222 protein-coding genes and 6 tRNA genes (2 of these 228 only partly in view) are annotated in these 229,290 nt (G+C 45.8%); 122 read left to right on the forward strand and 106 right to left on the reverse strand.

Going from position 1 to position 229,290, the window contains the following annotated elements; genetic code table 11:
• Window positions 1–45: the beginning of a c-type cytochrome gene (locus ACN0TF_RS02230; protein ID WP_417440588.1), read on the reverse strand. The gene continues 348 nt to the left of window position 1, outside the view; the window shows 45 of its 393 coding nt (coding positions 1–45); it begins with the start codon at window positions 43–45; the stop codon falls past the left edge of the window.
• A gap of 135 nt (window positions 46–180) precedes the next feature.
• The gene (locus tag ACN0TF_RS02235; RefSeq protein WP_417440589.1) at window positions 181–975 is read right to left on the reverse strand and encodes a hypothetical protein; all 795 of its coding nucleotides are present in this window, start codon (window positions 973–975) and stop codon (window positions 181–183) included.
• An 88-nt stretch (window positions 976–1,063) separates the two neighbouring features.
• On the opposite strand from ACN0TF_RS02235, the gene ACN0TF_RS02240 reads away from it, so the two are divergent.
• Entirely contained in the window at window positions 1,064–1,720 is a 657-nt protein-coding gene (locus ACN0TF_RS02240) for a Fe2+-dependent dioxygenase (protein ID WP_417440590.1), read from the forward strand.
• A 16-nt stretch (window positions 1,721–1,736) separates the two neighbouring features.
• On the opposite strand, the gene ACN0TF_RS02245 is transcribed toward ACN0TF_RS02240, so the two are convergent.
• The 3 genes from ACN0TF_RS02245 to ACN0TF_RS02255 form a co-directional block, all read right to left on the reverse strand.
• Entirely contained in the window at window positions 1,737–2,105 is a 369-nt protein-coding gene (locus ACN0TF_RS02245; RefSeq protein WP_417440591.1) for a hypothetical protein, read from the reverse strand.
• 118 nt (window positions 2,106–2,223) lie between these two features.
• Complete coding sequence (locus ACN0TF_RS02250) at window positions 2,224–2,646, reverse strand: MAPEG family protein (protein ID WP_417440592.1); 423 nt, start codon at window positions 2,644–2,646, stop codon at window positions 2,224–2,226.
• 33 nt (window positions 2,647–2,679) lie between these two features.
• Window positions 2,680–2,982 carry a DUF2007 domain-containing protein gene (locus tag ACN0TF_RS02255; protein WP_417440593.1) on the reverse strand — a complete coding sequence of 101 codons (303 nt, stop codon included), beginning with the start codon at window positions 2,980–2,982 and terminating at the stop codon, window positions 2,680–2,682.
• A 107-nt stretch (window positions 2,983–3,089) separates the two neighbouring features.
• Here ACN0TF_RS02255 and ACN0TF_RS02260 point away from each other — a divergent pair, with 107 nt between their 5' ends.
• Entirely contained in the window at window positions 3,090–3,356 is a 267-nt protein-coding gene (locus tag ACN0TF_RS02260) for a DksA/TraR family C4-type zinc finger protein (RefSeq protein ID WP_317496746.1), read from the forward strand.
• A 1-nt stretch (window position 3,357) separates the two neighbouring features.
• Here ACN0TF_RS02260 and ACN0TF_RS02265 read toward each other — a convergent pair whose 3' ends face one another.
• Window positions 3,358–5,763, reverse strand: coding sequence for an EAL domain-containing protein (locus ACN0TF_RS02265; protein ID WP_417440594.1), 2,406 nt, complete (start codon window positions 5,761–5,763; stop codon window positions 3,358–3,360).
• Between the two features lie 124 nt (window positions 5,764–5,887).
• Window positions 5,888–6,610 (reverse strand): sulfite exporter TauE/SafE family protein, encoded by a 723-nt coding sequence (locus tag ACN0TF_RS02270; protein WP_417440595.1) that lies wholly within the window; start codon window positions 6,608–6,610, stop codon window positions 5,888–5,890.
• Between the two features lie 92 nt (window positions 6,611–6,702).
• On the opposite strand from ACN0TF_RS02270, the gene ftsB reads away from it, so the two are divergent.
• The 9 genes from ftsB (at window position 6,703) to rpoS (ending at window position 13,247) form a co-directional block, all read left to right on the forward strand.
• Window positions 6,703–6,984, forward strand: coding sequence for a cell division protein FtsB (ftsB, locus tag ACN0TF_RS02275; protein ID WP_011234005.1), 282 nt, complete (start codon window positions 6,703–6,705; stop codon window positions 6,982–6,984).
• Window positions 6,985–7,002: 18 nt separating this feature from the next.
• Window positions 7,003–7,764 (forward strand): 2-C-methyl-D-erythritol 4-phosphate cytidylyltransferase, encoded by a 762-nt coding sequence (gene ispD, locus ACN0TF_RS02280; RefSeq protein ID WP_417440596.1) that lies wholly within the window; start codon window positions 7,003–7,005, stop codon window positions 7,762–7,764.
• A 15-nt stretch (window positions 7,765–7,779) separates the two neighbouring features.
• Window positions 7,780–8,259: a 2-C-methyl-D-erythritol 2,4-cyclodiphosphate synthase gene (gene ispF, locus ACN0TF_RS02285; protein ID WP_417440597.1), complete on the forward strand. Its 480-nt coding sequence runs from the start codon at window positions 7,780–7,782 to the stop codon at window positions 8,257–8,259.
• The gene (truD, locus tag ACN0TF_RS02290) at window positions 8,259–9,311 is read left to right on the forward strand and encodes a tRNA pseudouridine(13) synthase TruD (protein WP_417440598.1); all 1,053 of its coding nucleotides are present in this window, start codon (window positions 8,259–8,261) and stop codon (window positions 9,309–9,311) included. The genes ispF and truD overlap by 1 nt, the downstream gene beginning before the upstream one ends.
• Window positions 9,308–10,060, forward strand: coding sequence for a 5'/3'-nucleotidase SurE (surE, locus tag ACN0TF_RS02295; RefSeq protein WP_417438089.1), 753 nt, complete (start codon window positions 9,308–9,310; stop codon window positions 10,058–10,060). Before truD ends, surE begins: the two co-directional genes overlap by 4 nt.
• A complete protein-coding gene (locus ACN0TF_RS02300; RefSeq protein WP_417441104.1) occupies window positions 10,060–10,701 on the forward strand; it encodes a protein-L-isoaspartate(D-aspartate) O-methyltransferase in 642 nt (213 codons plus the stop codon). Before surE ends, ACN0TF_RS02300 begins: the two co-directional genes overlap by 1 nt.
• The gene (locus ACN0TF_RS02305; RefSeq protein WP_114981397.1) at window positions 10,698–11,282 is read left to right on the forward strand and encodes a YqaA family protein; all 585 of its coding nucleotides are present in this window, start codon (window positions 10,698–10,700) and stop codon (window positions 11,280–11,282) included. Before ACN0TF_RS02300 ends, ACN0TF_RS02305 begins: the two co-directional genes overlap by 4 nt.
• Window positions 11,283–12,200 carry a peptidoglycan DD-metalloendopeptidase family protein gene (locus tag ACN0TF_RS02310; protein ID WP_417440599.1) on the forward strand — a complete coding sequence of 306 codons (918 nt, stop codon included), beginning with the start codon at window positions 11,283–11,285 and terminating at the stop codon, window positions 12,198–12,200. It begins immediately after the preceding gene.
• Between the two features lie 78 nt (window positions 12,201–12,278).
• The gene (gene rpoS / locus ACN0TF_RS02315) at window positions 12,279–13,247 is read left to right on the forward strand and encodes an RNA polymerase sigma factor RpoS (protein ID WP_417440600.1); all 969 of its coding nucleotides are present in this window, start codon (window positions 12,279–12,281) and stop codon (window positions 13,245–13,247) included.
• A gap of 31 nt (window positions 13,248–13,278) precedes the next feature.
• Here the strand turns inward: rpoS and mutS are convergent, their stop codons facing one another.
• Complete coding sequence (gene mutS / locus ACN0TF_RS02320; protein WP_417440601.1) at window positions 13,279–15,894, reverse strand: DNA mismatch repair protein MutS; 2,616 nt, start codon at window positions 15,892–15,894, stop codon at window positions 13,279–13,281.
• A gap of 30 nt (window positions 15,895–15,924) precedes the next feature.
• On the opposite strand from mutS, the gene ACN0TF_RS02325 reads away from it, so the two are divergent.
• Together ACN0TF_RS02325 and recA are read left to right on the forward strand one after the other, a co-directional pair.
• Window positions 15,925–16,431, forward strand: coding sequence for a CinA family protein (locus ACN0TF_RS02325; protein ID WP_417440602.1), 507 nt, complete (start codon window positions 15,925–15,927; stop codon window positions 16,429–16,431).
• Between the two features lie 99 nt (window positions 16,432–16,530).
• Window positions 16,531–17,649 (forward strand): recombinase RecA, encoded by a 1,119-nt coding sequence (gene recA / locus ACN0TF_RS02330; protein WP_011233994.1) that lies wholly within the window; start codon window positions 16,531–16,533, stop codon window positions 17,647–17,649.
• Between the two features lie 63 nt (window positions 17,650–17,712).
• Here the strand turns inward: recA and ACN0TF_RS02335 are convergent, their stop codons facing one another.
• Window positions 17,713–19,035 carry an anti-phage deoxyguanosine triphosphatase gene (locus tag ACN0TF_RS02335; protein WP_417440603.1) on the reverse strand — a complete coding sequence of 441 codons (1,323 nt, stop codon included), beginning with the start codon at window positions 19,033–19,035 and terminating at the stop codon, window positions 17,713–17,715.
• An 80-nt stretch (window positions 19,036–19,115) separates the two neighbouring features.
• On the opposite strand from ACN0TF_RS02335, the gene rssA reads away from it, so the two are divergent.
• Window positions 19,116–20,090, forward strand: coding sequence for a patatin-like phospholipase RssA (rssA, locus tag ACN0TF_RS02340; protein ID WP_417440604.1), 975 nt, complete (start codon window positions 19,116–19,118; stop codon window positions 20,088–20,090).
• Between the two features lie 70 nt (window positions 20,091–20,160).
• Here the strand turns inward: rssA and ggt (ACN0TF_RS02345) are convergent, their stop codons facing one another.
• The 8 genes from ggt (ACN0TF_RS02345) to pspF all read right to left on the reverse strand — a co-directional run bounded on the left by ggt (ACN0TF_RS02345) (window position 20,161) and on the right by pspF (window position 29,929).
• Window positions 20,161–21,870 carry a gamma-glutamyltransferase gene (gene ggt, locus ACN0TF_RS02345; RefSeq protein WP_417440605.1) on the reverse strand — a complete coding sequence of 570 codons (1,710 nt, stop codon included), beginning with the start codon at window positions 21,868–21,870 and terminating at the stop codon, window positions 20,161–20,163.
• Between the two features lie 105 nt (window positions 21,871–21,975).
• Window positions 21,976–23,505, reverse strand: a complete 1,530-nt coding sequence (putP, locus tag ACN0TF_RS02350) for a sodium/proline symporter PutP (RefSeq protein WP_110014034.1) — start codon at window positions 23,503–23,505, stop codon at window positions 21,976–21,978.
• A 23-nt stretch (window positions 23,506–23,528) separates the two neighbouring features.
• Window positions 23,529–24,341 carry an ATP-binding cassette domain-containing protein gene (locus tag ACN0TF_RS02355; RefSeq protein ID WP_011233989.1) on the reverse strand — a complete coding sequence of 271 codons (813 nt, stop codon included), beginning with the start codon at window positions 24,339–24,341 and terminating at the stop codon, window positions 23,529–23,531.
• On the reverse strand, window positions 24,338–25,330 hold the full coding sequence (locus ACN0TF_RS02360) for an oligopeptide/dipeptide ABC transporter ATP-binding protein (protein ID WP_011233988.1): 993 nt from the start codon (window positions 25,328–25,330) through the stop codon (window positions 24,338–24,340). The genes ACN0TF_RS02355 and ACN0TF_RS02360 overlap by 4 nt, the downstream gene beginning before the upstream one ends.
• A complete protein-coding gene (locus ACN0TF_RS02365; protein WP_417440606.1) occupies window positions 25,330–26,223 on the reverse strand; it encodes an ABC transporter permease subunit in 894 nt (297 codons plus the stop codon). Before ACN0TF_RS02365 ends, ACN0TF_RS02360 begins: the two co-directional genes overlap by 1 nt.
• The gene (locus ACN0TF_RS02370) at window positions 26,210–27,238 is read right to left on the reverse strand and encodes an ABC transporter permease subunit (RefSeq protein ID WP_417440607.1); all 1,029 of its coding nucleotides are present in this window, start codon (window positions 27,236–27,238) and stop codon (window positions 26,210–26,212) included. Before ACN0TF_RS02370 ends, ACN0TF_RS02365 begins: the two co-directional genes overlap by 14 nt.
• Window positions 27,235–28,860 carry an ABC transporter substrate-binding protein gene (locus tag ACN0TF_RS02375; RefSeq protein ID WP_417440608.1) on the reverse strand — a complete coding sequence of 542 codons (1,626 nt, stop codon included), beginning with the start codon at window positions 28,858–28,860 and terminating at the stop codon, window positions 27,235–27,237. The genes ACN0TF_RS02370 and ACN0TF_RS02375 overlap by 4 nt, the downstream gene beginning before the upstream one ends.
• The gene (pspF, locus tag ACN0TF_RS02380; protein ID WP_417440609.1) at window positions 28,853–29,929 is read right to left on the reverse strand and encodes a phage shock protein operon transcriptional activator; all 1,077 of its coding nucleotides are present in this window, start codon (window positions 29,927–29,929) and stop codon (window positions 28,853–28,855) included. Before pspF ends, ACN0TF_RS02375 begins: the two co-directional genes overlap by 8 nt.
• A 190-nt stretch (window positions 29,930–30,119) precedes the next feature.
• On the opposite strand from pspF, the gene pspA reads away from it, so the two are divergent.
• The 14 genes from pspA (at window position 30,120) to ACN0TF_RS02450 (ending at window position 44,614) form a co-directional block, all read left to right on the forward strand.
• The gene (pspA, locus tag ACN0TF_RS02385; protein ID WP_034820665.1) at window positions 30,120–30,794 is read left to right on the forward strand and encodes a phage shock protein PspA; all 675 of its coding nucleotides are present in this window, start codon (window positions 30,120–30,122) and stop codon (window positions 30,792–30,794) included.
• Window positions 30,795–30,809: 15 nt separating this feature from the next.
• Window positions 30,810–31,052 (forward strand): envelope stress response membrane protein PspB, encoded by a 243-nt coding sequence (gene pspB, locus ACN0TF_RS02390; RefSeq protein WP_011233982.1) that lies wholly within the window; start codon window positions 30,810–30,812, stop codon window positions 31,050–31,052.
• Window positions 31,049–31,432 (forward strand): envelope stress response membrane protein PspC, encoded by a 384-nt coding sequence (gene pspC, locus ACN0TF_RS02395; RefSeq protein ID WP_034820668.1) that lies wholly within the window; start codon window positions 31,049–31,051, stop codon window positions 31,430–31,432. Before pspB ends, pspC begins: the two co-directional genes overlap by 4 nt.
• On the forward strand, window positions 31,429–32,802 hold the full coding sequence (locus ACN0TF_RS02400; protein WP_417440610.1) for a YcjX family protein: 1,374 nt from the start codon (window positions 31,429–31,431) through the stop codon (window positions 32,800–32,802). The genes pspC and ACN0TF_RS02400 overlap by 4 nt, the downstream gene beginning before the upstream one ends.
• Complete coding sequence (locus ACN0TF_RS02405) at window positions 32,799–33,788, forward strand: YcjF family protein (RefSeq protein ID WP_417440611.1); 990 nt, start codon at window positions 32,799–32,801, stop codon at window positions 33,786–33,788. Before ACN0TF_RS02400 ends, ACN0TF_RS02405 begins: the two co-directional genes overlap by 4 nt.
• Window positions 33,789–33,895: 107 nt before the next feature.
• Window positions 33,896–35,122, forward strand: a complete 1,227-nt coding sequence (locus ACN0TF_RS02410) for a trans-sulfuration enzyme family protein (protein WP_417440612.1) — start codon at window positions 33,896–33,898, stop codon at window positions 35,120–35,122.
• 69 nt (window positions 35,123–35,191) lie between these two features.
• Entirely contained in the window at window positions 35,192–35,986 is a 795-nt protein-coding gene (gene phhA, locus ACN0TF_RS02415; protein WP_417440613.1) for a phenylalanine 4-monooxygenase, read from the forward strand.
• A 19-nt stretch (window positions 35,987–36,005) separates the two neighbouring features.
• Window positions 36,006–36,347 (forward strand): 4a-hydroxytetrahydrobiopterin dehydratase, encoded by a 342-nt coding sequence (locus ACN0TF_RS02420; protein WP_034820683.1) that lies wholly within the window; start codon window positions 36,006–36,008, stop codon window positions 36,345–36,347.
• Window positions 36,348–36,462: 115 nt separating this feature from the next.
• Window positions 36,463–38,043: a transcriptional regulator TyrR gene (gene tyrR / locus ACN0TF_RS02425; RefSeq protein ID WP_417440614.1), complete on the forward strand. Its 1,581-nt coding sequence runs from the start codon at window positions 36,463–36,465 to the stop codon at window positions 38,041–38,043.
• A 190-nt stretch (window positions 38,044–38,233) separates the two neighbouring features.
• Window positions 38,234–39,307 carry a 4-hydroxyphenylpyruvate dioxygenase gene (hppD, locus tag ACN0TF_RS02430; RefSeq protein ID WP_417440615.1) on the forward strand — a complete coding sequence of 358 codons (1,074 nt, stop codon included), beginning with the start codon at window positions 38,234–38,236 and terminating at the stop codon, window positions 39,305–39,307.
• Window positions 39,300–40,430: a homogentisate 1,2-dioxygenase gene (locus ACN0TF_RS02435; RefSeq protein WP_199493750.1), complete on the forward strand. Its 1,131-nt coding sequence runs from the start codon at window positions 39,300–39,302 to the stop codon at window positions 40,428–40,430. The genes hppD and ACN0TF_RS02435 overlap by 8 nt, the downstream gene beginning before the upstream one ends.
• Before the next feature lie 6 nt (window positions 40,431–40,436).
• Window positions 40,437–41,462 (forward strand): fumarylacetoacetate hydrolase family protein, encoded by a 1,026-nt coding sequence (locus ACN0TF_RS02440; RefSeq protein WP_417440616.1) that lies wholly within the window; start codon window positions 40,437–40,439, stop codon window positions 41,460–41,462.
• Window positions 41,462–42,100, forward strand: a complete 639-nt coding sequence (gene maiA / locus ACN0TF_RS02445) for a maleylacetoacetate isomerase (protein WP_417441105.1) — start codon at window positions 41,462–41,464, stop codon at window positions 42,098–42,100. Before ACN0TF_RS02440 ends, maiA begins: the two co-directional genes overlap by 1 nt.
• A gap of 30 nt (window positions 42,101–42,130) precedes the next feature.
• The gene (locus ACN0TF_RS02450) at window positions 42,131–44,614 is read left to right on the forward strand and encodes a prolyl oligopeptidase family serine peptidase (RefSeq protein WP_417440617.1); all 2,484 of its coding nucleotides are present in this window, start codon (window positions 42,131–42,133) and stop codon (window positions 44,612–44,614) included.
• A gap of 8 nt (window positions 44,615–44,622) precedes the next feature.
• Here the strand turns inward: ACN0TF_RS02450 and rrtA are convergent, their stop codons facing one another.
• Window positions 44,623–45,216 carry a rhombosortase gene (gene rrtA / locus ACN0TF_RS02455; protein WP_417440618.1) on the reverse strand — a complete coding sequence of 198 codons (594 nt, stop codon included), beginning with the start codon at window positions 45,214–45,216 and terminating at the stop codon, window positions 44,623–44,625.
• A 53-nt stretch (window positions 45,217–45,269) separates the two neighbouring features.
• Between rrtA and ggt (ACN0TF_RS02460) the strand changes: the two genes are divergently transcribed.
• Window positions 45,270–47,009, forward strand: coding sequence for a gamma-glutamyltransferase (ggt, locus tag ACN0TF_RS02460; protein WP_417440619.1), 1,740 nt, complete (start codon window positions 45,270–45,272; stop codon window positions 47,007–47,009).
• Between the two features lie 6 nt (window positions 47,010–47,015).
• A complete protein-coding gene (locus tag ACN0TF_RS02465; RefSeq protein WP_417440620.1) occupies window positions 47,016–47,456 on the forward strand; it encodes a hypothetical protein in 441 nt (146 codons plus the stop codon).
• 5 nt (window positions 47,457–47,461) lie between these two features.
• On the opposite strand, the gene ACN0TF_RS02470 is transcribed toward ACN0TF_RS02465, so the two are convergent.
• A complete protein-coding gene (locus tag ACN0TF_RS02470) occupies window positions 47,462–47,830 on the reverse strand; it encodes a histidine triad nucleotide-binding protein (RefSeq protein ID WP_417440621.1) in 369 nt (122 codons plus the stop codon).
• Window positions 47,831–47,891: 61 nt separating this feature from the next.
• On the reverse strand, window positions 47,892–48,203 hold the full coding sequence (hspQ, locus tag ACN0TF_RS02475; RefSeq protein WP_011233965.1) for a heat shock protein HspQ: 312 nt from the start codon (window positions 48,201–48,203) through the stop codon (window positions 47,892–47,894).
• A 98-nt stretch (window positions 48,204–48,301) separates the two neighbouring features.
• Here hspQ and ACN0TF_RS02480 point away from each other — a divergent pair, with 98 nt between their 5' ends.
• Window positions 48,302–48,604, forward strand: a complete 303-nt coding sequence (locus tag ACN0TF_RS02480; RefSeq protein WP_417440622.1) for a PilZ domain-containing protein — start codon at window positions 48,302–48,304, stop codon at window positions 48,602–48,604.
• A 12-nt stretch (window positions 48,605–48,616) separates the two neighbouring features.
• On the opposite strand, the gene metG is transcribed toward ACN0TF_RS02480, so the two are convergent.
• Entirely contained in the window at window positions 48,617–50,650 is a 2,034-nt protein-coding gene (metG, locus tag ACN0TF_RS02485; RefSeq protein WP_417440623.1) for a methionine--tRNA ligase, read from the reverse strand.
• A 105-nt stretch (window positions 50,651–50,755) separates the two neighbouring features.
• Between metG and apbC the strand changes: the two genes are divergently transcribed.
• Window positions 50,756–51,742: an iron-sulfur cluster carrier protein ApbC gene (gene apbC / locus ACN0TF_RS02490; protein WP_417440624.1), complete on the forward strand. Its 987-nt coding sequence runs from the start codon at window positions 50,756–50,758 to the stop codon at window positions 51,740–51,742.
• A 45-nt stretch (window positions 51,743–51,787) separates the two neighbouring features.
• Entirely contained in the window at window positions 51,788–52,375 is a 588-nt protein-coding gene (gene dcd / locus ACN0TF_RS02495; protein WP_011233961.1) for a dCTP deaminase, read from the forward strand.
• Here the strand turns inward: dcd and ACN0TF_RS02500 are convergent.
• The gene (locus tag ACN0TF_RS02500) at window positions 52,372–53,268 is read right to left on the reverse strand and encodes a gluconeogenesis factor YvcK family protein (RefSeq protein ID WP_417440625.1); all 897 of its coding nucleotides are present in this window, start codon (window positions 53,266–53,268) and stop codon (window positions 52,372–52,374) included. The two genes, dcd and ACN0TF_RS02500, sit on opposite strands and share 4 nt — an antisense overlap.
• Window positions 53,269–53,374: 106 nt before the next feature.
• Between ACN0TF_RS02500 and ACN0TF_RS02505 the strand changes: the two genes are divergently transcribed.
• From ACN0TF_RS02505 to ACN0TF_RS02525, 5 genes are all read left to right on the forward strand, one after another.
• On the forward strand, window positions 53,375–54,781 hold the full coding sequence (locus ACN0TF_RS02505) for a protein adenylyltransferase SelO (RefSeq protein WP_417440626.1): 1,407 nt from the start codon (window positions 53,375–53,377) through the stop codon (window positions 54,779–54,781).
• Window positions 54,782–54,849: 68 nt separating this feature from the next.
• The gene (locus tag ACN0TF_RS02510; RefSeq protein ID WP_114981379.1) at window positions 54,850–55,344 is read left to right on the forward strand and encodes a DUF192 domain-containing protein; all 495 of its coding nucleotides are present in this window, start codon (window positions 54,850–54,852) and stop codon (window positions 55,342–55,344) included.
• 41 nt (window positions 55,345–55,385) lie between these two features.
• Window positions 55,386–57,059: a M28 family metallopeptidase gene (locus ACN0TF_RS02515; RefSeq protein ID WP_417440627.1), complete on the forward strand. Its 1,674-nt coding sequence runs from the start codon at window positions 55,386–55,388 to the stop codon at window positions 57,057–57,059.
• A 75-nt stretch (window positions 57,060–57,134) separates the two neighbouring features.
• Entirely contained in the window at window positions 57,135–57,503 is a 369-nt protein-coding gene (locus ACN0TF_RS02520; protein ID WP_114981377.1) for a hypothetical protein, read from the forward strand.
• A 21-nt stretch (window positions 57,504–57,524) separates the two neighbouring features.
• The gene (locus tag ACN0TF_RS02525) at window positions 57,525–58,568 is read left to right on the forward strand and encodes a bifunctional glycosyltransferase family 2/GtrA family protein (protein ID WP_114981376.1); all 1,044 of its coding nucleotides are present in this window, start codon (window positions 57,525–57,527) and stop codon (window positions 58,566–58,568) included.
• 64 nt (window positions 58,569–58,632) lie between these two features.
• Here ACN0TF_RS02525 and ACN0TF_RS02530 read toward each other — a convergent pair whose 3' ends face one another.
• The 9 genes from ACN0TF_RS02530 to asnC all read right to left on the reverse strand — a co-directional run bounded on the left by ACN0TF_RS02530 (window position 58,633) and on the right by asnC (window position 70,784).
• Window positions 58,633–61,734: an efflux RND transporter permease subunit gene (locus ACN0TF_RS02530; protein WP_417440628.1), complete on the reverse strand. Its 3,102-nt coding sequence runs from the start codon at window positions 61,732–61,734 to the stop codon at window positions 58,633–58,635.
• A gap of 12 nt (window positions 61,735–61,746) precedes the next feature.
• Complete coding sequence (locus tag ACN0TF_RS02535) at window positions 61,747–62,901, reverse strand: efflux RND transporter periplasmic adaptor subunit (RefSeq protein ID WP_110014015.1); 1,155 nt, start codon at window positions 62,899–62,901, stop codon at window positions 61,747–61,749.
• Window positions 62,902–62,970: 69 nt separating this feature from the next.
• A complete protein-coding gene (locus tag ACN0TF_RS02540; RefSeq protein ID WP_110014014.1) occupies window positions 62,971–63,987 on the reverse strand; it encodes a zinc-binding alcohol dehydrogenase family protein in 1,017 nt (338 codons plus the stop codon).
• A 73-nt stretch (window positions 63,988–64,060) separates the two neighbouring features.
• Entirely contained in the window at window positions 64,061–65,071 is a 1,011-nt protein-coding gene (locus ACN0TF_RS02545) for an ArsA family ATPase (protein WP_417440629.1), read from the reverse strand.
• Between the two features lie 35 nt (window positions 65,072–65,106).
• Window positions 65,107–65,379 carry a cory-CC-star protein gene (locus ACN0TF_RS02550; RefSeq protein WP_011233950.1) on the reverse strand — a complete coding sequence of 91 codons (273 nt, stop codon included), beginning with the start codon at window positions 65,377–65,379 and terminating at the stop codon, window positions 65,107–65,109.
• A gap of 20 nt (window positions 65,380–65,399) precedes the next feature.
• Window positions 65,400–67,079, reverse strand: coding sequence for a carbon starvation protein A (locus tag ACN0TF_RS02555; RefSeq protein ID WP_110014012.1), 1,680 nt, complete (start codon window positions 67,077–67,079; stop codon window positions 65,400–65,402).
• Between the two features lie 122 nt (window positions 67,080–67,201).
• On the reverse strand, window positions 67,202–67,375 hold the full coding sequence (locus tag ACN0TF_RS02560; protein ID WP_016341288.1) for a DUF1328 domain-containing protein: 174 nt from the start codon (window positions 67,373–67,375) through the stop codon (window positions 67,202–67,204).
• 137 nt (window positions 67,376–67,512) lie between these two features.
• Window positions 67,513–70,131 carry a M14 family zinc carboxypeptidase gene (locus ACN0TF_RS02565; protein ID WP_417440630.1) on the reverse strand — a complete coding sequence of 873 codons (2,619 nt, stop codon included), beginning with the start codon at window positions 70,129–70,131 and terminating at the stop codon, window positions 67,513–67,515.
• A 182-nt stretch (window positions 70,132–70,313) separates the two neighbouring features.
• A complete protein-coding gene (gene asnC / locus ACN0TF_RS02570) occupies window positions 70,314–70,784 on the reverse strand; it encodes a transcriptional regulator AsnC (protein WP_110014010.1) in 471 nt (156 codons plus the stop codon).
• A 150-nt stretch (window positions 70,785–70,934) separates the two neighbouring features.
• On the opposite strand from asnC, the gene asnA reads away from it, so the two are divergent.
• From asnA to ACN0TF_RS02595, 5 genes are all read left to right on the forward strand, one after another.
• Window positions 70,935–71,915, forward strand: a complete 981-nt coding sequence (asnA, locus tag ACN0TF_RS02575) for an aspartate--ammonia ligase (protein ID WP_417440631.1) — start codon at window positions 70,935–70,937, stop codon at window positions 71,913–71,915.
• A 56-nt stretch (window positions 71,916–71,971) separates the two neighbouring features.
• Window positions 71,972–72,562 (forward strand): TetR family transcriptional regulator C-terminal domain-containing protein, encoded by a 591-nt coding sequence (locus tag ACN0TF_RS02580; protein ID WP_417440632.1) that lies wholly within the window; start codon window positions 71,972–71,974, stop codon window positions 72,560–72,562.
• A gap of 20 nt (window positions 72,563–72,582) precedes the next feature.
• Window positions 72,583–73,320: an SDR family oxidoreductase gene (locus ACN0TF_RS02585; RefSeq protein WP_417440633.1), complete on the forward strand. Its 738-nt coding sequence runs from the start codon at window positions 72,583–72,585 to the stop codon at window positions 73,318–73,320.
• Window positions 73,321–73,326: 6 nt separating this feature from the next.
• A complete protein-coding gene (locus tag ACN0TF_RS02590; RefSeq protein ID WP_417440634.1) occupies window positions 73,327–74,310 on the forward strand; it encodes an LLM class flavin-dependent oxidoreductase in 984 nt (327 codons plus the stop codon).
• Window positions 74,311–74,394: 84 nt separating this feature from the next.
• Window positions 74,395–74,778 carry a glutathione S-transferase N-terminal domain-containing protein gene (locus ACN0TF_RS02595; RefSeq protein ID WP_417440635.1) on the forward strand — a complete coding sequence of 128 codons (384 nt, stop codon included), beginning with the start codon at window positions 74,395–74,397 and terminating at the stop codon, window positions 74,776–74,778.
• Here the strand turns inward: ACN0TF_RS02595 and ACN0TF_RS02600 are convergent.
• Complete coding sequence (locus ACN0TF_RS02600) at window positions 74,775–75,617, reverse strand: TIGR02285 family protein (RefSeq protein ID WP_153849077.1); 843 nt, start codon at window positions 75,615–75,617, stop codon at window positions 74,775–74,777. The genes ACN0TF_RS02595 and ACN0TF_RS02600 overlap by 4 nt on opposite strands.
• A 115-nt stretch (window positions 75,618–75,732) precedes the next feature.
• On the opposite strand from ACN0TF_RS02600, the gene ACN0TF_RS02605 reads away from it, so the two are divergent.
• The 3 genes from ACN0TF_RS02605 (at window position 75,733) to ACN0TF_RS02615 (ending at window position 77,770) form a co-directional block, all read left to right on the forward strand.
• On the forward strand, window positions 75,733–76,239 hold the full coding sequence (locus tag ACN0TF_RS02605; RefSeq protein WP_417440636.1) for an alpha/beta hydrolase: 507 nt from the start codon (window positions 75,733–75,735) through the stop codon (window positions 76,237–76,239).
• A gap of 3 nt (window positions 76,240–76,242) precedes the next feature.
• Entirely contained in the window at window positions 76,243–76,647 is a 405-nt protein-coding gene (locus ACN0TF_RS02610) for an HIT domain-containing protein (protein WP_417440637.1), read from the forward strand.
• A 67-nt stretch (window positions 76,648–76,714) separates the two neighbouring features.
• Window positions 76,715–77,770 carry a Fic family protein gene (locus ACN0TF_RS02615; RefSeq protein WP_417440638.1) on the forward strand — a complete coding sequence of 352 codons (1,056 nt, stop codon included), beginning with the start codon at window positions 76,715–76,717 and terminating at the stop codon, window positions 77,768–77,770.
• Window positions 77,771–77,801: 31 nt separating this feature from the next.
• Here ACN0TF_RS02615 and ACN0TF_RS02620 read toward each other — a convergent pair.
• Window positions 77,802–77,878, reverse strand: a tRNA-Pro gene (locus ACN0TF_RS02620).
• A gap of 86 nt (window positions 77,879–77,964) precedes the next feature.
• Window positions 77,965–79,599, reverse strand: a complete 1,635-nt coding sequence (locus ACN0TF_RS02625; protein WP_417440639.1) for a DUF3413 domain-containing protein — start codon at window positions 79,597–79,599, stop codon at window positions 77,965–77,967.
• A gap of 67 nt (window positions 79,600–79,666) precedes the next feature.
• Between ACN0TF_RS02625 and yejK the strand changes: the two genes are divergently transcribed.
• Window positions 79,667–80,710 (forward strand): nucleoid-associated protein YejK, encoded by a 1,044-nt coding sequence (yejK, locus tag ACN0TF_RS02630; protein WP_417440640.1) that lies wholly within the window; start codon window positions 79,667–79,669, stop codon window positions 80,708–80,710.
• A gap of 77 nt (window positions 80,711–80,787) precedes the next feature.
• Here the strand turns inward: yejK and cspD are convergent, their stop codons facing one another.
• Complete coding sequence (gene cspD / locus ACN0TF_RS02635) at window positions 80,788–81,003, reverse strand: cold shock domain-containing protein CspD (protein WP_011233928.1); 216 nt, start codon at window positions 81,001–81,003, stop codon at window positions 80,788–80,790.
• A 217-nt stretch (window positions 81,004–81,220) separates the two neighbouring features.
• Here cspD and clpS point away from each other — a divergent pair, with 217 nt between their 5' ends.
• Both clpS and clpA read left to right on the forward strand, forming a co-directional pair.
• Window positions 81,221–81,529, forward strand: coding sequence for an ATP-dependent Clp protease adapter ClpS (gene clpS, locus ACN0TF_RS02640; RefSeq protein ID WP_011233927.1), 309 nt, complete (start codon window positions 81,221–81,223; stop codon window positions 81,527–81,529).
• Between the two features lie 27 nt (window positions 81,530–81,556).
• Window positions 81,557–83,827 carry an ATP-dependent Clp protease ATP-binding subunit ClpA gene (gene clpA / locus ACN0TF_RS02645; RefSeq protein WP_417440641.1) on the forward strand — a complete coding sequence of 757 codons (2,271 nt, stop codon included), beginning with the start codon at window positions 81,557–81,559 and terminating at the stop codon, window positions 83,825–83,827.
• A 70-nt stretch (window positions 83,828–83,897) separates the two neighbouring features.
• Here the strand turns inward: clpA and infA are convergent, their stop codons facing one another.
• The 5 genes from infA to ald form a co-directional block, all read right to left on the reverse strand.
• Entirely contained in the window at window positions 83,898–84,116 is a 219-nt protein-coding gene (gene infA, locus ACN0TF_RS02650) for a translation initiation factor IF-1 (protein WP_008489926.1), read from the reverse strand.
• Between the two features lie 9 nt (window positions 84,117–84,125).
• A complete protein-coding gene (locus ACN0TF_RS02655; RefSeq protein ID WP_417440642.1) occupies window positions 84,126–84,854 on the reverse strand; it encodes an arginyltransferase in 729 nt (242 codons plus the stop codon).
• Complete coding sequence (gene aat, locus ACN0TF_RS02660) at window positions 84,854–85,564, reverse strand: leucyl/phenylalanyl-tRNA--protein transferase (RefSeq protein ID WP_417440643.1); 711 nt, start codon at window positions 85,562–85,564, stop codon at window positions 84,854–84,856. Before aat ends, ACN0TF_RS02655 begins: the two co-directional genes overlap by 1 nt.
• 9 nt (window positions 85,565–85,573) lie before the next feature.
• Window positions 85,574–86,533, reverse strand: a complete 960-nt coding sequence (trxB, locus tag ACN0TF_RS02665; protein WP_417440644.1) for a thioredoxin-disulfide reductase — start codon at window positions 86,531–86,533, stop codon at window positions 85,574–85,576.
• 146 nt (window positions 86,534–86,679) lie between these two features.
• The gene (ald, locus tag ACN0TF_RS02670; protein WP_417440645.1) at window positions 86,680–87,807 is read right to left on the reverse strand and encodes an alanine dehydrogenase; all 1,128 of its coding nucleotides are present in this window, start codon (window positions 87,805–87,807) and stop codon (window positions 86,680–86,682) included.
• 138 nt (window positions 87,808–87,945) lie between these two features.
• Here ald and lrp point away from each other — a divergent pair, with 138 nt between their 5' ends.
• From lrp to serS, 6 genes are all read left to right on the forward strand, one after another.
• Window positions 87,946–88,440, forward strand: a complete 495-nt coding sequence (gene lrp, locus ACN0TF_RS02675) for a leucine-responsive transcriptional regulator Lrp (protein ID WP_041291753.1) — start codon at window positions 87,946–87,948, stop codon at window positions 88,438–88,440.
• A 94-nt stretch (window positions 88,441–88,534) separates the two neighbouring features.
• Complete coding sequence (locus ACN0TF_RS02680; RefSeq protein WP_417440646.1) at window positions 88,535–90,943, forward strand: DNA translocase FtsK 4TM domain-containing protein; 2,409 nt, start codon at window positions 88,535–88,537, stop codon at window positions 90,941–90,943.
• A 3-nt stretch (window positions 90,944–90,946) separates the two neighbouring features.
• Window positions 90,947–91,549, forward strand: a complete 603-nt coding sequence (gene lolA / locus ACN0TF_RS02685; RefSeq protein WP_417440647.1) for an outer membrane lipoprotein chaperone LolA — start codon at window positions 90,947–90,949, stop codon at window positions 91,547–91,549.
• A gap of 59 nt (window positions 91,550–91,608) precedes the next feature.
• Window positions 91,609–92,895, forward strand: a complete 1,287-nt coding sequence (locus ACN0TF_RS02690) for a replication-associated recombination protein A (protein ID WP_417440648.1) — start codon at window positions 91,609–91,611, stop codon at window positions 92,893–92,895.
• The gene (gene crcB / locus ACN0TF_RS02695; protein ID WP_417440649.1) at window positions 92,888–93,277 is read left to right on the forward strand and encodes a fluoride efflux transporter CrcB; all 390 of its coding nucleotides are present in this window, start codon (window positions 92,888–92,890) and stop codon (window positions 93,275–93,277) included. Before ACN0TF_RS02690 ends, crcB begins: the two co-directional genes overlap by 8 nt.
• A gap of 7 nt (window positions 93,278–93,284) precedes the next feature.
• Window positions 93,285–94,577: a serine--tRNA ligase gene (gene serS, locus ACN0TF_RS02700; protein WP_011233916.1), complete on the forward strand. Its 1,293-nt coding sequence runs from the start codon at window positions 93,285–93,287 to the stop codon at window positions 94,575–94,577.
• A gap of 1 nt (window position 94,578) precedes the next feature.
• Here the strand turns inward: serS and ACN0TF_RS02705 are convergent, their stop codons facing one another.
• Genes ACN0TF_RS02705 through ACN0TF_RS02725 form a run of 5 tightly spaced genes read right to left on the reverse strand, consistent with a single transcriptional unit; the run spans window position 94,579 to window position 96,585 of the window.
• Window positions 94,579–94,908 (reverse strand): TusE/DsrC/DsvC family sulfur relay protein, encoded by a 330-nt coding sequence (locus ACN0TF_RS02705; RefSeq protein ID WP_011233915.1) that lies wholly within the window; start codon window positions 94,906–94,908, stop codon window positions 94,579–94,581.
• Between the two features lie 9 nt (window positions 94,909–94,917).
• Window positions 94,918–95,187 carry a hypothetical protein gene (locus ACN0TF_RS02710; protein WP_011233914.1) on the reverse strand — a complete coding sequence of 90 codons (270 nt, stop codon included), beginning with the start codon at window positions 95,185–95,187 and terminating at the stop codon, window positions 94,918–94,920.
• Entirely contained in the window at window positions 95,184–95,507 is a 324-nt protein-coding gene (locus ACN0TF_RS02715) for a DsrE family protein (RefSeq protein ID WP_110013083.1), read from the reverse strand. The genes ACN0TF_RS02710 and ACN0TF_RS02715 overlap by 4 nt, the downstream gene beginning before the upstream one ends.
• The gene (tusD, locus tag ACN0TF_RS02720) at window positions 95,507–95,866 is read right to left on the reverse strand and encodes a sulfurtransferase complex subunit TusD (protein ID WP_417440650.1); all 360 of its coding nucleotides are present in this window, start codon (window positions 95,864–95,866) and stop codon (window positions 95,507–95,509) included. Before tusD ends, ACN0TF_RS02715 begins: the two co-directional genes overlap by 1 nt.
• A 50-nt stretch (window positions 95,867–95,916) precedes the next feature.
• Window positions 95,917–96,585 (reverse strand): Bax inhibitor-1/YccA family protein, encoded by a 669-nt coding sequence (locus ACN0TF_RS02725; RefSeq protein WP_417438037.1) that lies wholly within the window; start codon window positions 96,583–96,585, stop codon window positions 95,917–95,919.
• A gap of 245 nt (window positions 96,586–96,830) precedes the next feature.
• On the opposite strand from ACN0TF_RS02725, the gene ACN0TF_RS02730 reads away from it, so the two are divergent.
• The 10 genes from ACN0TF_RS02730 (at window position 96,831) to ACN0TF_RS02775 (ending at window position 103,005) form a co-directional block, all read left to right on the forward strand.
• Window positions 96,831–96,922 (forward strand) — tRNA-Ser (locus tag ACN0TF_RS02730).
• Window positions 96,923–97,041: 119 nt separating this feature from the next.
• The gene (locus ACN0TF_RS02735; RefSeq protein ID WP_417440651.1) at window positions 97,042–97,950 is read left to right on the forward strand and encodes a DUF3667 domain-containing protein; all 909 of its coding nucleotides are present in this window, start codon (window positions 97,042–97,044) and stop codon (window positions 97,948–97,950) included.
• A 29-nt stretch (window positions 97,951–97,979) separates the two neighbouring features.
• Window positions 97,980–98,774 (forward strand): thioesterase family protein, encoded by a 795-nt coding sequence (locus tag ACN0TF_RS02740; protein WP_011233909.1) that lies wholly within the window; start codon window positions 97,980–97,982, stop codon window positions 98,772–98,774.
• Between the two features lie 7 nt (window positions 98,775–98,781).
• On the forward strand, window positions 98,782–99,375 hold the full coding sequence (locus tag ACN0TF_RS02745) for a DNA-3-methyladenine glycosylase family protein (protein ID WP_417440652.1): 594 nt from the start codon (window positions 98,782–98,784) through the stop codon (window positions 99,373–99,375).
• Window positions 99,376–99,583: 208 nt separating this feature from the next.
• Entirely contained in the window at window positions 99,584–100,234 is a 651-nt protein-coding gene (locus tag ACN0TF_RS02750; protein ID WP_417440653.1) for a LuxR C-terminal-related transcriptional regulator, read from the forward strand.
• Entirely contained in the window at window positions 100,231–102,069 is a 1,839-nt protein-coding gene (uvrC, locus tag ACN0TF_RS02755; protein ID WP_114981339.1) for an excinuclease ABC subunit UvrC, read from the forward strand. Before ACN0TF_RS02750 ends, uvrC begins: the two co-directional genes overlap by 4 nt.
• A gap of 23 nt (window positions 102,070–102,092) precedes the next feature.
• Window positions 102,093–102,641: a CDP-diacylglycerol--glycerol-3-phosphate 3-phosphatidyltransferase gene (gene pgsA / locus ACN0TF_RS02760; protein WP_011233905.1), complete on the forward strand. Its 549-nt coding sequence runs from the start codon at window positions 102,093–102,095 to the stop codon at window positions 102,639–102,641.
• A 96-nt stretch (window positions 102,642–102,737) separates the two neighbouring features.
• Window positions 102,738–102,813, forward strand: a tRNA-Gly gene (locus ACN0TF_RS02765).
• A 6-nt stretch (window positions 102,814–102,819) separates the two neighbouring features.
• Window positions 102,820–102,893: transfer RNA gene (locus ACN0TF_RS02770), tRNA-Cys, on the forward strand.
• Window positions 102,894–102,918: 25 nt separating this feature from the next.
• Window positions 102,919–103,005 (forward strand) — tRNA-Leu (locus tag ACN0TF_RS02775).
• 177 nt (window positions 103,006–103,182) lie between these two features.
• On the opposite strand, the gene ACN0TF_RS02780 is transcribed toward ACN0TF_RS02775, so the two are convergent.
• The 4 genes from ACN0TF_RS02780 to ACN0TF_RS02795 form a co-directional block, all read right to left on the reverse strand.
• A complete protein-coding gene (locus ACN0TF_RS02780; protein WP_417440654.1) occupies window positions 103,183–103,989 on the reverse strand; it encodes a hypothetical protein in 807 nt (268 codons plus the stop codon).
• A 74-nt stretch (window positions 103,990–104,063) separates the two neighbouring features.
• Window positions 104,064–104,420, reverse strand: a complete 357-nt coding sequence (locus tag ACN0TF_RS02785; RefSeq protein WP_417440655.1) for a YdbL family protein — start codon at window positions 104,418–104,420, stop codon at window positions 104,064–104,066.
• A 15-nt stretch (window positions 104,421–104,435) separates the two neighbouring features.
• Window positions 104,436–104,621 (reverse strand): YnbE family lipoprotein, encoded by a 186-nt coding sequence (locus ACN0TF_RS02790; RefSeq protein ID WP_417438031.1) that lies wholly within the window; start codon window positions 104,619–104,621, stop codon window positions 104,436–104,438.
• A gap of 12 nt (window positions 104,622–104,633) precedes the next feature.
• Window positions 104,634–106,976 carry a YdbH domain-containing protein gene (locus ACN0TF_RS02795; protein WP_417440656.1) on the reverse strand — a complete coding sequence of 781 codons (2,343 nt, stop codon included), beginning with the start codon at window positions 106,974–106,976 and terminating at the stop codon, window positions 104,634–104,636.
• Between the two features lie 407 nt (window positions 106,977–107,383).
• Here ACN0TF_RS02795 and ACN0TF_RS02800 point away from each other — a divergent pair, with 407 nt between their 5' ends.
• The gene (locus ACN0TF_RS02800) at window positions 107,384–108,694 is read left to right on the forward strand and encodes a TPR end-of-group domain-containing protein (RefSeq protein ID WP_417440657.1); all 1,311 of its coding nucleotides are present in this window, start codon (window positions 107,384–107,386) and stop codon (window positions 108,692–108,694) included.
• Between the two features lie 5 nt (window positions 108,695–108,699).
• On the opposite strand, the gene alkB is transcribed toward ACN0TF_RS02800, so the two are convergent.
• The 6 genes from alkB to ACN0TF_RS02830 all read right to left on the reverse strand — a co-directional run bounded on the left by alkB (window position 108,700) and on the right by ACN0TF_RS02830 (window position 112,373).
• A complete protein-coding gene (alkB, locus tag ACN0TF_RS02805; protein WP_417440658.1) occupies window positions 108,700–109,353 on the reverse strand; it encodes a DNA oxidative demethylase AlkB in 654 nt (217 codons plus the stop codon).
• Window positions 109,354–109,959, reverse strand: coding sequence for a GNAT family N-acetyltransferase (locus ACN0TF_RS02810; RefSeq protein WP_417440659.1), 606 nt, complete (start codon window positions 109,957–109,959; stop codon window positions 109,354–109,356).
• The gene (locus ACN0TF_RS02815) at window positions 109,943–110,473 is read right to left on the reverse strand and encodes a cytochrome b/b6 domain-containing protein (RefSeq protein ID WP_417440660.1); all 531 of its coding nucleotides are present in this window, start codon (window positions 110,471–110,473) and stop codon (window positions 109,943–109,945) included. Before ACN0TF_RS02815 ends, ACN0TF_RS02810 begins: the two co-directional genes overlap by 17 nt.
• Window positions 110,474–110,495: 22 nt before the next feature.
• The gene (locus tag ACN0TF_RS02820) at window positions 110,496–110,786 is read right to left on the reverse strand and encodes a PepSY domain-containing protein (RefSeq protein WP_417440661.1); all 291 of its coding nucleotides are present in this window, start codon (window positions 110,784–110,786) and stop codon (window positions 110,496–110,498) included.
• 75 nt (window positions 110,787–110,861) lie between these two features.
• Entirely contained in the window at window positions 110,862–111,380 is a 519-nt protein-coding gene (locus tag ACN0TF_RS02825) for an acyloxyacyl hydrolase (RefSeq protein WP_417440662.1), read from the reverse strand.
• A gap of 108 nt (window positions 111,381–111,488) precedes the next feature.
• The gene (locus tag ACN0TF_RS02830; RefSeq protein WP_417440663.1) at window positions 111,489–112,373 is read right to left on the reverse strand and encodes a LysR family transcriptional regulator; all 885 of its coding nucleotides are present in this window, start codon (window positions 112,371–112,373) and stop codon (window positions 111,489–111,491) included.
• 80 nt (window positions 112,374–112,453) lie between these two features.
• Between ACN0TF_RS02830 and ACN0TF_RS02835 the strand changes: the two genes are divergently transcribed.
• The 3 genes from ACN0TF_RS02835 to ACN0TF_RS02845 are packed head-to-tail and all read left to right on the forward strand — an operon-like array spanning window position 112,454 to window position 114,859.
• Window positions 112,454–113,101: a LysE family translocator gene (locus ACN0TF_RS02835; protein WP_417441106.1), complete on the forward strand. Its 648-nt coding sequence runs from the start codon at window positions 112,454–112,456 to the stop codon at window positions 113,099–113,101.
• A 59-nt stretch (window positions 113,102–113,160) separates the two neighbouring features.
• Window positions 113,161–114,045 carry a 6-carboxytetrahydropterin synthase gene (locus ACN0TF_RS02840; RefSeq protein WP_417440664.1) on the forward strand — a complete coding sequence of 295 codons (885 nt, stop codon included), beginning with the start codon at window positions 113,161–113,163 and terminating at the stop codon, window positions 114,043–114,045.
• On the forward strand, window positions 114,038–114,859 hold the full coding sequence (locus ACN0TF_RS02845; protein ID WP_417440665.1) for a M23 family metallopeptidase: 822 nt from the start codon (window positions 114,038–114,040) through the stop codon (window positions 114,857–114,859). Before ACN0TF_RS02840 ends, ACN0TF_RS02845 begins: the two co-directional genes overlap by 8 nt.
• On the opposite strand, the gene ACN0TF_RS02850 is transcribed toward ACN0TF_RS02845, so the two are convergent.
• A complete protein-coding gene (locus ACN0TF_RS02850; protein ID WP_417440666.1) occupies window positions 114,856–116,625 on the reverse strand; it encodes a M61 family metallopeptidase in 1,770 nt (589 codons plus the stop codon). The two genes, ACN0TF_RS02845 and ACN0TF_RS02850, sit on opposite strands and share 4 nt — an antisense overlap.
• A 76-nt stretch (window positions 116,626–116,701) precedes the next feature.
• Between ACN0TF_RS02850 and ACN0TF_RS02855 the strand changes: the two genes are divergently transcribed.
• Genes ACN0TF_RS02855 through ACN0TF_RS02870 form a run of 4 tightly spaced genes read left to right on the forward strand, consistent with a single transcriptional unit; the run spans window position 116,702 to window position 120,148 of the window.
• Window positions 116,702–117,391, forward strand: coding sequence for a flagellar brake domain-containing protein (locus tag ACN0TF_RS02855; protein ID WP_417440667.1), 690 nt, complete (start codon window positions 116,702–116,704; stop codon window positions 117,389–117,391).
• A complete protein-coding gene (locus ACN0TF_RS02860) occupies window positions 117,391–118,485 on the forward strand; it encodes a sensor histidine kinase (RefSeq protein WP_417440668.1) in 1,095 nt (364 codons plus the stop codon). The genes ACN0TF_RS02855 and ACN0TF_RS02860 overlap by 1 nt, the downstream gene beginning before the upstream one ends.
• Window positions 118,482–119,300: a LytR/AlgR family response regulator transcription factor gene (locus tag ACN0TF_RS02865; protein ID WP_417440669.1), complete on the forward strand. Its 819-nt coding sequence runs from the start codon at window positions 118,482–118,484 to the stop codon at window positions 119,298–119,300. Before ACN0TF_RS02860 ends, ACN0TF_RS02865 begins: the two co-directional genes overlap by 4 nt.
• 2 nt (window positions 119,301–119,302) lie before the next feature.
• Window positions 119,303–120,148, forward strand: a complete 846-nt coding sequence (locus tag ACN0TF_RS02870; protein WP_417440670.1) for a DUF6279 family lipoprotein — start codon at window positions 119,303–119,305, stop codon at window positions 120,146–120,148.
• On the opposite strand, the gene pyk is transcribed toward ACN0TF_RS02870, so the two are convergent.
• Window positions 120,145–121,575 (reverse strand): pyruvate kinase, encoded by a 1,431-nt coding sequence (pyk, locus tag ACN0TF_RS02875; RefSeq protein WP_417440671.1) that lies wholly within the window; start codon window positions 121,573–121,575, stop codon window positions 120,145–120,147. The genes ACN0TF_RS02870 and pyk overlap by 4 nt on opposite strands.
• Window positions 121,576–121,678: 103 nt before the next feature.
• Between pyk and msrB the strand changes: the two genes are divergently transcribed.
• Window positions 121,679–122,080 (forward strand): peptide-methionine (R)-S-oxide reductase MsrB, encoded by a 402-nt coding sequence (gene msrB, locus ACN0TF_RS02880; RefSeq protein WP_034820836.1) that lies wholly within the window; start codon window positions 121,679–121,681, stop codon window positions 122,078–122,080.
• Here msrB and ACN0TF_RS02885 read toward each other — a convergent pair.
• The gene (locus tag ACN0TF_RS02885) at window positions 122,062–122,868 is read right to left on the reverse strand and encodes a DUF2989 domain-containing protein (protein WP_417440672.1); all 807 of its coding nucleotides are present in this window, start codon (window positions 122,866–122,868) and stop codon (window positions 122,062–122,064) included. The genes msrB and ACN0TF_RS02885 overlap by 19 nt on opposite strands.
• A gap of 138 nt (window positions 122,869–123,006) precedes the next feature.
• On the opposite strand from ACN0TF_RS02885, the gene ACN0TF_RS02890 reads away from it, so the two are divergent.
• From ACN0TF_RS02890 to ACN0TF_RS02965, 16 genes are all read left to right on the forward strand, one after another.
• Window positions 123,007–124,452, forward strand: a complete 1,446-nt coding sequence (locus ACN0TF_RS02890) for a glyceraldehyde-3-phosphate dehydrogenase (RefSeq protein ID WP_011234512.1) — start codon at window positions 123,007–123,009, stop codon at window positions 124,450–124,452.
• A gap of 67 nt (window positions 124,453–124,519) precedes the next feature.
• Complete coding sequence (locus ACN0TF_RS02895) at window positions 124,520–125,647, forward strand: M14 family metallopeptidase (RefSeq protein WP_110013102.1); 1,128 nt, start codon at window positions 124,520–124,522, stop codon at window positions 125,645–125,647.
• A 46-nt stretch (window positions 125,648–125,693) separates the two neighbouring features.
• Window positions 125,694–127,370 (forward strand): alanine/glycine:cation symporter family protein, encoded by a 1,677-nt coding sequence (locus ACN0TF_RS02900; protein WP_110013103.1) that lies wholly within the window; start codon window positions 125,694–125,696, stop codon window positions 127,368–127,370.
• A 130-nt stretch (window positions 127,371–127,500) separates the two neighbouring features.
• The gene (locus tag ACN0TF_RS02905) at window positions 127,501–127,830 is read left to right on the forward strand and encodes a Zn-ribbon protein (RefSeq protein ID WP_011234515.1); all 330 of its coding nucleotides are present in this window, start codon (window positions 127,501–127,503) and stop codon (window positions 127,828–127,830) included.
• 3 nt (window positions 127,831–127,833) lie between these two features.
• Window positions 127,834–128,133, forward strand: coding sequence for a YeaC family protein (locus ACN0TF_RS02910; RefSeq protein ID WP_417440673.1), 300 nt, complete (start codon window positions 127,834–127,836; stop codon window positions 128,131–128,133).
• Complete coding sequence (locus tag ACN0TF_RS02915) at window positions 128,130–128,603, forward strand: GAF domain-containing protein (protein WP_417440674.1); 474 nt, start codon at window positions 128,130–128,132, stop codon at window positions 128,601–128,603. The genes ACN0TF_RS02910 and ACN0TF_RS02915 overlap by 4 nt, the downstream gene beginning before the upstream one ends.
• A gap of 1 nt (window position 128,604) precedes the next feature.
• Window positions 128,605–128,895: a hypothetical protein gene (locus tag ACN0TF_RS02920; RefSeq protein WP_011234518.1), complete on the forward strand. Its 291-nt coding sequence runs from the start codon at window positions 128,605–128,607 to the stop codon at window positions 128,893–128,895.
• The gene (proQ, locus tag ACN0TF_RS02925) at window positions 128,888–129,514 is read left to right on the forward strand and encodes an RNA chaperone ProQ (RefSeq protein WP_011234519.1); all 627 of its coding nucleotides are present in this window, start codon (window positions 128,888–128,890) and stop codon (window positions 129,512–129,514) included. Before ACN0TF_RS02920 ends, proQ begins: the two co-directional genes overlap by 8 nt.
• Before the next feature lie 9 nt (window positions 129,515–129,523).
• A complete protein-coding gene (prc, locus tag ACN0TF_RS02930) occupies window positions 129,524–131,581 on the forward strand; it encodes a carboxy terminal-processing peptidase (RefSeq protein WP_417440675.1) in 2,058 nt (685 codons plus the stop codon).
• 110 nt (window positions 131,582–131,691) lie between these two features.
• Window positions 131,692–133,077 carry a sodium-dependent transporter gene (locus ACN0TF_RS02935; RefSeq protein WP_110013110.1) on the forward strand — a complete coding sequence of 462 codons (1,386 nt, stop codon included), beginning with the start codon at window positions 131,692–131,694 and terminating at the stop codon, window positions 133,075–133,077.
• A 12-nt stretch (window positions 133,078–133,089) separates the two neighbouring features.
• Complete coding sequence (nhaC, locus tag ACN0TF_RS02940) at window positions 133,090–134,544, forward strand: Na+/H+ antiporter NhaC (RefSeq protein ID WP_417440676.1); 1,455 nt, start codon at window positions 133,090–133,092, stop codon at window positions 134,542–134,544.
• Window positions 134,545–134,603: 59 nt separating this feature from the next.
• Window positions 134,604–137,195 (forward strand): aminopeptidase N, encoded by a 2,592-nt coding sequence (pepN, locus tag ACN0TF_RS02945; RefSeq protein ID WP_417440677.1) that lies wholly within the window; start codon window positions 134,604–134,606, stop codon window positions 137,193–137,195.
• Between the two features lie 23 nt (window positions 137,196–137,218).
• The gene (locus tag ACN0TF_RS02950) at window positions 137,219–137,446 is read left to right on the forward strand and encodes a DUF2835 domain-containing protein (protein WP_110013113.1); all 228 of its coding nucleotides are present in this window, start codon (window positions 137,219–137,221) and stop codon (window positions 137,444–137,446) included.
• Window positions 137,447–137,642: 196 nt separating this feature from the next.
• Complete coding sequence (locus ACN0TF_RS02955) at window positions 137,643–142,490, forward strand: NAD-glutamate dehydrogenase (RefSeq protein WP_417440678.1); 4,848 nt, start codon at window positions 137,643–137,645, stop codon at window positions 142,488–142,490.
• Complete coding sequence (pyrD, locus tag ACN0TF_RS02960; RefSeq protein WP_417440679.1) at window positions 142,490–143,494, forward strand: quinone-dependent dihydroorotate dehydrogenase; 1,005 nt, start codon at window positions 142,490–142,492, stop codon at window positions 143,492–143,494. Before ACN0TF_RS02955 ends, pyrD begins: the two co-directional genes overlap by 1 nt.
• A gap of 64 nt (window positions 143,495–143,558) precedes the next feature.
• Window positions 143,559–144,113, forward strand: a complete 555-nt coding sequence (locus tag ACN0TF_RS02965) for a cell division protein ZapC domain-containing protein (RefSeq protein WP_417440680.1) — start codon at window positions 143,559–143,561, stop codon at window positions 144,111–144,113.
• Between the two features lie 112 nt (window positions 144,114–144,225).
• Here the strand turns inward: ACN0TF_RS02965 and ACN0TF_RS02970 are convergent.
• Window positions 144,226–144,302, reverse strand: a tRNA-Met gene (locus tag ACN0TF_RS02970).
• A 202-nt stretch (window positions 144,303–144,504) separates the two neighbouring features.
• Here ACN0TF_RS02970 and rlmKL point away from each other — a divergent pair.
• From rlmKL to rmf, 5 genes are all read left to right on the forward strand, one after another.
• On the forward strand, window positions 144,505–146,619 hold the full coding sequence (gene rlmKL, locus ACN0TF_RS02975) for a bifunctional 23S rRNA (guanine(2069)-N(7))-methyltransferase RlmK/23S rRNA (guanine(2445)-N(2))-methyltransferase RlmL (RefSeq protein ID WP_417440681.1): 2,115 nt from the start codon (window positions 144,505–144,507) through the stop codon (window positions 146,617–146,619).
• A 3-nt stretch (window positions 146,620–146,622) separates the two neighbouring features.
• Window positions 146,623–146,862: a glutaredoxin family protein gene (locus tag ACN0TF_RS02980; protein ID WP_417440682.1), complete on the forward strand. Its 240-nt coding sequence runs from the start codon at window positions 146,623–146,625 to the stop codon at window positions 146,860–146,862.
• A complete protein-coding gene (locus tag ACN0TF_RS02985; protein ID WP_417440683.1) occupies window positions 146,859–148,805 on the forward strand; it encodes an ATP-binding cassette domain-containing protein in 1,947 nt (648 codons plus the stop codon). The genes ACN0TF_RS02980 and ACN0TF_RS02985 overlap by 4 nt, the downstream gene beginning before the upstream one ends.
• Before the next feature lie 3 nt (window positions 148,806–148,808).
• Window positions 148,809–150,557: a DUF3466 family protein gene (locus ACN0TF_RS02990; RefSeq protein WP_417440684.1), complete on the forward strand. Its 1,749-nt coding sequence runs from the start codon at window positions 148,809–148,811 to the stop codon at window positions 150,555–150,557.
• Window positions 150,558–150,731: 174 nt separating this feature from the next.
• Window positions 150,732–150,908 carry a ribosome modulation factor gene (gene rmf, locus ACN0TF_RS02995; protein ID WP_011234532.1) on the forward strand — a complete coding sequence of 59 codons (177 nt, stop codon included), beginning with the start codon at window positions 150,732–150,734 and terminating at the stop codon, window positions 150,906–150,908.
• Between the two features lie 74 nt (window positions 150,909–150,982).
• On the opposite strand, the gene fabA is transcribed toward rmf, so the two are convergent.
• From fabA to ACN0TF_RS03020, 5 genes are all read right to left on the reverse strand, one after another.
• Window positions 150,983–151,495: a 3-hydroxyacyl-[acyl-carrier-protein] dehydratase FabA gene (gene fabA / locus ACN0TF_RS03000; protein ID WP_011234533.1), complete on the reverse strand. Its 513-nt coding sequence runs from the start codon at window positions 151,493–151,495 to the stop codon at window positions 150,983–150,985.
• 83 nt (window positions 151,496–151,578) lie between these two features.
• Window positions 151,579–153,495 carry an AAA family ATPase gene (locus tag ACN0TF_RS03005; protein WP_417440685.1) on the reverse strand — a complete coding sequence of 639 codons (1,917 nt, stop codon included), beginning with the start codon at window positions 153,493–153,495 and terminating at the stop codon, window positions 151,579–151,581.
• A gap of 804 nt (window positions 153,496–154,299) precedes the next feature.
• Window positions 154,300–154,713 carry a helix-turn-helix domain-containing protein gene (locus ACN0TF_RS03010; RefSeq protein ID WP_417440686.1) on the reverse strand — a complete coding sequence of 138 codons (414 nt, stop codon included), beginning with the start codon at window positions 154,711–154,713 and terminating at the stop codon, window positions 154,300–154,302.
• On the reverse strand, window positions 154,710–155,534 hold the full coding sequence (locus ACN0TF_RS03015) for a hypothetical protein (protein ID WP_417440687.1): 825 nt from the start codon (window positions 155,532–155,534) through the stop codon (window positions 154,710–154,712). The genes ACN0TF_RS03010 and ACN0TF_RS03015 overlap by 4 nt, the downstream gene beginning before the upstream one ends.
• Window positions 155,535–155,835: 301 nt before the next feature.
• The gene (locus ACN0TF_RS03020) at window positions 155,836–156,747 is read right to left on the reverse strand and encodes a LysR substrate-binding domain-containing protein (RefSeq protein WP_417440688.1); all 912 of its coding nucleotides are present in this window, start codon (window positions 156,745–156,747) and stop codon (window positions 155,836–155,838) included.
• Window positions 156,748–156,862: 115 nt separating this feature from the next.
• Here ACN0TF_RS03020 and ACN0TF_RS03025 point away from each other — a divergent pair, with 115 nt between their 5' ends.
• On the forward strand, window positions 156,863–157,423 hold the full coding sequence (locus tag ACN0TF_RS03025; RefSeq protein ID WP_417440689.1) for an FMN-dependent NADH-azoreductase: 561 nt from the start codon (window positions 156,863–156,865) through the stop codon (window positions 157,421–157,423).
• A gap of 17 nt (window positions 157,424–157,440) precedes the next feature.
• On the opposite strand, the gene ACN0TF_RS03030 is transcribed toward ACN0TF_RS03025, so the two are convergent.
• On the reverse strand, window positions 157,441–157,632 hold the full coding sequence (locus tag ACN0TF_RS03030; protein WP_034820882.1) for a CPXCG motif-containing cysteine-rich protein: 192 nt from the start codon (window positions 157,630–157,632) through the stop codon (window positions 157,441–157,443).
• A gap of 102 nt (window positions 157,633–157,734) precedes the next feature.
• Between ACN0TF_RS03030 and ACN0TF_RS03035 the strand changes: the two genes are divergently transcribed.
• The 13 genes from ACN0TF_RS03035 to ttcA all read left to right on the forward strand — a co-directional run bounded on the left by ACN0TF_RS03035 (window position 157,735) and on the right by ttcA (window position 172,731).
• The gene (locus ACN0TF_RS03035; RefSeq protein WP_417440690.1) at window positions 157,735–158,814 is read left to right on the forward strand and encodes an efflux RND transporter periplasmic adaptor subunit; all 1,080 of its coding nucleotides are present in this window, start codon (window positions 157,735–157,737) and stop codon (window positions 158,812–158,814) included.
• Window positions 158,807–161,932, forward strand: coding sequence for an efflux RND transporter permease subunit (locus ACN0TF_RS03040; protein ID WP_417440691.1), 3,126 nt, complete (start codon window positions 158,807–158,809; stop codon window positions 161,930–161,932). Before ACN0TF_RS03035 ends, ACN0TF_RS03040 begins: the two co-directional genes overlap by 8 nt.
• Before the next feature lie 99 nt (window positions 161,933–162,031).
• Window positions 162,032–163,672, forward strand: coding sequence for a methyl-accepting chemotaxis protein (locus ACN0TF_RS03045; RefSeq protein ID WP_417440692.1), 1,641 nt, complete (start codon window positions 162,032–162,034; stop codon window positions 163,670–163,672).
• Between the two features lie 142 nt (window positions 163,673–163,814).
• A complete protein-coding gene (gene ccoN / locus ACN0TF_RS03050) occupies window positions 163,815–165,251 on the forward strand; it encodes a cytochrome-c oxidase, cbb3-type subunit I (RefSeq protein WP_034820948.1) in 1,437 nt (478 codons plus the stop codon).
• A gap of 11 nt (window positions 165,252–165,262) precedes the next feature.
• On the forward strand, window positions 165,263–165,883 hold the full coding sequence (ccoO, locus tag ACN0TF_RS03055) for a cytochrome-c oxidase, cbb3-type subunit II (protein ID WP_011234544.1): 621 nt from the start codon (window positions 165,263–165,265) through the stop codon (window positions 165,881–165,883).
• Window positions 165,883–166,065: a cbb3-type cytochrome oxidase subunit 3 gene (locus tag ACN0TF_RS03060; RefSeq protein WP_011234545.1), complete on the forward strand. Its 183-nt coding sequence runs from the start codon at window positions 165,883–165,885 to the stop codon at window positions 166,063–166,065. The genes ccoO and ACN0TF_RS03060 overlap by 1 nt, the downstream gene beginning before the upstream one ends.
• Window positions 166,058–167,011 carry a cytochrome-c oxidase, cbb3-type subunit III gene (ccoP, locus tag ACN0TF_RS03065; RefSeq protein WP_011234546.1) on the forward strand — a complete coding sequence of 318 codons (954 nt, stop codon included), beginning with the start codon at window positions 166,058–166,060 and terminating at the stop codon, window positions 167,009–167,011. Before ACN0TF_RS03060 ends, ccoP begins: the two co-directional genes overlap by 8 nt.
• A gap of 53 nt (window positions 167,012–167,064) precedes the next feature.
• The gene (locus ACN0TF_RS03070) at window positions 167,065–167,562 is read left to right on the forward strand and encodes a FixH family protein (RefSeq protein ID WP_011234547.1); all 498 of its coding nucleotides are present in this window, start codon (window positions 167,065–167,067) and stop codon (window positions 167,560–167,562) included.
• 4 nt (window positions 167,563–167,566) lie between these two features.
• Window positions 167,567–169,945 carry a heavy metal translocating P-type ATPase gene (locus ACN0TF_RS03075; RefSeq protein ID WP_417440693.1) on the forward strand — a complete coding sequence of 793 codons (2,379 nt, stop codon included), beginning with the start codon at window positions 167,567–167,569 and terminating at the stop codon, window positions 169,943–169,945.
• Window positions 169,942–170,127, forward strand: coding sequence for a cbb3-type cytochrome oxidase assembly protein CcoS (gene ccoS, locus ACN0TF_RS03080; protein WP_253619931.1), 186 nt, complete (start codon window positions 169,942–169,944; stop codon window positions 170,125–170,127). Before ACN0TF_RS03075 ends, ccoS begins: the two co-directional genes overlap by 4 nt.
• On the forward strand, window positions 170,099–170,767 hold the full coding sequence (locus ACN0TF_RS03085; RefSeq protein ID WP_417440694.1) for a sulfite exporter TauE/SafE family protein: 669 nt from the start codon (window positions 170,099–170,101) through the stop codon (window positions 170,765–170,767). Before ccoS ends, ACN0TF_RS03085 begins: the two co-directional genes overlap by 29 nt.
• Window positions 170,768–170,835: 68 nt before the next feature.
• Entirely contained in the window at window positions 170,836–171,762 is a 927-nt protein-coding gene (gene uspE, locus ACN0TF_RS03090) for a universal stress protein UspE (protein ID WP_417440695.1), read from the forward strand.
• A gap of 66 nt (window positions 171,763–171,828) precedes the next feature.
• On the forward strand, window positions 171,829–172,731 hold the full coding sequence (gene ttcA, locus ACN0TF_RS03095; protein ID WP_417440696.1) for a tRNA 2-thiocytidine(32) synthetase TtcA: 903 nt from the start codon (window positions 171,829–171,831) through the stop codon (window positions 172,729–172,731).
• Window positions 172,732–172,799: 68 nt separating this feature from the next.
• Here the strand turns inward: ttcA and ACN0TF_RS03100 are convergent, their stop codons facing one another.
• Together ACN0TF_RS03100 and ACN0TF_RS03105 are read right to left on the reverse strand one after the other, a co-directional pair.
• Window positions 172,800–173,645, reverse strand: a complete 846-nt coding sequence (locus ACN0TF_RS03100; RefSeq protein WP_417440697.1) for a glucosaminidase domain-containing protein — start codon at window positions 173,643–173,645, stop codon at window positions 172,800–172,802.
• A gap of 7 nt (window positions 173,646–173,652) precedes the next feature.
• Window positions 173,653–174,405, reverse strand: a complete 753-nt coding sequence (locus tag ACN0TF_RS03105; protein ID WP_417440698.1) for a hypothetical protein — start codon at window positions 174,403–174,405, stop codon at window positions 173,653–173,655.
• Window positions 174,406–174,511: 106 nt separating this feature from the next.
• Between ACN0TF_RS03105 and ACN0TF_RS03110 the strand changes: the two genes are divergently transcribed.
• From ACN0TF_RS03110 to ACN0TF_RS03135, 6 genes are all read left to right on the forward strand, one after another.
• The gene (locus ACN0TF_RS03110) at window positions 174,512–175,087 is read left to right on the forward strand and encodes a pseudouridine synthase (RefSeq protein ID WP_417440699.1); all 576 of its coding nucleotides are present in this window, start codon (window positions 174,512–174,514) and stop codon (window positions 175,085–175,087) included.
• 80 nt (window positions 175,088–175,167) lie between these two features.
• On the forward strand, window positions 175,168–176,283 hold the full coding sequence (gene mnmA / locus ACN0TF_RS03115; RefSeq protein WP_417440700.1) for a tRNA 2-thiouridine(34) synthase MnmA: 1,116 nt from the start codon (window positions 175,168–175,170) through the stop codon (window positions 176,281–176,283).
• Window positions 176,280–176,900 carry a high frequency lysogenization protein HflD gene (gene hflD, locus ACN0TF_RS03120; RefSeq protein ID WP_011234557.1) on the forward strand — a complete coding sequence of 207 codons (621 nt, stop codon included), beginning with the start codon at window positions 176,280–176,282 and terminating at the stop codon, window positions 176,898–176,900. The genes mnmA and hflD overlap by 4 nt, the downstream gene beginning before the upstream one ends.
• Window positions 176,901–176,947: 47 nt before the next feature.
• The gene (gene purB / locus ACN0TF_RS03125) at window positions 176,948–178,318 is read left to right on the forward strand and encodes an adenylosuccinate lyase (RefSeq protein WP_417441107.1); all 1,371 of its coding nucleotides are present in this window, start codon (window positions 176,948–176,950) and stop codon (window positions 178,316–178,318) included.
• Complete coding sequence (locus tag ACN0TF_RS03130; protein WP_417440701.1) at window positions 178,315–179,457, forward strand: cupin domain-containing protein; 1,143 nt, start codon at window positions 178,315–178,317, stop codon at window positions 179,455–179,457. The genes purB and ACN0TF_RS03130 overlap by 4 nt, the downstream gene beginning before the upstream one ends.
• Before the next feature lie 133 nt (window positions 179,458–179,590).
• The gene (locus ACN0TF_RS03135) at window positions 179,591–180,628 is read left to right on the forward strand and encodes a Glu/Leu/Phe/Val dehydrogenase dimerization domain-containing protein (RefSeq protein WP_417440702.1); all 1,038 of its coding nucleotides are present in this window, start codon (window positions 179,591–179,593) and stop codon (window positions 180,626–180,628) included.
• Window positions 180,629–180,654: 26 nt separating this feature from the next.
• Here ACN0TF_RS03135 and ACN0TF_RS03140 read toward each other — a convergent pair whose 3' ends face one another.
• Window positions 180,655–183,684, reverse strand: coding sequence for an FAD-binding and (Fe-S)-binding domain-containing protein (locus tag ACN0TF_RS03140; RefSeq protein WP_417440703.1), 3,030 nt, complete (start codon window positions 183,682–183,684; stop codon window positions 180,655–180,657).
• Window positions 183,685–183,686: 2 nt separating this feature from the next.
• Window positions 183,687–186,053, reverse strand: coding sequence for a phosphoenolpyruvate synthase (gene ppsA, locus ACN0TF_RS03145; protein ID WP_417440704.1), 2,367 nt, complete (start codon window positions 186,051–186,053; stop codon window positions 183,687–183,689).
• Between the two features lie 107 nt (window positions 186,054–186,160).
• Here ppsA and ACN0TF_RS03150 point away from each other — a divergent pair, with 107 nt between their 5' ends.
• Complete coding sequence (locus ACN0TF_RS03150) at window positions 186,161–186,970, forward strand: pyruvate, water dikinase regulatory protein (protein ID WP_417440705.1); 810 nt, start codon at window positions 186,161–186,163, stop codon at window positions 186,968–186,970.
• Between the two features lie 30 nt (window positions 186,971–187,000).
• On the opposite strand, the gene ACN0TF_RS03155 is transcribed toward ACN0TF_RS03150, so the two are convergent.
• The 7 genes from ACN0TF_RS03155 to bioB all read right to left on the reverse strand — a co-directional run bounded on the left by ACN0TF_RS03155 (window position 187,001) and on the right by bioB (window position 193,868).
• Complete coding sequence (locus ACN0TF_RS03155) at window positions 187,001–187,798, reverse strand: DUF1338 domain-containing protein (RefSeq protein ID WP_417440706.1); 798 nt, start codon at window positions 187,796–187,798, stop codon at window positions 187,001–187,003.
• 40 nt (window positions 187,799–187,838) lie between these two features.
• Window positions 187,839–189,197 (reverse strand): class II 3-deoxy-7-phosphoheptulonate synthase, encoded by a 1,359-nt coding sequence (locus ACN0TF_RS03160; RefSeq protein WP_417440707.1) that lies wholly within the window; start codon window positions 189,195–189,197, stop codon window positions 187,839–187,841.
• Window positions 189,198–189,269: 72 nt separating this feature from the next.
• Complete coding sequence (gene htpX, locus ACN0TF_RS03165) at window positions 189,270–190,133, reverse strand: protease HtpX (RefSeq protein ID WP_417440708.1); 864 nt, start codon at window positions 190,131–190,133, stop codon at window positions 189,270–189,272.
• A 63-nt stretch (window positions 190,134–190,196) separates the two neighbouring features.
• A complete protein-coding gene (bioD, locus tag ACN0TF_RS03170; RefSeq protein ID WP_417440709.1) occupies window positions 190,197–190,865 on the reverse strand; it encodes a dethiobiotin synthase in 669 nt (222 codons plus the stop codon).
• Between the two features lie 18 nt (window positions 190,866–190,883).
• On the reverse strand, window positions 190,884–191,651 hold the full coding sequence (locus ACN0TF_RS03175) for a methyltransferase domain-containing protein (RefSeq protein WP_417440710.1): 768 nt from the start codon (window positions 191,649–191,651) through the stop codon (window positions 190,884–190,886).
• A 24-nt stretch (window positions 191,652–191,675) separates the two neighbouring features.
• Window positions 191,676–192,806, reverse strand: a complete 1,131-nt coding sequence (locus tag ACN0TF_RS03180) for an aminotransferase class I/II-fold pyridoxal phosphate-dependent enzyme (protein ID WP_417440711.1) — start codon at window positions 192,804–192,806, stop codon at window positions 191,676–191,678.
• Window positions 192,807–192,830: 24 nt separating this feature from the next.
• Complete coding sequence (bioB, locus tag ACN0TF_RS03185) at window positions 192,831–193,868, reverse strand: biotin synthase BioB (protein WP_417440712.1); 1,038 nt, start codon at window positions 193,866–193,868, stop codon at window positions 192,831–192,833.
• Between the two features lie 101 nt (window positions 193,869–193,969).
• Here bioB and bioA point away from each other — a divergent pair, with 101 nt between their 5' ends.
• Window positions 193,970–195,265: an adenosylmethionine--8-amino-7-oxononanoate transaminase gene (gene bioA, locus ACN0TF_RS03190; protein ID WP_417440713.1), complete on the forward strand. Its 1,296-nt coding sequence runs from the start codon at window positions 193,970–193,972 to the stop codon at window positions 195,263–195,265.
• Here bioA and ACN0TF_RS03195 read toward each other — a convergent pair.
• A complete protein-coding gene (locus ACN0TF_RS03195) occupies window positions 195,262–195,621 on the reverse strand; it encodes a hypothetical protein (protein WP_417440714.1) in 360 nt (119 codons plus the stop codon). The genes bioA and ACN0TF_RS03195 overlap by 4 nt on opposite strands.
• 107 nt (window positions 195,622–195,728) lie before the next feature.
• Here ACN0TF_RS03195 and asnS point away from each other — a divergent pair, with 107 nt between their 5' ends.
• Window positions 195,729–197,129 carry an asparagine--tRNA ligase gene (gene asnS / locus ACN0TF_RS03200; RefSeq protein ID WP_110013145.1) on the forward strand — a complete coding sequence of 467 codons (1,401 nt, stop codon included), beginning with the start codon at window positions 195,729–195,731 and terminating at the stop codon, window positions 197,127–197,129.
• Here the strand turns inward: asnS and ACN0TF_RS03205 are convergent.
• Window positions 197,126–197,692, reverse strand: a complete 567-nt coding sequence (locus tag ACN0TF_RS03205; RefSeq protein ID WP_417440715.1) for a nitroreductase family protein — start codon at window positions 197,690–197,692, stop codon at window positions 197,126–197,128. The genes asnS and ACN0TF_RS03205 overlap by 4 nt on opposite strands.
• A 109-nt stretch (window positions 197,693–197,801) precedes the next feature.
• On the opposite strand from ACN0TF_RS03205, the gene sppA reads away from it, so the two are divergent.
• The 3 genes from sppA to ACN0TF_RS03220 are packed head-to-tail and all read left to right on the forward strand — an operon-like array spanning window position 197,802 to window position 202,090.
• Window positions 197,802–199,661 carry a signal peptide peptidase SppA gene (sppA, locus tag ACN0TF_RS03210; protein WP_417440716.1) on the forward strand — a complete coding sequence of 620 codons (1,860 nt, stop codon included), beginning with the start codon at window positions 197,802–197,804 and terminating at the stop codon, window positions 199,659–199,661.
• Window positions 199,662–199,699: 38 nt separating this feature from the next.
• Window positions 199,700–200,713 (forward strand): asparaginase, encoded by a 1,014-nt coding sequence (gene ansA, locus ACN0TF_RS03215; protein ID WP_417440717.1) that lies wholly within the window; start codon window positions 199,700–199,702, stop codon window positions 200,711–200,713.
• Between the two features lie 33 nt (window positions 200,714–200,746).
• Entirely contained in the window at window positions 200,747–202,090 is a 1,344-nt protein-coding gene (locus ACN0TF_RS03220) for a sodium-dependent transporter (protein WP_417440718.1), read from the forward strand.
• Between the two features lie 52 nt (window positions 202,091–202,142).
• Here the strand turns inward: ACN0TF_RS03220 and ACN0TF_RS03225 are convergent, their stop codons facing one another.
• The 17 genes from ACN0TF_RS03225 to rluC form a co-directional block, all read right to left on the reverse strand.
• Window positions 202,143–203,627 carry a bifunctional 2-methylcitrate dehydratase/aconitate hydratase gene (locus ACN0TF_RS03225; RefSeq protein WP_417440719.1) on the reverse strand — a complete coding sequence of 495 codons (1,485 nt, stop codon included), beginning with the start codon at window positions 203,625–203,627 and terminating at the stop codon, window positions 202,143–202,145.
• Between the two features lie 341 nt (window positions 203,628–203,968).
• Window positions 203,969–204,757 (reverse strand): TatD family hydrolase, encoded by a 789-nt coding sequence (locus ACN0TF_RS03230; protein WP_417440720.1) that lies wholly within the window; start codon window positions 204,755–204,757, stop codon window positions 203,969–203,971.
• A 12-nt stretch (window positions 204,758–204,769) separates the two neighbouring features.
• The gene (locus ACN0TF_RS03235; RefSeq protein WP_417440721.1) at window positions 204,770–205,126 is read right to left on the reverse strand and encodes a hypothetical protein; all 357 of its coding nucleotides are present in this window, start codon (window positions 205,124–205,126) and stop codon (window positions 204,770–204,772) included.
• A 23-nt stretch (window positions 205,127–205,149) separates the two neighbouring features.
• Window positions 205,150–206,010: a DNA polymerase III subunit delta' gene (locus ACN0TF_RS03240; protein ID WP_417440722.1), complete on the reverse strand. Its 861-nt coding sequence runs from the start codon at window positions 206,008–206,010 to the stop codon at window positions 205,150–205,152.
• On the reverse strand, window positions 206,010–206,627 hold the full coding sequence (tmk, locus tag ACN0TF_RS03245) for a dTMP kinase (protein WP_417440723.1): 618 nt from the start codon (window positions 206,625–206,627) through the stop codon (window positions 206,010–206,012). The genes ACN0TF_RS03240 and tmk overlap by 1 nt, the downstream gene beginning before the upstream one ends.
• Window positions 206,628–206,629: 2 nt before the next feature.
• Window positions 206,630–207,634 (reverse strand): endolytic transglycosylase MltG, encoded by a 1,005-nt coding sequence (mltG, locus tag ACN0TF_RS03250; protein WP_417440724.1) that lies wholly within the window; start codon window positions 207,632–207,634, stop codon window positions 206,630–206,632.
• The gene (gene pabC / locus ACN0TF_RS03255; protein ID WP_417440725.1) at window positions 207,631–208,419 is read right to left on the reverse strand and encodes an aminodeoxychorismate lyase; all 789 of its coding nucleotides are present in this window, start codon (window positions 208,417–208,419) and stop codon (window positions 207,631–207,633) included. The genes mltG and pabC overlap by 4 nt, the downstream gene beginning before the upstream one ends.
• A 54-nt stretch (window positions 208,420–208,473) precedes the next feature.
• Window positions 208,474–208,713: an acyl carrier protein gene (gene acpP / locus ACN0TF_RS03260; protein WP_011234585.1), complete on the reverse strand. Its 240-nt coding sequence runs from the start codon at window positions 208,711–208,713 to the stop codon at window positions 208,474–208,476.
• 118 nt (window positions 208,714–208,831) lie between these two features.
• Complete coding sequence (fabG, locus tag ACN0TF_RS03265; protein ID WP_417440726.1) at window positions 208,832–209,569, reverse strand: 3-oxoacyl-ACP reductase FabG; 738 nt, start codon at window positions 209,567–209,569, stop codon at window positions 208,832–208,834.
• A gap of 16 nt (window positions 209,570–209,585) precedes the next feature.
• Window positions 209,586–210,506: an ACP S-malonyltransferase gene (fabD, locus tag ACN0TF_RS03270; protein WP_417440727.1), complete on the reverse strand. Its 921-nt coding sequence runs from the start codon at window positions 210,504–210,506 to the stop codon at window positions 209,586–209,588.
• A 10-nt stretch (window positions 210,507–210,516) separates the two neighbouring features.
• Window positions 210,517–211,479: a beta-ketoacyl-ACP synthase III gene (locus ACN0TF_RS03275; protein ID WP_417440728.1), complete on the reverse strand. Its 963-nt coding sequence runs from the start codon at window positions 211,477–211,479 to the stop codon at window positions 210,517–210,519.
• Between the two features lie 16 nt (window positions 211,480–211,495).
• Complete coding sequence (gene plsX / locus ACN0TF_RS03280; protein ID WP_417440729.1) at window positions 211,496–212,521, reverse strand: phosphate acyltransferase PlsX; 1,026 nt, start codon at window positions 212,519–212,521, stop codon at window positions 211,496–211,498.
• Window positions 212,522–212,529: 8 nt separating this feature from the next.
• A complete protein-coding gene (gene rpmF / locus ACN0TF_RS03285; RefSeq protein WP_011234590.1) occupies window positions 212,530–212,700 on the reverse strand; it encodes a 50S ribosomal protein L32 in 171 nt (56 codons plus the stop codon).
• Window positions 212,701–212,716: 16 nt separating this feature from the next.
• Complete coding sequence (yceD, locus tag ACN0TF_RS03290; protein ID WP_417440730.1) at window positions 212,717–213,244, reverse strand: 23S rRNA accumulation protein YceD; 528 nt, start codon at window positions 213,242–213,244, stop codon at window positions 212,717–212,719.
• Between the two features lie 51 nt (window positions 213,245–213,295).
• Window positions 213,296–213,892 (reverse strand): Maf family protein, encoded by a 597-nt coding sequence (locus tag ACN0TF_RS03295; protein WP_417440731.1) that lies wholly within the window; start codon window positions 213,890–213,892, stop codon window positions 213,296–213,298.
• Window positions 213,889–214,551, reverse strand: coding sequence for an HAD-IA family hydrolase (locus tag ACN0TF_RS03300; RefSeq protein ID WP_417440732.1), 663 nt, complete (start codon window positions 214,549–214,551; stop codon window positions 213,889–213,891). The genes ACN0TF_RS03295 and ACN0TF_RS03300 overlap by 4 nt, the downstream gene beginning before the upstream one ends.
• Before the next feature lie 15 nt (window positions 214,552–214,566).
• On the reverse strand, window positions 214,567–215,514 hold the full coding sequence (gene rluC, locus ACN0TF_RS03305) for a 23S rRNA pseudouridine(955/2504/2580) synthase RluC (protein WP_417440733.1): 948 nt from the start codon (window positions 215,512–215,514) through the stop codon (window positions 214,567–214,569).
• 452 nt (window positions 215,515–215,966) lie between these two features.
• On the opposite strand from rluC, the gene rne reads away from it, so the two are divergent.
• The gene (rne, locus tag ACN0TF_RS03310; RefSeq protein ID WP_417440734.1) at window positions 215,967–218,915 is read left to right on the forward strand and encodes a ribonuclease E; all 2,949 of its coding nucleotides are present in this window, start codon (window positions 215,967–215,969) and stop codon (window positions 218,913–218,915) included.
• Window positions 218,916–219,003: 88 nt separating this feature from the next.
• On the opposite strand, the gene ACN0TF_RS03315 is transcribed toward rne, so the two are convergent.
• The 11 genes from ACN0TF_RS03315 to gyrA all read right to left on the reverse strand — a co-directional run.
• Window positions 219,004–219,324, reverse strand: a complete 321-nt coding sequence (locus ACN0TF_RS03315; protein ID WP_417440735.1) for a ComEA family DNA-binding protein — start codon at window positions 219,322–219,324, stop codon at window positions 219,004–219,006.
• 106 nt (window positions 219,325–219,430) lie between these two features.
• A complete protein-coding gene (pyrF, locus tag ACN0TF_RS03320; protein ID WP_417440736.1) occupies window positions 219,431–220,126 on the reverse strand; it encodes an orotidine-5'-phosphate decarboxylase in 696 nt (231 codons plus the stop codon).
• Between the two features lie 4 nt (window positions 220,127–220,130).
• A complete protein-coding gene (lapB, locus tag ACN0TF_RS03325) occupies window positions 220,131–221,288 on the reverse strand; it encodes a lipopolysaccharide assembly protein LapB (RefSeq protein ID WP_417440737.1) in 1,158 nt (385 codons plus the stop codon).
• Between the two features lie 6 nt (window positions 221,289–221,294).
• Window positions 221,295–221,555, reverse strand: coding sequence for a lipopolysaccharide assembly protein LapA domain-containing protein (locus ACN0TF_RS03330; RefSeq protein WP_011234599.1), 261 nt, complete (start codon window positions 221,553–221,555; stop codon window positions 221,295–221,297).
• 74 nt (window positions 221,556–221,629) lie between these two features.
• Entirely contained in the window at window positions 221,630–221,911 is a 282-nt protein-coding gene (locus tag ACN0TF_RS03335; RefSeq protein ID WP_417441108.1) for an integration host factor subunit beta, read from the reverse strand.
• A 38-nt stretch (window positions 221,912–221,949) separates the two neighbouring features.
• Window positions 221,950–223,632, reverse strand: a complete 1,683-nt coding sequence (rpsA, locus tag ACN0TF_RS03340; protein ID WP_417440738.1) for a 30S ribosomal protein S1 — start codon at window positions 223,630–223,632, stop codon at window positions 221,950–221,952.
• Window positions 223,633–223,746: 114 nt separating this feature from the next.
• Complete coding sequence (cmk, locus tag ACN0TF_RS03345; protein WP_253620441.1) at window positions 223,747–224,439, reverse strand: (d)CMP kinase; 693 nt, start codon at window positions 224,437–224,439, stop codon at window positions 223,747–223,749.
• Window positions 224,440–224,536: 97 nt separating this feature from the next.
• Window positions 224,537–225,826: a 3-phosphoshikimate 1-carboxyvinyltransferase gene (gene aroA / locus ACN0TF_RS03350; protein ID WP_417440739.1), complete on the reverse strand. Its 1,290-nt coding sequence runs from the start codon at window positions 225,824–225,826 to the stop codon at window positions 224,537–224,539.
• Complete coding sequence (hisC, locus tag ACN0TF_RS03355) at window positions 225,819–226,922, reverse strand: histidinol-phosphate transaminase (protein ID WP_417440740.1); 1,104 nt, start codon at window positions 226,920–226,922, stop codon at window positions 225,819–225,821. The genes aroA and hisC overlap by 8 nt, the downstream gene beginning before the upstream one ends.
• Window positions 226,923–226,953: 31 nt before the next feature.
• Entirely contained in the window at window positions 226,954–228,039 is a 1,086-nt protein-coding gene (gene serC / locus ACN0TF_RS03360; protein WP_417440741.1) for a 3-phosphoserine/phosphohydroxythreonine transaminase, read from the reverse strand.
• On the reverse strand, window positions 228,036–229,290 hold the final stretch of the coding sequence (gene gyrA / locus ACN0TF_RS03365; RefSeq protein ID WP_417440742.1) for a DNA gyrase subunit A. It continues 1,385 nt past the right edge of the window; only the last 1,255 of its 2,640 coding nucleotides appear in the window; its start codon lies beyond the right edge, outside the window — the gene reads right to left on this strand; it ends in the stop codon at window positions 228,036–228,038. The genes serC and gyrA overlap by 4 nt, the downstream gene beginning before the upstream one ends.

Genomic DNA, 229,290 nt, shown 5'->3' on the forward strand with positions numbered 1-229,290 from the left:
TGACACAGCAATAAGTGATACTTTGCAAAGAGATTGAATGCTCATAACGACACCTTAGTAATTGACTTAAGATGCCTTTAGAATACTGCTTTAATGAGCTTTTACGAGTGAAATGAAGGGGTAACTCAGGCCTACTCCTTTATGTGTAAAAGAAGTAAGCCTAATGCAGGTTGGTGGGTATTAAATACTGCGTGCTTCCAGTTCAATACGAGAGGCGGCACCGTAGATTTTACTCGGATCACCTTCGAATTCGCCTTCTGGAGTTGTGGTAGGCCATAGGTTTTCAAGGTTACCGATTACCTTGCGAGTTTCGCTAATGGCTTCTTCAGCTTTGTTTGCTTCTTTATCATTAATGCGGTTTAAACGTTCAAGCGCAATTTCCTTAAAGCCCATGGCGTCCTGATATTCGTGCACGTTAGCGACTTCGCCATTCTGAATGCTAATAGCGTATTCGTCGGCGGCTACCATTAGCATTGATGAAACACTCAGTATGACGTCTTTAGCTGACATTTCAGCAATAGGCTCATTAGCGCTGATAGAGTCCAGCAGAGCCTTGTAGTTGCTCATAACCGTGTCTTCATCTTTATCATTGATGACACTTTCCGCCAGTGTATTTAATGGTTCGGCAAATCCGGGCAAGTCGCGTGCTTCAAATGCTTCAGTGAGGCCACTGTAGAGCTCGTCACCCGGGTGTTTCATGTGAGTTTTAGCCATTTCAATGTGGCCTTGCTCGTAAAGTTTCATGCCCACCCATAAATGGCCGCGGATAAAACCTAGCTGAGCCAGAAAAGCCGTGTCATTGGTGTTTAAATCAATTTCAGGAGCTGACATTTCGCCTTCTGCCATAGGAGCGGCCATAAACATTGTTGGTGCAGCACTCGGCTGCGTGAAGGGCGTTGCTGAAACCTGTGATGCTGCTACAGTGGTGGCCAGAACGCTACCAACACCAAGCCAAACTTTTTTCTTTTCAAACATAGAAAGACCTTAGTATGCTTTTTTGAGAGAGTTAACTCATGTATATTTGCAGAAATGATAACTATTCGCAAGTTAGAAGTGTGGAAGTATGATATTACAAATTAGCAACGCCGTTGATACAGACACCGTAAAGAGTATTGTTGCTGGCCTTGATGCCGGGCAGTTTCGCGATGGCAAAAAAACCGCAGGCTGGGCAGCGAAAGATGTAAAAAATAACCAGCAACTGTCGGGTAAAAAGTCTGAGGCGGCTACTCAGGTGTTGCTGGACAGGCTTCAGAAAAACGCTCTGGTGCAATCGGTAATGCGACCAAAGCAGGTGGCGCGGGTGACTATAAACCGATATCTGCAGGGAGAATATTACGGTACTCACATGGATGATTCCTTGATGAACGGTGTAAGAACCGATATTTCTTTTACGCTGGGCTTGTCACCATTATCGGATTTTGACGGTGGAGAGTTGGTTATTGAGGATGCCAGTGGCGAGCGGAGCTGGCGACTGGGGCAGGGAGATATTCTCATGTATCCGAGCCATTACCTACATCGGGTTAATCCGGTGACTAAAGGTTCGAGGCTGGCAATGATAGGCTGGGTGCAAAGCTTAATTAAACAGCCGAATTACAGAGAGCTACTCTTTGATATAGAGCAATCGTTGAAAGCTGAATTTGATGCAAACGGTAAGTCTGAAAACTTTGATCGTCTGACCAAGGTGTTTCATAACCTGTTAAGAGAATGGGCTGATGTATAATACTTAGCTATGTATATTAATCTTCAGGAACGTTGTAAGCAGAACCATAGCATTCAATATAACTTTCACAGGATCGGTATTTTGAAGAACGGCATTGCTCAACAACTAGCCCATTCCCTCCTCTTTGATAAACTTTGGTTTTTAAGTTGTCAATGATGGCTGACTGATTAGCTTTGGGGTCTTCGAGGTTCTGTTGACAGTAGTTAGCGGATACTCCGCCAAGTGATTCAGCTTGAAATGTGATCATTTGCTGAAATGAATATTCTTTCACCGCAATCATTCGATATTTGTTTTTCGCATAGGGTTCTAGGTTTGTATTAAAGATCGCACTACTACAGCCAATTAGAAAGGCGCTGACTGCTGTTATTAATAAAAATGTTTTCATAGAATTTGGAACTCTTATCTCTGTTGTCTTACCAGATTATAGTTATATTTATTTGTTATCAATAGTTATAACGGGCCGGCGCATTGTCGGCCCGTTAAGTATATAGATCTAATGATAATTAGATCAGAGTTATGCCGCATAAGATCAATAATGCAATGTTAGCTACCAAACCAATCATAAAGAAATAGCTGCGGGGACTGGGGTTTTTCTCTGTTGCTATGGCGTAGTAAAGAACCATATGAATTAAGCGTGCAATAGCGAAAATCCAGATAAACAGCCCCGTCCAGAAAGCGCTGGCACCTATGAAGAAGGCAAGAAATACTGTGCCCAGCATCAGAGGATAGTTTTCTAACGAATTCATTAGGGTGCGGTGAGCACGAAACACAAAAGATGAATGACTCAGTGAGTCGTCGATTTTGCCCGGAACGGCACCGGGTTGTTTCGCTTTTTGACCGCTGGCAATAACCCATTGAACCAGCAAAATGACTAGTGCAATAAGTACGCCCCAATAAGCCATTGTATAAGTTTCACTTCCGTTCATGATTTATGTCTCCTTTTGTTCTGTATGATTTGGTTAAGCTGGGTTTCCACAACTCCAGCAGACTTCAAAAGCGGCTCCGTTAATTTCCTGACAATTATTGCAACGCCAGTCCGCGCCGTTCGCCTGTTCTTCCATGTTTTCAATCAGTGTTTTTGCGACAGCGAGTTGAGTATCTTCAACAAGCCATAATTCAGGCCAGGTATCTAATGGCGCTAAATCACCAGCGGCGCCACTGGAAAATTCATTTTTCATAACCGTTTCAATGCCTTCCATTTGCAATAGGTTACGGGCGTTCTCCACTAATAGTTTGTTTTCATGGGTATAAATAAGTTTCATAGGCGTTTCTTTTAGGTAAAATCTAAATAGCAATTAACTTTTACGTTATAGTTAATGTATCAGACTCAGCGTCTGTTTGTGTTCTCCATTTTTCTAAGGAGTTGTATATGGCGGGTGGCTGGTCGCACGACGGTGCTGTACAGGAGCAAATTGATGCCAGTACCGAAGATGAAGTAAAACGCGTACGCAGCAAACTTACCGGCGGCGAAAGTCTGGAGTTTTGCGAAGAGTGTGGTGAGCCTATTCCGGAAGCCCGGCGCAAAGCTATTCCGGGTGTTCGTCTGTGTGTGGAATGCCAGGCGGAACTCGACAAGCAGGACTCAAGCAAAGCGGGCTTTAACCGGAGGGGGAGTAAAGACAGCCAGCTACGTTAAGCTATGGGGTTGTCTTATCTGCCAGAAATTCAGACTCAGGTACGGGCTTACTGAACAGGTAGCCTTGAAAGGTATCGCAATTTAGTCGCGCCAAATAATTAAATTGTTCTTCGGTTTCGACTCCCTCAGCAACAATGTTCAGTTTTAGACTTTCTCCTAGCTGAATAATGGTGTGAACAATTTGAGCTTTTTCTTTACTATCCAGCATATTGCGTACGAACGACACGTCGATTTTCAGGGTATCGAACGGAATTTGCATAAGATAAGAAAGAGACGAGTAACCAGTACCGAAATCATCCAGCGCGAATTCAATACCAAGTCGCTTCAAACGCTTTATTTTGTTGGTGACGCTGGAAATGTCATCCATCAGTAAGCTTTCTGTGAGCTCCAGCTTTAACCTACGAGGCGGTATCTCATACTTCTCTACCAGAAGTTGAACCTGCTCAACAAACTCGGGTTGCTGAAACTGTTTGGCACTGACGTTAATCGACAGCTGCATATTTGCCTTGTCCGGGCTCTGCTGCCATTGCTGGAGAATTTGGCAGGCGCGCTCAGTAATCCAGTACCCCAGAGGAACAATCAAACCGGTTTCTTCGGCTAAAGGAATGAAATCAGCAGGAGAAACAAAGCGACCATCACTTTGTTTCCAGCGGATGAGTGCCTCAGCTCCGGTGGGCTTTGACTCAATATTTACCTGAGGTTGCAGATAAAGTTCGAATTCGTTTTGCTTTATTGCATTACGCAATTGCTCTTCCAGTTTGACTCGCTTGCTGACCGCATCAGCAAACTCCTGACGAAACAGTGAGACTTCTCCCGTGCCTTTGCGTTTTGAGTGGGATAAAGCCAGGCCTGACTGGGTCATTAAGGTTTCAGCATTTGATTCGCTGTCGTCAAACAAGGAAGCGCCTGCGCTAAAAGAGCAAAGGTGTGTGTAGCTGTTGAGCTGATAGGGCTGCTGTAGTTGATCCAGTAATTGATAAATTCGGGTCAGCAATTGCTGTTTTATATTAACTGAATTACCACGCTCAAGGCCAGTTAGCACAACAGCAAATTCGTTCGCGCTCAAACGCGCCAGGAATGAGTTGGCTTTAGTTGAGCTTTTCAGTCTCTCAGCCACGCGTTTTAGCAGCAAATCACCCATGTCGGAACCCAGGGTGTTATTCAGTATTTTAAATTTATCGATATCGCACAGAATTAATGCCCCGTTTTGTCCGTCTTCTTCATAGGTTGCAAGTTGATCCTGTAAATGATCTAACAAAGAGCGACGGTTCGCTAATCCAGTTAAAGCGTCTTTATATGCCAGATAACGGATACGTTCACTGGACTCAACTTCTGCACTAATGTCTGTGACCGTTGCTACAAAATGTCGTTCTTTTTGTTGATTGTAGCGTACCTCTGAAATACTTAAGCGTACAGGGAAAGTCGTACCAGAGCGCTTTTTAACATTAACCTTACCTTGCCAGGCAATTCTGCGGGCCAGTGTGGCCTTAATATTCTCAAGTAGCTTATCGGCATGCTCAATATAGTCTTCAATATTGAGTTTACTGCCTTTTATTCGTTCCAGGTCATCTCCGGTAAGTCGCGTAAATGCCTGATTCGCTAACAAAACACGATTGTGTTCATCGAATAGCAATAAGCCATCATCTATGGCACTAATGACTTCATAAAGTTGCTCTGCCGACATTTGGGCTAATTTTTGTTGTTGCTGTAAGCGTCTGTCTATCTGAGAGGCTATAATTGCCATGAAAGCGGTTAAACAGGAACCAATTCCGACAACGTAAGCCAGCCAGTTACCATGGCCGGTGAAGACCGCATCAGGCTCCCGGGTGGGGTAAAAATTGGCTGCTATCATGGCGGTATAGTGCATACCAGAAATAGCCAGAGCAATAATGGCGGCAACAACAATCTGTGCGCTTCTGCGCCTGAACCAGCTGGTTCTTTCCGACTTTTTATAATGGCGGTATGCCAATAAAGCAATGATGCCCAGCGATACGGCAACAACTACCGAAAGTACAAACCAGAGTGGGTCATAACGAAGGTGGGCTGGCATTTCCATTGCCGCCATTCCGGTATAGTGCATCAGACCAATGCCTGCACCCAAAACGGTGCCTGCAATTAGAGTCGCGCTAACCGATGACAAGGAGACTTGAATCTTCATGGCAATAAAGCTGCCGACAATAGCCGGAATAACCGAAATAAGAGTTAATAACACGCCGTGACTCATAGGCAGGTGAAGCTCAAAAGCCAGCATGCCAATAAAATGCATACTCCAGACACCAACACCAGAGATGACCGCGCTAACAACTAGCCAACTGTAGCGAGCAACCTTAGCCTGATATATTTGTACACGTTCCAGCGTGAGTACCGCGGTATAAGAGGCAAGCAATGCCACACAATAGGAGAGCACGACTAACCCTGGATTATGGGAGCCATTTATAGGGAGCTGGGAAAATTGACCCAAATCGAAAAATGCGTACAGGGTTTCAAGCATAAATTTAATTTTACCAGAGCCGTCGGCTGGAGTACTAAAACTATTTAATACTTTGCAATACGACACTGAGTCCTGAAAGTATCATTAGCACCAGTGTAAATTGTCTAAAGCGTTGCTCTGACACATGCTGTTGAAGTCTTTGCCCGACGCTGGCGCCAATAAGCGCGCAGGGTAGTAAGGTGAGTACCAGATAAAGATGGGACTCCGCGTAAATAGACTGGCGCGAGAAATTCGCGACGTTTGCCATGGCAATGCAGCAGAAAAACAGACTGAGTGTAGCGCGAAATTGTTGTTTTGGGATACGGGCATTGGCCAGAAATAAAACAATAGGGGGGCCGCCTAATGTCATTAGCCCGTTGAGCAAGCCAGAGCCGGTACCCACCGCAATATGTCCGGGCGCATGCTCAGCCGTTGGTAGTTGTTTACCGCTGGCTAAAGCGAGTGCAACAGCCAGTATGACAAAACCAAGAACCAGTTTAATAAACTGTTCGTTTACGCTTAGCAGCAAAGAACCTGATATCAGGGAGGCAATGACGCCTGAAAAAATCAGCCACTTCCACTGAGACGGGCGAGCCGCCTCCCTGTTTTTCCAATAGATCCAGCCGCCTATCACGATATTAATGACAGACAGTGCGGGCGTAAGTACGCTAATAGGGAACCACAAAGCAAGAATTGGAACGGCTAATAAACCGGAGCCAAAACCGCTTACCCCCTGAACCAAAGCTGCAAAGAAAAATACTATTGCGGCAGCGAAATACTCCAAATGAACCTCTTTTGTCTTATAATGCTGAAAACGGCTTTTCAGTCACGCCAATAGTCTTCATAATGATAACAGGAAAAACAACGGAGCTGAGCATGCGGGTGACTCTGGTCGTGTTGTTGGCCTTGTTCCTTGCGTTACAATATCGTCTGTGGTTTGGCAAAAACAGCCTACCGGATTATTGGCGGTTGCAGCAAGAAGTCAGCAATCAGAAAAATACGAATGAAAACCTGGAAAGACGTAATCAACTCATTTACGCAGATATCGAAGATTTGCGCGAAGGGGAAGATGCGCTGGAAGAGCGTGCCCGTAACGAACTAGGGATGGTAAAAAAGGATGAAGTTTTCTTCCGTCTTGTACCTGATCGTAATCCATAGCCTGAGCGGGTGAGCGAGATGAAGAGTGAGTCAGAAAGCCGCACATACAGTCAAACTGATTCGTTAATAGCTGTAATTCCTGCGGCTGGCAACGGAAGCCGGATGCAGACAAACGTCCCCAAGCAGTTTCTCACGGTCGCTAACCGGACTTTGCTGGAGTACAGCATCGAAGCCGTATTGAACGATGCGCGGGTTGAACAGGTTGTCGTCTCGGTTTCTGACCCTAATGCTGAATACCTTATTGAGCTTAAAAAAAACCTGCCAGCAAAGGTTCATTTTGTTAAAGGCGGCAATAGCCGTGCCGAATCCGTATTAGCTGGAGTTAAAGTTGCCGTTTCTCAAGGGGCTACTCATGTGCTGGTGCATGATGCGGCACGCCCTTGCTTACCGAAAACGGCACTAACAGCGGTTATTAATACTGGATTAACGGATCCTCAAGGCGCAATTCTTGCTATCCCGGTAAGAGATTCCTTAAAACGCGCTGTTATCTCTGTCAATGATGAAGCCGGTGTTACCCATATAGAATCCAGTGTTGATCGGGAGGCGTTGTGGCAGGCTCAGACACCACAAGTTTTTAATGCAGAACGTTTACAACAAGCTATTGAGCACATGGGGGCATTAAACCCTCAGTTAACTGATGAAGCTTCGGCTATGCAGTGGTGTGGTTTTCAACCGGCGCTTATTCCCGGGTCTATTCGCAATGTAAAAGTGACTCACCCGGAAGATTTTGAATGTGTTCGCGACTGGTTATTAGCGAACAATAATGATCATAAAAATTAAAGAGGGCAGTCGTTCATGAAAATCCGTGTTGGTCATGGTTATGACGTTCATCGTTGGGGTTCTGATAAACCTTTGGTTTTAGGGGGCGTTGAAATAGAACATCACGAGGGACTTATCGCTCATTCTGACGGAGATGTTGTTCTGCATGCTGTCACCGACGCGGTATTAGGCGCTTTAGCGTTAGGTGATATTGGCCAGCACTTTCCGGATACCGATGAACGCTATGCCGGGGCGGATAGTGCCGAATTGCTGAATCATGCAGTAAGCCTATGTCAGGAGAAAGAGTTCAAGACTGGTAACATTGATGTAACCGTTGTAGCTCAGGCTCCGAAAATGGCACCTCATATTGACGATATGCGGGCCAGTATTGCTCAGTGTTTAAAAACCTGCATTGATAATGTGAATGTCAAAGCGACAACGACAGAAAAATTAGGCTTTGTGGGACGTGGAGAAGGTATTGCCTGTCATGCCGTGGTTCTTATGGAGTCATTTTAATGTTGGCACCCTCGCAAGTGTCTTTGACTGATTTACCGCGTTTACATAAAGGCGACAGACCGCAGGCCGAATTTAAACAGACGCCGGAAGATTTTCAGGTTATTGAGCAGTTGGATGTTATTGATGACGGTGAAGGTGAGCACCAGTGGCTTTGGGCTAGAAAAACCGGAGCTAATACAAATTTTTGTGCAGAAAAAATAGCCCGGTTTGCCGGAGTATCAGAAAGAAATGTCAGTTATTCCGGATTAAAAGATCGCCAGGCAGTGACCTGGCAATGGTTTTCCATTCAACTACCCGGCAAAGAAACGCTTAACTGGAATGAGTTAAACGATGAAGAAATGTCGGTTGAGCGAGTGATACGCAGAACTAAAAAGTTAAAGACGGGGTTTCACCGTGCGAACCGCTTCGTTATTCGGTTAGCTAATGTCAGTTCCCGGGAGGGGCTGGAAAAGCTTTGGCAAGGAGTGAGTGAGCAGGGCGTAATAAATTACTTTGGCGAACAGCGCTTTGGCCGCAGCGGAGATAACGTTGCACAAGCTGAGCGCTGGCTTATGGCGAGCCGCCCCCCACGTATCAGCCGCAGCAAGAGAAGCCTTTATTTGTCCGCACTGCGCAGCTATTTATTTAACGAGATAGTGGCTGAGCGAATACGTCAGTTTGGTATAGAAGGAACTTTGACTGGTGATTGTGTCATGCTGGAAGGCTCGCAGTCGGTTTTTACCGTAGAGCAGTGGGACGACGAACTTAGACAACGGCTGGCAAATAACAATATTTACTTAACGGCACCTTTAGCAGGAAGCACAAATAAACCCTTAGTGAAGGGGGAAGCCGACGCCTTTGAACAAAGTTTATTACAACCGTTCGATAGTTGGTTACAGGCGCTTAAAAAGTTGCGCGTAGAAGCGGCTCGCCGGGCTATTCTGTTGCGCGTAGAAAACCCAGAAATTAGTTGGCAGGGCAAGGACGCAGAGCTTCGCTTTACGCTTCCGTCTGGTGCTTATGCAACAACCGTATTAAATGAAATTGTGGACTTAAGTGGTGAATCCAGATGATGAAAATTCTATTAAGTAATGATGACGGCGTACACGCTCCGGGAATTCTCGCGTTGTACCAGGCTTTAAAAGAAGTGGCGGACGTAAGGGTGATAGCTCCGGACCGTAACTGCAGTGGTGCCAGTAATTCGTTAACCTTACATAACCCTTTGCGGGTGCGTCGGCTGGATAATGGTTTCTATTCTGTTAATGGTACGCCCACAGACTGTGTTCATTTAGGCACTAACTCGCCGATGGCTGAAGACGTGGATTTGGTCGTGTCCGGTATTAATGACAGCCCTAATATGGGTGACGATGTATTGTATTCGGGCACGGTCGCAGCCGCGATGGAAGGGCGCTTTATGGGACTGCCTGCCATTGCGGTGTCAATGGGGGGGCGTGGACACGACTACTATGATACCGCCGGACGGGTTGTGGCAGAAATTATCGCTAACATGGAAAACGATCCGTTGCGACTTGATACGGTACTGAATATCAATGTGCCTTACACGACCTACGATAAGTTAAAAGGTACCCGGGTGACTAAACTGGGACGTCGGCATCGCGCTGAGACCATGGTTCATGACCGAGACCCTTTTGGCAGCGAAATCTTTTGGTATGGACCCATTGGGCATCATGCTAGTGATGAGCCTAATACCGATTTTACCGCGATTCATGAAGGTTATGTCTCTATTACACCGTTAAGCCTGGATATGACGGCGCAACGCCACACCGATACACTGACAGACTGGTTAGAACAACAAAAATGATGATTAGCAATGGACAGTCGCGGGTTAAGCGGCTGATTCAACAATTAGAGGATCTCGGCATTACCAACAAAGAGGTTTTGCGGGTGATATCTGAAACCCCAAGACATCTGTTTATGCCCGAGTCATTAGCTCACAAAGCCTATGAAAATACGGCGCTACCCATTGGTAATGGGCAGACCATTTCGCAGCCATTAATGGTGGCAACAATGACGCAGTTATTAATGCAGCATCATTGTAAAAATGTGCTGGAGATAGGCACTGGGTCGGGTTATCAGACAGCGGTTCTGGCTCAGCTAGTTGATAAGGTTTTCAGTGTTGAGCGTATTGCTACGTTGCAGTATCAGGCCAAGCGACGTATGCGGCAGTTGGATTTACATAATGTTGCCATGCGTCATGGTGATGGCTGGAAGGGCTGGCGCAGCAAAGGTCCGTTTGACGGAATTATTGTTACCGCAGCCGCCAGCGACATACCTCAGGATCTAGTCGATCAGCTTGCAGACGGCGGCGTGATGATTATTCCTGTCGGCGAGCAGAACGAGTTGCAGAGTCTCGTAGTAATGCGTCGCTTTGGTGATTCTCTGGAGCAACAGCGTATTGGTGATGTGCGCTTTGTGCCTTTAGTTAAGGGAGATGTCGTTTGAAGCTGTTCTCCGCACTGTACGATAAAGTTTTATCCTGGACTCAGCATCCCAGAGCAGACATTATTCTTGGCCTTTTGAGTTTTGCAGAGTCGGTGATATTTCCTATTCCACCCGATGTCATGCTGGCGCCAATGGCAATGACTCAACCTAAAAGAGCGTGGCGATTAGCGTTTCTAACGACAGTTACCTCAGTAGCAGGCGGAATTTTAGGGTACTTTCTGGGCTACTGGGCCTATGAATCATTAGTTCTGCCAGCGGTTGAGGCACTTGGCTACGAGTCGAAGCTGCTTACTGTTCAGGGCTGGTTTTCGGACTGGGGCGTTTGGATAGTGTTTATTGCAGGCTTTTCTCCCATTCCTTATAAACTATTTACGGTAACTGCCGGCGTTATGCAGATAGCGTTTTTCCCTTTTGTTATTGCATCGGCTATCAGTCGGGGTATGCGCTTCTACTTGGTGGCCTGGTTGTTGCGCACTGGAGGTCCGGAAATGGGCGTAAAACTTCGTGAATATGTTGACCGCATTGGCTGGACACTGGTAATACTGGTTATTATTGGGTACGTAATAGCGCAGTTGGTATAAATGATGTTGGTATCGTCCGGGGCAATTAAGCAATCTGTATTATTGGTTTTTGCCATTATTCTGCTGCAGGCTTGCAGTGGCCGGTCGACACCTGCACCCGTTGAAGAACTCTATACCGGAAAAACTTACCGCGATTTTGAAGCCAACTCGATAAATGACAAAGAGTATGAAGTTCAGCCCGGAGAAACTCTCTATTCAATTGCCTTTCGGGCTAACCTGGATGTCCAGGATATTGCCCAAATCAATAATTTACAAAAACCTTACACTATTTATCCGGGGCAAAAGTTAAGTCTGGCGAATGCGCCACAAGGGAGCGCCACCACAGCCAGAAAGGCACAGCGAACAACTAGTGCTAAACAGAATAAAAAAGCCTCTGATAACGCACAAAATAATATAAAAACGCCCGTTGCTAATAAGAAACAGAAAGAGTATGGTCAAAAAACAAGCACAAGAAAAACGGTTGCAAAACAAACCGATAAGGTTAGCAAGAGCCAACCGAGACAGCGAATTGAACGGCCTGAAGTGGCGCAACCCAGTAATGACAATATTGTTTGGCGCTGGCCGTCATCGGGCAAAATAATAGCTGACTTCTCGTTGCGTGAACAAGGCAATAAAGGGATAGATTTTGCCGGTAGGCGGGGTAATTCAGTTAACGCCGCTGCGGCTGGAAAAGTGGTTTATGTTGGAAGCGCATTACGCGGGTTTGGTAATTTAATCATTTTGAAACATAACGATGATTTTATTACTGCTTACGCTCACAATGAAGACATTCTGGTGAAGGAAAAAGAATGGGTGGACGTAGGTGAGACTATCGGACGTATGGGAGATTCCGGTAGTTCTCGTGTGAAATTGCATTTTGAAGTTCGTTTCCGTGGTAAGTCGGTCAATCCGAGGCATTACTTACCCAAATCTCGCTAGTCATGTGGGAATAATAATAACAAGATAAGGAAGTCGACGTGTGTTGTAACACGGTGTTCAGTATAACAGGAGCTTGTTATGAGCCGCATAAAGGAAGAAGCAGTTGAAAACGTCGAAGCTAATGAAGAAGAATCTATTGTAGATAGCACTGACAGTGCAGCAGAAGAGTTGGAAGAGGCGCTATCCTCGTCTTCAACTCAATATCAAAAGAAGATGGACGCGACGCAGTTATACCTGGGAGAAATAGGTTTCTCTCCGTTACTGACTGCTGAAGAGGAAGTCTTTTATTCCCGCCGTGCATTGAAAGGCGACAAAGCAGCCCGCCGTCGTATGATTGAAAGTAATCTGAGGTTGGTTGTTAAAATTGCCCGTCGTTATTCTAATCGGGGACTGCCTTTATTAGATTTAGTTGAAGAAGGTAACCTCGGCCTTATCAGAGCGGTTGAAAAATTCGACCCTGAACGCGGGTTCCGTTTCTCAACTTATGCTACCTGGTGGATACGACAAACTATTGAGCGCGCTATTATGAATCAGACGCGCACCATTAGATTGCCGATTCACGTTGTTAAAGAGCTTAACGTATACCTTCGTGCTGCCCGTGAACTTGCGCATAAACTGGATCACGAGCCAACCGCCGAAGACATTGCGAAAAGCCTCGATAAACCAGTGGGCGATATCACCAAAATGTTACGTCTGAATGAACGCATTGGTTCGGTAGATACGCCTATAGGCGGTGATAACGACAAAGCCTTGTTGGATATTCTCACCGATGATACTGATACTGGACCGGAAGGTGTCTTGCAGGATGAAAACCTGAAAGGGAATATCACTGAATGGTTGCAGTCGTTAAATCAGAAACAACGTGAAGTACTGGCACGACGCTTTGGACTGATGGGCTATGAGCCTTCGACCCTGGAGGATGTTGGTCGTGAAATAGGCCTTACGCGTGAGCGAGTTCGACAGATACAAGTGGAAGCCCTGCGTAAATTACGCGATTCTTTAAAACAGCAAGGCTTAACATTAGATTCTCTATTTACTGCTCAGTAAAAGTAGCAGTTACTAAACGTACTAAAAAGGCTCAACTTTTTGTTGAGCCTTTTTGTTTCTGCTGCCATTGGTAAAGAATATCCAGCGCCTGCTTCGGAGTCAGATCATTAATGTCCAGTTGTTCCAGTTCATCAAGCAGTGGGTCGCGTTTTTCTGCATGAGAGGGAAAGGTTTCAGGCGAAGGAGTGAGTTCCATAGTGGTTTGTTTTGGTTCGTTTAAAACTCCGTGGTGAGTATGCTCCAGCTCTGACAACTTTTGTTTTGCTTTATGAATGACATGATCGGGCACTCCGGCCAACTTAGCCACTTGCAAGCCAAAGCTCTGGCTAGCAGCGCCTGGACTGACTTTATGCAAAAAGGCGATGGTATCGCCATGCTCTTTCGCATCGACGTGAACGTTTACCGTGGCTGGTAACTCTTCCGCCAACTCGGTTAACTCAAAGTAATGAGTGGCGAATAAGGTCAGACACTGGAGTTGTCGGGACAGATAATCGGCACAAGACCACGCCAGTGACAAGCCGTCATAGGTTGAAGTACCACGACCAATTTCATCCATAAGCACCAAACTTTTTGCTGTGGCGTTATGCAGAATGTTTGCGGTTTCTGTCATTTCTACCATAAAAGTCGAACGGCCTGAGGCTAAATCGTCAGAGGCACCAATACGGGTAAAGATACGGTCAATGTCGCCAATAATTGCCTTATCAGCCGGCACATAGCAGCCCATGTGCGCGAGAATAACGATTAACGCGGCTTGTCGCATGTAAGTTGATTTACCACCCATGTTAGGGCCGGTTATCATCAGCATACGTTGCTGAGGTGTCAGCGACATGGGGTTCGCAATAAAAGGCTCATCGCTCAGTTGTTCAATAACCGGGTGACGGGCAGCTTCCAATTCAATTAAGCTGGTTTTCTTTTTCAGTTGCGGGCGGCAATAACGATAATTGTCAGCCAGCCGTGCAAAACAGCACAACGTATCGAGTTGAGCCAGACCCGAAGCGCTTTTTTGCAGCGCATTCACCTGCGGCAGTAAGTGCTCAAAGAGTTGGTCGTAAAGCCATTTTTCTCTGGCCAGAGAACGCGCCTGAGCATTCAGAACCTTGTCTTCGTGCTCCTTTAACTCTGGAATAATATAGCGCTCTGTATTTTTTAGTGTCTGGCGACGCTGATAGTCATCGGGTACAGCTTCTGATGACTGCCGGCTGACCTCAATGAAGTAGCCGTGAACTCTGTTATAGCCAACTTTTAATGTGGCGATACCACTTCTCTCACGTTCACGCTGCTCCAGTTGTTTCAGGTAGTCGGTAGCACCCGTTGCAAGATCGCGCAATTCATCAAGCTCTCTATCATATCCTTCGGCAATAACACCGCCGTCGCGAATCAATAAAGGTGGCTGCTCAATAACGGCTTTAGTCAGCAAGTCGACCACTTCTGGAAAGGGTTCAATAATGTCGTGCAGATAATTCAACGAACGGTGAGATAAAGACGCTCTGACTTCCGGTATTCTAGCCAGGCTGTCGCGCAAACGAGCAAAGTCTTTCGGACGCGCGCTTCGTAAGCCTACACGGGCAACAATGCGTTCAATATCGGCTAACTGTTTTAATGTTAGCTGTATATTTTCAAAATTCAGATTTTCTTTTAATGCGTCGACAGCATCATAACGCTGGTTAAGTTCCTGATGGTTACGAATAGGGCGCTGCAGCCAACGTTGGAATTGGCGGCTTCCCATAGCTGAAACGGTTTTGTCGAGTACCGCCGAAAGGTGCGTATCACCTTCGCCCATGCTTTGTTGCAGCTCAAGGTTTCTGCGTGTTGCGGCGTCCAGAATAATAGCATCTTGCGGATGCTCAGTAACCAGCGCCTGAATGTGAGGCAGGGCGGCGCGTTGAGTTTCTTTTACATAATGCAGAATAGCACCGGCGGCTGCCAGGGTAGGCTCATTATTTTTGATACCGAAGCCTTCTAAATGCTGAGTGCCAAACTGGCGAGTAAGCAGCATAAAAGCGGTTTGTTGTTCAAACTCCCAAGCCGGTCGGCGTTTGCATTTCGATTTTGCTAAAGGTAGTCCGGCCAAGGAAATAGACTCAGGATAGAGCAGCTCGGCCGGCTCTAGACGCTGCATTTCTGCAGCCAGTTGTTCACTGGAATGAGCTTTGGTTAGCCAGAAACGGCCGCTACTTAGCTCCAGACTGGATATCGCGTATTCAGCTTCCGGCTGTTTTGGGTTCAGCGGACAAATCGCAACTAGCAGGTTTTGTCTTTTTTCCGCTAACAGCGACTCGTCAGTGACGGTTCCCGGTGTGACAATACGCACGACTTTTCTTTCAACCGGACCTTTGCTGGTTGCCGGATCGCCAATTTGTTCGCAGATGGCAACGGATTCGCCCATATTGACCAGGCGCGCCAGATAGTTTTCTACTGCGTGATAGGGAACACCTGCCATTGGAATAGGTTCACCATTACTCTGGCCCCGCGCTGTGAGGGAGATATCTAACAGTTGGGCTGAGCGTTTGGCGTCTTCAAAAAACAGTTCGTAAAAGTCCCCCATGCGATAGAATAAAAGCATGTCAGCATGCTCCGCTTTTATACGTAGGTATTGCTGCATCATTGGGGTATGTGATTGGATCTGTTTATCAGAGAATTCAGGCATAATTGATTATTCTTATCTGGAGCCAGTGTTATGTTAGCAACCACGGCAATCGCGCCGCAAACCTTTAAACTCGCGGAACAAGTGGGTTCGAGTCTACAGCAGAAGCAGCAGACATTATGTACCGCAGAATCTTGTACCGGAGGAGGGATAGGATACGCTATTACCGAAGTTGCGGGAAGTTCTGCTTGGTTTAATGGTGGATTAATCACCTATACTAATGCCCTTAAGCAAAAGCTGTTGTTGGTTGAGCTCAGCGTGCTGGAAAAGCATGGGGCAGTCTCCGAGGCTTGTGTTCAGCAAATGGCCACTGGTGCCATAGCGGCATGTGATGCCGACTGGAGTATTGCAGTGAGTGGTGTTGCAGGGCCTGCAGGTGGCACAGCCGATAAACCAGTGGGCTTGGTGTGGATGGCGATAGCAAATGGTGAAAGCTGTTGGTGTTGGTCTGAACAATTTGCAGGTGACCGCACTCAGGTGCGTTTACAAACCTTAGATGCAGTTCTGGACAAACTTATAAATCTAATTGAATTACAATAACTTACTTTTGTTTTAATGAAAAAATAAGAACAACGCTTGATACTGTAAATGTGTACAGTATACTGTTTATAAAACCAGTGATTAATAACGGAGCTTATAATGAGCAATGATCGTCAAAAGGCGTTAGATGCAGCGCTCGGACAAATCGAACGTCAATTTGGTAAAGGTTCTATCATGCGTCTGGGCGATAACCAGACTCTCGATATCGACTCTGTTTCAACCGGTTCGTTAGGGCTGGATATTGCTCTTGGTATTGGTGGCTTACCTTTTGGCCGGGTTGTAGAAATTTACGGTCCTGAGTCCAGTGGTAAAACGACCATGACTCTGGAAGTGATTGCCGAAGCGCAAAAAATGGGTAAGACCTGTGCCTTCGTTGATGCTGAGCACGCGTTAGACCCGATTTACGCGGAAGCTTTAGGTGTTAACGTTGATGACTTATTAATATCGCAACCAGATACCGGTGAGCAGGCTTTAGAAATTTGCGACATGCTGGTTCGTTCCGGTGCAGTCGATATTGTTATTGTTGACTCAGTAGCAGCGCTAACACCCAAAGCAGAAATTGAAGGTGAAATGGGCGATAGCCATGTTGGCTTGCAGGCTCGTTTAATGTCTCAAGCCCTTCGTAAGCTAACTTCGAACATTAAGAAATCCAACACCATGTGTATTTTTATCAACCAAATTCGGATGAAAATTGGTGTGATGTTTGGTAACCCTGAAACTACCACGGGTGGTAATGCACTGAAGTTTTATTCTTCTGTTCGTCTGGATATTCGCCGTACCGGTGCATTGAAAGAAGGTGATGAAGTTGTGGGTAACGAAACCCGCGTGAAAGTGGTTAAAAACAAGGTTGCTCCACCGTTTAAAGAAGCGCACTTCCAAATTTTATACGGCAAAGGTATTTCTAAAGAAGGTGAGCTTATTGACCTGGGTGTTAAACACAAAATGGTTGATAAAGCCGGAGCTTGGTACAGCTATAACGGCGATAAAATTGGTCAGGGTAAAGCTAACTCAATGAAGTTTTTACAGGACAACCCTAAAATTGCTGATGAGTTAGAAGGCCGTATTCGCGAATTGTTGTTGTCGAAACCAGAAAAGCGAACAAAAGAAATTCGTGAAGCTGAGCGCGCTGCTGCGAAAGAAGACGCGAAGAGCGAAGCTAAGGCTGACAAGAAAACAGAAAAGAAAGGTAACGAGAAAGATGATATCAGTTTGTCATAACTGATTTATTTTTTCGTAATAACAAGCCGGAGCTTATTGCTCCGGCTTTTTTATGAGTAAAAGTTACTGAAACGCACTTTTTGGTGAGCTGACTGAGAACAGTTCCTGATAGAGTTTAGCGGCATAACCGTCAGTCATTCCGGAAAGGTAATCAGAAATTACGCGTAGAGCATTCCCGCCTTTTTGTTGCTGTTGCAAGTAACGCAAGCGGGTGTTTTCAGGCAATAAACGTTCCGGCTCCACGGCTAAAACTTCAAACAGCTCCATAACAATTTGCTGGCCCTTAAACTCTTGTGCCTGCATTTCGGGCTTTCGAATCACCCATTTAAAAATAAATTGCTTTAATGAGTTCAGCAGAATTTTTTCGGCCGCCCCTAACTGAACTTCATATTGCAGCAAAGGGCAGTCAAAATTGTACCCAGTAGAGGTAAGCCTTGCTGAAGTAAGCAGCCGGTTAACTAACCCTCCTATTGCCTGCTTGCGGCGGTGATGGCTGCCGGAAAAGAGATCTTCGGTTAACTTTTGGGCGCTAAAGTCGGAAAGTTCTGCTTCAAGCTGCTGTAGGTCAGAGAACATGTGTTCTTCCCAATGATGCCGCTGGATTAGGCCGACAACAATGGCGTCCTCAAGATCGTGAACGCCGTATGCGATATCGTCTGCGGCTTCCATAATGGACGCATCAACACTTTTTAAAGCGCTTTTCCCGTGGGTAGTTTGTGCCGGTTCGTGCACTAATGACTGGAAATTTTTCTTATCGTTAGTGCTTAGCGGCTGAAGTACCCAGTCTAACTGCTCTGAGTCGTCGTCATACAAGGCTTTTGGTGGCAGCCATTCGCGAGTGGGTAAATGACGAAAGTTTGTTACCTCAGGGGGAAGTTCTTGCCTTCGGATTGCACTGGCTAATACCGGGTACTTTAACAGCCCCAACAGAGTTCTTCGGGTTAAGCTCATGCCATGCTCAGGCGTGTATGCTTCAAGCTGGGTGACAATACGAAATGTCTGACCGTTACCTTCAAATCCGCCGTTGTTACGCATCATATAATTAAGAGCAATTTCGCCACCATGGCCAAATGGCGGATGTCCTATGTCGTGCGCCAGACATAAGGATTCGAGCAACGGTTCTGACAGCTCTAGTTGTTCAGCCAGTAATGGATGCTGGTTACTTAAATGAACCACCAGGCTGGCACCAATTTGACTGGCTTCCAGCGAGTGGGTCAGTCGTGTACGGGGGAAGTCGTGCATACCAACATACATAACCTGAGTTTTTGCCTGCAGCCGCCTGAATGCCGCACTGTGAAGAATTCGGGCTTTGTCCCGTTGAAAGTTTGTGCGGGTATCGTTAGGGCGCTGTTCTGATGTACCTGACTGACGTTCTGTCCAAATCATCTAACTGCTCAGTGATGTTGTTGACGAATGAGTAATCATAGTACGATAGATACATTATTAAGAAAAGTAGGAAACAGCACATGTCTGAAGTGAAAGTCGCTTTAGCTCTGGGCTCTGGAGCGGCAAGAGGATGGGCGCACATTGGTGTCATTAAGGCATTGGAAGAGATGGGCGTGCGAATAAATATAGTTGCCGGCACATCAATCGGCTCGTTAGTGGGGGCTGGTTATGCGTCCGGGCGGTTGGCCGAGGTAGAACAGTGGGTTCAGGGCATGAACCGTTGGGAAGTGTTTAATTTGCTGGATTTTGGTTTTAACCACGGCGGAATCATTGGTGGAGAAAAAGTCTTTAACCGTGCCAGAGAGGAATTCGGCCAGCGTAATATTGAAGACTTACCCGTTACTTATGGCGCGGTGGCTACCGATTTATATAGTGGTCGCGAGATTTGGTTACGCAATGGCGACCTTTACGATGCCTCCAGAGCTTCCTGTGCCATGCCCGGAATATTGTCGCCTAAGTCATTTGATGGTCGCTGGTTAATTGACGGTGGTTTGGTTAACCCGGTTCCTGTGTCTTTATGCCGCGCCTTAGGTGCCGACTTTGTTATCGCTGTGCACCTTAACTCACAGTTGAACTCCAAGATGCAACAACGAAAAGGGCGCAGTATTCCACCTCAGACAGAGGCTGAACAGATGGATAAAGAAAAAGCGGAAATGGAAGTTCAGGATAATGAAAATGGCTTTTTCGATAATATGTGGTCGGGCAGTAAAGAGTATCTGGATAGCTTTAAAGAGCGCTTTAGAAATAATGGTGAAAAAGCGCCGGGTATGTTCAGTGTTATGGCCAGCTCTATAGACATTATGCAGGAGCGTATTACTAAGGCTCGTATGGCGGGTGATCCGCCCGATATCTTAGTGCAGCCTAAGCTAGGTCACATTGGTATTATGGAGTTTTATCGTGGTCAGGAAGCCATTGATCTTGGTTACGAAACAACCACCAGAATGCGTGATTTAATCATGGAAGAAATTGAACTCTATCGTGAGCGAAGAGGCTAGTAAGAGCTTCTATGTGTACCTGAAAAGATAAAGCCGTTTCGTCTGTTCTGAGACGAAACGGCTATTGCTGTTAATAACCAGCGGCGTGCCCATCCTTACGGCTTTCAGAAGCTCCAATATAAATATCTTCTTCATGGTCTTTCCAGATAGCCTGATAGCCACCGTAGGGTCCCACGGCTTCCTGTAGTGTGTGACCCATTTTTATTAATTCACGGCGAGTGTTTTTTGAGAAGCCATTTTCCAGACTAATAACGCCACCATCTTCCATCAGCGACCCGGTTGGCTGACTCGAACCTGTATGCAGAATACGCGGCGCGTCTCCGGCTTCTTGAAGGTTCATACCAAAATCAATGAGGTTGATAAGAATTTGCGCATGCATCTGTGGTTGCGTAGCCCCTCCCATAACCCCGTAGCTCATAAGCGGCTTACCGTCTTTAGTGACGAAGGCAGGGATAATGGTGTGGAAAGGGCGTTTACCTGGTTCAAATACGTTACGGTGGTTTGGGTCTAATGCAAAGAGCTCGCCCCGGTTTTGCAGAACGAAACCTAAACCGGTTGGAGTAACGCCGGAACCCATACCGCGGTAGTTACTTTGAATCAGTGACACCATATTGCCATCTTTATCGGCAGTGGTCAGATAAATAGTGTCGCCCTCTGTTGGCGGGTTACCCGGCTCATAAGAGCGTCCGGCGCGTTCAGAATTAATCAACTGCGCACGCTTTTTACCGTACTCTTTGTCAATAAGACCTTGAACGGGAACGTCATTGAACGATGGGTCTGAATAGTATTTAGCACGGTCCTCAAACGCCAGCTTTTTGGCTTCTACAAAATGATGAATGTACTCGGGGCTATCATAACCCATAGCTTTGATATCAAATTGCTCAAGCATATTCAGAATTTGCAGCGCCGCAATACCCTGTGTATTGGGTGGCAATTCCCATAAGTCGTAGCCACGATAGTTAGTGGATACGGGATCAACCCAGGTGGAGCTGTGTTGCGCTAAATCTTCATATGAGAGAAAGCCGTCGTGCTTTTCGACAAAGTCACTGATAGTACGGGCTATCTTCCCTTTGTAAAAGCTGTCGCGGCCCTCATTTGCCAGTGTTTTGTATGTGTTGGCAAGGTCGGGGTTTTTAAAACGTTCGCCTTTCTCCGGAACACTGCCGTCACGCATAAAGACATCGGCAAAACCGGGAATATCTTTCAGCACTTCGGCGTTGCGCTTCATGTAATAAGCGATAACTTCAGTCACCGGAAAGCCAGACTCTGCATAGTTAATAGCGGGTTGCAGAATTTTCTCCATGCTCGCCTCACCAAAACGGTCGTGCAGCTCAAACCAGCCATCTACTGCTCCGGGAACGGATAAGGGAAGAACCCCGCGAGCCGGAATTGACTCGTATCCGTTTTCTTTAAAATAGTCGAGCGTTAAGCTTTGCGGAGAACGGCCAGAGGCATTGAGGCCATGAAGTTTCTTAGCCTCAGCATCCCAGACAATGGCGTAGAGGTCGCCACCAATGCCGTTTCCGGTTGGCTCGACCAGACCTAATACCGCATTAGCTGCAATAGCGGCATCTATTGCATTACCGCCTTCTTGCATAATATCTAACGCAACTTGCGTGGCTAATGGCTGGCTTGTTGCGGCCATTGCCGTAGGCGCCATAGCTTCCGAGCGGGTAGCAAAGTGATGCCCGGTAATACGGTCACCGGCATTACTGGGTAAGGTTGTTGCCGCGCAGGAAAATGCGAGCGCCGCGGATGCAATAATATTTAATTTAGCCATAGTGGTTACCTTCTTGTTTTTCTACCACTATAGGCCGGACTTCCAAAACAAAAAAGACCAGCCACGATGGGCTGGTCTTTTTATCAGTTACAAGGCGTAAATAGCTTAGCCTTTTTTGTCGCCATGGTAGTAATCATCAATGACACTTTCCATTTCATCAAATTTATCCTGAAGTTCTTGGTTTGGTTCAGCAGTAAGCTTACTGAAGATGATAACCGCGAGAGTAGACAGGATAAAGCCTGGTACTATTTCGTACACATAGGCCGAAAGCTGCTCGCCACCGAAAGTCGGTCCATAAATCCAGAACAGAACCGTGATGGCGCCAACCAACATGCCGGCTAATGCACCGTGGCGATTCATACGTTTCCAGAAAAGGCTAAGAATGACTACAGGACCGAAGGCTGCGCCGAATCCTGCCCAGGCATTGCTGACCAGATCAAGAATAGTATTTTCTGGATCCCAGGCAAGCCAGATAGCTACAAGGGAAACCGCCAGAACAGATATACGTCCGACAAGAACAAGTTCTTTTTGGCTCGCATCTTTACGTAAGAAGGCTTTGTAAAAGTCTTCGGTTAAAGAGCTTGAACTCACGAGTAATTGCGAAGAAATGGTGCTCATAATTGCGGCCAGAATTGCGGCCAGCAGGAACCCACTAATTAACGGGTGGAACAAGAACTGCGAGAAAATAATAAAAATCGTTTCGGCATCAGGAAGACTCATTTGGGTCTCTGATACGTAAGAAATACCGACAAAGCCTGTTGCCATGGCGCCAATGATAGAAACTATCATCCACGATACACCGATACGGCGAGCAGCTTTGACATCGCTAACTGAGCGGATGGCCATAAAACGCACGATAATATGTGGTTGACCAAAATAACCCAAACCCCAAGCCAGTAACGAGATAACTCCGAGAACTCCTAAAGCTGTGGATTCTTTGACGTCATAGAAAAAGTCTAAGAAGTTAGGATCAATGTCTCCAACTTGACCAACAACACTACTGTAGCCGCCGAGTTCCGCAAAGGCCACAATAGGCACTAAGACCAAAGCGACAAACATGATACAGCCTTGCACAAAGTCGGTCATACTCACCGCCAAAAAGCCCCCGAACAGGGTGTAAGCACAGACAACGCCGGCCGTTACCCAGAGCCCTGTGGTGTAGTCCATGCCGAAGGAACTGTCGAACAGCTTGCCTCCCGCAACTAAGCTGGCAGAAGTGTACAAGGTGAAAAAGATGATAATAACAACTGAAGAAAAGATACGCAGCCGACGACCTTTGTCAGTGAAACGATTGGCAAAATAGTCGGGTATCGTAATTGAGTCGTTAGCAACTTCGGTGTAGGTTCTGAGGCGGGGCGCCACAATGACATAGTTTAAGAATGCACCAATGACCAGACCCACTGCAATCCACAACTGTGACACGCCAGAGACGTAAATTGCACCGGGTAAGCCCATCAACATCCAACCACTCATATCGGATGCCCCTGCTGATAATGCCGTAACTGCAGGGCCTAAGCCTCGTCCTCCAAGCATATAGCCTGAAACTGAGTCGGTAGACTTTTTATAGGCGTAAAGCCCAATACCTAGCATGACAATAAAGTACAGCGCTAGTGATATCAGAGTACCTGTTTCCACATTAAACTCCCGTTTTTTAGTTTTTAGTCAGCGATCTTAGCGCTTCTGTCGCTGTTATATTGAATGTTTTGTTTTAAATGTTCGTGCAGCAACTGTTGAACGTAAGTTTGCTGCGTGTCCTCTAGTACTATGTCTGTTTTATCAAACGCGATCATTTTACCACGATATAAAATTAAGATCTTATCCGCAATGTGTTTCACGATTTGCGGCGAATGTGTCACTAAAATGTAAGAAATACCCATATCTTTCTGAAGATCGAGCATAAGATTAATGATTTGAGCTCTAATTGATGGGTCAAGTGCAACCAGGGCTTCGTCGGCGACAACAATCTGCGGTTCCAGAATAATGGCACGCGCAATACAGACCCTTTGTTTTTGCCCACTGGACAGCATATGAGGATAAAACTCCCAGTGCTCCCGTAGCATACCAACGCGTTGCAAGGTTAAATTTACCCGCTCCTGGCGCTCGGCGGCTGTTAACTGAGTATTAAATAACAAAGGCTCTTCCAGCTGTTTACCTATGTTGAGGTGCGCATTCAGGGAATTTTCGCTGTCCTGAAATATCATACGAATATTGTTACATAGCTGCGGATAGTTATTGCTATGGAGCTTTTGACCATTCAGTAGAATTTCGCCACTGGTCGCGGTATCTACACCACCAATAATTTGTGCCAGGGTCGACTTTCCCGATCCGGTCTCGCCCATTACAGCCAATATTTCTCCGGCTTCAAGGGTGAAAGACAAAGGTTCTATCGCTACCGACTTAGGAGTCCATGGCCAGCCTTTTCGGGAGCGGTAGGTTTTGCCTAGGTTTCGGACTTCCAGTAAGTGGCTCATGAGCTGCTGTCCAGTAGCGGGAAATGGCAATGATACACGCGTTGTCGGTCGTGAGTCGCCCGCGGTGCTTTAACGCAAGTTTTTTGAGCGTATGGGCACCGGGGCCCCAGACGACACCCAATTGGCATATGCCGCAATGTTGGTATAGAACCAGGCAAGGTCGGTAAACGCGCCTTGTGAGGCAACTCTTGCTGCGTTTGTAACGACATGCGGAGCATCGAATCGGTGTAAGGGTGCGCCGGCTCTGACAAAATGTCCTGAGCAGGGCCAGTCTCCATTAGCTGCCCACAGTAAAGCAAGGTTAAGCGCTTGGTCTCAGGCAAAATTGAGCCGACATCTTGAGAAATCAGTACCACGGACATTTTTTGGCTAACCGCCAGTCGTGCCAGCAAACGATGGATCTGTAAACGGGTTGAAGGTTCCATCGCGGTGGTGGGTTCGTCGGCAATAAGGAGTCTGGGACGGTGAGCAATGGCTATAGCAATACTCACTTTTTGCGCTATGCCCTGAGACAATTCAAAAGGGTAGCTTTCCATTATAGATTCGTGGTCGCGAATACCCACTCGGTGAAGCAGCCTTTTAACCCGGGTTTTACGATCAACCCGGCGACGCATGAATGTGCCTCGAACATCCCCTTGTGGAATAGCTTCCACAATTTGTTGCTCTACTGTGCTGTTAGGATCGAGGTACGCATTAGGGTCCTGAAAAATCATAGCCATATCGCGGCCGGTAATTTGCCGGCGCTGCTTCGGCGTCATTGCCAGTAAATCCTGTCCGTTCCACCAAAGTCTGTCGGCGGTAACCTGCCAGTTGGGGTTGATAAAACCCATAATGGCTTTTGCCAGCAAACTTTTCCCCGACCCGGATTCGCCCACAATACTGTGAATTTCTCCCTCGGTAAGCTGCAGATTGACTTTATCAAGTACCCGGACGATGCCGTGCGCTGTCTGCATCTCTACTGTCAGGTTGCGTATATCGAGTAACTGCATTAGCTGTTAACCCTTTCTTTTAATGCACGGCGCAGGCTGTCTCCGACAATGTTAATGGCCATAATAGTAATAAACAAGGTTACGCCCGGTAGCACCATTGACCAGGGTGATAAGTACACCTCGTCCAGGCTGCGCGCCAGCATACTGCCCCATTCGGGAGTTGGTGCCTGAATACCCAGCCCAAGAAAGCTAAGAGCCGCAATATCCATGATAGCAACGGAAAGCGATACCGTAAGCTGCATGACCAATGTGGGGGTCACGTTAGGTAATATCACTCGGTAAAGCAAGTAGGCTTTGGAGCAACCATTGAGTCTTGAGGCGGTAACGTAGTCCTTATGCCATTCTTCATGCACCGCATTGCGGGTAACGAAAATAAACTGTGGAATTAATGAAAGCGTTATAGCAAAAGCTACATTATTAAAGCCGGTACCGAGAATCGCAATAATGATAAGCGCCATCAAGAAGGAAGGAATGGACAGCAAAGTATCAAAAAGCCGCGATAAGCTTTGGTATTTTATGGTTCGGTCAATACCGGCAAGAGCCCCTATGCTCATGCCAATTAGTGAGGATACTGAAACCATAAGTATCGGTAGTCCCAGACTGTATAGTCCACCAATTAATAGTCGCGATAACATATCCCGACCTAAATCGTCGGTGCCAAATAAATAATTCATATTGCCGCTTTCAACCCATGAAGGGGGAAGTGCAATGGCATCAGAGAACTGGGCTGACGTATTAAAGGGTGCGAGCAAGGGGGACAGCAACACGACCAATATCATTGCCAGCAGAACATACAAGGCTGCCATAGAGAGAAACCTTGAGCGGAAGCTCTTCCAGACTAGCTTGAGTGGCGACGGGGTTTCATCGTGATGGTAAAGATTAACGTGTGGCATATTGTTCGTGCCTCACTATTGGGAATCGCCAGCCATGATATAGCTCGACCAGTAAGTTAAAGAACAAAATAACGAAAGCAAACATTAAAACAGCGGCCTGAATAATAGGGTAGTCACGTTCAAAAATACTGCGGATAAGCCAATTGCCCATTCCCGGCCAGTTAAAAATGGATTCAACCACAATGCTGTTGGTTAACAGTAAACTGAAAATTAGGGTGGTCTGTTGCAGTACCGATTGCACGGCATTAGGAATAGCGTGTTTTACCAGTACTCTAAATTCACTTAACCCGCGGGCACGAGCCGCTTTTACGAAAGGTTTTTGCAACATTTCCTGGGTTGCATTTCGCATTAAGCGCAGTAACAGCATCATTGGCATGATAGCCAGTATGATCACCGGCAGAACAATATGATTTAAAGCGTCCTGAAGCGCCGCGGCTTTATATTCCGAGCTACTTAAAAATACATCTATGAGAATTGAACCGGTTTGTGGTTCGACGCCATATAAAGGGTTTATCTGGCCGGTAATAGGGAACCAACCGAGTTTTATCGCAAACAGTAGTATCAGTAACTGCGCTAACCAGAAAACCGGGATAGAGTAACCAACCATAGCCAGACTTATTACCGTCTGATCGGAGCGCTGACGAAAGCGGGAGGCAGCAAATACACCTAATGGTAAACCAAAAATAATGGCAACCAGTAAGGCCAGAAGAATGAGCTCCATTGAGGCCATAAAGTGTTGAATACCATCGGCAAATACCGGTGTACCATTACTCAGTGATAACCCCCAGTCGCCGGCAAATAAGTGCTGCAGGTAACGCATGTATTGAATGGCCAGGTTCTGGTCACCGCCACGCAGTTCAACCATGAGTGGATAACTACTCTGGAACGACCGAATGCCGCTCATATTGGTTATTGGATCGCCCGGAAACAAGTAATTGAGGCTAAAACTAAACACCGTTAGTAAAAACACAGCAATAATAAAAACGCTTAAACGGCCTATAAGATAGCGGGTCATTGTGATTCTTCCTCCGCAGTATCTTTAGTGGCCAGGCGAAAGTTAATACCTCCGTATGGAGGAAGTTCCACGCCGCTGATATTTTTCTGCTGTGCCTGAAAGCGTTTTGAGTGGGCAATAGGCAATAAAGGTTGTTGCTGGTTCAGTAAGTGCTGAGCTGACTGATACAGAGCTTTACGTTCTTCCGGAACCGTGGTTGCAATGGCGCTGTAAAGCAACTGGTCAAAACCCGGGTGGCACCAGTTAGCCCGGTTGCCACCGGTAGCTACGGCAGCACAGCTCAACAGTGGTCTGAAGAAGTTATCAGGGTCAGCATTGTCGGCATACCAACCAATGAGCACGGTATCGTGTTCGCCACGAGAAAGGCGTCGGCGAAAGGTGTTCCATTCATAAGAAACAATGCGTGCTGAGACACCAATTTGAGCTAAGTCTGACTGCATCAGTTCCGCCATTCTGCGGGCGTTAGGGTTGTAGACGCGCTGTACCGGCATGGCCCAGATGTTAATATTCAAATTTGAATGACCGGCTTCTTCCAATAAACGTTTGGCTTTTTCCGGGTCATACTGATACTGAATTCCACGGTCATCATAAGCCCAGGATGTTGGCGGTAGTATTGATTGTGCGAGCTCAGCATTACCGTAATATATGGTCTGAATAATTGCTTCGCGGTTAATGGCGTGGCTCAGAGCCTGACGAACCCTAGGGTCATCAAAAGGTTCTTTCTCAGTATTAAACGCCCAGAAAGAGACGTTTGGACTCACCTCATCGGTGACAATCAACTGCTCTCTGTTGAGTGCTTGTAATTCACTTACCAGCGGGTAAGGAATAATGTCGCATTCGCCGGTAACCAGCTTAAGCATACGTTTGTTTGCGTTAGGGGTAATAGAATACACCAGATGCTCAATTCCGGGGCCTTCCCGCCAATACCCCGGATGTCGGGAGTAACGTATTAACACGTCTTTGCGATAACTCTCGAAACGATAGGGGCCGGTTCCTATGGGTAAAGCATCAATTTGCCCGGGCCGTTCTTCAGTCAAAAGTTGTTGGGCGTATTCAGCGGATAAAATAATGGCGAAGTCTGTGGCAAGGTTCGCTAAAAACGAGCTGTCGGCATTATTCAGCACAATATCGACTGTCATTTTGTCAATTTTGACAACTTTATTTATTAGTTGATCCAGCCCTGTGGCTCTGAAAAAGGGATAGCTCCCTCCAACATGGTGATAAAGACTGGTTTCATCCAGCCACCGGTTAAAACTGAATTGAACGTCTTCAGCGGTTAATTCCCTGCTGGGCTGAAAGTAATTGGTTGTATGAAACTTTACGCCTTCGCGCAAATGAAACCGATAACGAGTGCCGTTATCCAAAGTTTCCCAGCGCTTCGCAAGAGCAGGTACAAATTTTTGTTGCTCAGCATCGTAATCAATTAGCCGGTCGTAGAGTTGAGCCGCAGTTGCATCAACGGTGGTGCCTGAGGTAACAAGTTGAGGATTAAACGAAGCGGGGTTGCCTTCTGAACAGTAAATAATACCGTTGGCCAGAGGAGCAGGCTCTGGCTCCTCAGACTGACAGCCTGAGAGAAACGCTGCTGCAATAACAGCCACATTCGCGTACGCTTTAATCATTAGCTGCAGAAGCCCCTTCCAATAACTGATACTTTTTTAAGTAACCTCGTAACTGATGATAAGTCAGTCCAAGAAAATTAGCTGTTTTCTTTTGGTTAAACTGACATAAACGTAAGGCTTGCGACAAGACATCAATTTCATACTCTTGCGACTTTTGTTTAAAGTCTATTGGTTGATCGGCGTTGAGTTTTGGCATATCAATTACTTCATTACTTTCAGCATTGCTTTGTTCATTAGCTGGCGGCTCTTGTGCTACAGCTTTTTCTGTAACCGGAGTTTTTGGCCTGAACGGACTGTTAAACGGGTCAATGATAATGTCGTGAATAGGGACATGACCATTTCCCAGTCGATATAAGCTGCGCTCTACCGTGTTTTTAAGCTCGCGTACGTTACCGGGCCAATGATATTCAAGCAAGGTTTTACGCGCTTTCTCGGAAAAACCACTGAATAACTCCAGTTCCATTTCCCTTGCCATAGAAATGGCAAAGTGTTCAGCAAGTAGCATAATGTCGTCGCGGCGTTCGCGTAGGGGCGGCAGGGTAATAACATCAAACGCCAATCGATCCAGCAGGTCTGAACGAAATTTGCCTTTGGCAGCAAGCGACGGGAGGTCTTCATTAGTCGCGGCAATGAGGCGAGTATCAACTTTAACCGAATGGCGGCCGCCCACTCGCTCAAATTCTCCGTACTCAATAACCCGCAGCAGCTTTTCCTGAACCCGTAAGGACGTATTGGCTAATTCATCAAGAAATAACGAACCACTGTCAGCGCGTTCAAAACGACCTTCGTGTTTTTTAGCGGCCCCGGTGAAAGCACCAGCCTCATGCCCGAAGAGTTCACTGTCGAGTAAGTTTTCGTTCAGCGCGGCACAGTTGAGGGTAATGTACTGTTGTTGCCAGCGTCGGGACAGGTAATGACAACGTGCCGCAATAAGCTCTTTACCGGTGCCACGTTCACCAATAATTAATACGGGCTTATCGAGAGGAGCAATCTGCGACACTTGTTCCAGCACATCGGAAAAGCTGTTGGATTGTCCGATGAGGTTGTCGGGTTTTCGCTCAGGGCGCATGTCGAATGCCTTATATTATAGTTATTTTTGCTAATTATTAGTTTATTTTACGAACTGCCGCAAGGGTGAAATTTACACAAGTTCTAAAAAATATCTATAAAACAAATTGTTATGGCTAAAATAAAAGTTGGCCTGATACTTGAATAATAAATCATCGAGTTGTTTATTAAACCAGTATGAGGTCATTATTATGGGTATTTTTTCACGTTTTAGCGATATCGTGAACTCCAATATCAACTCTTTATTGGATAAAGCCGAAGATCCGCAAAAAATGGTACGCCTGATTATTCAGGAAATGGAAGATACGTTAGTTGAGGTACGCTCTACGTCAGCGCGCCTGTTAGCTGAAAAGAAAGACATTCAGCGTCAGCAGCAACGGATGGAAAACGAAGTTCAGGACTGGGAGAAAAAAGCTGAGCTGGCGTTAACCAAAGAGCGTGACGATTTAGCGCGTCAGGCATTAATTGAAAAGCAAAAAGCACAGCAGGGCGTTGACTCGTTGCAGCAGGAAATGGACCGAGTTAACGAAAACCTGGACAAGCTAAACGACGAAATTGGTCAACTTCAGGAAAAATTGGCCGATGCGAAGTCTCGCCAAAAAGCGATTCTGATGCGCCAGAAGGCAGCCAGCAGCCGCTTGCAGGTTAAGCAACAGGTTGATAGTGGCAAAGTCGATGACGCGATGCAGCGGTTTGACCGTTACGAAGCTAAAATCGATGATTTAGAAGCCCAGGTTGAATCTTATGATATGGGTAAACGGACATTGCGTGACGAATTTGCAGAGCTGGAAAACGAGAGTAAAGTGAATGACGAGCTGGAAGCATTGCGTGCTCGTATGAGCTCAAAAACCAAACAAGACTCTTAAAACAGGCTTAAAAAAATGGATATTGAAGCAATACTAGGGATGTTGATGGCGCCGATTATTTTGTTTGTCATTATAGTCGCGCCAATCTGGATCATCCTTCATTACCGCAGTAAACGACAAATGAATCAGGGATTGAACGAGGAAGAAAGGGAATCTTTAGCGTTACTGGCGAATCAGGCAAAACGCATCCGTGAGCGTGTACAGACACTGGAACGTATTCTGGATGCTGACGCTCCGGGCTGGAGGGACAGACAATGAGCGAGCGAAGACCGAAACGAGAACTGCGTCGTGACTCCGAACGAGGAAAAATTGCTGGTGTCTGTGCCGGTATTGCAGACTACCTGAACCTGGAACCCTGGTTAATACGAGTGGCCTTTGTTACTGGAGTGATTTTTACTAATGGCTCTTTCTTTGTACTTTATATTGCCGGTTGGTTAATTCTGGATAAAAAGCTACCGAATACCGAGCGCCATAATGTTGATGTAAAGACTAAGGTCTGGCAGGGCGGAGAACCGCCACGTGAAGCTTTTCGCGATATAAAGCGAGAGTTTGATGAACTGGAGCAACAGTTGCAATCAATGGAAAAGTACGTAACCTCGAATCACTATAATCTTCAACGAGAATTTAATCGTCTGTGAGCCGTTTTCAAAAGCTACAACACCAAACCCGCGACGTTATTCATCGCGGGTTTGATCGTCATATACGTCTGGCTGTAACGGGCTTAAGTGGAGCGGGAAAAACCGCGTTAATCACCGGTTTACTTGAGCAGCTATTATATGCAAACGAAACGCAGCAATTGCCTTATTTTAAAGTGAAGCAACAGCAGCGTCTTAATGGCTGTCGTTTACACACCAGCAGTAATTGGCAAGTCTCGCGTTTTGACTACGAAGGGGCTATAGACTGTTTAACCGGAGATGTGCCCCGGTGGCCGCAGTCGACACGCGATGTGAGTGAAATACGTGTCGAAATAAAATATAAGCCGCATCGAGGGTTAGCCGGGCGAGTGCTCGATACCCGTCGCTTAACACTGGATTTAATTGATTATCCGGGCGAATGGCTGCTGGATTTGCCGTTACTAAAACTGAGCTATGACGAGTGGAGTCAGCAACAGCAGCGCTTACTGAAAGCTGAGCTACGACATAAGCTGGCAGAGAGCTGGTTGACTAAGGTGCAGACGACAGCAAACGCCGCGTCAGAGGATAAAGCTGAGCAGCAATTACGTGAACTGGCATCGGGTTATCGCTCTTTTTTACGCCAGTGTCGGGAGCAAAAATTACTATTGTTGCAGCCCGGAAGAATGGTGTTGCCCGGAGAGCTGGAGGGAGCCCCTGCGCTGGAGTTTTTCCCCTGGCCGTTGTCACAACCAGTACCCGCTGCCTGGGCGAAACGCTTGCGGGAGAAATACCGTTACTATCAACAGCATGTTGTGACTCCGTTTTATCAAAAATACTTTAAGCACTTTAACCGGCAGGTTGTGTTAGTTGATGTTCTGCAGGCGTTGCAGAATGGTGAGCATCATTTTGCTGAATTACAGTTGGCAATAAATGAACTGATGAAGAGCTTTTCATATGGCAATAACAGTTTGCTTAAGCGGTTGATGTCGCCGGTTATTGATAAAGTCGCGCTGGTTGCGACAAAAGCCGACAGTATTGCCCCGCAAGACCATAAAAAACTGACGGATTTACTGCGTGTTATGACGCAGAAGCAGCGTCAGGAACTGCAGTTTGATCAAATACCGCACCGGGTATTTAGTGTTGCCGGTATTGCTACCAGTCAAATTAAGAAATTAAATAACGGCACGACAGTTCTGGACGGTATTAATGAGAACCGTGAGTTTGTCCGGGTTGGTGCACCAGAGGTACCAGATGCCATACCAACGGCTGCGGACTGGCAACAAGGCTATATTTATCCGCAGTTTTATCCCGGCTTTACCGCGCAGAATTCACCTCTGCCGCATATCCGGCTGGATCAGCTACTTGAATACGTTCTGGGAGATAAACTCAAATGAGTGATCCGCGCAAATTAACTTACTATTCGGTGGATGAACCAGCGGTTGATGTTTCTGATATCGATAATATTCCTGAGCAATCCGGACACGAACCAGGTTCCGGCCAAGCAACTGCGGGCGCAAAGGCTGGTCGCTGGGGTAAGTGGTTGGCACTGGGGCTAGTTGTTGCTTTAACCGCCGCCGTTATTGAATCGGTATTGATGGTTATTGAGCGTTTTCAACAAAACATATTTTTAGGCAGTTTATGGGCGGTTGGTTTTGGTGTTATCGCGCTGGCGTTACTGAGCTTTATGGTGCGCGAAGTTTGGTTGCTGCAAAAGTTGAAACGGCGCTGGAAAAAACAGTCTGAAGATCCCAAACCGGAGCAACAGTTGCAGCTTTTGCAACATCCGGATTTAGAACACCGCTGGCAGCAAATTAAACAACCGTATTGGTCCGCTGATGAAGAACGTGAACGTTTTGAAGTGGATGTCTTAAGTCGTATAGACCAGCAGGCTACCCGTATTATCAGTCGCTGGTCGGCAGAAGCTGCTGCTATGGTGGCAGTGAGCCCTTTCGCTTTACTGGATATGCTCATCGTTATGTGGCGTAACCAGCGTATGATATCGCGTATTGCTGAGCTGTACGGTGTAAAACTGGGTTACTGGGCCAGAATTCGCTTATGGCGTCAGGTGTTCGCCAATATTGTTTATGCCGGGCTTAGCGAAGTCGCGGTAGATTTAGGCGCTCAGTGGGTTAGCGCTGAACTATTAACGCGTTTATCAACCCGGGCCGGACAAGGTTTAGGAGCCGGTTTGCTCACCGCCAGATTGGGCTACCAAGTGATTGAATTATGCCGACCTACGCCGTTCGAAAAGGTCAAAAAGCCAGGCTATTTAAAACTGCAAAAAGACTTACTAAGCCAGCTAAAGAGCGTGTTACCTTTTGTTTATAAATCGCGTCAGGAAAAGGCTACAGCAACATCTGAGCAGGAAGTGGAAAACTAGCGTTACAGTTTTTTAGAGGTTTGACACAGCGCAAAGATTGCCAACTAAGGTCAGCTCGTTGCACTCTGTTGCTCGTTAACAAATTTCTGACAAACGAGCCAAAACGCATGTCTTCTGATTTAAAAACACATAATAATAAATGGCAGCCAGCGACTCAGGTAATTCATGCCGGAGCCGCGCATGACGACCCTCATGGGGCGTTAACCGCGCCACTTTATCAGACATCGACTTTTCGGTTTTCTTCTGCCGAGCAGGGCACTCGTCGTTTTGCTGGCGAGGAAGAAGGTTATATTTACAGCCGTTTAGGTAACCCGACAACAGCAGAGCTAGAGCGCCGGATGGCGTCGCTTGAAGGTTATGAATCTGCTGCTGCGGCAGCGACCGGAATGGGTGCTATTGCCGCGGCTACTATGGCTTTTGTGCGCAGCGGTGATCATATTGTGGTATCAGATGCCATTTACGGTTGCAGTTTTGCATTGTTCAGTGAGTTGTTTGAGCGCTTCGGCGTCGAAGCCGACTTTATTGATTTAAACAACGAAGGCCTGTTGAAAGAAACCCTGCGTGAGAATACCCGCTTAGTTTTTCTGGAAACCCCGGCTAACCCGCACCTGAAAGTGGTTGATATCGAAAAAGTTCATGCGGTAATTGCTGACTCAGATATTCGTCTGGTGGTGGATAATACCTTTATGACGCCACTGATGCAGCAGCCCAAACGACATGGTGCCGATATTGTTGTGCACAGTGCAACTAAGTTCCTCAATGGTCATGGTGACGTGGTCGCCGGCATTATTTGTGGCAGTGACGACGATATTAACACCATTAAAAGTACAACCTTAAAGGATATGGGCGCCACCATCAGTCCACATGACGCCTGGCTTATACTGCGTGGTCTGAAAACCCTGGATGTGCGCATGCAGCGCCACTGTGAAAACGCCGATGCGGTTTACGATTTTCTGGCCGCGCGGCAGGATATAAAAAAGATTTACTACCCCGGAGCTCCTGACCACGAGGCACAAGCTTTAATGGGTAAACAGATGAGCCGTAACGGGGCGGTTATTGCTTTTGAACTGGAAGGCGATGAAGCGAAAGCACGTTACTTTCTGAATCAATTGCGGATGATAGCTCTGGCAGTGAGTCTGGGCGATGCTGAAACTCTCATTCAGCACCCTGCGTCAATGACGCATTCCCCGTATACGCCGGAGGCTCGTCTTAAGGCGGGGATTTCGGATACATTGATCCGAATTGCGGTAGGCTTAGAAGCAGCAGACGATATTATTGCGGATCTTGAACAGGCGCTGGAGGCCTGCCGTGTGCAGTGGCAGAAGTCCGCGTAATTCTGCGAAAGATGAACTAATAATAACAAAAACGATCAAACATTAATGAGGAAGCAACAAGGCTGAATTATGGGTAAACAAAGTCAATACGTATCAAGGCAACCGGATGAAAACGGTATTATTCACTGGAGTGATGAGGAAAACGGGATTTGGAAAGATCTCGTTGAGCGTCAGTTAGAATGCATACCGGGTAAAGCTTGCGATGAGTATATGAAGGGACTGGAATTACTCGACTTGCCGAAGGATCGCTTACCACAAATGCATGAAGTTAACGAAGTACTGGAACGTGAAACCGGCTGGCAGGTCGCTCAGGTTCCTGCGTTAATTCCATTTGATGAGTTTTTCCGCTTACTGGCAAACAAGCAGTTTCCGGTAGCTACCTTTATTCGTACGCGGGAAGAGTTTGATTACTTGCAGGAACCTGATATTTTTCACGAAATATTCGGACACTGCCCGCTATTAACCAACCCGGCGTTTGCGCACTTTACTCACCAATACGGTAAATTGGGTTATGCAGCTACACCTAAAGAACGGGTCTATCTGGCTCGCCTGTACTGGTTTACCGTAGAGTTCGGGTTATTGAAGACCGAAGAGGGTATCCGAATTTATGGTGGCGGTATTTTATCGTCTCCGGCTGAAACGGAATACGCCGTCAACAGCGATACGCCAGAGCGCAAGCCACTGAAAGCGTTAGATGCACTACGTACACCGTACCGAATTGATATTATTCAACCTATCTACTACACCATAGAGAGTGTGGACGAGCTGTTTAAGATATCCGATATGGATATCATGTCGCTGGTTCATGAAGCTATGGAGCTAGGGTTGTTTGAACCAAAATTTCCACCCAAAGATGCAGCTTAAGGCAAAGGAGTATTAAAGAATGTCAAACTTGGAAAATGCACGTTGTGAAGCGTGTCATGCAGACGCACCACAAGTCAGCGATGAAGAACTGAAAGAGCTGATGCGTGAGATACCTGACTGGACGCCGGTGACAAACGACAACGTTATGATGTTGCAGCGCGAATTTAAGTTTAAAAACTTTAAGCAGGCGCTGGCTTTTACTAACCGTGTAGGCGACCTTGCTGAGGAAGAAAAACATCACCCTGAGCTGGTCACTGAATGGGGTAAAGTAACTGTTACCTGGTGGACTCACGCCATTAACGGTTTGCATAAAAATGATTTTATTATGGCGGCAAAAACCGACAGTGTACTTGACGCTTAAGCAGCTTTGTCGATGAACTGCATGGAACCCCGGTCTATTGGCCGGGGTTTTTGTTTTGTCCGCGGGAACAATAGTGTATTATTTGCTTTACATTTAGTTCAATGCAGTAGGGTTTATGCGACTTGAGATAACTTGTGATGACCGTCTGGGTATCTGTCAGGATGTTCTGCAAATTTTGCGAGATCACGAAATCGATTTACGTGGCATTGAAGTCGATCCTAAAGGAAAAATCTTCCTCAATTTTCCAGAATTGGCCTTCGATGATTTTCGGCATTTGATGCCTCAGATTCGTCGCATTCCCAATATTATTGACGTAAAAACCATTCCTTACATGCCGTTTGAACGAGAGCATTATGAATTTAGTTTGCTGTTAAGTACCTTGCCGGATCCGGTTCTCTCTATTGATAGCAAAGGCCATATCGACATTATTAATGATGCTGGTTTGCGTTTGTTAGCGGGTCAGGAAGACAGCCTGAAAGGTGAGCCGCTGATGCATTATGTGCATGGCATCTCGTTGCAGCGCTGGCTGGATAAAAAGCCCCGTGACCCCATTTACGAGGCCGTGACCATAGGCAATTCGGAGTATTACGCTCAATTACTACCTATCTGGGTTAACGACGAAGAAGGCAGTACGGCGTTTGCTGGTGCGGTAATGACTTGTAAGTCAGAGCCCGTAACCGCAACCTGGCAGAGTCAGACTAACGAGAAGGCCTTTGAACGTCTGTTGACCGATAACAGCACTATGAAGCGCGTGATTAAAGATGCTCAGCGTATGGCAGAGCTTGACGCGCCGCTGTTAATTGAAGGTGAAACGGGGGTCGGTAAAGAGCTGTTGGCAAAAGCCTGTCATCTAGCCAGCCAGCGTCAGGACAAACCCTTTTTAGCCATAAATTGTGCGGCACTACCAGACAATGTTGCTGAGAGCGAACTGTTTGGTCATGGCGAAGGCAGCATAAGCAGCCAAAGCACTCGTAAAACCGGGGTTCTGGAACAATCTGCCGGGGGCACAGTATTACTGGACTCTGTCAGTGAAATGTCCATTGGCCTGCAGGCGAAATTACTGCGCTTTTTAGAAGACGGAGTGTTTCGCCGTATAGGTGAAGAGCAGGAAGTTAGCGTAGACGTACGGGTTATTTGCACAGCGCAGGGGAATCTCTATGAACTTGTTGAAAACGGCGAATTTCGCGAAGACTTATATTATCGGCTTAACGTCCTGGCACTGAATGTCCCGCCGCTGCGTGAACGCAAAAGCGATATTTTGTTGTTGGCAGAGCATTTTGTTACTCAGGCTTGTAAGAAGCTCGGGCGCAGTCAGGTAAGTTTAAGCCGGGCCGCAAAAGAGCGACTCAAGCGTTATCAATGGCCGGGTAATGTGCGCCAGTTGGAAAACACCATGTTCCGCTCGGTTTCAATGATAGAAGGTTATACACTGGAGCCCGCCGATATCCGTTTGCCTGAGTTAAATCAGGAAGATGACCAACTAGCACTGGATATCGACGATATGAGTCTGGACGATGCGGTACGCCGTTTTGAAAGCCACGTATTACGCCGTTTATATCCTAGCTTCCCCAGTACACGTCAATTGGCAAAACGCTTAGGGCTTTCCCATACTGCAGTGGCTAATAAATTACGCGATTATGGCATTGGTAAGCAACGCAGTGGTCGTGCCCGTAAAGCAGAACAGACAAAAAAGTAGTCTTGTAACAAAAGCTTTACAAGTTAAACAGGCTGTACCTTGATCCAGAGCAAGTGTTCAGCCTGTACATTAAACTTTACGTTTTAACGTTAACTTCAGCAATTTGCTATCTTCTCCTCTTATTCGCCTTTTCCCCACAACTACCGCTACAGTCATGGTGTTAACAACCGAATAATAAGAGGAAGTAACCATGACAGATAAAATGATTAATCCGTTAAATACAGACGGTTTTGAGTTCGTTGAGTATACCGCTCCGGATCAGAAAGGCATTGATGCTTTAAAAGACTTGTTCGATAAACTGGGTTTCACTGAAGTTGCTAAGCACAACAGCAAGCAGGCCTGGTTGTACAAACAGAACGACATTAATTTCATTATTAACGCTGAACCGGGTGGGCAGGCTGAAGAGTTTGCGAAAGACCATGGTCCAAGTGTTTGTGGTATGGCATGGCGTGTCGAAGATTCGGCTCATGCACTGAAGCACTCACTTGAAAATGGTGCCAAAGCTTTTCCTGCTGATAAAGGCGTTGTTGAAGGTGTTCCAGCAGTGTTTGGTATTGGCGAAAGTGCGTTGTATTTTGTCGACAACTACGAAAACCATGAAATTTATAAGCAGCATTTCGACTTCTATGAAAACTGGGAAGCGAAAATGAGCGGGCACGCCGCTGGTCTGTTTGAAATAGACCATCTGACGCACAACGTATTCCGCGGCAACATGGATACCTGGGCTGGCTTCTATGAGCGCATTGGTAATTTCCGTGAAATTCGTTACTTTGACATTGAAGGCAAACTAACAGGCCTGTTAAGCCGCGCGATGACAGCGCCTTGCGGTAAGATCCGTATCCCAATTAACGAATCTCACGATGATAAATCGCAAATTGAAGAGTACTTAAAAGAATACAAAGGTGAAGGCATTCAGCACATTGCTTTAACCAGCGACAATATCTATAAAACCGTAAAAGATCTGCGCTCCATTGGTATGGACTTCATGGATACACCTGAAACCTACTATGAGAAGGTCAATGACCGCGTTGAAGGCCATGAAGAAGATTTGGAAGCGTTACGCGAACAACGCATCTTAATCGACGGAGCACCAACAAAAGACGGCATTTTGCTGCAAATATTCACACAGACCGTTATCGGCCCGGTGTTCTTCGAAATTATTCAGCGTAAAGGTAACGAAGGTTTCGGTGAAGGTAACTTCAAAGCCTTGTTTGAAAGCATTGAAGAAGACCAGATTCGCCGGGGAGTGCTAAGCGATGCGTAAATGGATTAGCTTTCCGAAGCAGGTGGGAAAGTCATCACGACAAGCTCACGCTGACTTTCCGGAGCAAGCCATTTATGAACGTGAAGCTGGCCGTAGTGGCTTTTTTGGCCCGGCCACGCATTTTCACCATCAGCATGCTCCGACCGGTTGGTCGGAGTGGCGTGGGCCTCTGCGTCCACGGGCTTTCGATTTTAACAAATTAGAAGCCATAGCTCCGGAAAACCCCTGGTTAACGCCTGACTTATTGCACAATAGTAACTGCCGTTTTCGCTTGTGGCATTGCCACAGCAAAATGGACTATTTAGTGCGTAATGCCGACGGCGATGATTTGCTCTTTGTTCATGAAGGCAGTGGTCATCTGCATTGTGATTACGGGCATATTCACCTGGTGAAAGGGGACTACTTTTTAATTCCCCGCTCTACTAACTGGCGTCTTGAGCCTGATGAGACCATGCAGTTGTTGATGATTGAGGCAACTAATGGGTCTTATAGCCTGCCGGAGAAAGGTCTGGTAGGTAATCATGCTATTTTTGATCCGGCAGTTCTGGATACGCCGGATATCGATGAGGCGTTTCAGGCGCAATACAGCGAAGAACAGTGGCAGGTGTATGTAAAACGTCATCAGCAGGTGTCGGTTATTACTTACCCTTATAATCCGCTGGATGCGATAGGCTGGCACGGTGAACTCGCTCCGGTTCGTTTGAACTGGCGTGATATCCGGCCGCTAATGAGTCATCGTTATCATTTGCCGCCGTCGGCACACACCACTTTTGTTGCTGATCGTTTTGTCGTTTGTACCTTCGTTCCGCGTCCTATTGAATCAGATCCGGGCGCGTTAAAAGTGCCTTTCTATCACAATAATGACGATTACGACGAAGTGCTGTTCTATCATGAAGGTGACTTTTTCAGCCGTGATAATATCGACCGCGGTATGGTAACCTTCCATCCGGCAGGCTTTACTCATGGCCCACACCCGAAAGCATTTAAAGCCGGGCGTGAGCACAAAAAGAAATTCACAGACGAAGTTGCGGTTATGCTTGATACCCGCGATGCCTTGCAAGCAAGCGACGAGGCACTAGCGGTTGAAAACCCGGACTACGTTTACAGTTGGCAGGAGAAATAACAACTTATGAAACTCGCCACATACAGAAATGGTACTCGTGACGGCCAGTTAATGGTCGTCAGTAGGAATTTAAATGCAGCAGTAGCTGTTCCTGCTATTGCGTCTTGCATGCAAGAGTTGCTCGATAACTGGGACGGCATTGCACCTAAGCTCGAAAAAATCTATCAGCAGCTTAACGACAGCGACGTGGATGGCAGCGTCCAGTTCGATGAAGCTTTATGTGAGTCACCTCTACCCCGTGCGTATCAGTGGGCCGATGGCAGTGCCTATGTAAACCACGTTGAATTAGTTCGTCGCGCACGTGGTGCCGAGATGCCACCGAGCTTCTGGGAAGATCCTTTAATGTACCAGGGCGGTTCTGATGATTTCTTAGCGCCTTACGACGATATTGAAATGGGCAGCACTGAATGGGGCATCGACTTTGAAGGTGAAATTGCCATTGTTACCGACGATGTGCCAATGGGTGTTGATGCTAAAAACGCGGGGCAACACATTAAGCTATTGATGCTGGTGAATGACGTTTCATTGCGCGGGCTTATTCCGGGCGAACTGGGCAAAGGTTTTGGCTTTTTCCAGAGTAAACCATCCTCAGCTTTCTCGCCGGTAGCGGTAACACCAGACGAACTGGGCGATGCCTGGAAAGCCAATAAGGTCCATTTACCTTTATTGTCAGAGTATAACGGTAAAGCCTTTGGTAAACCTAATGCCGGTGAAGACATGACCTTTGACTTTGGCCAATTGGTTGCTCATGCAGCGAAGACTCGTCACTTAGGGGCTGGTGCTATTATTGGCTCGGGTACAGTTTCCAATAAGCAAGGAACTGACCACGGAACCTCTATTGAAGAAGGTGGTGTTGGCTACAGCTGTATTGCCGAAGTGCGTATGATCGAAACCATTCGTGATGGCAAGCCAGCGACGCAGTTTATGCAGTTTGGTGACACCATCAAAATGGAAATGAAAGATGATGGTGGTCAGTCAATATTCGGCACCATCAATCAAAAAGTTGTTCAATACGAAGGTCCTGAAAAGTGATGAAACTTTACGGCTACTGGCGCTCAAGCGCCAGTTACCGGGTTCGTATTGCGTTAAACCTGAAAGGGCTGGCGTACGAATACGAACCGGTGCATTTAGTGAAAGATGGTGGACAACAGCACAGTGAGGCTTATCGAAAGCTTAATCCTGCGCGGTTGGTTCCTACTTTTATAGATGGTGACGTTAGGTTAAATCAGTCCCTAGCCATTATTGAGTATCTGGAAGAGTGCTATCCGGACACTCCTATACTGCCTTCGGCTCCCGCGGATAAAGCAAAGGCAAGAGCATTGGCTTATGATTTAGCCTGTGAACTGCAGCCTGTTACCAATTTACGAGTGCTTCAGTACTTAACCGGTGAGCTTAATTGTAGCGACAAACAGCGCTCAGCCTGGATAGCTAACTGGGTAGAACGAAGTTTTACCGCATTTGAACAGCGGCTTACCGAGTATGCAGGTGATTATTGCTATGGTAATTCGGTAACATTGGCTGATATCTGTTTGATACCTCAGGTATACAATGCACAACGCTTTGATTTGGATTTAACGGCATATCCAACTTTAATGGCGGTGCATGAACGTTTGCAGGCGCTTGACGCAGTGCAACAGGCTAGGCCTGAAAATCAAGCGGATGCACAATAATCCAGGGATCCTAAAAAGGAAAATAATAATATGGTGAAGTCACGTCTGGTGATGGCCATTGGGGCGGCATTGTTTGTCGCCTCTTGCGCATCAACCTCTCCTCAGAATACGAATACTGCTGACACGCAGAAAAACACACCAACCTTACAAGCTAACTCTCTTGCCAGTGCGCAGGGGACAGCCGAGCTCACCATGGAACAAATTATGGCTGATCCGGACTGGATGGGACGTTTCCCGGAGCAGGCTTTCTGGAGTATGGATGGTGAGGACATTCTTTTTTATCAAAAGCGCGAAGGCAGCGACATTCGCGATTTGATGATGCTGGAAAATGGTGCCGGTGAACCACAGAAAGTGGCGATAGAAAACCTGCACCAGTACGTTGCCGATGAAAAAGTTCATGCAGCGGATGACAGCTTTTTGGCTTATACCTTTGAAGGCAACATTTTTGTTCGTTTTAATGATGGTAGCCTACGTCAATTAACCCGTGACGATGCCCGCCAGCACAACCTGCAGCCCATGACTAATGGTCAGTTAAGTTATCAGCAAGGTAATAACTTTTTTGTTATTGATGTGAACTCGGGGTTAAGCCGCCAGGTTGCTTCATTAGCTTTTAAAGAAAAGCCTAAGGCAAACGAAGAACCTAAAGATTACCTGGCTCGCGAAGAGCAAGAACTTCTTGAGTATGTGCAAAAAGAGCGTAAGGCATCGGAAGAACGTTTTGCTCAGCGTTCCGATTTACAAGCGCAAAACTCAACTCTGGCACCTGAGCCTTTCTACCTACCTGAAAATAAAGAGTTGGTATCGGCCAGTTTGTCACCAAAAGGTGACTTTTTACTGGTAGCTATTACTGAGCCGCAAAGCTGGCGTGATGAAGGCGATATTATGCCGAACTACATCAGCGAAGACGGGCGCGTAAAAAGTGAGAACGTGCGTCGCCGTGTCGCCGATGCCAAGCCGGTTAAACATCAGTTGGTTTTGCTGAATTTAACTAACGGTAGCCAGTCCACTTTAACTTATAACACTTTACCGGGCTGGAACGAAGATGTACTGGCAGAAGTGAAGCGCGAAAACCTTGAGGCAGAAGGCGAAAGCTATACCTCTGAAGAGAAGCCGCGTCCAATTACTCTGATGTCCGACTGGGGTTGGGATAACGGTGCTATTCAGTGGAATGCGCAGGGCACCGAAGTTGCAGTTATGTTGGAAGCCTGGGACAACAAAGACCGCTGGCTTGCTACGGTAGACACCTCCGGTAAAAAGTTGGTTTCTCAAGACCGTTTACACGATGAAGCCTGGATTAACTACACCCACAACGAATTTGGCTGGTTAAATGACAATGAATTGTGGTTTATGTCCGAAGCTGATGGTTATTCACAGTTGTATGCGACGAGCATTGATGGCAGTACGCGCCAGTTAACTAAAGGTAATTATGTTGTGGAGTCTGCCGACTTAAATCGTAGCGGAGACTATCTGTATTTTCAGGCGAACATTGAACACCCTGGTATCTACGAAGTGTACCGGGTGAAAACCGATGGTAGCGGCGAACCAGAAGCTTTGACTGACCTTGATGGTATGACCGCATTTGAGCTCAGCCCCGAAAGTGATGAGCTGTTGCTGACTCATTCAACACCGTTAATGCCACCTGAGCTTTATCATAAAGCAGTAAATTCCTCTGAAACGGCTAAGCGTCTGACGCATACGGTTTCGGAGAAGTTTTTGAGTATTGACTGGACAGCGCCGGAACTGGTCGGGGTTGAGTCTTCTCACGTTGATGAGCCTATTTATACCCGTATCTATAAGCCTGAAGGTTTTGATGAAAACAGAGCAGAAGAATACCCTGCGGTTGTGTTCATTCATGGTGCAGGCTATTTGCAGAATGCGCATATGGGTTGGTCAGGCTATTTCCGCGAGTTCATGTTCCACAGCTTACTGAATAAAAATGGCTATGTAGTGGCAGACCTCGACTACCGAGGTTCAAAAGGTTACGGACGCGACTGGCGTACCGCTATTTATCGTCAAATGGGAACACCGGAAGTTGAAGACCTGGTTGACGTTGCGGGTTATTTAGAAAGTGATTTGAACGTTGATGGCGACAAGTTAGGCACCTATGGTGGTTCTTATGGTGGCTTTTTGACTTTTATGGCCTTGTTTAAAGAGCCTGGTTTATTCGAGGCTGGCTCTGCTTTGCGTCCGGTGACTGACTGGGCTCATTATAACACCAGCTATACGTCAAACATTCTGAACTTGCCGCAGGACGATGCTATTGCGTATCGTCGTAGCTCTCCTATTTACTTTGCAGACGGATTAGAAGATGCGTTGCTTATCAATTCCCCAATGATTGATGACAATGTGTTCTTTCAGGACAGTGTTCGTCTTGTACAGCGTTTAATTGAGCTGAAGAAAGAAGACTGGGAAACGGCAATTTATCCGGTGGAACCGCACGGTTTCCGTCAGCCTGAAAGCTGGCTGAACGAATACCGCCGGATTTTTAAGTTGTTTGAAGAAAATCTGAAGTAAAGCGAACTTTACTTATCCAGGGGAACGGCGTCACTAATACGACGCCGTTCTAATTTATACAACAGTAATGAACTCAGTAAACCTGCAGTGTGAATGTAGCTGACATGCTCACCAACAAAGTGATCCGGCTGCCAGCCAAGTAACTCGGCAATGACCTTTGCCACAAGTGCAATCAGAATAAGCCACATCCATTTTTTACCCGAACGAATGTCTTTGATTAAGCAATAAGCAAGCAGTCCGTGTAAAACACCGGATAAACCGACAAAACTTAAATTAGCCGGAATAATCCAGAGCATTACTGAGGTTGCAACACCGCTTATCAGCAGAGCGTTTATTAGCCACCGAGTGCTCCAGTATTCACGCCAAATGAGCACAATGAGCGCGAGGCCAATGAAGTTAAACAACGCATGCCACCAGTCTAAATGAATAAAGTGGGCGCTAATCAGTGGCCAGCCTTCAGCCATAACTGTTTCTGAGTTAAAAGCGAGCAATGAGTGCCATTGAGGCATCAATTGTAAAAAAATGGATAAAATCAGAACAAGGATAAGTCCCGCCCAGTATTGATTAAACCTCTCCATTCGTTTCCCTTTTCGTTGCGTCATTGGTTTCTGGTTCGTATGATAGGGGAAATTCTTCCCAATATGAATGAGACCTTATGAAGTTCTGGCTACCCACAATAATTGCTGCAAGTGTATTGACTGCCTGTTCGCCTGTATCTGAACAAGAAACCCGTGAACCTGAAGCCGCAACTGGCTTTGTTGAGAAGAGTGCGGTAACTGCCGATAATTTTATGGTGGCCGCAGCTAACCCGCATGCGGTTGATGCTGGCTATGAAGTATTAAAACGAGGTGGTTCTGCAGTTGATGCTGCTATTGCCGTACAGGCTATGCTGGGGCTGGTTGAACCTCAGTCGTCGGGACCGGGGGGCGGTGCGTTTATTCTGTATTGGGATAACGAAGAGAATAAGCTGTACAGCATAGATGCGCGTGAGACTGCTCCTATGGATGCTACTGAGTCTTTGTTTTTAGATGAAGAGGGTAATGCGCCTAAGTGGATTGATGCCGTCGTTGGTGGTCGTTCAGTGGGTACTCCGGGAGTCATTCGCGGGCTGGAATTAGCCCATAAGCGATGGGGTAAAGCGGATTGGTCGTCACTTTTCAGTCAAACTATTGAACTTTCAAAAGAGGGTTTTGAAGTGTCTCCCCGACTGGCTAAGTTGGTTGATATGGAAATTAACCCAGGCGTGAAAAAAATGCCTGAAGCCAGTAACTACTTTTTCCCCAATGGCGAGCCATTGAAAGCTGGTTCGACTCTCAAGAACCCTGACTATGCAAAGAGCCTGAGTCTTATTGCTGAACAGGGTGCTGATGCACTTTATCAGGGCGAACTGGCCGAAAAGATCGTGAATGCGGTACAAAACAGCCCGATAGAGCCTGGCGTATTAAGTCTTAAAGATTTAAGCCAATACAAAGCCAAACTGCGCGAACCGGTATGCAGCGCATATCGACAGTATCAGGTTTGCGGTATGGGTCCGCCAAGCTCGGGGGGGATTACGACATTGCAGACCCTGGGAGTGCTGGAAAACTTTGAATTAGGTGAACTTAAACCGAATTCGGAACAGTTTGCGCATTTGTTTACTCAGGCGTCGCGGATGGCTTATGCCGACAGAAACCAGTGGATTGCTGACCCGGATTTTGTTGAGATGCCGATTGAAGCCATGCTGGACAAAACTTACTTGTCTAGCAGGGCGGATAAAATTACTGAAAAAGACATGGGTAAGGCAAAACCGGGAATTCAGTTGCAACCTGAGTATGAGCAGGATATTGCTTATGAACTGCCAAATACCAGCCATGTTTCAATAGTCGACGCAGAAGGCAATGTATTGTCTATGACGACCAGTATCGAAATGGGCTTTGGTTCAACGGTCATGGCTGGCGGCTTCTTGTTAAACAACCAATTAACGGACTTTTCTCTGGCGCCGGGCGATGGTCAAGAAAAATATGCGAACAGAGTTGAGCCGGGCAAGCGTCCCCGCAGTTCCATGGATCCGATTGTTGTACTGGACGAGAAGGGTGAACAGGTTTTGCACGCGTTAGGTTCTCCCGGTGGTAGCCGAATTATTAATTATGTCAGCCAGACATTAGTTGGCATGCTGGACTGGAACCTTAATGTGCAGGAAGCTATTAATCTTGGCCACGTAACCAATCGCAATGACTATACCTCTCTGGAAAAAGGCCGGGACATAAGTGAACTGAAAGCGGTTTTAGAAAAGCGCGGACATAACGTCAAAGTTATTGATTTAAATAGTGGCTTACACGGAGTCAGTATTGATTCAGACGGCACTCTTATCGGTGGTGCTGACCCACGTCGCGAAGGCGTGGCAAAAGGAGAGTAGCAGGCGATGAAAATTGTAAACTTGTTGGTTTTGGCTTTTGCTTTAATGACGCTATCTGCGTGCGGAGACGATGAGCCGATAAATTATGCGCAAGCCCAGCCGGAAGAAGTTATCCAGGGTTTTTATGCCTCAATTTATAAAGACAGAGACTTAGATCAGGCGAAACAGCTATCTTCAGAGCGTATGGCTGACTTAATTAATCATTATGGTGCGGTTAGTGCGGTTCAGAGATACGTTCTTGGCCGCTACTTCGAAAAAGTTGAGATTGAAGTAGAAACCAATTCTTTTACCGATTATTTGAATAATTCAGAAGAATTACGAGTAACGGTGATTTTTGATGGCTATCATAACGGTGAGAGAGCGAAGGACAGCCGTGATGTGGTACTGATTAAAAGGGACGATGCCTGGGTTGTTGATAAAATTCTTGATACCCGGTATCGCCCTTAATTGCTTTACGCTTCTTTTTTCTTATCGGTATAAGGTGGCCAGCCCATTTGTTTCCCGGCCAGAACGTGTAGATGAATGTGATACACCGTCTGGCCACCATACTCGTTGCAATTCATTACTAACCGGTAACCGTCTTCCGCAAAATTATGTTCAGCTGCTAATTTAGCTGCAACCACATACAAGTGACCAACCAAAGCAGCGTTGTCTTCATTAATGTCGTTTGCTGTCGCAATAGGTTGTTTGGGAATGACCAAACAGTGGAACGGGGCTTGTGGATTTATGTCTTTAAACGCAAGCGCTTTGTCATCTTCGTAGATAATGTCCGCAGGGATATCACGGTTAATAATTTTTGTGAAAATCGTGTCTTCTGCCATTGTCTTACCCTTAATACGCTATTTTAGTCTATGGTAACTATAGCATTGGGCATCGGCAAATTCAGTTGAGGTTTTCGGACAGCTTATATTGGCTGGCGGACTTTCCCGAAAACAATAGGTCGACCATTGGGTGTTGAATTGCTTGTTCTGAAAAGTCGGCTTCTAAGCTGCTTTCACTAACATAAGTTTGAATTGACGAGTTGTTAACTAAAATATGGTACCAGGGCTGATCTTTTGCCGGTTTAGAGGTAGCCATTTTATTGTACCAGCTGTCAGATAGCGTGAAGCACGGGTCAGCATCAATAATCACGCCACGGTAACCGTAAAGGCTGTGTGTAATAAGTTGACCAATTGAAAACTTCGCTTCTACCATGATGACGGTTCCATGTTATCCGATAATGTTTTTTTATCGGCTAAGGCGTGCTAAAACTTAAGTAAGATTTACACTTAATATACAAATAAGAGGGCAACATGCTGGAATCCCCGGAAAATCGACATTTTATGCGAATGGCAGTTAATGCGGATGTAAAGGTTACTCTTAAAAATGAAGGGGGAGAGCAGCAGTTACAGGGAGTTTGTCTGGATTTAAGCGCGGCGGGTTTGTCGTTGCAGTTACCTGCAAGTGCAGAAATTGGCGATAGTTTATTTGCCGAAATTGGCTCGTCTGGTTCGATAGCCCCGTTAAAAGTTACCGCTGAAGTCGTTCGCAGTCAGAGACTGGAAGACAACAGCGGTGATTTTATTTTGGGTTGTCGCATTATATCAATGGACTAGCAGCCCGGCTGATTACATTATTCTCATGCCAGGCTTGGCGCCGTCGTGTGGGTTAAGAATGTAGATTTCATCTTTACCCGGGCCCGCTGCAAGCACCATACCTTCAGATAAACCGAAACGCATTTTGCGAGGCGCCAAGTTCGCAACCATAACAGTTAATTGACCTTTTAATGCTTCAGGATCATAAGCTGACTTGATACCCGCAAATACCTGACGAGTTTCACCACCAAGATCCAACGTAAGTTTCAATAACTTATCCGCGCCTTCAACGTGTTCGGCATTTGCAATGCGGGCAACGCGTAAATCGACTTTAGCAAAATCGTCAAAGCTGATTTCATCGGCAATGGGTTCCTTTTTCAACTCGTCGTTGGCTTCCACAGCAGGGACTTGTGAAGCTTGCTCTTCTTTTGATGCGTCAATCATGGCGTTTACGTCGTCCATTTCAACACGCTGCATAAGCGCTTTAAATTTATTTATCGGATACTCTGTTAAAGCCGTTTTATGGCTTTCCCAGGTGAATGTATCGTTCAGGAAGTGCTGTACTTCTTCAGTTAGCTTAGGCACGACCGGAGCCAAATAAATCATTAACGTCCGGAACAGGTTGATACCCAGCGAGCAAATTTCGTGAACTTCCTGTTCGCTACCTTCCTGCTTAATTAATTGCCAGGGTTCTTTATCAGCAATGTACTGGTTAGCGCGATCAGCCAGCGCCATGATGTCGCGCATGGCGCGTGAAAACTCACGCTTTTCATAAAGTTCAGCTATGTTGTCACCGGCTAGCTGAAAGTCTTCTAACAATGCTGAGTCAGCTACGTTAGCTGAAAGCTTTCCGTCGAATTTTTTCTGAATAAAACCGGCACAGCGGCTGGCAATGTTAATCACCTTGCCAACAAGATCAGAATTGACCCGTTGCGCGAAGTCAGTCAGGTTTAAGTCGAGATCATCAATACGGCTTGTCAGCTTGGCCGCAAAGTAATAACGCAGATATTCCGGGTCAAGATGCTCAAGGTAAGTGCGAGCCTTAATGAATGTCCCTTTAGACTTAGACATTTTAGTCCCGTTAACCGTAATAAAACCATGTGCCCAGACATTGGTTGGTTGACGGAAATCGGCGCCTTTTAACATGGCAGGCCAGAATAAGCTGTGGAAATAGATAATGTCTTTACCAATAAAATGATAAAGCTCGGCTTCGCTGTCGGCTTGCCAATACGTGTCCCAGTCCGCTTTACCTGTGGTTGTGCAGTAGTTTTTAAAGCTACTCATGTAACCTATTGGTGCATCCAGCCATACGTAAAAGTATTTATTTTCGGTGCCGGGAATTTTAAAGCCAAAGTAGGGTGCGTCGCGGGAAATGTCCCAACGCTGCAGGCCTTGTTCAAACCATTCGTTGAGCTTGTTCGCCATTTCATTTTGTAATGAACCGGAACGTGTCCAGCTTTTTAGCATGTCACCAAATGCAGGCAAGTCGAAAAAGTAGTGTTCTGACTCACGCAGTTCGGGTTCCGCACCAGAAACCACTGACTTCGGGTTTTTCAGGTCGGTTGGTGCGTATGTTGCGCCACAAACATCACAGTTGTCTCCGTACTGGTCTTCTGCGCCACAGTCCGGACATTCGCCCTTAACAAAGCGGTCGGGCAGGAACATCTCTTTTTGTGGGTCATACAGCTGTTCAATGACTTTGGTTTTAATGTGGCCGGCTTTATCAAGACGTGTGTAGATAGTCTCAGCCAACTCACGGTTCTCGTCACTGTGAGTGCTGTAATAGTGGTCAAAACCGACTAAAAAGTCACTAAAATCGGATTCATGCGAGCGTTGCATGTCGCCAATCATTTGTTCAGGCGTTATACCAAGCTGTTGGGCTTTCAGCATAATAGGTGTGCCGTGCGCATCGTCAGCACAGACGAAGTGGCATTCATTTCCGCGCAGCTTCTGAAAGCGTACCCAGATATCGGCCTGAATATAGCCTAACAGGTGACCGATATGGATAGGTCCGTTAGCGTAAGGCAGTGCGTTGGTAACCAGTATTTTACGTGCGGATTGGCTCATGCGAAAATCTGCTTCCGTTTTGTTGATTAATCGAATGTAAACCCCAAAGTTCTATGCCGCTCATGTTAGCATAGCTCTTGGCTGATACACAGATCCCCGAGGTTGATGATGAAAGATTTTACTCACCCCTTATTGCCTAATGGCATACCCGATAACTGGGTAACTGGCTCCGGTAAGCAACGGGTACTGAACTTGCCTTTTGTTGCTGGTGAGTCCTTGCTGAAAGCCATACAGAACGATTCTGAACTGGGCGAGTTTGACTGGCAGCTTAACTGCCAGATAAAAAAATTGAAGAACTCACAGCCGGAATTACCGCTTACTACGGGTAATGTCATTGTTGTCTCCTCCGGCAAAGGCGGAGTAGGGAAATCGTCTGTGAGTGTGAATCTGGCATTAGCTTTATCACAACTAGGCGCTAAGGTTGGGTTGCTGGATGCCGATATTTATGGGCCATCCATTCCGACCATGCTCGGCGGTGGCGGCTCAGAGATGGAGCTGACCAAGAACAATAAAATGATGCCTTTAGAGCGCCACGGATTGCATGTACATTCGCTGGGGTACCTGGTTGAGGACAACGATGCGACTATTTGGCGCGGCCCTATGGCAAGTGGTGCTCTGCAGCAGCTATACAAAGACACAGCCTGGCCAGCGCTTGATTATCTCATTGTGGATATGCCGCCGGGTACTGGCGACATTCAGCTGACTATGGCGCAAAAGTTACCGGTAACGGGCGCGGTGGTAGTAACTACACCTCAAACCGTCGCGCTTAAGGACGCAGAAAAAGGCGTGGCTATGTTTGAAAAACTGAATATTCCGCTCATAGGCATACTGGAAAACATGAGTTTTTACCAATGCCCGTCGTGTGGACATGAAGATGCGGTTTTTGGCAAAAACGGCGGTGCGGTTATGGCAACTGAGCACAACTTACCGTTATTGGGTCAATGGCCTTTGAACAGTGAGCTGCGCGAGAGTCTGGATGGTGATACACCACTCTTGGTAGCACAGCCGGAACACCCGTTAAGTCAGTTAATTTTAAATTCAGCGCAACAAGTTGCAGCAAACCTCTATTATCAGCAAGAAAATTCGTTATAGTACTGGCCTTAAGGTCTTAAACGACAACACGGAGAACGATGAACGATGCGCCTAAACGACACTGAAATAGAACAGCATTTGAAAGATGGAATTATAGGTGTCGAACCTGCACCCCAAGCCAATAATATCTCAGGCGTTACACTAGATATTCATTTAGGTAACGATTTTCGTGTGCTGCAGGATCATGCGGCACCTTTTATTGATATTAGCGGCTCGCGTGAAGCTATTGAAGCGGCAATTCAGGAAGTCATGAGTGATGAAATAGTGCTGAAAGACGATCAGGCTTTTTTTATTCATCCGGGCGAATTTGCTTTAGCGGTAACGCACGAGTCTATTACCTTACCGGCCGATATGGTGGGCTGGTTAGACGGTCGCTCGTCATTAGCGCGCTTAGGATTGATGGTACATGTAACTGCTCATCGTATTGACCCGGGCTGGTCAGGACAAATTGTTCTGGAGTTTTTTAATAGCGGGAAGTTACCTTTGGCATTACGAGCGGGTATGAAGATAGGCGCTATTAGTTTTGAGAAGCTCAGTGGCCCTTGTGCAAGGCCTTACAACAAGCGTGAAGATGCTAAATATCGGGATCAGCACAGCGCCGTGGCTTCGCGTATTTCAGCTGACGGCGGCTAAGCGCTCTCTACCAGGAGTTGTTTAGCGGCTTCTTCCAATTTAGCCAGTAAATTGTTCGTGTTATGGCGGTAGTAGACGTCTTCATCGCTCTGCAAACCGCCAATAACCGGTAACTTCAGGCCATTCTCTTTTTTGTTACTTAAGACTAAGTCGACAACTTGCTTACCCAATTGCTTCTCGATAAAGCCGACTTTTTCAGCCAGACTGAGCTTGCCAGCGGGACCGTTTTCATCCACCAGGTTATCAATAAACACCACTTTGGCCTGAGTTGTCAGTAAGGCATCGCGAATACCACTAACGAGTAACGGTGGCATAACCGAGGTCATGAAACTTCCCGGTCCCAGCAAGATTAACTGGCTGCTTCGAATATGGCGTATTGCTTCGGGGGTTGCAGTAACGCTGCCGGACAAAGACAGCTTGCGTGGCATAACCGGCAGTTTATCAATGCGTATTTCGCCATGACACTGAATGCCGTCGTTGGTTGTCGCAATGAGGTCGGTCGGGCATTCCGACATAGGAAGTATGCGATTATCGACGTTCAGTAAACGACTTAAGAGTTGTATACCATCTAACGGGCGGGCACTTAGTTGATCCAGTGTATAAAGCAGCAGGTTACCGAAGTTATGACCATGCAGTGACGATGTGCAATCAAAACGGTAATTCAGTACTTCGGCCGCGAGTGGTTGTTCAACAAGTTGTGACAGGCAGTTGCGGATATCACCCCAGGCAATGCAGTGCTGTGACTCACGTAACAAACCGGTTGCGCCGCCGTTATCTGTGGTTGCGACAATACCGACTAACTTATGTTTCATAAACGACAGCGTCGACAGTACCCGACCGAGACCGTGGCCACCGCCTATTGCGGTGATACGTCGTAAAGAATGAAGTTGCATGTGGCTTCCTTTGCTGCCAATGGTCAAACGTTGCGACCTTAGCTGATTTATTATGAGTTATGCAAGCCTCGCTGACTGTGTAACAATCTATTTAGCAGGAGGATGTATGCCAATAGTTTTTGATAACCGCTTTGCCCGTAAGTTCCCGGAAATTACAACTCGCCAGCCAATAAAGCCCGACGGCGAGGTCAGTTTACGTTGGTTAAATAGCCCTTTATGGGCTGAATTAACCAATGGAGAAACGCCGCCAGCTAAATTGTCTCAGTGGCTGGGAGGGCTCGAGCACTGGCCGGGAAGTGACCCGGTTGCGCAAAAGTACGCAGGGCATCAGTTCGGACATTTTAACCCTTATTTAGGCGATGGTCGCGGCCTGCTGCTGGGTCAGGCCGTAGTGGGAGATAAAATAACGGATATCCATATAAAAGGCGCTGGACCGACTCCATACAGTCGGGGCGCAGATGGCAGGGCGGTGTTGCGCTCTTCTATACGGGAGTTGCTGGCAAGCGAAGCGCTGCACGGGCTAACTATTCCGACAACGCGCGCTTTGGCGTTAATTTCGACACAAGGGAAGATACAACGGGAGCGGGTTGAGCCAGGGGCGATGCTGGCCCGCACAGCGACGACACATGTTCGTTTTGGTCATTTTGAACACTGTTTTCACCGAGGGCTGGAAGACACCATGCATAACCTCTGGCAGGACACCATAGAAGTGACCTGGCCACACTTAGCGGATGCTGATATCGCGGAACAATTTTCGCAGGTGGTAAAAAGTACCGCTGAGATGATTGCTGCGTGGCAGGCTTATGGTTTTATTCATGGTGTAATGAATACTGACAACATGAGTCTAGCGGGTGAAACCTTCGACTTTGGCCCCTATGCTTTTCTGGATGATTACCAGCCCGAAAAGATTTTTAACCATACGGATGCAGGCGGGCGCTACGGTCTTTTGCAACAACCCGGGGTAGGGCTCTGGAATTTACAGCGACTGGCTCAGGCCGTTAGTCCTTTAATTGAGGCGGATAAACTGCGGGCGGCGCTGGACACCTACGAACCCGAACTTCGAAAAGCTTACTTAAACCTAATGACAAAACGTCTGGGTATGTCGTCAGTACCTGCCAACGAGAGAATGCAATTGGTCGGTGGTTGGTTAAGTCTGCTGGAGGTGAACCAGGCGGATTATCACTTGGCGTTCCGCGACTTAATTGACTCGCTTGAAGCGAAAGAGCCGAAAGGAATACTGGCACAAAGCGGTGACAGTTGGTGGCAGGAATACAATAAAGCGGTAAACGGAAAGAGTGATATTGACGTCATGAAGCAAGTTAACCCCTGGGTTATTGTCAGAACACACCACGCGCAGCGGGTTATCGAGGCTGCAGAAGCAGGTGACGACTCTTTATTACACGACTATATGCGGGCTTTAATGAACCCCTTTGCTGAGAGTTTAAGTGAAAGCCCCTGGGCTAAACCGCCAACGGCTGAGGAGCAGGTCTCTGAACTGTCCTGTTCAAGCTGAGGTTTGAATTGCGATCTCCCACTGGATAGGACAAAATCAGAGTCATTGATGATGACAGGGTCAAGCGAATGAACTATCGAGTGCTTTTTATGTTAATCAGCGCCTTACCTTTTTGCGGTATGGCGCAACAATGGAATGTTCCTGAACCACAAGAATTTGATAAAACCGAAGTTTGTCTGGGCGAACTTGAACAACCTTTAACCGTCGAGCTGGCAGATAATCAGCAGCAACAAGCGCGGGGGTTAATGCAGCGTGAGTCACTGGGCGAGTATAAAGGTATGTGGTTCCGTTACGGCAATGAACGTCCGGGCTACAGTGGTTTCTGGATGTATCAGACATTAATTCCATTAGATATTGCTTACCTTGATCGACAGGGCCGTATTGTGAAAACTTTCACGATGCGACCTTGCGGCAGCGATGATCCGACGCAATGCCGAAGCTATTCTCCGGGGAAAAACTACTGGAGTGTGCTTGAGGTAAATGGCGGATTCTTTGCTGAGCATGATATTCGCATGGGCGATCAATTAAGAAAAGCTGAGGGCGAAAGCTGTAAGCAAAAATAGGGTAAAAAATAATAATGAAGAGTAATAAAAAAGGAGAAACCATGAAGTACGTCATATTAGGAGCACTGAGCTTAAGTGTTCTAGCTGCCTGCGGGCCGGCAAACGAGTCAAACAAAGAAACAGATAAAGCGGTTGCCGATATACAGGATTCAGCTTTTAACCCCAATTACCGGGATTATCTAAAGACGTTATCTTCTGACGAGTTTGAAGGGCGCGCACCTGCGTCAGCCGGCGGCGAGAAAGCGGTTAGCTTTATTGAAAATAATTTTCGGGAGTGGGGCTTGAAGCCGTATGACCAGGAAAATGACAGCTACCGTCAGCCCGTCCCCTTAGTCAAATTGATGCCGTATAAAGTGAGTTCTCTGAACTTTGCTGGTGATTCAGCACCCGAGTCTATGAAGTATCGTACTGAAATGATGGCGTGGACACCGCGTGTGGTTGACGAAGTTAACGTCGAAAACAGCGACGTCGTTTTTGTCGGATACGGCATTGTTGCTCCTGAATACGACTGGAATGACTACGAAGGACTGGACGTTGAAGGTAAGACCGTTGTTATGCTGGTGAATGACCCGGGTTATGCAACCGGAGATTCAGAGCTATTTAATGGTAATGCCATGACGTATTATGGGCGCTGGACATACAAATATGAAGAAGCCGCGCGTCAGGGAGCTAAAGCCGCGTTTGTAATACACGAAACAGGGCCTGCCGGTTACGGTTGGGGCGTTGTTGCTGGTGGTTCTCCAGTGCGTTTTGACTTAAAACGTGAAAACAAGAATATGGACCGCTCAGCCATTGAAGGTTGGGTGACAGAAGAAAGCGCTAACGCGTTATTCGCCAGTGTTGGGAAAAATTTAGAGCAAATGCGAGAGTTGGCTTTAAGTGGTGACTTCAAGCCTCAGACGCTGAACATTGAAGCCTCATTGACGGTTAAAAACAAATTTGAATATTTAGATACCAATAACGTGATTGGTTACATCGAAGGCTCTAAGTACCCAGAAGAACACGTTATTTATATGGCTCACCATGACCATCTGGGAACCGACCCGGTGCGTGAAGATGATCCTATCTATAATGGTGCGCAGGATAATGCCTCGGGCACGGCTGCATTAATGGCTATGGCTGAGCAGTTTGCCAAAGGGCCACAACCAGAGCGCTCTATTGTGTTTGCTGCGGTCGGTGCAGAGGAGAGTGGCTTGCTTGGTTCTGACTGGTACGCGTCGCATCCAATGCTGCCACTGGGCAAAGCCGTTGGTGGTATCAATATGGACGTTATGAATGTTTATGGGCCGATGAAAGACATGGTTGTCGTAGGTTATGGCAATTCTTCTATGGAAGACTACTTGAAACGCTACGTAAAGGCCCAAGATCGTTATGTAGCACCTGAGCCAACTCCTGAAGTGGGTTCATTCTATCGCTCAGATCATTTTAATCTGGCGAAAAGAGGTGTTCCAATGCTTTACGCTAAAGGCGGCAATGACCATGTTGAAAAAGGCCGTGAGTGGACTGAAGAGCAGCGTGCTATATTTAACCGCGATGCTTATCATAAACCGGCTGATGAATTTGATGAAAACTGGGATTTACGTGGTGTACAGCAGGATATGTCCGTTTTTTATTCAATCGGTAATGAGTTAGCAAACTCACGTGAATGGCCTCAATGGGCACCGGGTAATGAATTTGAAGCGGCACGTAAAGCAACAGAAGATATGCGTAAATAGACGTTAAGATAACCTTGTAGGAACGGTCTGTGCCTTATGTTGTCTTAGCTTTGTAGTCATTTTTTAGGAGCAGTTATGACTCATAAACGAGATAAAGTTTATGTCCGTTTCAACCAGGGTTCACGCGCCGGAGGTTCATCCTCCGGTAACTGGCTCAGCCGTTTGCTGGGCCTTTTTTTGTTATTGGTTCTGATAGGCCTTGGGCTGGCTTTTGGCATGGTCATCGCGGCCGTACTATTTGTGCTGATGATTCCGGTTATGTGGCGTCAACGTCATACTATTAAACAGGTCTGGCGCATGCGTAAACAAGCGAAGCAGCATTATCAGGAGCAACAGCGGCAGCATCAAAAACAACAAGAACATTATGAAAATAATAAGGAAGACCGTGGCTCGGTTATTGATGGAGAGTACGAAGTCAAAGAAGATCAGGACAAAAAACCATAGAAACAAAGGTCCAGTGCTGGAATGAAAAAACCTTATATTGTTATTCCGGCGCTGGATCCCGACCAGCACTTGCTGGAGCTTATTGATAGAATTACCACTGAAGATCCAGAATGGAATCACTATCTGGGTATTATTGTTGTTGATGACGGTAGTCGCTCCTCAGACGTTTTTCAGCAACTGGCTGATCGCCATCGTGTTCATGTTCTAAGCCATGAGCAAAATAAGGGAAAAGGCGCTGCATTGCGCACGGCTTTTGACTGGATCATCAAGCAAAGTGATGAACGCTGTTCCGGTGCTGTCACAGCAGATGCGGACGGCCAACATTTGGCTAAAGACATTCTTGCTATCTGTACCTGCCTAAAAGGATACCCGGATAAGCTATGGCTGGGTAGCCGCACTTTCGATGAAAAAGACATTCCTTTTCGTTCCAGACTCGGTAATAAATTTACCCGGGTTATTTTTCGACTGGTAACGGGGCAGGATATTAAAGATACCCAAACAGGGCTGCGCGGGATTCCTTTGGGTTTTCTTGAAAAGTTAGTTCACTTTACCAGTTCCGGTTATGAGTTTGAATTAGAAATGCTGCTTTCGGCTAAGCGCTGCGGCTATCGCATAAATTCTCAGGAAATAACCACGGTTTATGAAGAGGGTAATGAAACAAGTCATTACCGACCAGTAATCGACTCGATAAAAATTTACCAAAAGTTTTTAAAGTTTGCGAGTATTGGGATTTTGTCTGCCGGCCTGGATTACTCCGTTTTTGCAACAGCTTACTTTTTCTCCGGTCAGGTGTTGGAATCTATTGTTCTGGCTCGAGTTATATCCGGCGTATTCAATTTTTCTCTGAATCGCCAATGGGTATTCAAACAAGGGTCTCATGTTGCCTGGGATGCAACTAAATACAGTTGTCTCGCCATTGTCTTAGTGGCAGCTAATTACGGCCTTACAGAGGCGTTCCGCTACCTTGGTGTTACTCCCTTTATTGGTAAGCCATTAGCGGAAGGCTTAGTCTTCTTGTTGAGTTACGGTGGACAAAAACGCTTGGTCTTTAAAAAAGCAGCTTAACAAGTTGTCGTTTTAAAAAGAAAACCCGGAGTTTAAGCTCCGGGTTTTTTGTATCCGCTATTCGTTATTCTTCAGCTTGCTTAGGCGGGAATATTCGCCGTACAACATAGAAGAATAATGGTACGAAGAAGATTGCCAGTACAGTACCACCAATCATCCCGCCTATAACACTGGTACCGATGGCATTACGGCTTGCTGCACCTGCACCATCGCTTAGCGCCAGAGGCATAACACCAAAGATAAAGGCTAAGGACGTCATAAGGATAGGGCGCAGACGTAAGCGTACGGCTTCCAGAGTGGCATCCAGTAGTTCTTTACCCTGAGCCTGCAAGTCTTTCGCAAACTCAACGATCAGTATGGCGTTCCTTGCCGACACCCCAACGGTTGTCAGCAGACCTACCTGGAAGTAAACATCGTTAGAAATACCGCGAAGCATAACAGCAACGACAGCACCCAGAATACCCAGAGGGACAACCAGCATGACTGAGAATGGTATTGACCAGCTTTCGTACAGGGCTGCCAGGAACAGGAATACAACAATCAGCGATACGCTATAAAGGATCGGCGCAAAATCACCGGATTGACGCTCTTGTAAAGAAATACCTGTCCATTCGAAACCAATACCCGGAGGAAGCTTAGCAATCATCTTTTCCATTTCAATCATGGCTTCGCCGGTACTGACTCCCGGAGCTGCCTGCCCCTGGATTTCCATTGCAGAAACACCGTTATAGCTTTCAACTCGCTGGGCACCATAAGTCCATTCCCAACTCGAGAATGAGCTAAATGGCACCATATCACCCTGGTTATTCTTGACATACCATTCGTTGATATCTTCAGGCAACATACGCGATTCCGCTTCGCCCTGCAGATAGACCTTTTTAACCCGGCCCCGATCGATAAAGTCGTTAACGTAGGATGACCCCCAGGCTGTGCTTAAGGTTTCATTGATATTGGTAATAGTCAGTCCCAGCGCCTGAGCTTTTTCAAAGTCGATATCAATACGCAACTGTGGCGCATCTTCAAGACCATTTGGACGTACCTGTACCAGCTTGTCGTTCTTTCCTGCCATACCCAGCAATTGGTTACGGGCTTCGAGTAAACCGGCATGACCCAGGTTACCGCGATCCTGCAGGAACAGGTTGAAACCACTGGAAACACCAAGTTCTGGAATAGGCGGCAGGTTAAAGGCAAATATCATCGCCTCTTTGATACCAGCGAAGAACCCAAAAGCTCTGCCTATAACGGCATCAACACTCTGGCTCTCGTCACGTTCGCTCCAGTCTTTCAAACGCACGAAGGCGATACCATTTGCCTGACTTCGTCCTGAGAAACTAAAACCAACAACAGAAAATACTGACTGGACCGCATCTTCCTGATCAAGATAGTAGTCTTCTATTTTATCCATAGTGTTGACGGACTGCTCAATAGTTGAGCCTACGGGTAACTGCATCTGAGTCAAGAATACGCCGCGATCTTCGTCGGGTAAGAAGGCCGCTGGCAATTTCATGAATAAGAACACCAGAATGCCGATAATACCCAGGTAAAGTACGCCAAAACGTACGGTACGACGTAAAATTGAGTGAATGGTATTGGTGTACTTATCGGTCCATTTTTCTAAGGTACGGTTGAACCAGCCAAGCGGACCCCAGCCACTGTTTTTGTCGTGCTTAACCGGTTTCAGCAGGGTGGCACACAATGCTGGTGAGAACACGATAGCGACGAGAACAGACAGACCCATAGAGGTAATGATGGTCAGTGAGAACTGTCGGTAAACGGCACCGGTGGAACCCGGGAAAAAGGCCATTGGTGCGAACACCGCTGCCATAACAACACCGATAGCAACAAGTGCACCGGTAATTTGCCCCATCGACTTAATCGTTGCCTGCTTGGGTGACAAGCCCTCTTCAGACATTAAGCGCTCCACGTTCTCTACAACGACGATGGCATCATCAACCAACAGACCGATAGACAACACCATACCGAACATGGTCAGGGTGTTAATTGAGAAACCAGCTAATGCCATGACACCCATGGTTCCCAGAATAACCACCGGTATTGCTAAGGTAGGTATTAAGGTAGCTCGCAGGTTTTGTAGGAAAACGAACATAAGCAGGAAGACCAGAATAATGGCCTCAATTAAAACCTGCGCGACTTCTGAAATCGAAATTTTGATAAAAGGAGTGGTGTCGTATGCTGTAACCAATTCCATTCCATCAGGGAAAAACTCTTCCAGTTCAGCCATTCGGGCTTTTACCGCATCGGCCGTTTCCAGAGCGTTAGCACCGGTTTGCAAATTAATTGCCAGACCCGTTGCCGGCTTACCGTTATAATTGGCCTGAATAGAGTAGTTTTCTGCACCTTTTTCGACTTCAGCAACGTCTTTAAGACGAACCTGAGAACCGTCCGGCAACACTTTTAAGGTGATGTTTTCAAACTCAGAGACATCAGACATACGCGTTTGCGCAATAATGGTTGCGTTCAGACGTTGCCCCTCTACGGCTGGTGTGCCACCGAGTTCACCGGCAGCAACCTGAGCATTTTGTGCCTGAATAGCACTTTTAATGTCAGCCATTGTCATGCCGTAGTTAACCAGCGCTGACGGGTCTACCCAAATTCTCATTGAGTAGGGCGAGCCAAAGAGTTGAACGTTACCAACCCCGGTTGTACGGGCTATAGGATCCTGAATATTTGACGCAATATAGTCACTTAAGTCGGTTTGAGAGTAACGGTCGTCTGAGGCCACTAGCGCGGCTACCATTAAGAATGAGCTACTCGCTTTACTAACGGTAATGCCCTGAGCCTGAACTGCCTGAGGCAACTGGGGGGTTGCCTGAGAAAGCTTATTCTGAACTTGCACCTGAGCAATATCAGGATCCGTTCCTGAAGCAAAAGTCAGACTAACGGTGCCGTTGCCAAAGTTACTCTGAGAAGAGAAGTAGAGCAGGTTATCAATACCTGTCATATTCTGCTCAATAACTTTGGTTACAGTATTTGAAACGGTTTCGGCGTTAGCGCCAGGGTAACTCACCTGAATTTCGACTGCAGGCGGAGCAATAGTCGGATACTGGGCTATAGGTAGCTGCAGCATCGCGATAGCACCGGCCATCATGGTCAGCAGCGCGATAACCCAGGCAAATATCGGGCGATTTATAAAAAACTTGGCCATTACTGACTTCCCTTACTGCTGCTGTTCAGAGTTAGATGAATCGATAGTCACCGATGCGCCCGGACGAATTTTTTGCAGACCCGAAGTGACAACGGTATCGCCTTCTTTAAGGCCTTCAGATACTAACCAACTGCTGCCTACAGCGCGTTCTGTCGTTATCATCCGTTGTTCAACTTTTTTGTCATCATTTACCAGCATGACATAAGGTCGTCCTCTGGGGTCACGAGTTACGGCTGCTTGTGGTACTTTAATGGCTGAGTTGATAGTGCCTTCGCTAACTTCAGCACGCACAAACATGCCGGGATACAGTGTTTTATCCGGGTTAGGGAATTCAGCACGCAATAGAATTGCTCCTGTATCTTCATCGACACTGACTTCAGAGAAAAGCAGTTCACCTTTTTGATCGTAATCCAGACCATTTAATTTGAGACGAACTGGTGCATTACCTTTCTCGTTCGCTTGAATACGGCCAGATTTTATATCAGCCTGTAATTCCATAAATTGCTTACTGGACTGGTTGATATCAACATAAATTGGATCCAGTTGATTAATCGTAACCAAAGGTTCAGTCTGCGATGCTGTTAATAATGCGCCTTCAGTGAAATTAGAACGGCCAATGACACCGTTAATAGGTGCGTTGACTTTCGTGTACTCAAGGTTAATGCTGGCATTTTTTAACTGGGCTTCAGCCACTGAAACAGCCGCTTTGTTTTGATAGAAGGTAGCTTCTGCGCTATCAAACTCGTCCTGGCTTACTGCGTTCTCTTCAAGCAACTCCTGGAAACGTTTATAACGAAGCTCTGAGCTGCGTAACACGGCCTTCGCGCTTTCAACTTCAGCTTCTGCACTGGCTAATTCAGCTTCATAAACTGCCGGATCAATTTGATAAAGTTGTTGTCCTTTTTCTACAAAGGCACCTTCTTCAAAAGTTCGTTTCAGCAGTACACCGCTAACTTGCGGACGCACCTGAGCAACTCGGTAGGCAGCTGTGCGTCCAGGCAAATCGGTACTAAGACTGATTGACTCAGGCGTTACGGTAATCACATCAACCTGGGCTGCTTGCTGCTGACCTTGTTGCTGCTGTTGTTGGTCACTGCATGCGGTTAGTGCTCCCGTTAACAGAAGACCCGCGGCAAAAATGGGGGCAAACCTAAAACGCGTGTTCATTAAATTACCTCTGACCTATTAATTTATATCAATCCGGAATTATACATACATTCATGTATGTTTGTAAAACTATTCGGCGACAGTTAGCGCTATTTTTCCGATAGTTTTTTGACTTTCTAGTGCCTGATGCGCCTTCCGGAGATTATTCGCATTCATTTCGCCAAAGCTTTTACCAAGAGTCGAACGGATCTGGCCTTTTTCGACCATTTTCGCAATATGGTTCAGTAATTCCTGCTGCTTTATCATGTCTGCTGTAGTAAACATAGAACGGGTAAACATAAACTCCCAGTGCAAGCTGATGCTTTTTTGCTTCATCAGGGTAATATCGAGACTTTCTGACGGATCATCGATAAGGCAAAAACGCCCCTGAGGTGCCATCAATTTCATGCATTGTGCGAAGTATTGTTCGCTGTGAGTCAAACAGGCCACATCGGTTACCGGGGAGGCGCCAACAGACTCTATCTGCTCAGCCAAGTCGTCGTAATGATTGATAACGTGGTCAGCTCCCAGAGCTTTTACCCATTGTTGTGACTCTGCTCGGGAGGCTGTAGCGATAACGGTGACATCGGTTAGCTGAGCGGCAAGCTGAATTAAGATAGACCCAACGCCACCGGCTCCGCCTATGACCAATAGAGTTCTTTTGTTTTGCGGTGAAGGTTTATCAACCTGTAAGCGATCGAATAGAACTTCCCAGGCAGTAATGCTGGTCAGAGGGAGTGCGGCTGCCTGAGTGTCATCGAGGTTCTCTGGTGCTTTGCCTACAATGCGATAATCAACGGTTTGCAATTGCGCGTTACAACCTGGTCGGGTCAAGTCACCCGCGTACCAAACCCTGTCTCCGGTTTTAAAGCCGGTTACTTTATCTCCGGTAGAGACAACTTCACCGACAGCATCCCAGCCAATAATTTTGTGGCCAGACTCAGGCGCCATGCGCATCCTGATTTTGGTATCAACCGGATTAACGGCTACCGCTTTAACTTTAACCAGTAAATCGTTTGCTCCCGGAGTCGGGTCATCGACGGTAATATCCAGCAGTGAATTCGGATCTTCGGCCGGAAGTGATTCTTTGTATCCTACAGCGCGCATAGTCTTCTCCTTAATTAACAACAATCACACTGTATACGTATTATTAGAGAAAGCGATGACAAAAAAATGGCAGTTAGGATGAAAATCCTGCTTGCTCCAGATTATTTGCAAAGGCTTCTAATGCGTCGAGACCTTGCACATCTTCTTCTAATAGATAAAGAGAGTAATTTCGCCATGCTTTAAAACGTTTGTGAATGTCTTCTATGTAAGTTTTTTCCTGAAGCCTGCGTTTGGCCAAAAAGCTGCCGTCGGCCTGTTCAGGCAATATTCTATTAATGACAACACCACCAACGGGTAACTTTTCTGCGGTTAACGATTGTAATGCACGATCGGTTTCCTGGATAGGGAGCCGTTCGGGTGTCAGCACAAACAGAATGGATGTGTAACTGCTATCCTGCAATAAGCGCCGGGTTCGTTGAAAAAGCCTCTGTCGAGTTAATAGTTGTTCTGTAATTGCTCTGGTGCGATCGGTCATACCGTCGCTGGCATTGTCTTTAGGGTCAGCCATTGGGTTATTAATGTCTTTACCGGCTTTGGGCGATAAGTGCTCAAGAACTGAGTCGAAGTCTTCAGAGCGCTTTTGCGAACGCAACATACCCTGAGTCCAGGCAGCCATTGCCTCGGGTAAAGTCAGTAAACGCAGGGTATGTCCGGTTGGGGCTGTATCAAAAATTAGTAAGTCATAGTCCTTTTCGGCTTCATCAATAACATTGCAAATTCGTTCCAGCAAAGCGGCTTCCTGAGCCCCCGGCGACTGCTGGGTTAAACGCATTTGACGCTCAATTTCAGGAAAAAGGTCAGGGTTAGTAAAACGTTTCATTTGAGAACTGACCCTGTCGATATGAGCTTTAACCTCGTGGTCAGGATCAATTTCTAATGCGGTTAAATTCTCGCGCATGATAGTTTTTTTATCGCCGATTTTCTTGTCGAATACATCGGCCAGGCTATGCGCCGGGTCGGTTGAAACCAGCAGTACTTTTTTACCTTGGCGTGCAGCAAGAACCGCCAGAGCAGAAGACACTGTTGTTTTACCAACTCCGCCTTTACCACCAACTAATAAAACTTTCTTATCGCTTAACAACATGAGAAATGAACCCTGTTTTTGGTCGGGTTATAAAATTAGCAACAACGGAAGTGATCAAGAGGTGAGTGTTCCATCCCCATGCGTTGATGCCATTCGTGGAAACGTTCCAGCATTAATGGCTGTAACTCTAAAGTATAATAGGCGGCCGGGTTCGGCACGCCCATCATTTCAGAAAAAACCAGTAGCATGAATAAATCATCTTCATCGCGCTTTGCCCGGGCAATAGCAGAACGATAGGGCGCATTATAAAACTCATTGGCCAAATCACTTGCCCGGCTGAACCAACGGCGCACTGACTGTATATTCATGCTACTTACTCCAGTTACTTTTATTGCTGCTTCTGGGCTTTTTGTTCCTTACGGATTTTAGTTAAGCCTGCGCTAGCTTCAAGAGCAATCCAGATAGCGGCAACCAGCACCACTAAATCCAGACCCATTAAGAACCAGTCACCGCTGTTATAGAAATCTTTAAGCTGAACAATAAGAGCGAAGACTGTCATTATCAACAGGAAAATTAACGGTATTAAGGTGTAATACATTGGTCGGCCTAAGCGCACCAACATGACCGTAATAACCAACAAGGTCAACCCTGCTAATAACTGGTTTGTGGTACCGAACAGAGGCCATATAACTAAGCCGCCGGAACCGTCTGCGCCGCCAGCACCGAAGGCTAACAATAAGCAGCTTCCTACAGCTAGCATCGTTGCCGGAAAGGCTTTTTGCATCCAGTTAATGTTATACAGGTTTCCCCATTCCTGGAAAATATAGCGTTGCAGACGTAATCCAGTATCCATTGTGGTACCGGCAAAAAGCACAGCCATTACCGTCAGCAGGGTTTCTGATACGCCAATGTCCAGGCCAAGCCCCTGACTAATAATGTTGGCGCCACCTTCAACAAAGGCTGATACGCCGCCTTGTCCGAAAGAAGAGTAGACCGCTTCCCAGTCGGCTAATGTTGCAAAACCGGCTGTGGCAGCGATGATAGTCGCCAGCGACAATGAGCCTTCACCAACCGCACCAAAGTATCCCACAAAGCGGGCATCGGTTTCTTTATCAAGTTGCTTAGAGGTTGTGCCAGATGCAACCAGACCGTGGAAGCCCGAAATTGCCCCACAGGCTATGGTCACGAACAACAGCGGCAACATTGATGGGGTGCCTTCCGGAGTGTTGCTATTGAAGGCCGGTGCTGAAATTTCCGGAGCCAGTAATAAGGTGGCGCCGTAAAGCAAAATAAGACCGATGAAAAGCTGCAGACCGTTGATGTAATCACGTGGCTGAAGCAACATCCAAACAGGTAGTAACGAAGCGATGGCTGCGTAGCCAAACAGGATAAGAACCCATTGCGCGTTGTCGCTAATACCCATTACCGTTTCCGGCAATTCTATTGGGAATGATGGACCTGCCCAGATAAGTGCGTACAGCGCTAGTACACCGATAATGGATATTGCACCTAAGCCCATCCATTTACGGAAAATAATTTGTCCGATAATAAGCGCGACAAATATGGCACCCCAAACCGGTACTACTGAGCTGGAGAATTTAATCAGCAGACCCGAAATAGCGGTGGCGAACACTGCGTTAACCATTAGTAACACAAGGAAGATAACGATCATAAACAGCGTTTGAGAGCGCTTGCCTACAACATCGCCGGTCAGGTTACCGATAGATTTGGCTTTATTACGGTTACTTGCCCAGATAGCGCCAGCATCGTGTACGCCAGCAAAAAATATGGTACCGAAAATAACCCATAAGAAAGCAGGTACCCAACCCCAGATAACCGCGATGGCAGGACCAATAATAGGTGCCGCACCGGCTACAGAAGTAAAGTGGTGGCCCCACAGAACGTATTTATTGGTAGGGACGAAGTCGACGCCGTCTTCTAATTCGTGAGCGGGTGTTCTGAAGTCTGGATCAAGCTTAAAAATTTTCTCAGCAATGAATTTAGAGTAAAAAACGTAACCGAGAAACATTGCGCCTAAACCCAGAACCATCATTACGATTGCGTTCATGGCAAGAGCCTCATTGTTGTAGTGTTAGACAGATAACGAAAAATGCCAACAGTTATTGTATCGTAGATTCAATAACTGTTGGCATACGACCAATGTCTAATATCTAACAAAGGCTAAAACATTTAAAGCCTTTTATTACCCTGAAGCAGGCGGACAACTAAAGAAATCGCAAAGAGGATAATAAAGATATAGAAGATAATTTTGGCTATTCCGGCTGCTGTTCCGGCAATTCCACCAAAGCCTAAAATAGCAGCAACTACAGCCACGGCTAGAAAGATAAGAACCCAACGTAACATATTCACCTCACTGATTAATTTAGAAGATTCAATTAGTAAGGTAGACCATGATTTGAAAAATAACCAATATGTCCAAGTGTAAAAAAACCGCTAAGACGGGAAGTCCTAACGGTTTTTATTTCTCAAAAGCTAATTAATTAATGGGCTTCTGCGGCGGCATCAGCTGCCGCTTTATCGTCCAGTTTTTTCGCATAAACCTGAATACGGGGAGCTAAATAAATAGCATTACTGAGTAATTTAGCGGTTCCCCAAAAATAGGCGCGGAAATTAACGTTGTCGGCAAAACCAATAACCTGACCGCTGCCTAAGCGATGGGCGGCAATATTGGTTTTACCTTTTAGTATTTCGCGATTGCGCTCATCTGTGTAGCCACTCATTAAAGGCTGCTCTGAATAGCGGGCAACTGAAACGAAAGGCGACTCCGGCTCTTCCATAGCGGCTGCCGAATTCTTGAATACCGGCATTTGGTCACGCGGGAAGCCAAAGAATAACGGATGAGAAGTGTCGACATCCATTGAGAATATCGCTCCGGCAATTCGTTGTTCGGCGTAGAAATCGTCACGTTCTTCGTAACTTAGCTGCTTTTTAGCAAAAGCGTTCTGGAAGACGGCGTCATCAACAAAGCGAGTTTGTAGAAGACCGTTCTCTGCCAACCATTCAGCACCACCGCGCTGACCAATTATTGTTCCGCCCTGGCTTACCCAGTTTTGGATTTTCTTACGCAGTTTTTTATCTAAATTGCTGTAATGTCCGTCCACCATAATAATATGGCTATAACGGGTTAAGTCAGCTCTGGATAAACGCTCAGTATCAACCATCGACAATGGAATACCTACATGGCGGTCAAGGTAATACCAGGTTTCACCAGCTTCGTATAGGTTAACACCCGCGCCGGTTAGCATCATTACGCTGGGTTTCTCTACCGGCTGAATATTGCGGCTACCCAGGTCAACACCTTCAGGTGTCAATCCGGTCTCGATAGAGGTTACCTGAATACCTTTTTCTTTTGCTGCAGTAGCCAGACGGCGTTGTACATCGCGCCATTCCCGCTGCTGATAGGCTTTAGGTACAACAATAGAGCCTGCTGAAAATTCCTGACGGCCTTGTTCACCTTCTACAGTGAAGGGCTTGGTGGTCTGACGAGCGTGAATGTTCTGCTCTAGTAATTCCTGTAATAAGCCGGGAGCGTGGTAATCGTTCCAATTAAATGCATAAGCGTAGGCATCAGTGAGAGCCGATGTCTTGCGCTTTGGCGCATCCCAGGCGTTATCCGCTATTTGAATACGACCACGATGAGTCTCAAATGGCACGTTAAAGGCTAATGGTAAAGTCCAGCCAGAAACATCGTAGAAGGTATTGTTCGGGAAACTCTTACGAGTACTGAATATTCCCTGAATTAAGCCGTATTGAGCCTGAGCCAGAGGGATGTAATAACTGCTTCCGGCTTTAAACTGAGTACCGTTCTGCTCTATATCTTTTTCTACACGGTAAGCTTTAATACCGTGCTGTTTAAATATTTTCAGTAAGCCTTCTACACGTGACGGGTCGCTTGAGTCACCAATTAGATAACCTTCGAATTTAGCCTTTTGTGCGGCCTCCATACCTTCGTCGTAAGCACGCTCCTGAAACTCAATAAAACGACTTTTGTTTTTGTGCGTGCCGTAAATGGTACTGAGTGAAGCGACAAACTGGTTACGAATAGTGAACGGAAAGCTGACTTCACCATTAACCGAGTCCTGCAGGTGTCCTCGGCTGGAGGCTTGTTCAAATAAAATACCTACGGCGCCCTGAATGTCAGGGTAGGTAGAGCCTTTGCCATAGTAAAAGTCATCAAATGATTCTTCGGTGTAATACAGGCTGCCAATATCATCCAGCGAGTCAGCGTGTTCTGCCGCAAGAATTTCGGTTAAGCGCACGTTTTCATCTGGCGTTAATGGGTTTTTACGAGACGGAATACCCGGCTGGAAGAAATACGTGCTGTTGGTTCCCATTTCGTGGTAATCGGTCAGTACGTTTGGCTTCCATTTCTGAAAGTTAGCGATACGCGCGCGCGATTCAGGGTGTTGCAGTAACAGCCAGTCGCGGTTCATATCGAACCAATAGTGGTTAACCCGACCTCGGGTGAACGGCTGCACGTGTTCGCGATGCTGAGGATCCGCAACTAAATTTTGTCCGCGGTGCTGGTTTGCCCATTGTGCGAAGCGAGCAAGACCGTCCGGGTTAAACGCCGGATCAAGCAGAATAACTGAATCATTCAAAAGCTCATCTACGGCTTCGCCTTCAGCGGCTGCAAGGTAATAAGCAAAAAGTATTGCTGCATTACTACCGCTCGATTCGTCTCCGTGAATACTGTAGCCCATATACATGACCACCGGCGTATTGTCCGGGTCGGCATCACGGTTTGGATCAGCTGCGGCCAAATGACGCTCACGAACGTCATCAATATTGCGGTGGTTGTCTTCTGAGGTGACGGTAAGAAGTAACAAAGGACGCTGCTCATGTGTGCGACCGGTCACTTCCAGCGTAATACGATCCGACTCTTCGGCAAGAACTTCCATATACTTTACAATTTGCTCGGGGCGGGCATGCCATTCACCAACCTGATAACCCAGCACATCTTTGGGTTTGGTAATTTCCGGGTTGTAACTGACATCCTGTGGCAGATAGTAAGAAAGGTCTGTTGTTGCTGCCATAGAAGGCAGGGCAACGATGACCAATGCGGCCGCGGTGACACGGCTTAACATTCGCTTCAGCATAGATAAATCCCCTTGGTGTTATTATGACAATACCATAACAAAAGCGTAACGCATTGACTGTTGTTTTCGGCGGGTCGCAGATTTTTAGCGATGCTTATCGCTTTTTCATTTGGTAGTCGTACATGGGGTCGTAGTAGTCAACCAGTAAGCCTTCTATCCACTGTTTATGCAGTTCTGCGCTGTCATGGCTGTATGTCCCTGTTAATTGGCTGCTGTAGTGAAATGAGCGTTTCTGTCGACTGTATTTCATCAATAGCCTGAATTCGGTTGATTAGCGTGTGCTGCAATTCGTTAATTGATGGCGTCATAATTTTAATAAAAACATTGTACTGACCGGTGGTGTAGTACGCCTCAATAACTTCTTCGAGCTTTTCCAGTTTCTCAATTGCGGCCGGGTAGTCGCCCGCGCTTTTCAAGGTAATGCCAATGAAACAACAGACATCGTAGCCTAAGCGTTTGGCGTTAACCTGTAAACGTGTGCCCTCAATAATTCCGGCACGCTTCATTTTTTCAACCCGCACGTGAATAGTGGCCGGACTCACCTTATAGCGTTTGGCCAGCTCAGCATAAGGAATACGTGCGTCTTCCATCAGAGTTCTTAGTATGGAACGGTCCAGATCATCGATTTGATAATTTTCAGGTGATTTTTTCATGTTTTATTAAAGCTTCGTTAATTAACTTAGGTATAAATTAACGGAAAATAATAAGTAAAGCTATTTTTATTAAACGTTATTGAATAAATAAACATAAAAGGTATTAATTGAATCGTGTTTTTATTCTTTTGTTAACGATTCGGAGTATTTATGAAGTCACAATACATGTTACAGCAACAGAAAATTCAGTCCGTAAAAGCCTGCTTTACTCAGCAGTTGCAGCTTCAGCTCGGGCTTATTGAAGTGCAGTCGCCACTACTAAGTGAATTGGGCAGTGGTGTTCAGGATGATCTGTCGGGCTGGGAAAAGGCGGTTGCAGTCAAAGTAAAAGCCGTGCCCGACAAAGATTATGAAGTAGTTCATTCGTTGGCTAAGTGGAAGCGCTTTACCCTTGGCCGTTACGGCTTTGGTGCCGGCGAGGGCATCGTTACCCAGATGAAAGCTCTGCGGCCCGACGAAGAAGCTTTGAGTTCCGTACATTCTGTTTACGTTGACCAGTGGGACTGGGAAAAAGTCATTACTGAAGAGCAGCGTTCGCTGGCGTTTCTGATCCAGACAGTTGAGCGAATCTATGGTGCTCTGCGTCAAACCGAGCAGCAATACATTGAACAACACGGTGGCACGGAAACTTTGCCAGAGGCAATTCATGTTGTGCATGCCGAGGACTTGATCACTGCTTACCCAAGCCTTACCGCAAAACAGCGTGAGCGTGAGGTGGTTAAGCAGTATGGAGCAGTATTTCTGGTGGGCATTGGTGGTGAGCTGAGTCATGGTCATGCGCATGACGTCAGAGCGCCGGACTATGATGACTGGAGTTCTGTCAACGAGGAGGGTAGTACTGGTTTAAACGGCGACATTCTTGTCTGGCACCCGGCATTAGATGACGCGCTGGAACTTTCGTCTATGGGGATACGTGTTGACCAGCAGGCATTAAAGCGACAGTTGGTTATTAGCCAACAGGAAGAAAAGCTCCAGCTACCCTGGCACCAGTCCTTGTTAGCGGGTGAGTTGCCTTTAACTATCGGTGGAGGAATAGGGCAGTCGCGTTTGGTGATGCAAATTTTACAAAGCGACCACATTGCTAAAGTGCAGTGCGGTGTCTGGCCGGAACCCATTGCTGAAGCCCTATAGTTGCAATTAACAGACTGATCTTGAAGTTTCTAGACGACTGGTCTAATATAGGTCGCATGACTAAGAATGACACACGACAAAACATCATAACAATCGGTGCTGACCTGATATCCATACATGGGTTCGGCAGCACCGGCTTGAATAAAATTCTGAGCGAGGCTCAAGTGCCTAAGGGCTCTTTTTATCATTACTTCAAAAGTAAGAATGATTTTGGCCTGGCTGTTATCGAAACCTACGCCGAGGATTATGAGGCACGCATGGACGAAACTCTGGCTAACGAAAAATTGGAGCCAGTTGATCGTCTGCGCAGTTATTTGCGTCGCTCGGTAGAGGATTTAAAGTCGTGTGATTTTTCCAAAGGCTGCTTGATAGGCAACCTTGGTCAGGAAATGGCCTCGCAGAGTGACTTATTTCGCGAACGGTTAGATGACATTTTTTCTGACTGGGAGCAGCGTATTGCTCGGTGTTTAAAAGCTGCGCAGGACGCACAGCAAATTCAGCAATGCATTGACACCGAACAGATGGGAGCCTTCATTCTTTCTGGTTGGCAGGGAGCACTACTGCGAGCCAAAGTTCAGCGTTCTATGCTGCCGCTACTGCGTTTTGAAGAGATGATATTAAAGCAGTTAGGGGCAGTTGACCAATAGCACTAACCGGAGGTAAAGCTATGTCAGAAGTACAAGATAAAGTTGTAATTATTACGGGTGCAAGCAGCGGTTTAGGTGAAGAAACCGCTCGCATGCTTGCGGCAAAAGGCGCAAAACTGATGTTAGCGGCGCGCCGCGAAGATCGTCTAAAAGAATTGACTGAGTCAATTATAAAAGACGGAGGCCAGGCAGCTTACCGTGTGGTTGATGTAACCGACAAAGCGGCCGTACAAAAACTGGCTGATGACACTAAAGCTGAATTCGGTCGTATTGACGTACTGATTAATAACGCCGGACTTATGCCACTGGCACCACTCGATGCGCTGAAAGTGGATGAGTGGGACACCATGATTGATGTGAACATTAAAGGTGTTCTATATGGCGTAGCTGCTGTATTACCGGTTATGCGTGAACAGCATGTCGGTCATATCATCAACCTGTCATCGGTTGCAGGTCAGAAAGTCTTTGCCGGCGGAACGGTTTATTGCGCAACTAAGTTTGCGGTAAAAGCGATTTCCGAAGGCATTCGTCAGGAATCTAACGGTGAAATTCGCGCGACCAATATTTCACCGGGCGCTGTAGCAACAGAACTGACGGACCACATTAGTGACAAAGACGCGAAAGAAATGGCTGACAGTTTGTATTCAGACGCTATTGATTCTGCAGCTATTGCCCGTGCCATTACGTTTGCGATTGAGCAGCCTCAGCAAGTTGACGTTAATGAAATGATCATTCGTCCAACCAAGCAAGAGCTGTAATTTGTTATGAAATATTCAGTTCTTGATTTAGCACCTGTTACGGAAGGCGGGTCAGTGGCTGAATCATTGCATAATTCTGCTGATTTAGCCCAGCATGCAGAGCGGTGGGGTTACCACCGTTTCTGGATGGCTGAGCATCATAATATGACCGGAATAGCCTCGGCCGCAACGGCGGTTGCTTTAGGTTATGTCGCTGGCAAAACCGAAAAAATTCGAGTGGGTTCAGGCGGTGTTATGCTGCCCAACCATGCGCCTTTTGTGGTCGCTGAACAGTTTGGTACGTTGGATGCCCTGTACCCTGGACGTGTTGATATTGGTTTGGGCAGAGCGCCGGGAACAGACGGCCGAACTTTACGGGCGTTAAGACGTAAACCCGACGACGCCGAACGGTTTCCTAACGATGTTCAGGAACTTTTAGGTTACCTGGAAGAAGCGCAGGAAAGTGACGCGATTAAAGCTGTGCCTGGGTTTGGACAGAAAATTCCGGTGTGGTTGCTCGGCTCAAGCACTTTTGGCGCTCAGCTCGCTGCGCACTTAGGCCTGCCTTATGCCTTTGCATCGCATTTTGCACCAGACTATTTGCAGCATGCATTAAAAGCTTATCGCGAGAACTTTCGTCCGTCGCGTTACCTCAGCAAACCTTATGTTGCTGCGGCAATGAACGTTTTTGCTGCAGACAGCGAAAACGATGCGCGAAAAATGATGAGCTCAATGCAACAACAGTTTATTGCGTTGCGCCGCGGTACACCCGGACCTTTAAAAGCACCTGTGGATGATATAAGGACGGTTGCTGCGCCTCATGAACTGGCCGGGGCGAATCATGCATTAACTTACACGGCGGTTGGCACTAAGGATTCAGTTCAACGGCATATTAATCAGTTTATTGATGATACCGGTATAGATGAAGTTATTCTTACCTGTCATGCCTTTAATCATCAGGATCGTTTAAGGTCGTTCGAAATTGCCGCGGAAGCTTTAAACGGAAAGTGAAAAGCGTTTAGTTAAAAGACTGACGCTTTACCTTAAACACGTTAGAATAGCGGCACCTTTAACAGGCAGTCTGGTTGTATTTCTATGAGAATTATCATTCGTTACTTTTTTCGTACTCTACGGCTTATTTTAACTCCTATTGTTTTACTGGTCGAAAAATTGACCACGCCAAAAGGCCAGAGCCGCAGTGATGAGGCTCAACAACAGGTAGATGAAGCCTGCAAGTCGTTGGCTCTTTATCAATTTGCCGCTTGCCCGTTTTGCGTCAAGGTACGTAAGGAAATTGCCCGCCTTAATTTAAATATAGAATTAAGAGACGCAAAAAATAATGAGCAGCACAGACAAGAGCTGTTAGATGGCGGCGGCAGAGTTAAAGTGCCGTGTTTGCGCATTGAGCAGGACGATAAAGTACAGTGGATGTATGAGTCCGATGACATTAACCAGTATTTTCAACAGCGCTTCGCTTAATCAACCATTGGGCGACTAGTTCCTAACCACTGATCCAGGCTTTTTTGAAAGTCCGGATCAGCTTTAAGTTCATTGATGACTTCATTAAGGTGTCGCACAGCTTTACGTCCCCATTCATTATTACTGCAACCAACCGCGCCCTCAATAACCACACCCTCGTACTCTTCAATAGGCAAAAACACCAGTCCGCTGTTTTTAAATTCTGTTTCGTTGTAGTAAGTCATAATCATTTCATAATCGATAGTGTAATCAATACGCTCGTTGACTATCATAGTCAGCAAGTTGATGTGGGCATTGTCGCCGCTGATAAAACTGAAATTATCTGAATCGATAAGGTGCTCTTCCAGTAGAGGCTGCAGGCGGCCGTAACGGCGTTCAGCCGGTTGCGCAAAGCGTAAATTTGAGTCCTGAACCAGGCTGGAAAAATCTACTGGCTGGCCATACTTTCCAATGATTCTGGCCGCGGTGTCAGCACGGGTAATTATGCCGTGTGGTTGATACCGGTGAGTTGTGTCGGTGTAATTAAACTCGGAATTGTAACTTGCTCCTTTAATCAGGCAGGGAAAGCAGAGGTTCTTGTTCTTTTTCATAAGCATGGTAATACGGCGGGAGGGCAGCTTTCTGACCTTGTGCGACAGTTCCGGTAGCTGGCGCTGAAAGCTGCTGACTAAAGCATCGCAAAAGCCTTGTTCTTCGTATTTACCATCAAATATATGAAACGGCGGGGAGGAGTTTACTCCCCAGATAATGTCTTCATGCTCGGCAAGGCTGCTTGAGCTAAACAGAGCCACTATAGATAATGCGGTGTACAGCGCAACAAGTTGCTTGTTAAAGGTCATAGTAACCGCCTTTCTTTATAATGAACGTTTTGACTATCATGATAAAAGCTTACATTGTTACTTAATTGTTATATCTGATAGTTTTATCTAAGCACAAAATATAGGTAATTGCTAAATGCTGGTTATTTTTAATCACGGAAAAGAGAGCGGCCCCTGGGGCAGCAAAATTAAAGTTTTAGCAAAAACCTCTGAAGCTATGGGGTTTAGCGTAACCAGTGTCGATTATCAGGGTATTGATGATCCTGATCAGCGCGTGGAAAAACTCACAACATATATTGAAGCACTAACGGAAAATTTCTTACTGGTCGGTTCCAGCATGGGCGGTTATGTGGCAACGGTAGCTGCAGCTAAAACTAAAACAAAGAGCCGGGGGCTGTTCTTAATGGCTCCGGCCTTTTACTTAGGTGGTCAGGCAAATTTTGATGAACTAACACCGGCTTGTGAGACTCAAATTATTCATGGCTGGAACGACGATATTGTTCCTGTTGAAAACAGTTGGCGTTATGCGGAAAGAACCAGGGCAGAGTTACACATGGTGAATGATGACCACCGTTTAATTGACAGCTTGCCGCAAACTAATGCACTGTTTAAACGGTTTCTTGAAACATTACTAAAAGGGTAGGTTATGGAATATACATTAGCTCCGGAATTAGCCAGAGACAGTTACCATTTAACCGATTGGCCGCTATGCGAAGTCAGAGTCATGAATGACAGGCAATTTCCGTGGTTTTTGTTGGTTCCTAAAGTGGCAGACGTGCGTGAAGCCATAGACCTTTCTGAAGATGACCAACTACAGTTGTTACAAGAAAGCAGGTTTCTATGCCACTGGCTAAAAGCTGAATACCAACCCGATAAACTCAATGTTGCCGCTTTAGGAAATCAGGTTCCGCAGTTGCATGTGCACCATATAGCGCGGTTTCAAACTGACGTTGCCTGGCCGGCTCCAGTCTGGGGAAAGCAACCTATGCTTCCGCTGGAAGAAAGTGAAGTGGCCAGGCTGCAATCGGTCTTCGCTGATATTACAGTGTAAGTGTTTTAGACTGAGTGTATGCGTTAACAAAATAACGGAGAGTAACCCCAGAGGTTACTAAGAACAAATGGCAGCAGATTATTTGATTACCAGTAAATGCGTGAATTTAGTGGCGCAAATAAGCACCGACTTCGGCCGTTGGTTAGCATTACTTGAATCCGATAAAAGCAATTTGGAAGATTTTAAGTCTCAACAACTGCCAATTAAAGCTTATGCGTCGGTTGGACTGGATGAGCAGTCACAACCGCTGGAGGGTATTCGTTTAGATGAAGCCTATAAAAAGCTGTCTGAGTGGAATTTACACTCGGAGTTGGATCTTAAAAATGCTCACCAGATGATTTGCGCCGCAGTAACGCCCAGTGCCGGAAGTTACCGGGCAACGGGAATGGGCGTTTACCGCAACAACAAGCTGGTTCATATGACCGCGCCGGCGGGGCAGGCCGGGAAGTCGGTAAGAAGTCTATTGTCCTGGTTAGACGAAAGTAACGAACACCCTTTAATTAAAGCCGCTATTTTTTTACAGCAGTTCGAATTCATTCAACCGTTTTCTGTTGCCAACGGTTGTGTAGGAAGACTCTGGTTTAGCCTTATTTTAGCCCAATGGCATCCGGCAGTTGCCTGGTTAAGCTTTGAACAAACTTTTAAATTCAACAAAGATGAATACCTTGACTGCTTGCGCCGCTCAATTAGTGAAAATGACAGAGGTCTTATGGTTGAGTTTATTCTGGATTGTTTGCAACAGAGTATTTCAACCACAGTGAAAGAAGAAAAAGACAAAGCAGCGGTGCTGGAAGAAGCGAATATTTCGCATGATTTTTCTAGTGAAAGGGTAGTGAGTTCGGTAAAAAGTTCGTTGTTAGGTTCGGATAACGGTTCGGGTAAAGATCGATTTTCGGGAATGAGTACACGAAACATGGTACTTAGGCTATTAAATGAGCAACCCGAATGGAGTGCCGCCAGAGTCGCTGAAGTGTTGAATATTTCGTCGCGTGCGGTAGAAAAACACATTTCTAAATTGAAAGAACAAGGAGTATTAATTCGAAAAGGTTCTGCCAGAGGAGGTTACTGGCGAGTGGCAACTGAAATGGGAGAGCAACTTAGCTTACCAGAATGGAACCAGTGAATGCTTTATTGAGTGTCACTAGAAGAATAATTGGTCGGCGTGAGAGGATTTGAACCTCCGACCCCTGACACCCCATGACAGTGCGCTACCAAGCTGCGCCACACGCCGACCGAGGACTGCTATGTTACTGGATTAAGCCGAATTAGCAAGTCTCAACAAGCTCTCCGATGCTCGACTGCTGCTATTTTCGACAATTAATCCTTGTTTTCAGTTTCGCTAAAGCGTTTTAAATCTTTCAGGGCGTCGATAAGCACCGGAACGGGCGGTTCGGCCTGTTTTTTCAGTTCAAAATCGCTGCTGCTGTATACGCTAAACTGACCACTATTATCTAAAATCGTAATCTCTTTCTGGTCGTAAATAACAATATAAGGACTGTAGGTTTCAACCAGTGGCCAGCGACGTTTAGATGTCTGCAAGCTTTCCCCATTGGTGTAATTTTTATGAGAACCTGCGCAGGAGATACGATCTTCCAGCATGGTTGGAACTAAATCCATAAGTCCGGCTATAGGTTGGTCTGCCAACTGGTAATTTCGCTGCCATAGCGGAACCTGCATGTTTTCAAGCGCAAACTGCTTGTTACCCAATAACTCTTCACTTTGCGCAGGAGACAACGCCGTGAGCAGCAGTTGTTGGTCTCCGGTTTGCTGAAGCACTTTATCTAAAGTAGAAATATCGTCTTCAGCAATTAAAATGACATTAATTTGGTTTTGAGGATGAGCGCTAAACTCTGCCAGCTTCTGGCTTTGCCAGTCGGGATGAAACTGACTTAAGCTCAGAGAATCGTTCCAATTTTCGCTGTGATACCAGCGCACATCAAAATTAAAGTCGTTAAGCGGCTTAAGGTAAGCGGGTTTCAGCTGCTGTCGCTCAATGGACTCCTGATAAAAGTCGGGCAAGCCATAAAGCACCTGAAATAATCCGCCGTCGCGGTTCGGATGAGCCAGTAGTTTAAGCTCCGGTCGCTCTAGTTGATGTTTGGCTGCCAGAGTTTCCAGTTCTTTCTGAATTTCGCTGCTGCTACGTTCGAATAGAATCAGAGTTGTTGATTGCTGAGAGTCTATTTTAGAGCATAAAAGCGGGTGCTGAGGATACTTAAGTTTTATTTTATCGGTAGCCATCAGCATTTGTTGTCTGGCCTGGTAGCTTTCAACATCAATGACTCCATGTTTAGCCATTAATGTTTTAGCCGTTGTTGGATAGGACAACGGAAACATATCGTCTTGCTGGGTAATAGGGTCGTACAACACCGCGTCAGCCCAAACATGAATACTGTGACTAACGAAAAAGCATAAAAGGAAAATGGCTGTAACCGGGGCGCCGATTTTCCGTTGTTGTAAATCTTCCAGACGTTTCCAGGCGAGGTTAGCCAGCAGCAGCTGTATTCCGACAGTCAGTAAGAAACCTAACAGAACACCGGAAATAATAACGAAACTAGCCCCTGTGAAAACCGCTTCTGCATCGCGGGTCATTTGCGCCATAGAGTAGGTATTTAAATGATAACCGTACTGCCGAAAGAACAGCGCATCGGCGATAAGTGCTATCAGGCCGAATGAGGCTATCAGGGCGGCAAACCCTCGTAATATTTTGGAGTAGGGAACAACCAGGCAAAACGGAAATATCAGAATAATGAAGAATATAAAAGGCAGGAAGGCAAAGTGACCTATCCAGCTGACAAGCATGTAGAGATTACCGATAGCCGTGGAAGGCTTCGGGGCCGCTTCAATATACAAAAGTCCAATAAACAGGCAAAGGATGATATTGGCAAAGGTAAACCAATGTCCCCAGCTTATTAATCGGGCAATTTTATCCCTACGTTGGTACTTTCCCATCGTTCGTCAGTCCCGTGTTACAATGGCATTATAGTAACACAGCAAAACAGCAAGGATAGTCCCCGTTATGCAATTGCGGATAGAAGAAAGCATTATTCACCAGTTTTATCAAAATGACGGACAAGTCGGGCTTCGGCTGGCTCCTTCGGCGTTAACGGAAGATGACCAGTTGCACGATTTGTTAGTCGAATTAACGGACGTGTATACCAGCAAACCGGCAAAAGGTTATGCGAGTTTTCTTAAAGATGATGAAGAGGGGGAACCCGGTCCTTTTCCTGAGCATTTAACCTCCTGGTATGACGGGCAACTAGACTTTGTCGAATTCAGCCAGCAGTCTGCCAAGCTATTGCTGGAACAACTGCAAAACTATAATTTGTTAGAAGCGGGCTTTTTGTTAGTCACTCGCTACCAGCATATTAGTACTGAGTATCTATTGGTCTGCTTCTTACCCGTTAAAGAAGGGGTAACAATAAACCCCGAGCTGGCTGTTGACCGCTCGTCGCAGTTAGATATAACAAAAGTTCAATTGGCGGCTCGTATTGACTTAACCGAGTGGAAAACATCTCCGGAAAGTGAGCGGTACATTTCCTTTATTAAGGGACGTGCCGGCCGCAAGGTTTCAGACTTCTTTCTGGATTTTCTGGGATGCACTGAGCGTTTAAACTCAAAAGCGCACACACAACAGTTAGTCGATTCCGTTCAAGAATATGCGAAACAGTCCGAACTGGAAACGGAACAACGCCAAGCCTTGAACAAAGCGGCTTATGAATATTGTGACGACCAATGGAAGCAGGGCGACACAGTAAAGATTAAAGATCTATCAGAGCAATTTGCAGAGCAGTACCCGGTAGAAAAAAGCTTCGAGAGTTTCTCAAAGGATTTTGCTGAACAGAATTCTCGTGAATTAGTCGATGATTTTCCGGCAGATAAGTCGACATTACGCAAGTTAGTTAAGTTTCAGGGACAAGGCGGAGGCGTCAGCGTTGGCTTTGATCACACCGCCCTGGGAGAGAGAGTGCATTATGACGCGGCGACAGATACATTGACAATTAATGGTACGCCGCCAAATTTACGTGATCAATTACGGCGTTATTTTGGTATAGATAGTTAGTTGAAGTGATTAAGTAAATTAAAACGCCGGACAAGCCGGCGTTTTGAAAGTACTTAAATTGTTTGGTTTAGCCGATGTTATTTATCGGCAGCGCCGGGAACAATGTTGTTGGCATGCAAGCCTTTGGGGCCTTCTTCGAGTTCAAACTCTACGGGTTGCCCCGCTTTAAGTGTGCGATAGCCTTCCATTTCAATGGTTGAATAGTGAGCGAAAATATCACCTTCGCGGTCCTCGCTTTCGATAAAGCCGAAGCCCTTCGAATTATTGAACCATTTGACTTTTCCGGTAGCCATACTTCTACATCCTTCTTCTGCAACAGATAGATAGTTTATTATTATTAGGTGCGGTGGCTTGAAAAATCGCCGATTTAGCACCATGTTTAACTCTAGGTGACGTGAGTGATTAGTCAAGCCCTAAAGTTCAAAAAATAACCTTGATTGTTAATATTTTGGTTGTTTTTTTATATTTTCTGGTAAATTTAAAACTATTATTATGGCAGGTTGTTAATAAATGAGTCAGTTTGATCACCAGCACCTTAGCGATACAGAGGAAAAGCAGGAGCTCAAGCCACCATCCATGTATAAGGTCATTATTAATAATGACGATTACACCCCTATGGATTTTGTGATTGAAGTATTGATGAGATTTTTTAAGATGGATCAGGAGCGCGCCACGGACACCATGTTACAGGTGCATTATAAAGGAAAGGCCGTTTGCGGTGTATATTCTGCGGAAATCGCCGAAACTAAAGTAGTACAGGTAAATCAGTATGCTCGGGAAAATCAGCATCCATTATTGTGTACCATGGAGCAAGAATGATCCGGGTTGGCTGGTAAGGAGTGGTCTATGTTGAATAAAGCCCTTGAATTAACGCTAAACGATGCGTTTAGGCTAGCGCGCGAACGTAATCATGAATTGATGACAGTTGAACACTTGCTAATTGCATTACTGGATAACCCAGATGCATCGGAAGCGCTTCGAGCTTGTGGGGCAAACTTTCAACAATTGAAAGAAGAACTATTAAGTTATATTGACCGCAGTACGCCGCTGTTTGGTCCGGAAGAAGAAAGTCCGGACACTCAACCTACGCTTGGTTTTCAGCGAGTTTTGCAGCGCGCGGTATTTCATGTTCAGTCATCCGGTAACGCTGAGGTAACGGGCGCCAATGTATTGGTTGCCATTTTCAGTGAACAGGAATCTCAAGCCGTCTATCTGCTAAGTAAAAACGATATTACCCGACTGGATATCGTTAATTTCATTTCTCATGGTATTTCTCGTATCGATGACGATGAGCCTATGGACGAAGAAATGGCGGAAGAAGAGGCCGTTAAGGGTGGAGAAGAGCAAGAGAGCTACTTGAAGCGCTTTTGTGCCAATCTTAATGTGCAGGCAAAGGAAGGCAAAATTGACCCTCTAATTGGCCGCGATTTTGAGCTGGAACGGTGTGCGCAAATTCTTTGCCGCCGTCGTAAGAATAATCCGTTGTTAGTCGGCGAAGCCGGTGTGGGTAAAACTGCTATTGCAGAAGGTCTGGCTTATCGCATTATTAAAGGTGAAGTACCGGAGATACTCGCGGATGCCACCATCTATTCACTGGACATGGGCGACCTGCTGGCGGGCACAAAATACCGTGGCGACTTTGAAAAGCGCTTCAAAATGCTTTTAAAAGAGCTGCAGGAAAAAGAACACGCTATTCTTTTCATTGACGAAATTCATACGATTATCGGTGCCGGCGCTGCCAGCGGTGGTGTTCTGGATGCCTCTAATTTAATCAAGCCGTTGCTTTCAAGTGGGCAGCTTAAGTGTATTGGCTCCACTACTTACAATGAATTTAAGAACGTTTTTGAAAAAGACCGAGCGCTGGTTCGTCGCTTCCAGAAAATTGATGTGGTTGAGCCCTCTGTAGAGGACACCACTAAGATTCTAATGGGTCTTAAAGAGCGCTACGAAAGTCATCATGGTATTCGTTATACGCAACCTGCTATTAAAGCGGCAGCGGAGCTCTCTGCTAAATACATTAATGAGCGCCATTTGCCCGATAAAGCCATTGATGTAATGGATGAAGCCGGTGCTTCCCAGCGTTTATTGCCGCCGTCCAAACGCCGTAAAACGGTGGGGGTGTCGGATATTGAAACCATTATCGCCAAAATAGCCCGCATTCCGGAACAATCAGTTTCCCGGTCCGACCAGGACTTACTGAAGCAGCTGGATCGTAACCTGAAAATGGTGGTGTTTGGTCAGGATGAAGCTATCGATAAGCTCACCGGTGCTATACGGTTGTCCCGTTCGGGTCTTGCCAACGATAACCAGCCAATAGGTTCGTTCATTTTTGCCGGACCAACGGGTGTTGGTAAAACCGAGGTAACACAGCAACTGGCGAAAGCTATGGGCATTGAGCTGGTGCGCTTTGATATGTCGGAATACATGGAGCGCCATGCGGTCAGTCGACTAATTGGTGCGCCTCCGGGTTATGTAGGATATGAGCAGGGCGGTTTATTGACCGACGCGGTAATCAAGCAGCCACATTGCGTGTTGCTGTTAGATGAGCTGGAGAAAGCCCACAGCGATGTATTTAACATTCTGTTGCAGGTGATGGATAACGGCACTTTAACGGACAATAACGGCCGTAAAGCTGACTTCCGTAACGTGATTATTGTTATGACAACCAACGCGGGTGTTCGTGAAACTGTGCGTAAGTCTATTGGCTTTAAGCAGCAGGATCACAGCTTCGATGCGCTGGCTGAAATTAATAATATTTTCACACCGGAGTTTCGTAACCGTCTGGATGGTATTGTCTGGTTTAACCATCTGTCACCGGAAGTACTGGAACAGGTTGTCGATAAATTTATTTGTGAACTGCAGGCTCAGTTAGATAAAAAAGGCGTGTCGCTTGAGGTTGACCCTTCTGCTCATGCCTGGATTGCAGAAAAAGGCTATGACAAGGAAATGGGTGCGCGCCCAATGAGTCGGGTTATTCAGGAACACTTGAAGAAAACCTTAGCCAACGAAATTCTGTTCGGGAAACTGGCTAGTGGCGGCAGCGTGAAAGTGACTGCTGATGGCACGGACGGACTGCAATTTGATTACGACAGCAAAAATGAAACCGTAGAAGGTTAATAAATCTTCGACAGAAATGAAAAAACCGGCTCATTAAATGAAGCCGGTTTTTTTTAATCCTCAGTGCGGATTAACGTGCGCGGAAGACGATGCGGCCTTTGGTCAGGTCGTAAGGAGTTAACTGCACAGTCACGGTATCGCCGGTCAGGATGCGGATATAGTGCTTACGCATTTTTCCTGAGATATGGGCAGTAACTACGTGACCATTTTCCAATTCTACTCGGAACATAGTGTTAGGAAGGGTGTCAAGAACCGTTCCCTGCATCTCAATACTGTCTTCTTTCGCCATTAAAATCCTCTAATCTTTGTTTTGAGCTTTAAGTGTGTGCGATTTTAGCTCTTTTTTCCAATGATTGCCAACCAGTCGTTCATATGGGGCAAATCGAGTCTTATAATTCATCTTTTTGCAGTCATCAATTTGGTAACCCAAATAGAGTCTGGCAACATCTCGCTCCTGAGCCAGTCGAATCATTTCTAATACAGCGAAGGTACCCGGCGAACGCTTTTCCTCATCGGGATGAAAAAAGGTATAAACTGCGGACATTGCGTCAGCAGTGCGATCAACTACCGAAACTATCATTAACTCATTGCTGGCATTGCGCCACTCTAATAACTCCGGAGTTAACCAGTCGCAATCTATCCAGTTCCAGAATTTTTCCGGGTCGGGTGGGTACATCTCTCCATCCGCGTGTCGTTGTTCAATAAACTGCGAAAACAATTGACTGTATTCAGCTTCCGGCTGCTGTTTAATCTGCAGCGTTAAGTCGTCATTCTTTTTTAGAATTCGTTTTTGGTTCTTACTAAAGCGAAATTCAGGCACGACCACGCGTAACGACTGACAGGCACTACAGAGCCGGCAGTGAGGACGGTAAACATCGTTATGGCTGCGACGGAAGCCGTATTGCATGAGTTGCTGATACGCGTCTGCATTAAGGTTTTCAAGAGCATTAGGGAGGGCAACAACAAGTCGTTCCTGCTGGTCGGTTAAATAGTGACACTGGCTCTCTTTCGTCACGCCAAATTGCACTACAGTTCTCCAGAATGAGAAAGCTCACGAGCTTGCCAAAAAGTATCTGGCATCTTTTGTTGTTGTGCAATATTGAGCTTCATTAAAAAACGTTCGCGATGCAGGTTAACAGCACCTAATGAAAATAAATGCGGATTACCCACCTGACAATCAATTAGCTGGCCGCCATGCTTTTTGAAATATTGAGCGAAACGTAACAAGGCTATTTTTGATGCGTCGGTTTTGTAGTGAAACATACTTTCTCCACAAAAAGCGCGGCCTACTGAAATACCGTACAAACCGCCTGCAAGTTCATTGTCGAACCAAATTTCGACCGAATGGGCGTGACCTAACTGATGAAGCTTACAATAAGCTTCAATCATCTCTTCCGTTATCCAGGTACCTTCTTTGTCGGCACGCTCGTCTGCGCAGGCACGAACAACTTCAGAAAAGTTACGATTAATGCTCATTTGCCAGTTTGGCTTACGATTGGTTTTAGCTAAAGAGCGGCTGGCATGGATTTGGTCGGGGAAGAATACGGCTCTGGGGTTAGGGGACCACCACAGAATTGGATCATTTTCTGAGAACCAGGGAAATATTCCCTGCTGATAGGCGTGTATCAGCCGACCCGGCGATAAGTCTCCACCAACAGCGAGTAGCCCATTGGGCTCATGCAAAGCTGTCGCTGCAGGCGGAAAACTTATTGATGCCGGATCAAGCTGGACAATCACGTTAAAAGACTAAGATTTAGTCAGTGCGTCTAAGTAACGCTCGGCATCTAACGCAGCCATACAGCCACTACCGGCAGAGGTAATTGCCTGACGGTAAATATGATCCATTACGTCACCGGCTGCAAAAACGCCCGGTACACTGGTTGCAGTCGCATTGCCCTGAAGCCCGCTCTGCACCTGAATGTAACCGTCCTGCATTTCCAACTGACCGTCAAAAATACCGGTGGTAGGCTGGTGCCCAATGGCAATAAAGCAGCCCGCAACTTCCAGTTCCTCAGTACTACCGTCTTGCGTATCTTTAATACGCACGCCAGTAACACCAGCATCGTCACCTAGCACTTCATCCAAGGTTTTGTTCAGATGGAAAGTGACATTACCGTTCTGCTCTTTTTCATGCAGGCGGTCGACCAGAATTTTCTCTGCCCGGAAAGTGTCACGACGGTGAATAACGTGCACTTCGCTGGCAATATTTGAAAGGTACAGAGCTTCTTCAACTGCGGTATTACCGCCGCCGACAACGCAGACTTTTTGCTTTTTGTAGAAAAATCCGTCACAGGTTGCGCAAGCCGAAACGCCTTTACCCATAAAGGCTTCTTCTGAGTCTAAGCCTAAGTATTTAGCTGAGGCGCCAGTGCTTATAATAACGGAGTCCGCAGTGTACTCGCCGACATCGCCTTTTAAGCGGAAAGGGCGCTTAGAAAAGTCGACGCTACTAATATGGTCAAACACAATTTCGGTATCAAAGCGCTCAGCGTGCTTTTGCATGCGGACCATAAGGTCGGGCCCGGTTAAACCTTCGGCGTCGCCCGGCCAGTTCTCAACGTCGGTCGTGGTGGTTAACTGACCACCTTGTTGCATGCCCGTTACCATAACCGGGTTTAAATTAGCGCGTGCAGCATAAACGGCAGCCGTGTAACCAGCAGGACCTGATCCCAGAATAAGTAACTTGCAGTGTTTGGCTTCAGCCATTAGGAAAACTCCATTAATTCGTTTTTGATTGTTCGTTCTTTAGCTATGGGGATTGATTGTAGGGTTTACAAGCTTGGCGAACAAGAACTGGCAATAAAAAAGCCCGCAAACTTTTGTTCACGGGCTTGTTCAGAACAATCTGGTAATTACGCTTGCAGCGCTTCGCGTGGGTCTTGGTAATCCAGACCTAACTGCTGACCAAGATCATCGTGAATAGCTTTGTAGGTAATTTTACCTTTGTGCATATTCAGGCCACGTAACAGATGCTCGTTTTCGAGCATGGCTTGCACGCCTTTGTTTGCGAGGGCGATACCGTAAGGCAGGGTCGCATTATTCAGTGCAATAGTAGAGGTACGTGCTACACCGCCCGGCATGTTTGCCACACAGTAGTGAACAACGTCGTCAATAATGTAAACAGGGTCCTGATGCGTGGTTGCTTTTGATGTTTCAAAGCAGCCGCCCTGATCAATAGCAACGTCTACCAGTACTGAGCCCGGCTTCATATTGCTGATGTTATCGCGAGTCAGCAGTTTCGGTGCCGCGGCGCCCGGAATAAGAACCGCACCCACCACTAAGTCAGCTTCACGAGAGTATTTATCGATAGCATCAACGGTTGAGTAAACCGTTTGTACGCGACCGGCAAAAATATCGTCCAGTTCACGTAAACGAGGCAGAGAACGATCTAAAATGGTGACTTCAGCACCCAGGCCAATAGCCATTTTCGCAGCGTTAGTACCAACAACACCGCCGCCAATGATCAGAACTTTGCCTGGTGCTACGCCAGGAACGCCACCTAATAAGGTGCCGCTGCCACCATGTGCTTTTTCTAAATAGTGAGCGCCCGCCTGAATGGACATACGCCCGGCAACTTCACTCATAGGAGCTAAAAGAGGCAAACCGTTACGGTTATCGGTGACCGTTTCGTAAGCAATAGCGGTACAACCCGCTTTACCCAGTAACTCAGTTTGAGTTGGATCTGGTGCTAAATGAAGGAAAGTATAAAGAATTTGGCCTTCGCGAAGCATTTTGCATTCGTTTGGCTGAGGCTCTTTTACTTTAACAATCATGTCGGCGCGCTGAAAAATCTCTTCTGGTGTATCAATAATAGTTGCACCGGCTTCCATATATTGCTCGTTTGTGAAGCCTATTGCTGCACCACCGTTGTTTTCAATGATGACGTCATGCCCATTTTCCACATATTCACGTACAGCTGCTGGAGTTAAACCGATACGGTATTCGTGGTTTTTAATCTCTTTTGGTACACCAATTAACATTATCTGCCTCTTACAATTTCGTGTTTAAGGGGGAATTATTTGGCGCAAATTATAGACGCAAACAACAGTGCATGACTTACTTTTTTTAAGTTATTTTTTGGTGTGATATACTAATTTAAATTACTTATTTAGAGATTTATTATGTTTAACGCCGAGCAACCAGCAGAAGTCACTATTGATAAAACCGACAGGAAGATCTTGCGGCTTTTGCAGGATGATGGACGTATGTCAAACGTGGAGCTGGCAAGGCGTGTAGGCCTTAGTCAGACCGCCTGTCTGGAGCGTGTGCGTAAGCTTGAACGGGAACAAGTTATTGAAAGTTATCATGCCCGTATTAATCCTGCTAAGTTAGGTGCAAACCTGATGGTTTTCGTTGAAATTACCTTAACCCGAACCTCGGCTGACGCTTTTGCCGAATTTAGTGAGGCTGCACGTAAAACGGATGAAATTCTTGAATGCCATTTAGTGGCGGGTGACTTTGACTTCCTGATAAAAGCACGGGTGCCGGATATGCGCGCTTATCGCAAATTATTGGGCGAAACCCTGTTAATGATGCCAGGGGTTGATGAATCACGAACCTATGTGGTTATGGAAGAGGTTAAACAAGAAAATAAAGTATTAGTAAAGGGGTAACATTGGGGCTGATATTCGCTACAATCATGCGGATAAAATTTATCTCGATATTTTATCTTAACAAGAATACTAACGAAGGCGCTGCAATAAGATAATGACAGGTGTACAAAGAGTTTTAGAAGCAGGGTTGCTGATAAGTGGTGCGCTGGCCATTTTCATTTTTTTGTCATTGGTGAGCTTTAATCCCGCTGATCCCAGCTGGTCACAGACCGGTTACGAAGGAAGCATACATAATGCCGGCGGTGCCGTAGGTGCCTGGATGGCAGATGTGCTCTTGTTTGCCTTTGGTTTTGTTGCCTACCTTATTCCTTTTGGCTTTGTCGGCCTGGGCTACTTACTATTTCGCAAGACTTACCATTTATTAGAAATGGATTACCTTGCGGTCAGCCTGCGTATGATTGGCGCTATGCTCGCGCTCATTGGTGCATCGGCACTGTCTTCTATTAACTTCGACGATATTTACTACTTTTCCGCTGGCGGTGTTATCGGTGATGTTATTGCGGCGTCTTTGCTTCCTTATCTGAACTTTGTCGGAACGACACTGCTGTTACTGACTTTCTTCTTTACCGGAGTAACTTTAGTGACCGGAATAAGCTGGTTGCAGGTTGCAGATAAACTCGGTGAGTGGGTTATCGATGGGGCTTTGTGGTTAACCGAAAAAGTTAAAATGCTTTGGCAAAGTCGCGGAAGCTCGGAAGCGGAAGATAAAGAAGACGACTCTGAAGCTTATGATGACAGCGAGCGTGAGCAAACGCTTGAAGAAAAAAAACCGACAACGCTCAGTAGTGACTTATTCGGGGCTGATAAACAAGAACCTGTTTTGAGCCTGCCTTCAATGAGTTCTGTTGATGAAGACGATGACGTAGACAACGATGCGCCTAAATTTAGCAAGCAGGCGGCTACGAAGAAAGACACACCTAAGAAGCCTGTTGCTGCGGCGCCTTCTTCAGAAACCTCTGCGGAAGACAAGCCGCAATCAGCAGTTAATTCAGGCGAGGGAGAGATACTTCCGCCGCTGCCGTCGATAGAGCTTCTGGATAGACCGAATAAAAAAGAGCACCCGGTAACCCAGGAAGAACTGGATCAGGTATCACGCACGGTCGAGACCGTGCTGAAAGATTTTGGGGTGGATGTTCGCGTGGCGCACGTTGAACCCGGTCCGGTCATTACCCGTTTTGAGCTCGATTTAGCGCCGGGTGTTAAAGTCTCCAGAATTTCTAACTTAGCAAAAGATATTGCCCGTACCTTGTCTGCTGTTGCTGTGCGTGTGGTAGAGGTTATTCCGGGTAAGTCATACGTTGGCCTGGAACTGCCTAATAAACACCGTGAAATAGTGCAGCTAAGCGAAGTAATTAATAGCGACCAGTTCACCCATAGCAGCTCACCGCTAACGATGATTCTGGGTAAAAACATTGCTGGCACTCCAGTCGTTGTCGACTTAGGAAAAATGCCGCATTTGCTGGTGGCAGGTACAACCGGCTCCGGTAAATCTGTTGGTGTTAACGTTATGATTCTGAGCCTGCTTTACAAGAGCACGCCGGAAGACGTTCGCCTTATTATGATAGACCCTAAAATGCTTGAGCTGTCGGTTTATGAGGGCATTCCGCACTTGTTGACTGAGGTTGTTACTGACATGAAGGATGCCGCCAATGCACTGCGTTGGTGTGTGGGAGAAATGGAACGTCGTTACAAACTCATGTCATCTTTAGGGGTACGTAATTTAAAAGGCTACAACGCGAAAGTGAAGGCGGCTAAAGACGCTGGTGAACCATTGCGTGACCCTATCTGGAAGCCGGGCGACTCTATGGATGAGTTACCGCCGTTGCTGGAAAAATTACCGAACATTGTCGTGGTGATAGACGAATTTGCCGACATGATGATGATTGTCGGTAAAAAGGTAGAAGAACTTATTGCCCGTATTGCCCAAAAGGCGCGTGCAGCAGGTATTCACTTAATTTTGGCAACTCAACGCCCATCGGTGGATGTTATCACGGGTTTAATTAAAGCGAATATTCCAACCCGAATTGCGTTTCAGGTATCATCAAAAATAGATTCGAGAACCATTCTGGATCAGCCGGGTGCCGACCAATTGTTAGGGCAGGGCGATATGCTCTATTTACCGCCGGGTAGCGGCTCTCCGGTTCGTGTACATGGTGCTTTTGTCGATGACCATGAAGTTCATGCGGTGGTTAAAGATTGGAAAAAACGTGGTCGACCTAACTATCTGGAAGAAATTTTGTCAGGTGATCAGGGTGAAGAAGCGCTGTTGCCGGGTGAACAGCAGGAATCTGACGATGCTGAATCTGACCCTCTGTACGATGAGGCGGTTGCCTTCGTTACTGAGACCCAGCGGGTATCAGTGTCGAGTGTACAGCGCAAATTCCGTATCGGTTATAACCGCGCCGCCCGTATCGTCGAACAAATGCAGGCGAGTGGTGTCGTAACCAGTGCAGGCAATAACGGCCAGCGCGAAGTGCTGGCTCCACGAGCTCCAAGGGATTAATTCATGAAAGCAGTTGTATTTGCCATGGTCATGGCAGTTTCGTTTAATGTGTTTGCTTCAGACAACGATTCAGACAAGCAGGCTCTGCAAAGTTTACTGAAACAAACTCAAAGCTTATCGGCAGAGTTTGAACAACAAGTAAAAGATGAGCAGGGTGAAGTGCTACAAACACTAAGCGGCACGTTAAAGTTAAAACGACCCGCTAATTTGTATTGGCATACGAAAGAGCCAGATGAGAGCGTGATGGTCGCTAACGGCACAAAGGTTTGGTACTACAATCCTTTTGTTGAACAAGTGACAATTTATGCACAGCAGGACATGGTTGATGATAGCCCTTTGCTGCTGGTGTTGGACAGCAACGGTAATCAGTGGCAGAACTACAACGTCAGTTTTAGCGATAACCGTTATTTTGTTGAGCATGAAACGAATGGTAATAAGCTGGAGTTAACATTTACCGATGAAAAACTCACAGAGATAACCATGGTTCAGTCTCAGGGAGAGCGCACTGAACTGATGCTGAATAATGTGGCGTTAAATGAAACTATCAGCGACGAACAATTTGTTTTTGATGTGCCTGCTGATGTCGACGTCGACGATCAAAGTTAATTGTTGTGGCAGGTCTGGACTTAGATTTTCAACCCGATTTCAAGCCCCTTGCGGCGCGAATGCGCCCACGTACGGTTGACGAGTATGTAGGTCAGCAACATCTTCTTGCTCCCGGTAAACCTTTGCGGGTAGCGGTCGAGCAGGGGCATCTGCATTCAATGATTTTATGGGGGCCTCCGGGGACCGGTAAAACCACCTTAGCGGAACTCATTGCGACCCAGGCAAATGCTACGGTCAGCCGCATTAGTGCAGTAACCTCCGGTGTTAAAGACATTCGAAAAGCCATTGAAGAGGCGAAGTTACTGGCTCAGCAGCAGGGGCGCCGCACCATTTTGTTTGTGGACGAAGTGCACCGTTTCAACAAAAGCCAGCAAGACGCTTTTCTGCCCCACATTGAAGACGGCACTATTGTCTTTATTGGCGCGACTACCGAAAACCCCGGCTTTGAGCTTAACAACGCACTGCTGTCGCGGGCGCGGGTTTACCGGTTACAAACACTGTCCAAAACGGATCTTGAACAGGCTCTGGAAAGCGCGTTAACGGACTCTGAACGGGGGCTTGGTCAACGCCAGTTGCAATTGGAAGGTGAAGCCCGGGCAAAGCTTCTGGATTTAGCCGGCGGGGATGCGCGTCGCTTATTAAACTACCTTGAAGTGGTTGCTGATTTTGTTGAGAGCAGCAGCCAGCCAATTACACCAGAATTGATCACTGCGGCTATTGGCGAAAAAGCCACGGCTTTTGATCATCAGGGTGACCATTACTACGATGTTTTATCCGCTTTTCATAAGTCTGTCAGAGGTTCATCTCCCGACGGAGCCTTGTATTGGTACGCGCGCTTATTAACCGGTGGTGGGGACGCTTTGGTTATTGCCCGCCGGTTATTGGCTATCGCCTCTGAAGACATAGGTAATGCTGACCCCAGGGCATTGCAGTTGGCATTAAACGCCTGGGATACGTATCACAGAGTTGGCTCCGCCGAAGGTGAACGAGCCATTGCTCAGGCGGTTATTTATTGCGCTTGTGCGGCGAAAAGTAATGCCGTTTATAATGCCTTTAAAAGCGCACTAAGAACCGCTAAAGAACACAGTGATGCGCCAGTGCCCGAACATTTGCGTAACGCACCAACCAAGGTGCACAAAGCTCAGGGATATGGTGCTGACTACCAGTACGCACATAATTATCCTAACGCTTACGTTCCGGGTGAACGTTACTTACCGTCGGAAATCGCCGATACCCAGTTCTACGCCCCTGAGCCGCGTGGTTTAGAAATAAAGTTGCAGGAAAAGCTCCGTTGGTTGCAAGATATGGACTCAAAGTCAGACTGGCACAGGGAACCCGATGAATAATCTCCTTCTTCATTTTTTTTGCGTAGCCGCGGGTGGTGCAATAGGCGCATCGGCACGCTTTGCTATGGTTCTTGCTATGCAATCAATTGGGTTTCGGGCATTCCCTTTTGCCACGTTGACCGTTAACATAATAGGTTCATTTTTCTTAGGGTTGTTACTGGCTTACGCAGAGCAACAACCCGTTTCTGAAACAACTCGTTTATTTTTAGGAGTTGGTTTACTGGGGGCTTTTACAACCTTCTCGACATTTTCTGTCGAGGTTGTGGCCTTAGCCAGTCAGGGCGAGCTGTTTAAAGCCGCTCTGCACATTGCCTTTAATGTAATTATTTGTATTGCTGCTGTTTTCGCGGCAATGATGTTGTACTCAACAACGGTTAAATAGGACACTCATGCTAGACGCAAAATACTTCCGAGAGGAATTAGACCAGACCGCAAAAAAGCTAGCAACGCGAGGCTTTGACTTAGACGTTGCCAAATTACAAAAGCTGGAAGAGCAGCGCAAAGAGGTGCAGGTGCGCACCGAGCAGTTGCAGGCAGAGCGTAACAGCCGCTCGAAAGCCATTGGTAAGGCAAAAGCTTCAGGTGAAGACATACAACCTTTGTTAGATGCGGTAAGCGATTTAGGCGAACAACTGGATAACGCTAAAGAAGAGCTAAAAGTTATCCAGCAAGAACTTAACGATATTATTATGGGTGTTCCGAACTTGCCGGCAGACGAAGTCCCGGAAGGTGCGGATGAAGATGAAAATCAGGAGGTCCTGACTTGGGGCAAGCCTAAGTCGTTCGACTTTGAAGTGAAAGATCATGTCGATTTAGGCGAAGCATTAGCCAAAGGTATGGACTTTGAAACGGCCGCGAAGCTCACTGGAGCACGCTTTGTGGTTATGCGTGGTGGTATCGCCCGCATGCATCGCGCTCTGACTCAGTTTATGCTGGATTTACATACTGACGAGCATGGGTATCTTGAAACCTATGTGCCTTATATGGTGAACCAGGACTCATTATACGGAACCGGTCAGTTACCTAAGTTCGGTAAGGATTTATTCCATATTGAAGGCGAGTCTCAGGATCAAATTCCTATGTCGTTGATTCCAACGGCTGAAGTGCCGTTAACAAACTTATACCGTGATGAAATTGCTGACGAAGAAGAGCTACCGCTTAAGTTTACCGCGCATACGCCGTGTTTCCGCAGTGAAGCCGGTTCTCACGGTCGCGACACTCGTGGGCTTATTCGTCAGCATCAGTTTGATAAAGTGGAACTGGTCTGGTTGGTTAAACCTGAACAGTCGATGGATGCGCTGGAGCAATTAACAGGCCACGCCGAAACTGTGCTGCAAAAGCTTGAGCTGCCGTATCGAAAAGTACTGCTGTGTACTGGAGACATGGGCTTTGGGGCAGCTAAAACCTACGACCTGGAAGTTTGGTTGCCGGCGCAGGAAGCGTACCGTGAAATCAGCTCTTGCTCGAACATGCAGGACTTTCAGGCGCGCCGTATGCAGGCTCGTTTCCGTCGTAAAGGCGCGAAGAAACCTGAACTTATGCACACATTAAACGGCTCTGGTCTGGCTGTTGGCCGTGCGCTGGTAGCCGTGCTGGAAAACTACCAACAGGAAGACGGCTCAATTGTTGTGCCTGAGGTATTACGTCCTTACATGGGCGGTGTAGAAGTGCTTAAGGCTTAAATTAAATACATTTAGCCGGTTTAGGCAGGCCCGCAATTCGTGTGGCCTGCTTTGCCGGGCCTTTAGGGAACAGCTTATACAAATAACGACTGTTGCCTTTATCCTCGCCTAACTGCTTTTTCATGGCTTTAACCAGTACGCGCATTGCCGGACTGGTATCAAATTCACGGTAAAAATCCTGCACAAAAGTCACGACTTCCCAGTGTGCCGGGGTCATGTCGATATTTTCTAACTCTGCAAAGTGAAGGGCCAGCTCCTCGCTCCAGTCGTCTAAGTTTGCAAGGTAGTTGTGTTTGTCGGTTTCGTATTCTTTACCGTTAAATTCAATCATGCCGTGATATTACCAGGTTATTTGTTGTTGGAAGCTAAGCACCAGCTCAACCCACTGCTCGTCCGATTTTAACATGACGTAGTCAGGCAGTGCAGTATCCAAAGCGTTAGCTTCCTGTTTGCGCGCATAAACCGGTAACTCAACAGGTGACTCAGGTGGCAGTTCGTTGAGTGCTACGCCCGACATAAGCAAGGCATCAGTGTCACTCAGCAGGTGGCCATGTTGTTCCAGCCAAGGCACTAAAGACGAATTTCTTAACCAGTGTAAAGTAGAGGTCATGAGAATTGTAATACCTCGTCAAATTGGCTTAGGTGACGCTTTAATTGTTCTGGCGAGACGATAACCGTATCAATGTTTGCGGGCAGGGGGCTTGTATCGGTTAACTCTGCTGAACTTATTACAACAGGTTCTGCATCCAGTAATTCCAGCATGGCATAACGCTTAGAAGGTTGGTTCAGTAGAGACTTAACGGCTTCACCGGACAATATTAATTGCACCGGATAATCAAAGCTGGCTAATGCTAAAGCAATATCGAGTGCTTCGGTCGCCGAGTCGCTAGCGGCACTGCATTGTAAGATAGCAATTTTTTTCATGGTCATTAAAACTGTAAGGTCCGGTCGCTGTTAGCCATGGCAGTTGCCAGAGCGGTTAAACCTGAGGCTTCAAAACCGGGATGGAATTTCTCCATTCCTTTGCGTTCAGCTACGGTATGGCAGACCACCAGGGGCACTTGGTTGTGCTGGCTAAACTCTTCCCATTGCGTAATCAAGTCTTCATTTTCTGCTGGTGTGGGAAATTCCGCATGGTTTACTGATTCCCGATAAAAAAACACACAGGCTATGGTGTGGCCGGTGTTGATAGCCGCTTTTGCAAATGCCAGAGCATTCATAGATTGAGTGCGTTCTTTAACTGAGTTTTGAAGGATGAGTGTGAGTTTAGCCATAAATTGTCCGTTCATACAAAAACGCCCCGCAATGCGGGGCGCTTATTACGATTTTACAGAAGCGATTAATCGTCGCCACCGAACGCCATTAGCAATTGTAGCAAGCTAAGGAACAAGTTATAAATCGAAACATACAAAGTGACTGTTGCAAGGATGTAGTTACGCTCGCCACCGTTAATGATGTCGCTGGTCTGCCACATAATCAGCATTGCCATCAATGGAATCATGATAGCAGATATTGCAAGCTGTAATGCTGGGAGTTGGAAGAACAGGTTAGCCAACATTGCCACAAAAACCATGATAATACCGGCAGTAACCAAACCACCCAGTTTAGACATGTCCTTCTTCGTGGTTAACACATAAGCCGAAGTTGCAAAGAAGGTCAGAGCTGTACCGCCTAACGCAGTAGCAACCATCTCGCCACCACCAGGCATTGATAATGCCATGTTAAGGATAGGGCCAAGGGTGTAACCTAAAAAGCCTGTTAGAGCGAAGGTTAGTACAATGCCCATGCCGCTATCTTTGGTTTTGTGAATACCAAAAAGTAAGCCAAAGTAAGCAACTAAAGTGATAATGAAACCCGGATAGGGCAAGTTCATCATCGTGCTGATAGTAGCAACAATAGCACTAAAGGCTAATGTCATTGCCAATAAAGTGTAGGTGTTGCGTAATACCTTATTAACGGCCAGCGTCGATTCGTTCTGACCGACATAAGTCTGACTGCGATTGTTCATAGATTTCTCCGTGTTGAACTTACTGTCTGTTAAGACTGTTTTTTATTTAAAAAGTTTCCTCGATACTACAGCATTAATGGGGGCGTTGGGTAGAGCAGAAGGTAGTAATTTCTGGCGAATTTTGGTCGGTTTGTTTAATAAACGCCCAAACGAACACTTTGTTCAAATTTTTACTTTACAAGCGTAACTTAGGTCTTTAATATTCGCCTCGTTCTCAACAACGCAGTTGCAGAGAACAAAAATACGGAGAGGTGGCAGAGCTCGGTTTAATGCACCTGACTTGAAATCAGGCGTGGGTTCATACCCACCGGGGGTTCGAATCCCTCCCTCTCCGCCAAATTCAGAAAAAAGCCCCGCTCATTTGAGTGGGGCTTTTTTTGTTCCCGCCGCTTTTTGTTCTAGCCGATAGCGCAACTTTAAACCTCCTGTTATATTAAGCAAAAATGGAATTTTGCCATGGAATCGACCGTCAGTAATTGTAAGAACTGTAATACACCTCTTACCGGTGAATACTGCCATCAATGCGGCCAACAGGATAAACAAAGCATACGCAGCGTTTTTGCCGTTGTCGGCGATCTTTTTGGTGAGTTAGGGCACTGGGACTCCAGATTCTACCGTACTCTCAGAGGACTCTTTCTAAAACCTGGTTTTCTATCATCTGAGTTTATGAAAGGACGTCATGCCTCTTATGTACCTCCGCTCAGGCTCTATTTCTTTATCTCGTTGATATCTTTTATGGTGCTGACATCACAGATAACCTTTAATGATTCACAGTCAAAGAGCGAGGCCCGACAGTCTGAAACAGAAGTATCTGAAAGTGACTCTAACGAAAGTACCGTACGGCGCGGATTTGAGTTGGAGTTTGGTGATATCCCCTGGTTGAATGAAGAGCAAACGCGGATGCTTGAACAGAAACTTCAGCATTTAAAGCAAAACCCCCAGTTGTTTGCGCAAAAACTGATTTCAATGACACCACAGATGATGCTTTTGATGCTGCCTTTTTGGGCACTGTATTTAAAAGTCTTTTATTTATTCAGTAACCGTTACTACTTAGAGCACTTAACTGTAGCTTTGCATACACACGCTTTTTTACTGCTTTCCCTGATGTTGTTGTCGACATTAGGCTATATAACTAACCCGCTGATTGATAACTTTGGCTGGACCTGGTTAACCTTACCATCAGACTGGTTAGGTTATATTCTTATTGGATGGATGTTCACTTATCTGCTATTGACGCAAAAGAGCTTCTATCAGCAAAGCTGGACATTAACTGTATTCAAATTTTTAGCCTGTGTTTTTGGTTATTTTCTTTTATTAAGCGCTTCTTTTGTATTAATGGTGATAATTGGTATTCTTAAAGCTTAAATCAAACAGTCGTTTAAATAGGGAATAGTATGAACTTCCACACAGCTGTAGAACAAATCGTTGCGGATAAGAACAATCAAGTCATTGAACTACCTTCCGGCTGGGCTCAAGGACGCGCGTTTTTCGGCGGATTCAGCGGAGCATTGGCTGCTCAGTTTTTGTTGAAACAATTTCCGATTGAATATCATCTTCGTTCCATGAGTATCTCTTTTGTCGCGCCTGCTGAACCGGGTGAGGCTGAGTTAAATTACCGAATTTTGCGCGAGGGAAAATCGGTTATTCAGGTTGCTGTCGAACTGCAGCAGCAAGGGCAGATTATGTTGTCTTGTCTGGCGAGCCTGGGCAAAGGCCGAAGTTCAACGGTTACAGTGGTAAGTGAAACGCCACCCGATCTTAAAACCATCAACGACGGACCAGGTTTACCTGAAGCGGATATTGTCCCAGAGTTTGCGAAAAACTTCGATTACCGTATTACGTCAGGTGGTATGCCATTTAGCGGACAACCGGGAAGAACTTTTGGTGGCTGGATACGTTTTCGTGAAGAACAACAGCCGCTGACAACGGCAACTATACTGGCTTTAGTTGACGCCTGGCCACCGGCAGTCTTGCCTCATCTGGACAGCCCTGCGCCGGCCTCGTCTTTAACCTGGACTATTGAGTTTCCCGATATTCCTCTACAAAGTTTCAGTAGCCACGACTGGTTTCAGTACGAAGCTTTTATTGAGCATGCTGAAAATGGTTATGGGCACAGCCGCGCTGGTCTGTGGAGTGAGAAGGGCGAGTTATTAGCTATAAGTCGACAGACTTTTACGGTATTTGCGTAATAATTGTATGAAAACGACACCAGCAATCGTCAGACAACACCTTATCGATACTCAGCCGGGTATCGACTTGTTGCTGCTTCAGTTGCCCGAGCTAGGCTTATTGGCGGCATCTGAAACACCCGTTATCGAGGCACTGCCACGAATTATTATTCGTCAAATGCTGTCTTTAAAAGCCTCCGCAACCATTATTGAAAGAGCAGAGCAAAAGGCAAAAGCATTAGGAGTAGGTCGCATTGCTTATATTCCTGCGGAGGAATTAACAGGGTGCGGTGTCAGTCGTTCCAAAGCTGCAGCTATTAACAGCGTTGCTCACTGTCATCAAACTCAGCCCGAGAGAATAGATGCCTGGTCGCAGATGAATTCAGCTGACCTGATTAAGGATGTGACTCAGCTTAAAGGTATTGGTCCCTGGACGGCGTCTATTTTAGCTATGTTTCATTTTGCCCATGAAGATCTTTTTCCCATTCAGGATAGCTCGCTGCGTAAAGCCATGAGCCTGCTGAAGGATCAGGATATTTTGATCATCCCTGAACGGGCTCAGCCTTACCGCAGTTATTTAGCCTGCTATTTGTGGGACATGCTGGATCAGGCACGTCTGTAGCCCAGTATAAAAATTCACATTGAAGCTAGTCTTCAAATGTTATTTTCACACCTTTGAATTGGCTTTTTCAGAGTTTTTGTAAAGTTCTGTAAAAGCCGCTTGTTATTGTCTTTAAAAGCTCAGAATATTCTATCCGAATTCGGGCAGGGTGGTACGGATTTAACCTAATCAGGAAGACTAACAAGGTATACAAATAAGGAATGTGAAAATGAACCGTATTATTTTAGCTATCCCCAACCCCATTATTAGCGCCGGCATGGCCTCCGTTCTGCAGCAACACTTCAGTGACCAAATATTGACCGTAACCGGTATTGCCGATTTACGCCGAGCTTGCTACGAGTATGAAGACGCAGTAGTTGTTTTATGCAGCCGACTTGGTGGTGCTGCAACAGTGGAGCACTGGCGTCGCTTGAAACGTCGTCACTGCGATCTAAGGCTTATTGTCTGGGGTAGCAGCCAACAAGATATACTTGATTTTCAGTGCGGTATTAGCGTTGTCGACGGATACTTACTGGACTCGTGCGACAGTGCTGACTTAGTTCAGGCAATTCGTTCGTTGAAACAGGGCAATGTTTTTGTCGCAGCGCCGGTTGCCGCTTATCTTGCACAGAATCCGCGTTCGCAACAGCAAAAAACAATGGTTGATATGCTGAGTGAACGCGAGCTTCAGGTCGCACAAATGCTCAGTCGGGGTATTCGGGTAAGGGAAATATCCCGACATTTATGTATTAGCAGTAAAACAATAAATACCTTCCGTTATCGGATTTTCTCTAAACTCGGTATCGATGGTGATGTACAATTGTCTCATCTTGCAATTCAGTCAGGTCTTGTTGACCTAATTCAGTTTGAAGGTAGATGACAGAAGGTAATCAACAAAAGCAGTTTGACAGCGATAGCTTTCTTCGTCACCTGACTCATCAGCCCGGCGTTTACCGGATGTACGATGAGTCGGGTGACGTGATTTATGTCGGAAAAGCAAAGGATCTAAGAAAACGTGTGTCCAGTTACTTTCGTGAGAAGGTCGACCGGATGAAAACACAGGTGTTGGTTAAGCAAATTGCGTCCATGGACGTTACCGTTACCAACACCGAAGCTGAAGCGTTAATATTAGAAAACACCTTTATCAAAAAATATCGACCACGCTACAATGTCTTGTTGCGTGACGACAAATCCTATCCTTATATTATTTTAACTGCTCACCAGCACCCTAAGCTTGGTTTTCATCGGGGCGCCCGGCGCGCGAAAGGTGACTATTTTGGTCCCTTTCCTAATGGTTCGGCTGTACGTGAAAGCCTAAACCTGCTGCAGAAGCTGTTTCCAATTCGACAGTGCGATGACTCTTATTATCGTGCGCGCACCAGGCCTTGTTTGCAGTATCAGTTAAAACGTTGCCTCGCGCCCTGCGTTAATGTTTGCACTGACGACGAATACAATGAACAGGTGGCGCTGGCAAAACAGTTCCTGCAGGGCAAGAATCAGCAGGTTATTGACGAGCTGATGAATAAAATGGAGCAGGCGAGTACAGATCTCGATTTTGAACGAGCCGCTAGATTTCGTGATCAGATAGCTGCGCTACGAAAAACTCAGGAACGTAACTCGGTTACCGGAAGCCAACAAGAACTGGATGTTATTGGTTTAGCACGTGGTAACGGAATGACGACAGTGCAAATGTTGTTTATCCGGGATAATCATTTGCAAGGCAGTCGCAGCTATTTTCCTAAAGTGCCGACAGATACCCCTGACGATGAAGTACTCAGGGCTTTTCTTCTGCAGTTTTATTTGTCAGATACGGCTGGACGGAAAATTCCACGAGAAGTCGTGCTTCCCGTCGATGTACAGCCTGACAATGTTTTAGCGGAAGTGATGAGTGATGCGCTGTCGCAGCCGGTTAAATTGCAAAGCTCGGTACGTGGAGATAAGCGTCAGTACCAGTCACTGGCTCAAAAGAATGCGGTTAATGCGCTAGAGAGTCGGTTGAATCAGCAAAGTACGATGAACCGCCGGACTCAGGCATTACAGCAGGTGCTGGAATTTGGTGTACCCATTCAGCGCATGGAATGTTTTGATATTAGCCACACTATGGGTCAACAAACGGTGGCTTCCTGTGTTGTGTTTGATCAAAACGGGCCTAAAAAGTCAGACTACCGCCGCTATAATATTACCGGCATAACGCCGGGCGATGATTACGCTGCCATGTCTAAAGCCCTGGCTAAGCGGTACGACAATGCGAAAGAGCAGGGCAACATACCGGATATTCTGTTTATCGACGGTGGTAAAGGACAGTTAGCTCAGGCGGAGAACTACTTTAATGACTGGGGAAAAGAAGCGCCGGTATTAATTGGCGTGGCGAAAGGCGAGTCGCGCAAACCGGGTCTGGAAACTTTGATCATGGCCGGTAGCCATGAAACCATTCCGCTGAGTAAAGACGCCAGTGCGCTGCATTTGATTCAGCACATACGTGATGAGTCACATCGTTTTGCAATAACCGGGCACCGCCAGAAGCGGGCTAAAGTTAAGAAAACCTCGACGTTAGAACAGATTGACGGGGTAGGAGCGAAGCGCAGACAGGCCATTTTGAAAAATCTAGGTGGATTACAAGAGGTAAAAAACGCTAGTATTGATAAATTAGCCAGCGTACCTGGCATTAGCCGATCATTGGCAGAGAAAATCTATTACTCATTTCGTGATGAGTAAAAACAATAAGGAATCAGCGGATAATGAAGTGGAATATCCCTAATATTTTGACCAGCTTCCGGATAGTACTTATTCCGGTATTTCTGGTGGTTTTCTATTTACCAATGGAAGATGCGCGTTTCTGGGCTGCTTTTATCTTTTGGTTAGCGGCAATCACAGATGCTCTGGATGGCTATATTGCCCGTCGCTTTAACCAGTTTACTAAGTTTGGCGAGTTTCTTGACCCGGTAGCTGATAAAGCGATGGTGGTTGCTGCGCTGGTTGTCATTGTTGAAGATTATAATTCTGCCTTTATTACCATTCCGGCGCTGACGATGATTTGTCGTGAGCTTATAGTAAGTGCACTACGGGAATGGATGGCGCAAAGCGGCCACAGAGCAAAAGTTGCTGTTTCGAATTTAGGTAAATGGAAAACAGTGGCACAGATGCTGGCCTTAATTGGATTACTTTGGAATGCGAACGTCTATATTTATTGGTTATCGATGTTTTTGTTCTATTCGGCTTTCGTTTTGACTGTGTGGTCCATGTGGGAATATTTACGCGGCGCCAAGAGCGAATTGACCAGAAATTAACTGCTTTGCCGTAAATTTGTGCAAACAGTCATTAAAATGATAAAAAGTCATTGACTGAAAACGATTAAACAGTAGAATGCCACGGCAGATGACGGTGCGGGAATAGCTCAGCTGGTAGAGCACAACCTTGCCAAGGTTGGGGTCGCGAGTTCGAATCTCGTTTCCCGCTCCAAATTCTGGCGGGTTGGCAGAATGGCTATGCAGCGGATTGCAAATCCGTGGATCTCGGTTCGACTCCGGGACCCGCCTCCATTATTCGAGAACACTTCTATGTAGTGCCCGGGTGGTGGAATTGGTAGACACAAGGGATTTAAAATCCCTCGAAGGTAACTTCGTGCCGGTTCAAGTCCGGCCCCGGGCACCAATTCCGAATTTACAGCAGTATCTGAAAGTCTACAAAGCCTTATAAATAAAGCCTCTCAGGCGATTCCTTGATTCCCCTTGTCTATTAAAATCTATTGAAAAATACGACCACTTGGTGCTACTTTTGGTGCTACTCCAGTTCGGTGATCAGGATGTGCCACGATTTCTCCCTCGGGTACTAATAAATATAGTTCTTAGATTCATAAAGCAGGTTAAGTAAATCGTAGGTGTTTTCGGAAATGAATCCAAAAGAGAATAACGTTTCTCTAATCTGCATGGGGTGGATTGAGAGGCTCGACAGAGAAATAAATTCCTGGGGGTTATAATCTTTCGTTAGTAACTTTAACGCCGCATATTTTACTGTGTCATCGAAGCTATACCCCATGTCTTCCAGTGGTTTTACCAAGGACGTATTAACTACTTTTTTTTGTTCCGTTAAAAAAGTTGCATCTTCAAGCTGAGCACGAGAATAACTTAATGGCTTGTTTTGTCTAATTTGAAGATAATTCAGAATAAGGTCTTGCTTTAAAGGCATTGGGCTGGCTGAACCAGAGTCTAGATACTTTATAGCCTGCTGAACTGCCGCGTTCTGACTGATGAGATTTGCCGACTGCTGTTCTTGTTCATTCTGTATTTCTTTTCCTTGCGAAGTCTCTTTAACCGTCTTTTCAGATTCTTTCTCTTCTAACGCCGCTGAACGCTCTTTAAATGCGCTAAGCAATTTACTGTAGGACTCTTGGATATCGTCATGACACTTTTTCTGCAGCTGATCAAGTTGCTCATATTCACTGCTGTCTAAATTAGGCCGATAGCGATCGAGCTGCATGAACGCATCCAATAACTCTCCGGAGGACGAGGCGTTGTCGAAGTCGGCTTTTGCTTTATGGAAATGAGAGGCCTTGTCACAAGTAATTTGAGCTACTGCAGATGTTGAAAACGCAAAAGAAAAAGGTACCAAAGCCAGAAACACTAAGGTGGGTTTCATTAATTAGTTCCTTCTAAAAGTTACGACTGAAAATAGCTTCTTGCTCATGCACCGCAATCCTTTGCAGAAGCCAATTAAGGCTTCTGCTTCCATTCTCCATCCACTTTGACGTAGTGACCTGACTTGCTGCGTTCAATGGCGCGTTTGCCGGCTAACAGCTCGACATCGGCAACAGCAATGTCATTGTTGTTGGCTATGCGCGTGTATTCCTGACGGCGAGCTTCGTTAATGTGTTTAACGATTTGTTCGGCTGTTTCGGTGGACTTTACGACTCCCAGGTAACCGTCGGGTTTTTCACCCACCAGACCCTGCTCTTTGGCGTCACTTAACTGTGCCATTGACTGCTCTAAGTTTAGTTGCTGAGCTTGTGCCAGCGGGCTTGATAAGCCAATAAAGGCAATTAAAACTGCGGTTAGTAAATATTTCATCATTGCATTCCTTTGTCGTTAAAACAGGCCACTGGATTCAGAAATTACGTCGTCGAGCGCTTTATCAACTTTAACGTAAATTTCATGCTTTATTTTAACGTTTAAGTTAATAGTAATAGGCTCTTTAGGTGCTGCGACCTGTACCGTCGGGGTACACCCCAGAACGAATAAGGGCACGCTTATTAGTAAAAAGAATTGCTTCATATCATCCCCTGATTAATTGATTTTCTTCTGTACTCGTTTACGGATTACATCGTTCAGACTATTGCTTATTTGCAGTCCTTTTATCAATGCGGGCAGGTCTTCCTCTAAGCTTACGTTAAGCTCTACCGGACGTCCATTTTCAAGCTCGGGGTTCGAGCCTTTTAACTGTACTGCTAAGGTCAATTTACCATTGTCATTATAGTCCACGGTCGTAGACAGTTGATTATAATAGAAGTTACCCAATACGCCTGCCAAAGTTTGTAAGCTGGGGTTACTGCCGGCAAGTTGAACCAGGGCGGACGAATCTACCTGCAGGTGACCACCGGGCGCCAGCGCATCCAGATAACCTCTTTCTACTGTTAAATCGTTAGAGTCCCAGTAAACAGGGATGGTTCCTGAAACCTCACCATCTATGGAAATTTTGTTGCTTGGATATTGACGCATGAGTTCACCCAGCGAAATTTTTTCGAACACAATGGGTAGTGCAAAGCTGTCGGTTAAAGAGTAACGCTGGTTGGGAATGCTTATGCTGCCACCAAGAGCTTTAATGGTGTGACTGGTTAAGTCGAGAGTGGATTGCATAGGTTGTTGAAAGGGCAGTTGGGCTCTAAATTCAGCGGTGATTGGCCCCAGCGCAAAGCCTTGTTGAACGCTGCCAATGTGGAGCTTTGCATTATTCATATTAAGTTGTTCGTTATTGGCGGTGAAACCAAAATCAATATTGCTATTAACCACGGATAAGGTATCAAAAACCCAGTCACCTTTTTGAATCTCTAATTGCCCGTTGTCGAGGCGCCAGCGGTTATTATTTATGGAGTAAGTTACATCTGTCTGGCCGCTAATAGCCGCTTTACTGACAACAAACTGAGGCAGCGTATTTGTCAGTAGGGTGTTCAGTTGCGGAATTTGCTGCCAGTTAAAATCGGCAACTTCAATTTTGCTTTTTAACTGATCAGAAGTAACCTGGCTATGGTGTGCCACTTTTATATGATCACCGAGTACGAGCTCTCCGTCACCGGTCAGTTGCTGCTGTTGATATTGAAACTTACTGTCAAAAACGGCTTTGAGGTTCCGTATGGGGTCGAAATTAACTGCGTTGCTGTGAATGTTAAGGTCAAACTCTGCAAGCGCATTATGAGGTTCGGAGTACGGATAATAAATTTGATTGAAGTTGAGTACGGCTAAGGCGTCGTTGTCTAAAGCTTTAAGCTCAATGCGGGTTGGCTCAGTACTATGGAGTTCGGCAGCTGTGGTCGAGACTGTTCCGGAAAACTTCGATATGAGTTTGCTTATCGTCATTGATTGCCCGGCAACAGGAAGCTTAATGCTGTCCGCATTCAGCTGCACATAATCGAGTTCAAGCGAGTTAAATTGCCATTGTTTTTGTTGTATCGATAACTCAGACGCGAGGCGAATCGTCTCGTTTTTTTCACCTTTAGCTACAGCATTTAGCTTTAGAGGCCAACGGGCTTTATTAACAGCCTGTTGAGCACTGAGCAATGAAACACCCAAACTGTCGCGGCTGTTCAGCTCCCAGGACAACGACGACAATTGTAGTGGTAGATCGGACTCGATTAATGACGCTAAGTTTTCAGTATCACCTTTCAGCTCGAGCTGATAAGAGTCCATAATACCCTTATTCAAATTTAGCTGAAGCTCACCTGTTGCTGTTGTGGTACTGCTGGTAATTTCGATTAAAGTGGGTTGCGTAATTGACACAACAAGCTCGCCGGACAATTCAGCTATAAGACTCTCCACTGTCGCTGACTCAATATAAGGTGAAAGATTACCGTTCCACTTTGCATCAACCGACACTGGCTCGGTCGTTACCTTGTCTGCAAATTGCTGTGCCGCTAAAAGATAACTACCACCGGCTATAAGCTTCCCTGAGTTATAGTCATAATTAGCTTGTAACAGGGCGTTGTCGTAGCGAGCTTTTAGTTTTACCTGGTTATCGTGTCGAATAACTCTCACATCGGCGACAAGTGGCTCCTGGCTATTGAGCTCTAACCGCAATTGCTGCTTGTTTATCAGTGAAAGACTTGCAGAGACGCTTTCAGGCAGTAACTTGCCTTTCAGTTGTAGCGACTTAATATCGATACGTTCTGGTAATAAAGCCGGCATTTCCATGGAGAATATCTGCGTGAGGTTTACCGCTGCGGTGGAACTTGCTCCTGACGATTCGGGTAAGGAATCAATTGTTATTTCCAGCTGCCTAATAACAATGTGGCTGGTAGTCAGTTTCTCAAATTCCACTTCCCAGTCAGTAACACCAGCCAATTTCAGTTGCTGGTTTAAATAGAAGTAGCCGAACAATGCTATAGCAAATGCAATGAGCAGAAGTGTGAGAAGCATGGAGCTGCCGAGTGATATTAACCGCCATAGCTTCATTTAGATATTAGTCCTTTTAATAAACGATGCTCTTTAACTTGCTGTTTTATAACTATAGTTAGCACGGATGAACCCTTCAAGGCAAAACCAACTTCGCGGCCTCTCTTTAAAAGCTTTTCACTTGATCTGGTTAAAAAACAAACAAAAGCTTTACCTTCATTTAATTTCGATTATGATAACTATCATAATTATAAAAAGCGCTGACTGCAGGCATTTCGTCATTATTGGTTCTAGCTTCTAGTCAGAAATTGCACTTTGAAAGTTAAAGTTCTGTAAAGCCTCTTTTATACGCTGAGTTACGCAGATAGTCTAAACGCTGTCTATTAATTCACCATTAATGGCTTTTGAATAACTTGCGACAGGAGCTATCCGTGAGCACTATAACCAATACAGCAGTCAATGTGACGCCGGATACCCCGGTGTTTATGGGGTGCAGTAAACCTCTGGAAAGTGATGTTCAGTTTAGCTATTTTTTTAATGGTTGTTTTATCTATTCGTATAATCATACAACTGGGCATTGCACTTGTTTTACAGAGCTCGATGTCGCAACCGCTACGGTGAAGCCGTTTGGATTAGTTGACAAACACTATGTCGTTATTGGCGATAAGCTTTTTCGCTCACAAGCGCAAGCTAAGAAAGCGCACAGTGTATTACCCAATGTGGATGCCGCTAATGACAATAAAGTCGATGAACGCGTGCAGCTTCCTACTGTAGAGAATTTATCTCCGATAAAGTCATTAGGTTTAATTGAACACTGGTTTAGCGAAGATTTCGATTTGAAGTGGGAAACCTACCAGGAAAGCCCTGAGTTCTATAATCTTATTCAATACTATCTGGCTCTTTGCTGTGATGCTTACAAAGAGAAACCCGATCAGGCATTTCTGGATGCAGGAGTTCAGGTTTACTTAAGCATGGCGCAATTCAGTTGGTTGAACCCATCTATTTTGCACAATGCCGCTTGTGTGTACTGGTTAGCAGGAGAGCAGGACAGTGCCCTTGACTGTATTGAGCTTGCTTTAGATTTTCGTTACACGGGCATGGAAAGCCTTTTACATGATGAAGATCTCGATGGTCTTAAAGAGCATCCGCGATTTCGTTGGTTGTCGAATAAGTACCAGGCATTAAAGCCGAAATTTAACTATGTTACGCCGGAGCTTTTCGAAGCCTTTGAGAATTTCGCTGTGCAGCAGTCAGACTCCTTCGTGCGCTTTATGCGAGGGCATTTATTAAAAAACTTTCGGTTCTATGACATCTCTGAATTGAGCGCTCGAATTGATAGTAGCGAAAACGATGATGAGCGTGAATACTGGCAACGACTGGCATCATTCAATAATAACTATTTATACAATTATATGCTGATGGACGAGCCTATGGATCTTTTAACAGAGCAGGGTAAAGCCAATTATCAACTGTTTCAGCAATACCGACATTATCGGGTGCTTAATCCGTTAGTTTTTGCCAAGGTAGCGGAGCAGTTGTTTCATCATGCTCATTATTGGGGCAGTCAGCACCATGGCTTTTTTAATCAACGCGATAGCGCTTTACTGCAACAAAGCTTTCAGCTATTTCAGGAATTTCACGTTGCGACAGAGAGCCTCTGTAGTGAAAAACGGGATGAACTTATGGCAAAAGCAAAAGAGTACGATATTTTCAATTACATGGAAAAGTTAGGAAGCTGCTGATTGGCTTAGTCAGCCTGACGTATAGTTAAATTCACTCTACAGCGTCCAGTTAACGGGTGCATAGCCTCCTTAAGCTGTTGAACTCCATGATATCTCAAGCGATCTTTTCCTCCCCAGACAAGCGCATCGGCGTGCTGAAGACTGAACTTCTGATACTTGTCAGAACGTTTAAAACCGCCCCACATAAAGGTTATAGGTAACCCAAAAGAAAATGAGACGATGGGCTTGGAAAAGTCAGTTTCATTTTTATCCTGATGGAGTCCCATTTTTGCACCTGGCGTGTAAACGTTGATGAGACAAGAGTCAGGCATAAAATTCTCAAAACCGGCTAACCGTGAGACCTGCGTTGCTTTTACTAAAATACTGTTGGGAATATCTGGCCATGGCTGACCTGTTGCAGGGTCGGTATTCTGGTAACGATAGCCGTGCTTATCGCTGAGCCAGCCGTAGCTTCCGCAACTGCTACTTTTCACCGACATTTTATGGCCTGAAGGAGTTGTTAAGTGACGCAGCGGTGATTGCTTTAAAACCCCACGGATATCACTGATCAACGCTTCATCATCCGCCAGCAAAAACTGGTGAAACAGGGTGGCTTGCTCACTTATATGGGTGCTTAATGGCTCTGAACCATCGTTGGCAAAGAGATCAAGTGACGACATTCAGCTCTCCAGAAGTGAAAGTGTCATTAGCAAGCGGTCCTGGCCTGGTCCTAAATAGTCACGCACCGTTTGGGTGGTGTTAAAACCAAAGCTCTGGTAAAGCGAAACTGCTGAGGTGTTGCCTGGTGCGACACTAAGTTCCATTTGTTTATAACCAAGACTGTGTGCAAGCGCTATGGAATCGCTTAATAGTAGCTTGCCCAGTCCCTTGCCCTGGAACGTTTTTCCTACCAATAGCGACATAAGGGATAAACCAGAGTCTGAAACCGGAACCATTAGACTATAGCCCGCCGTTTTCTCTCCCGCCTTTAGAGTTAAAAAGGTGTGCGGCCATTGTCTTAATGCCTGATAGAAAAAGGCAGCGGAATAAGCGTCATTTGAATAAAACTGTTTTTCTAAAAATGCAATTTTGGAAATGTCGTTATAGCTGGTATTGGCTAATGAAAAATCACTAGACTGCGCATCTGTTGTTGCAAGAGAACCTACGCATAAACGACAGTCATCCTGAGGCGCAGATGCCTCAACGTAACGCAGCTTATGAGAGGATTTCTCCCTGTTACTGGAGACCTGATAAACGCGTTCTCGCTTTTTATTTTGCTCGGTCATGGTGTTTTGTTCGGCGTTTGCCGCTGATCATAGGACGAATAAGCTCTATTTTACCAATATATGCGGTAACAACTACAGCTACGATATGAATAATGACCAGAGCAAAAATGATGTTGGCAGAAACAGAATGCACGGAGGTTAGAAAACTGTCTCCATAGAGCGCATTAATTTCTTCGCGGAGGAAGCCAGTAATGGCTTGCAGTAAGAATAAAGCCAAAAAAGAGAACACCATAAGGCCACCGAGCGGGTTATGCCCCTGAGCCTGGTTTACTTTTCTATGGCGAAGTTCTGCGACGTGATCTTTAATTCCGGCAACAGAAGGGGAGAAGTTATGGAAGCGTGCATTTGGTGAACCCGTAAAACCCCAGATGATTCTTATAATAACTAAGGCTGCTGCAGTATAACCCACGGCCTGATGATAGCTGCCTCCGGGTTCAAGCCAAAAGTAATTGAGACAAAAACACAGCACCAATAACCAATGAAAAGTTCTGATAAATCTATCCCAAATGATCATTGGTACTGCGTTCCTTACTGAGTTACTCGGTTTCTTGCTTGACGATACTGCCATCTACAGGGTTAAAGTAAATTTCAACTTTCTGTTTACTTTTATCCTGACCGTAGATTTCGTAACAATTTCCGTCAGTTACCTTAAACTCATTAATTTCGTAACCTTGCTCTTTCAGAGACTGTTGAAACTGATCTTGATCCAACCAGTTCTCTTTCGGTTCCATAGTGCACTGTGTGGTGCCTGATTCAGGGGCTCCGCAAGCGGCGACAAATAAAGCACTGGCTGCAATTGCAGATAATTTAATAAGTTGGCTTTTCATAAGATCTCCATTTTAAATAAAACTTAGAATCAAATGTAGCAACTTCAACCGAATAACGCTAACGCTCTTCGTACATTAAAAGGGCAAAACCCAACTCATCCATAAAAAGTCCAGTCCGTCATTTGGACGTTTGATATCAGCATTCGAATAGTGGGTATACCCTAAAGCGACGCGAGCATTGGAACTTTGGCTGTATTGCCACGAAAGCGACACCCGGTCTTCGAACTGAAACTGAGTTGATAAGCGTCGGTTAGCTATCTGGGTCTTGTCGAAGTAGCTGCCGCCAATACCTGCTTCAACGTACAATGGCCGCTTTGTTCCGGCTATTTGCCAGGAGAGGATAGGGCTAATAGTAAAAGCAGTAATATTGTCTGCTGTATTATCTGAATCTTGCCAGTGGTTCAAAGCGGCTTCTAAATGAAGGTCGGGTGAGCCTAACCAGTTAGGCATCTCGACCGGTAGGTCGGTGACCCTATAACCCGCTCTTACACCACGCAATTGGTCTGTGGAATAGGCTCCGGCAACGTGAACCTCGTCCGCAAAGGATGAAAAACTCGATATTATTAGTACAACCAGTGATGCTCTTAACCACATATCACTCTCCAATAACCAAAAAGGGGTGATATTTTACATACAAACATGAATGTATGTAAATTGGAAAATGAGCTTTGCCTAACTGACTGCGTGTTTTTTAGTCTTTATTCAAGAAATAATCATTTGCAGCCATTTTATAAACGCGACCAAGGCTACTGGCTGCCTCTGTCGTTTGCGATAATAGATGCTCAGCGGATACTGACAGGGCTGTGCGGAGTCATTATAAACTTTTAAATTAGATAGTCCGGGCGTAATAAGGCTACTGTCAATTAATGCCACGGCTTGTTCTGCGGATGATAAGTCCAGCGACATTTGTACATCATTGCAATGAATAATACGTGTGGATTTCAATTGTTGACTGTAGGTCTTTAACATTGCCTGATGATCAGGGTTTTCAGGATTTATTAACCAGGGCAGCTGGAAAGGTGAGTCATTGGTCTTAATGGCCGAAACCGGGATCATTTGATTTTTCTTTAGCACAATGGACTGAATATGCTTATCTGTGATTTTTCCATAACCAATGGCAAGATCCCAGCTTTGATGCTGTATTGCTGAAGCCATTTCTGCGGCGCTTTCATTGATAAAGTACTCATTGCAACGGCTGAAGCTAAGTTGAATGTGCGGATACAGAGAATGAAAATCGGCAAGCTTTGCCGCTAACCAAAAGCGCAGTCGCTCAGAACTGATTGCGACGGTTAACTGGGTTGTTGTATTGTCACTGAGGTTTCGGGTGCGCTCAATGGTACGCTCCAGTTGCTCAAATATTTGCTCAATTTGAGGGGCTAATTCCAAACCGACAGGAGTGAGCGAATGAACCCGGTTGTCTCGCTGGAATAAACGGACTTCGAGCTGCTCTTCCAGAGTTTGTATTTGTCGGGTGACGGCAGATTGAGTTACCCCAAGCTCTTGCGAGGCTTGTTTAAAAGAGCCACTTCGGGCGGCGACATCAAACACTCTCAATGCATTTAATGAGGGGAGTTTAGTGTTTTTCATGTTGATTAATAGTAATCTGTAGTTAATAAAAAGTAACTTTGATTCTGGCATCTAAAGTTGAATTGCGCAATAAGGAGTTTGTGTTGTCTTACTGGAGTGAGTTTTTAACTATCGCTTTGATCCATCTGTTTGCGGTCGCGAGCCCGGGGCCTGATTTTGCGGTGGTTTCACGCTATAGCCTGAGTTTTGGTCGCAAGGCTGGTTATTGGGTGAGTTTAGGTGTGGCATCAGGAATCATTATTCATGTTACCTATTCCCTTATTGGTGTGGCGCTGATTATCCACCAGACCGACTGGCTCTATCAGACTTTACTTTGTGCCGGTGCACTGTATTTAGGCTTCATTGGAACTCAGGCTATTAAAGCCAAGCCCAGAAAAGATATGTCAGATAGTGAATTAGCCGCCACTCAGCCACGTAAGCGGAAAGCTTTTCTTGTTGGTTTTATTACTAATGGCTTAAATGTAAAAGCGACTATTTTCTTTTTAACTTTATTTACTACTATTATTGCCCCGGAAACACCTTTTGCTATCCAGTTTGGTTACGGTATTTACCTAATTGTTGCGACCGGTCTGTGGTTTTTATTTCTCACCTGGTTGCTGACTCAACCGCGCATTTTTAAAACACTTTGGCACTACAGTCATTGGGTTGACCGTACCATGGGAGTTGCTCTTATTTTATTGTCGTTAAAATTATTGTGGGAATGGGCAAACCTGATAGAGCTTATCTGATAAAGCGTTTCAGGTTATACTGGTTACAGTTACCGAAGAAGAGATGAGAAAAGCTCACTATGCAGTTATTTGTGAATGATTTGACCGTTATTGATTGCTCTTACTTATGCCCGGAAAGGGGGATAGTTGGTGAGAGCTGGATTGTTGATATCGTGCTGGATGGCGCGTTAAATGAGCAATCTATGGTGCTCGACTTTGGTCGGGTTAAAAAGCAAGTTAAAGCCATTATCGATAACTCGGTTGACCATAAATTGGTTGTACCGGCAGAGCATTCGTATACAAAAGTAACACACAACTCTGATGACAGCGCTAACTGGGTCGATTTTCTGCGCCCGGAACAAGGTTCTATTCATCTGTTCTGCCCGGCCGATGCCTTTGCCTTTATCGATGCAGATGTTGTTTCCATGGAAACAGTAACGGACTACCTGAAAGCCGTTATAAAGCGCGAGTTACCGGTTAATGTCGAAGGTCTACAGCTGTTTCTGAGACCAGAAAATATCGACGGTTTTTACTATCACTACACACATGGTTTGAAAAAGCACGATGGTAATTGCCAACGTATTGCTCATGGCCATCGATCAAAAATTCAAATTCGACTGGATAACATTCGCCAACCGGTGTTGGAAAAAGAATGGTCAGATAAGTGGGAAGACATTTATTTAGGCACTACCGAAGATGTTCGTTCGAAAAAGGAACTGACACTGTCTGAAGCTGCAACGTCTGCAACCAGCGACTCGACTCACACCTATTACAGCTATGTTGCCGACCAGGGACTGTTTGAGCTTATTGTTCCGCATACCGAGAACTTTGTTATAGAGACAGACTCAACTGTTGAGTGTATTGCGGATTTTCTGGCGGCAGAAATTAAATCTAAGCATGCGGGTCAGACTGTAGAAGTTCGCGCCTTCGAAGGGGTAGGAAAAGGAGCAATAGCCTATGCGTAAAATGATTGTTACCGCTGCTTTAGCGCTGTGTTTGACGAATGTGGCCTTGGCGGATGAGTCTTTGTCCCTGGAAATAAAGGGCTCCTTGACTCAGGGAGCTTTAATTTTAGCTAAGTCTGAGCCTGGTGTTACCGCAACACTCAACGGCGAAGCTCTGCAGGTAACCGAGCAGGGTTATATTGTTTTTGGTTTTCCGCGCAAGGCTGAGTTAGAAAACACCTTAGTTGTCAGTAAAGGCGAAAAGACTATCACTAAAGAACTCAAGCTAGAGCCTCGTGAATACAAGATTGACCGTGTCGATGGTGTACCGCAAAAAACCGTTACACCAGACCCTGAGCAGGTAAAACGAGCCAGAAAAGAAGCGGAAAAAGTTTGGCTGGCCAGACAAAAAGAAACCACACGAACGGATTTTTTGACTGCAATTACTAAGCCCGCCGAAGGCCGCATTAGTGGTGTTTACGGCAGTCAGAGAATCTTTAATGGCGAGCCCCGCAATCCACACTATGGGGAAGATATCGCCGGACCAACAGGAACTCCTGTTAAAGCGCCGTGGCCGGGCGAAGTTGTTCTGGCTGAACCCGATTTATTTTACTCGGGCGGTACTATCATTATTGAGCATGGCTATAAAGTGAACACAACTTATTTGCACCTGAGTGAGCTGCATGTAGAGGTTGGTGACAAAGTTGAGCAGGGCGATTCAATTGGTGCTATAGGTGCTACAGGCCGTGCTACGGGACCTCATCTGGACTGGCGGGTTAACTGGGGAAATGAACGGTTAGATCCGGCCTTACTTCCCCAGCTTTATCAGGATTAGCCGGAAGGCGTTAACCAGCCTTTCAGCTTATCTGGTTGTTCTATGCTTAAAACATAGCTGCTTTTAGCCGGTTCTTGCCAGGTAAGCTCCAGTGTCATTAGCTCGTCGCGGCGAAACGCATGAATCGTCACCGTATCTCCGGGAATATAGCGCTCCAGAATTCGTTTAACCGACTGCTCGGTTGCCTGCAAATGGTCAATGGCGATGATTTTATCACCTGCAGAAAGACCTGCGTGATAAGCGCTTTCATCATGATACACGTTAAGAACGTCCAGACCCTGGGATGACGCTTTGTACTTAGCTCCAAAGTTTACACGCGCAGGCTGTTCCGAAGCTTTTCCAGCGACGCTGTTATCATCAACGGGCACTTGCTTTTGAACCATAACGCCAAAGTTTTGCAGTAGCTCCACAAGCGACAACGATTCCTTGTTGTATAAAGCGTCTTTCAAAAAGTCGGAAACATCAATGCCGGGATACTGATTTAGCCAGTTAATGACCGTGTCGTCGGCTGTTCCAATGGATGTTTTACCAAACTCAAGCCAAAGCTGTTTCATAACTCTTGCCAGAGTCAGTTTATGATCAGATTGCAGACGCAACATGAGATCGAGGCTAAGTGCTATTAAAGCCCCCTTAGCGTAATAGCTGACAATACTGTTCGGCGCATTCTCATTTTGCTGATAAAACTTAGTCCAGGCCAGAAAGCTCGACTCTGTCACGCTTTGTTGATATTGACCGGCACCACGCTCAACCCGCGATAGCGTGTCGCCCAAAAGTTTTAAATAACGCTTTTCGTCAATAATACCGCTGGTGTGCAAAAGGTAGTCGTCAAAGTAGGATGTCATACCTTCGTAGAACCAGAGTTGCTCAGTGTACGACTCTTTCTCCAACTGATAAGGAAGAAAAGCCTGTGGCTTCAGAGTTTTAACGTTCCAGCTGTGGAAGTATTCGTGGCAACACAGGCTCAAAAAGGTCTGATAACTGTCATTCATTTCATATTGGTGAGCGCTGATTAAATCTTTACGGCTGCAAAGTAGTGCGGTTGAGTTCCTGTGCTCCAGTCCGCCAAAGCCATTTCCTACCACCATGGTCAGGAAGGTATAAGACTGAAAAGGTGCTTCTTCAAACAGGCTAATCTGAGTTTCGCAAATTTTGGCTAAATCTGCCGTTATGCGGGAGGTATCAGCAAAATGGCGGCCGCTTAAAACCAGAGAATGCTTAATACCGTGAGCAATAAACTCCTCAATGGTTAAGTCACCAATTAAAAAAGGATAGTCAATTAACGCATCATAATTATCGGCCCGGAAGCTTCCCCAGGAATGTGCTTGCCCATTTTTCCGGGGCATCCCAGTTGCGACCTTCCATTGAGGGGCTTCTGGCGGCGCATGCAAATGCAGTTCACAGGGAAGGTCAGTTTGTCCCTCTACGGCAAGACACAGACTGGTATTATTAAAGAAGCCCTGAAACTGGTCCAGATAAGCCGAACGAACCGATAAGTCCCAGGCATATACTTGATAGTGAACAGTAACAGGATGCTTTGAGCGAGCCAGTTGCCAGCGGTTCTTACTTATTTGCTTAACCGGCAGGGAAAGGCCGTTACTTTCGGCGTGTAAGCCAATAATGTGCTTACTAAAATCCCGTATTAAATAACTGCCCGGAATCCAGTTAGGTAACCAGAGTTCCTGCTCATCGTTGGTTTGTTCAATAGTGAGAGAGACATTAAATAAATGCCCATGTAAATCGATGGGTGTTATATCGTAAGCGATCAAGAGACGCTCCTTTGCTTGACACAGCCTGACAACTAGCGATCATAGTAACATATTGATTCATCGCAAAGAGACCCCTATGCCAAGCAAAATTTCGCAGCTCGTCACAGGTCAGAAAATAGAAGTTCAACTGTCCAACTCGAACGTTCCTGCTCGGTTTTATTCGGAGTTTATTGGCGCGGTTAACGAGCGCTGGGTTATCGTTAATATGCCCGACGCGCGTAAATACAATGACATGCGTGATCTTTTGCAGGAGAAAACCCCTGTTATTGTCCGCTTCGTTCTGGAAAACGAAAATGGTGAAATTTGTGCGTTTCGCAGTGAAATAAGTTACGTCATCTCGCATCCAACGAAGATGCTTTTTATTATGTGGCCGAATCAGATTGAGCACCGGGTTATTAGAAAAGGGCGTCGGTTTGACGCCTTTTTACCTGCTTCAGTCTCAGGGCAGTCAGTAAAAGGCGAGGAGAAGACTTTCAAAGGACACGTGCTGGATGTATCTGAAAGTGGATGTCGCCTTAAGCATGAAAAGCCTGAAGGTAAAATAGACGAGCTTTGGGAAAATGGCAGTAAAATTGTTCTTAAAATAGAACAGAAAAATAACGGCGACTTAACCCTTAAAGCTATAGTCCGGCAGGTAAAGCAAGTGGATGACCAGCTTGAGTTAGGTGTCCAGTTTATGGGGAACCAGAAAGATGAGGTTAACTCTCTTTTCTCCGGAAGCCTGGTGGATATTGACGAGTTATCGCGTTTAGAGTCCTCAACATAATGGAGAAACCGATAAAAACGCAGTGGCAACTATTGATGGACAACCGTAACCGGTTCTTCTGGTTGCTGCAGGCGGGAGGCTGGATAGGTTATGCGTTAGTGAATTACATAGGGTCACTAATGCATGAAATGCGGGATATCTACACCCTCATTATTATTTTGGGGGCTTATGCCGGCTTTTTAAGTACTATTCCGCTCCGCTATTTGTACCGGCGTATATGGGAGTTTCCACCGGCGCTTATGGTTTTAATTGCCATTGTGGTTTCTTATGTTACCGCTGTAGCCTGGGCCATTGTTGATAACGCAACTTACTGGGAAATTTATAAATTTGGGTTTCGCCCGGACAGTCCTTTTTTCTATTTGAAAAACAGCTTGGCTAAGTTCTACATCATTCTTAGCTGGAGCGGGCTTTATTTTGGTATTAAGTATTATCAAATGCTGCAGGAGGAGAAGCAAAAAGCCTTACTGGCTTCATCTATGGCGCATCAGGCGCAGTTGAAAATGCTGCGATACCAACTCAACCCGCATTTTTTGTTTAATACCTTAAACGCAATTTCTACGCTTATTTTGCTAAAAGAGAATGAGAAAGCCAATTTGATGGTGAATAAGTTAAGCCATTTCCTGCGTTTTTCTTTAGATAATGAGCCGATTAAAAAAGTGACTTTGGAAAAAGAAGTGGATGCGTTGCTTTTGTATCTGGATATCGAAAAAGTACGTTTTGACGAGCAGCTTGAAATAGACATTCATTTGTCAGATGAAACCAAGAATGCCCTGGTTCCTAGTTTAATTTGCCAGCCTTTAATTGAGAACTCAATTAAGTACGCCATTTCAAATGTTGAAGGGGTAGGGAAAATCAGAGTTCGTTCCTGGTCAGAAAGAGATAATCTGATTCTGGAGGTGTGTGACAATGGGCCGAAAATAGAAACAGATCCGGAAAAGTTATTCCGCAAAGACGGTGTCGGGCTTAATAACACTCGTCAAAGGCTTAAATCCTTATATGGCAAGCAGTATCGATTTGAAATGCTAAAGGGTGCTGAAAGCGGTCTTTGTGTTCGTATTACCATTCCGATGGAAATGTTGGAGAGTCAAAGATGAATCGATTGAAAACCCTGGTTGTTGACGATGAACCCTTAGCCAGAAAGGGCTTGGCTATTCGTTTACAGGAGTTTGAGCAACTGCAGTTAATACCTGAATGCAAAAGCAGCAGGGAAGCCGTCGATGTCATTATCGAAAATAAACCTGATTTGATTTTTCTTGATATACAGATGCCCGGACTTAATGGTTTTGAAGTATTAAAAGCGGTTCAGGAAAAAGGGCAAGAGTTGCCAACCGTGGTTTTTGTGACAGCTTATGACACATACGCTATCAAAGCTTTTGAGGTCAGGGCGCTGGATTATTTGCTGAAGCCCGTTGATGACGACCGCTTGGCTGAATGCGTTAAGCGCGTTATAAATGAGCATCAGACGGTTAACGATGAACACCAGGACAAACTTATCAGTTTAGTTGCGGAGGTAACCGGGCAAGATACTCACACTCTATTAGAGAAACTGGCTTCAGGCGAAAATATCACCGCAGACCAATACCCGGACTATATCGCTATAAAGGACAGCGGTGAGATAACCCGGGTTGCCGTCAAAGATATTAAGTGGATTGATGCCGCCGGAGATTACATGTGCATACATGCCGGTGACGATACTCATATTCTGCGACGCACAATGAAAGAACTGGAACAGGACTTAAACCCTAAATTGTTTCAGCGGGTTCATCGCTCCGCCATTGTTAATATCAAACAGGTTGAAAAGCTCTGTAACCAGCAAAATGGTGAGTACCATTTACAATTAAAAAATGGTCAAAAACTGAAAGTAAGCCGTAGTTATAAAGACCGAATTAAACAACTTATTCTGAGCTAATCATGTATCGACTGCTGGCAGTAATAACCTCTCTAATCCTGATAGCAGGGTGTACAGCGAATCTTGGCTACAAGTTCGCTGACACTCTGGTTGAGTGGAAAATAAAAGATTACGTTGATTTAACCGGTGAGCAGGAAGAGCTGCTAGCAGAGAAAGTTGATAAAATGCATCTTTGGCATGCACAAACTCAGCTCCCGTTGTACAGAAATGAACTGAAAAAACTGAGAGATAAGGTCGATAAGCAGACGCTGAGCAAAAAAGATATCAGTGATTTTGAAGATAAGCTCTGGACGTTCTGGGATAATGTTTTAGTACGAACAGAAGCCGAAGCGGGTTTATTAGCGACCCTTTCACTCGAGCAACGGCAACAACTTATCCGTCGATTAGAAGAAGCGCAGGAAGAGCGTTATCAGCGCTTTCAGGACGACCAGGAAGAAAATCCGATACTAAGAAGGCTGGACCGTATTTCGGAAGTGGAAGAGGACTTAGAAGATATTATTGGTTCTCTGACTAAAGAGCAGGATAAGTTATTACGCAGCTGGGTAGCTGATTCTCCTGAATTACGCGGGGAATGGTTAAGCTATCGCTCAAATTGGTTAGGTGAATTTGAGAAAGCGTTGCTGAAGCAATCTGTAGATGAAAATCGATTATCATCATTAGTTCTTGACCCACAACAATTAAGAAGTGAAGAGCTGCAGCAAAAAGCGGATGAAAATAGCCAGTTTCGTAAAGAGTTCTTGTGGGATATGTATCAGAGCCTGACAGGAGAACAACGCAAAAAAGTGATAGAAAAGGCCGATGAATACATCGACCTTCTAGACTCTTTAATTGATGATTTTAAAGATTAACGGACTTCTATCATCTTACAGGTGTTACTTGAGCCCACGGTTTCCATTACATCGCCGTGGGTTAGTATGATTAAATCCCCGGCTTTTATGTGTCCGCTCTTTTTCACTACCTCAATAGCTTCAGTTATTGGATTACTGACACTGGTAGAGTCGAAATCTATAGGGTAAACACCGCGGTACAAAGCTGATTTGTCGCGACTTTGCGGATGGCGAGATAATGCAAATATGGGTAAGTGAGAAGTAATTCTCGACATAAGCTTAGCGGTAAAACCAGATTCAGTTAGCGCTACAATAGCTTTGACGCCGTTTAAGTGGGTGGCTGCGTACATGGCAGACATAGCTGTCGCCTCGGTAATGCTGGAGAACATTTCTTCCAGATCCTGATGGCGTAACTGAGCGGTTGGATGTGTTTCTGCACCTAGGCAAATTTCAGCCATGGCTTTTACCGTTGCTACCGGATGTTTCCCGGCAGCTGTCTCAGCCGACAGCATTACAGCATCTGTGCCATCCAGTACGGCATTAGCAACATCCATCACTTCGGCGCGGGTTGGCATTGGGTTCTCAATCATTGACTCCATCATTTGAGTCGCAGTAATAACCACACGGTTTAACTGGCGTGCACGCGAAATAATTTGCTTTTGTTTACCCACCAATTGCGCATCGCCAATTTCGACGCCTAAATCACCGCGGGCCACCATAACGGCATCGGATGCTCTGATGATGTCATCTAATGCATGCTCGCTGGCAACGGCTTCCGCACGTTCAATTTTAGCGCATAATACGCCTTGTCCACCGGCTTCCCTGAGCAAGTGACGAGCCTGATTAATGTCGTCGCCAGAGCGGGGGAATGAAACCGCAAGGTAATCTACGTTTATTTCCGCAGCCAGTTTAATGTCCGCTAAATCTTTTTCTGTTAATGCGGCAGCTGACAAACCGCCACCCTGGCGGTTAATACCTTTATTATTAGAAAGCACGCCGCCAACAGTGACTTCTGTTTTAACCTGACTACCATCAATTTCTTCAACTTTTAACTGGATACGACCATCATCCAGTAAGAGAAGATCTCCGGGGCTGACATCTGTCGGCAGGTCTTTATAATCGAGGCCGACACGTTCTTGATCGCCGCTGTCTTTTCCAAGTTCAGCGTCTAAAATGAACTTATCACCGACAGCCAACGTAATTTGTTTTTGTTGAAAGCGGGCTACTCGAATTTTTGGTCCCTGCAAGTCACCTAAAATGGCAATATGGGCGTTTAATTCCCGGGCAATTTTTCTGACCATGGAAGCGCGCTGCTTGTGATCGTCACCATTGCCGTGAGAAAAGTTTAAACGAACAACATTGGCACCGGCTTTTATCAATTCTCTGAGCGTTTCCTCAGAGTCAGTAGCCGGCCCGAGAGTAGTCACAATTTTGGTACGACGAAGCATGCAAAACCTCAGCAAATTTACCCATGAATTTAAGCTTAAGTTTAGCACATGGACTGTTACAGTAGTACGAAATTTAATTGAAAGATAAAGGAGTTAAGCAAATATGAGTGAACACGACTGGAGTAACAAAAGTGAACAGGAGTGGCGCGAAATATTAGGCGATGAAGCTTATTATGTATTAAGAGAAAAGGGCACTGAACGGCCTTTTTCCGGAAAGTATTTAAGCTGTGATAAAGACGGCGTTTACCGTTGTGCCGGTTGCGGTCAGAAACTTTTTGAAGCCGGACATCAATTTGATGCGCATTGCGGCTGGCCAAGCTTTGATGAAGCCATAAAAGGCTCAATTGACTATGTAAAAGATTCAAGCCATGGCATGACCCGTACAGAAATACTCTGCAGTCAATGTGGTGGGCATTTGGGCCACGTATTTGACGATGGCCCAACAGAAACTGGACAACGCTATTGCGTTAACTCACTAGCGATGCGTCACGAAGACGATGAGTAGTAACCGCGGAATTTACCCTCTTCAATTTTATCGACAATCGCTTCAGCGCGATCATCCCAGTCGTCGTATTGGTCTTCGCTGGCATTAACAATTGATTTCATACTGTTTTTATCCAGGTTTTTCTGGCCGAACTGCCAGGCAACCTGGGACCAGACATAAGCTTCAGGGCCATTGCCTTCTTTTAAATACATAGAAACTAGAGTTGAAGGTATTTCAGGATTTACTTTGTCATCGGGACGATACAGCCGGAGCGCGCTGTAAAGAAGCTCAAAGGTTTTTTCCGAGTCTTTCTTGGTATAATAGGTGGCTAACGCTAGTTTAAGTTCAGGTGTTTCCATTTGTTTGCTGCCCTCTAGTGCGAGAAGCTTATCCAGTGCTTCATGGTCGCTTCGGTTGGCCCAATGCCAGTATAGCCATAGAGGGTGTTCGGAATCGGCGGTCTCGTCAGCCAGCTTCTCTATATTTTTTCGTGAGTTAATAAAGGCCTCTAAACGATCCGACTGCTTCTGTTTTGATTTTGTCATTTCAAGTGTTGCAGCCAGCTCGATACATTTTGAGTACTTTTCCAGATCCCGCATGACGAAATACTGGTTTTCGCTCGTATCGTTTAGACTACGTTCATAACGACTGTAAATAAGTTCGCTACGTTCTACGTTGCACCAGTTATCGGTATTTAAATCGCTACAAATACCAGGAGTAGACTCGCAGATTTTACTGACTGACGGCTTTCCTTCCATACATCCGGTTAAAGCGAGAGCAGCACTTGTAATAACAATTTTTTTAAACATAGGTATCAACATTTTTTTAGTGAAACACAATTGTTTCGTAAAATTGGCTTCATGCCAAGCTTTTCAGTACAATATCGCGGTTTTTAAGCGTAGCACTTTATAAGCTCACAGACATTACCATAGAGGACAGGGCTCACTATGAACTCTAACCAGCAGGATCCAACCTTATCAAGTTGGCAGGAACGTCAGGAATTCGCCGAGCAGATGCAACCTTTGCTTGGGAAGTTGTACCGGAACTTCGGTGTTGAAATTTTGGTTTATGGCCGTTCATTACTGAACGTGTCGACCATTAATATTATTAAGGCACACCGTCTTATTCTTCGCCACGAAGGGCAGAAAGTTCGTTTACGCGAAAGCTTTCCGTTCTTGCAGGCTATGGCCGAGCTGAAATTGTCCCCGGCACGCGTTGATTTGGGCAAACTTGCCTATGGTTACTTGTTTGGTGATAAAGCTGATGGTTTGTCGGTTACAGATTACGTCAAACGTGAGTTAGCAGATATCATTGACTCAGAAGATAATATCGAGCCACGCGACGTGGTTTTATATGGTTTTGGACGGATAGGCCGATTATTGGCTCGTCAGTTAATTGAACGTAATGGCGGCAACAACAAAATGCGCTTACGTGCCATTGTTGTTCGTGGCGGTCGCGATGGCGATTTAGAAAAGCGGGCAAGTTTACTGCGCCGTGATTCAATCCATGGCTTATTTAACGGTTCAATAACTGTCGATCACGATAGCCAGAGCATAAAAGCTAACGGTACCAGTATTAAAGTGATCTATTCTAATGGGCCAGACCAAGTGGACTATACCCAGTACGGTATTAATAACGCGATTGTTATCGATAATACCGGTATCTGGAAAGATGAAGATGGCCTGGGTCTGCACCTGAAATCAAAAGGTGTTGATAAAGTGCTTCTGACGGCGCCGTCAAAAGGTGATATCAAGAATATCGTCTTTGGCGTGAACGATAAGATGATCGAAGACAGTGATAAAATTGTTTCTGCAGCAAGCTGTACGACCAATGCGATTACACCTGTGCTTAAAGCAATAAATGATGAGTTTGGTATTCGTAACGGTCACGTAGAAACGGTTCACTCGTACACTAACGATCAAAACCTGATTGATAACTATCATACCGCCGAACGTCGTGGTCGCTCAGCGCCTCTTAACATGGTTATTACCTCTACCGGCGCGGCTAAAGCTGTTGCTAAAGCTCTTCCGGAAATGGCTGGTAAACTGACAGGTAATGCCATTCGCGTGCCGACCCCGAATGTGTCAATGGCAATTATGAATCTGAACTTTGAAAAGTCGACAAGTCGTGATGAATTAAACGATTATCTGCGTCAGGTTTCTCTGCATTCAGAACTGGCTAACCAAATTGACTATACCGCTTCGACTGAAATCGTTTCTTCAGACTTAGTGGGTTCACGTCATGCTGGTGTAGTTGACTCTCAGGCAACAATAGTAGAAGACGACAGAGCAGTACTGTACGTTTGGTATGACAACGAATTTGGTTATAGTTGCCAGGTTATTCGTGTGGCTGAAGCTATGGCCGGACTTAAGGTTCCTAATTTACCTAAATAATTGAAAAAGCGCCTGCGGGCGCTTTTTTTCTACTCTCTTTCTCAGAAACAACACATAAAGGTGAAGTATGCATATCACTGCAAACTTTGACAGTGGCAATATTCAAGTTATCAGTTCAGACAATGCCGATAACATTCGTTTAGCTATCAAAAAAGATCATCAATCTGATTTTTATCAATGGTTCCATTTTAAGCTGTTTGCTGAAGCCGGCGAAGAGCACGTGATGACGATTGAAAATGCATCTGATTCTGCTTACCCCGACGGGTGGAAAGAATACCAGGCACTTGCCTCATACGATCGTGAGACCTGGTTCAGGGTTCCGACGGAGTACAATGGCAAAGAGCTGACTATTCGTCATACACCAGAGCAGGAAAGCGTTTATTATGCGTATTTCATTCCTTATTCGTACGAGCGTCATCAGGACTTGGTTCAATCAGCTCAACAGTCAATTGACTGTTATCACGAGCTACTAGGCGAAACGATAGACGGCCGCGAATTAAACTTATTGGTTATAGGTGAACCTGCTGAGCATAAAAATACCATTTGGGTGACTGCACGCCAGCATCCGGGGGAGTCAATGGCTGAGTGGTTTATGGAAGGCTTAATTACACGTTTACTAGACGACGAAGATGGCGTTGCCCGTAAGTTGTTAGACGAAAACGTTTTTTATGTCGTACCAAACATGAACCCGGATGGTAGTGTTCGTGGACATCTTCGGACGAACGCTGTTGGCACGAACCTGAACCGCGAATGGGCAGAGCCAAGCCTGGAGAAAAGCCCGGAAGTTTTTTATGTACTAAAACGCATGCAGGAAACTGGTGTTGATATGTTTCTTGATGTGCACGGTGATGAAGCTTTGCCTTATAACTTTGTCGCGGGCTGTGAAGGTATTCCTTCATATGACGAGCGCCACAAAGACTTAGAAGAAACCTTTAAGTCAGCCTTTTTAGCTGCAACTCCGGAGTTTCAGACTCAATACGGTTATGAACTGGATGAGCCGGGTAAAGCAAATATGACAGTCGCAAACTCTGCGGTGGGTGAGCGTTTCAAGTGTTTATCTTATACGCTGGAAATGCCGTTTAAAGACAATGCAGACTTGCCTGACGAAGATTTCGGCTGGTCAGTCGCTCGTTGTCAGCGTTTAGGAGAAGATGTTTTAACCGCAATATTGGCAGTCTCACCAAAATTGCGTTAAAACTAGAGTTGGATCACAAAATAATAACAACAAAAGGGGGTCTTCCTTGGAAGCGCTCAACAATTTTTTGCTTTGGATAGACGGGTTTCTAGGCTCTGCAGCTTACTTCCCGTTTCTTTTGCTCGGTGTGGGATTATTTTTCTCACTGTATCTTGGTTTTCCTCAGGTACGCTATTTCAGACATGCCTGGAGAGTACTGGCAGGGAAATTCGATAAAAAAGACTCACAAGGTGATACCAGCCACTTCCAGGCCTTATCGACCGCGTTATCAGGCACTGTGGGCACCGGTAACATTGGTGGAGTTGCGCTGGCAATATTTCTGGGAGGCCCGGCGGCTATCTTCTGGATGTGGATGACGGCATTCCTTGGTATGACCACGAAGTTTGTCGAAGTTACCTTGTCGCATAAATACCGTGTCAAAACCGAAGACGGCACCATGGCCGGTGGCCCTATGTACTATATGGACCGCCGACTTAATATGAAATGGTTAGCGGTTATCTTTGCCATTGCGACTATCGTTAGTTCCTTTGGCACCGGAAATATGCCGCAAATTAATAACATTGCTCAGTCAATGGAGCAGACTTTTTCAATTGATCCGGTCTGGACGGGGGCTATCCTCTCTATTTTGCTGGCAATGGTTATTATTGGTGGCATCAAGCGAATAGCAGCGGTTACCTCAAAAATCGTTCCTATTATGGGAATTGTTTATGTTATCGGTTCTTTGAGCGTTATTTTCTTCAATATCGATAATATCGGCTCATCTTTCGCTTCTATTTTCACTGACGCTTTCACCGGTTCTGCAGCGGCAGGCGGCTTCCTTGGCGCCAGCTTCGCCTATGCGTTTAACCGTGGCGTAAACCGTGGCTTATTCTCTAACGAAGCGGGGCAGGGTTCAGCTCCAATCGCACACGCGTCAGCAAAAGCGAAAGATCCTGTTGCGGAAGGTTTGGTTTCAATTCTTGAACCTTTCCTGGATACCATCTTAATCTGTACCTTAACCGGTCTGGTTATTTTGTCTTCCGGGGTATGGACCGAGAAGTTTGAGAACAATTTCGCCAGAAGTGACCTCGATTTCGTAGTGGGTGAATACAACGACGTAGATAGTGAAGACCGTCAAGAGTTGTATAAATACCTGAACGGGATCGGTGATACTGAAATTAAACGCTTTTCAGGTACGCTGGATGTTGTAGATGGTAAAGCACAGACCAATGGTGAAATTACTATTTTGCATGCGCGCTCAGTCGCTGAAGACGTGCGTTTCATTATAGCAGGAGAAGACGCTTACAATGGTCAGGTTAGAATTGAAAAAGGTAATCTGATTAAAGAGGACATTGAAGTTGTTGGGAAATCACTGGTACATTCCGCGGCTCTGACCTCGTTGGCTTTTGCTAATGGGTATTTCGGAGACTACGGGCAGTACATTATTCCCATTACTCTGCTAATGTTTGCTTTTTCTACCGCAATAGCCTGGTCGTACTACGGTGACAGGGCGGTCGTTTATCTGGTCGGCCAAAAGGGAGTTATGCCTTACCGCATACTCTATGTCGCCGGCTTTTTCTGGGCGTCATTTGCAGATACCACTCTAGTCTGGACAGCCTCCGCCGTTGCTATTGTCCTTATGACATTGCCCAACTTACTGGGTATGATTTTGCTTCATAAGGAAATGAAATCAACGGTTAAGTCTTATTGGAAAGACTTTGGCGATGCCGACAAGAAAAAGTAACGTAATAACGGTCAATTAAAGCAAAACGGTCAACCCAAAGTTGGCCGTTTTATTTTTTATTCCCTCGCAATGCTTGAAATTGAGAGCAAAAGCCTTATATTGCAAGGACTGCATAAGAGATAGGTAGTTTATGGCGTTAACACAATGTCCTTCGTGTAATAAGCGAATTTCAAGCAAAGTAAAAGAGTGCCCGCATTGCCAGTTTGTTCTGGCCGGTCAGTCTAAAGATGATATAGAGCGTGAAGCCATAAGGATAAAGCAGGAAAAATCCGATAAGTTGGTTTCCCGTTCAATGCTCGCCTTACTGATATCGATTGCCGCTTTTACTTATTTATTCCTTCAGCAACCCATGCCTAAAACGTGGCAATACAGCGTTGCCGTTGGTTTAATGGTCGGGGGATTAGTTTGGTTTATAATCAACCGCGTGCAGCTTGTCTTTTTAAAAAAGAAGAAGCGGTAAACTATGCAATTCGACGACTTAATTAAAAGTATGAATCAGGACATATACGAGCGTCTGGTTCAGGCGGTTGAAACCGGTAAATGGCCGGATGGTAATCGTTTAACTGATGAGCAACGTGAAAACTCCATTCAATTGGTTATGGCTTATCAGGCTCGATGCGCCAGCACTGAGGAAGCTTTTACTATAGGTGCTAACGGCGAAATAATTACGAAAACCAAACGGCAATTAAAAGAGCAGTTCAAAACGGACTCTGGCGAACAAATTGCTCGTTTCAAACTCGATCAACAAGAAGGCGAATTATGAGCTCTCAGCTGTATTCTGACCTATTAGCCCAAAGCCGGGCCTTAACAGAAGGTGAGCCTGATTTAATTGCAAACCTTGCGAATATCTCTGCGCTACTCTATGAGCACATTGAAGACATTAACTGGTTAGGTTTCTACCTTACCCGTTCCGATAACGAGTTGGTGTTAGGTCCTTTCCAGGGCCGCGTTGCTTGTGTTCGTATTTCTTTCGGAAAGGGCGTTTGCGGCGTTGCTGCAGAAACCCAAACCTGCCAGAGGGTTGAAGATGTTCACCAATTTGCCGGGCATATAGCTTGTGACTCTGCATCAAACAGTGAAGTTGTTGCGCCTATCGTCGTTAATGGTAAAACCGTTGCGGTACTGGATGTCGACAGTCCGTCTGTGGGACGTTTTAGTGAAGAAGACGCAAAAGCCATTCAAGCTATTGCTGACTACTGCCAAACTCTGAATTGGCAAGGGTTGCAGTCATAGTATGTTTGTTGAATTCGATATTCACAGTTATTTAGTAACCAAACAAGATGTTATTTTCTTTGAAGAGCATGAAGAAGAAGCCGCTGATAAAATAAATGAAATGCTGCATCTTATTAATGCATTACGAGAGGATGACGATACAACAGAGCAGCTTGAAGAAATGGTTCGCCGTACTTTGTACGACTGGATTGAAGAGCCTGCATTGCTAGATTTGTCATTTGATGAAATGGACGACTATGTTCGAAACTTAATGAAAGTTGTCCGCGAACAGGAAGAAGAATGGAATGAGTGAACCTGAAAAGCTGACGAAAAGTAAAGATGTCATTGCCTATTTAGCCGAACAGTTTCCAGACTGTTTTACTATTAAAGGCGATGCCAAACCTTTAAAAATTGGTATTTTTGAAGATTTGGCGAAACGCCTTGAGGACGATGACAAAGTAAGTAAAACACGTTTAAGAACAGCTCTGCGTCATTACACCAATAGCTGGCGGTATCTGTACAGTGTTAAAACGGGGGCTCAGCGAGTGAACCTGGATGGCGAGCAGGTTGAAGCTGTAACGGAAGAACATCAGCAGCATGCGCAAGAGACTTTAAAAGAATCTAAAGCTAAAGTTGCAGAGAAAAATAAAGCAACCAACAAGGCTGCCGCCAAAAAAGCTCCGGCTAAAGATAAACCTGAAAATACAGCAAAAGCTAAACCGAAAACCGCAAAAAAGCCGGCCAAACCAAAAGTTAAATTGGCTGATGTGGAACTCAACAAGCTTTCTGTTGGTCAACAGGTTCAGGTAAAAGCGGGGAACACCCCCATGTCAGCAACAGTTTTAGAGCTGGACAAGGACGACGTTCAGGTTCAGTTGCAAAACGGTTTAATTATGAAAGTTAAAGCAGATAAGATTTTTCTGCGCGCTTAGGAGTAGTCAATGAAACACTGGGCTGTAAAGAAATGTGCATTGGCACTGATGTGTGTTGTTCCTGCTGCGGTTGCGATACCGCCAGAGCACAAGATCAGTGAATTACCAGAGTTAGAGCAGGAAGCTCAGCATGATACAGCCAGTGAGCGTATTACGTCCTACTTTACCCGTTATCATTTCAGTAGTCTGACCCTGGATAATGAGTTATCTGAGCAAATTCATGAGCGCTACTTTGACTTGCTGGATTACAGCAAGATGTTTCTGCTAAAAGAAGATGTAGAAGCCGCACAGGAGTATCGTCATTTATTTGATGACATGCTGAAACGGGGCGAACTTGATGTTGCTTACGACATTTATCAGAAAAGTCTTGAGCGTCGTTTCCAGCGTTACGAATATGCTCTATCTTTACTGGATGAAGACAAACCGATAGATTTTTCGGTTGAGGGCGACAAATACTATTATGATCGCGAAGATGCTGAGTGGGCAGAATCTAAAGATGAGTTGAATGATCTTTGGCAAAGCCGCGTTAAATACGATGCGCTTAATTTGAAACTGGCCGGTAAAGAGTGGCCTGAGATAGTTGAGACACTTGGTAAGCGTTATAACAGCGCATTAAACCGACTGACAAAATCGAAAAGCGAAGATGTTTTTCAAACCGTTATGAACGCGTTTGCCCGTTCAGTTGAACCACATACAAGTTACCTTTCGCCTTCCAATTCAGAGCGATTCCAGCAAAATATGAATCTTGAACTGGAAGGAATTGGCGCTGTGCTTCAGTCAGAATATGATTACACAATTATTCGTAGTTTAGTACCCGGTGGTCCGGCGGATAAAACCGATGAGCTCTCTCCGGAAGATAAAATTATTGCTGTAGGTCAGGGGACTGGTGAAGACGAAGAAGAATTCGTCGATGTCATCGGTATGCGTCTGGATGATGTTGTTGAGTTAATTAAAGGTCCTAAAGGCACAACGGTTCGCTTGCAGGTTTTAAAAGCCAGTCAGGGCGCTGGTGGCACACCTAGTGAAGTTGAAATTGTTCGTGACAAAGTCAAACTAGAAGACCGTGCAGCAAAAGCTGAAGTCAAAGAGTTTGAAGAGGGGCCGTATAAAGGTCGTCGTCTTGGTGTTATCGAAATTCCCGGGTTCTACAACAACCTGACCGCTGACGTGAAAAAACTGATAGAAGACTTACAAAGCGACGAAGTAGAAGGTCTGGTGGTAGATTTGCGCGGTAATGGTGGTGGTGCGTTAACTGAAGCCATTAACTTAAGCGGTTTATTCATTGATAAAGGTCCGGTGGTTCAGGTTAGCGACGGTCGCGGACGTATTGATGTCAGTGAAGATAAAGACGGTAAAACATACTACGATGGACCATTGTTCGTTATGGTTGACCGTTACAGTGCTTCAGCATCAGAAATCTTTGCTGCCGCTATGCAGGACTACGAACGTGCCTTAATTATCGGCGAAAACACCTTTGGTAAAGGTACTGTACAGCAACATCGCGGATTGACTCGTCGCTTCGATTTCTACGATAAGCCATTAGGCAGCGTTCAATATACAATTGCGAAGTTCTACCGCATAGATGGTGGTAGTACGCAGTTAAGAGGCGTTCAACCAGACGTTGTGTTCCCTTCGTTTGTTGAAGCTTCAGACTGGGGGGAAAGCAAAGAAGACAACGCTTTACCCTGGGATAAAATTGATAAAGCGAGCTATAGCCCTGTTGATGAAATTAACAGCGCCGAAGTAAAAGAGCTGCAACAACAGTTAAACGAAAGAATTGAAGAAGACCCTGAGTTTTCTTATATATTTGAAGAAATAGAACGCTTCAGAGAAGAAAAAGATAAGACTTGGGTCAGTCTGGTGTTAGCTGAGCGTGAAGAAAAACAAGAGCAGCAAAAGAACAAGCAACTTAAACGAGTTAATGAACGTTTAAAACGTGCAGGTAAAGAGCCTGTAGAAGACGTTGAAGATGCTCCTGAAGAATTTACCGAGATCGACCCTTTGCTCGATCAAGCGGCTTTAGTTGCATTTGATTTTATTGATAAAAATCAACTCGCCTCAAATTAAATAAACCTTTTAAAAATACCGCCTTTACGGCGGTATTTTTTTGTGCGCTTGTCATAGACCCCAGTTTTGTGGTCATATAGCGCGTTAATGAACACAAACGATTAATAATAATGACAACAAATAATCAGGCGATATCAAGCCGATGGTCAAGTCGGTTAAGTTTTATACTGGCCTCCTCAGCTGCCGCTGTGGGTTTAGGCAATATCTGGAAATTTCCCTACGTTATGGGCGAGAACGGCGGCGGTGCCTTCGTTCTGGTTTACCTCCTTTGTATTTTAGCCATTGGCATTCCAATTATGATGGCTGAAGTGATTATTGGCCGTCGTGGCCGACACTCGCCAGGCTATGCAGCTAAGTCGGTAGCATTAGAGTCAGGCAAGCATCCTGCCTGGCAAGTTGCAGGTTGGCTGGGAATGTTGACCGGTTATCTGGTTTTAAGTTTCTACGCGGTTATAGCGGGCTGGGCGCTGGCTTATGTCTTTAAAGCCGCACAAGGTGTATTTACCAATGCATCTGCCGAAGCAGTAGGAAAAACCTTTGATGCACTGCAAGCGTCGCCCGGCGAATTGATGATGTGGCATAGCCTGATTGTTGTCGCGACCATTTTAGTGGTTGGCAACGGCGTTAAGAATGGTCTGGAAAGGTCGGTTAGACTGCTTCTGCCGTGCATGATTGTGTTGCTGGTTTGTATTGCTCTTTATTCCGGCAGTATTGGTGACTTTTCTGCGGCCGTTGGCTTTATGTTCGAACCAGACTTCAGCAAGTTGAGCGTTAACGGCGTTATGGTCGCGCTAGGCCATTCTTTTTTCACTCTGGGGTTGGCTTCCGGTGTTGTGATTATGTATGGCGCTTACTTACCAAGAGAAACCTCTATAGTACAAACCAGTGTCTGGATTGCTGTTATTGATACCTTTGTCGCGTTGTTAGCGGGACTGGCAATATTTCCTCTGGTTTTCGGTTACGGCTTAACGCCAAGCGAAGGCCCAGGCCTTATTTTTACGACCTTACCTTTAGCTTTCAGTGAAATGCCTGCCGGAGGCTTTGTTGGAACCGTATTCTTCATTATGCTGGTTATTGCGGCGTTTACTTCAGCTATTGCCATGATTGAATCATCGGTTGCCTTTGTTTCAGAAAAGTTTTCCTTAAACCGCTGGCCGGCAACTTTAGTTTCTGCCGGAGTGCTATGGCTATTGGGACAGTTGACCATTCATTCATTTGCCGGCTCCGGCTGGGCTCAATTAGACTCCGAGTGGTTAGGTAAGCCAATTGAGTCACTCTTTGATATTATTGACGTTTTAACATCGAGCTTACTGTTACCGCTAGGCGGCTTGCTGCTCGCTTTATTAGCGGGCTGGGTCATGCGTTCGGAGTTCACGAAAGACGAACTGGATACAAAAAAAGGCATTTTCGATGTCTGGCTGCTGTGCGTTAAATATATTTCTCCAGTCGCTATCATTATTATTTTTTTACAGCTAATAGGCTTTATAAAACTTTAGGTTGAATAATTAATGAGTCATAAAACAAAAGCACCCAGTTTATTACAGGCGCTGATTCCTTTACTTGCGCTAATTGCAATGCTGTCCTCGTCGGTTTATTTATTTGGCGAAGACTCTTCTTATGGACCCAACCAGATAGCCTTGTTAGTGGCGGCCGGTATTGCTGTCATCATAGGTTTTAAAAATGGCTTTAGCTGGGAACAAATAGAAGAGGGCATAACCGAGGGGATTTCTGTCGCCCTGGGCGCAATGTTAATCATTCTTGCCGTCGGTTCATTAATCGGTACCTGGTTACTGTCCGGTACGGTTCCAACATTAATTTACTTTGGCCTGGAACTGCTAAACCCAAGCTTATTTTATGCGGCAAGTTGTATTATTTGTGGCGTGGTAGCGCTGTCTATCGGAAGTTCGTGGACAACTGCAGCAACCATTGGTGTGGCATTAATGGGCGTAGCTTCCGGTATGGGGTTAGAGCCTGGTATCGCCGCCGGTGCAATTGTTTCAGGAGCATACTTCGGCGATAAAATGTCACCCTTGTCTGATACCACCAACCTGGCGCCTGCCGTCGCAGGCACTGAGCTGTTCGCTCACATTCGTTATATGGGGTATACCGCAGGGCCGGCTTTTATTATCTCGATAGCCTTGTTCTTAATTCTTGGTCTTAACGCCGATACCAACGTTAGTTTACAGCGTCTGGAATTGATGCAGGAACAACTAAGCGCAACCTTCAACGTTGGCTGGGAAATGTTGGTTCCTTTAGCTGTGTTGCTATACCTGGCAGCAACACGCAAACCGGCGTTACCCACAGTATTTTTCGGAGCCTTGCTCGGCGGCGTGTGGGCGTTAATTTTTCAACCTGAAATGGTCAGTCAAATAGCCGGAGAAGAGGGCTGGATTGCCTCGTTAAAAGTAGTTTGGTTGGCGTTATCAGATGGCGTAGCGGTGAGTACAGGCAGTGCCAATCTTGATTCATTGTTAAGCGGCGGTGGTATGTCGTCAATGTTAAATACCGTCTGGCTCATTTTAAGTGCCATGACCTTTGGCGCTATTATGGAAAAAGTTGGCCTGCTGGAACGCTTTATCCGCGGCATGTTGAAGTCAGCTAAGAGTGTTGGCTCGCTGGTTACCGGAACCATTTTTACCTGTTTTGGCGCGAACGTATTAACCGCTGACCAATATATGGCGATTGTACTGCCGGGCCGTATGTTTAAAGAAGAGTATGAACGTCGCAACCTGGATCCGAGAGTGCTTTCCCGTACTCTGGAAGACAGTGGTACCATTACATCGGCTCTCATTCCGTGGAACACATGCGGAGCTTATATGTTTTCAGTACTTGCCGTTAGTCCGTTCGAATATGGTATTTATGCGTTCTTTAATTACCTGACCCCGCTAATCGCCATAATTCTTGCCTATACCGGCTGGACTATCTTGTATTTGAATCCAAAAGATAAAACGGCTGAAGCCTAATTAGAGCGAACAGCCGTGCGCAAGAAAGCTACTTAGAGAACTAAATACAGAAGGAAGCTATGACACAATTACCAAAGGCTAAATATCGTAAAGATTATCAAGAACCTGAATTCGCAATAACGGATGTCGATTTAACCTTTAATCTTCATCCAACAGAAACTCGGGTAACGAGCGTCTTAAAAGTTGTACGGCAAGGCGATCATGCAAAGCCTTTGGTACTCGACGGGGAACAACTCACCTTATTGAGCTTGAAAGTCGATGGTGAAGACGTTGCTGAGGATACATATCAATGCAATGAGCACAGCCTGACACTCAACACCTCGCTCAAGTCGTTTACCCTCGAAATTGAAAATAGCGTTAACCCAACGGCTAATGAGGCGCTTGAAGGTCTGTATCTGGCTGAAGACACCTTCTGTACGCAATGCGAAGCAGAAGGCTTCCGACGCATCACTTATTACCCCGACCGTCCTGATGTTCTGGCAAAATTTACAACCACAATTATTGCCGATAAAGCAGAGTTTCCATATCTATTGTCAAATGGTAACCGCATAAAGCAGCTGGATCTCGATAACGGAAAGCATATGGCAACCTGGCAGGACCCGTTTCCTAAGCCTTGCTATCTGTTTGCTCTTGTCGCGGGTAATTTCGATGTATTACGTGACGAATTTACTACCAGGGAAGGGCGTACCGTTGATTTAGAGCTTTTTGTAGATAAAGGCAACCTGGACAGAGCAGATCACGCCATGTTGTCGCTTAAGAACGCGATGAAGTGGGATGAGGAGCGTTTTGACCTGGTCTACGATCTGGATATTTATATGATTGTAGCCGTCGATTTCTTCAATATGGGAGCCATGGAAAACAAAGGCTTGAACGTTTTCAATGCGAAGTACGTTTTGGCTAATCCCGCGACGGCAACCGATCAGGACTTTCTTAACGTCGAGTCCGTTATTGGTCACGAATACTTCCACAACTGGACTGGCAACCGCGTGACGTGCCGTGACTGGTTCCAATTGAGCTTAAAAGAAGGGCTGACTGTTTTCCGCGATCAGGAGTTCAGTTCAGATCTTGGCTCCAGAGCCGTCAACCGCATTCAGGATGTCCGGGTTATTCGTAGCCACCAGTTCGCTGAAGATGCAGGGCCCATGGCACATCCGATTCGCCCGGATAAAGTGGTTCAAATGAATAACTTTTATACGGTGACGGTCTATAACAAAGGCGCCGAAGTTATTCGAATGATCCATACTTTATTGGGAGAGTCCGGTTTTCAGAAAGGCATGAAGCTTTATTTTGAGCGTCACGATGGTAAGGCTGTAACCTGTGAAGATTTCGTTCAGGCTATGGAAGATGCAAACGGCGAAGACTTCAGTCGCTTCCGTCATTGGTACTCGCAGGCAGGAACGCCGGTTGTTACCGCGGAACAGTCTTACGATAAAGATGCGAAGCAACTAACCCTGGTGCTCAAACAGGAAACTGCGTCTACTCCCGGACAAGAGCAAAAGGCTCCTTTCCATATTCCGGTTAAATGGTCAGCCTATAGCGAGCAGGGCGCAGAACTGTCATTAAGTGATAATAATTTATTGCACTTAAAAGAAAATGAAACGACTTTTACCTTTGATAATGTTGCGGAGAAACCCATTTTATCTTTATTCGATAATTTCTCTGCGCCAGTTAAAGTAAAACGCACCATAAGCGATGACGAACTACGAGTACTGCTGGCTCATAGCAAAGATGACTTTAGTCGTTGGGATGCGGCACAGTCTTTGTTTACCCGAATGATAGAAAAGGGAATTAATGATGATTCCGCTATTGAATTATCAGCACAAACGATTGATGCATGCAGGAACCTGCTTCAGGCCAATACAGATCCGGCACTAAAAGCTCTGGCCTTAACACTGCCTTCAGCCTCAACGATTGCTGATAATTATGAAACCATTCCGGTAGAAGCAATTAATACCCAGTTGAAGGCACTAAAAACACAACTGGCAGTTGCGCTGGAGAATGATTTCAGCCAGCTTCTGAGTGCCTGTAAGTCAGAAAAAGCCTACCAGTTAGTGGGTGATGAAATAGCCAAACGACAACTGAAACAGGTTTGTTTAAGCTACTTAGCCGAATTAGGCGACGCAGCGACCGATAAGTTGACAGAACAGTTTGACCAGGCCGATAACCTGACTGATCAACTGGGTGCAATGCAGGCCGGAGTGTGGGCAAATCATTCTGCAGCCGAGTCTTTACTCAATAAGTTTGAGCAGCAATGGCGTGGCGAAAAACTGGTAATGGACAAGTGGTTCAGCACTCAGGCTCTTGCTAATAACGATGCAACGGTGGAGCGAGTTAAAGATTTAATGACGCACCCCGATTTTTCGTTGAAAAACCCAAATCGGGTGTACTCACTGCTTGCCGCGTTCACTCAAAATCAACCTCAGTTTCATAAAGCTGACGGAGCAGGGTATGAATTGATAGGTTCGGTCATTCAACAATTGAATACCAGCAACCCTCAGGTTGCCTCAAGACTGCTATCTGCTTTTGTCAGTTGGCGCCGGTATGATGAGAATCGCAAGCAATTAATGCGCAATCAGCTTGAATCTTTACGTCAATTGCCAAACCTGGCCAGTGACTTATTTGAAAAAGTAGAAAGTTGTCTAACTGAATAATTATTTAAAGGTATTAAGCAACGGTGATCATTGAGTATGTTTTTAACCTAAGTATGAGCTATCAGGAGTTTTGTGATGTTTATTACAGTCAGGGTTATCAACAAATTGTAGTAACGACCGTTAACGGCACGCGGGTAGCATTACCCGCGGGGCGTTTAATTCCTTTTATCGATAACCAGGGCGTGCGTGGACGCTTCCTTTTACAAGTTGATGAGCAGCAAAAATTCGTGGGATTAAAACGGCTGACTTAGAGTCCATTCATTTAAACTAAATAGTTATATTATTTTACTTGCCATATCTGGTCTAAACACCTGTTTTTAGCGCGAATAAGCGTTGAAACCCCAGCGTAAATGTTCGACAATAACATCAATCATATATTCTCTGGCCGTGGGCCGCATTTGGGCTTGCCTACGACGTTTCACCAACAACCTCAAGGACTCTGCAATTATGTCGTTGGTCGATAGTCAATCTCCGGTTTTACTGGAAAAAGTCGTTGAATTGATAAAAAAGAAAGTTCCCGCCTCTCAAGCGCACTTAGTAGCAGATTTTGCCAAGCGCTTATATCGCAATATTGCCAGTGATGATTTAACTAACCGCCACGATAGTGATATGTACGGTGCGGTTTTGGGTTTATGGCACAGCTTTAATGAGTATAAGCCCGGTGATAAAGCACTGATAAAAGTATATAACCCAGAAGTCCCGACGGACGGCTGGGAGTCTCCTCATACTATTATTGAAATTATTCAGAATGATATGCCATTTATGGTCGACTCAGTGCGGATGGCGTTGGCTCGTCTGGGCATTACATCACATTTATTACTGCATATGCCGTTGAGCCATAAACGGGACAAAAATAGCCAGGTTACTGAATTACAGAAACCGGGTACCCGTAGCGATGATAACTATGTCGACACGGTTTTTCTTATTGAAATAGACCGTCAAACCAGCAAAGAAGAGATAAAAACGTTAAAAAGTGAGCTGGTGTCGGTAATGGAAGAAATCAGTCTTGCGGTTGAAGACTGGCAGGCTATGCGTAAGCGTCTACAGACGGTTTCAGAGCAACTGGATCATGAATATTATCCAGGCTCAAAAAAAGAAAAGAAAGAAATTAAGCAATTTTTGCAGTGGCTGGCCAACGATAACTTCACGTTAACCGGTTATCGCTCTTATGAGCTAACTCCGGTGAAAGGCGACTACGAACTCAAACAGGTTAAAGACTCCAGTCTGGGGTTAATGAAAAACTCCGTTAGTGAGAAAGGACGTTTGGTTTCCAGTTTACCGGAAGATGCGCGCGAAATAACGCACAATGAACGTCTTTTGCTGTTGACCAAAACCAACTCGAAATCACGGGTCCATCGTCCAGCATACTCAGACTACATTGGCGTTAAACGCTTTAATGAAGATGGCGAAGTCATAGGCGAAGACCGCTTTATTGGGTTGTATTCAGCTAACTTCTATAACAACAGTGCTCGTGATATCCCATTGGTAAGTGAGAAAATATCTCGCGTATTAGACATGTCAGGCTTTGCTCCGCAGTCTCACGCGGCTAAAGCATTGTTGAATATTTTAGAGACCTATCCTCGTGACGAAATTGTGCAGGCAGAAGAAGACGACCTTCTGACTGTGGGTCTGGGTGTGCTGCAAATGCAAGAACGCGATATGACCCGCGCTTTTCTGCGCCGTGATATTTTCGGCCGCTTTATGTCGTGCATGGTTTACGTGCCTAAAGAACGCTACAACACTTTATTACGCCAAAGAACTCAAAGTGTTTTGGCACGCACGCTGAAAACTGAATATGACGTCGATTTTACCACTTATTTTTCAGAGTCCTCATTAGCGAGAACACATTACACCGTGCGTTTGAGCGAAGACCATCAGGATGTGAACGTGAATGAACTAGAACAGAATTTAATTGAAGCGGCCCGCACCTGGGAAGACAACTTTGAACGTATTTTGCAGTCAACTTTTGGCGAAGCAAATGCGACACGTTTAAATAAAAGATACTCAATGGCTTTTCCGAGAGCCTACAAAGAAGACGTGCTCCCATCCGTTGCTATTTCTGATATCAAGCAACTGGAATCGTTAAATGATGAACATAAACTGGGGATGGTTTTATACCGTGCGCAGGAAGAAAAGGACGACAGCAAGCATCTGCATCTGAAGCTATTCCATAAAGATGAACCTATTCATCTGTCAGATGTATTGCCTATGTTGGAAAACTTCGGGTTGCGTGTCATTGGGGAAAGCCCGTACCAGATAAAAGCCGCAGATGGCGATATTTACTGGGTACTAGACTTCCACATGCTTCACACAGCAGGCTCGCTTAACCTGGAAGAGAGTCGTGAGACATTCCAGGAGGCTTTTGCCTTAGTCTGGAACGGTAAGCTGGAAGACGATGGCTTTAACCGCTTGGTACTAGGTGCCGGCATGAATGGCCGTCAGGCCACTATTTTGCGCATGTTTGCGAAGTACATGCGTCAAATTGGCACCACATTCAGCCAAAGCTACATAGAGAGTACGTTCAGTAAGTATCCTCTGCTGGCCAAGCTGGTTGTGAAAATGTTTTACAGCAAGTTTGAACCGGGTACAAAAGGTGTCGAGAAAAAGCTCGAAGCACTTCATACCCGCATTAATACCGAGTTGGACAACGTTGCCAACCTCGACGACGACCGTATTATTCGTCGTTATGTCGAGCTGATTGATGCCGCTTTGCGTACCAACTTCTTCCAGAAAGACGAGCAGGGCAACGACAAACCTTATATTTCGGTTAAGTTCTTACCTGAGCTGGTACCGGAAATGCCGTTACCGTTACCTAAGTTTGAAATTTTTGTTTACTCGCCGAAAGTTGAGGGCGTGCATCTTCGTGGCGGTAAAGTTGCCCGTGGTGGCTTGCGCTGGTCAGACCGTCGTGAAGACTTCCGCACCGAAGTACTTGGTCTGGTAAAAGCTCAACAAGTGAAGAACACCGTTATTGTACCTGTGGGTGCAAAAGGCGGCTTTATTTGTAAAGCTTTACCGGAAGACAGAGAAGGTATGATGGCCGAGGGTAAAGAGTGCTATAAAACCTTTATCCGTGCGTTACTGGACATTACCGATAACATCGTTGAAGGCGAAATTGTTCCGCCGAAAAGTGTTGTTCGTCGTGACGAAGACGACCCATACCTGGTTGTTGCCGCAGATAAAGGGACTGCTACTTTCTCTGATATCGCTAACGGTATTTCGGCTGAATATAACTTCTGGCTGGGTGATGCCTTTGCATCAGGCGGCTCAGTTGGCTATGACCATAAGAAAATGGGTATTACCGCTCGTGGTGCCTGGGAGTCAGTTAAACGCCATTTCCGCGAAATGGGTATCGATTGCCAAACCACAGACTTTACCTGTGTCGCTATAGGCGATATGGGTGGCGATGTATTTGGTAACGGCATGCTGCTATCCAAGCATACGCGCTTACAAGCGGCATTTAACCATTTACACATTTTTATTGACCCTGAGCCGAACGCTGCGAAATCCTGGGAAGAGCGTGACCGTTTATTCAAAATGCCGCGTTCAAGCTGGGATGACTATAATCGCGACTTAATTTCAAAAGGTGGTGGCATATTCTCAAGAAGTGCCAAAGCTATTGAACTAACACCTGAAATTAAGAAAATGCTGGGTACTCAGAAAAAATCAATGACACCGAATGATTTGATCAAAGCCTGCTTAACTATGGAAGTTGATCTTATCTGGAATGGTGGTATCGGTACTTACGTTAAAGGCAAAGCCGAAACCGACAGCGATGTTGGTGACCGCGCTAACGATGCCTTGCGCGTGAATGGTCGTGAGCTGAACGCAAAAATTATCGGTGAGGGCGGCAACTTAGGCTTTACTCAATTAGGCCGTATTGAATTTGCGCAAAACGGCGGACGAGTCAACACCGACTTTGTCGATAACGTGGGTGGCGTGGACTGCTCAGATAACGAAGTTAACATTAAGATCTTACTCAATGGCTTAGTTAACAGTGGCGATCTGACGAAAAAACAACGCGATAAACTGCTTTACGATATGACCGACGATGTTGCGAAAATTGTTCTGGATGACTGTAACAGACAAACACAGTCAATTTCGGTAACAGCGTTGCGTGGCACCGATCAAGTTAAAGAATACACGCGGTTTATTCATCACCTTGAGCGCGAGCATTCGTTGAATCGTCAGCTTGAGTTTTTACCTGATGATGATGAGTTAGTTGAGCGTCAAGCAACGAACCAGGGCTTAACACGTCCGGAGCTGTCTATTATTACGGCTTACGGAAAGATGGTTTTAAAAGAGCAGTTGATAACGGATGAAATCACAGAAGATCCGTACCACATGCGTGAACTTTTTGACTCCTTCCCGGAGGCTTTACGTGAGCGTTTTGCTGACAGCATGGTATCTCATCCGCTGAAAGGTCAGATTATTGCCACTAAGCTCGCCAATAATATCGTTAATGATATGGGACCAAACTTTGTTTTCCGCAAGCAGGAGGCAACCGGCTCGACAGTTGCTGAAATAGCTTCTGCTTATGTCGTTGCCCGCGAGTGTTTTAAAGTTGAAGAGCTATGGGAACAAATTGAGGCGCTGAATAATAAAGTGCCTGCCGAAGTTCAGAATGAAGTTTTATTCCAGCTTCGTCGTATGGTTCGCCGCGCAACTCGTTGGTTCTTGCGTCATCGCAACCCAGCTCTGAGTGGCATTCAGGAGCACTTAGACTTCTACATGGGAGCATTTGACGACTTACGCGAGAACAGCCTCAAGTATATGGTTGAGGACGAAGCTAAACTCATTGAAGAAACGATTGAGAAGTATAAAGAGCATGGCTTCCCTGCCAAGTTGGCAAAACAAATTGCGAGCCTGAGCACGGTATTCTCTGCTATGGATCTTGCTGAAGTTGCTAATGAAACGGGACAGTCGTTCAAGACGGTTGGTACGCTTTACTTCCGCCTGGGTGCGGAAATAAACTTACATTGGTTCTTAATACAAATTAATAACCAACCTGTGGCGAACCACTGGCAAGCCCTGGCAAGAGCGGCATTCCGGGAAGAGCTCGATTGGCAGCAACGTTCATTAACTCAAGTTGTACTGCGTTCAACACCAGACGTAAGCGACCCGGAGAAGATGATCAGCGAGTGGATAGAGCAAAACGAAGTGCTGTTATCTCGTTGGCAGCAAATGCTGTCAGACTTCCGTACAACGAAGAGCCACGAGTTTGCTAAATTCTCGGTTGCTTTGCGCGAGCTTATGCTGTTGAGCCACAACTGTGCACCTAAAGTGATCAGTTAATGTACAACCTGATAAAGCCATTGTTGTTCCGTCAGGATCCTGAGAAAACGCACGAGTTAATGCTCGGGATCTTGCGTAAATGGCATCGCACACCGTTGTCGCTGTTTTGGAAACAAAACGTAGCCAGCAAACCGGTTCGGGTTATGGGAATTGATTTCCCTAACCCGGTCGGTTTAGCCGCTGGTCTTGATAAAAATGCCGAGTGTATAGACGCATTTTCTCAAATGGGTTTTGGTTTTATTGAAGTGGGTACAGTGACACCTGTAGCTCAGCCGGGTAATGATAAGCCTCGTTTATTCCGCTTGACCGAAGACGAAGCAATTATTAACCGCATGGGTTTTAATAACCATGGGGTTGATGAGCTTGTTAAAAATGTCAAAGCGTCTTCTTATAAAGGCGTGTTAGGCATTAATATCGGTAAAAACAAAAACACGCCGGAAGAGCAGGCCATTGATGACTACCTTGCGTGTCTGAATAAGGTTTATCCTTACGCAGACTATGTCACGATTAACATTTCATCTCCTAATACTCCGGGTTTAAGAAACCTTCAGCACGGCTCCAGTCTTGATGGCTTATTGTCCAGCCTTAAAGCGGCTCAGCTGACTTTGGCAAAAGAGCATGATCGCTATGTGCCGCTGGTGGTTAAAATAGCTCCGGATCTTGAAAATCATGAAGTTGAAGTTATGGCGCAGTCATTATTAAAGAATGAAATGGACGGCGTAATAGCAACCAACACAACTTTGTCGCGTGACGGGTTGCAAAGCAGTCAGGCCGGTGAAGCAGGGGGCCTAAGCGGTAAACCACTTAAGGATAAAAGTACTCGAGTGATAGAGCTGTTGTGTAAAACTTTGCAAAGAAAAATACCGGTTATAGGCGTTGGTGGTATTGATTCAGTTGAGTCAGCAGAGGCCAAACTCAAGGCTGGAGCGAGCCTGGTGCAAGTTTACACTGGGTTTATCTATCAAGGCCCAAGGCTAATTCGCTCAATTGTTAGTCACTTGTAATGGTTAAGTGACTTTAGTATCTTATCGCAAAGCTTAAATTCTTCTAATAATAAAGGCTAACATCGTGGAATCGGAATCCCATTGGTTATGGTTATTCAATACAGAAAGCGGCAAGCTTAGCGTTAAGCTAAGTGATTCCGACGTATTTGATACGCCTTACAAACCGAGTCAGCTAGTCAATATTCACTTTAATGAACAAATGATGGATATTGAAGACGCGACAACCTTCCAAACCGTTAGTGAAACATTAGAAGCTTACCCAGCTGATAAAATGCCTTGCGCACCGCAAAATGCAGCTCTTAATGCAACAGCGTGGTGTCGCTTTGGTCGTCCTCAAATGCCACAGAGTTGGCATTTTCAAAAATCTGATATTAGCGAATGGCCGGTAGAGCGGCATTTATGCGAATTGAACTCAGGTTTTGATCAGGGGCTGTTCTTAATTCTTGATACAGATGATGAATTTGCGACTTGCTTACTGTTAAGTGAGGGCATGCAGCTTTCTGCGATTAAATCGCTGCGCCAGTATCATGTCATTAAAGTCACCTTAAACCGCTTGTTGCCGGCAACCGTTGATTTAGCTTTATCGGCTCAATCTAACTGGGGTCAACAACTGGCGTAGTTGCTTTAAGTGTAAAGCTTAAGATTTAAGTGTATTTTTAGGCTTACTTGAGAATTTATTCAAAGAAAGAGTATTTAGCAGGAAGGTATTACTGAATTCTAATTCCGGACGTTGGTTGCGGGGGCAGGATTTGAACCTACGACCTTCGGGTTATGAGCCCGACGAGCTACCAGACTGCTCCACCCCGCGTCCGATTGAGAGCGCATAGTATAGCCATAATTCGTGCCGCGCAAGCTTTATTTAAGCCAACCGCATAGTATTTATACAAATACGGTTTAACTGCTGTTTTATTAGTCATTCTCGTTGTAATTCCCTTATTTCAGCTGGAATTACAGACAGCCACTGAGCTCTCCGTTATAATTGTCCCCTTAATTTTTCAGGCGAAGTTTCTATGTATCGTTTTTTTATTGCGTGCTCCAAAGGTCTTGAAGGGCTTTTGTTTGATGAGTTGCAAGAGTTCAATTTAAGTCATGTTAAGCAAACCCTTGCGGGCTGCTATATCGAGGCTGATTTGCAGCAAGCTTATACCGTGGCTATGTGGTCCAGATTAGCAAGTCGTATGCTGTTGCAATTAGGTGAAAAAGAAGTTTCCAGCCTGGATGAGATTAAACTGGCATTGACTCAATTCTCCTGGAGCAAGGTTTTCGATGCGAACAGAACTTTTGTGGTTGATTTTTCCGGCGGTAATGACGACATTCGCCATACTCAGTTCGGCGCACAGTTAGTAAAAGACTGTATTGTCGATAACTTTCGTAATAGCGGATTCGAACGCCCCAGTATCGATAAGCAAGACCCGGACATTCGTATAGCGGTGCGAGTCCATAAAGACAAGCTTACCTGGTCTTTAGACTTTACCGGTGACGGTATGCACAAAAGGGGATATCGCTTGCAGCAGGGCGAAGCACCGCTGCGGGAAACCTTGGCTGCCGCTATATTACTCCGTGCCGGTATCAAAAACGAATTAGAAAAAGACGAACCGGTTATTTTTGACCCGTTTTGTGGTTCGGGTACCTTAGTCATAGAAGCTGCGATGATGGCAATGGATCATGCACCAGGCTTGAGCCGCGCGCATTGGGGCTTTTTGTTTTGGCATGAACATTCACCGCAACTGTGGCACGACGTGCTAGAGCAGGCTGAGCAGCGCTTTAAAGTGGGTAAGAATAACTTTAAAGGCCAGTTAAAAGGCTCTGACAACAATCCTCATTTGGTCGCTAAAGCCAAAGATAACGCCAAACGTGTGCTATTGCATGAAGTGATAGAGTTTGAAGTTGCGGATGCGACAAGCTGTGACGCACCGTCAGAAAGTGGCTTATTGGTCTGTAACCCGCCATACGGTGAACGTCTGGGTGAGGCCGTTGAAACTTTGCTGTTATACCGCCGTTTTGGCCGTCAATTAAAAGACACCTTCCACAATTGGCATATAGCCGTACTGGCAGGAGACGAGCAGCTACTAAAACGCTTGAAACTGCGCAGCCATAAGAAATACCCGCTATTAAACGGTGCAATTCCGGTTAATTTGGCGCTTTACGACTTAACTAAAGAGCAACCTGACTTCGCAGAGAGTCAAGCTGATGACCTTGTTAACAGGGTGAAAAAGAATTACGCGAAATTAAGCAAGTGGGCAGACAAAGAAGGACTCGATTGCTGGCGTGTTTATGATGCCGACATTCCTGAGTACAACGCCGCTATCGATATTTACCAGGATTACGTGGTTGTACAGGAATACGCAGCTCCAAAAGACATTCCGGAAGGAGTGGCCAATGATCGATTGTGGTTCATGCTCGAGTCCTTGAGTTCAGCTTTACCGGTATCTGAAGACAAAATTATTCTAAAACGCCGTCAGCGCCAAAGCGGTAAGCAGCAATACGAAAAACAATCGCAGGACAGCACGGTGTTAACGGTTAATGAATACGGCGCCAAATTTGAGGTGAATTTAACCGATTACCTTGATACCGGCTTATTTATGGACCATAGACTGGTGCGTAAAGAGTTGTTGGATAAGTGCGAAGAATTGGATGTACTGAATTTATTCGCCTATACCTGCACGGCTTCGGTTCAGGCCGCCAGAGCAGGGGCCGCACGAGTGGTTTCTGTCGATATGTCGAAAACTTATCTGAAGTGGGGCGAGCGTAACTTTGCTTTAAACCGCTTACGAGGCGACTACCAGTTTATTCAGGCTGACTGCTTTAGCTGGATGCGGGAACAACGTGGCAAACAACTGTTTGACGTTATTTTCCTTGATCCGCCCACCTTTAGTAACTCAAAACGGATGAGCGGAACCTTAGACATACAGCGTGACCACGTTGGTTTGATAAAAACCGCCACGGGCATGCTGAAAGAGGACGGCGTTATTCTATTCTCTAACAATAGAAAGAAATTCCGCATCGACACTGAAGGCCTGGATAAAGCCGGTCTTGAAGTAAATGATCAGACCCAGGCTTCAATACCTGAAGACTTTAAACGTCATAAAGGTATTCATCATTATTATATTATTTCGCGGGCGTAGTTAATGTCGGACTTTTATTTGCTGATAAAATCGAATTGTCCGCTTTGTACTCAGGCTATTCAGTTACTGCATTCGCTTGACCTGGAAGAGCCGGTTGAACTTGGAGTAGTCGACATTGCCGAACAGCAGGAGCTGCAAGAAGAGTATGGCTGGTTAGTGCCAGTATTTATTCGGGGAAAAGACGACGCCGAGTTGCGTTGGCCTTTCGATGCTAATCAATTGCTGGAGTTTGTAGAGCAATGAGTTTATTACGTGTACAAGATGCACACCTGGCTTTTGGCGCAGACGCCATTTTAGACGGTGTTGATTTTACCATTGAAGCCGGTGAACGAGTTTGTTTAGTTGGCCGTAACGGTGCCGGCAAATCCACCTTCTTAAAAGCGATAGATAACGAAGTGGTCTTAGATTCAGGGCAAATACAGTGGGTGGGCGATACTAAAGTGACCCGTTTGCCGCAAGACCCGCCTCAGCAATCTGAACAGCGGGTGTTTGACTACGTAGCAGAAGCTCTTGCTGAATCGGGCAAGGCGTTGGCTCGTTATCATGAATTGTCTGCCAGTCTCACTGACTCACCCAGCAGCGCAACTCTGGATGAAATGGACAAACTGCAGAATCAACTGGACGCTATTAACGGCTGGCAAGTCAATACGCGCATAGAGCAGGTTTTAACTCAGCTGCAACTGCCGGCAGACGAAACCATGGCTGCGCTTTCCGGCGGTTGGTTACGTCGTGTCGCTTTAGCGCGTGCTCTGGTTGTTGATCCGGACATTCTGCTGTTAGACGAGCCGACTAACCATTTGGATATTGAGATGGTGCGTTGGTTAGAAGAGCAAATCGTTAATTTTTCCGGCGCCGTGTTATTTATTAGTCATGACCGGGCCTTTATCCGCCGTTTGGCCACACGAATTATTGATTTAGACCGAGGGCATTTAACCAGTTACCCGGGCAGCTACGATACCTACCTGCAGAAAAAGCAGGAAGCACTGGAAGTTGAAGCAAGCCACAACGCTGAATTTGACAAGAAGCTGGCAGCTGAAGAGACCTGGATACGCCAGGGCGTTAAGGCACGCCGCACCCGTAACGAAGGGCGGGTACGTGCACTTCAGGACCTGCGGAAGCAACGTCAGCAAAGACGCGAGCTTCAGGGTAAAGCAAATCTGGCAGTGAACGAGTCTTCACGTTCCGGTAAAAAAGTCTTTGAAGGCGAAAATATGGCTTTGCGCTTCGGTGACAAACCTATTATTAATGACCTCGATCTATTGTTGATGCGCGGCGACAAAGTAGCGTTTGTTGGGCCTAATGGTTGCGGTAAGAGTACGCTGATCAAAGTTATTCTCGGTATGCAGGAAGTAGACAGTGGCAAGGTTCAGCTGGGAACTAATCTGGAAGTTGCTTACTTTGATCAACACCGGGCGCAGCTGGATCCTGAACAAACCGTTATGGATAACGTTGGTGACGGCAAGCAGGATATAGAGTTTCAGGGCCGTAGCCGCCATATTTTAAGTTACTTGCAGGACTTTCTGTTTTCACCAAAACAGTCACGAACCCCCGTTCGCGCACTTTCCGGCGGTGAGAGGAACCGGGCGTTGTTAGCGAAAATCCTGCTTAAACCCAGTAATATTCTGGTGCTGGATGAGCCGACCAACGATCTCGATATCGAAACCTTAGAGTTGCTTGAGCAAATTGTTGCGAATTATCAGGGCACGGTTCTATTGGTCAGTCACGACAGGGAATTTGTCGATAATACGGCGACCAGTGTTCTGTACTTTGAAGGTGAGGGTGTTATTACGGAAATTATTGGTGGTTTTACCGAGCTAAACCACTATTTAGCGGCAAAAGCGGAAAATTCATTTCATAGCAACGGAACCAAAGCTGCAGCTAAAGAGTCTGACAGCAACAAAAGTTCGCAAAATAAAGGAAAAACCGCAGACAAAGGTTCAGACAAACCGCGGAAGAAGTTATCCTATAAATTGCAACGCGAACTAGAGCAGTTACCCAAAGTTATTGCAGAAAAAGAAGCAAAACTTGAAGAATTACAACAGTTAATGAATGAACCGGGGTTCTTCGAACAGCCATTAGAAAAAACCGAACCAGTAATGACTCAAATTGCCGAAATTGAAGGGCAGTTGATGCAGGATCTGGAGCGCTGGGAAGAACTGGAAAACTTATCAGAACAGAGTAGTTAGTTAATGAAATCATTTACGTTGAAGTCACTTACCGTCGCAATTGTTTCAACAGTCTCTTTTGCATCTGCAGCAGACACTTATAATATTGAAACAATTGAAACTTTGAATAATTACCGAAGCAGTATCCCGCAAAGCATTAATGCCAGCGGACAAATTGTTGGTGTTGCACGTTTCCCGGAAAATGTGGAAATTGATTTTTCTAAAGTTCCCGCGCGACTACTCACGCAGATAGGTTTTGATCCCGAAGAAGACCAAGAACTGACAATTGCTCAGTATCAGGCAGTTGTAGAGAGCTTGGGGAATCAGGCAAATAATAGCCTTCAAACTCAACGTATTGGATTGAACCAAGCTTTTATTTATAACGGAACCAGCAGTGAAGTTAATGCAGTATCAGCAACTGCGGATCAACTCGCGAATAGCGTCGATAGCTTCCTGTACTCAATCAATAATGCCAATACAGCCGTGGGTGTTACCAGTGCGCCATTCGAGCTTATTGAACATGAATATACCAACTCTGACGATGAAACTGAGACCGCAGAGTACTTTGTATCTGACTTTTTAAGTCGCGGAATGTGGTCCAACAACGGAGAATCTAGCGTCGTTGAACCAGAATCTCAGGATTACCTGGGTGGTGAAAGTGCTATCTTTGATATAAACGATAGCGGACTTGCTGCCGGTTATGAAAGCGTTGCTTTAAGTCCTGACGCAACGACTCGAATTGAAGAAAGCTGCGAAGACCCTGAAGTTGCCAACGCATCACAACCTTTAGAAGTTTGTGTATGGGGCATCTGGAGAGGCTTGCAAAACGCTGATGCGTCGAATATCGCAGCGTTTAATAATAACAGTCGTTACCGCTACAACCGTCCTCGTTCAGGTTACAATGAGGGCCGCTCTATCTATGACATTCGCGGAAAGTTATGGCAGTTTGACGCTAGTGGTGAGGTCATTGACGAAGTTGAATTACCAACTTTAGTAGAAAGAAGAAGCGACGATGAAAATGACTTTTCAAGCTACGCTTATGCCATTAATAACAATGACATAGCGGTAGGGCAAAGCTGGACTTATCATCCTGATCGCGGTGCGATTCGTATGCCGGCAATTTTCCAGAATCAAGAAGCGCTGCCTGTAACTGAAGACTCGGTTTACTTGTGGGGAGCAGCAACAGATATCAATGACTCGAATATCGCTGTAGGGCATTTAACCAAACGTCCTGCAGGAACTCTGCGAAGCTACGGCTTCTATTATGATGTTGACGCTGGTGAACTAACGATTCTTGACAGCTTCTTTAATGGCGCGTCGACTGTCGTCCGCAGTATAAATGATAACGGCGAAATGGTAGGTACAGCAGAGGTTGATCCAACACTCTCCCAGGCTCGTGCACGTGCTGGTTTTTACTATGACATGAGTGATGAAGCCCCTCAAATCATCAACCTGAACAATACGATTAGCTGTGACAGTGAATACAATATTGTTGATGCCAATGACATTAACGAAAATGGTGAAATTATTGCTACGGCGCTTAAAATTGAAGAGTATACAAACGAAGAAGGGGAAACCCGTACTCGTGAAATTCTGGTCAATATAAAGCTCGATCCTATTGAAGGCGAACTTAATAATTGTACTGACAATGAAGAACCTGTAGAGCGTCAGGGTGCAGCTGTCGGGCTGGGTTCGCTACTTGGATTTGGCGCACTGGGTTTGCTTATTACCACAATAAGAAGAAGAACCTTCCTTAAGACCAAAAAATCATAATAGGTCTTAAAATAAAAAGTAGCACAGTTTCAATTCGTTAAAAAAAGTCAATGGATACTGTGCTGCTTTTACAATTGAACTATCACCAAATAAGTCTATCAATAGTAATGAGGCAGCAAAAATGTCTCAACTCTCTAAATAATAATCTGTGAATAACAGGCGAGGGATAGATTTATGAAAAGACAAAAGCGCGATCGCTTTGAAAGAGCACATACTCAAGGCTTTAAAGCTGGTTTGCATGGTCGCTCAAAAGACAACTGTCCTTATCAAACCCAGGATGATTTTCGCTCCCACTGGCTGGGAGGTTGGCGAGATGCAATGGAAGCCCGAAATACCGGCTTATTCCGCTGATTGTCAGAGGCATTAAAGGTTAGACGAAACGCCGATAGCGAAAGCATCGGCGTTTTTTTCAATTCAAAGAGGGGCTAAAAAGTAGAAGTGTCGGTAAACAAGCCAACTTTTAAGTCTTTGGCTGTATAAATTTCGCGACCGTCAACTTCAACACGACCATTGCCCACGCCCATAAACAATTTGCGCTTAATAACTCGTGTCATATCAATAAAGTAACTGACTTTTTTGTGTTCCGGCAGAATCTGTCCGGTGAATTTAACTTCACCAACGCCTAATGCACGACCGCGTCCTGGGCCACCAGACCATGCCAGGTGAAAACCAAGCAACTGCCACATAGCATCAAGACCCAAACAACCTGGCATTACCGGGTCGCCTTTAAAGTGACAGTCAAAAAACCAAAGGTCTGGGTTAATATCGAGCTCGGCATGGATAAAACCTTTTCCGGCCGATCCACCGTCTTCGTTAATTTCAATGATGCGATCCATCATTAACATATTAGGTGCGGGCAACTTACTGTTACCAGGACCAAACATTTCCCCGCGACTGCAGGCGAGAAGTTCTTCACGAGTAAAGCTCGATTGATTCATAAATACCCTAATTAATTGTTCGAAAAAACTAGCCCGCAGTCTAGCGTACAACTGTACGCTAGACAAATCCGACAAGTGACTTCTCAGCTAAAAAGGCGTCGCCAAAAACCGCTAGGTTGATCATTATCAGAACTATCCAGTGTTCGTTCCCGAACTTTCTGGAAAAGTTCTTTAACCGGAGTGTCTGTCAGTAATTCTAATGCTTCCTCAACATGCTCTACCGTGTAAACATGAAATTTACCGGCTTTAACAGCGTCAATGATATCGTCATTAAGGTTAAGCTGATGTCTATTCGACTGAGGAATAATGACACCTTGCTCACCACTTAAGCCCCTGTGAGCACAAAGCGCATAATAACCTTCAATTTTTTCATTCACTGCACCAATAGACTGAACGTTACCAAACTGATCTATCGCGCCAGTAATAGCCAGCGACTGTTTCAACGGCTGCTCAGCCAGAGCTGAAATCAAGCAGCAAAGCTCGCCAAGTGATGCGCTGTCGCCATCTACCTCATAGTAAGACTGCTCGAATACCACAGTTGCTGATACTGATAGCGGTTCGTGGCGGGCAAATTGGTTGGCCAAATAGGCGCTTAAAATCATAACCCCTTTCGTGTGAATATTACCGGAGAGGTCAGATTTACGTTCAATATCAATAATATCGCCATCACCATAGTGAATGGTCGCAGTAATTCGGGAAGGCTCACCGAATTCACTGCCGCCCATAGTCACTACTGTCAGGCCATTTAACTGGCCAACTGCAGAGCCATGAGTGTCTATTCGAACCTGCTGTTCGAGTATGCTGCGGCGGCTCAGTTCAGCAAGATTACCTTCACGATCCCGTTGTTGCTGCAGCGCTAAATCGATTGCCGCTTTATCTATTTTTGCGTGTTGATTCTGCAGCGCACAGTCGTTGGCTTCGCGAAGCAGTTGCAGTAACTGTATTGTGTTCAACGTGAGTTCCTGCTGATAATCCGTATATCGGGCACAAACTCGTAGTAAGGCTGAATAACCATCGGTACTTAGCGGCAGCACATCGGCTAGTTGCCACACATACTGTAAGTAATTGAAGTAGGACGCTACCGGCTCATTCTGAGTTGCATAATGACCGTGAAAATCTGCTAAAAATGGGAAGAAGTTATCAAAGTCTTCGTCGTACTCGCGCAGCTGTGCGTATTCGTTACGTGAACCCAGTAAAATAATCTTGATATTAATGGGCACACACTCGGGTCGGTAAAAGAAAGCTGCACCTGAAGTCGGCGACTGACGCGGCCACTCAAATTCTCCACCTTCGATAACATCTTTCAGGCGTTTCCAGAGCGTAATGTTTTCAAGCAATTGAGCAACTTCAATAGCCAGAATGCCACCGTTTGCTTTATGCAAAAGACCAGCCTCAATCAAATGCAGCTCTGAACTGACCGTTCCTTCAACCGATTGCACACCAATGTGACCAAAGAGCCGTTCCTCAGTAACACGGTCGCAATAGTAGTAAGGGGCAGGGTGCTGATGCCCCACTAAAACAGAGGCCAGGCTCTCTCCCTGGATGTCCTCAGCCTTCTTATCTCGTATTTGTTGCATGTAGTCACGCAGCTTGTGCGTGTCGAATTGCTCAATAATTGTATTGTAAGCTTCTTCGCGCTGATCTAGCGGACGCTGCAGAAAGCCCCATATCGCTTTAATTGCTGCGTCGGCGGTTCCTGACGGCAAGTTAACGCATAGAGGACGCAGAGGATCGGACGGATTCGCCAAATACAGCCAGTCATACCAATTAGTGAATTCCCAACGATTATCCGTAAAGTAGGCATCGAGGATGTCCCGCTTTAAAAGGCCACCAGGAAATAAAGCATAAATATTAGAGTATGTACCATGCTGACGTAACGCGTTGTTTAAGGCTGTAACCGCACGTTTTTGTCCAACTAAGGCATCTTCTTTAAGTTCCGCAGGCAGCTCTTTGAGCCACTCGCTGGTTTGTGGCTGTAGCGCCAGACAGTCTAATTTCATTAAATTGTTCTTCTCTTAACTAGCAATAAAGACATGATAACAGAAATGCTGAATTGAGAGAGTTTTGCTGTGGGAAATAACATTTGGCAGTGCGACTTTTGTTATTTTGTCACTGGGGAGAACCGTCCGTTTGGCTTCAATTTCGGTATTGAGTTTTCATAGTTTAAAGCTGAACTTCGGTAATCAGCGACCTTAAAGGCATGCTAGTGGTAAGGAGTTCAATTTAAGCCTGTTTTCTCTTAAATACTTAATTGCGTATAATGTATATAACTATAAGTGAAGCGACACACGGTCAAAGCTAAGATTATCATATCCGCATTTTTTGTCTAGCAGGGCGTGGTACAAGGCTCTTATCGGTATTGGATACGCAGTGAGAAAGCTCTTTTTGAGTCCATATGGTTTGAAATATTGTCAATCATCAGGGGGCTTTGCCCCCTAATAACCCCCATAAACGGATAAATATGGCATTGTAGGGGTATAACCGATGGTTATGGCTTTGATCATTTGTCCACTGTTAAGCAGCGAGGAAAATTTATGGAAAATTGGGAGGTAATATTAACCATAATTCTAGGGGCTATAGTCTTCGTTGGCTCCCTAATTTACTACTCTAGTTCTAACTTAAATAGCTGTTTCATATGTAATAAACCTTTTAGCTCAATGAAGCAACACCGAGTTTGGTGGAAGTTCGATGGAGAGAAAAGGCCTGTATGCCTACGATGTGATAAGAAATTAGAAAAAGAGATTTCACAAGGTAACTAACGGCTTAGCGCCAACCAACCCGCCATCCTGTCTGCTTGCTTGTCGCTAACCTATCCTCGTTTTATGCAAAGTGTTCAGCAGAGAACTTGCTTCATCAACCATTGACTGTAAGCGCTTCTCTATTTCTGGGACTCGTTCGCGTTGGCTTCTGGCAATATCGGCGTAACGCCTAGCTGACCATTTATACTCGTTAAGAAACTCCAGCTCAGCAGCCTGAAAGCGGCCGTAGGGCGTGTTGATGAAATCACCATCTATATACCACTGTATATACGGCTCTCTATCAGGCAAATAACCCCGAGCGACTATCATTAGATACTTTGTAACGTGCTTGGGGGCTTTATTAGCGTCAAACCACCTGTAAACGGTTCTAAGCGATATTCCTAAGTCATCCGCAGCAGCAGGGTAGTTGAATCCGTAAATATGGACGAATAGGGTGCGGAAGTCTCTAAATTCAATCATGACTCAGTACCCGAAAGGTCTATATTCATGATTTGGTGACGATGATTCCGCATCCAACGTTCGCCTAAAGCTTCTTTCATGCTTTCAAATGATGGCTCGACGCCTAAATGATCTGCTACTGAATGCACGAAAATAGCTAGTTTTGTTCTGAAAAGCTTGGCTCCATCAGAAAACCAAGAGAAGCGGCTACTGGCAATTCTGGAGCATCTTCCGTAGGAAACTAAGCGGGCGCCTTTATCGCTGGGATAACGTTTCCCCATGTCTTTAGTAAGGTACTTAGAGAGGTACTTGGCCATACCTTCAGCAGTCGATTTAACCGGCTCTAATTGATGACGGCCGAAGCCATACTTGGGGCAGTTTTCACGGAATAGTTTCCAGAGTTGTTTTAGCTCTGGAGAAACAGAAGAATAATCTCGCTTCCTGACAGCTTCAAAATCAAAGCCAGTCCTAATGTCGGCATCAACAGCGATGAGTAAATGAAAATGAATCCGGCCGGATAGGTGGCGTTCCTGAACTTTTATCCAGGACACTGTGTTTTTTCTGAGGAAGTTCGAAGCAAAGGAGTTAAAACGGCGATTAGCTTCTTTGGGTTTATCGATGGGCTCTTTAAAAGTCAGAGTCAGAAAACCGACTGAGTTTAAGCCAAAGGTATCAATGAAATATTCAGTATTGAGAGACAACGCAAAAACCTGTTTTTTGACGTTTGAGGGCAAACTCTCGATTGAGTTGTTCTTATTTAGACAAGGAAGAGAATCTCCGCTGCGCTCCGATTCTCGAACCACTGATTCAGCATCTGAATCACAATTAAATTTTGCGACCATAATCTGCTCCATTTCTGGAGCAGGCAACGATTTTGTAGTACATTAATTACGTCACCTGCGAGTTCATTCGAAAAGTTTCTAGGTGACCGCGCCCCCGAGGTTTTGCCGAACCTGCGGGGGTTTTCTGTTTTCGCTAACCAGTTTTTCTGGTGGACGTCGCCAATCCAATTCCTACCAATTACACGCTTTTCTTAATAATCACATTAGGAGGTAAAATCGTTAAAACACTTAATTGCGTATAATGTATATTATGTTAAATCATAACTATGTCAGTATAACTCTAGTACGAAGCACTTACTTTTTAAAACTGCTGCTGTGCAAGATGCGGAAGCTTTTCAGCGAGGAAATCGATAAGAACACGCACTGCCGGCAATATTCCCCGTCGGTGTGAATACGTCATATGCATGATCCCGATGGGTAGATGCCAGTCAGTTAAAACGGGGACGAGTTCCCCGCTATTCACTGCATCGTTGCAGAGGTAATTTGGTAAAGCGACAATGCCGAGTTTTTTTATTGCAGCTTCTCGTAAGACAATCATGTCGTCGGTGATAAGCCGGGGTTTTATTCTGATATTTTTTTGCTGGCCTGAGCTGTGGATCAATTCATAACCATATCGTCCGTTGGTGTAATGCATACTTAAATGTTCGAACGTTAATAAGTCCTCAGGCTCAGTTATCGAGTTCTGATTTATTAAGTCTGGAGCAATATAAAGGGTTTGAGGAGCGTCACTTATGGGTCTGGCTATTAAACTTGAGTCTTCTATATTTTTTCGTACACGCAGAGCAATGTCGATGCCCTCTTCTATTAAGTTAACGGGTCGGTTTGTCACTACGAGCTGAATTTCAACTTCTGGATACAAACTCATAAACTCAGGCAAAACCTGGACTAACAAGCTTTGGCTTAAAGCATAGGGCGCGCTTATTTCGACTTTACCCCGGGGTTTATCCAGTAAACGCTGTGTGACTTGTTGAGCCGATTCAGCTGCGCTGACAAGACGCTCGCAGTGCACCAGAAACTCACGTCCAACATCGGTTAATTTGAGGCCTGACCGGCTTCTGTGAAACAGCCGAGTCCCCTGCTCTTGCTCAAGTATAGCCATTTTTCGGCTTATGGTGGATTTGGGCAACCCGAGCTCCCTAGAGGCTGCGCTGATACTGCCGCAGGCCATTACCTGAGCGAACAGGTAGTAGTTTGTAACATCAGGAAAAGACATAGTGAAAACCTCAAAGGTTCCGATTTTGGAACGATAGTTTCCATTTTAGCTACTTATTAGATTAATTGGAACGAATTATACTCATTGTATCAACTAAAAAATCAAAGAGGTTTCTATGAAAGTTTTACATTTGGATTCAGGTATTTTTTTAGAACAGTCTGTTAGTCGTCAGGTTAGTCAGAACATTGTTAATAAACTTAAAGAAAAACAAGATATTACTCTTGTTCACCGAGATCTGGTCACAAACCCTGTTCCTCACTTGGCCGCTGATGAATTATTAGCTGAAGAGAAGCCGCTAATTGATGAATTGATTAAGGAGCTGCTCGATGCAGATACACTTGTCATTGGCGCGCCAATGTATAACTTCACTATTCCGACTCAGCTAAAAGCTTGGTTTGACCGTGTATTGCAAGCTGGTGTCACCTTTAAGTATACAGAGCAAGGCCCTCAAGGCCTGGTAAACGGCAAAAAAGTTTATATCGCGTCTGGTCGGGGTGGTATTTACTCTCAAGGTGAAGCCCAGGCTATGGATCATCAGGAAAGCTATTTAAAACAGTTACTTGCCTTTATCGGTATTACCGATGTGACCATCATTCGCGCTGAGGGAATGAACCTGGGTGACGATCCTCGTCAACAAGGCTTTAAAGAAGCCGAACAGGCAATTGAAACAATATAACTTTTTAAAAGCGCACCTTATTCATCATCACGGTGCGCTTTGATCTGCACATCATCCCCGAGCTGCAGAATTTCGATCTCTATTGGCTGACAACAGATTTGGCAATCGACAATCTGGTGTTGGCCAATATCATTTAACCAATCAATTTCAATGTCATTTATTGCCATACAATAAGGACATTCGAACGTTTTTGGATCCGTTAAGCTCATACAAGCCTCTTATTTTCATCTGTAATCTACAATAGTAATCGAATCTGACGAAGTTTGCGTAACATACAGACAACTTCCTTTTAACAAAATAGCTGAGTACGAATGATGGCATCATGGTTCAGGCAGTCTGTTTTTTTAATTCCGTTACTATTAATGCTGGCAGTATTTAGCAACCCAGCTTGGGCTCAGGCCCCGGTTGAGTACGTTGAAGCCAAAAAGCAGCCAGTAATTAATAGCGTTGAAGTACCTACCACCCTATCCGCTCTGAATAATTCGCAACTCAGTTTTGCTGTTGAAGGAAAGTTGTTGAGCCTGAACAAGGATATTGGTGACAGAGTCAGCAAAGGAGACGTTCTTGCTAGTTTAGACGTGCGTCAAATTAATTCGACAATAGAGTCTTTACAGGCTCAGGTAGACAGCGCCAAAGCCAGTCTTGCCGACGAAAAACAGCAGCTGAGTGAATTAGAAGAGTTAGCTGAGACCGATTTTGTTCCAGCTAGCGACTTAAGACGCTCCCGTACCCGGGTTCAGGTTGCACAAGCGCAACTGGCAGAAACAAGAGCGCTGTTAAACGAGACAGAAGTTAATCAAAATTATCATCAACTTACGGCACCATTTGACGGTGTTATTACGAGTCGCTCGGCGGATTTAGGTGAATGGTTAAGTGCCGAACAGGTCGTTTTTCAATTGGTAGGCAGTAAGAACCAGCATGCCGATGTGTTTCTTTCCCAGTCGTACTACTCCTCTATAAACTCTGATACTCAGGCTTCGCTTAGCTACAAAGAGACGACTATTGATGCTCGTTTAAGTCGCATAGTGCCCTTTGTTGACGGAAATGATCGCTCTTTTCAGGTTCGCCTTACGGGGGATTACCCGGAGAACTGGGTTGTTGGAATTCCATTAAAAGCCTCATTTGAGATAGATACGGGACGGGTTCAGACTTCGGTGCCTCAGGATGCGGTTGTTCGCTACAGCGATGGCAGAACCTCTGTCTGGATTGCGGTTGAGCAGAATGATGAATGGCAAGCGAAAGAACAGTCCGTTGAACTTGGCTTACGCTTCAACGGCTATGTAGAGGTGGAAAGCGGTGTAAGTGAAGGCGAGAGGGTCATAGTACGTGGTAATGAAGCTTTAACTGATGGTCAGGTACTAAAGCTTACGGAGTCTGCTGACTATGATTGAAGCCGTAATAAAGCATAAACATGTCACCATCGTCGCCATTTTAATACTTTGTTTACTGGGCATAACGGCAGCATTGCGTATTCCGGTACAAATGATCCCTGACTTAGAAGTCAGAACGATTTCTGTACAGACTCAATGGCCGGGTGCCACACCGCAGGATATCGAAAAAGAGATACTAATTGAACAGGAAGAGTTTCTTCGCACTGTTCCCAACTTGCAACGTATGGAAAGCAGTGCCAGTAATGGCGAAGCAAGCATAGAACTGGACTTTCCTTTCGGGGTTGATGTTACCGAAACATTAATTCTGGTTAACAATGCGTTAAGTCAGGTTCCGGATTACCCCGAGAACGTCGATGAGCCTCGTATTTTCTCCGCTTCTTTTTCCAGTAATGCGTTTATGTACTTTCGGGTAGCACCAATTGAGGATAACCCTAAAAATATCAACATGATCATGATGCGCGATTACATTGAAGACAACGTTCGCCCAAGAATGTCTTCAGTTGCTGGCGTCTCGCAAGTGAATGTTAGTGGCGGAGCGCAAAGGCAAGTTCGTATCCTTATGGATAAAGATGCACTGATTCAATACAACGTATCAGTTGATGATGTCAGAACCGCAATAAGCGGACGTAATCGCGATACCTCGGCCGGAGAACTGGAACAAGGTAAACGTCGGTTCCTGCTGCGCACTGTCGGTCGTTTTGATTCGCTTGAAGAAATAGAAAATACCATTATCCGCAGAACCGGTGACAGTCTGGTCAGGTTAAAAGATGTCGCCGATATCGACTTTAATCACTTTGAGCTGAACAGTGAGTCCTGGTTTAAAGGCCAGCAGGTACTCAGCCTTCAGGTTCAGCGTGAGCTGGGCTCTAACGTCATTGACATAAAATACGCCATGCTGGACGAAGTTGAGCGCATTAACGAGGAGTTACTGCGCCCTGCCGGTATGGAAATTACGCTAAACTCCGATGATGTTCGCTATGTGGAAAGTTCAGTTCAGAATGTATTGGTGAACTTACTGTTAGGCGCCCTGTTCGCAACCCTGGTTATGTATGGTTTGATGCGTTCAGGCCGCGCGACGTTAATTGCGGTTATCGGTATTCCAATTTGTACTCTGGCCGGCTTTCTGGGGCTGTTGCTGCTGGACAGAACCATCAACGTCATTTCATTAGCTGGTATTGCATTTGCTATTGGCATGACGCTGGACAACACCATTGTGGTGTTAGAAAGTATCGAGCTTGAACGACGTAAAGGACTGAACCCTAAAGAAGCAGCAATTGAAGGTGTGAAACGAGTCTGGACCGCGGTACTTACCTCTACCCTGACTACTGTCATGGTTTTCCTGCCAATTCTCTTTATTGTTCAGGAAACCGGACAATTGTACTCCGATATTGCTATTGCCATTTCGGCATCCATTATTGCTTCGATGTTTGTTTCTGTGACTTTAGTGCCCTTACTCGCCGCTTATTTTCCTGCGCAGGCAAAAACCAAAGTAACAGACAAACTGACCAACCGAATCGAAGCTATCAGTAGTCGGCTTTTACGTTCTAAAAAATCAAAACTCAGTACTGTTGGAGTGACCTTTGTTGCAGTGGTGGCCATTTGGTGGTTTCTGATGCCCCCTGCGGAATATTTGCCTGAGGGGGAAGAAGCTAAAACTTTTGCCACTATGAGTGCCCCACCCGGCTATAACTTGCAAACCATGTCTTCTATTGGGGATGAAATACGTGATATTTTCGATCCGGCATTAACGACGGAAAACACTGAGGTTACCCGTTCAGGAGTCACTATTCCCGCGCTTAAAACCATGAGTTTAAGTGTTGCCCCTTCGAATATTCGGATTATTGCTGAAACCCGTGATAAAAGTAGAATTGATGAGCTAATGGAAGTCATTACTCAAGTTTACGAGCGCTACCCCGGCATGCGGGCCTTTGCAGCCAAAGGTTCTATTATCAGCAGTAACGATGGCGGCACCCGTAGTATCAATGTCGACGTTGGCGGGCAAGAACTCAACGAAGTTTATGCGGCCGCACGAGCTATATATGATCGCTCGCAAAAGGTTTTCGATGACCCCAGAATTCAATCCACACCGAACTCCCTTACTCTTGCCCAACCTTTATTAGAGGTTCGCCCTGACTGGGAACGGATGAGTGAATTAGGTCTGGACGCAGACAGTTTTGGTTACGCTGTTTCCGCGCTAACTGACGGGGCTTTTGTTGGTGAGTACTTCCAGGGTGACGACAAAATTGATATGTACCTGTATAGCGACAAAGGTACGGAAGTAACGCCGGAAATGCTCGATGACTTACCATTACTTAGTGTCAACGGCCGCTCCGTGGCACTGAATGCAATTAGCGAGGTGCGCGAAATTGTCGATACCAGCACAGTGCGACGTGTCGACAGCAGGCGCACGGTAACCTTAAATATAATACCTCCAAAGTCAGTTGCGCTTGAATCTGGAGTTGAAATAGTTCGTTCAGACGTTTTGCAGCACTTACGGGATCAAGGTGTTATAGCTGCTGATATTTCGACTCAGTTATCCGGGGCGGCTGACCAGCTAGCAGAAACCCAGGCCGCACTAAGTGAAAACTATGTCATTTCCATCGCCATTATTTACCTGCTGATGGTCGCAATTTTTGCGCACTGGGGATATCCGTTACTGATAATGGCAACCATACCAATGGGGATAAGTGCAGGTATTGCCGGGTTAGCTCTTATGAACGGTGTCGGTCAGCTTTTACCCGCTGTCGGGCTTCAGCCGCTGAGTCAGCCTTTCGACATGATCACCATGCTTGGCTTTCTTATTCTTATGGGAACCGTCATTAATAACCCCATTCTGGTGGTTGAGCGAGCTATTTATCTTCGCGATAAAGAGAACTACTCAATTAAAGAGGCTGTTCAGGAAGGTTTGCTGTCGCGCGTACGCCCCATAACCATTACAACCTTAACCACGCTATGCGGTATTGCTCCTCTGGTTTTTATACCCGGAGCCGGGACGGAATTGTACAGAGGCGTTGGTGCTATTGTGATGTTTGGTTTAATCGGCGCAGCATTAGTTACCGTGTTTACCTTACCAGCTTTATCGGCATTGGTACTTAAAGGGAGAAAGATCAATTCCTAGAAAAATAAGCATTATTAAGCTACTTTTCTGCTGTAAAGATTTTGTAAGCTGCCGATAGCCTATTACGAAAGCTTTCCGACGATTGAATAAGGAATATTAATGAAAATCGTACAGCAGTTAAGTATCACACAGAGACTTATATCATTATTGGGTATCGCCGCTCTGGGAACCGCCCTGATGGTAGCCTTTATGATGTTCTTACTGAATAACCTGTTGGTTAAGGAAGAAAAACGTAAACTCGATTCCGTTCTTGATACTGCTCACAGTGTGGTCAGTCATTACCACCAGCAATACCAGGATGGTAACTTGACCGAGGAAGAAGCAAAAGCTAAAGCTTACACCAGCCTTGACGGAATTCGATACGAAGGCAGCGAGTACATTTTTACACTTAATCGTGATGGAATTCTGGTTCAGCATCCTTTTACTAAACAGTTAGTTGGTAAGGATGTCATGAGTTATGAGGACCCTGAAGGAACTCGTCTTTTCCAGGAGATGGTTCGCAAAGCACGTTCGGCCAACGAAGCCACAGTAGAATACGTTTGGCAAAAAGGTAGTGACGCAAATAATCTCGTCGCGAAAGTCAGCCGGATACGCGTTTTTGAACCATGGAATATTATCCTTGGCACAGGACAGTACAGCGACAATATTACCGCTATTCTATGGCAGGAGTTTTTTAAGTTAGCTGGTTTAGCCGTTGTTTTATCCGTCCCCCTACTTTTGTTATTTGTTGTCATCATACGCAGTATCACCAGCCCTTTAAAAACCATTAATAGTGCTATGTTTGATATCGCCGAAGGCGAAGGAGACCTGACTAGACGATTGAATGAATCGGGGTCTGATGAGCTTGCCCGACTAGCAAAATCATTCAACACCTTTGTTCACAAAATTCAGCAACTTGTTCAAAATGTTCAGGAAAGTGCAAGGAATGAGAGCGAAGCTGCAAGTCAATTGACTGAATTATCAGGTACCAGCAGCCGTCAAAGTGATGAGCTTAGCTCACAAACAAGTTCTGTCGCGACAGCCATTACCGAATTGTCTTCCTCAGCTTCAGAGGTTGCTGATCACGCCCGTCAGGCGGCCGACTCGGCTAATACGGCAGACGAAGAAGCGGGACGTTCAGCTATTATCGTACGAGAATCGGTTAATAACATCGAAGCACTGACTTCTGAGCTGAGTAAAGCCGGCGAAAAAGCCCGCTTACTGCAAGACGGCTCTGACAAAATTGGAAACATACTCGGCGTCATTGTTGCTATAGCAGAGCAAACCAACTTACTGGCGTTAAATGCAGCTATTGAGGCTGCTCGCGCTGGCGATGCCGGACGTGGGTTTGCGGTCGTTGCCGATGAAGTCAGAACGCTGGCAACCCGAACTCAGCATTCAACTGATGAAATCTCATCTATTGTGGAAAGTATCCAGGGTGCGATTAAAGACGTGAGCCAGATCATCAGCGATGTTGAACGTCGTTCGTCCTCTACAAACGAGGAGGCTCTCAAAGCCGAGCAAGCGATAAGCCAAATTCAGGAAGCCGTTGCGAATATATCGAGTATGAATATACAAATTGCGTCGGCGACCGATGAGCAGAGTCGGGTAACTAAAGATCTGAACGAGAATATCACTGGCATTTCCGACCTTTCTCAAGCCAATCAGGACGCTAATACACGCGTGGCTGAAGTCAGTCGGGATTTGAGTAAAAACAGTATTGATTTGAGTCAACTTGTCAGTCGGTTTAAGACAAAATAACCTTAAAAATACAGGGGATACTGGTAATCTCCCCTGTACCTTTCAACTCACAAGACGTAAAATAAATGCACTTTTACATGGATTGTGTCTGTCTGGTAAAAGTCACCTTTTTCCTGATCTTACATCACTGCGGATTTAAAAGATGAGTCAAACAATTCCACAACAACCGATCGAATATAATATGAAAGTCGTCCGGCAGTTTACTGTCATGACGATTATTTGGGGTATCGTCGGTATGTCTGTAGGCGTATTGATAGCTGCCCAGCTTGTCTGGCCAGAGCTTAACTTCAATACTCCCTGGCTAACCTACTCCCGTCTTCGCCCGCTACATACAAACGCTGTTATTTTTGCGTTTGGTACCAGCGCTCTTTTTGCCACTTCTTACTATGTTGTTCAGAAAACGTGTAGAGTAAGCTTGTTCTCAGACAAGTTAGCAGCTTTCACTTTCTGGGGGTGGCAGGCCGTTATAGTGGCAGCCGTTATTACTCTGCCTATGGGTCTTACCAGTACGAAAGAATACGCTGAACTTGAGTGGCCTATCGACATTTTAATTACTGTCGTCTGGGTGGCTTACTTAATCGTCTTCTTCGGCACACTGGCTATTCGTAAAACATCACACATTTATGTGGCCAACTGGTTCTACGGTGGTTTCATTATCGTTATCGCCATGCTGCATATTGTGAACAGCTTCGCTATACCAGTGTCGTTTACTAAGTCCTATTCAATCTATTCAGGTGCTGTCGATGCCATGGTTCAATGGTGGTACGGGCACAACGCTGTAGGCTTCCTTCTGACAGCGGGTTTCCTGGGTATGATGTATTACTTTGTACCGAAGCAAGCTGAGCGCCCTGTTTACTCTTACCGCTTGTCGGTTGTTCACTTCTGGGCACTTATTTCCTTATACATCTGGGCCGGACCTCACCATTTACACTATACCGCGTTACCAGACTGGACTCAGTCGGTCGGTATGGTCATGTCTGTTATCCTGTTCGTACCTTCATGGGGCGGCATGATTAACGGTATCATGACGTTATCTGGTGCATGGCATAAGCTGCGAACCGACCCGATTTTGCGTTTCTTAATTGTTTCTCTGTCATTCTACGGCATGTCGACTTTCGAAGGTCCGATGATGGCAATCAAATCAGTGAACGCGCTTTCTCACTATACTGACTGGACTGTGGGTCACGTACACTCTGGTGCTTTAGGCTGGGTTGCAATGATCACTATCGGTTCCATGTACTACCTGGTACCTCGCCTGTTTAACCAGAAAGAAATTCATAGCATTAAGCTGGTGAACGTTCATTTCTGGCTTCACACTATCGGCGTCGTTTTCTACATCGTCTCAATGTGGATTTCAGGTGTGATGCAAGGTCTTATGTGGCGTGCGACAAACTCTGACGGAACCTTAACTTACAGTTTCGTAGAGAGTGTTCAGGCATCATACCCATTCTGGACAGGCCGTTTTATCGGTGGTGTTTTCATTGTAATTGGTATGTTGCTGATGGCTTATAACTGTTATCAGACAATTCGTGCCGGCCGTCGTGAGACAGCTGCAGGCAACGTCGTACAAACTGCCTGAGGGAGAGAATAATGAGTCGTTTTAAACACGAATTTGTTGAAAAGAACTTAGGTTGGTTGTCAATTTTAATGATCATTGCGGTTTCAATCGGTGGGTTAGTAGAAATTACTCCCCTACTGTTTCAAAACCAGACCAATGAACCCATAAAAGGTTTGCAGCCATACACCGCGTTAGAGCTTGAAGGTCGCGATATTTATATGCGCGAAGGTTGTAACAACTGCCACAGCCAGATGATTCGTCCTTTCCGTGCAGAAACGGAGCGTTACGGACACTATTCATTAGCTGGTGAGCACGTTTGGGAATTCCCTCACCTTTGGGGTTCTAAGCGCACGGGTCCAGATTTGGCTCGTGTGGGTGACCGTTACAGCGATGAATGGCATCACGTTCATTTAATGAACCCTCGTAATGTGGTTCCTGAATCTAATATGCCAGCGTTCCCTTGGCTTGCAGAAAACAAGCTAACGGGTGAATACACAGCTAAGAAGATGGAAGTTATGCGGACATTGGGCGTTCCTTACGAAGACAAGGACATCGCCGGTGCAAAAGAAGCCGTTCAGGGTAAGACTGAAATGGAGGCGCTTATCGCTTACTTACAATCTCTTGGCACAACGCTACAGCAGGCTGATAAGTAATGGATTACGGAACTTGGCGCGGCGTGTTCAGCCTGATCATACTGGCAATTTTTATTGCCATCGTGGCCTGGGCGTTCAGTCGCCGTACAAAAAAACAATTTGATGATGCGGCTAATTCTATATTTGAGGACGAATCATCAATAGATAACAGCGACAAACCGGAGTCGAAGAAAGATGAGTAGCTTCTGGAGTGCATGGATAATTGTTTTAACGCTGGCCACCTTAGTGGTATTAATTTGGCTACTGCGCTGGAACATGAAAAATTACACTCACATCGAAGAAGGTCAGGAAATGGACCACGAATTCGATGGGATTGTAGAGTTAAACAACCCTCTTCCTAAATGGTGGACCTATTTGTTTTGGGCCTGCTTTGTATGGGGCTTTATATATCTGGCTCTATACCCCGGGCTTGGGAACTTCAACGGCTTGCTAGACTGGAAAAGCTCAAACCAGGATGTTCAATCCTTAGAAGAGTCTCGCCAGGCAATGGAAGAAGCCCATGAAAAAGGGATGATTGTTGAGTATGACCGTGCCGTTCGTGCGGCGGAAGAAAAGTATGGCCCTATTTTTGCGGCATTTGCAGAGCAGCCAATTGAAGAGCTGGCTAAAAATGAAGATGCGCTAGATGTTGGTCAACGTTTGTTCCTGCAAAACTGTGCGCAGTGTCATGGCTCGAACGCGATGGGTGGTCAAGGTTTCCCTAACCTGACTGACGACGACTGGCTATATGGTGGTGAACCAAGCAATATAAAAACCACCTTGCGTGAAGGACGCCAGGGCAATATGCCGGCATTTGGTGAGCAGTTCAGCGATAAAGAAATTAATGAACTAGCAAACTATGTCGCCAGCTTAAGTGGTCGTGAACGTGATGCCGATTTAGTCGAAGCCGGCAAAGCAAACTTCGCAGTTTGTAGTGCGTGTCACGGAGCGGATGGTAAAGGTAACCAGCAGCTTGGCGCGCCAAACTTAACTGACGATGTCTGGCTTTACGGTGGTTCAATTAATAAAATTGAAGAAACTCTGAAGCATGGTCGTAACGGTGTTATGCCCAAGTGGAAAAACATTCTGGGTGAAGATAAAATTCACGTTATTTCAGCTTATGTCTACAGCTTATCTAACGACGAATAAAACCTAGTAAACACAGCCCCGCTACGGCGGGGCTTTTTGTATGAGGTCTCATTATGATTCAACCCTGGTATAAGCAGTTCTGGCCATGGTTTCTTATTTCCCTCCCCGTTACTGTCATGATCGTCTGTGGCGTTATTATTTATCTGTCCGTATCTCAGGGCGGCGTTTCCATGGTGGTTGATGACTACTACAAACGCGGCAAAACCATCAACGCAATTATCGAGCATGTTGAAGAAGCACAACGCCGTAATATCTCTTTTGAGTTTACTGCTGATAAAGGCCTGTTTACTCTTAAATATGCTTCTGGCCAGCCGGAAGAACTGTCTGCTCTACGAGTGTTTTTTATTCACGCTACACAAGATGAAAAAGACTTTACCCGCATGTTGACGGTTGCTTCAGATGGTACCTATCGAGCAGATATTCCTGAAGAAATAGAGGGCAAGTGGACCATAACCGTTGAGCCTTTTAATGAAGTCTGGAAAGTAAGCGAAAAATATCAACTACCAAAATCCGAGTTGACTAAACTTCGTCCGTTATTATACGGAGTTTGATTGAATGGAATGTTTTCACTGCCTGCAGCCGGTTCCCAAAGGGGTTAATCTTGCTGTTGAGTACAAAGGTTCTGAGAAACCGGTCTGTTGTGCAGGGTGCCAGGCTGTGGCACAAACCATCATTCAGCACAACTTACACGCTTATTACGAACACAGAGACACATCTCAATTACAGGACTCACCTGTTCTTCCGGAAGAATTAAATGATTTAGCTCTCTACGACAACCCTGACTTACAAAAGGAGTTTGTAAGACATGAAGGAGCTGACACCGAACTAGCAGCTTTGACCGTAGAGAACATTACCTGTGGCGCTTGTGGGTGGTTAATTGAACGTGAATTGTTGCGTCTTGAAGGTATACAAAAAGCTGTGGTTAACGTTACCAGCCGCCGGGTGCAGGTTAGCTGGTCTCCCGCTAAGTTAAAATTAAGCGATATTTTAAGAGTCTTAGCCAACATTGGATACAAGGCTCTGCCCTTCCAGCCCAATGAAGCCGAGCAACAATATGCACGGCAGCGAAAAAGTTATATCCGTCGGTTAGGCGTAGCGGGCATTGCTACTATGCAGGTTATGATGATTGCCTTTGGCCTGTATTTCGGCGTTGTCAGCGACTTATCACCTGACTTACAACGCTTTCTCTGGAGCGTTAGTCTGGTTTTTGCCACTCCAGTTATTCTCTACAGCGCACAACCTTTTTACGCAGGTGCCCTAAGAGCTTTACAGGCATCGCGTTTGAACATGGACATTCCCGTCAGTATCGCGTTACTAGGTGCCTACAGTGCCAGTGTGTACGCGACAATAACCAATACGGGTGAGGTTTATTTCGAATCCATCTCTATGTTTACCTTCTTTTTGCTAACGGGTCGTTTTTTGGAACTGCTGGCAAAAGAACGGGCATTGAAATTTGCCACTAACCGTCTGACCCTGCTGCCTAAACTGGCTAATCGTGAGACTCCCGAAGGTTATGAATCCGTTGCCATTAAATTGCTGGAAAGCGGCGATATTATTCGGGTAAAAGCTGGTGAAACCATTCCTGCAGATGGCGAGTTACTGAATAAACAAGCTCAGGTTGATGAAAGTTTATTGACCGGAGAAAGCCTGCCCAGATCAAAAAAACTTGGAGACGCGGTTATTGCCGGCAGTATTAACCAGCACTCTCCAATACGAGTAAAAGTAACTGCAACCGCTCAGCAAACGGTTCTAGCCGGTATTATTGCGATGCAGGACTCTGCTTTAGCGGTCAAACCCAAAGCGCAGCAAGTTATCGATAAAATTGCGGGCTATTTTATCGCAGCAATTTTAACCGTCGCGGTTATTACTTATTTCAGTTGGTGGTGGATCCAGCCTGATCACGCCCTGTGGGTTACTTTGGCTGTATTAGTGGCCACCTGCCCTTGCGCTTTGTCTCTTGCGGCGCCAACCGCATTAACCGGCATTATTCACCGACTAAACCGAGATGGCATTTTATTAAAAGGCTCCGATGTTCTTGAGTCTGTTAAACACCTGAATACAGTCTGCCTGGATAAAACCGGCACCTTAACTGAGGGCAAGTTCCGGCTGGTTGAGCGAAAAGATTACATAGACTCCAACACCGTTGATAAATTGGTTAGCGGGCTGGAGCTTTTTTCGGAGCACCCTCTTTCCGTTCCATTAAGCCAACTGTCTAACGCTCCAGTTTCATTTCAGAACGTTACTAACGAGATGGGTTTTGGGCTACAAGGCGAATTTGACGGGAAGTTTTACCGTGCGGGTAGTGAAAGTTATATTCGGCAGTGGCATCCGGAGTTTAAAGCTCTTAACAAGCACCAGGTGGTTATTGCCAGTAAAGAAAGCGTTTTGGCCGAGTTCAGAGTTGAAGACCAAATAAGAGAAGATGCTGCCGAAACCATTAATTGGTTAAAAACTAATGGTTATCAACCCATTATTCTAAGCGGTGACAGCGAATCGAGAGTTCAGTCACTGGCTCATGAACTGGATATACCGGAATATCACAGTGCCTTAAAACCTGAAGAGAAGCTTGCTTTTGTTACGGCTCAACAGGAAGCCGGGCATACGGTCTGGATGGTCGGTGACGGCATCAACGACAGCCCGGTTCTGGCAAAAGCTGATCTTTCAATGACGTTTTCTCAGGCATCTGACTTAGCACAAACCGCAGCGGACGTTGTGTTAATGTCTGAATCTCTGAATCAAATTAAAGTTGTTATAGAAAGTGCACTTAAAACACGCAAGATCATGCAACAGAATTTCATTTGGGCATTGGTGTATAATGTTTCTGTATTACCTGTAGCTGCTCTCGGAATGATTGCTCCCTGGGCAGCAGCACTTGGTATGTCGCTTAGTTCTCTTCTGGTAATAGGAAATTCTCTAAGGTTGTATCGAAAATGAGTGTAATTTACGCATTAATCCCCATCGCTATAATTTTCGTTATTATTGCTGTTGCGGTATTTTTCTGGGCGGTACGTTCCGACCAGTTTGAGGACATCGAACGTCAGGGACTCAATATTTTGATGGACGACGAAGATAACACCAATAAAGCTGATGATGAATCCGATAAACCCAAGCGCTGATCTTGTTACAGCCTTGCTGATGGGGCTTGCCGGCGCCGGGCATTGCTTAATGATGTGCGGCGGTATTGCCAGTGCTATGGGTATTAATACCCGACCCTACCATGTCTGGCTGTATAACTTAGGTCGAGTGTGCTCCTACATGCTTATTGGAGCTTTGGTCGGCGGAGCTATCGGCTTGTTTGCTCCGGAAGGCGGTTATACAACAATCATTCTTCGCTGGTTAGCTGTTGCATTCCTCCTCTTACTTGGACTGTATTTTACCGGATGGTTTTCAGGGCTGGTGTATCTGGAGAAGTCAGCCCGGCCAATTTGGCGGAAAATACAGCCTCTGGCTGCAAAACTGAGAAATAAACCGGGTATTTTTGCGACCTTTTTTGCGGGGGCTTTATGGGGTTGGTTACCTTGCGGAATGGTTTATAGTGCTCTCAGCTGGGCGGCTTTAAGTGGTTCGGCCAGCGGTGGTGCGTTAACCATGGCGGCGTTTGGTTTGGGGACTTTGCCAGCCATGATAGCCGCTGGGCATTTCAGCCAGTTTCTGCATCGCTTTTTACGCGCCCAGGGCGTACGCACAGCCATGGGTGTTTTGCTCATAATCTATGCTTTATGGAGCATGTTGACCCTAATCAAACCTTTTTTCTAATAAAGCCTGCAAAGCGTTCTGCTTTCGTCTAATCTTAAGAATGAATATAGACTAATTATGAGGTCAGTATGGACGCATTCCGTCACGTTTTAGTTGTTATAGACGCTGCAGATGAGCAGCACAAAGCATTGAAGCGCGCTTTACATATGGCTAGGTTGAGCGATGCCAGATTAACGCTGTTTTTGTCTATTTATGACTTTTCTTACGAAATGACAACCATGCTGTCCAGCGAGGAACGCGACGTTATGCGTTCAAACCTTGTAGCGGACAGAAGAGCCTGGTTAACCGACGTATTGAGCGAATTTGATACAGATTCGGTTCGCATTGATATCGATGTGGTCTGGCATAACCGACCTTTTGAAGCCATTATCAAAGAAGCGATAAAGCACAAACACGACCTTATTATAAAAGGCACTCAGGTCAGTGCCAGTTTCCAGAACTTAATTTTCACACCAACCGACTGGCACTTACTGCGAAAAGCCCCCTGCCCGGTTTTACTGGTTAAAGAACATGAGTGGCCAAGCCATGGACAGATCATTGCTGCCGTTCATACCGGTTCTGAAGAAGAACATCACCAGCAGTTAAATAGACGCATTATTGAACACGCGCAGTCAATGAGCAAAGTGCTGAATGCAAGTGTGCACCTTGTCAATGCTTACCCCAGCGCTCCAGTCAATGTAGCGGTGGAAATTCCTGAATTTGATGTCAGCGAATACAGCGATGCCCTCGAGCAACACCACGTTAACCGTATGGCCGCGCTGGGACGCGATTACGGCATTTCCAGCCACTACCAGCATCTGTCCCAAGGTTTGCCGGAACAGGTTATTCCCGAGGCAGCAAAACAATTAGATGCTGAACTCGTGGTGTTAGGCACTATTGGCCGCACCGGGTTAAGCGCAGCTTTGTTAGGTAACACGGCTGAACACGTACTGGACCAGTTAAATTGTGACGTGTTGGCAATTAAACCAGAAGACTTTGTCAGTCCCCTCGCTTGAGTTTAATGCCTCAGGTATAATCCGGCTCCTCAGAACTTACAGATGACATAGGTTGCAGGAGCCACTATGGCCAGTGAAAATAAATACAGTTTCAATAAGCTACAGAAACGTATTCGCCGCGATGCGGGAAAAGCCATACAAGATTTCGGAATGATTGAAGACGGCGATCACATTATGGTGTGTCTGTCGGGCGGTAAAGACAGTTACACTTTGCTGGACACTCTTCTCTATCTGCAAAAAGTTGCTCCTATTCGCTTTTCTCTGGTTGCAGTCAACCTGGACCAAAAACAGCCCGGGTTTCCGGAGCACGTACTTCCGGCTTATCTGGAAAAGCTTGGTGTTGACTACAACATTGTTGAAGAAGACACATACAGCATCGTTAAAGATAAAATCCCCGAAGGAAAAACAACCTGTTCGTTATGCTCCCGCCTTAGACGTGGCATTTTGTATCGCACAGCCAAAGAATTAAAAGCCACGAAAATTGCGTTGGGTCACCACCGCGACGACATGATAGAAACCCTTTTCCTGAATATGTTCCATGGTGGCAAGTTAAAATCTATGCCGCCTAAATTGGCCAGCGATAACGGTGAGCACGTTGTTATTCGCCCTTTGGCTTATGCCCGCGAAAAAGAGATAGAGCAATACTCCGAAGCCATGGAGTTTCCTATCATTCCCTGTAACTTATGCGGCTCGCAGGAAAACCTGCAAAGAAAACAGATAAAACAAATGCTTAATGGGTGGGACAAACAGTTTCCGGGCAGAATTGAAAGCTTATTTACGGCAATGCAAAACGCTGTACCCTCACATTTAGCCGACAGCGCCCTGTTTGATTTTAAGGCCGTTACCGCAGACGGCGTTGCTGATGACAATGGCGATAAAGCCTTTGATACAGAAAGCTTTACTTCAAACTTTGAAACTGAAGAAAGTCCTGTTTTTGCCAGCAGTATTCCAATCAAACATTTGGCCTAAACCAGATATTAAAAGAGGCTCTTAATTAAGCCTCTCTTATTGTATCTCAGTATAATCCTGCTTAACCCCTACTCTGGTTGCGGAACTTCCGGCGTTTTCAATTCTTCGCTGACTTTTCTCACAATGGGTCGATTGATACGAATCATCGCACGCAATTCATCAATATAGTCTTCTCCTCGCTCAGAGTAACTTGATAAGCCCGTAATTAAATCTCTTGCCAGAATGTCTTCGTTATCTAAGCGCTTTTGTTCTCGCAGCAAACGTAAATCCAGATAAGCACCATGAGTATTAATATTACGCATATAACTTCTTACTGACGCATTAACCGAGTCAAATCGCGCAACTTCATGGCGGCCATCTTCATCTCTTCCGGTAGGAACTAAACCACAGCCTTTGGAATAACACCATTGACCAAACAAGTTCAGTCCTTTACGTGAAAATCTGGACGTTCCCCAGCCCGATTCATTTGCAGCCTGAACAAGTACCATCATTTCCGGAATAATATCCATGCGGCGTTTTAGCAAACCAAATAAATTTTCATCAATTGCAATGTCTTCTTCCAGTCGATAATACTCAATCCAGTCCGCAAGCTGTTTTTTATCGGCCTCAGTTAACTCATTGTTTTTAAAACGCTCGTAAGTTGCTTTAAGGTAAGCCCTGTCATGCAGTATCCGTATGTTCTCAGCTTCTACCATTGGCAGTAAAAAGCGAAAAAACTCTTCCTTCTTTTCCGTAACATCGGTCATCGACATAAAATCCGGCAAGTCTCTCTGAACCGGCACGTCTGGAATTGCCGGTAAATGAGCCGTGACTGGCTGTTCAGGCGTTTCTAACTCGGTATCTTTAATAAGCCACGGTAACAGTAATGCCGCTACGCTCAGTACAATAAATAGTAGTATGGTTAATAATCGCATGTATTCCTCAAGCTGAAATATTTTCAGACGAATTATCGTTGGGTTTCTCTATAACCGTTACGCCAATAACTTCCCGATAGACCACTCCCAGGAGGTTATAAATCATTGGCAACATCCAAATAAGGCCTAATCCAAAAGGAATAATAGCCAGAAGTAACAAGCCCGCAAGAAGCAAAAATAACAAGATAAATTTAGGCAGTTTGAAATGGATGATTTTTATTGAATAGTACAAGGCGTTTAGCGGACCCACTCCTCGTTCAATAACTAAAGGCATGGCGAGTATCAAAATAACCGTAATGTAAAGTTGCGCCAAAATAGAAACGTTTGGGTGAATCAATCCAAATAATTGACTGGCGACAATGCTTAACAAAGTGCTTATCAGAGCGACAGCAATTAAAGGGAACATTACATTGAAGCCATTAAAGACATCGGCGCTTTTTGTACCGATACCAACGCTGTGTTTGATGCCCATTAGCATCAAACCGCCTAACAAAGGAGCACTGATAACAGCTTGCAAAATGCTGGAAAAGTACTGAAGTTTTATTGATGTTTGCAGGCTCTCAATCGAAAACACGTTCATCAAAATGAGTACCATTACCACATTAATACCCAGTAAAACCAAAAAACCACCAATTAAAGGGGTCAGATTTGACTTGGTAATGTTAAATGACTGCTCAAAAACTTGCCGCAACGACAGCTGATAGTTTCCTTTAAGTGATTCAACTAATGAACCACCAATTATTACTTTGTTATCATCCACAGAAATTCCCACACTTTTTTGATCAGTAAGATAAACTAGCGCCCGATATACTAGAGTATCCTCTGGTACGATCCAATTTAAATCGACAGAACAATCTGAGGCAGTCATGAAATCGCAGACAAAACGACCGGCAAACCCCAAGTTGGTTTTACTAAACAAGCCTTACGGCGTTTTATCTCAGTTTACCGGAGAAGAAGGCGACCAGACTTTAAAGCCGTTCATTCCCCATAACGACGTATACCCTGCCGGACGTCTTGATAAAGACAGCGAAGGGTTGCTATTACTAACCAACGACGGCGTTTATCAGGCTCGCCTTGCTAATCCTAAATACAAAGTGTGGAAGACCTATTGGGTGCAGGTAGAAGGTGACCCAAGCGAAGAGCAGTTAGAGCAATTAAAAAACGGTGTCGAGCTAAATGATGGAATGACCCGCCCTGCTGAAGCCTTCGTTATGCCTGAACCAATGAACTTGTGGCCACGAAACCCTCCCGTTCGTGAGCGCAAAAGTGTTCCTGATACCTGGCTTTGCCTAAAAATACGTGAAGGGAAAAACCGTCAGGTTCGCCGCATGACTGCTCATGTTGGTCTGCCGACCTTACGTCTGATACGAGCCGCTGTCGGTCCTTTTCAGTTGAAAACAATGCAGCCCGGCGAATGGCGTTCAGAGCCACCAGTTTGGTAACTTCCTGAGCTACCCTCGTGCGCGCTAAAATGATAGAATGCGCAGCCAATTCAGGAGCTATAGTCAGTTAGGGTCAACCTATGTCAAATGCCAGTAAAAAAGTCATTGTCGGAATGTCCGGGGGCGTCGACTCCTCCGTTTCAGCTTACCTTCTTATGCAACAGGGCTATCAGGTAGAAGGTCTGTTTATGAAGAACTGGGAAGAAGACGATACTGATGAATACTGCGCCGCTTCCGACGACTTAGCTGACGCTGAAAAAGTCTGTGAAACACTGGGTATTGAGCTGCACACAATCAATTTCGCTGCAGAATATTGGGACAATGTATTCGAATATTTTCTGGAAGAATACAAGGCGGGTCGCACGCCTAATCCCGATATTATGTGCAACAAAGAGATTAAATTTAAGGCCTTTCTTGAGTTTGCCGCTGAAGCATTAGATGCCGATTATATTGCGACCGGACATTATGTGCGTCGTCAACAGCGTGATGGGAAATGGGAAATGCTGCGCGGCTTAGACAGTAATAAAGATCAAAGCTACTTTTTGTATACCTTGAGCCACGAGCACATTGCACAAACTCTGTTCCCGGTCGGAGAACTGGAGAAACCAGAAGTTCGTCGAATTGCTGAAGAACAAGGTCTGGTAACGGCCGACAAAAAAGACTCAACCGGCATTTGCTTTATTGGCGAGCGCAAGTTTAAGGACTTTTTGCAGCAGTACCTTCCCGCCAAACCGGGCCCTATTGAGTCCGTTGAAGGTGAAAGCTTAGGCGAGCACGAGGGCCTGATGTACCACACGCTGGGTCAGCGTAAAGGTCTGCATATAGGTGGCATGGCAGATAATTCTGGCGAACCCTGGTATGTTGTCGACAAAGACGTCGAACGTAACGTTTTAATTGTGGCGCAGGGGAAAAACCATCCGCGTCTATACTCTCAGGGCCTTATTGCCGGACAACTGCATTGGGTTAGTCGAAATGCCCCATCGGAGGCTTTCGATTGCACGGTGAAAACACGCTACCGCCAGCAGGATATTCCATGCCGGGTTACGCCGCTTAGTAATGGTGACTTTCAGGTTCAATTTAAAGAACCGGTTGCGGCGGTTACTCCAGGCCAGTCTGCGGTATTCTACAGTGATGATGTTTGTTTAGGTGGTGGCATTATTGAACAACGCATTACCGACTTTGAGGTCAAGCTATGAACGAGTGGCAGCAACGGGTAATTGCCTTAGCTGGTATGTCGTTAAGTGCTATGGCTGTGCAAAAGCTGGCTCGCAGCGGAGAGCTTTACCCGGAATCTATTAGCAATACCTTAGTGCACAGCCTTTTACAGCAAAACCCGGACAATATCGAAGATATTTACGGCGGACTGGACAACATTAAGCCCGGTATCCAGGCGTTTATTCGCCAGGCTGGCAGCAATAAAAATAAGGACATTGAGGTTACCCGCTATCTGATAGGCCTCATTCATTTATCCAGAAGGCTCTTAAAGCAACCTGATATACTCAATTTACTGGGCGAGCGTATTACCCAGGTAAAACGTCAAAAAGAAGAGTTTGAGTTTGAAAACTACCGCATTCAGCAAAGTTTGGCGGGCATTTATCGCGAACTGATAAGCCCCCTGGGACAACCTATTCGCATTAATGGTAACCCGGAGTTTTTAAAACGGGACTCAAATCAACACCATATTAGAACCTTGCTGCTAGCTGGCATTCGCAGTGCCGTGCTTTGGCAGCAAGTAGGCGGCAAGCGTCGTCATTTCGTGTTTTCTAGAAAGAAAATGTTAGATACAGCGCAGCAACTTCTGCATGTCGCATAACCAGTAACAATTAACGATTTAATTAACCCTCGGAGAGCCAGTTTATGTTGCCCTTTTCCTCCTTGACGGCGGTGTCACCTGTTGACGGACGATACGCCTCAAAAGCAGAAATGTTACGTCCTATTTTTAGTGAGTACGGACTGATTAAATTTCGAGTGACTGTTGAGGTTCGTTGGTTACAATTATTAGCCGACGTTGACGGTATTAAAGAAGTACCTGCGCTAAGTAAAGAAGCAACACAGATACTGAACTCTATTGTTGAGAATTTCTCGGTCGACGACGCTGAACGCATAAAAACTATTGAACGTACCACCAACCACGACGTGAAAGCGGTTGAGTACTTTCTGAAAGAGAAAGTGGCAGATAACGAAGAGCTGAATAAAGTTTCCGAGTTCATCCACTTTGCCTGTACGTCCGAAGACATTAATAATCTTTCTCATGGTCTAATGCTGAACACGGCTCGCGATGAAGTATTACTGCCTATGATGCAGGAGCTGGTTGACCGGGTTAAAGAACTGGCGAAAGAACACAAAGCCGTTCCTATGATGGCTCGTACACATGGGCAACCAGCAACGCCAACCACAATGGGCAAAGAATTTGCAAACGTTGCCGTGCGTTTACAACGTCAGCTGGCACAGCTTAAAGCTGTAGACGTTATGGGTAAAATAAATGGTGCTGTCGGTAACTACAACGCGCACCTGGCGGCCTACCCTAACGTTGACTGGCACCACATTTCAGAGCAATTTGTTACTTCATTAGGCTTGAGCTGGAATGCTTACACAACACAAATTGAACCGCATGACTATGTGGCTGAATACTTTGATGCATTAGCTCGTTTTAATACCGTACTCATTGATTTTGATCGTGACGTATGGGGCTATATTGCATTGAACCACTTTAAACAGCGTACTGTTGAAGGCGAAGTTGGTTCATCAACCATGCCTCATAAAGTAAACCCTATCGACTTTGAAAACTCTGAAGGTAACCTGGGTATTGCAAACGCTGTTATGCAGCATTTAGCACAGAAACTCCCTATTTCCCGCTGGCAGCGCGACCTGACTGACTCTACCGTTTTACGTAATTTAGGCGTGGGTGTTGCCCATACTGTTATCGCATTCCAGGCTACCTTAAAAGGTTTGAGTAAACTGGAAGTGAACGAAGCTCGTTTAGCGGCTGAGCTGGATGAAAATTGGGAATTAATGGCGGAGCCGGTGCAAACCGTTATGCGCCGCTACGGTGTTGAAAAGCCATACGAGAAGCTAAAGACCCTAACTCGTGGTAAGCGCATTACCAGCGATGATCTGGCGAAATTTATTGACTCTTTAGACGTGCCCGATGCTACTAAAGACGAAATGAAAGCACTGACTCCGGCAAATTATATTGGCCGTGCCACTCAGTTTGTTGATGATCTCCTATGAAATTAGTGTTTGATAAAGACGATTTTTTAACGAACTACTGGCAGAAAAAGCCTTGTCTTATTCGACAGGGCTTTGCCGATTTTACCGACCCTGTCAGCCCTGAAATTCTGGCTGGACTGGCGATGGAAGAAGGCGCTGACTCGCGAGTTATTGAGTCAAAAGCAGACACTGAATCGGGTTGGTTAGTGACTCATGGCCCATTTGAGGACTACGAAAAGTTCGGAGAAACTGACTGGACTTTGCTAGTGCAGTCAGTAAACGAATGGCTACCAGACGTAGGTGAATTGATAACCCCTTTCCGCTTTTTGCCCGACTGGCGCATTGATGACGTCATGGTCAGTTTTTCCTGCGAAAACGGCGGTGTTGGCCCTCACCTGGATCAATACGATGTTTTTATTATTCAGGGCGCAGGCTCCCGACATTGGCGGGTCGGTGAACGGCAAGCAATGCAGGAGCATCAGCCTGCGGAAGACCTATGCCAGATAAAAGGCGAATTTAACGCTGTTATTGATGAGCACCTGACTGCCGGTGACGTTTTGTATATACCTGCTGGCTGTCCTCATGACGGAGTCGCGCTGGAACCGTCTTTAAACTACTCTGTTGGTTTTCGTGCTCCATCGAAAGCCGAACTGCTGCTGCAGTTAGGTGATATTGCGATGCAACATGAGTCATTGCAGGAGCGTTATCAGGACCCGGCTCTTAGCAGCGAAGATGTTTCATGGGTTATTGAGGAAAAGCAGCTAAGTGCATTAAAACAGTTTCTAAAAGACGCTTTAGAAAGCGATGAAACCGACGCATTATTAGCAAAAATTATTTCCCAGTCTAAACGCCCTCTTCCCGAGCCGGAGTTGCCGACCACCGCTGAGCAAATTCCGACTCTGCTCGCTCAGCAAAATGCGTTTATAGAAAAGGCCTCGGGCGCCCGTTTCTTAAAACTTAGCGACACGCAATTTTACGGTAATGGCGAAGCCTTTCACATTGTACAAGAGGCTTTACCAGTAGCAGAATGGCTGGCGCAATTGCAAGGTTCTGAAGCTACTGAAGAATTAGCTAAATTGGCAAAATCTCCAGCCGAGTGTGAGCTCATTGCCGAAGCAATTAACCAGGGAATCATCTACTTATACATTGACGAATCCTGAGTGATTCTGTGTAAACAAGAGTTGATAAACGCCCGTTTTAATACCTAAATTTATTCACATCTTAAAGTAGCGCGAGCCTTATCTAAATGGTAATGTTCGCGCAATTTTTTGAAGCAATGAGGAAGTGAAACTCATGTCTCTATACGAGCATCCCGAATTTGATCACCACGAGCAAGTGGTGTTTTGTCATGATCAGGAATCAGGCTTAAAAGCCATTATTGCCATCCACGATACAACTCTAGGCCCAAGCCTTGGTGGTACTCGTTTATGGAACTACGCATCTTCTGCCGAAGCGGTCACCGATGTACTGCGTCTGTCTCGTGGTATGACTTATAAAAGTGCCATGGCAGGCCTTCCTTTAGGCGGCGGTAAAGCTGTTATCATCGGCGACGCGAAAAAAATCAAAAGCGAAGAACTCTTCCGCGCTTATGGACGCTTCATCGAGTCTTTAAGTGGTCGTTACATTACCGCCGAAGACGTCAATATTCGTACTGAAGACATCGGCATGGTCGCAAAAGAGACCAGCTATGTTGCAGGCACGGCAGATAAAGCAGGCGACCCTTCACCTCATACGGCACTGGGTACTTACCTTGGTCTTAAAGCGGCAGCAAAACACAAATTAGGTAGCGAAGATCTTAAAGGCGTTAAAATTGCCATTCAGGGTCTGGGTGCTGTTGGCTACGATTTCGCCAAATACTGTGCAGAAGACGGCGCAGAACTTATTGTTACCGATATTAACGAAGAAGCCATTGAGCGTGCCGTTAAAGAACTGGGCGCGAAAGCTGTCGGTCTGGATGAAATCTATGCCGTAGACGCTGACGTTTATGCACCATGTGCTTTAGGTGCCACCATCAATGACGAGACTTTGAAGCAACTTAAAGTCAAAATTATTGCCGGCAGCGCGAATAATCAGTTAGCTAACCCTAAACACGATAAAGCGGTTAAAGATATGGGTATTTTATATGCTCCGGACTACGTGATTAATGCCGGAGGCGTTATTCATATTTGTTCAGAAGCTGCCAACTTTACGGTAGAAGAAACAGAAAAACGTGTGCGCGGTATATACGATACCCTAGATCAGCTTTTTGCCCGGGCACAGGACGAAGACCGCCCTACCGGAACAGTAGCTGATGAAATGGCTCGCGAAATTATCGCCAAAGGTAAGCAGTAAACGTCACTGCAAATAAAAAGCCTGAGTTAACTCAGGCTTTGTAAGATTATCTCAAGCGGGTGTCTCACCCGCTTTTTTTCTATCCGTTTTATTTGTGAGCGACAAGAGAATCCAGTAACCAGTACTCCGCTGCTTCCGTATTCCTGAACAGCTTGTTGCCAGCCCATTTGATAAAGTCCCCGGCTGTCTTCCTGGTTCTGTTTTTCATGACCAAATGTACCGGCCATGCCGCAGCAACCCACATTAACAATATCCAGTTTTAACCCCAGATTTTGGAATAAGGCTTGCCATTGTTTAGCTGACTCAGGTACGAAACTCTGCTCGGTGCAGTGCAACAATAGACCGTAGCGACTGGTACTAAATGAACTGATGTCATCAAAGTTTAGGGTATTAAGCCATTCTACAACCGTCATTACGTTAACTTCGGGCAGTTGCCCATCGCTCGCCTTGCGATACTCGTCCCGGAATATCAATGCCGTAGAGCTGTCAGGCCCAATTAACGGAATATCAGCATCAGAAACAGGTTTTAACTGCTCAGTCACTTTATCGGCTGTTTTCTCAAAGTCGCTGATAAAGCCTTTTACGTGCTGCGCTTTACCATGGCCTATAAACGGCAGTAACACGGGCGTATAGCCTAAATTTTCGATAAGCAGTCCCAATTTTACAACAAGATCGGCCTCGTAGAAGGTTGTGAACGGATCCTGCGCAATAACCACCGCTTTTGATTTCTCATCCTCTGTCAGGCTCATTACCTGCTCTGTGGTTAACTCAATAAGCCCGTTTCGGCGCCAGGCCGTCCTTAAGTTGGGCGTTGAGAATAACGGCGTATCGACATAGCCAATACCGTATTTGAGTACAAACCGGCTTAACGGATTATTAATCAGTAAATTACTCAACCTGGGAAACTTACTCGCTACCGGAGCGGTCTTTTCAATACCTTTGACCAGATAGTCTTTTAACGGACGAGCGTATTTACTGTAGTAATGATCATAAAAACGAGCGCGGAACGTCGGCACATCGACGCTGACTGGGCATTGGTTGGTACACGCCTTACAAGCCAGGCATTTGTCCATGGACTCTTTCACTTCGTGGCTGAAGTCATTTTTCCCGGTAAACCGGTTAAGCTGACGTTTCGCAAAGCCCACTGACTCCGGTTTTTCAGCCGCGTTATAGCCGGCGTTGTGAGTTAACCGTAACCATTCACGTAAAAGCCCTGCCCGGCCCTTAGGAGAATAACGACGGTCCCGCGTTACCTTATAAGAGGGGCACATAGCGGACTTAGGATCGTAATTAAAGCACAAGCCATTACCGTTACAATCCATCGCATTTTTATAGCTGTCGCGTGTAGCCACCGGTATTTGACGATCAAAAAATCCGCGCTTAACGGCATCGACAGAAATAAGCTCGGCATCAGTGTTAAGCGGCGTGCAAATTTTTCCCGGGTTTAGCTGGTTAAAGGGGTCAAAGCTGGCCTTAATTTTCTGCAATTCGGTATAGAGATGCTCGCCAAAAAATGCCGGTACGTACTCCGAACGATACCCTTTACCATGTTCGCCCCACATGAGTCCACCGTACTTTTGTGTCAGCTCGGCAACTTTATCACTGATTTGTCTGAGCATGACTTCATCTTCAGGCTCACACAAGTCAAGTGCCGGGCGCACATGCAACACTCCGGCATCGGCATGTCCAAACATGCCGTAATGCAGTCCGTTAGCGTCTAAAAGAGCACGAAACTCATTAATAAAATCAGCCAGTTTCTCCGGCGGTACAGCGGTGTCTTCTGCAAAAGCAACGGGTTTACGGCGTCCTTTAGTTGCGCCCAGCAAGCCTACCGATTTTTTCCGCATAGCATAAATCAGCTGGATACTGGGCAAATCATCACAGACTTGATAGCCAATAACGCCTTTGCTGTCTTTGCTTTTAATCAGCTTGTCCAAACGTTGGGTTAAGGAGTTAACTTTACTGTCTATTTCTTCCTGATTTAACCCGGTGAACTCAACCATGTTGATGCCATCCATGCGCTGACCTTCAACATCAGACAACAACGGCTCAACCGACTTCCAGATAATATCCTGGCGCGCAAGATTCAGTACGGTACTGTCAACGGTCTCTACTGAGGTTGCTTTGGCATCAACTAAAAAAGGCGAGTTCTCTAAAGCCGCCTGGAAATTTGAATATTTTACGTTCACCAACACCCGATGTTTGGGAATAGGAGTAATATTCAGCCTGGCCTCACTGACAAACCCTAAGGTTCCCTCTGAGCCGGCAATTATTCGTGAAACATCTATCTTTTGCTCTTCGGCGTTATAGGCATGTTTCAAGTCATAACCGGTTAAAAACCGATTCAGCGGCGGAAATTTATTACGAATACTCTCAGCTTCACCCACACAGGTATCAATAACCTGCCTGTAAACTCGGGCTATGCGACTATCCTGCCGCGCAACAGTTTCAGCCTGTTCAAGCGAAACGGGTCCGCTATCCAGTACAGAACCGTCCAGCAACACGGTTTTTAGTCCAAGAATGTGATCGCTGGTTTTTCCATAAACCAAGGAGCCCTGACCGGATGCGTCAGTATTGATCATCCCACCAAGCGTCGCACGATTACTGGTCGATAAGTCAGGTGAAAAGAAATAGCCATGTGGGCGCAAAATATCGTTGAGCTGATCTTTTACTACACCTGCCTGCACTCGTACCCAGCCCTCTTTCGGGTTAACTTCCAACACTTTATTCATGTGGCGACTTAAGTCCACCACAATACCGGAAGTTAGAGACTGACCATTGGTACCGGTGCCACCTCCCCGGGGAGAGAACTGCACACTGCTATTGTTTTGCTGACCTGCCAGCTTCATCAGCAATACAAGGTCGGTTTGATTAAGAGGATACAAAACGGCCTGAGGCAGGTTTTGGTAAACGCTGTTATCCGTGGCCGCGATTAAACGGCCCGAATAACTCACGTCAATTTCACCTGCAAACTCTGAGCTTCTTACCTGCTCAATAAAGTGCCGGTAGTCATCTGGTAACGCATTCTCAGCAGCAATCTCAGGTAATACAGTCATACTTATAGGTTTTCCGCCAGGTACATCCAGGTTTCAATAACAGTGTCCGGGTTCAGCGACACCGAATCAATGCCCTGATCAACCAACCAGGCTGCAAAATCAGGATGATCCGACGGTCCCTGACCACAAATACCAACGTACTTCCCGCGTTTTTTCGCCGTTTGAATGGCCATCGCCAGCAGTTTCTTCACAGCTTCGTTACGCTCATCAAATAAGTGCGCGATAACACCGGAATCACGATCCAAACCTAAAGTTAACTGGGTTAAATCATTAGAGCCAATAGAAAAACCGTCGAAGATGTCGAGGAACTCATCAGCCAGCAAAGCGTTAGAAGGCAGCTCGCACATCATAATAACGCGTAAACCATTTTCGCCCTGAACCAGCCCCTGCTCGGCCAGAAGTTCAATAACCTTACGGCCTTCTTCAAGAGTTCTGACAAATGGGATCATGATTTCGATATTGGTCAGACCCATATCGTTACGAACGCGTTTAATTGCTTCACACTCTAATGCAAAGCAGTCACGGAATTCTTCAGAGATATAACGCGACGCGCCCCGGAAGCCCAGCATTGGGTTCTCTTCACCCGGCTCATACTGTTTTCCGCCAATAAGATTCGCGTATTCGTTCGACTTAAAGTCAGACATGCGCACAATGACGCGCTCTGGTGAGAATGCGGCTCCTAGGGTAGAAATTCCTTCGGCTAAACGCGCTACGTAATATTCGCGAGGGCTGCTGTAGCCGGCCATCATGCTATCAATCGTCTGCTTCAATTCGTCGCTTTGCTGGTCATAATTAAGCAAGGCTTTAGGGTGAACCCCTATCATCCGGTTGATAATAAACTCCAGACGAGCCAGACCAATACCGGCATGAGGTAAGCTGGCGAAATCGAAGGCTCTGTCCGGGTTACCCACGTTCATCATAATTTTTAACGGTAGATCCGGCATGGCATCAATTTGTGATTCGGTAATATCAAAGTCCAGTTCACCCTGGTAGATATAACCGGTGTCGCCTTCGGCACAAGAAACCGTAACGGCCTGACCATTACTGATATGGTCAGTTGCGTCACCGCAACCAACAACCGCCGGAATGCCCAGTTCGCGTGCAATAATCGCTGCGTGGCAAGTACGACCACCGCGGTTAGTAACAATGGCCGCCGCACGTTTCATAATTGGTTCCCAGTCAGGGTCGGTCATGTCGGTAACTAATACATCGCCCGGCTGCACTTTATCCATTTCGCTGATGTCATTCAGAACACGAGCAACACCACGACCAATACGCTGGCCAATAGCGCGCCCTGTGCAGACAACGTCGCTTTTAGTTTTTAACGCAAAACGCTCAATGGCTTGCCCTTTTTGGTTTGACTGAACCGTTTCAGGACGTGCCTGGACAATATACAGCTTGCCGTCGACGCCATCTTTTGCCCACTCAATGTCCATTGGACGACCATAATGCTCCTCAATAATAAGAGCTTGCTTAGCCAGTGTTTCGACTTCTTCGTCTGTTACAGAGAAGGTCAGGCTCTTCGACTTTTCTATGTCTTCTATTAATGTCTGTTTTCCATGTTCTCTGTCGTCAGAGAAAATCATTTGAATTTTCTTGCTGCCCAGAGTTCTGCGCAATACTGAAGGGCGCCCTGCTTTTAAGGTTGGTTTATGTACGTAGAATTCATCTGGGTTAACCGCCCCCTGCACGACCATCTCACCAAGACCGTAAGATGAGGTAATGAAAACCACATCATCAAAACCTGACTCTGTATCAATGCTGAACATAACCCCGGAAGAGGCAATGTCACTGCGTACCATACGTTGTATACCAGCCGACAACGCAACACCGCGGTGGTCGTAGCCCTGGTGAACGCGATAGGAAATAGCGCGGTCGTTAAATAATGAAGCAAACACGTGTTTAATGGCTTCCATTACACTACTTAAGCCACGTACATTCAGGAAGGTTTCCTGCTGGCCGGCAAATGAAGCATCCGGCATATCTTCTGCCGTCGCTGAACTGCGTACCGCAAAGCTAAATTCGTCGTTGTTTTCACTTAACTCAGCAAAAGCGTCTTTAATAGCCGCTTCAAATTCTGGTTGAAACGGCGTATCAATAATCCATTGGCGGATTTTTTTGCCAGCCTTAGCCAAGGCCTGTACGTCGTCAACATCAAGCGTGTCGAGCAAATCGTGAATACGATCGTTTAAACCACTTTGCTCCAGAAACTGGTTATAGGCATCAGCCGTTGTTGCAAAACCACCGGGCACTTCAACTCCTGCTCCGGCTAAGTTACTGATCATCTCACCCAGCGAGGCATTTTTGCCACCCACTCGGTTTACGTCATGCATTCCCAGATGTTGGTACCAAACTACGTATTCTTGCACGTCACAGTCCTTAATTGATTTTTCGGCATGGAAGTGGCATCTATTTTACACGCTGTGGCCCAACAAGTTAATATCGAACCTACAATCGCTTAAAAAGAGATTAGCCAGTGCGCTATGCATTTTACATTTCAGACGGCACCGCATTAACCGCCGAGGCCTTTGGCCACGCGCTTTTGTCCATGTTCCCGGTCAATTTTGAGCACAAAACATTACCTTTTATCGATAATCAGGAAAAAGCAAATGAGGTGTGTAAAACAATAAAAAAAGCCGTTTCCGACAGTGGTGAGCCGCCTTTAATCTTCCATACTTTCGTTAACGAGAAGCTAAAAGCAAAAATTACCAACTGTGGGGGCATCTGCTACGACTTTTTAGACCACTTTATTGCTCCGGTGGAAAAAGAGCTGGGCGTCAAAGCGGAACCGAAAACACACCGTACTCATGGTGTACATAAAAACTACAACTTCAGAATAGATGCCATTAATTACGCGCTGGATAACGACGATGGCAAACGCTTAAATCAACTGGATAAAGCTGACCTGATTTTAATTGGAGTGTCGCGTACAGGGAAAACACCGACCAGCTTATACCTAGCCATGCAATACGGAATTAAGGTTGCAAACTACCCTTTAACTGACGATGACGACTTTGAACGATTGCAATTACCCAAAGAGCTAAAGCAGTATCGGCATAAGCTATTTGGATTAACCTTATCGTCACAGCGTTTACATGAAATTAGAAGTCAAAGACGAGAAGGCAGCCAGTATGCCTCTATGGCGCAATGTCGGTTTGAACTCGCTGAAGTTGAAAGGCTCTATAGCCGGGAGGCAGTACCTTTTATCAACTCAACTCATTATTCAGTAGAAGAGATAGCCGCAAAAATTCTGGCTAAAACAAACTTAGAGCGGCACCGTTATTAATGCCGCTCTAGCATTCTGAGAAGCTACACTTTATTTAGCGTTGGTGCTTTCAAAAATTTTGTCCGCCGACGCTGCAACAAAGCCGGTATACAGTTTTCCGTCTTCAATTTCGTAGCGCTTAGCAAACTCATAGAAGCAACTAGGGATCTCAACAGTCTTATCAGAAAACTCAACTGGATGACGGTCAGCCATAGTTGATGATTGTTCCAGATAAACTTCCGGAGACCCTTTGATTTCGCCGCCAGACGCATTCAGTTTGAAACCATTGTCTTTTAACTTCTGGTTTACCTGCTCAAGCGTTTGATAGCCCGGCAACTGGTTAACGCTGACCGTAAAGTGGTTAGCGCAATAGCCAAATGCAGCCATCCACGCAGCGTACTCACTCTCTTCCAACAGTGACTGGTAATCGGCATGGCTGACTTTCCAGTGCGTACCTGAATAAAGAAAGTCCGGCTTTTTAGTGTCTTCAGCCGAAACCTGAGCCACCATGTCTTTAACTTTGCTTTGCAGTTCATCAGAAAATTCAGCAGTCATTAATTCGCTGATGAATACTTTTGGCAATTCAGGGTCTTCGTGCTCAAAATGTTTTGCACGCAGTTTTTTCGCTTCAAAGTGGTAGTCACCACCCTCTTCGTAACCTAAGTCCAGAAAATGCTGTGCCAGTACTTCTAAACCAACCGGACTGATATCAAAGGTACGAAAAGCAACGTGATCGTTAACGATCGGATGTCCTTCGCCTAAAATTTGATGCACCTTTTTTGCTGAAGGTGTACGCGATAAATAATCTTGCCACAAGTTTTCAAATAACACTTCTACCTGCTGCGACATATAAAATAATACCTCTTAAATATCCGATTAAAGGAGACTATCAACCCGCACCGTTGCGGGCTGCTTTTAATGATTCTGCGACTAAAAACGCTAATTCCAGCACTTGATCGGCATTCAGCCGTGGATCGCACTGGGTGCGATAACGACTGGATAAATCCGCTTCACTTATACGGTAGGCACCGCCGGTACATTCTGTAACATCTTCACCGGTCATTTCCAGATGGATGCCGCCCGGATAAGTGCCCTCAGCTTGATGAATCGCAAAGAAATGTCTTAGTTCTTTATGTATGGCGTCAAAGTTCCGGGTTTTCAAGCCATTATCGGCCTTAATCGTATTGCCATGCATGGGGTCACTTGACCAGACCACGTTACGACCTTCCTGTTTTACACGACGCACTAACTCGGGCAATTTATTCGCCAGATTATCGGCGCCCATACGGGTAATTAATGTTAAACGTCCGGGTTCGTTGTCAGGGTTCAATGCGTCAATTAACCGAATGAGCTCATCCCCTGGCATTGTTGGGCCCACTTTTACCCCAACCGGGTTATGAATGCCGCGCATAAACTCGACATGAGCTTGATCTAACTTACGAGTACGTTCACCAATCCAGACCATATGCGCTGAGCAGTCATACGGCAAACCGGTTAATGTGTCAGTGCGGGTTAAAGCTTGTTCATAAGGCAATAACAATGCCTCATGCGAGGTGAATAGCGAAGTCTCGTGAATAGCCGCGTTATTTTCTGAGTTAATACCCAATACTTCCATAAAGCGCAACGCTGACTGAATTTCTTCAGCTATTTTCTGGTAACGCTCTTTTAACGGATTAGACGCTATAAAGCTTAAGTTCCATTTATGTACTTTGTGTAAGTTTGCCAGACCGCCCTGCGCAAATGCACGTAATAAATTCATGGTCGCAGCAGAGTGATGATAAGCTTTGATCATACGCTCAGGGTCAGGTTGACGAGCTACTTCGTCAAATTCCGAACCATTAATGATGTCACCACGATAACTAGGCAGACTCAGGTCACCAATGGTTTCAAAGTCACTGGATCGCGGCTTGGCATATTGTCCTGCCATGCGTGCAACTTTTGTCACCGGACATGAGCCTGCAAACGTCATAACAATGGCCATCTGCAGGATAACCTTAAAAGTGTCACGAATTTTCGGTGCATTGAAGTCACTAAAGGATTCAGCGCAATCACCGCCCTGCAGCAGGAACCCCTCTCCTACGCAGACATTCTTTAACTGGTTTCTTAACGCTCGTATCTCTTCTGCGAAGACCAGTGGCGGGAATTGACTCAGCTGCTGTTCTACAACCTGCAACTGCGACGGATCGGAATACTTCGGTTGTTGTTCTATTGGCTTATCGCGCCAACTGCGCGCACTCCATTGGGCCATAACAAAAATTTATCCGCTTTATCGGTGAGTAAGAGTTAAGAATGTACCTCTGTATCCCTTGAAAAGCAACGACTAACGCCGTTGCTCAAGAGCATGAATTCGTTCATCTAAAGGCGGGTGACTCATAAACAACTTAGACATAGTTGAGCGCTTTCCTTTAATGCCAAACGCCAGCATAGTGCCATCAAGTTCAGACTCTTTGCCCTGCTGCAAGCGACGTAAAGCAGCGATCATTTTTTGTTTGCCAACTAGATCGGCAGACCCGGCATCCGCCCTGAATTCCCGCTGACGAGAGAACCACATAACAATGGTACTGGCTAACACGCCAAATACGATTTCCAGCAACATTACGACACCATAATAAGCGAATCCGCCGCCCCGCTGGTTATCACCACCGCGCATTATTGCGCTGGCAATGATCCGTGCAAAAAACATCACAAAAGTATTTATCACACCCTGGATTAGGGTCAGTGTCACCATATCTCCATTAGCAATGTGACTAATTTCATGTGCGAGAACTGCCTCAACTTCGTCAGCATTCATGCTTTGCAGTAGCCCGGTACTGACCGCAATCAATGAAGCATTTTTACTGCGCCCGGTAGCAAATGCGTTAGGCTCCGGCGACTGATAAACCGCTACCTGAGGCATAGGCAACCCTGCTTTTTGGGCCTGCTGCTGAACGGTACGGAACAACCATTCTTCAGATTGATTCTGTGGTTTCTCTATGACTCTGGCTCCGGTTGACCGAATTGCCATCCAGCGTGATATCCAGAGCGATACAAACGCACCACCAAAACCAAATAACGCACAGAACACCAGTAAACCCACTGACCCTTGTGCATCAATGCCGGTTACCGCCATCACAATATTAAAGACCACGCTAACAACCAGCAAAATGGCCATGTTAGTCGCTAAAAACAGCAAAATTCTCTTCATTGCTCGTACTCCGGGGAACTTAGTCTGCTAAGTTATGTGGGGGTATTTAGTCGTATTTCAATCTTACTCATGGAAATAAATGCTCAAATCTATCTCTTCCCAATCAGGCAAATAAGGAATATTAGCGAGCTCTTTTTCGCCCAGCAACTCACGTAACGACGCCAGATTTTCGACCTGTCGCGGCATAGGCGCGGACTCAGTTTGCACGGCTACCCAGCCTGCAACATCGCAACCTTCCTGCTTTATTGACTGCAGACTGAGCAATGCATGGTTCAGGCATCCCAGCTTTAACCCGACCACCAGCACAACTCTCGCATTAATGTCTTTTACCACCTGCGGCATACGTAACCCGGGGGCCAGAGGTAACTGCCAGCCGCCGGCGCCTTCAATAACTAAACTGTCTATTGGTTGCTCACGAAACCAATCTACCGCATTTAATAGCTGTTCTTTATTAATAATTACATCATTGTCTGCTGCGGCAATATGGGGGGCAATTGCTGCTTCAAAGGTATAAGGATTGACTCTTTCGTAATCAAAAGAAGTATTAGATTGACGCATTAAACTCAGTGCATCTTCATTCACCAACTGGTCATTTTGCCAGTGACAACCGGATGCAACTGGCTTCATTACCGCAACTTGTTGCGACTGCTTAACTAAGTATTGAACAAAAGCACATGCCGCAACGGTTTTTCCTGAATCAGTGTCTGTTCCGGTAATAAAATAAGTATTCATATCAACTTAAACTCAATGCTACTTAACTAATTTAATATTAAGAATTGACCATTCAAGTGGCAATCCCTGCAAAGTTCGATGATTTTCGAAGGCATTTTCCAGCTGCTGTAAACGGTTGCGCGTCATCAGTCCGGCGTTATCAGTTCGCCTCACATAGTTGGCACCAACCCCCTTAATACTACCTATAAGTTCACGGACATTGCCAAAGTATTGAGTGTGTTCTTCTGTCACGAATTCTAAATGACGCCAGTTAACTAAGCCGACTTCATTTTGCACTCTCTCTGCGGATTTAAAGCGGTGCGTATGTTGCAAATCGTCCACTTCATTCCAGCTTTTTATGAAAGAACTGAAAGTGCCTTCGACAACGGTATTAACGGTTACAACGCCACCCTGCTTTAAAACGCGATAAGCTTCATTCATCGCTTTTTGCAAATTATCGACCCATTGCATAGACAAATTAGCGAAAAGCCAGTCGACTGAATTGTCAGCTACAGGCAAAGCTTCCCACTCGCCATTAAGCCAATTCAGTTCCGGATAATCAGCGGCAGCTTTAGACAACATAGCCGGAGCAATATCAACACCAAGGTAATGATTCGCACGGAGTAATAGGTCTGCTGTCGTTGACGCAGGGCCACAACCGACATCAAGCAGCTGATTCACATCGGTCGGCCCGAGACTTAATAGCCGGTTGGCTGTTAATCGCTGAATACTCGCGTGTTGGTGATAGTCTTTTGCCGCTTTATCGAACTGCCGCGCAACAGCCTGTTGAAAATTCATTGTTTTCATAACGGAGACTTCATAACGAGGACTTCATAACTGGCTAAGAATCCTATCTACCCGACTCCAAAACTGAGCGAGTTCGGGCGTCGACATTTCTGACGTTAAGCTAAAACGAATACGGGAGCTTCCCGCAGGAACCGTTGGCGGGCGAATGACGCTACATAAATACCCTTGAGCCTGTAATTCTGTTGCCATGTTTAGCGCGTCATCATCGGAGCTAAATAACCAGGTTTGTATGGCGGAATCTGAATCAATGGTTTTTAAACCGCGCTGTTTCAGCTGTTCCCGAAAATACTGAATGCGCTCAGCAAGTCTTCCACGACGGTCATCGCCTTCTGCGCTGCGTACAATTTCTACAGAGGCTTTTATTGCAGCGGCCTGAGCCGGCGGCATCGCAGTGGAATAAATATAATCACGACAAAACTGGATCAGACTATCAATTTCGTCATCATCGGCACAAACAAAGGCTCCGCCGATACCTATGGCTTTCCCAAAAGTGCCGGTTATGACATCAGCAACAGAGGAGTCCGCAGCTAATGAACCTCGGCCCTCAGCGCCATAAGCACCTATTCCATGCGCATCATCAAGCATAATTTTGAGGCCATACTTGTGCTTTAAAGAAGCCAGCAGGTTTAAATCACAGGTGTCTCCGTCCATGCTAAAAACACCTTCGCTCACCAGCCAGTCGCACGGGTTGGCTTTGCTAACCACTGGTTCAGGTTGGTTATGTGGGTATCGCTTAAAACGCCCTTCGCCGTGCTGCATACCGTCAATAATTGAGGCATGAACCAATTTGTCGGCGAACAGCTTTTGTTGTTTATCGACCAGGGTTGTCAACACACCATGGTTTGCCGCGAAACCTGAATTAAACAGCAAAGCTCTCGGTTTACCCAGCCACTCGGCCAGCAACTCTTCCAGTTCCTGATGAACTGTACTGTACCCGCTGAGTAAAGGTGAGCCAGTACTGCCAACACCCCAGGTATCAATAGCTTGCTTAAATGCACGCTTTATATCCGGGTGCTGGCTTAAACCGAGATAATCATTGGCACTGAAATCCAATTGCCAATGAGCGTCGGAGCTACGTACCTTTCGCGAGCGAAACAACGAAGAGTTTTTACGCTCATTAAGCCGTTGTTGATACCCCAACACAATTTTCTCCACTCTATTTTCTCTACCTATTCTCTATTAAGACGCGTCGTAGTATCGAACAGGATTCTGCCGTTCTTTAATCGCGTCTTCAATAACCGCGGTATGAACTTCATCATCATAGCCATCGCGCTGTTCAGGCTTTATGCCCAGACGCTCAAATAAACGTAAATCGGCATCTGCTTCAGGGTTTGCTGTAGTCAGCAGTTTTTCACCATAGAAGATTGAGTTGGCACCGACGATAAAACACAACGCCTGCATTTCGTCGTTCATGTCTTCACGGCCGGCGGACAAACGTACGTGCGAAGCCGGCATTAAAATACGAGCTACGGCAACTGTACGCACAAATTCAAAGTTATCTAAGTCTTCCAGTTTGGCAAAAGGCGTGCCTTCTACTTTAACCAGCATATTAATGGGGACACTTTCCGGGTGCTTAGGCAAATTCGCCAACTGCACTAATAAAGAGGCTCGGTCGGTTACGCTCTCGCCCATACCAACAATGCCTCCGGCACAGACTTTCATACCTGCGTCTCGTACATTATTCAGCGTATTCAGACGATCCTGATAGGTTCGGGTAGTAATAATGTCACCGTAGAATTCAGGTGAGGTATCGAGGTTGTGGTTGTAATAATCAAGACCCGCCTGCTGCAGCATTTTCGCCTGTTCATTACTTAACATGCCAAGTGTCATACAGCTTTCCAAGCCTAAGGCTTTCACTCCTTTGATCATTTCAATGACGTAAGGCATATCGCGATCTTTCGGATTACGCCAGGCGGCGCCCATACAAAAACGGCTCGCGCCCTTCTCTTTCGCAGCCTGCGCTTCAGCCAGCACACTTTCTACAGCCATCAAACGCTCGCGATCCAGCCCGGTGTGATAATGCGCACTTTGTGGGCAATACTTGCAGTCTTCGGGACAAGCTCCGGTTTTAATCGACAACAAGGTGCTGACCTGAACTTCGTTCGGGTTAAAGTGCTGGCGATGCACTGTTTGCGCTTCAAAAACTAAATCATTCAACGGCATCTGCAAAAGATTCTGAACTTCTTCGATGGTCCAGTCGTTACGAATTTGTGGCATGGTAAATCTCGTGTGCTTGGCAAATTATGGTCGACTAGAATAATCCAGCTCGATACACTGTCAATATACTTTCAGTTTAATACTTTACAATAGTTTATTTTATGAGCAAAAGCGATATTGAGTTTGATCGACAGCACATTTGGCACCCATACACCTCTATGCTGAACCCCTTACCTGCTTATAAAGTTGAGTCTGCAAAAGGGTGCAGATTAACTCTGGATACCGGTCACGAGGTTATTGATGGCATGTCTTCCTGGTGGGCTGTTATTCACGGATACCGCAATCCACGCTTAGATGCCGTTGCTCACAATCAAATAGATAAAATGAGCCACGTTATGTTTGGCGGTATCACGCATCAACCCGCGATTGATCTTGCGCGACGTCTTATTGAACTGACTCCTGAGCCTCTACAACGAGTATTTATTGCCGATTCAGGCTCTGTCAGCGTTGAAGTTGCCATAAAAATGGCCTTGCAGTTCTGGCTGGCGCAAGAACGTCCGGAGAAGCACCGACTACTAACCATAAAAGGCGGCTACCACGGCGACACGTTTAAAGCGATGTCGGTTTGCGACCCGGTCAACGGCATGCACCATCTTTTTAACAAAGCTATTAACTCCCAGCTTTTTGCTGAAGCCCCCAGGCTAACCCCGGACGATGACTGGGCAGAGACTGCTGGTGACGAACTCAGACACTGGTTTGAGCAACACCACCATGAGTTGGCGGCGGTTATTCTTGAACCTGTTGTTCAGGGAGCCGGTGGTATGCGTTTTTATCACCCTGAATACCTAAGGCTAATACGCCAGCTTTGCGACAACTTTGACGTATTACTGATAGCGGATGAAATTGCAACAGGGTTTGGTCGTACCGGCAAGTTATTCGCCTGTGAACACGCTGGAATTACGCCTGATGTTCTCTGCGTTGGTAAAGCTCTGACCGGTGGTTACATGACGCTGGCAGCCACGCTAACCACGAAACAGGTAGCAAAAACCATTGGTCACGGCCCCGGCGGAGGCGCATTAATGCACGGCCCTACTTTTATGGGGAATCCTTTAGCCTGCGCGGTTGCGGCTGAGTCGCTGGCGATTATTGCTGAGGGTAAGTGGCAGCAACAGGTTGCTGAAATCGAAGCTCAGTTAAAGCAGCAACTTCTTCCCCTGGCTGAATGTGATGCAGTAAAAGACGCGCGAGTTTTTGGGGCTATTGGCGTCTTAGAAATGCACCACCCAATTGATGTCGCCGTTGCGCAGAAACGTTTTATTGAATTAGGGGTGTGGATACGCCCGTTTGGACGCTTACTTTATATTATGCCGCCTTATGTTATTTCTAAGAACGAACTCAGCTGTTTAATTCGCGCCATGAAAGACTATGCTGAAACTCAGAGTTCTATTAAGGCTTAATAACCAAAGAAATAAAGTGATAAGCCACCTAAACAGCTCATGATCAGTATCAGGATATTGATCCACAGGTGCTGCTTGTCCTGGCGAAAAAGAACATAATTGAGAACAAAGCTGAGCAGACTCACGCATAGCCCAATAACCAAAAGGATGACAAATAAGTCACCTAATGTAATGTGCCAGTAGTCACGCACAGATACACCGAAAATTTCAGTTAAAATGGTGTTACGTTCGGGTTTAGCATAATTAAAGACAACGGCGGCAATAACAAAAATAAGCCAGCCAAAAATAGACAACCATCCCAGAACGCGTGACCAAAATGGTACCTGCTTTAAATCCGCTAAGGATCCCCTTTTCATAATTTTTCTCTCTGTTCTCAGGGGTTATACTTGAGTCTGCGCCAAAGCGCGGTAACATAGCAACCTTTCTATAGCAAAATAGTGTAAATTTCGGAGAAAACCAACTCATGTCGTATGCTTCTGTAGTGGATGTTCTGACGGGAAAAGTCGCTGTCGATGAAACCGTCACAGTCCGGGGCTGGGTCCGCACCCGCCGTGACTCTAAAGCCGGTATTTCATTTATTAACTTGCACGATGGCTCATGCTTTGATGCCATTCAGGCCGTGGTTCCGGCAGAACTTCCCAATTACAGTAATGAAGTGCAGAAGCTGACGACCGGTTGTTCTGTAGCTATTACCGGTGTTGTTGTTCCATCTCAGGGCAAAGGTCAGTCATTTGAGCTGCAGGCAACTAAAGTTCATGTATACGGCTGGGTGGAAGATCCGGATACCTACCCTATGGCTCCCAAGCGTCACAGCATGGAATATTTACGTGAATACGCACATTTGCGTCCGCGCACCAACATTACCGGTGCGGTCATGCGTGTTCGTAATGCATTATCCCAGGCTATTCACCGCTTCTTCCATGAGGAAGGTTATTTGTGGGTGAGTACGCCAATTATTACGACTTCCGATTGTGAAGGTGCCGGTGAGATGTTCCGTGTTTCAACACTGGACATGCTGAATATTCCGAAAACAGATAAAGGCGAAGTCGACTACTCTGAAGATTTTTTCGGCAAAGAAGCCTTTTTAACCGTTTCCGGGCAGCTAAACGTTGAGTCTTACGCCTGTTCGCTGTCTAAAGTTTACACCTTTGGGCCGACATTCCGCGCCGAAAACTCGAACACCAGCCGTCACTTGTCTGAATTCTGGATGGTAGAACCCGAGCTGGCGTTTGCTACTTTAGATGATGTTGCCGGCTTAGCCGAGGCCATGCTTAAGTACGTGTTTAAAGCCGTGCTTGAAGAGCGTCCGGACGACATGGCTTTCTTTGCCGAGCGCATTAACTCTGACGCTATCAGTCGGTTAGAAGCCATTGTTAATAATGACTTCGTTCATATGGATTACACCGACGCCATCGAAATACTGAAAAACTGCGATAGAAAATTCGAATATGCGGTTGAATGGGGTGTGGATTTACAATCAGAGCACGAGCGTTATTTAGCTGAAGAGCATGTGGGGGCGCCGATTATTCTGAAAAACTATCCGCGTGATATTAAAGCCTTTTATATGCGCCAGAACGAAGATGGCAAAACCGTTGCTGCTATGGACGTTTTAGCGCCGGGTATTGGTGAGATTATCGGTGGTTCCGCCCGTGAAGAACGTTTAGACATTCTTGACCAGCGGATTGAGGAAATGAATCTGCCAAAAGAAGAATACGGCTTCTACCGCGATTTACGTCGTTACGGTACCGTTCCCCACGCCGGCTTTGGTCTGGGTTTTGAGCGCTTAGTGGCTTATGTCACCGGCGTACAGAATATTCGTGACGTTATACCCTTCCCCCGGGCTCCGAAAAGTGCTGAATTTTAATCCAGCACTAAGTCATTGCCGTTCATGAAAAACGGTGATGAATCTTTTTGAGGCTTTATTGGCGTAGGGACAGCAGGTGTCCCTACGTACAGAAAGCCGACAATGGCATCGTCTACAGATAACCCCAATTGTTCCTTGATAAAGTCGTCCTCTGCCATCCATCCAGTACGCCAAATAGCACCAATACCTTGCGCAAAAGCCGCTTGCTGCATGCCGTGAGTTGCGCAGGCAACCGTACAAAGCTGCTCATCACGGGGGACTTTCGGGTGTTCCTGAAAACGCAGACAAGAAACAATTATCATTGGTGCCCGAAAAGGCAGCTGCCCAGCCTGCTCTATGACCGTTTCCGAAAAGTCATTAAGGCGCGCCGCCTGCTGGTAGATATCTGCCAGAACCTGCCTCTCTTTTCCCTGAAACTGAATAAACTGATATGGCGTTAGTCCCATATGATCAGGCGCGCGAACAGCTGCGGCTTTAATTAATTCCAATTGCTCTACAGTAGGACCCGGTTCACTCAAACGCGGCATGGAGGAACGACTGGTTAATAGTTCTTCGGCATTCATACTTCAACCTTATTCAATGTGTAACGGTTAGTTACATTCTCTGGCTGGTCTGTCACTCATACATTCGATATGCTAGAGCCTGTTTTAATTAGCAAATGAGAATCTAACTATGCGTTCAGTCGGGTCAATCTTCAGTTATTTGTGGAAAATAATCAACGGTACGCGCAAGGTCATTTTGAACCTTGTGTTTTTTTTAATACTAACGATTTTTCTCGTCAGTATATTTAGCGGAGAAGATCCTATCGAAGTGCCGGAAAATGGCATTCTGGTTTTGAATCCGAATGGTATGTTGGTGGAAGAAAAGTTCTGGGTTGATCCTGTTAGTAAGGTTCTGAACGAAGCCATGGGAGCTAACGATGAAGTTCCTGAGGTTCTGTTGTCTGATGTGGTCGATTCAATTGAAAAAGCCAAAACAGATGAACGTATAGGCGCACTGTATTTAAACTTACAGAACCTCTACCCAAGTGGGCTTAATAAGTTACAGGTAGTTGCTGAGGCTCTTGACGATTTCCGTACATCGGGTAAACCCATTATCAGTAACGCCGATTACTACGAGCAACATCAATATTACCTTGCAGCACACGCCGACCAATTGTATCTAAACCCAATGGGCGGAGTTGTATTTGAAGGGCTTGACTACACTCAACTTTACTTCAAGGACTTACTCGACAAGCTTAAAGTTCAGCCTCAAGTCTTTAAAGTCGGTAAATTTAAAGCAGCGGTTGAACCTTTCATTCGTAACGACATGTCTGATGAAGCACGCGAAGCCAATGAGTTTCTTTATTCAGCCTTATGGAATAGCTTCCGCACCGATGTCGCAGCAGCTCGCAACATTAATCCGTTAGTTACCAGCGGTAAAATTGATGATTACATGTCTGCGTTTAACAGTGCCAACGGCGACATGGCCAAAATGGCGTTAGAAACAAACATGGTTGATGCTTTGCGTACTCGTACCGAAGTCAGAAACGAGCTCATCAATTTAGCCGGATACGATAAAGAAGAAGATACCTTCCGTCATATTACCTACGACAACTATCTGGAGACTGAAATGGAAGTCCCGGAAAACTTACAACCGACAGATCGTAGTCAGATAGCAGTTGTTGTTGCCCGCGGGCAAATCGTTAACGGTTCGCAAAAAGCAGGTATGATTGGTGGCGACAGCACCGCAAAACTGATTCGTGAAGCGCGCAATAACAAGCAGACGAAAGCGATTATACTGCGCATAGACAGCCCCGGCGGTAGCGCCTTTGCCTCTGAAATTATCCGTCAGGAAATTCTTCAGGCAAAAGAAGCCGGTATTCCGGTTGTAGCTTCTATGAGTACAGTCGCAGCTTCTGGTGGTTACTGGATCGCAGCAGATGCCGATAAAATAGTGGCCGCTCCAACCACTATTACCGGCTCTATCGGTGTTTTCGGTCTGTTAATGACTTTGGAAGACAGTTTCGCTGCTATTGGTATTCATAGTGATACGGTAAGTACCACCGAAATATCCAGCTTAAACCCGCTGGAAGAAATGACCGACTATCAAAAGAATCTGGTACAAAGCTCAGTTGAAACCACTTACGAGGACTTTTTAACTATTGTCAGCAATGCGCGCAATATGTCCCGCGACGACGTACACGAGGTTGCTCAGGGTAGAATCTGGACGGGTAAACAGGCAATGGAACGCGGCCTGGTCGATCAATTGGGTAATTTTGATGACTCAGTAAATGTTGCAGCACAACTTGCAGCTATCGATGACTACGATGTGAAGGTCATTCAACAAGAATTGTCTTCCAAAGAACAGTTCTTTGCTGACTTGTTCAATAGTACGTCAGAATATATTCCAGCTCCGAGCGTCGGTGGTGAGGCGAAACATTGGTTGATGGGCACATTGAATAAAGTGAAAACTGAAACTGCGGTTTTACAAAACTTTGATGACCCTAAAAATGTTTACTCTTATTGTGCACTCTGCCCTCAACCGCGATAGAATTATCGCGATTATTTCGCAGAGCACAGGAGTGAACTTTGCCTCGTAAAAAGATTTATGTCGCATACACTGGCGGCACCATTGGTATGAAAAAATCAGCTCAGGGTTATGTTCCGGTTGCCGGACACCTGAGCCGATGCGTTGAAAACATGCCGGAGTTTTTCCGGGAAGAAATGCCCGAATTTACCATTAATGAATATTCGCCATTAATGGACTCATCAAATATGACGCCATCTGACTGGGTAACTATTGCTCGTGATATAGAGAAAAATTACGACAATTACGATGGTTTTGTCATTTTGCATGGTACCGACACCATGGCCTATACGGCGTCTGCTCTCTCTTTTATGCTACAAAACCTGAGCAAACCCGTTATTGTAACCGGCTCACAAATACCTTTAGCCGCCTTGCGCTCTGATGGCCAGACCAATCTGCTCAATTCACTTTATGTGGCCGCGAACTATCCCATTCCTGAAGTTGGTTTATTCTTCAATAATACGCTTTACCGGGGAAACCGCTCGACCAAAGCGGACGCAAACGGGTTTAAGGCTTTTGCCTCCCCTAACTACCCTTCCTTACTTGAAGCCGGAATCCAGATTCAATTAAACACGGGAGAGTTGTCAGAACCCTCCAACCAGCCGTTAAAAGTCATTGAAATGACTCCTCAACCAATTGGTGTGGTCATGCTTTACCCGGGGATTTCCGCTGACATTATAAAGAACCAGCTACAACAGCCGGTAAAAGCCATGATTTTACAAAGTTATGGTGTTGGCAATGCGCCACAGGACGATGCCCTGCTAACTAGCCTGAAAGAAGGCATTAACCAGGGGATTACCATTCTTAACTGTACTCAATGTTTTCGCGGCCGAGTCAATATGGACGGCTACGCGACCGGCAATGCCCTGGCTGAAATCGGCATTGTGTCCGGCTCAGATATGACCATTGAGGCGGCACTGACTAAATTGCATTATCTGCTGTCACAAGACTTAAGCATGAGTAAAATGCAGAAATTGTTACAGAAGAATTTACGCGGCGAATTAACTCCGCCATAATTTGACGCAGCTTAAATAATAATAAGAAAAACTATGGCAAACTCATCACCTGCGTTCGCAACCCGATTAGGGTTTATATTAGCTGCCGCTGGCTCAGCGGTTGGCGTTGGTAATATTTGGGGCTTCCCTACTCAGGCCGCCAGTAATGGCGGTGGTGCCTTTCTGTTGGTGTATCTGGTTATGATTATTTTACTAGCATACCCTATGCTGGTAGCCGAAATAACCATTGGCCGCATACGGCGTCAGAACCCAATAGAAGCATTACGTAACTTATCCGATAAGCCTTTCTTAAGAGGCTCAGGTGCTATCGCCGGGGTCATTGGCCTTATAGTCTTGAGCTTAATATTGAGTTTTTACGCCATAGTATCGGGGTGGCTTGTTTCTTATATGCTGGCACCACTGATGGTTTTAATGGGGCAGCCTGAAACCGCTCTATGGTTTACTGAGTTTTCAGTATCCCGAAACATAACCACCATGATATTTTTTATGCTGCTAACGGTTTATGTCGTACGCTCAGGTGTAAACAACGGCATAGAACGCTGGTCCAGACGGTTAATGCCATTATTGTTTATATTGTTGATTGGCATGTCAGCTTACATTTTAACGCAAGACGGCGCGATACAAGGCCTGAAGATGTACCTGGTTCCTGATTTCTCAACCATTACAGATCCGAACCTGATTATTCGGGCCATGGGGCAGGCATTCTTCTCATTATCCCTCGGTGTTTGCGTGATGATGACGTACGGTGCATACCTTTCAAACTCCGAGAACATACCCAAAACCGCAGCCTGGGTAGCAGGCATTGATACCAGCGTTGCGTTTTTAGCTGGCCTACTTATTTTGCCAGCTATGTTCGTAGCACAAGCTAATGGTGTCACCATTTATGCAGACGATGGCACCCTGCTCTCCGCCGATACTTTAGTTTTCACGGTATTACCGGCTATGTTTGATGCTCTGGGGTACGCGGGCTTATTCGTTTCTTTCGGCTTCTTTCTACTCATGGTTATTGCTGCTATTACCTCATCCATTTCTATGCTGGAAGCACCTGTCAATGCGCTAAGAGAGGAAGCAAACTGTGATCGTAGCAGCGGTGTCTGGATCATTGCGCTTATCGTGACTGCCATTTCCACGGTTATCATTTATAACTTTGAATTACTGTTCGGTGCAGTTATTACGTTTAGCACCGTTTATATGCAACCAATAATGGCACTGGTATTCGGCATAATGCTAACTTGGGTATTACGCCAGAATCATTTATTAAAAGCGTTAAAGCAAGGCTCGCCGGACATCGATAAAAGCTTATTCTGGAAGATATGGCCGTGGTACGTAAAGTTCATTTGTCCGATACTAATTCTGCTGGTTATCTGGCGTGGTTAATAATCGTTGGGAAGGCTCTTCAACTTATTGAAGAGCCTTTTTTCTAAAAAAGTTAGATAACAAACATGTCCATAAATTCGTTAACCCCGATATTTTCAAAAGACTGCTGCTGACGGCAGTGGTCAAAAATAGATTTAACCCGCGGCTCAGGAAAACGAGTCGCTAAATTCGCTTTAAACTTGCTTTCAAGCACAGGAAAGCCCTCTTCCCGGCGTCTTCTGTGCCCTATCGGATATTCCACCACAACCTTTTCAGTATGAGTTCCATCTTTGAAAAACACCTGCAACGCATTGGCTATAGAACGCTTTTCCGGGTCGTGATAATCCTGACTATATTGCTTGTTCTCAATCACTTCCATTTTTTCACGTATGGTATCAATAACCGGGTTATTTTCGTGGAAGCCATTTTCGTAATGATCCGCCGTTAGCTCACCAAAAATTAAAGGCACTGCAGTCATGTATTGCAAACAATGGTCTCTGTCTGCTGGATTAGCCAGCTTCCCGTGTTTTGAAATGATTCGAATAGCTGACTCATGAGTCGTTATTTCAACTTTCTCAATATCATCAATTCTGCCTTTAACTTCTGAATGCAATGTCACAGCAGCTTCACAGGCAGTCTGAGCATGAAACTCAGCCGGGAAAGACAATTTAAATAAAATATTTTCCATAACGTAACTGCCGTAGTCACGCTGAAATTTAAATTTCCAATCTTCCTTCGGTTTCAACTGCTGATCTTTATTAGTTTTATTAAACAGTACATCATAGAAGCCCCACTGCGGAGCTGTTAGTGCCCCGGGAATACCCATTTCACCGCGCATCGTTATGTCGGCCAAACGTACAGCTCTTGATGTGGCATCGCCCGCCGCCCAAGATTTACGCGAGCCGGCATTAGGTGCGTGACGGTAAGTTCTTAACGACTGACCGTCAACCCAAGCTTGCGAGACAGCAGCCATAACCTGCTCTCTTGAGCCGTCCATTAACCAGGTAACCACAGCTGTAGAGGCCACCTTCACCAACACAACATGGTCCAGACCAACCCGGTTAAAACTATTTTCTATGGCTAAATTTCCCTGAATTTCATGAGCTTTAATCATCGCTTCTAAAACGGTTTTCATGGTTAAAGGCTTCTCGCCTTTAGACACTCGCTTTTGCGAAATATAGTCAGCAGTTGCCAGTATGCCGCCTAAATTATCGGAGGGGTGTCCCCACTCGGCTGCCAGCCAGGTATCATTAAAGTCCAGCCAACGAATAATACAACCTATATCCCAGGCTGCTTTAGCCGGGTCCATACGGAACTGAGTACCTGGTACCCGTGCGCCGTTTGGAACCGTAGTTCCTTCAACCAGGGGACCTAAATGTTTACTGCACTCAGGGAAGCGCAGTGCTAATAAGCCACACCCCAGGGTATCCATCAAGCAGTTACGAGCGGTATTCCACGCTTCCTCACTGTCTACTTTGTAATCGATAACGTAGTCTGCAATGGTCTGAATGACTTCGTCGTAGTCGGGACGTTCATTACTTTCAACGGTTGTACTCATCACTGACTCCTTAGTTAATTTTATTATCGGAACTGACTGTTCGTTTGTTTATATGTACCCTGGAAAGGGCTTTTTTGATCGCCATGAATTGTTAAGAAACAAGAAGAAAAGGATAAAAAAAACCCGGAACCAATCCAGATTGTTCCGGGTATAGGGGAATGGCTCAAGGTTGAGCCGTGCGCTAACTCATGACAAAAATAATGCATTAGGTCGCATAAAATTTGTTCAGTAAACTTCAGTGTAGACAATATCAAAGGGATGTCTAATATTTTTAAGAGTTTTTTTATCTTACTGTTTTTGAAAAACTTTAACTAAAAAGAACACAGGTTATACACAACTAATTAAGAGTTAGTAAACAGCTTATAATAGTTGGCTGTCGTAGTCTTAGCGACCTCTTCTAAGGTAATGCCTTTTACGTCAGCTACGCATTTTGCAACGTCGACAACATAGGCTGGCTGATTCTCTTTACCACGGTGAGGCACCGGCGCTAACCAGGGACTATCGGTTTCAATTAAGAGTTTCTCCAGTGGCAAGGCTTTGATCGTGTCACGCAATTCCTGAGCGTTCCGGAACGAGGCTATACCGGAAATAGAAATAAAAAAATCGAGATCATCAATGGCTTTTTTTGCCATCTCAAGAGACTCAGTAAAACAATGCAAGACACCACCTGGCTTTTCAGCATGGCCGTTTCTTAATAACGACAAGGTGTCCTCCTGAGCGTCACGCGTATGAATAATTAGTGGTTTATTGACATCGTTGGCTATTTCAATATGTTGCTCGAAATTTTCCTGCTGTAGCACTTTTGATTCAGGATGGTAAAAATAATCGAGCCCCGTCTCTCCTACCGCAACAACGCTATTCAGTGCTGTTAACTCGCGCAATTTTGCACCTAACTCAGCTATTGGAGTCTGACTGTCTTTCACATACAAAGGATGCACACCACACGAAATCGAAACATCATCGAATTCGGCCACAGCCGCCTGCATGGCTGGAAAGTCTTCGAGGGTAACGCAAACACACAGCATGTGCTCAACCTTATTAGCACGCGCTGCTGCGACAATTTCTTTTAGATCGGCCCCCGCTTTTTCCGGATTGATTTTATCCAAATGACAGTGTGAGTCGACGAACATAGATAGCTCCACTTAGCGTTGATTTGAGTGACAAAAGTCGTTAACCAGTTGGTTGAAGAGTTTACCATATTCGCTTGTATGATGGCGGCAAAGGTAACGAAGATGATGAATCAAGGCTTGCTGTGAGGGCAAAACCGCGACCGCCAACCAGTTCTTTAGCTCTCGAACCTCAAAACGAAACACCACGCTCACATCTAAACATAGAGGTTTACCTTCTATATCCGGGCATTGGAACTCTAATTTGGCTCTGTCATCTACCGCGATATCAGCCGTTTCGCTGTTAACCAGCAGAGTAAAGGACTGAAACTCAGGAACAACATGAGCAGCAAGCTCTGTTGCGGATTGTGGACTTAATTTTAACGTCAACATGAGAACTCCGTTTTACGGAGTCTCTATGCTGAAAGAGTATTCGACCAGCGACTCCAGGCAAAACTTAATAATAACGGCAAATTGATACCGGTTGACCCCTGATATCGCTGACGTAGCTGTCGGCATTCGGATACCCATTCACTCAGTTGCGCGACACTGACCCACTCATAGTTGCTGATTTGCTGTAATTCGTCCGCCAGTTGTTCATAACGCAAACGCGTAGCCGCGGCTCGTTGGCTAATCAATAGCCAATCCATTAGTAAGTTCTCGGAAACATCCAGCCAGCTTAATGCGCCATCTTTATCTTTTAACAGGGGTAATTCCTGCTGCCCCCGTAGTCCAGCCAGAAGCTGTCCGGCAAAAGTCACCTGCTCGTCGCTTTGTACGGTTGTCGGGTAGGCAATGCTCAGCCACTGCATGCGGCTTCTTAAGGTAGGAAGTAAGCGTTCTGCGTCTTTAGTTGAAACCAGCCAATGTGTATCGGCAGGAGGCTCTTCCAGAACTTTCAGCAGTGCGTTGCCAGCCTGTTCTGTCATTTTCTCAGCTTCGAGTATGACCGCGACTTTTAATCCGCTCTGGTTCGCTGTCTGCGTTACGTTTTGTTGCAGTTCGCGTACCGTATCAACACCAATTCGATTAACTTGTGCGCCATCAATAGTCCAGGTGTCTGGATGATTACCCGATAGGTAAAGTAAACAGGACTTACATTTTCCGCAGGCACTTTTACCCGGTTGCTTGCACAATAAAAACTGATTCAGGCGCTGAATAAATTCGGTGGAACCGCCCTCAACATTATGTTGTAAGTAATAAGCATGAGCCAGGCGCCCGGCCTCGGCACTTGCTACTAGTCTCAACCAGGGTTCTCGCAGCCACGGAAAAGCCATTAAAACAGATACTCCTCAATTGCTCTCAATATTGACTGATGTACATCCAGCATCGACTGGTTTGCATCAATAACAATAATGCTCGGATCTTTAGCTGCAATATTCAAATAGCGTTGCCGGGTACGTTGAAAAAAGGCTAAATCTTCTTCTTCAATGCGATCCAGTTCGCCTCGCTCACGCGCTCGTTCAAGACCTTTCTTTTCTTCAACATCAAGTAATAGGGTTAAATCCGGGGTGAAATTCCCTAAGGTAATTTTCCGTATCTTTTGCAACAACTCATCACCGAGTTCACGGCCGCCGCCCTGATAGGCTCTGGAAGACAAGTCATGGCGATCACCAATAACCCAACGGTTTCTGGATAACGCGGGTTTTATAATATTCTCGACCAGCTGAACCCGGCTGGCATACATAAGTAAAAGCTCGGTGGTGGGGCTGACTTTTTCGTCCCACTTCTTTTTTACCAGGTCCCGCAGCGATTCAGCTAACGGTGTGCCGCCAGGTTCCCGAACCGTTTCAGCCCGAATTCCTTTCGCCTGAAGATGCGTGACAACACTTGCGATAGCCGAACTTTTACCGGCTCCCTCGAGTCCTTCGATAACAATAAATTTTCCTGACATAATCACTCTTGATTCAGTTGATATCGGCGTACAGCCCGTTGATGTTCTTCCAGTGTTTCCGAGAAAACATGGCCGCCCGATTTATCCGCAACAAAATAGTAGTACGGAGAACGTACCGGATTCGCGGCTGCCTCAATTGAGGCTTTGCCAGGCATAGCGATTGGTGTTGGAGGTAGTCCATTAATTCGGTATGTATTATAAGCCGTTTTCTCACGCAAATGAGCCCGGGTAATATTGCCGTCAAAGTTTTCAATACCATAGATTGTCGTCGGGTCAGACTGTAAGCGCATGTCGATAGCCAGACGGTTAGCAAATACGCTTGCGACTAACGGACGCTCATCGGCCAAACCGGTTTCTTTCTCAATAATAGAAGCCAGTATTAACAGCTCGTAAGGTGAATTTACAGGGCACCTGTCTGAGCGTTCTTGCCAGACATTTTCCAGCACGAGCTGCATAGACTGATACGCTTGTTTCAGGATAGCGATATCCGTTGTGTAAGCTCTGTAACTGTAGGTTTCAGGTAGCAAAACACCTTCTAGCGAAGCTTCTGTGACACCCAGCTTTTGCCTGAGTTCGGCTGCACTTAACTCAGAAGACTCGTCTTTTAAATAAGGCAGTTGCTTCAGTTGAGCTCGCCATTGTTCCAGAGTCAGGCCTTCCACCAGAGTCACGGTAAAAGTTTTTTCCCGCCCCTGGCTCAGCATACTCCAAATATCGAACCAGCTCTGCTGTCCATGAATCTCATAAAGGCCCGCCTGCAAATGATTAACATCAGCAAAAATCTGACTCAGGCGGTAACTTAATGCCGAATGGCCACCCTCAAAGTGCTCTGTCACTTGAGATGTCACGCTACGGGCGGTTGCTCCGCCTCTAAAGTCTAACAATAGCGGCGTACTGGCTTCGCTTTGTATTGGCTGCGATAAATACCAGCGTCCGGACACAAAGACAACCGCGACCGAAACCGCAAAAACTGCAACAAGCAGCACTAAAATAAGACGTTTTTTCATAATATAAGCTGCTCTAATACCGCCGGCAATTTGCTCTTATCCAATACTTTACCATTAAACTGAGTGACCGTAACAGCGCCTCTGACACTGTTGCTGAGGATAATCTGTTCAACGTCAGCTAACTCATTCAATGAAAAATGACCGATACACAAAGGCGCAAGCATGTCTTCATCAATAATTAACTGACGCATAATTCCTTGTACTCCGGAAAAACTCAGATCGGGGGTATACCACAGCCCTTGTTTGTACCAAAAAACATTTCCCTGTATGGCTTCGACAATATTACCCTCAGAGTCGCAGACCAGTAAATCGTCATATTCAGAGGCCCGGCACTCTTGAGTTAACAAGACCTGTTCTAACCTATTTAATGTTTTTAAACCGGCCAGCTTAGGCTGTCTGGCTAAGTTCAATTCAGCAACACCAAGACTAACCGGGTTCAGGTTACCGGGAGCATCACTCACCTGAATATATTCATTGGCCACTGCGCCGTCTGAAAAGCCGTACCCCCGGCCACCATAACCTCTAGTGACAATAACCTTACACACACCGTTCTCAATGCCATCACAAGCATTAAGAATACGTTGATGTAAAGAGTCAAAGCTTAGATGGTTTATAAATAAACGGGTATTAGCTTCAGACAGTCGGCTCAAATGTCGTTCAACATGCAAAGGCACACCTTGAACAACTCTCATGGTTGTAAAGTGCCCGTCACCGAACTGCAGCCCTCTGTCTATTTCCGAACAATGGAAAGGCGTATTATTAAGTAGTATTTTTCTTATTGTCATAACAAAAAAGGCGGAACCAATGGCTCCGCCTTTTATATCACGTTCTACGACAAATTAGTCGTTAGAATGATTATTTACGTAATCGATAGCTGATTGAACTGTTTTAATTTTTTCAGCTTCTTCGTCTGGAATTTCAGTTTCAAATTCTTCTTCCAAAGCCATTACCAGTTCAACTGTGTCCAAAGAATCAGCACCAAGGTCATTTTCAAATGACGCTTCAGGCTTAACTTCTTCTTCTTTAACACCTAATTGTTCAACAATGATTTTTTTAACGCGTTCTTCAATAGTACTCATGATTATAAAATCCCTCAATAGTCATCGCGAGAGTGAAAATTGGCTGTAGTGTAGTGAAACCAGCCTCATTAATAAAGTAAAAAATAGCATAAAGTTAAGAGGTCATACCGCTAACCTCTTAAACCATCGCCATACCACCATTAACGTGAATGGTTTCACCAGTGATATAAGCTGCATCTTCTGATGCTAAAAATGCTACCGCAGCAGCAATTTCCTTTGGCTCGCCTAAACGTGCTGCCGGAATATTATCAAAAATAGCTTGTTTTTGCTCATCATTCAGAGCTTTTGTCATATCCGTATCAATAAAGCCCGGCGCAACACAGTTTACGGTAATACCGCGCGCTGCAACTTCTTTAGCCATTGCCTTACTGAAACCAACCAGTCCGGCTTTCGCCGCACAATAGTTAACCTGCCCCGGGTTTCCTGTTGTGCCAACAACTGAACTGATATTAATAATACGACCATTACGGCGCTTCATCATGCCGCGTACAACCGCTTTACAAACTTTAAATACGGCTGACAAGTTAGTGTTTAAGACAGCATCCCACTCGTCGTCTTTCATTCGCATCATCAGGTTATCGCGGGTAATACCGGCGTTATTTACCAGAATATCAATAGAGCCGTACTCTGATTCAATCTCTTTAATAACTTGCTGCAGACTATCAGAGTCGGTTACATCCAACGCCAGGCCCTTGCCTTTTGAACCAAGATATTCGGAGATTGCAGCTGCACCTTTATCAGAGGTCGCTGTACCAATAACTTTCGCTCCCTGGCTAGCAAGCAGTTCAGCTATTGCTTTTCCTATTCCCCGGCTTGCGCCTGTAACTAATGCGACTTTATTTTCAAAGTTTTGCACGTAAATAACCTTTTTATTAAAGTGAATTCAAAGAGTCTAGCGTATTCAACGCACTACAACCAAAAGCCTTAGTAATACGTTTGTTTAGTCCGGTCAATACTTTTCCCGGACCAACTTCATAGGCTGTTTCGACATCCAATTTCGCAATCTGTTCAATCGTTTCAGTCCAGCGGACAGGACAATAGAGTTGACGCACCAATGCATCTTTAATGGCATCTTCGCTGTCGGTTATTGCAACGTCCACATTATTAATGACCGGCGTGTGTGGCTGTTTTAACTTTATCGACTTTAACGCGTCGGCCAATTGGCTGGCTGCTGGTTGCATCAAAGCACAGTGTGATGGCACGCTAACAGGTAACGGCAAAACACGTTTAGCTCCGGCTTCTTTTAAAGCTTCTGCAGCACGAGCTACAGCGTCTGCATGTCCTGCTATAACCACCTGACCCGGTGAATTATAATTAACCGGAGTTACTATTTGTTCTCCTGCCTGCTCTAAACAGATTTTTTCAATTTCGGCATCTTCCAGGCCGATAACCGCGGCCATAGCCCCTTCACCTTCGGCTACGGCTTGCTGCATAAACTCGCCGCGCAGGGCTACAAGTTTAACCGCATCGGTAAACTCCAGCGCTCCGGCGCATACAAGGGCTGAATACTCGCCCAGACTATGGCCAGCCATAACGGTAACATCGGCCAATCCCTTCTCTTTGGCTACACGGTATAGTGCAACGCTGGCAGTTAATAAAGCAGGCTGTGTCCGTTGCGTTTCATTCAACTGCTGATCGGGCCCCTGCTGCACCAGCTGCCAAAGGTCATAACCCAAAACACTGCTGGCCTCTGCGAATGTTTCTTTCACTAATGCGAAATCATTAGACAAGTCACTTAACATACCAACGCTTTGAGAGCCTTGCCCCGGAAATAACAATGCCGTTTTAGTCATAATCATCCTCTTAATATTGAACGAGCGCTGAACCCCACGCAAAACCGCCGCCAAAAGCCTCTAACAAGAGTTTCTGACCACGCTTAATGCGTCCGTCCTTAACCGCCCAATCCAGTGCAATTGGTACCGATGCCGCAGAAGTATTCCCTGTTGAGTCCAGAGTAATTACCACGCGCTCCATCGGCATCTGTAATTTTTTCGCTGTTGCATTAATAATGCGTAAATTTGCCTGATGCGGAATCAGCCAGTCCAGATCATGTGCCTGTAATTGATTCTTCGCTAAGGTTTCGGTTACTAAGCTACTGAGTTTTGAAACTGCAACTTTAAAGACCTCGTTACCCTTCATGTACATCCAGGCGTTTTCTCTGCCGCGGTCGGCCCCTCTGGAGGCTTGTTTAGCTCCTAACAAGTGGCTGTATTCGCCGGCACTAAATAGATGAGTGGAGATAATCCCTGGAGTGTCACTTTGTTCCAGGACAACCGCTCCGCTACCATCACCAAAAAGCACCACGGTATTGCGATCATTAGGATCACATAAACGCGCCAGTACATCAGTGCCGATGACCAGAATACGTTGGTGCTGCCCACTTTTTATAAATTGATCAGCTACAGAAAGCGCATAAATAAAACCGGAGCATGCCGCTCCGACGTCGAAAGCCGGAATCGATGTGATGCCGAGCATTCGTTGAATCTCACAAGCCGCACTTGGAAAAGCATGCTCGGCCGATGTGGTCGCCACCACAATCATATCGATATCCCGGGGGATTAAACCGGCGGCAGCCAGTGCTTCTTTTGCCGCTTCATAACCTACAGTCGCTGCGGTTTCATTAGGTGCCGCAATGCGCCGTTCTTTAATGCCGGTTCTTTCTGTTATCCATTCGTCAGACGTATCAACCCGCTGGGAGAGTTCTTCATTAGTAAGCCGTTGTTCGGGCAAATAATGCCCGGTACCAACAATTTTTGCATAAGTCATAGCGCTACTTAACTGATTACAGCTGTTCTGATAAGACTGCTTCGACACGATGTTTAATTCGCTCAGGAAGCTGTTCATGCGCTTCTGCGACGGCTTGTTGAATTGCACTATAAAAAGCGCCGGCGCTAGCGCTACCGTGACTTTTTATCACGACATGGCGCAATCCTATCAGACTCGCACCATTGTAGTGGTCGGGCTTCAGCCTATCCCAGGACTTGTGCGTCCGTTTTTGTAAAAAACGAAAGAAAAAACGATAAAGCCAATGTGAGTTTAGTGTGTCCCGCATTTGATCGATAATGAATGTTGCCAGACCTTCGCAGCTTTTAAGCGCAACATTGCCGACGAAACCATCACAAACCACAACATCAGCTCTGCCACTAAATAAATGATTACCTTCAATAAAGCCAATATAGTTTAGCTGTTCACATTGAGCGAGTCGGGCCGCTGCATTGCGCACAACATCATTACCTTTGATGTCTTCTTCACCCATATTTAATAGGCTAATTTTAGGAGCTGGCACACCCGATAAATATTCAGCCGCCACAGCACCCATAACACCAAACTGAAACAAGGTTTCTGAGTCACAGCTAGCATTAGCACCTAAATCAAGCAGGTAAGACTTTCCGCCAGTTTGATTCGGCAAAGCTGTCATCAACGCCGGGCGCAAGACACCAGGAAGTGTTTTAAGTGTAAAATAAGCATTAGTCATTAACGCGCCAGTATTGCCACCGCTTACCATTGCCTGACAATTACCGTCGGTTAGGGTTTGCAGCGCAACGCGCATGGAGGACTCAGGTTTACTACGCAGAGACTGGCCCGGTTTATCATCCATTTCGATAACTTGTTCTGCATGAACAATATTTATGGAAGGATGCGGGCTTAAATTGAATTTATCGAGTAACGGGGTGAGTTCTTGTTCGTGCCCGACAACGGTGAATTTAACATCGGGATACCGATGAACCGCTTTTTCCAGGGCTTCTATAACAATAGAGGGGCCATTATCGCCCCCCATTGCATCAATCGCTATGTTCAGTTCAGGCATGGCCTGTCTTACTTGTTAACGACCTTACGACCCTTGTAATAACCGTCGGCTGTTACGTGGTGACGACGATGCGTCTCACCCGTAGTTGAGTCAACCGACAGTGTTGGGCCGTCTATTGCATCGTGTGAACGACGCATGTCGCGTCTTGAACGACTTTTCTTACTTTTTTGAACAGCCATTTACGCTATCTCCTGATTATTTACGCTTCAATTCTTGCAATACGGCAAACGGGTTCTCAGACTCTTCAGCAGCTGATTCGTCAATTTCGCCCCACGTCATCGCATCACGATCCACCTGACATGCCTTAGCGTCGTGCTTAGGAGCTATTGGCATAGCCAGAATTAATTCGTCTTCAACAAGCCCATGCAGGTTAACTTCTCCAAAGTCATTTACCTCAATAGCTTCGTAGCTATCGGGAAAGTCATCTGCCACCTGTCGCTTAGTGACAGGAGCATACGCAAATTGCGCGAGAATATCAACATCCAGAGGCGTATTACAGCGTTCACAAAGTACTTTTACAGCAACTTTTGCTTTCCCTGTAAAATAACTAATGCCCTGCTCATCAATTCCAAACTCAACACTGGCCTCAGGATCGGGGCAAGGTTCTACCAAAATTTCCTGAAGTCTTGTTAATGTTTTTCCAGGCACAACCCCATCATATGCCACTTTCTTGTTGGCACTTTTGACTGGGTCTACCGTTACGGGAATACGAACTTTTTGCATAGCGCGCGAATGTTAACGAAGTTCCGCTTTACTGACAAGGGAAATCTGTCGTTAATCCTTATTTAGAGGGTTAATTCCGTGAGTTCTCAACATATCCAGTAAAGCGATAGCTGGTAACCCGATGAGTGTATTGGGGTCGTTGCCTTTTAAACCACTAAACAAACTGATTCCCAGCCCTTCGCTCTTGAAGCTGCCGGCACAATCAAAAGGGTTTTCAAGTTCAACGTAACGTTCTATTTCTTCGGCGGTCAATTGACGAAACTTGACTTCAAAGGGCTCTACTCTTACTTCGCATTGTTGAGCCTTTGTATTAAGAACAGCCAACCCAGTATAAAAGGTTACCGTTTTGCCCACAAAGCTGGACAATTGTTGCACCGCATTTTCATGGTTGCCGGGTTTGCCTAAAATATTGCCATCACAAACAGCAACCTGGTCAGAACCAATAATAATGGCATCATCGTAGGTCATTCTTTTTTCAACTGCTCTGGCTTTTGCTTCCGCTAACCGCCCTACTAATTGTTGTGGGCTTTCTGAGTTAATAGCACTCTCGTCTATGTCCGGCTTCACAACATCATAATTTAAATGCAGCCTATCCAAAATTTCGCGACGGTACTTAGAACCTGAACCCAGGATTAATGGCAACGTCATAAAGTCTCCCTGACAAGTTTATTGCTGAGTTCTGAAAGCGAATCGACCACTATTGTAGCACCGGCTTCGCGTAAACGTTCAGCGTCATGCACACCAAAGCTTACGCCAATTGCCTGTACACCAGCGGCAACCGCCATTTTCATATCGTGAACAGAATCTCCAACCATTACGGTGTGTTCAGGCTGGGTTTTAAGTTCACTCATAATTTCATAAAGCATCTGGGGGTCAGGCTTACCTTTAGTTTCACTGGCGCACCGCGAAGTATCAAAGTAATGCTCGGTTTCACTTTCTGCCCAGACCCGTTTTAGCCCACGTCTTGCCTTGCCCGTAGCAACGGCTAAACGATAACCAGCACTGGATAACTTAGAAAGCACCAATTTTGCATCGTGAAATAATGGCGACGGCGTTGTATTCAAGTCGACATATTCATCACGATACTGAGTTAGAAAGTTATTCATTTGTGTCGCGTTAAGCACGCCGAACAATTTCTCTATTGCGGGTTCAAGGCTTAAACCAATAATATCTCTGACTGAAACCTCGGTCGGAACGGGTAACCCCGTATGCTGAGCTGTATTTTGCATAGAGGAAACAATTCGGCCAATGGAATCCATTAAAGTGCCATCCCAGTCAAACACCACAAGTCGCTTATCGTACATCATTATAAGCAGTCCTTTTTATTGCGCCGTCAGTTGCTTTAACGTTTGCTGTAAGTTCTCATCCAGAGGAGCTTCAAAAGCCACTTCTTTTCCCGTAACAGGATGTAGAAAACGCAGCTGCCAGGCGTGTAAAAACAGTCGGTTTAACCCAAGCCCAGCCATAGTGTTATCGAAATCTGTATCACCGTACTTAGGATCTTTCGCTATAGGATGACCTGCATGTAACGCGTGAACACGAATTTGATGGGTGCGGCCGGTAACTGGCGACGCTTCAACTAATGTCCCTTCCTTATACCTTTGCTGAATTCTGAAACGAGTCAAAGAGGCTTTGCCTTCTGCATCAACACGCACAATTCTCTCTCCGGATTTTAAGGTGTTCTTTTTTAACGGCGCTTCAACACTACGAACCCGCTTTTGCCATTGACCGCGAACCAACGCCAGATATTGCTTATTCATTTCTTTGTTACGCAGCTGTTCGTGCAAACTTCTCAGCACTGAACGTTTTTTAGCAACCAGCAACAAGCCACTGGTATCTCGGTCTATTCGGTGAACCAGCTCTAAGCTTTTCTCTTTTGGCCGCAACGCTCTTAAACCTTCAATAAGACCGAATTGCAGCCCGGAGCCGCCATGTACGGCGACTCCTGATGGTTTATTAATTAGCATCAAAGCGTCGTCTTCATAGAGGATCGCGTGCTCCAGAGCTGCAACCTGCTCTAAATTAGCAGACGGAAGGTCCGGCCTTTCACTCACTTTTACCGGAGGAATGCGAATGAGATCGCCTTCCTTTAACTTATAGTCCGGTTTTATCCGCTTTTTATTCGCTCGCACTTCACCTTTACGGACAATTCGATATACCAAAGACTTAGGTACACCGCGTAATTGCGCAATGAGAAAATTATCTATTCGCTGCCCCGACTCTTCTGCAGAGACGGTATGCCAGCGTACTTCTTGTTGAATTGTTTTCATGCCGCTATTTTACCATCATCTACAAGATTCAACAGCGAAATTGTTGCTTGTATTTTCAGTGGTTTTCATGGAATAATTAAGTGTCAAAGTCCATCGAAGATGGCAGACGAAGAATATATTTCGCGCAATCGAAATAACAGAGCGACGCATTATCCACATCAGCGTACGGTTTTAAAGTCTAATGAAGTGACTAGCCGAGATGTTGATGGCACGGAGAAGAACACAGCACATTGAATACGCTTTGTTTCATAATCGATTGCAGACGTAAAATTTAGCGACAATATGACACCGAACAGTTGGTGTTATCGGCACAGTCAAACTCATTTTAGTTACACGTTGTAGATGACGGGTAACGCAAGTCCCAAAGGGCTTGCAGCGACAGACGAATTCGATAATTGCACGATCGCCATTGGGGCGTGTCATATTGTGGCCCAAAGAATTGAGTCACAGTAATGAAAAGAATGCTAATTAATGCCACGCAATTAGAAGAGTTGCGTGTTGCGCTGGTTGACGGCCAGCGCCTTTATGATTTAGATATTGAAAGCCCTGGTCACGAACAAAAAAAAGCAAACATATATAAAGGCAAAATCACGCGCATAGAGCCAAGCCTCGAAGCTGCCTTTGTAGATTATGGCGCAGAACGCCACGGCTTCCTTCCTCTTAAAGAAATAGCTAAAACCTATTTTCCACAAGGTTATACCTTCCAGGGTCGCCCCAACATCAAAGATGTGGTTAAAGAAGGCCAGGAAGTCATTGTTCAAATAGACAAAGAAGAGCGAGGCCAAAAAGGTGCCGCCTTAACTACCTTTGTTTCCCTGGCTGGCAGCTATTTAGTGCTAATGCCGAACAACCCCCGAGCCGGTGGTATCTCTCGCCGTATTGAGGGCGATGAACGTTCAGCACTAAAAGAAGCGTTATCTGACCTCAATGTTCCGAAAGAAATGGGGCTGATTGTCCGTACCGCCGGTGTAGGCAAGTCAAAAGAAGAGCTCGAGTGGGACTTAAATGTTCTGCTTAATCATTGGGAAGCTATCAGCAAAGCGGCTAACGAGCGCCCTGCTCCTTTCCTTATACACCAGGAAAGTAACGTTATTTTCCGCGCTTTACGCGATTACCTGCGCCGAGACATCGGTGAAGTTCTCATCGATAGCCCCAAAGTTTACGAGCAAGTCCGTAGTCATATACAGCTTATTCGTCCGGACTTTTTACAACGCGTAAAACAATACGAGGGCGATGTCCCGCTTTTCAGTCACTACCAGATTGAAAGCCAAATTGAATCTGCATTCCAGCGCGAAGTCCGCCTTCCGTCAGGTGGTTCAATTGTTATCGACCCAACCGAAGCACTGACATCTATCGACATTAACTCGTCACGTGCAACTAAAGGTGGCGATATTGAAGAAACGGCATTGCAGACCAACCTTGAAGCAGCCGAAGAAATAGCACGTCAGTTGCGTTTACGCGACGTTGGCGGCTTAGTGGTTATCGACTTTATTGATATGACTCCTGCCCGCCATCAACGTGATGTTGAAAACCGTTTACGCGACAGTTTATCTCAGGACAGAGCGCGTATTCAGGTAGCCCGCATTTCGCGCTTTGGCTTGATGGAAATGTCTCGTCAGCGCCTACGTCCCTCGCTGGGCGAATCAGCAAACAATGTGTGCCCTCGCTGTAATGGCCAGGGAACCATACGTTCGAGCGATTCTTTAGCTCTGTCGATCTTGCGCTTGATTGAAGAAGAAGCCATAAAAGACAACACCATTCAGGTGCATGCTCAGGTTCCGGTCGATGTCGCAACGTATTTGCTCAATGAAAAGCGTCAATCCGTAAATCATATTGAAAAGCGTCATAACGTGAAAATCGTTATTATCCCGAATCACCATATGGAAACACCTCACTTTGAAGTGTTACGTATTCGTGATGACGAAGTTCCGGAGTCGGCCAGTTTTGAGTTGGTGCAAAAACCAGAGCAAACTGAATCTACGGTTTCTATTACCTTGACTCAGGATAAAGCGAAATTTGAAGAGCCTGCACTAAAAGGCCTTCAGGCACCGAGTGCAGCTCCTACGCCAGCACCGGCTCCTAAAGTTGAAGAGAAAAAAGCAGCTCAACCATCCTTGTTAAGTCGTTTAGCGACCTGGTTCTCTGGCTTGTTTGGTTCAGATGAAGAACAGAAACAGGCTGAAGCTGAGAAAGAAAAAGAACGTAATGCTCAGAACCAGCGGAATCAGCAACGTCGTGGCCGTAATCGCCGCTCAGGGAACCGTCAGCAGCGAGGCCGCAACCAGTCAGCAGGTAAGGACAAGGAAGCCAGTAAAGAAAACACCTCTGCAACTACAGAAGATAAATCAACGGAATCTCGCGATGATGCAGGTAATCGTAATAGTCGCAACCGTAACGATCGCAGACGTCGTGGCCGCAGCAATAAAAATCAGCAGCAGCCAAAACCAGAAGCGGCTAAGAACGAGCAAGTTGATAGCCCGGCTGAAGCAGAAAAGCCGAAAGAAACTAAAGCGGTTCAGGATAAACCTCGTCGTCAACGTAAGCCGATTGAAAAATCCGTTCGCGTTTCATCGACTGGCGATTCAGTAGAAGCTAAAGAACCAACGCAGCCAGCTCAAAAGGATGTTGATGCGTCGACTGATGGTGCCGATACTCAGAAACCAACCCAGGCTAAAGAGAAACCTGCAAAGCAATCTGGTTCTGACAAAAGCGAAAATAAAGCAATCTCTGATAAGGTTCTGGATCCGCGTATGCAGGCAGCCGCTGAATTAGTACAAAATCAGGCTCAATCTGCGACTCCGGCAGAACAGAGCGAAGAAAAGAGTGTTGATGAGAGTACCGAAGAGAAAGCGCCTCAAGCGGACACTCAAGCAACTCAACAAACTGAAGCCAGTACAGACGAAACAGTGCAGAAGCCGGACACAGCGAAACCTGAAGCTGAGCCTGAAGTGGCATCTGATGACAAAGTAGAAGCCTCAGTTGAGCCAGCCAGTGAAGCAGTGCCAGAACCAGCTAAAGAAGAACAAAGTAATAGCTCTGAAACGGCTGAAGAGCCTCCAAAGCCAACTGAGACAGAAGACACTGTTGAAGAAAAGCCAGCAGAGCCTAAGGCTGAAGAGAAGAAAAGCAGAGATCGCTCTCGCCGCTCTCCTCGTCATCAACGGGCTGCGGGGCAAAAACGCAAGCAAATGAAAACCGAAGCGGTTATACCTAACCGTTCATTAAGTGGTTCATCATTTTCTGCAATGACAAAGGCAACAGCTGAAGAGCGCAAAGAAGCCTTTAAGGCTCTGCCTGTAGCTTCATCAGATAATCGTCCTCAGTTTGTTAAAGACAGTCGTATCGCCAGTATTTCTCAGGCGCGTTCGACTTCTTATGCCGAAATGGCAAAATGTGACTAAATTCAGCTAAATAAGAGTTTAGTTAGAAAATAAGAAGGCCGGTAGCAACGAACTACCGGCCTTTTTTATCTCTGGAGTTTACTTGCCATTACTGCTTAATCGTAATGAAGGCTCGGTTTTTCTCTAAAGTTTTAGCACCAATACCTTTTACATCAAGTAATTGCTCTACCTCGGTAAAACCACCCAATTGCTCTCTTAACTCAATAATCTGCTCAGCCCGTTTCTCACCGACACCAACCAGGACAGCAGATATCTCTTGGGCTGACCCTGTATTGATATTGACGGTTTTAACCTCTTCAGTCTGTGCTACTGGAGATAAGTTTGGTAAGGCGGATAACGGAGTGGCTTGCGCCCCTGCTGCTAAAAACAGCGATGAGGCAACAAGCATGGGTATTAATTTTAGCTTCATAGTGTCATTCCCTATTGAAAAATCACTGCGTCACTGCAGTAAGGACACTATAGCCGAAGTTTTTTGCCTTATTAGAAGATTACGACATTGCGAAGGCGTAAGTAAGTTATTCTCCTATAGAGGCTAATATCTCTGAAACGCTGGCGGTTGGGTCAGCGGCCTGCGTAATAGGTCGCCCAATAACCATGTAATCGACTCCAGCCTCTATTGCGGCTTCTGGTGTCATAACCCGCTTTTGATCACCCGCGGCGCTGTTGGCAGGTCGGATACCCGGCGTTATAAGCTTAAATGACGCACCCAAATCACGTTTCAGCATGCGAGCTTCCTGAGCAGAACAAACCACTCCGTCCAGACCAGCCTGCTGCGCTAATTTTGCCAGTTTAAGTACTTGCTGTTCCGCAGTTGCCTGGATTCCAGTTTCTGCAAGATCAGAATCACTCATGCTGGTGAGTACCGTCACGGCTATTAATAAAGGAGGCTTATCAAATTGCTTTAATGCATCCCTTGCCGCGCTCATCATTTCGGTACCGCCGCAGGCATGCACGTTCACTATATCAACACCGATTTTAGCTGCCGAGGTTACCGCCTTAGCCACTGTGTTTGGAATATCATGAAACTTTAAATCTAAAAATATTGAAAAACCTTGCTCAACCTGCTTTTTTACCCAGTCGGGTCCAATAGCGGTAAACAATTCCTTACCCACTTTCAGCCCGACTTTTCCGGCTGGTAATTGACTCACTAAATTGTCAGCGGCTTCCTGTGTCTGGCAATCTAAAGCAACATAAATTTTCGGTAACGCCATGTCGTTATTCACCATCTAATCCAAAAATAGGTTTTGTTGTTGCCCAGCTCTTACACGAAGGACAACGCCAATATAAAGTATGTCCGGAGAAACCACAGTGACGGCACTTATAATTGGGCCGCTGCACTATGTGCTCATGAACCATTTTGCGCAGTCTTCGGAGACTGTCACGTGCATTCCCCACATCAGCGGCCCGAATGTGTAACCCCATTAAATGATGGAAGCCGCGCATTGTCGGATGCTGCTCTAAAACGTGAGTCATAAAGTGTTCTGCGTCTTCAATACTTTGCGATTCACAAATTTTTTCTGACAACGTAATAGCGGCTGTTATTCCCGCATTGTGTTCAACACAACTGTGTAAAAACTCGATAAAAGTATGAGTATCAGATGTTTTCTCGTAAGCTTCCTCTAGCAAAGGAATGGTTTCGCAAACGAAGGATTTGTCCTGTTCGAACACCCGGGTTAAGTAATTAATAGACTCCCCGTACTCCCCTTCTTTCATATAGATTTTCCCCAGGGAGAGAACAGCCCTAACACAATTACTATCGTGTTTAAGCGCTTTGCTGTAATGCTTTATTTTACTCGGAACATTGTCATCTAGTTCGGCAAGCTCGCAATATAACTGGGCGAGAACGACTCGCGCGTGGCTGCTTTGCTTCGCCAGACGCAAAGCTATTTTAATGGCTTTGTCCCATTCGTGCGTGGATTCATAAAGCTCAAGAAGGTGCTTTTGGCTTTTCTCGCGGAATAATTTATAACTCTGTAAGCCGGCAAACATTTGTTCAGCGCGGTCATAGATTCCGGCAGAAAGGTAATCTTTACCTAACTCGTACATAGCCGTTAAGCGGTCGTACTCAGACAGGTTGGGAAGTGACGTCAGGTTTTTATGAATTTTTATTGCGCGGTCAACTTCGCCTCTACGGCGAAATAACTTGCCTAAGGTCCAGTGAGTCTCAATGGTTTCGCTGTCGACGTCTAATAACTCGACGAATAAATCAACCGCCTTATCTGGCTGGTCTGACAGCAAAAGGTTTATACCTGTGGCGTACTTTTTGGAGAAACGTTTCTGCTCTTTTCGCTCTTCTGTGCGAACACTATTGCGGCCCATGAACCAGCCATAGGCAGCAGCAATTGGTAAAAGCAGGAAGAGAAGCTCCAACATGAGCCGTTAACTCTCCTTGTCCAGTTTATTTAAACGCTTAACTAAACGGTTATACCGATAGCGCCAGGATAAACTCGATAAGCAAAGTAATAAAATACCAACCAGAAAGCCGCTACCAAAAAAGATAGCAAGCAGCGATGCAACAGCCATTTCTGTTTGCAGCACCAGTAAATTAACAACCACGGTTTGCGGGTTCTGAGCCCCAAAAGCCATTGCTAAAAGAAATATGATTAATACAGGAATGAGAATAAGCAGCTTTTTAAGCATAATTGCTTACCTGTTAGTTATAAAAAAACGGCATGCCAGTATAGCATGCCGTTTTTATCAATCGAGCGTAAAAACTAACTTAATGTATCGACCCTCTCGCGAAGCTCTTTGCCCGCTTTAAAATGCGGTACGTATTTCCCTTCTAACTCAACAGGATCACCTGTTTTAGGGTTACGACCAACACGAGGAGCCCGATAATGCAGAGAGAAGCTTCCGAAACCCCGAATTTCAACGCGCTTACCTTGCGATAAGGATTGCACCATCTGTTCGAGTATCTCTTTTACCGAAGCTTCAACCTGCTTAGGAGGTAACTCGTGCTTCAAAGTTAACCTTTCAATCAGCTCTGATTTAGTCATCATTACCTCCTTCAAATTAACTGCAACAGTGCAGTTAATTATTCGTCGTCAGTTTTTGCAGCTTTAAAGGCTTCAGCCATTGCGCTGTTAAGACCAGAACCACTGTCCTGTTGCTTATTAACGCTTTCAACCGCTTCTTTCTCTTCAACTTCGTCTTTCGCACGGATAGACAAGCTAAGAGTACGGTTTTTACGGTCAACGCCCATGAAGCGAGCTTCAATAGAATCACCAACGCTCAGTTCAGTGCTTGCATCTTCAACGCGCTCGCGTGAAATGTCTGCGGCACGAACGTAGCCTTCAACGCTTTCGGCTAATTCAACTTTAGCGCCTTTAGCGTCTACTTCAGTAACTGTACCTGTAACAATAGCACCTTTTTTATTGGCCGCCAGGTAGTTATTGAATGGGTCTTCTTCAAGCTGTTTGATACCCAGTGAAATACGTTCACGTTCAGCATCAACTTGCATGACTACAGCGGTAACTTCTTCACCTTTTTTGTAATCACGAACAGCTTCTTCGCCAGTAGCGTTCCAGCTAATATCTGACAAGTGAACCAAACCATCAATACCGCCGTCAAGACCGATGAAGATACCAAAGTCAGTGATTGACTTGATCTTACCAGTAACTTGCTCGCCTTTATTGTGGTTCTTAGCAAACTCTTCCCATGGGTTAGGCTTGCACTGTTTAAGGCCTAATGAAATACGACGACGCTCTTCGTCAATTTCCAGAACCATAACTTCAACAGTGTCGTCCAGGTTAACCACTTTAGAAGGATGAACGTTTTTATTAGTCCAGTCCATTTCTGATACGTGAACAAGACCTTCAACACCCTCTTCGATTTCAACGAAGCAACCGTAATCAGTCAAGTTCGTAACACGACCAGTTAAACGATGCCCTTCTGGGTAGCGGTTTGCGATATCAGCCCATGGATCTTCGCCTAACTGCTTAAGGCCAAGAGATACACGAGTGCGTTCACGGTCAAACTTCAATACTTTAACAGTGATTTCATCGCCAACGTTTACGATTTCACTTGGGTGCTTAACGCGTTTCCAAGCCATATCGGTAATGTGCAATAAGCCATCGACGCCGCCTAAATCAACGAACGCGCCGTAGTCAGTCAGGTTCTTAACGATACCCTGAACTTCCTGGCCTTCCTGCAAGTTTTCAAGCAGCTCTTCACGCTCTGCACTGTTTTCTTTCTCGATAACAGCACGGCGAGAAACAACAACGTTGTTGCGCTTCTGATCAAGCTTGATAACTTTGAATTCTAAATCTTTGTTTTCCAGGTGTGTAGTTTCACGTACTGGACGTACATCAACCAGTGAACCAGGCAAGAACGCGCGAACGCCGCCTAAGTCTACTGTAAAGCCACCCTTAACCTTACCAGAGATAATACCGATAACGGTTGCATTGTCTTCGTGTGCTTTTTCCAACACCAGCCATGCTTCGTAACGTTTCGCTTTTTCGCGAGACAGAATAGTTTCACCGAAGCCGTCTTCAACTGCATCAAGGGCTACGTCAACTACGTCGCCGACGCTGACTTCTAATTCACCTTCTGCATTACGGAATTGTTCTGCTGGAATCGCGCTTTCTGATTTAAGGCCTGCATCAACCAGGACCAAATCTTTTTCGATAGCAACGATAGTACCTTTAACAATGGAGCCCGGGCGTGTTTCAACTTCCTTTAGGCTTTCTTCAAATAATTCTGCAAAATTTTCTGACATAGTAATTAACTTCGCTTATAAATAAGACGTCCACTGAACTTCCGTATACAGCGGGGTTATTAAAATAGTCTGTTCGCATCCTTACAACAGACGCCTAATTAAGGTCACCTGACCCTAGCTAGTCTTTGAGAGTTTGCTGTGCGCAAACGTCAATACTTGTTCCAACACGTCCTCTATGGACGTATCAGTGGAATCCAGATACAACGCATCCTCAGCTGGCTTAAGAGGTGCCACCGAGCGATTCGTATCACGATCATCTCTTTCTTTAATTTCGTTCACTAATTGATCAATATTAGCATCAAAACCTTTTTCCTTCAATTGCTCGAAGCGTCGTCTTGCACGCTCTTCGGCAGAAGCCGTCAAAAAGATTTTGGCATCGGCATCAGTGAAAACAACAGTTCCCATATCACGGCCGTCGGCCACCAGACCCGGAAGCTCTTTAAACCCACGCTGGCGGCGCAGTAGAGCTTCTCTGACTCGTGGCAAAGCCGCTATTTTTGACGCCATATTACCCACTTGTTCAGTACGGATGGTCATGGTCACATCCTCACCTTCAAGAATAATATGTGTCAATGAGCGTTCTTCTTCGGCTTCAAACTTCACATCCAGATGCGCCGCCAAAGCCACCAGGCTTTCTTCATCTTCTGGCGTAAAATCATGGTGCAAAGCCGCTAATGCCAGCACACGGTAAATCGCACCACTGTCCAGCAAATGCCATCCTAGCTTTTCAGCCAATAATCGACTGATAGTTCCTTTTCCTGCCCCACTCGGCCCGTCAATCGTAATGACTGGAATATGAGTTGTCATAAAATCCTCTAATTGCTCTGCATTACGCAGCATTTAGCCGCGCAATTATACGCATTTGTAAAAAAATTGCATTAATCAAAGTCAGCGAGTCTAAGAGTTAACTGTGACAGAGCCGTGAAAACTCGGAAAAATAGTCGGGATAGGTCTTTGCACAACAACCGGGATCATTGATTGTCACTCCAGCGGAGGAAAATGCTACCAACGAAAAGCACATTGCCATACGGTGGTCGTCATAAGTATCAATTGCAACATGTTGCCAGTGTTTCAGCGGTTCAATGCGGAGAAAGTCCTCGCCCTCATCGACTGTGACACCGAGCTTTCGCAGCTCAGTTGCCATAGCATGAAGCCGGTCGGTTTCTTTAACCCGCCAGTTTGCGACATTACGAATTGTCGTCGGCTTATTTGCGAATAAAGCCAGTGGCGCGACTGTCATTGCCGCATCGGGAATATCATTAAAGTCCTGGTCAATGCCCTGTACACTTCCTCTGCCGGATACGGTTATGCTGTTTTTATGGTAGCTCACTGACGCGCCCATGGCTTCAATGACTTCGGCGAAACGTTTGTCGCCCTGAATAGAGTTTTTACCAACACCGATAATCTCAACCGGACCTTTACCTAACAGCGCGGCAGCCATCCAATAAGACGCAGCACTGGCATCGCCTTCGACCCAGTATTCACCGGGCGACTGGTAGCATTGCCCGCCGGTAATAGCGTAGCGCTGAGGGGATTCTTCTTTTATAGAAATGCCAAAGTCTGCGAGCATTTGCAGCGTCAGTTCAATGTAAGGTCGTGAAACCACGTTCCCTTTTAACGTCAGGGTTGAGTTACCGGGCAGTAACGGAAGCGCCATCAGTAAGGCCGAGATAAACTGGCTGGATACCGAACCATCAATTTCAAAGTCACCCGACTTTAAACCAGAGGTCATTTCTAACGGAGGGAAGCCAGTCTCCGCCAGATAGTTAACGCCTGCACCTTGAGGCTGTAAAGCATCAACTAAGTGCTTTACAGGCCGTTCATGCATTCGGGCATCACCTTTTAGCACTACCGCTTGATGTTCGCTTTTTAATGTTGCTGCCAAGACGGCTATGAGCGGCCGCATTGCCGTACCGGCGTTTCCCAGATAGAGATCAGAAACAGGTTTGTTCCAATGCCCTCCTAAACCATGCACCCGGGTAGTGAGTTTGTCATCTTCAAAGCTCACTCCCAATGCATTAAGAGCTTCACGCATGCGGCTGGTGTCGTCGCTAACCAGTAAATTATGTAAGGTGACGGGAGCCTGGCATAAAGCGGCCATAAGCAAGGCCCGGTTAGCAATGCTTTTTGAACCGGGTAAGGTGACAGTACCGCGACAATGTTGTCGCGGCTCTAAATGAATAGAATTAACCACGCAGCTTTTTCATTGCCTTAGTAAAGGCTTGGTTTTCTTCAGGCAAGCCAATGCTGACACGTAAATGATTAGGCAACTCATAGCCGCCAACAGGACGTACAATAACGCCTTCATGCAGAAGTTGATCATAGAGTTTTTCTGCATCAGAGCCGACTTCTATGGTTAAAAAGTTACCGTAAGAAGGAATGTAGTTAAGTCCTGAATCTTCACAAAAGTCAGTTAACTGCTTCATACCCTGTGCATTTAACTCAACGGCTTTTTGCAAATAGGCGTGATCATCTAATACCACTTCAGCCGCTTTAAGTGACAGCGAATTCATATTAAACGGTTGACGAATACGGTTAAGAACGTCTGCCACACTCTCGTCGCTGACCACGTAGCCTGCGCGCAAACCGGCTAAACCATAAGCTTTTGAGAATGTCCGGCTAACCACCAGGTTAGGATATTCTTTTATCCACTCCACCGACGGAGCTCGCTCGTCTTCCGGCACATACTCGTAATAAGCTTCATCCAGAACCACAATAATATGCTGCGGTATTTTATCCAGAAAGCTTTTCAGTGCTGAGGTTGATAAAAATGTACCCGTTGGGTTATTCGGGTTAGCAATAAAAATCATCTTGGTTTTATCGGTAACGGCTTTTGCCATGCCATCAAGATCGTGCCCGTAATCTACCGCCGGAACCGCAATAGGTTTAGCACCAATAGCCTGAGTAACCAATGGGTACACCACAAATGCATGTTGTGAGAAAATAACTTCGTCTTTATCTGACACAAAGGTACGGGCTAAAATTTCCAGAACATCGTTAGAACCGTTACCGAGAGTTATTTGCTGCGTTCCAACTTCATGTAACTCAGCCAGACGGCTTTTAAGGTAGTAACCATTGGCGTCAGGGTAACGCACTAAATCAGTTAACTCGGCTTCCAGCGCGGTTTTTACTTTTTCACTCAAACCCAATGGGTTCTCATTTGAAGCCAGCTTAACCACGTGCTGCAGACCTAACTCACGCTGCAATTCAGACGTAGGCTTACCCGCCTGATACGGACGTAATTGCTTTACTCCGGGATTAACCAGTTCTAATGCATTAAATTCTGCCATAGCGATTCACTACCTTTTTTATTCTATTTATTTAGCCAAGCTTGCGCTCGAAATCAGCCATATAACTTAGCAATGCTTCTACGCCTTCCACCGGCATTGCGTTATAAATACTGGCTCTCATGCCACCAACAAAACGATGCCCTTTTAGCCCTAATAAACCTTCTTTTTTAGCGCCTTGCAAAAATTCAGCATCAAGCTTGTCGTCGGCCAACTGGAAAGGAATGTTCATAATTGAACGGTAAGCCGGATTAATAGTGTTACTGTAAAAACCGGACTTATCGACAAAGTCATATAACAGCTGCGCTTTATGACGATTGCGTTCGCCCATAGCGGTTAGTCCGCCCTGAGCTTTTAGCCACTTGAATACCAACCCAGCCAGGTACCAGGCAAAGGTGTTAGGCGTGTTGTACATAGACCCGTCTTTGGCTTGAAGCTGGTAATCCATAATAGATGACACCTGCTTCTGCGGATGACCTAATAGAGATTTTTTAACAATCGCAATGGCAAAACCGGAAGGGCCAATATTCTTCTGAGCTCCAGCGTATATGACGCCAAACTTTGAGACATCCAATGGTTCAGAAAGAATATTCGATGACATATCAGCGACAATTGGCGCTTTTACGTCAGGAATTTCATGCAGCGCAATACCATCGACGGTTTCATTAGGACAATAATGAAAATAGGCGGCATTTTCAGACAGCTTCCAGTCTTCTGGAGACTGAATTTCTTTGCCTTTAGCGCCTTCCTGAACTTGCCCGGCGACGTTCACTCTGGAAACAAATTTTTCGGCTTCACGGATAGCAAAACCAGACCAAATTCCTGTATCCAGATAATCTACAGTGGCATCCGGTGACGCAATATTTTGCGGAACCGCAGAAAACTGGCCACGTCCTCCACCTTGTAAAAAGAGTACTTCATAGTCATCAGGTACGTTTAACAGGTCGCGCAGGTCTTGCTCGGCTTCACGTGCCATGTGGACATAGACAGGATCGCGGTGAGAAATTTCCATCACCGACACGCCCTGCCCATTCCAGTTCAGTAACTCTTCCTGAGCTTGTTTCAAAACGTCGACCGGCAACATTGCCGGTCCAGCAGAAAAGTTAAACAACTGACTCATGACTCGTCGGAACCTTCTTGATTTTCAGTATTGTCTTCAGCCGCGGTTTCACCTTCTTCAGCAACAACCTCGCCGTCAATTAACACTTCATCTTCATCAATTTCATCAATGCGCTGCAGGCCAACAACTTTTTCGTCATCAGCTGTACGAATTAAGCGCACGCCCTGAGTGTTACGTCCAACAGTAGAAACCTCGTTGACGCGAGTTCTTACCAGAGTACCTTTATTACTGATAAGCATGATTTCATTGCCGTCGATAACTTCCATGGCGCCTACAACGGAACCATTACGCTCGCTGACCTTAATAGAGACAACACCTTTGGTCGCACGACTCTTAGCTGGGTATTCACTCAGCGGCGTACGTTTGCCGTAACCGTTTTCAGTCACGGTTAATACATTCGCTTCTTCCTCTTCGTATTCGCGAGGAACAATCAGTGATACAACACGTTGCCCGTCTTCCAGGCGAATACCACGGACACCGGTTGCTGTACGACCCATTGAACGTACTTGCTCTTCAGCGAAGCGCACCACTTTGCCGGCGTCAGAGAACAGCATAATTTCGCCGTTACCGTCAGTGATATCAACACCAATCAGTTCGTCATCATCAACCAGGTTCAGTGCAATGATTCCGCCGTTACGAGGACGTGAGTACTCTGGTAGTGGCGTTTTCTTGATAGTTCCTTTGCGCGTTGCCATAACAACGAATTTATCTTCCGGATAGTCCCGTGTTGGCAAAATAGCGGTAATACGTTCATCAGCTTCCAGCGGTAACAGGTTCACTATTGGTTTGCCACGAGAGGCACGGCTTGCCAGCGGCAACTGGTAAACTTTCATCCAGTAAATACGACCACGGGTTGAGAAGCATAAAATGGTGTCATGCGTATTCGCTACCCACAGTCTTTCTATAAAGTCTTCGTCTTTCATCTTAGTGGCGGCTTTACCTTTACCACCACGACGTTGTGCTTCGTACTCAGTCAGAGGCTGATACTTCACATAGCCTTCGTGAGAAAGTGTCAGAACCACGTCTTCTTCGTTGATTAAATCTTCCATGCTGATGTCGTGTGCAGCAGCAGTAATATCCGTTTTACGCTCATCACCGAAGTTGTTACGTATTTCTACCAGTTCTTCACGAATCACTTCCATCAGGCGCTCTGAACTGTTCAGGATATGCAGAAGTTCAGCAATCTGTTCTAACAGGCCTTTATATTCATCCAGAATTTTTTCGTGTTCTAAACCGGTCAGTTTGTGCAGG

The sequence above is a fragment of the Idiomarina sp. genome (assembly GCF_048265525.1).
Lineage (GTDB): Bacteria > Pseudomonadota > Gammaproteobacteria > Enterobacterales > Alteromonadaceae > Idiomarina.

What these genes read in the sequence shown, in the direction of transcription:
- ACN0TF_RS03010 (WP_417440686.1), bottom strand. Translation starts at nt 154,713, where the DNA reads ATGATTGAATTTAGAGACTTCCGCACCCTATTCGTCCATATTTACGGA.
- lolA (WP_417440647.1), top strand. Translation starts at nt 90,947, where the DNA reads ATGAAAGCAGTTGTATTTGCCATGGTCATGGCAGTTTCGTTTAATGTG.
- ACN0TF_RS03085 (WP_417440694.1), top strand. Translation starts at nt 170,099, where the DNA reads ATGATGAATCCGATAAACCCAAGCGCTGATCTTGTTACAGCCTTGCTG.
- ACN0TF_RS02250 (WP_417440592.1), bottom strand. Translation starts at nt 2,646, where the DNA reads ATGAACGGAAGTGAAACTTATACAATGGCTTATTGGGGCGTACTTATT.
- ACN0TF_RS02935 (WP_110013110.1), top strand. Translation starts at nt 131,692, where the DNA reads ATGACAACAAATAATCAGGCGATATCAAGCCGATGGTCAAGTCGGTTA.
- hspQ (WP_011233965.1), bottom strand. Translation starts at nt 48,203, where the DNA reads ATGGTAGAAGCGAAGTTTTCAATTGGTCAACTTATTACACACAGCCTT.
- ACN0TF_RS03205 (WP_417440715.1), bottom strand. Translation starts at nt 197,692, where the DNA reads ATGAATGCCGAAGAACTATTAACCAGTCGTTCCTCCATGCCGCGTTTG.
- ACN0TF_RS02310 (WP_417440599.1), top strand. Translation starts at nt 11,283, where the DNA reads ATGATGTTGGTATCGTCCGGGGCAATTAAGCAATCTGTATTATTGGTT.
- ACN0TF_RS02795 (WP_417440656.1), bottom strand. Translation starts at nt 106,976, where the DNA reads ATGCTTCTCACACTTCTGCTCATTGCATTTGCTATAGCATTGTTCGGC.
- ACN0TF_RS02435 (WP_199493750.1), top strand. Translation starts at nt 39,300, where the DNA reads ATGCGTAAATGGATTAGCTTTCCGAAGCAGGTGGGAAAGTCATCACGA.
- ACN0TF_RS03005 (WP_417440685.1), bottom strand. Translation starts at nt 153,495, where the DNA reads ATGAAATTAGACTGTCTGGCGCTACAGCCACAAACCAGCGAGTGGCTC.
- ACN0TF_RS02360 (WP_011233988.1), bottom strand. Translation starts at nt 25,330, where the DNA reads ATGCAGTTACTCGATATACGCAACCTGACAGTAGAGATGCAGACAGCG.
- ACN0TF_RS02595 (WP_417440635.1), top strand. Translation starts at nt 74,395, where the DNA reads ATGAGAATTATCATTCGTTACTTTTTTCGTACTCTACGGCTTATTTTA.
- alkB (WP_417440658.1), bottom strand. Translation starts at nt 109,353, where the DNA reads ATGTCGTCACTTGATCTCTTTGCCAACGATGGTTCAGAGCCATTAAGC.
- ACN0TF_RS03220 (WP_417440718.1), top strand. Translation starts at nt 200,747, where the DNA reads ATGGCAAACTCATCACCTGCGTTCGCAACCCGATTAGGGTTTATATTA.
- ACN0TF_RS02300 (WP_417441104.1), top strand. Translation starts at nt 10,060, where the DNA reads ATGATTAGCAATGGACAGTCGCGGGTTAAGCGGCTGATTCAACAATTA.
- ACN0TF_RS02355 (WP_011233989.1), bottom strand. Translation starts at nt 24,341, where the DNA reads ATGAGCCACTTACTGGAAGTCCGAAACCTAGGCAAAACCTACCGCTCC.
- ACN0TF_RS02365 (WP_417440606.1), bottom strand. Translation starts at nt 26,223, where the DNA reads ATGCCACACGTTAATCTTTACCATCACGATGAAACCCCGTCGCCACTC.
- ACN0TF_RS02615 (WP_417440638.1), top strand. Translation starts at nt 76,715, where the DNA reads ATGGCAGCAGATTATTTGATTACCAGTAAATGCGTGAATTTAGTGGCG.
- dcd (WP_011233961.1), top strand. Translation starts at nt 51,788, where the DNA reads ATGCGCCTAAACGACACTGAAATAGAACAGCATTTGAAAGATGGAATT.
- msrB (WP_034820836.1), top strand. Translation starts at nt 121,679, where the DNA reads ATGAGTGAACACGACTGGAGTAACAAAAGTGAACAGGAGTGGCGCGAA.
- fabD (WP_417440727.1), bottom strand. Translation starts at nt 210,506, where the DNA reads ATGACTAAAACGGCATTGTTATTTCCGGGGCAAGGCTCTCAAAGCGTT.
- ttcA (WP_417440696.1), top strand. Translation starts at nt 171,829, where the DNA reads ATGGCCAGTGAAAATAAATACAGTTTCAATAAGCTACAGAAACGTATT.
- ACN0TF_RS03035 (WP_417440690.1), top strand. Translation starts at nt 157,735, where the DNA reads ATGATGGCATCATGGTTCAGGCAGTCTGTTTTTTTAATTCCGTTACTA.
- bioB (WP_417440712.1), bottom strand. Translation starts at nt 193,868, where the DNA reads ATGCCACAAATTCGTAACGACTGGACCATCGAAGAAGTTCAGAATCTT.
- ACN0TF_RS02325 (WP_417440602.1), top strand. Translation starts at nt 15,925, where the DNA reads ATGTTAGCAACCACGGCAATCGCGCCGCAAACCTTTAAACTCGCGGAA.
- ACN0TF_RS02820 (WP_417440661.1), bottom strand. Translation starts at nt 110,786, where the DNA reads ATGAAAAGCCAACTTATTAAATTATCTGCAATTGCAGCCAGTGCTTTA.
- asnS (WP_110013145.1), top strand. Translation starts at nt 195,729, where the DNA reads ATGTCGTATGCTTCTGTAGTGGATGTTCTGACGGGAAAAGTCGCTGTC.
- hisC (WP_417440740.1), bottom strand. Translation starts at nt 226,922, where the DNA reads ATGGCAGAATTTAATGCATTAGAACTGGTTAATCCCGGAGTAAAGCAA.
- ACN0TF_RS02555 (WP_110014012.1), bottom strand. Translation starts at nt 67,079, where the DNA reads ATGAACGCAATCGTAATGATGGTTCTGGGTTTAGGCGCAATGTTTCTC.
- ACN0TF_RS02420 (WP_034820683.1), top strand. Translation starts at nt 36,006, where the DNA reads ATGTCAAACTTGGAAAATGCACGTTGTGAAGCGTGTCATGCAGACGCA.
- cmk (WP_253620441.1), bottom strand. Translation starts at nt 224,439, where the DNA reads ATGACAACTCATATTCCAGTCATTACGATTGACGGGCCGAGTGGGGCA.
- fabA (WP_011234533.1), bottom strand. Translation starts at nt 151,495, where the DNA reads ATGAATCAATCGAGCTTTACTCGTGAAGAACTTCTCGCCTGCAGTCGC.
- pabC (WP_417440725.1), bottom strand. Translation starts at nt 208,419, where the DNA reads ATGACAATAAGAAAAATACTACTTAATAATACGCCTTTCCATTGTTCG.
- ACN0TF_RS03295 (WP_417440731.1), bottom strand. Translation starts at nt 213,892, where the DNA reads ATGACGTTGCCATTAATCCTGGGTTCAGGTTCTAAGTACCGTCGCGAA.
- ACN0TF_RS02465 (WP_417440620.1), top strand. Translation starts at nt 47,016, where the DNA reads ATGAAAATTGTAAACTTGTTGGTTTTGGCTTTTGCTTTAATGACGCTA.
- ACN0TF_RS03160 (WP_417440707.1), bottom strand. Translation starts at nt 189,197, where the DNA reads ATGGCCCAATGGAGTGCGCGCAGTTGGCGCGATAAGCCAATAGAACAA.
- pspC (WP_034820668.1), top strand. Translation starts at nt 31,049, where the DNA reads ATGAGCGAGCGAAGACCGAAACGAGAACTGCGTCGTGACTCCGAACGA.
- ACN0TF_RS02480 (WP_417440622.1), top strand. Translation starts at nt 48,302, where the DNA reads ATGCTGGAATCCCCGGAAAATCGACATTTTATGCGAATGGCAGTTAAT.
- pspB (WP_011233982.1), top strand. Translation starts at nt 30,810, where the DNA reads ATGGATATTGAAGCAATACTAGGGATGTTGATGGCGCCGATTATTTTG.
- ACN0TF_RS02690 (WP_417440648.1), top strand. Translation starts at nt 91,609, where the DNA reads ATGCGCCCACGTACGGTTGACGAGTATGTAGGTCAGCAACATCTTCTT.
- ACN0TF_RS02610 (WP_417440637.1), top strand. Translation starts at nt 76,243, where the DNA reads ATGGAATATACATTAGCTCCGGAATTAGCCAGAGACAGTTACCATTTA.
- ACN0TF_RS02955 (WP_417440678.1), top strand. Translation starts at nt 137,643, where the DNA reads ATGTCGTTGGTCGATAGTCAATCTCCGGTTTTACTGGAAAAAGTCGTT.
- ACN0TF_RS02585 (WP_417440633.1), top strand. Translation starts at nt 72,583, where the DNA reads ATGTCAGAAGTACAAGATAAAGTTGTAATTATTACGGGTGCAAGCAGC.
- ACN0TF_RS02505 (WP_417440626.1), top strand. Translation starts at nt 53,375, where the DNA reads ATGCCAATAGTTTTTGATAACCGCTTTGCCCGTAAGTTCCCGGAAATT.
- ggt (WP_417440619.1), top strand. Translation starts at nt 45,270, where the DNA reads ATGAAGTTCTGGCTACCCACAATAATTGCTGCAAGTGTATTGACTGCC.
- ACN0TF_RS02525 (WP_114981376.1), top strand. Translation starts at nt 57,525, where the DNA reads ATGAAAAAACCTTATATTGTTATTCCGGCGCTGGATCCCGACCAGCAC.
- ACN0TF_RS02980 (WP_417440682.1), top strand. Translation starts at nt 146,623, where the DNA reads ATGTCGGACTTTTATTTGCTGATAAAATCGAATTGTCCGCTTTGTACT.
- rpoS (WP_417440600.1), top strand. Translation starts at nt 12,279, where the DNA reads ATGAGCCGCATAAAGGAAGAAGCAGTTGAAAACGTCGAAGCTAATGAA.
- ACN0TF_RS02565 (WP_417440630.1), bottom strand. Translation starts at nt 70,131, where the DNA reads ATGCTGAAGCGAATGTTAAGCCGTGTCACCGCGGCCGCATTGGTCATC.
- ACN0TF_RS03070 (WP_011234547.1), top strand. Translation starts at nt 167,065, where the DNA reads ATGATTCAACCCTGGTATAAGCAGTTCTGGCCATGGTTTCTTATTTCC.
- serC (WP_417440741.1), bottom strand. Translation starts at nt 228,039, where the DNA reads ATGAGTCAGTTGTTTAACTTTTCTGCTGGACCGGCAATGTTGCCGGTC.
- ACN0TF_RS02530 (WP_417440628.1), bottom strand. Translation starts at nt 61,734, where the DNA reads ATGGCCAAGTTTTTTATAAATCGCCCGATATTTGCCTGGGTTATCGCG.
- ACN0TF_RS03315 (WP_417440735.1), bottom strand. Translation starts at nt 219,324, where the DNA reads ATGAAGCTAAAATTAATACCCATGCTTGTTGCCTCATCGCTGTTTTTA.
- ACN0TF_RS03020 (WP_417440688.1), bottom strand. Translation starts at nt 156,747, where the DNA reads ATGTCTTTTCCTGATGTTACAAACTACTACCTGTTCGCTCAGGTAATG.
- pyrD (WP_417440679.1), top strand. Translation starts at nt 142,490, where the DNA reads ATGTACAACCTGATAAAGCCATTGTTGTTCCGTCAGGATCCTGAGAAA.
- asnA (WP_417440631.1), top strand. Translation starts at nt 70,935, where the DNA reads ATGAAGTCACAATACATGTTACAGCAACAGAAAATTCAGTCCGTAAAA.
- ACN0TF_RS02405 (WP_417440611.1), top strand. Translation starts at nt 32,799, where the DNA reads ATGAGTGATCCGCGCAAATTAACTTACTATTCGGTGGATGAACCAGCG.
- ACN0TF_RS02855 (WP_417440667.1), top strand. Translation starts at nt 116,702, where the DNA reads ATGCCAAGCAAAATTTCGCAGCTCGTCACAGGTCAGAAAATAGAAGTT.
- ACN0TF_RS02985 (WP_417440683.1), top strand. Translation starts at nt 146,859, where the DNA reads ATGAGTTTATTACGTGTACAAGATGCACACCTGGCTTTTGGCGCAGAC.
- rne (WP_417440734.1), top strand. Translation starts at nt 215,967, where the DNA reads ATGAAAAGAATGCTAATTAATGCCACGCAATTAGAAGAGTTGCGTGTT.
- ACN0TF_RS02240 (WP_417440590.1), top strand. Translation starts at nt 1,064, where the DNA reads ATGATATTACAAATTAGCAACGCCGTTGATACAGACACCGTAAAGAGT.
- ACN0TF_RS02335 (WP_417440603.1), bottom strand. Translation starts at nt 19,035, where the DNA reads ATGATTTGGACAGAACGTCAGTCAGGTACATCAGAACAGCGCCCTAAC.
- ACN0TF_RS02255 (WP_417440593.1), bottom strand. Translation starts at nt 2,982, where the DNA reads ATGAAACTTATTTATACCCATGAAAACAAACTATTAGTGGAGAACGCC.
- mltG (WP_417440724.1), bottom strand. Translation starts at nt 207,634, where the DNA reads ATGAAAAAACGTCTTATTTTAGTGCTGCTTGTTGCAGTTTTTGCGGTT.
- ccoS (WP_253619931.1), top strand. Translation starts at nt 169,942, where the DNA reads ATGAGTGTAATTTACGCATTAATCCCCATCGCTATAATTTTCGTTATT.
- ACN0TF_RS02550 (WP_011233950.1), bottom strand. Translation starts at nt 65,379, where the DNA reads ATGAATATACAGTCAGTGCGCCGTTGGTTCAGCCGGGCAAGTGATTTG.
- ACN0TF_RS02605 (WP_417440636.1), top strand. Translation starts at nt 75,733, where the DNA reads ATGCTGGTTATTTTTAATCACGGAAAAGAGAGCGGCCCCTGGGGCAGC.
- ACN0TF_RS02885 (WP_417440672.1), bottom strand. Translation starts at nt 122,868, where the DNA reads ATGTTTAAAAAAATTGTTATTACAAGTGCTGCTCTCGCTTTAACCGGA.
- tyrR (WP_417440614.1), top strand. Translation starts at nt 36,463, where the DNA reads ATGCGACTTGAGATAACTTGTGATGACCGTCTGGGTATCTGTCAGGAT.
- ACN0TF_RS02440 (WP_417440616.1), top strand. Translation starts at nt 40,437, where the DNA reads ATGAAACTCGCCACATACAGAAATGGTACTCGTGACGGCCAGTTAATG.
- tusD (WP_417440650.1), bottom strand. Translation starts at nt 95,866, where the DNA reads ATGAACGGACAATTTATGGCTAAACTCACACTCATCCTTCAAAACTCA.
- ACN0TF_RS03045 (WP_417440692.1), top strand. Translation starts at nt 162,032, where the DNA reads ATGAAAATCGTACAGCAGTTAAGTATCACACAGAGACTTATATCATTA.
- ACN0TF_RS03235 (WP_417440721.1), bottom strand. Translation starts at nt 205,126, where the DNA reads ATGTTGACGTTAAAATTAAGTCCACAATCCGCAACAGAGCTTGCTGCT.
- ACN0TF_RS02560 (WP_016341288.1), bottom strand. Translation starts at nt 67,375, where the DNA reads ATGTTACGTTGGGTTCTTATCTTTCTAGCCGTGGCTGTAGTTGCTGCT.
- uspE (WP_417440695.1), top strand. Translation starts at nt 170,836, where the DNA reads ATGGACGCATTCCGTCACGTTTTAGTTGTTATAGACGCTGCAGATGAG.
- ACN0TF_RS02915 (WP_417440674.1), top strand. Translation starts at nt 128,130, where the DNA reads ATGAGCTCTCAGCTGTATTCTGACCTATTAGCCCAAAGCCGGGCCTTA.
- ACN0TF_RS02235 (WP_417440589.1), bottom strand. Translation starts at nt 975, where the DNA reads ATGTTTGAAAAGAAAAAAGTTTGGCTTGGTGTTGGTAGCGTTCTGGCC.
- serS (WP_011233916.1), top strand. Translation starts at nt 93,285, where the DNA reads ATGCTAGACGCAAAATACTTCCGAGAGGAATTAGACCAGACCGCAAAA.
- ACN0TF_RS02740 (WP_011233909.1), top strand. Translation starts at nt 97,980, where the DNA reads ATGAACTTCCACACAGCTGTAGAACAAATCGTTGCGGATAAGAACAAT.
- ACN0TF_RS02600 (WP_153849077.1), bottom strand. Translation starts at nt 75,617, where the DNA reads ATGACCTTTAACAAGCAACTTGTTGCGCTGTACACCGCATTATCTATA.
- rpsA (WP_417440738.1), bottom strand. Translation starts at nt 223,632, where the DNA reads ATGTCAGAAAATTTTGCAGAATTATTTGAAGAAAGCCTAAAGGAAGTT.
- infA (WP_008489926.1), bottom strand. Translation starts at nt 84,116, where the DNA reads ATGGCGAAAGAAGACAGTATTGAGATGCAGGGAACGGTTCTTGACACC.
- ACN0TF_RS02510 (WP_114981379.1), top strand. Translation starts at nt 54,850, where the DNA reads ATGAACTATCGAGTGCTTTTTATGTTAATCAGCGCCTTACCTTTTTGC.
- ACN0TF_RS02920 (WP_011234518.1), top strand. Translation starts at nt 128,605, where the DNA reads ATGTTTGTTGAATTCGATATTCACAGTTATTTAGTAACCAAACAAGAT.
- ACN0TF_RS02990 (WP_417440684.1), top strand. Translation starts at nt 148,809, where the DNA reads ATGAAATCATTTACGTTGAAGTCACTTACCGTCGCAATTGTTTCAACA.
- truD (WP_417440598.1), top strand. Translation starts at nt 8,259, where the DNA reads ATGTTGGCACCCTCGCAAGTGTCTTTGACTGATTTACCGCGTTTACAT.
- ACN0TF_RS02375 (WP_417440608.1), bottom strand. Translation starts at nt 28,860, where the DNA reads ATGATTAAAGCGTACGCGAATGTGGCTGTTATTGCAGCAGCGTTTCTC.
- ispD (WP_417440596.1), top strand. Translation starts at nt 7,003, where the DNA reads ATGAAGAGTGAGTCAGAAAGCCGCACATACAGTCAAACTGATTCGTTA.
- ACN0TF_RS03140 (WP_417440703.1), bottom strand. Translation starts at nt 183,684, where the DNA reads ATGACTGTATTACCTGAGATTGCTGCTGAGAATGCGTTACCAGATGAC.
- uvrC (WP_114981339.1), top strand. Translation starts at nt 100,231, where the DNA reads ATGACAGAAGGTAATCAACAAAAGCAGTTTGACAGCGATAGCTTTCTT.
- ACN0TF_RS02540 (WP_110014014.1), bottom strand. Translation starts at nt 63,987, where the DNA reads ATGCGCGCTGTAGGATACAAAGAATCACTTCCGGCCGAAGATCCGAAT.
- ACN0TF_RS02725 (WP_417438037.1), bottom strand. Translation starts at nt 96,585, where the DNA reads ATGAACAATCGCAGTCAGACTTATGTCGGTCAGAACGAATCGACGCTG.
- asnC (WP_110014010.1), bottom strand. Translation starts at nt 70,784, where the DNA reads ATGAAAAAATCACCTGAAAATTATCAAATCGATGATCTGGACCGTTCC.
- ACN0TF_RS03330 (WP_011234599.1), bottom strand. Translation starts at nt 221,555, where the DNA reads ATGCTTAAAAAGCTGCTTATTCTCATTCCTGTATTAATCATATTTCTT.
- ACN0TF_RS03135 (WP_417440702.1), top strand. Translation starts at nt 179,591, where the DNA reads ATGTCTCTATACGAGCATCCCGAATTTGATCACCACGAGCAAGTGGTG.
- ACN0TF_RS03025 (WP_417440689.1), top strand. Translation starts at nt 156,863, where the DNA reads ATGAAAGTTTTACATTTGGATTCAGGTATTTTTTTAGAACAGTCTGTT.
- ald (WP_417440645.1), bottom strand. Translation starts at nt 87,807, where the DNA reads ATGTTAATTGGTGTACCAAAAGAGATTAAAAACCACGAATACCGTATC.
- pepN (WP_417440677.1), top strand. Translation starts at nt 134,604, where the DNA reads ATGACACAATTACCAAAGGCTAAATATCGTAAAGATTATCAAGAACCT.
- bioA (WP_417440713.1), top strand. Translation starts at nt 193,970, where the DNA reads ATGAGCAAAAGCGATATTGAGTTTGATCGACAGCACATTTGGCACCCA.
- nhaC (WP_417440676.1), top strand. Translation starts at nt 133,090, where the DNA reads ATGAGTCATAAAACAAAAGCACCCAGTTTATTACAGGCGCTGATTCCT.
- ACN0TF_RS03240 (WP_417440722.1), bottom strand. Translation starts at nt 206,010, where the DNA reads ATGGCTTTTCCGTGGCTGCGAGAACCCTGGTTGAGACTAGTAGCAAGT.
- htpX (WP_417440708.1), bottom strand. Translation starts at nt 190,133, where the DNA reads ATGAAGAGAATTTTGCTGTTTTTAGCGACTAACATGGCCATTTTGCTG.
- ACN0TF_RS02780 (WP_417440654.1), bottom strand. Translation starts at nt 103,989, where the DNA reads ATGAAACCCACCTTAGTGTTTCTGGCTTTGGTACCTTTTTCTTTTGCG.
- proQ (WP_011234519.1), top strand. Translation starts at nt 128,888, where the DNA reads ATGAGTGAACCTGAAAAGCTGACGAAAAGTAAAGATGTCATTGCCTAT.
- ACN0TF_RS02860 (WP_417440668.1), top strand. Translation starts at nt 117,391, where the DNA reads ATGGAGAAACCGATAAAAACGCAGTGGCAACTATTGATGGACAACCGT.
- ACN0TF_RS02545 (WP_417440629.1), bottom strand. Translation starts at nt 65,071, where the DNA reads ATGTTGTTAAGCGATAAGAAAGTTTTATTAGTTGGTGGTAAAGGCGGA.
- ACN0TF_RS02840 (WP_417440664.1), top strand. Translation starts at nt 113,161, where the DNA reads ATGCAGTTATTTGTGAATGATTTGACCGTTATTGATTGCTCTTACTTA.
- yejK (WP_417440640.1), top strand. Translation starts at nt 79,667, where the DNA reads ATGCAATTGCGGATAGAAGAAAGCATTATTCACCAGTTTTATCAAAAT.
- ACN0TF_RS03230 (WP_417440720.1), bottom strand. Translation starts at nt 204,757, where the DNA reads ATGTTCGTCGACTCACACTGTCATTTGGATAAAATCAATCCGGAAAAA.
- surE (WP_417438089.1), top strand. Translation starts at nt 9,308, where the DNA reads ATGATGAAAATTCTATTAAGTAATGATGACGGCGTACACGCTCCGGGA.
- ACN0TF_RS03195 (WP_417440714.1), bottom strand. Translation starts at nt 195,621, where the DNA reads ATGAAAAGGGGATCCTTAGCGGATTTAAAGCAGGTACCATTTTGGTCA.
- hppD (WP_417440615.1), top strand. Translation starts at nt 38,234, where the DNA reads ATGACAGATAAAATGATTAATCCGTTAAATACAGACGGTTTTGAGTTC.
- sppA (WP_417440716.1), top strand. Translation starts at nt 197,802, where the DNA reads ATGCGTTCAGTCGGGTCAATCTTCAGTTATTTGTGGAAAATAATCAAC.
- ACN0TF_RS02590 (WP_417440634.1), top strand. Translation starts at nt 73,327, where the DNA reads ATGAAATATTCAGTTCTTGATTTAGCACCTGTTACGGAAGGCGGGTCA.
- ggt (WP_417440605.1), bottom strand. Translation starts at nt 21,870, where the DNA reads ATGGCTAAATTAAATATTATTGCATCCGCGGCGCTCGCATTTTCCTGC.
- tmk (WP_417440723.1), bottom strand. Translation starts at nt 206,627, where the DNA reads ATGTCAGGAAAATTTATTGTTATCGAAGGACTCGAGGGAGCCGGTAAA.
- ACN0TF_RS02625 (WP_417440639.1), bottom strand. Translation starts at nt 79,599, where the DNA reads ATGGGAAAGTACCAACGTAGGGATAAAATTGCCCGATTAATAAGCTGG.
- ACN0TF_RS02715 (WP_110013083.1), bottom strand. Translation starts at nt 95,507, where the DNA reads ATGACCATGAAAAAAATTGCTATCTTACAATGCAGTGCCGCTAGCGAC.
- ACN0TF_RS03300 (WP_417440732.1), bottom strand. Translation starts at nt 214,551, where the DNA reads ATGATGTACGATAAGCGACTTGTGGTGTTTGACTGGGATGGCACTTTA.
- lapB (WP_417440737.1), bottom strand. Translation starts at nt 221,288, where the DNA reads ATGTTGGAGCTTCTCTTCCTGCTTTTACCAATTGCTGCTGCCTATGGC.
- ftsB (WP_011234005.1), top strand. Translation starts at nt 6,703, where the DNA reads ATGCGGGTGACTCTGGTCGTGTTGTTGGCCTTGTTCCTTGCGTTACAA.
- ACN0TF_RS02910 (WP_417440673.1), top strand. Translation starts at nt 127,834, where the DNA reads ATGCAATTCGACGACTTAATTAAAAGTATGAATCAGGACATATACGAG.
- mutS (WP_417440601.1), bottom strand. Translation starts at nt 15,894, where the DNA reads ATGCCTGAATTCTCTGATAAACAGATCCAATCACATACCCCAATGATG.
- ACN0TF_RS02745 (WP_417440652.1), top strand. Translation starts at nt 98,782, where the DNA reads ATGAAAACGACACCAGCAATCGTCAGACAACACCTTATCGATACTCAG.
- ACN0TF_RS03060 (WP_011234545.1), top strand. Translation starts at nt 165,883, where the DNA reads ATGGATTACGGAACTTGGCGCGGCGTGTTCAGCCTGATCATACTGGCA.
- ACN0TF_RS03155 (WP_417440706.1), bottom strand. Translation starts at nt 187,798, where the DNA reads ATGTCGCAGCAGGTAGAAGTGTTATTTGAAAACTTGTGGCAAGATTAT.
- ACN0TF_RS02680 (WP_417440646.1), top strand. Translation starts at nt 88,535, where the DNA reads ATGACAGGTGTACAAAGAGTTTTAGAAGCAGGGTTGCTGATAAGTGGT.
- apbC (WP_417440624.1), top strand. Translation starts at nt 50,756, where the DNA reads ATGATGAAAGATTTTACTCACCCCTTATTGCCTAATGGCATACCCGAT.
- ACN0TF_RS03175 (WP_417440710.1), bottom strand. Translation starts at nt 191,651, where the DNA reads ATGAAAACAATGAATTTTCAACAGGCTGTTGCGCGGCAGTTCGATAAA.
- ACN0TF_RS03075 (WP_417440693.1), top strand. Translation starts at nt 167,567, where the DNA reads ATGGAATGTTTTCACTGCCTGCAGCCGGTTCCCAAAGGGGTTAATCTT.
- ACN0TF_RS02845 (WP_417440665.1), top strand. Translation starts at nt 114,038, where the DNA reads ATGCGTAAAATGATTGTTACCGCTGCTTTAGCGCTGTGTTTGACGAAT.
- rpmF (WP_011234590.1), bottom strand. Translation starts at nt 212,700, where the DNA reads ATGGCTGTTCAAAAAAGTAAGAAAAGTCGTTCAAGACGCGACATGCGT.
- ACN0TF_RS02705 (WP_011233915.1), bottom strand. Translation starts at nt 94,908, where the DNA reads ATGATTGAATTTAACGGTAAAGAATACGAAACCGACAAACACAACTAC.
- crcB (WP_417440649.1), top strand. Translation starts at nt 92,888, where the DNA reads ATGAATAATCTCCTTCTTCATTTTTTTTGCGTAGCCGCGGGTGGTGCA.
- ACN0TF_RS02865 (WP_417440669.1), top strand. Translation starts at nt 118,482, where the DNA reads ATGAATCGATTGAAAACCCTGGTTGTTGACGATGAACCCTTAGCCAGA.
- trxB (WP_417440644.1), bottom strand. Translation starts at nt 86,533, where the DNA reads ATGGCTGAAGCCAAACACTGCAAGTTACTTATTCTGGGATCAGGTCCT.
- ccoO (WP_011234544.1), top strand. Translation starts at nt 165,263, where the DNA reads ATGAGTCGTTTTAAACACGAATTTGTTGAAAAGAACTTAGGTTGGTTG.
- ACN0TF_RS03275 (WP_417440728.1), bottom strand. Translation starts at nt 211,479, where the DNA reads ATGACTTATGCAAAAATTGTTGGTACCGGGCATTATTTGCCCGAACAA.
- ACN0TF_RS03100 (WP_417440697.1), bottom strand. Translation starts at nt 173,645, where the DNA reads ATGCGATTATTAACCATACTACTATTTATTGTACTGAGCGTAGCGGCA.
- ACN0TF_RS03040 (WP_417440691.1), top strand. Translation starts at nt 158,807, where the DNA reads ATGATTGAAGCCGTAATAAAGCATAAACATGTCACCATCGTCGCCATT.
- ACN0TF_RS02520 (WP_114981377.1), top strand. Translation starts at nt 57,135, where the DNA reads ATGACTCATAAACGAGATAAAGTTTATGTCCGTTTCAACCAGGGTTCA.
- ACN0TF_RS03030 (WP_034820882.1), bottom strand. Translation starts at nt 157,632, where the DNA reads ATGAGCTTAACGGATCCAAAAACGTTCGAATGTCCTTATTGTATGGCA.
- ACN0TF_RS02825 (WP_417440662.1), bottom strand. Translation starts at nt 111,380, where the DNA reads ATGTGGTTAAGAGCATCACTGGTTGTACTAATAATATCGAGTTTTTCA.
- recA (WP_011233994.1), top strand. Translation starts at nt 16,531, where the DNA reads ATGAGCAATGATCGTCAAAAGGCGTTAGATGCAGCGCTCGGACAAATC.
- pspF (WP_417440609.1), bottom strand. Translation starts at nt 29,929, where the DNA reads ATGCGCCCTGAGCGAAAACCCGACAACCTCATCGGACAATCCAACAGC.
- ACN0TF_RS03130 (WP_417440701.1), top strand. Translation starts at nt 178,315, where the DNA reads ATGAAATTAGTGTTTGATAAAGACGATTTTTTAACGAACTACTGGCAG.
- ACN0TF_RS02790 (WP_417438031.1), bottom strand. Translation starts at nt 104,621, where the DNA reads ATGAAGCAATTCTTTTTACTAATAAGCGTGCCCTTATTCGTTCTGGGG.
- ccoN (WP_034820948.1), top strand. Translation starts at nt 163,815, where the DNA reads ATGAGTCAAACAATTCCACAACAACCGATCGAATATAATATGAAAGTC.
- ACN0TF_RS02870 (WP_417440670.1), top strand. Translation starts at nt 119,303, where the DNA reads ATGTATCGACTGCTGGCAGTAATAACCTCTCTAATCCTGATAGCAGGG.
- metG (WP_417440623.1), bottom strand. Translation starts at nt 50,650, where the DNA reads ATGAGCCAATCCGCACGTAAAATACTGGTTACCAACGCACTGCCTTAC.
- ACN0TF_RS02450 (WP_417440617.1), top strand. Translation starts at nt 42,131, where the DNA reads ATGGTGAAGTCACGTCTGGTGATGGCCATTGGGGCGGCATTGTTTGTC.
- ACN0TF_RS02735 (WP_417440651.1), top strand. Translation starts at nt 97,042, where the DNA reads ATGGAATCGACCGTCAGTAATTGTAAGAACTGTAATACACCTCTTACC.
- ACN0TF_RS02245 (WP_417440591.1), bottom strand. Translation starts at nt 2,105, where the DNA reads ATGAAAACATTTTTATTAATAACAGCAGTCAGCGCCTTTCTAATTGGC.
- ACN0TF_RS02750 (WP_417440653.1), top strand. Translation starts at nt 99,584, where the DNA reads ATGAACCGTATTATTTTAGCTATCCCCAACCCCATTATTAGCGCCGGC.
- ACN0TF_RS03335 (WP_417441108.1), bottom strand. Translation starts at nt 221,911, where the DNA reads ATGACTAAATCAGAGCTGATTGAAAGGTTAACTTTGAAGCACGAGTTA.
- ACN0TF_RS02710 (WP_011233914.1), bottom strand. Translation starts at nt 95,187, where the DNA reads ATGACCTCTACTTTACACTGGTTAAGAAATTCGTCTTTAGTGCCTTGG.
- ACN0TF_RS02815 (WP_417440660.1), bottom strand. Translation starts at nt 110,473, where the DNA reads ATGATCATTTGGGATAGATTTATCAGAACTTTTCATTGGTTATTGGTG.
- ACN0TF_RS03110 (WP_417440699.1), top strand. Translation starts at nt 174,512, where the DNA reads ATGAAATCGCAGACAAAACGACCGGCAAACCCCAAGTTGGTTTTACTA.
- rssA (WP_417440604.1), top strand. Translation starts at nt 19,116, where the DNA reads ATGTCTGAAGTGAAAGTCGCTTTAGCTCTGGGCTCTGGAGCGGCAAGA.
- mnmA (WP_417440700.1), top strand. Translation starts at nt 175,168, where the DNA reads ATGTCAAATGCCAGTAAAAAAGTCATTGTCGGAATGTCCGGGGGCGTC.
- ACN0TF_RS02500 (WP_417440625.1), bottom strand. Translation starts at nt 53,268, where the DNA reads ATGCAACTTCATTCTTTACGACGTATCACCGCAATAGGCGGTGGCCAC.
- hflD (WP_011234557.1), top strand. Translation starts at nt 176,280, where the DNA reads ATGAACGAGTGGCAGCAACGGGTAATTGCCTTAGCTGGTATGTCGTTA.
- ACN0TF_RS02830 (WP_417440663.1), bottom strand. Translation starts at nt 112,373, where the DNA reads ATGAAAAACACTAAACTCCCCTCATTAAATGCATTGAGAGTGTTTGAT.
- bioD (WP_417440709.1), bottom strand. Translation starts at nt 190,865, where the DNA reads ATGAATACTTATTTTATTACCGGAACAGACACTGATTCAGGAAAAACC.
- acpP (WP_011234585.1), bottom strand. Translation starts at nt 208,713, where the DNA reads ATGAGTACTATTGAAGAACGCGTTAAAAAAATCATTGTTGAACAATTA.
- clpS (WP_011233927.1), top strand. Translation starts at nt 81,221, where the DNA reads ATGAGTCAGTTTGATCACCAGCACCTTAGCGATACAGAGGAAAAGCAG.
- yceD (WP_417440730.1), bottom strand. Translation starts at nt 213,244, where the DNA reads ATGCAAAAAGTTCGTATTCCCGTAACGGTAGACCCAGTCAAAAGTGCC.
- ACN0TF_RS02810 (WP_417440659.1), bottom strand. Translation starts at nt 109,959, where the DNA reads ATGACCGAGCAAAATAAAAAGCGAGAACGCGTTTATCAGGTCTCCAGT.
- ACN0TF_RS02890 (WP_011234512.1), top strand. Translation starts at nt 123,007, where the DNA reads ATGAACTCTAACCAGCAGGATCCAACCTTATCAAGTTGGCAGGAACGT.
- ACN0TF_RS02470 (WP_417440621.1), bottom strand. Translation starts at nt 47,830, where the DNA reads ATGGCAGAAGACACGATTTTCACAAAAATTATTAACCGTGATATCCCT.
- ACN0TF_RS02370 (WP_417440607.1), bottom strand. Translation starts at nt 27,238, where the DNA reads ATGACCCGCTATCTTATAGGCCGTTTAAGCGTTTTTATTATTGCTGTG.
- ACN0TF_RS03225 (WP_417440719.1), bottom strand. Translation starts at nt 203,627, where the DNA reads ATGAGTACAACCGTTGAAAGTAATGAACGTCCCGACTACGACGAAGTC.
- plsX (WP_417440729.1), bottom strand. Translation starts at nt 212,521, where the DNA reads ATGCCTGAACTGAACATAGCGATTGATGCAATGGGGGGCGATAATGGC.
- ACN0TF_RS03015 (WP_417440687.1), bottom strand. Translation starts at nt 155,534, where the DNA reads ATGGTCGCAAAATTTAATTGTGATTCAGATGCTGAATCAGTGGTTCGA.
- ACN0TF_RS02785 (WP_417440655.1), bottom strand. Translation starts at nt 104,420, where the DNA reads ATGATGAAATATTTACTAACCGCAGTTTTAATTGCCTTTATTGGCTTA.
- ACN0TF_RS02905 (WP_011234515.1), top strand. Translation starts at nt 127,501, where the DNA reads ATGGCGTTAACACAATGTCCTTCGTGTAATAAGCGAATTTCAAGCAAA.
- pgsA (WP_011233905.1), top strand. Translation starts at nt 102,093, where the DNA reads ATGAAGTGGAATATCCCTAATATTTTGACCAGCTTCCGGATAGTACTT.
- ACN0TF_RS02515 (WP_417440627.1), top strand. Translation starts at nt 55,386, where the DNA reads ATGAAGTACGTCATATTAGGAGCACTGAGCTTAAGTGTTCTAGCTGCC.
- rluC (WP_417440733.1), bottom strand. Translation starts at nt 215,514, where the DNA reads ATGAAAACAATTCAACAAGAAGTACGCTGGCATACCGTCTCTGCAGAA.
- clpA (WP_417440641.1), top strand. Translation starts at nt 81,557, where the DNA reads ATGTTGAATAAAGCCCTTGAATTAACGCTAAACGATGCGTTTAGGCTA.
- maiA (WP_417441105.1), top strand. Translation starts at nt 41,462, where the DNA reads ATGAAACTTTACGGCTACTGGCGCTCAAGCGCCAGTTACCGGGTTCGT.
- ACN0TF_RS02895 (WP_110013102.1), top strand. Translation starts at nt 124,520, where the DNA reads ATGCATATCACTGCAAACTTTGACAGTGGCAATATTCAAGTTATCAGT.
- prc (WP_417440675.1), top strand. Translation starts at nt 129,524, where the DNA reads ATGAAACACTGGGCTGTAAAGAAATGTGCATTGGCACTGATGTGTGTT.
- rrtA (WP_417440618.1), bottom strand. Translation starts at nt 45,216, where the DNA reads ATGACGCAACGAAAAGGGAAACGAATGGAGAGGTTTAATCAATACTGG.
- ACN0TF_RS02535 (WP_110014015.1), bottom strand. Translation starts at nt 62,901, where the DNA reads ATGAACACGCGTTTTAGGTTTGCCCCCATTTTTGCCGCGGGTCTTCTG.
- cspD (WP_011233928.1), bottom strand. Translation starts at nt 81,003, where the DNA reads ATGGCTACCGGAAAAGTCAAATGGTTCAATAATTCGAAGGGCTTCGGC.
- pyrF (WP_417440736.1), bottom strand. Translation starts at nt 220,126, where the DNA reads ATGGCGTTACCGAAAATTTATGTTGCTTTAGATTGCCAGACACAGGAA.
- ACN0TF_RS02410 (WP_417440612.1), top strand. Translation starts at nt 33,896, where the DNA reads ATGTCTTCTGATTTAAAAACACATAATAATAAATGGCAGCCAGCGACT.
- rlmKL (WP_417440681.1), top strand. Translation starts at nt 144,505, where the DNA reads ATGTATCGTTTTTTTATTGCGTGCTCCAAAGGTCTTGAAGGGCTTTTG.
- pyk (WP_417440671.1), bottom strand. Translation starts at nt 121,575, where the DNA reads ATGCTTCGTCGTACCAAAATTGTGACTACTCTCGGGCCGGCTACTGAC.
- ccoP (WP_011234546.1), top strand. Translation starts at nt 166,058, where the DNA reads ATGAGTAGCTTCTGGAGTGCATGGATAATTGTTTTAACGCTGGCCACC.
- phhA (WP_417440613.1), top strand. Translation starts at nt 35,192, where the DNA reads ATGGGTAAACAAAGTCAATACGTATCAAGGCAACCGGATGAAAACGGT.
- pspA (WP_034820665.1), top strand. Translation starts at nt 30,120, where the DNA reads ATGGGTATTTTTTCACGTTTTAGCGATATCGTGAACTCCAATATCAAC.
- ACN0TF_RS02580 (WP_417440632.1), top strand. Translation starts at nt 71,972, where the DNA reads ATGACTAAGAATGACACACGACAAAACATCATAACAATCGGTGCTGAC.
- ispF (WP_417440597.1), top strand. Translation starts at nt 7,780, where the DNA reads ATGAAAATCCGTGTTGGTCATGGTTATGACGTTCATCGTTGGGGTTCT.
- rmf (WP_011234532.1), top strand. Translation starts at nt 150,732, where the DNA reads ATGAAAAGACAAAAGCGCGATCGCTTTGAAAGAGCACATACTCAAGGC.
- ACN0TF_RS02260 (WP_317496746.1), top strand. Translation starts at nt 3,090, where the DNA reads ATGGCGGGTGGCTGGTCGCACGACGGTGCTGTACAGGAGCAAATTGAT.